The organism is Micrococcus sp. GPGPB33, assembly GCF_037853785.1.
GTDB classification, from domain to species: Bacteria; Actinomycetota; Actinomycetes; order Actinomycetales; family Micrococcaceae; genus Micrococcus; species Micrococcus luteus.
On sequence record NZ_JAQMWO010000002.1, the window covers coordinates 1,584,381 to 1,815,066 of the forward strand.

Sequence of the window (230,686 nt, forward strand, 5' to 3'; positions counted from 1 at the left end):
ACCTCCGTCACAGGGGCATGGGCGAAGGTCACGATCGACGGTCGAAACCGTGACCGGCGTCGCGTTCGACCCGAACTTCGAGCGCGGGGCCATGGTTGCGGGTGGCCGCCGCGGTGGGCGCAGAGGGGCTGCGCAGGATCCATCGGGAGCTGATATTCCGTCAGTTGCATATTTATTCAAGACCCGGGTAGGATCGTCGCCGAGCACGCCTTCGACGGCCACGTGCCGCGCTCGGAGACGCCCCCCTATATAAAGGAGAAAACGTGAAGGAACGCATCATCCTTGCCTACTCGGGCGGCCTGGACACCTCGGTGGCCATCGGCTGGATCGCCGAGGCCACGGGCGCCGAGGTCGTCGCCGTCGCGGTCGACGTGGGCCAGGGGGCGAGTCCCTCGAGACGATCCGCCAGCGCGCCCTGGACTGCGGCGCCGTCGAGGCCTACGTCGCCGACGCGCGTGACGAGTTCGCCGAGCAGTACTGCATGCCCACGCTCAAGGCCAACGCCCTCTACATGGACGCCTACCCGCTGGTCTCCGCGATCTCGCGCCCGGTGATCTCCCGCCACCTGGTCGCGGCGGCCCGCCAGTTCGGCGCCTCGACGGTGGCGCACGGCTGCACCGGCAAGGGCAACGACCAGGTCCGCTTCGAGGTCTCCATTCAGACCCTCGGGCCCGACCTGAAGTGCATCGCCCCGGTGCGCGACCTCGCCCTGACCCGTGAGAAGGCCATCGAGTACGCCCAGCGCAACGACCTGCCGATCGTCACCACCAAGAAGAACCCGTTCTCGATCGACCAGAACGTGTGGGGCCGCGCCGTCGAGACCGGCTTCCTCGAGGACATCTGGAACGGCCCCACGAAGGACGTCTACGACTACACGGACGACCCCGCCTTCCCGCCGGCGCCGGACGTGGTCACGATCGCCTTCGAGCGCGGCGTCCCCACGGCCCTCGACGGCCGCGCGCTGAGCCCGCTGGAGATCATCGAGGAGCTCAACCGCCGGGCCGGTGCCCAGGGCGTGGGCCGGATCGACATCGTCGAGGACCGCCTCGTGGGCATCAAGTCCCGCGAGATCTACGAGGCACCGGGGGCCATGGCGCTGATCGCGGCCCACCGTGAGCTCGAGAACGTCACCCTGGAGCGTGAACAGGCGCGCTTCAAGAAGCATGTGGACCAGCGGTGGACCGAGCTGGTCTACGACGGCCAGTGGTACTCCCCGCTGAAGCGGAACCTGGACACGTTCATCGACGCGACCCAGGAGCACGTCAACGGTGAGATCCGCCTGGAGCTCCACGGCGGCCGCGCCACGGTGCAGGGTCGCCGGTCCGAGACCGGCCTGTACGACTTCAACCTCGCCACGTACGACGAGGGCGACTCGTTCGACCAGTCCTCGGCCCGCGGGTTCATCGACATCTTCGGCCTGTCCGCGAAGACGGCCTCCGAGCGCGAGCAGCGCCTGCGCGGCAGCGACGACCTCCAGGACGTCGCCCGCCTGTCCAACGACTGACCCCGCACGCCCCGTGCACGACGGCGGCCCGCCCGCGACCGGGCCGGCCGCCGTCGGCCTGTCACCGACCTCGAGGAGACCTTCGATGACCGAGAACACCGATGCCCGCCACGGGACCAACGAGGGCGCCCTGTGGGGCGGCCGCTTCGCCGGCGGCCCTTCCGAGGCGCTCGCCGCGCTCAGCAAGTCAACGCACTTCGACTGGCGCCTGGCGCCCTATGACATCGCGGGTTCCCGTGCCCACGCCCGGGTGCTGCACACCGCCGGTCTGCTCAGTGCGGACGACCTGGACGGGATGATCGCGGCCCTCGACCGTCTCGAGGCGGACGTGCGTTCCGGTGCCTACACCCCGGCGGCGTCCGATGAGGACGTGCACGGCTCGCTCGAGCGCGGCCTCATCGAGCGGGCCGGTCCCGAGCTCGGCGGCCGCCTGCGGGCCGGCCGATCCCGCAACGACCAGGTCGCCACCCTCGGCCGGATGTTCCTGCGCGACCACGCCCGCATCATCGCGCGGGGCGTGATCGCCACGGTGGACGCGCTGCTCGATCAGGCGCGGGCGCACCCGCACGCGCCGATGCCGGGCCGCACCCACCTGCAGCACGCGCAGCCCGTCCTGCTCTCGCACCACCTGCTCGCGCACGCCTGGGCGTTCGCGCGGGACCTGCAGCGGCTCGTGGACTGGGACGCGCGCGCGGCCGTCTCGCCGTACGGCTCCGGGGCCCTGGCAGGCTCCTCCCTGGGTCTGGACCCGAACGCCGTGGCCACCGAGCTCGGCTTCGAGTCGGCCGTGTGGAACTCGATCGACGGCACCGCCGCCCGCGACGTGTACGCGGAGTTCGCGTGGGTCGCCGCGATGGTCGGCGTCGACCTGTCCCGCATCTCGGAGGAGGTCATCTTCTGGGCCACCAAGGAGGCGGGCTTCGTGACGCTGCACGACGCGTACTCCACAGGGTCCTCGATCATGCCGCAGAAGAAGAACCCGGACGTCGCCGAGCTGGCCCGCGGCAAGTCCGGCCGCCTCATCGGCGACCTCACGGGGCTGCTGGCCACGCTCAAGGGCATGCCGCTGGCCTACAACCGCGACCTGCAGGAGGACAAGGAGCCCGTCTTCGACGCCGCGGACACCCTCGAGCTGCTGCTGCCCGCCGTCTCCGGGATGATCGCCACCCTCGAGTTCCAGACGGAGCGCATGGCGGAGCTGGCCCCGCAGGGCTTCGCGCTGGCCACCGACGTCGCCGAGTGGCTCGTCCGCCAGGGGGTCCCGTTCCGCGAGGCCCACGAGCTGTCCGGCGAGGCCGTGAAGGCGGCCGAGGCCCGGGGCGTGGAGCTGTGGGACCTCACGGACGATGAGTACGCGGCCATCTCGCCGGCGCTGACCCCGCAGGTCCGCGAGGTGCTCAGCACGGAGGGCTCGCTCGCCTCTCGCGACGCCCAGGGCGGGACCGCGCCGACGGCCGTCGCGGCGCAGATCGGGGCGCTCGAGGACGCCCTGGAACCGCTGCGCCGCTGGGCCGACACGCCGGGCTCCGTCGTCGACGCCCGCTGACGCGGTCGCCCGGTCGAGTCGGCGTCGGCCGGGCCGGACGCGGCGGTGCCCGGCAGGGCACCGCCGCGTCACCCGCCGTTCACCGCGGTCGGCGTAGCATGGGTGGTCACTTTTCCGCCGGGCGGGCCGCAGCGTGGTCCGCCTCTCACCGCACCGCGAGGGCCCCCGATGACCGATACCGTGTCCGTCCGCCAGTCCGAGCTCGACCTCGAGCGGGGTCGGGTCGCCGAGCGGTACGCCCGCCTCGACGCCCTGCGTGAGGAGAAGGAGCGCCAGCTCGCGGCCGTGCGCCGGACCGGCCCGCAGGGGTCGCTGCAGAACCACTCCGAGCGCGACGCCTTCGCCAGCCTCTACGAGGACCGACTCGCCCAGCTCTACGCCGTGGACGACCGCCTCGTCTTCGGCCGGCTCGACCTCGACGCCGAGCGGGAGGGTGGGGCCGACGAGCAGCGGTACATCGGGCGCATCGGCCTCACCACCGAGGACCACGAGCGCCTCCTCGTCGACTGGCGCGCGGCCGAGGCCGGCGCCTTCTACCAGGCGACGGCGGCCCACCGGGGCCGCGTGCGCCGTCGTCGTCACCTGATGCTGCGGGGGCGCGAGGTGCGCGACCTCGAGGACGACATCCTGGACCCGACGCTGCTGGGCGAGGACGGCGTGCGCGCCGATGCCCAGGGTGCGCTGCTGGCCGCCGTCACCGCCCGACGCACGGGACGGATGGGGGACATCGTCGCCACGATCCAGGCGGAGCAGGACGAGGTGATCCGCGCGCCCCTGCCCGGGGCGGTCGTGGTGCAGGGCGGGCCCGGCACGGGGAAGACCGCCGTCGCCCTGCACCGCGCCGCCTACCTGCTGTACACCCACCGGGAGCGCCTCGCCCGCTCGGGCGTGCTGATCGTCGGCCCCTCGACCGCGTTCATGCGGTACATCGAGCGGGTGCTGCCCTCGCTGGGCGAGACGGGTGTCGTGATGTCCTCGCTGGGGACGCTGATGCCGGGCGTGCGGGCCGTCCCGGAGCGGGACCTCGACGCGGCGGCGGTGAAGGGCCGGCTGGACATGGTGGACGCCGTCGCCCACGCGGTCGCGCAGCGCCAGCGCCTGCTCGTCGAGCCGCGGCGCCTGATGATCGACGGCACGGCCGTCAAGCTCAAGCCGGCCATGGTCCGGCGCGCCCGGGACAAGGCACGGGCCACCCGCAAGCCCCACAACGAGGCCCGGGTGACGTTCGTGAAGATCCTCGTCCGCGAGCTCGCGGAGAAGCTGCGCAAGAAGCTGGAGAAGTCCTCGGGCGCCCCGGTGCAGCGTGACCTCCTGCTGGAGGACGTGCGCACCTCGCGCGACGTGCGCATCGCGCTCAACCTCTGCTGGATGCCGCTGACGCCGGAGAAGCTCATCGGCGACCTCCTCACCCGGGAGGACCTGCTCCGGGCGGCGGCCCCGTGGCTCTCCGACGCCGAGGTCGGCACGCTCCTGCGGCCGGCCGACGCCCCCTGGACCGAGGCCGACGTGCCCCTGCTGGACGAGGCGGCCGAGCTGCTCGGACGCCTCGAGACCCCGGGCCGGGGCGGTGAGTTCGCGGCCCAGCACGAGCGCAACCTCGAGAACGCCAGGGCGTCCCTGGAGAACATGCACCAGACGCTCGCGGACCTGGGCGTCGACGGCGTCGTGGACGCCGAGCAGCTGGCCGCGGCCAATGAGGCACGCGGGGTGCGACGGACCACCGCTGAGACCGCGGCCCACGACCGCACCTGGACGTACGGGCACGTGGTGGTGGACGAGGCTCAGGAGCTCTCTCCGATGCAGTGGCGCCTGCTGGCGCGCCGCTGCCCGATGAAGTCGTTCACCATCGTGGGGGACATCGCGCAGTCCTCCCGTCGTGACGCGGCCGGCTCGTGGGCGTCCGTCCTCGCCCCGGAGTTCGGGGACCGCTGGCGCCTGGAAGAGCTGACCGTGAACTACCGCTCGCCCGCGCGCGTGATGCGCTGGGCCGCGCAGGTCGCACGGGCGGCCGGGCTCGAGGTCTCCCATCCGCGCGCCGTGCGCGAGGGCGACCACCGCCCGCGCCTGGTGACGGAGCCGGGCGGGGACGTCGCGGCCCTGGCCCTCGACGCGGTCGAGGTCGAGCGGGACCGCGTGCCCGAGGCCCTGACCGCCGTGATCGCCCCCGCCGAGCGGACGGGGGAGCTGCTCACGGCCCTCCGGGAGCGGTGGGGGAGGCGGCCGTGGACACCGCGCCGCTGCCCGGCGTCGAGATCGTCGTCGCCACCCCGTGGGAGACCAAGGGGCTGGAGTTCGACACCGTCGTGCTCGTCTCGCCCGAGCGGATCGTGGCCGACGCGCGCGGCGTGGTGGGCGATCTGTACGTGGCGATGACCCGCGCCACCCAGTCGCTGTCCGTCGTCGCCGGGACGGACGCGGCCGCGCTGCCGGCCGGGCTGGCGGACGTCCCGGAGTGAGCCCCGCGGGCGACGTCGCACGTGCACGGCGTCGCGGAGGCGCGCGGGCGCGTCGCTAGGCTGGGGGCTATGGCACCCCAGAACGAGGAGCGCGCGGCCCGACTGCGCGCACAGGCGAACGACCCGAGCTTCGAGAACGTCTGGCAGGAGCTGCGCTGGCGCGGGCTCGTGCACGTCTCGACGGACGAGGCCGCGCTGGAACAGGCGCTGGCCGGGGAGCCCGTCTCGTATTACTGCGGCTTCGACCCGACCGCTCCGTCTCTCCACCTGGGACACCTGGTCCAGCTGCTCACACTGCGCCGCCTGCAGCTCGCCGGCCACCGCCCGTATGCCCTCGTGGGCGGCGCCACCGGCCTCATCGGCGACCCGCGGCAGACCTCGGAGCGCGTCCTGAACTCGCAGGAGACCGTGGCGGCGTGGGTGGAGTCGCTGCGCGCGCAGATCGAGCCGTACCTCTCCTTCGAGGGGGAGAACGCGGCGACCATGGTCAACAACCTGGACTGGACCGCGGGCATGAGCGCGCTGGACTTCCTGCGGGACGTCGGCAAGAACTTCCGCGTCGGCACGATGGTGAAGAAGGAGATCGTGGCCAAGCGCCTGAACTCTGATGAGGGCATCTCCTACACGGAGTTCTCCTACCAGGTGCTGCAGGGCAACGACTTCCTCGAGCTGCACCGCCGGCACGGCGTGACCCTCCAGACCGGCGGCTCCGACCAGTGGGGCAACCTCACCGCCGGCACCGAGCTGATCCGCAAGGTGGAGGGGACCCACGCCCATGCGCTGGGCACGCCGCTGATCACGAACGCGGACGGCACCAAGTTCGGCAAGTCCGAGGGCAACGCCGTCTGGCTCGACGCGGAGATGTGCTCCCCGTACGCCTTCTACCAGTTCTGGCTCAACACGGCGGACGCGGACGTCGTCGACCGGCTCAAGGTCTTCACGTTCCTGACCCGCGCGGAGATCGAGGAGTACGCGCAGAAGGTGGCCGACGAGCCGTTCCGCCGGGAAGCCCAGAGGCGCCTGGCGTGGGAGGTCACGGCGCTGGCCCACGGAGAGGAGACGACGACGAAGGTCATCGAGGCCTCCCAGGCGGTGTTCGGAGGCGGCGACCTCACCACGGTGGACCCGGACACGCTGACCGCCGTGCTGGCCGAGCTGCCGCAGGCCGACCGGACCCAGTGGGAGGGGGAGCCGGGCACCGTGACCGCGGTCGAGCTGCTGGTCTCCACCGGGCTGGTCGCCTCGCGCTCCGAGGCGCGTCGGACGGTGCGCGACGGCGGCGCGTCGGTGAACAACGTGCGGGTGACGGATGCCGACCAGGTGTTCACCCGAGACGACGCCCTCGCCGGCCGGCACCTGCTGGTGCGCCGGGGCAAGAAGAACATGGCGGGTGCGGACCTGGGGGAGGCCTGACCACGGCCGCAGACCACCGGTGTCCACCGGGTCGCCAGAAGTGACCGAGGACACGACGGGCGGCGACGGCGGAGGAACCGCCCACGGGAGGAGCACCGGGCCCCGTTCTCCGCAGGATTCTGCGGAGAACGGGGCCCTCCTTCGTGCCCGGACGCCGGGTGTCACCCCTGATTTTGTGTTCGGTGGGATTCGTGTGTAGAGTTCCATCTCGTGCTCAAGACGCCGACCGGGTGACCGGGAGGCGGGGTGAAGAACACAGAATCCGCGGATTCATGCCGAGAATGGCAGGTCCAGGGCGGGTGGTGCTCACCGGGTGCGCGGCCGGCAGTGATGCGGGTCGGGATTCCTGAAGAAGATGATCTGGTTTGACAGCCGGGAATCATGTGGTAAGCTTTTCAAGGCCTTCCACGTGGATGGTCCGGTGAGTGTCTGACACCGCGTTGAGCGGAGTTGACATGGTCGGATCATGTGGTAAGGTTTTCTAGCCCGACCATGTGAACGGACGGTGAATGCTTCGGACACGGAGTTGACACGGTCGAAACGGATGGTCTAGGATGGAGAAGTTGCTCCAGAGCGAAACGGCCCGCGGAGCGGGTCGCTGAAGCTGGAAGCGCCTGTTGTTTGAGAACTCAATAGTGTGCCAAGTTTGTTGATGCCAATTGTTTTAACACATATTGGTTGATCATCGCCTGCCACCCCCGTGGTGTGGTGATGGTCTGCTAGGTATTGAATGGATGTCGTGGTGGTTATTTCCGGCTGCCACGGTGTTGTTCTGTAATTTTTTTACGGAGAGTTTGATCCTGGCTCAGGATGAACGCTGGCGGCGTGCTTAACACATGCAAGTCGAACGATGAAGCCCAGCTTGCTGGGTGGATTAGTGGCGAACGGGTGAGTAACACGTGAGTAACCTGCCCTTAACTCTGGGATAAGCCTGGGAAACTAGGTCTAATACCGGATAGGAGCGCCTACCGCATGGTGGGTGTTGGAAAGATTTATCGGTTTTGGATGGACTCGCGGCCTATCAGCTTGTTGGTGAGGTAATGGCTCACCAAGGCGACGACGGGTAGCCGGCCTGAGAGGGTGACCGGCCACACTGGGACTGAGACACGGCCCAGACTCCTACGGGAGGCAGCAGTGGGGAATATTGCACAATGGGCGAAAGCCTGATGCAGCGACGCCGCGTGAGGGATGACGGCCTTCGGGTTGTAAACCTCTTTCAGTAGGGAAGAAGCGAAAGTGACGGTACCTGCAGAAGAAGCACCGGCTAACTACGTGCCAGCAGCCGCGGTAATACGTAGGGTGCGAGCGTTATCCGGAATTATTGGGCGTAAAGAGCTCGTAGGCGGTTTGTCGCGTCTGTCGTGAAAGTCCGGGGCTTAACCCCGGATCTGCGGTGGGTACGGGCAGACTAGAGTGCAGTAGGGGAGACTGGAATTCCTGGTGTAGCGGTGGAATGCGCAGATATCAGGAGGAACACCGATGGCGAAGGCAGGTCTCTGGGCTGTAACTGACGCTGAGGAGCGAAAGCATGGGGAGCGAACAGGATTAGATACCCTGGTAGTCCATGCCGTAAACGTTGGGCACTAGGTGTGGGGACCATTCCACGGTTTCCGCGCCGCAGCTAACGCATTAAGTGCCCCGCCTGGGGAGTACGGCCGCAAGGCTAAAACTCAAAGGAATTGACGGGGGCCCGCACAAGCGGCGGAGCATGCGGATTAATTCGATGCAACGCGAAGAACCTTACCAAGGCTTGACATGTTCTCGATCGCCGTAGAGATACGGTTTCCCCTTTGGGGCGGGTTCACAGGTGGTGCATGGTTGTCGTCAGCTCGTGTCGTGAGATGTTGGGTTAAGTCCCGCAACGAGCGCAACCCTCGTTCCATGTTGCCAGCACGTAATGGTGGGGACTCATGGGAGACTGCCGGGGTCAACTCGGAGGAAGGTGAGGACGACGTCAAATCATCATGCCCCTTATGTCTTGGGCTTCACGCATGCTACAATGGCCGGTACAATGGGTTGCGATACTGTGAGGTGGAGCTAATCCCAAAAAGCCGGTCTCAGTTCGGATTGGGGTCTGCAACTCGACCCCATGAAGTCGGAGTCGCTAGTAATCGCAGATCAGCAACGCTGCGGTGAATACGTTCCCGGGCCTTGTACACACCGCCCGTCAAGTCACGAAAGTCGGTAACACCCGAAGCCGGTGGCCTAACCCTTGTGGGGGGAGCCGTCGAAGGTGGGACCAGCGATTGGGACTAAGTCGTAACAAGGTAGCCGTACCGGAAGGTGCGGCTGGATCACCTCCTTTCTAAGGAGCATTAGTGCCCGTTGCATCACCGCGTGTGTGATGGCGGGTTGCTCATGGGTGGAACATCAATGAATGGTGCCAGTGGTGGTGCCGGCAGTGCTCGAGTACGTCATGCCTTTGCGGGTGTGGTTGGAATGGGTGGTGTTGGTGGCTGCGAGCTGGTGTTGGCACACTGTTGGGTCCTGGAACAGCAGGTGCCCTGACCTGTGAGGGTTGGGGTTGTTGTTTCTGGTCTCCGTGCCTTGTGAAGCTGGCCTTGAGGGTTGGTGGATGGGGTGTGGGTTGTTGTTTGAGAACTGCATAGTGGACGCGAGCATCTTATTTTTTGTTGCTGCATCGTTGATCGCACTGTTCCCCCTGGGGTGGTGTGTGAGGTGTGGTGATGCCGAGAATGACATCTTAGTTAGATATTGCTCATTTGAGGACTTTCATTGTGTGTGAAAGTTTCCAAGGGCGCATGGTGGATGCCTTGGCAACAGGAGCCGAAGAAGGACGTGGGAATCTGCGATAAGCCTGGTGGAGTCGATAACCGGACGTTGAGACCAGGATTTCCGAATGGGGAAACCCCGCACGACGTGTCGTGTGACCCCCGGTTGAACACATAGACCGGGTGGAGGGAACGTGGGGAAGTGAAACATCTCAGTACCCACAGGAAGAGAAAACAAAAGTGATTCCGTTAGTAGTGGCGAGCGAACGCGGATGGGGCTAAACCGTATGTGTGTGATACCCGGCAGGGGTTGCATGTGCGGTGTTGTGGGCCCCTCCTTGTCATGTCTGCCGGCATGGCGCAGTGAGGTGCGGGCATATAGACGAACCAGTGTGGATGCTGGACCGTAGAGGGTGAGAGTCCCGTAGTCGAAATGTGTTCCGCCGCTGTTGGAGGGTTGCCCGAGTAGCACGGGGCCCGAGGAATCCCGTGTGAATCTGCCAGGACCACCTGGTAAGCCTGAATACTACCTGTTGACCGATAGCGGATCAGTACCGTGAGGGAATGGTGAAAAGTACCCCGGGAGGGGAGTGAAATAGTACCTGAAACCATGTGCCTACAAACCGTTGGAGCCTCCTTGTGGGGTGACAGCGTGCCTTTTGAAGAATGAGCCTGCGAGTTAGTGATACGTGGCGAGGTTAACCCGTGTGGGGAAGCCGTAGCGAAAGCGAGTCTGAATAGGGCGATTGAGTCGCGTGTCCTAGACCCGAAGCGGAGTGATCTACCCATGGCCAGGTTGAAGCGCGTGTAAGAGCGCGTGGAGGACCGAACCCACTTCAGTTGAAAATGGAGGGGATGAGCTGTGGGTAGGGGTGAAAGGCCAATCAAACTCCGTGATAGCTGGTTCTCCCCGAAATGCATTTAGGTGCAGCGTCACGTGTTTCTTCCCGGAGGTAGAGCTACTGGATGGACGATGGGCCCTACAAGGTTACTGACTTCAGCCAAACTCCGAATGCCGGGAAGTGAGAGCGTGGCAGTGAGACTGTGGGGGATAAGCTTCATAGTCGAGAGGGAAACAGCCCAGACCACCGGTTAAGGCCCCTAAGCGTGTGCTAAGTGGGAAAGGATGTGGAGTTGCTGAGACAACCAGGAGGTTGGCTTAGAAGCAGCCACCCTTGAAAGAGTGCGTAATAGCTCACTGGTCAAGTGATTCCGCGCCGACAATGTAGCGGGGCTCAAGTACACCGCCGAAACCGTGGCATTCAGTTTTGCTGGATGGGTAGGGGAGCGTCGTTCACGAGGTGAAGCCAGCGGGTAACTTCTGGTGGATTGTGGACGAGTGAGAATGCAGGCATGAGTAGCGAAAGACGGGTGAGAAACCCGTCCGCCGGATGACTAAGGGTTCCAGGGTCAAGCTAATCTGCCCTGGGTAAGTCGGGACCTAAGGCGAGGCCGACAGGCGTAGTCGATGGACAACGGGTTGATATTCCCGTACCAGTGAAGAACCGCCCATGCTGAGCCGGTGATACTAACCGCCCGAACCATCCCGAACCCCGTCTTTGACGGGGTCGGTGATGGGGAGCGCGGGACCTGAACCGGGGAGGCAAGCGCATTAACAGGTGTGACGCAGGAAGGTAGCCGGGCCGGGCAATGGAAATGACCTGGTCTAAGGGTGTAGGGCTGCCGGTAGGTAAATCCGCCGGCTGTATGCCTGAGACCTGATGGGCGCCCACGTGGTGGGTGATCCGGTGATCCTATGCTGCCTAGAAAAGCATCGGCGCGAGGTTCAAACTGCCCGTACCCTAAACCGACACAGGTGGTCAGGTAGAGAATACTAAGGCGATCGAGAGAATCATGGTTAAGGAACTCGGCAAAATGCCCCCGTAACTTCGGGAGAAGGGGGGCCCCAACCTTGAGCACCACGTGCTGGTGTGAGGGGATCGGGGCCGCAGAGACCAGGGGGAAGCGACTGTTTATCAAAAACACAGGTCCATGCGAAGTCGTAAGACGATGTATATGGACTGACTCCTGCCCGGTGCTGGAAGGTTAAGGGGACCCGTTAGCTTCGGCGAAGCGGAGAACTTAAGCCCCAGTAAACGGCGGTGGTAACTATAACCATCCTAAGGTAGCGAAATTCCTTGTCGGGTAAGTTCCGACCTGCACGAATGGAGTAACGACTTCCCCGCTGTCTCAACCATGAACTCGGCGAAATTGCATTACGAGTAAAGATGCTCGTTACGCGCAGAAGGACGGAAAGACCCCGTGACCTTTACTATAGTTTGGTATTGGTATTCGGTGTGACTTGTGTAGGATAGGTGGGAGACTGTGAAGCGGGCACGCCAGTGTTCGTGGAGTCGCCGTTGAAATACCACTCTGGTCACTCTGGATATCTAACTTCGGCCCGTGATCCGGGTCAGGGACAGTGCCTGATGGGTAGTTTAACTGGGGCGGTTGCCTCCCAAAATGTAACGGAGGCGCCCAAAGGTTCCCTCAGCCTGGTTGGCAATCAGGTGTCGAGTGCAAGTGCACAAGGGAGCTTGACTGTGAGAGTGGCAGCTCGAGCAGGGACGAAAGTCGGGACTAGTGATCCGGCGGCTCGTTGTGGAACGGCCGTCGCTCAACGGATAAAAGGTACCTCGGGGATAACAGGCTGATCTTGCCCAAGAGTCCATATCGACGGCATGGTTTGGCACCTCGATGTCGGCTCGTCGCATCCTGGGGCTGGAGTAGGTCCCAAGGGTTGGGCTGTTCGCCCATTAAAGCGGTACGCGAGCTGGGTTCAGAACGTCGTGAGACAGTTCGGTCCCTATCCTCTGCGCGCGTTGGAAATTTGAGAAGGTCTGTCCTTAGTACGAGAGGACCGGGACGGACGAACCTCTGGTATGTCAGTTGTACCGCCAGGTGCATGGCTGATTAGCTACGTTCGGGATGGATAACCGCTGAAAGCATCTAAGCGGGAAGCCGGCTTCGAGATGAGATTTCCTTGCCCCTTTGAGGGTGTGAGGCCCCCAGCTAGAACACTGGGTTGATAGGCTGGATGTGGAAGCGAGGACTGAAGACTCGTGAAGCTGACCAGTACTAATAGGCCGATGACTTACACACACTCTTATCCCATTGCTTGCTTCAAGGTGATGGGTTGGTGTTCGCGTCCACTGTGCGGTTGTCTGATTGCAGCCGGCTGTCTGCTTGTTGGTGGATGGTTGGGGTGTTTCAGTTGAATAGTGTCACTGTTGTGTGACCCGTAGGTTTCCCTGCTGTTGCCCGTGTTGAGGGTGGTGGTGTGGGGTTAGGGTTACGGCGGTCATAGCGTGGGGGAAACGCCCGGTTCCATTCCGAACCCGGAAGCTAAGGCCCACAGCGCCGATGGTACTGCAGCCGGGAGGTTGTGGGAGAGTAGGTCGCCGCCGGACATTCTTTGAGGGAGGGCCTCGCACCGTTGGGTGCGAGGCCCTTCCCGCATTTCTGGACTGTTTTCCCCGCAAGGACGGTCTGCCACAGGCTCCGGGCACTAGCCTGGTCCCCTGAGGACCCGGCCGCGAGGCCGGCACATGAGGAACAGAGACCGCGTTCCCGCGGACCGTCGCGGCGTGACGCCCAGGAAGGACACCATGGCTGAGGACACCCCCCGAGAGCGCCGCGAGGACCGCGGATCCGAGGGCCGCGGGCCCCGTGGTGGCGGTGATGGCCGGCGTCGTGGTGGTGACCGCGACGGACGTCCTCGCAGCGGTGCCGGTGACCGGCGCCGCTCCGGCGGGCCTCACGAGGACCGGCGGCGCGGCCCGGGCCAGGGGGCGGACGCCCCGAGCGCCGCGGTGCGCCGACGGGCCCTCGTCGCGAGGACCGCGCCGAACGACCCGCGCACAATCCCGGTGACCTCCGAGCGGCGAATCGTGCGGACCAGGAGCGCTCTCCGGACATCGACCCGGACGTGACGGGCCAGGAGCTCGACCGCGGCACGCTCAAGGAGATCAACGGCCTTGACGAGCGTCCTGCCAGCTGGGTCGCCAAGCATCTCGTGATGGCCGGCCGCTACCTGGACGTCGACCCGGCGCTGGCGTTCCAGCACGCCCTCGCCGCGTCCCGCAAGGGCGGCCGCCTCTCACGCGTGCGCGAGGCAGTCGCGCTCACCGCCTACGCGGCGGGGGAGTACGCCGACGCGCTGCGCGAGTTCCGCACCTACCGGCGTATGACGGGCGATGACACCCACATCGCCGCGCAGGTGGACAGCGAGCGTGCCCTCGGCCGCACGGAGAAGGCCCTGCAGCTGGCCGCCGAGGTGGATGCCTCGCGTCTGGACCGGGCGGCGCGGGCCGAGCTGGCCATGGTCGTCTCCGGCATCCGCGAGGATGCCGGCGACCTTCAGGGTGCCCATGAGGCCCTGCAGATCCCGGAACTGGACCGGCGGCGCGGCTACCCCTTCTCTCCCCGGCTGTTCCAGCGTCAGGCCGACGTGCTGCTCGCCCTGGGGCGCCGCGACGAGGCTCGGCTCTGGGCGCGTGCCGTGCGCGTCGCGGAGAAGGCCCTCGGCGTGGGCGGGTTCGCGGACCCGGAGATCATCGACGTGGACACCGAGCCGGTCGAGGACCCCCGGGACCGCCGCCCGTCCCCCCGCGAACGGCGCCACGAGCGGTATGCGGCCGAGGCCGGTGCGGAGCCGACGGCGGACGGATCCCCGGCCGAGGAGCCGGAGGCCGCCACGGAGCCGACCGAGGCGCCCCGGCCGGAGGCCGCCGCAGAGCCGCCGGCCGCCGTCGACGCGCCGGACGAGGTCGACCCGAACCAGCTGTCGCTGTTCGACGCCCTCGAGGCCCCGGAGGCGGACGAGCGGTGAGCGCCACGTTCTTCGCCGGTCACGACGGGCTGCTGTGCGACCTGGACGGCGTCGTCTACGCCGGAGGCGGCGCGATCGCCGGGGCGGTCGAGACGCTGTCGACGCTGCAGGAACGGGGCGTGCCGGTCGGGTTCGTGACGAACAACGCCTCCCGCGCGCCGGAGTCTGTGGCCGAGCATCTCCGCACGCTCGGGGTGCCCGCGCAGGCGGGGCAGGTCTTCGGCTCCGCACCGGCGGGCGTCGACCTGCTCGAGGAGACGCTCGGCCGCCGCACCGGCCGGGTGCTCGTGGTCGGCTCGGCGTACCTGCGCGCCGTGGTCGAGGAGCGGGGCTACGAGGTGGTCGCGTCCGCGGCGCAGCGTCCCGACGCGGTGATCCAGGGCTTCGACCCCGGTCTCGGCTGGGCCGATCTGGCGGAGGCGGCGTACGCCGTGCGCGCCGGGGCCACCTGGGTCGCCACCAACCTGGACACCTCGATCCCGCGCGCGGAGGGGATCGCCCCCGGCAACGGGGCCCTCGTCGAGGCGGTGGGCCGGGCCACCGGCACCGCGCCCGTCGCGGCGGGCAAGCCCGAGCCACGACTGTTCCGGACGGCGGCCGAGGCCCTCGGCCTGGCCCGTCCCCTCGTGGTCGGCGACCGCCTGGACACGGACATCCGCGGCGGCAACGCGGCGGGGTTCGACACGGTGCTCGTCCTGACCGGCATCGACACGCGCGAGACCGCGGCCGCCGCCCCCGGGCCGGACCGGCCCACGTGGGTCCGTGCGCACCTGCCCGCTCTGCTCGCCGGCGGGGCCGAGGCCTTCGCGGACCCACGGCGTGGCTGAGACCGCACGCGCCGACGTCGCCCTGGCCGCCCGGGGCCTGGCCCGCTCCCGCACGGAGGGCGCGGCGCTCATCCGCGCGGGGCAGGTCCTCCTCGACGGCCGCCCGGTGCGCCGGCCCTCCGACCGCGTGGCCGCCGACGCCACGCTGCGCCTGCGCGACCCGGGCCCGCGGTACGTCTCCCGTGCGGCCCACAAGCTCGTCAGCGCGCTCGAGGCATTCCCGGACGTCGCCGTGGCCGGCCGCCGGGCGCTCGACGCCGGGGCCTCCACCGGCGGATTCACCCAGGTCCTCCTCGAGCGGGGCGCCGAACGGGTGGCCGCCGTCGACGTGGGCCACGACCAGCTGGCCCCGCCCGTCCAGGCCGACCCCCGCGTCCTCGTGCGCGAGGGGCTCAACGTCCGCGACCTCAGGGCCGAGGACATCGACGGTCCGGTGGACCTGGTGGTCTCCGACCTGTCCTTCATCTCGCTGCGCCTCGTCCTCGCCCCGCTCGCGGGCGTGTGCCGACCCGGCGCGGAGCTGCTGCTCATGGTCAAGCCCCAGTTCGAGGTCGGGCGGCGCGCCCTGCCGCGCTCCGGCGTCGTCACCGATCCGGACGCCCGCCGCGACGCCGTCGCCGGGGTGGCCGCGGCCGCGCTGGGCGCCGGCCTCGCCCCCCGCGGCCTCACCCGATCCGGCCTGGCCGGCCAGGACGGGAACGCCGAGTTCTTCCTGCGGCTCCACCGCCCCGACGCCACCGCGGCCGACGACCCGGCCGGCAGGACGAGCCCGGCCACGCCCGCCGACGAGCGCGCCGCCGGGTGGGTCCGGGGCGCCCACATCGACTGGTCCTGACCCGCGTCCGGGGGCGCCGCCCGTCCACGGGCGCGGGGCCACCGGTTCGCGTGTCCGATCTCGTGGCTATCCTGGAGCGCAGTGCCCGGCACCCCGGCTCGCGGAAGGAACCATGCCCTACACCCCCGGACGTCGTGTCCTCGTCCTGACCCACACGGGCCGCGAGGACGCCATCAGCGCGGCGCTGCAGGCCACCCGCATGTTCGCGGAGGAGGGCCTGGTCAGCGTCATGCTCGAACAGGACGTGGCCGCCATCCGCGCGGCCGCGGGGGACCCCCGGAGTTCGCGCCGGAGGCCCTCGGGGTCGACTGCGAGCTCGAGGACATCACCCTCGGCCTCGTCCTCGGCGGCGACGGCTCGGTGCTGCGGGCGGCCGACTTCGTCCGCGGCCACAACGTGCCACTGCTGGCGGTGAACCTGGGCCACGTCGGCTTCCTCGCCGAGTCCGAGCGCACCGACCTGCACCGCACCGTCCAGGCGATCGCCTCGGAGTCCTACGTGGTGATCGAGCGCATGGCCCTGGACGTCGTCGTGCTCGTGGAGGGCCGCGAGGTGGCCCGCACGTGGGCCCTCAACGAGGCCTCCGTGGAGAAGTCCCACCGGGAGCGGATGCTCGAGGTGGTCGTCTCCGTGGACAACTCGCCGCTGACGGCCTTCGGCTGCGACGGCGTCGTCCTGGCCACCCCCACCGGCTCCACCGCCTACGCCTTCTCCGGCGGGGGCCCCGTCGTGTGGCCCTCCGTGGAGGCCCTGCTGTGCGTGCCCATCAGCGCCCACGCCCTGTTCACCCGCCCCCTCGTGGTGGGTCCGCGCTCCACGATCGGCGTGGACGTGCTCACCCGCACCCGCGAGACCGGTGTGCTGTGGTGTGACGGCCGGCGCACCGTCGAACTGCCGCCGCAGGCCCGGATCGAGGTGTCCCGGTCGGCGGAGCCGGTGCGCCTGGCCCGTCTCAACCCGACGCCCTTCGCGGAACGGCTCGTGCGCAAGTTCCGGCTGCCCACGGACGGCTGGCGCGGCCCCGTCACCGCCCAGGAGCGGGCGGGCGTGCTCCACGCGGTGGAGACCGTCGAGCCGCGGCACGCGGGGCCGCGTCCCGACGTCGTCGAACCGGCCACCATGCCGCTGTCGGTGCTCTCGCCCGCGGACATCCAGCGCCACCGCGACCGCGGGGCGCGTCACCCCGGGGAGGACGCATGATCGACCATCTGAGGATCTCGGGGCTCGGCGTGATCGGCGAGGCCACCGTGGACCTGGACCCCGGCTTCACCGTCGTCACCGGCGAGACCGGCGCCGGCAAGACCATGGTGGTCACCGCCCTGGGCCTGCTGCTCGGCGCTCGCGCCGACGCGGGCGCGGTCCGCCGGGGCTCGTCCCGTGCCGTCGTGGACGCCGGCGTCCGCCTGCCCGAGGCGCACGCCGCGCTCGCCCTCGCCGAGGACGCCGGGGCCGTGCTGGACGAGGCCGACGAGGGCGTCCGGGAGCTCGTCCTGAGCCGCAGCGTCACGGCGTCCGGGGAGGGGACCCGCTCGCGCGCCGCCGCCGGCGGGCGGACCGTGCCCGTCGGCCTGCTCGCCGAGATCGGGGCGACCCTCGTGGCCGTGCACGGCCAGAACGACCAGGTCCGCCTCCAGGGCGCCGACGCCCAGCGGCACGCCCTCGATGCGTTCGGCGGCGCCGAGCTCGCCGCGGCCCTGCGCGCCTACCGCGCGGACCACGCCGCCTGGACCGCCGCGCGTCGGGAGCGCGAGGAGCTCACCGCCCACCGCCAAGAGCGGGCCCGCGAAGCCGAGGCGCTCCAGCGCTCGCTCGAGGAGATCGACCTCGCCGAGCCGCAGGAGGGCGAGGACGAGGAGCTGCGGGCTCTCATCCGCCGGCTCGAGGACGTCGAGGAGCTGCGCGCCGCCTCCGGGGAGGCACACGCCCGACTGGCCGGCCCCGACGTGGACACGATGGACGAGACCCCCGGCGCCGTCAGCCTCGTGGAGGCGGCGCAGCAGGCCGTGCTCGCCGCCCCCGGCGACGACCCCGAGCTCGCCGCCGCGGCCGCGCGCCTGGCCGAGGCCGCCGTCGTGCTCACGGACATCGCCGGCGACCTGGCCCGCTACACCGCTGACCTGGACGCCGACGCGGCCTCCGACCTCGACGCGGCCCAGTCGCGGCTGGCCGAGCTCACACGACTGCAGCGGCTCTACGGGCCGGAGCTCGCCGACGTGATCGACTGGGCCCGGACCCAGCGTCCGCGCCTGGACGAGCTGCAGGGCGACTCCGGCCGCCTCGAGGAGCTCGAGGCGGAGGTCGACCGGCTCGACGCCGCGCTGCGCGAACGGGCCGCGACCCTCACCGCCCTGCGCACCGCGGCCGCCGAGCGGCTCGAGACCGCGGTGACCGAGGAGCTGCACGCCCTGTTCATGCCGGACGCCTCCTTCCACGTGGGACTGACGCCGGTCGCCGGGGACGGTCTCGGCCCGTACGGCGCTGAGGACGTCACGCTCGCCCTGCGCCCCCACGCGGGCGTCGAGCCCCGGCCCCTGGGCCGCGGCGCCTCCGGCGGCGAGCTCTCCCGCGTGATGCTCGCCCTCGAGGTGGTCCTGGCCGCCACGGACCCGGTGCCCACCTTCGTGTTCGACGAGGTCGACGCCGGCGTGGGCGGTGAGGCCGCCGTGCGGATCGGGGCCCGCCTGGCCCGGCTCGCCCGCCACGTGCAGGTCATCGCCGTGACGCACCTGCCCCAGGTCGCCGCCTACGCGGACCGGCACGTGCGGGTGGAGAAGAACTCGGACCCGGCCGCGGGTGTGACCACCTCCGACGTCGTGACGCTGACGGCCGACGAACGGGTCGAGGAGCTCGCCCGCATGCTCGCCGGGCACGGGGACTCCGCGGCGGCCCGCGAGCACGCCCGGGAGCTGCTCGAGTCCTCCGCCCGCGAACGCGGCTGACCCGGTCCGCGGACGCCGCCCCGACATGAAAGGATCGCCCCATGCCTGAGATCCCCGCGTCCGCGGGACGCTCGCCCCTGCGCGACCTGCACGTCCCCCGCCCGGTGAAGAAGTCGAAGACCGTCTACGAAGGCCGAGTGTGGGACATCGCCCGGGAGTCGTTCCGCCTGGACCCGGCGGACAAGTCCCAGGATCCCCTGACCCGGGAGCTGATGGTGCACCCGGGCGCCGTGGCGATCCTCGCGGTCCGCACCAAGCTCACCACCACCGGCCCCCGCGAGCAGGTGGCCCTCGTCCGCCAGTACCGCCACCCCGTGGGCATGGAGCTGTGGGAGATCCCGGCGGGCCTGCGGGACGTGGACGGGGAGGACCTCCACCAGGTCGCCGTCCGTGAGCTGGCCGAGGAGGCCGACCTGCGCGCCCTCGAGTGGCACACCCTCGTCGACTACTACACGACCCCGGGCGGCTCCAGCGAGGCGATCCGCGTGTTCCTGGCCCGTCAGATCGAAGAGATCCCCGACGGCGAGCGGCACACCCGGCAGGACGAGGAGGCCGCCATGCCGCTCGTGTGGGTCGGCGTCGACGAGGTGACCGACGCCGTCCTGGATGGGCGCGTGCACAACCCCTCCACGGTCGTGGCGATCCTCGCCCTGTGCGCCCACCGCGCCCAGGGGTGGCGGCGCCTGCGCCCCGTGGACGCCCCCTTCGTCCCGGACCGCCACGGCCCCGGGGCGGACTGGCCCGCGTGAGCACCGACCCGGCCGCCCGGGGGAGCGGCGAGGCCGAGGCCCGTGGGGGCCGGGGCGCGGAGTCCGCGCTCGCGGCCCCGTTCCGCCGCCACCTGGAGCACCTGGCCGTCGAGCGGGGCCTCGCCGCGAACACGCTGGCCGCCTACCGCCGCGACCTCGAGCGCTACCGCCGCTGGCTCGAAGCCCACGGGGTGCGCGCCCCCGCCGACGTCGACCCCGGCCACGTCTCCGGCTTCCTGCGGGCGCTGGGCACCGGCGAGGACGGCGGGCGGCCCCTCGCGGTCCGCTCGGCGGCCCGCGTGCTCGCGGCCGTGCGCGGCCTGCACCGGTTCTGGGCCCTCGAGGGACTCACGCCCGCCGACCCCGCCCGCGACGTCCACCCGCCGAAGCCGGGCGACCGCCTGCCGAAGGCGCTCCCCGTGGAGCAGGTGACGGCGCTGCTGGAGGCCGTGCCCGTCGACACCCCCGCCGGACTGCGGGACCGCGCGCTGCTCGAGTTCCTCTACGGCACCGGCGCCCGCATCTCCGAGGTGGTCGGCCTCGACGTCGACGACGTGGTGGGGCTCGCGCAGACCGGGGACGACGGCGGCCAGCCCGTGGTCCGCCTGTTCGGCAAGGGGTCCAAGGAGCGCGTGGTGCCGATCGGCTCCTACGCGGCCGCCGCGCTCGACGCATGGCTGGTGCGGGGACGGCCCACGATCATGACGGGAGTCACACGCTCCACGCCCGCCCTGTTCGTCAACGCCCGCGGGGGCCGGCTCTCCCGGCAGTCCGCGTGGGCCGTGCTGAAGCGGGCGGCCGAGCGCGCCGGCCTCGAGGCGGACGTCTCGCCCCACACCCTGCGCCACTGCTTCGCCACGCACCTGCTGGCCGGCGGCGCGGACGTCCGCGTGGTCCAGGAGCTGCTCGGGCACGCGTCCGTGACCACCACGCAGGTGTACACCCTCGTCACCGTGGACTCCCTGCGCGAGGTCTACTCCGCCGCGCATCCGCGCGCGCGCTGAGCCCCGCACCTGATACGCTCAAAATCCGTGGTGAAACGAACTTCTCGTACTCAGACGTCCACGCGCGTCACCCGTCACGTGTTCGTGACCGGCGGTGTCGCCTCCTCCCTCGGCAAGGGGCTCACGGCCTCCTCGCTCGGCCACCTGCTCAAGGCGCGCGGGCTCAGGGTGGTGATGCAGAAGCTCGACCCCTACCTCAACGTGGACCCGGGCACCATGAACCCGTTCCAGCACGGCGAGGTGTTCGTCACCGAGGACGGCGCCGAGACGGACCTGGACATCGGCCACTACGAGCGCTTCCTCGACGAGGACCTCGACGGCCTGGACAACGTGACCACCGGCCAGGTGTACTCCACCGTGATCGCCCGCGAGCGCCGCGGCGAGTACCTCGGGGACACCGTCCAGGTCATCCCGCACATCACCGACGAGATCTGCCGCCGGATGCGCCTGCCCGCGGAGCCCCGCGGCGACCGCCCCGCCCCGGACGTGATCATCACGGAGATCGGCGGCACCGTCGGCGACATCGAGTCGCAGCCCTTCCTCGAGGCCGCCCGCCAGGTCCGCCAGGACGTCGGCCGCGACGACGTCTTCTTCCTGCACGTCTCCCTCGTGCCGTACATCGGCCCCTCGCAGGAGCTCAAGACCAAGCCCACACAGCACTCCGTGGCCGCCCTGCGCTCGATCGGCATCCAGCCGGACGCGATCGTGCTGCGCTCGGACCGGGCCGTCCCCGACGATGTCCGCGGCAAGATCGCCCGCATGTGCGACGTCCCGCAGGACGCCGTCGTCAACTGCGCCGACGCCCCCTCCATCTACGACATCCCCCGCGTCATCCACGACCAGGGCCTCGACGCCCACGTGGTGCAGTCCCTGGACCTGAAGTTCAAGGACGTGGACTGGACCGCGTGGGATGCCCTCATGGACGCCGTGCACCACCCGGAGCACGAGCTCACGGTGGCGCTCGTGGGCAAGTACGTGGACCTGCCGGACGCCTACCTGTCCGTCACCGAGGCGCTGCGCGCCGGTGGCTTCGCCCACCGGGCCAAGGTGGGCATCCGCTGGGTGGCCGCGGACGAGTGCGCCACCCCCGAGGGCGCGGCGGTGGCGCTCGCGGACGTCGACGCCGTGTGTGTGCCCGGCGGCTTCGGCGTGCGCGGGCTCGAGGGCAAGCTCGGCGCGCTGCGGCACGCCCGCGAGCAGCGGATCCCGACGCTGGGTCTGTGCCTGGGCCTGCAGTCCATGGTCATCGAGTACGCCCGCAACGTCCTCGGCCTGGAGGACGCGGACTCCACCGAGTTCGACCCGGAGACCGCCTCGCCCGTGATCGCCACCATGGCCGAGCAGGAGCAGATCGTGGCCGGCGAGGGGGACCTCGGCGGCACCATGCGCCTGGGCGCCTTCCCCGCGACCCTGCGCCCGGGCTCCGTGGTGGCCGAGGCCTACGGCACCACCGAGGTGACCGAGCGCCACCGCCACCGCTACGAGGTGAACAACGCCTACCGCGACCGCCTCGAGGAGGCCGGTCTCGCGATCTGCGGCACCTCCCCGGACGGCGCCCTCGTGGAGTTCGTGGAGCTGCCCCGGGACGTGCACCCGTACTACGTGTCCACGCAGGCCCACCCGGAGTTCTCCTCCCGGCCGACCCGCCCGCACCCGCTGTTCGCCGGCCTCGTCGCCGCCGGCCTGGCCCGCCGCGCCGACGCGGCGGCCCGGCGCTGAGGGGCCGACGACCGGCCCGACACAGTGGTCACGACACGCCGTCGCCGCGCCCGGCACGCGGCGTGTCGTGACCACTCTGCGAGGGCGTCGCACCGATGACGACACGACGACGGCGGGCCGCCCCACCCGGGGCGACCCGCCGTCGTCGTGCACGCGGCACCGCGCCGCGAGCGAATGGGGCGACGTGTCGGAGGTGATCTGCGTCTACACCTCCGACAAGTCGCCCCGACCGCCCCTCACGAGGCTCAGCCCGCCGGCAGCTCCCGCTGCTCGGGGCCGTCGTAGGCCGAGAGCGGGCGGATCAGCGCGTTCGCGGCGCGCTGCTCCATGATGTGGGCGGTCCAGCCGGTGATGCGCGAGGCGATGAAGATCGGCGTGAACAGCTCGGTGTCGAAGCCCATGAGGTGATACGTCGGGCCGGCGGGGTAGTCGAGGTTCGGCTTGATCTGCTTGGCCTCGTCCATGGCCTGCTCCAGACCGTCGTACAGGCCGAGCATCTCCTCGCGGCCGTAGTGCTCGATCATCCGGTCCAGTGCGGCCTTCATGGTGGGCACGCGGGAGTCCCCGTTCTTGTAGACGCGGTGGCCGAAGCCCATGACCTTCTTCTTCTGGGCCAGGGCGTCCTCCATCCACGCCTTCGCTCGGGCGGCGGCGTCCTCACGGGACTCCTCCTTCCGGATGCCGATCTCGTCGAAGGTGTGCATCACGGCCTCGTTGGCGCCGCCGTGCAGCGGGCCCTTGAGCGCGCCGATCGCACCGGTCACGGCCGAGTGCAGGTCGGAGAGCGTCGAGGTGATCACGCGCGCGGTGAAGGTCGAGGCGTTGAACGAGTGCTCGGCGTACAGCACCATCGAGACGCGGAACGCGTCCACGACCTCCGGGGCGGCCTCCTCGCCGAACGTCATCCAGAGGAAGTTCTGCGAGTAGTCCAGGTCCTCGCGCGGCTCCACCACGTCCTGGCCGCGGCGGCGGCGCTGGTCGTAGGCGACGACGGCCGGGAACGCCGCGAACAGGGCCTGGGCCTTCTCCAGCTCGGCCTCGGGGGAGGAGTCCTCCGCCTTCGGGTGGTTCGCGCCGAGCACGGACACGGCGGTGCGGCCGACGTCCATGGGGTGGCAGTCGGTGGGCAGCAGGTCGATGGCCTGCTTCACCTTCGGGTCGAGGGCACGGTGGGCGCGCTCGAAGCGCTCGAACGCGGCCAGCTCCTCGTCCGTGGGCAGCTCGCCCGTCCAGAGCAGCAGCGCGACGGCCTCGAACGAAAGCTGCGCGGCCAGGTCCTGCACGGGGTAGCCGCGATACAGCAGGGAGTTCGTCTCCGGGTTGACCTTGGAGATCGCCGTGGTGTCCACGACGACGCCGGCCAGGCCCTTCTTGATCTCGGTCTCGGTCATGGTGTCCCTCCTCGGGGAGTGGGGCCCGCCCGCGCACGGGCGGGCCCGGTGACGGGTCAGAGGTCGGCGTGGTTGGCGCCGATGTCGAGCGTGGGCACGTCGAAGTTGAAGATGCCCGTGTCGAAGGCGTTGTAGCCCTCGTAGTCCACCAGCTCGTAGAGGCGGGCGCGGGTGAGCATCTGCTCCACCTGCGACTGCTGGGTGCCCTCCTCCTTGATGGCGTCGAGCACGCGCTCGGCGGCGCCCATCGCGGAGCGCAGCAGGGTGACCGGGTAGATCACCATCGCGACGCCGGCGTCCGCCAGCTGCTGGCGGGTGAACAGCTCGGACTTGCCGAACTCGGTCATGTTCGCCAGGACCGGGACCCCGAGGGGCTCCAGCTCGCGACACACGGTCTCGAACTCGCCGATGTCCTTCAGGGCCTCCGGGAAGATCGCGTCCGCACCGGCCTCCACGAGCGCCTTCATGCGGGCGATCGCGGCGTCCAGGCCTTCCACGGCCCGCAGGTCGGTGCGCGCCATGATGAGGAAGTTCGGGTCCCGGCGGGCGTCGACGGCGGCGGCGATGCGCTTGACCGCGGTGTCGAGGTCCACCATGTTCTTGCCGTCGAGGTGGCCGCACCGCTTGGGGTTGAACTGGTCCTCGATGTGGCAGCCGGCCAGGCCGGCGTTCTCGAACTCCTGCACCGTGCGGGCCACGTTCATCGGCTCGCCGAAGCCCGTGTCCGCGTCGATGAGGCACGGCAGGTCCGTGAGGCGGGCGATCTGCCCGCCGCGCACGGCCACCTCGGTGAGCGTGGTCAGCCCGACGTCGGGCAGGCCCAGCTCGTTCGCGAGCACGCCACCGGAGATGTACACCCCGGGGAAGCCCTTCTCCTGGATCAGCTTGGCGGTCAGCGGGGTGAACGCGCCCGGGAACTGCTGGGCGCCGCCCTGTTTCAGGGTCTGCCGCAGGTCGATCCGCTTCTCTTCGGCCGTCTTCGTCGAGTACAGCATCAGAACAGGCCCTTCGGGGCGGCGGCGAGGTCGGCCTCGGACAGGAACGCCGGGTCCGCCAGGATGTTCAGCTGGTCCAGCTCGCCGGGCTGCAGCTCGGCCACGCGCTCGGCGGCGGCCAGGAAGCGGTCCTGCTCCTCCTTCGAGACGATGCCCTCGGCCAGGGTGCGGAACTTCTGGATGTACTGTTCGCGGGCGAACGGCCGGGCGCCGAGCGGGTGGGCGTCGGCCACGGCGATCTCGTCGGTGATGACGGTGCCGTCCTTGAGGGTGATCTCCACCGCGCCGCCGAACGCCTTCTCCGCGAGGTCCAGCGAGTGGTAGCGGCGGGTCCACTCCGGGTCCTCCACGGTGGTCACCTTGTGCCACAGGGCGACGGTGTCCTCGCGCTGGGCGCGCTCGGGGGCGTAGGAGTCCACGTGGTGCCAGGAGCCGTCCTGCAGGGCCACGGTGAAGATGTAGGGGATCGAGTGGTCGAGGGTCTCGCGCGAGGCCGTCGGATCGTACTTCTGCGGGTCGTTGGCGCCCGAGCCGATCACGTAGTGGGTGTGGTGCGAGGTCTTGATCAGCACCGACTCGACGTTCGCCGGGTCGGTGGCCTCCGGGTGCTCCCTGTGGAGCTTGCGGGCCAGGTCGATCCAGGCCTGGGCCTGGTACTCGGCCGAGTGCTCCTTGGTGTAGGTGTCCAGGATGCCGCGCTTGGGCTCGCCCTGCTCGGGCAGCGGCACCTCGTAGGAGGCGTCCGGGCCGTCCAGCAGCCAGGCGATCACGCCGTCCTCGCCCTCGTAGATCGGGACGGGGGAGGTCTGGCCGCGCATGGCGCGGTCCACGGCCTCGACGGCCATCTTGCCGGCGAACGCCGGGGCGTGGGCCTTCCACGTGGAGATCTCGCCCTTGCGGGACTGGCGGGTGGCGGTGGTGGTGTGCAGGCCCTGGCCGATGGCCTGGAAGATGGTCTCGGTGTCCAGGCCGAGCAGGGTGCCGATGCCGGCGGAGGCGGAGGGGCCGATGTGGGCCACGTGGTCGATCTTGTGGCCGTACAGGTTGATGGACTTCACGAGGTCCACCTGGATCTCGTAGCCGGTGGCGATGCCGCGGATCAGGTCCTTGCCGGAGCGGCCGGCGTGCTGGGCGACGGCGAGGATCGGCGGGATGTTGTCGCCCGGGTGGGAGTACTCGGCGGCCAGGAACGTGTCGTGGTAGTCCAGCTCGCGGACGGCCACGCCGTTGGCCCACGCGGCCCACTCGGGGGAGACCTTCTGCTCCACACCGAACACGGAGGCGCCCTCGCCGCCGGTGGAGACCGGGTGGGACAGGGCCTGGGCGCGGGCGGCGACGATCGGGCCGCGCTTCAGCGAGGCGACGGCGACGGAGGCGTTGTCGATGATCCGGTTGATGATCATCTCCTCGACCTCGGGCAGCACCTCGACGTCGTCGACGGCCACCTCGGCCAGCTTCCAGGCCAGCTGGTCCTTGCGCTCGAGGTTCTCCTCGGAGCGGTGGACGCGCACGTGATGGTTCTTCATGGTCGGTCTCCTTCGGTGGGGGTCAGCAGGGTCGGGGTCTCCTCGGCGCGGCCGCGCCGGGTCAGATGGTGGAAGGCGTGGTGCAGGTGGACCCGCGTGGTCGCCTCCGCGAGGTCCGCGGCGCCCGAGCCGACGGCGTCGGCGATGTCCGCGTGCTCCGCGGCGGAGGCCGCGAGGCGGGCCGGGTCGTCCGCGGCCAGGCGGCGCAGGCGCGCCAGGTGCAGGCGCAGGGTGCGCAGGGTGGAGACGAGGTAGGGGTTCGCGGCGGCCTCGTCCAGCCGGCTGTCCAGCTCGGCCGTCATCGCGTAGTAGTCCGCCGGGTCGGTCCCGCCGCGCAGGGCCGCCTCGGCCTCCTGGAAACGGCCCGCGAGGACCGCGAACCGCTCGGCCGCCTCCGGGGTGGCCCGCTGCGCGGCCCGGCGCGCCAGGAGGGACTCGAGGGCGATGCGCAGGTCGAACAGCTGGTCCGCCTGTTCGAGGGACAGGTCGGCGACGACGATGCCCCGTCCCGGGGCCTGCTCGGCCAGGCCGTCGGCCACCAGGCGGGAGAGCGCCTCGCGCAGAGGGGTGCGCGAGATGCCCAGGCGCTCGGCCTGCTCCACCTCGCCCAGGCCCGCGCCCGGAGGGAGGGACCAGTCGAGGATCTCCGCCCTCAGGGCCTGGTACGCCCGCTCGCTCGCTCGCATGCCGCCAGTGTATACACAACAGTCCCGCCGAGGGCAGGGGTTGTGTCCGATGCGCGTGCCGGGCGACGCCGTCCACGGAAAGCGTCGTCCGGCGTGCGGGGGCTGGGTGGTGCGTCCCCGGCGCGGGACTCGCGCGTGCCGCCACGCCTCACTGACGGGGCAAGAAATGTATACAGATCCCTTGCCCCCTGTGATCCACGGCACTACCCTGGGCGCATGGCGACCCACCATGCCCCCACCGAAGACCGTCCCTCCGGCGCGTACGCCGACGCCCACGCCCGCGCCCTCCGCGACCCCGAGGGGTTCTGGCTCGACGCGGCGCGCGCCATCGACTGGACCGTCGCGCCCACGCGCGCCCTCGACGACTCCGCCGCGCCCCTGTACCGCTGGTTCCCGGACGGCGAGCTGAACACCGCCTTCAACTGCCTGGACCGGCACGTCGAGGCGGGCCGCGGGGACGCCGTCGCGCTGATCCACGACTCCGCGATGACCGGTGAGGTCACCCGCTACACGTACGCCGAGCTCACGGACGCGGTGGCCCGCCTGGCCGGCGCCCTGGCCGCGCGCGGCGTCGGCAAGGGCGACCGCGTCCTCGTGTACCTGCCGATGATCCCGCAGGCCCACATCGCGATGCTGGCGTGCGCGCGGCTCGGCGCGGTGCACTCCGTGGTCTTCGGCGGCTTCGCCCCGCGCGAGCTCGCCTCCCGCATCGACGACGCCGCCCCCGACGTCGTGCTCACCTGCTCCGGCGGCATCGAGCCCAAGCGCCGGGTCGAATACCTGCCCGCCGTGGCCGAGGCGCTCGAGACCGCCGCGCACCCCGTGCGCACGGTGCTGGTCCACCACCGCGAGGGCTTCGAGACCGCGCTCGCGGACGCCGACGGGCGCGGGGGCGCGAGCTGGGAGGACTGGGGCGAGGCCGTCGCGGCCGCCGAGCCGGCCGACTGCGTCCCGGTGCGGGCCACCGACCCGCTGTACGTGCTGTACACCTCGGGCACCACCGGCAAGCCCAAGGGCGTCGTCCGGGACAACGGAGGCCACGCCGTCGCCCTGCGCTGGACCATGGAGCACATCTACGACGTCGGCCCGGGGCAGGCGATGTGCACCGCCTCGGACGTGGGCTGGGTCGTGGGCCACTCCTACATCGTCTACGGACCGCTGCTGGCCGGGGCCACCACGGTGATGTACGAGGGCAAGCCCGTGGGCACGCCCGACGCCGGCGCGTTCTGGCGGCTCATCGAGGACCACGGGGTCCGGTCCTTCTTCACGGCCCCCACGGCGCTGCGCGCGATCCGCCGCGCCGACCCCGAGGGCGAGCTGCTCCAGGCCCACGACCTGTCCTCCCTGCGGCACTTCTTCGCCGCCGGCGAGCGCCTGGACCCGGAGACGCAGCGGTGGATCGAGGGCCTGCTGGGCATGCCGGTGATCGACCACTGGTGGCAGACCGAGACCGGCTGGGCCATCGCAGCGAACCCCGTGGGGATGGAACAGCTGCCGGTGAAGATCGGCTCGTCGTCTGTGCCCTCGCCAGGCGTGGACCTCGTGGTCCTCGACGCCATGGGCGAGCCCGTGCCCGCCGGGACCGAGGGCAACATCGCCCTGCGGCTGCCGCTGCCCCCGGGCACCCTGCCGACCCTGTGGGGCGACGACCAGCGCTACATCGACTCCTACCTCAGCGCGTTCCCCGGCCACTACGCGACCGGCGACTCCGGCCTCGTGGACGAGGACGGCTACGTGTTCGTGCTCGGGCGCACCGACGACGTCATCAACGTCTCCGGGCACCGGCTGTCCACGGGCGTCCTCGAGGCCGCTCTGGCCTCCCACCCGGCGGTGGCCGAGTGCGCCGTGATCGGCGTCGCGGACCCGCTCAGGGGCCAGCGGCCCTCGGGCTACGTGGTCCTCAAGTCCGGCGTCGAGACGCCCGAGCCCGGCTCCGAGGCCGAGGCCGCGCTCCTGGACGCGCTGCGTCAGGCGGTGCGCCGCGAGGTGGGCCCGGTGGCGGACTTCCGCGACGTCGTCGTGGTGGACGCGCTGCCCAAGACCCGCTCGGGCAAGATCCTGCGCAAGACCATGCGGCAGATGGCCGACGGCGAGGAGTACGCGGTTCCCTCGACCATCGAGGACCCCGCCGTGCTCGAGGCCCTGGCCGGGGTGCTGCGCCCGGCCCGCTGAGCCCCGCTCACGTGCGGCCGGCCCAGCGGTACTCCTGCTCGGGCCGGCCGCGGCCGCCGTGCCGGGCCGAGCGCCGCACCCGGCGGATCCGCTCGAGGTGCTCGAGGTAACGCCGGGCCGTCACACGGGAGATGCCCAGGCGCTCGCCCACCTCGGCCGCACTCAGGGCGGTCTCCGGATCCGCCCCCAGCAGGTCCATCACCTCGCGCAGGGTGCCCTCGGTCAGCCCCTTGGGCAGGGCCTCGGCGCGCCGCTCGCGGGAGACGCGGAAGACGGCGTCCACCTGCTCCTGGCCGTCGAGGGCGCCGTCGCCGGCCAGCATCGCCGCGGCGGCGCGGAACCCGCCCAGCCGGTCCGCGAACTCGTCGAAGCCGAACGGCTTCACGAGGTACTGCGTCACGCCGTACGCGACGGCCCGGCGCACCACCGGCAGGTCGGTGGCCGCGGTGAGCGCCAGCACCCCGCCGTGGAAGCCGGCCGCGCGCAGTTGGCGCAGGAAGTCCAGGCCGTGCCCGTCGGGCAGGTTCATGTCCAGCAGGACGACGTCGAACGGGAAGCGCCCGTCGGCGTGCAGGCCCGCCGCGGCGACCTGCCGTGCGGCCAGCAGGGAACCGGCCACCGCGGCCACCTCGAAGCCCGGCAGCCGGTCCAGGTGCGCCACGTAGGTCTCGGCCGTCAGCTGCTCGTCCTCGACGACGAGCACCCGGTACGGGCGGGCGGTCATGTCGCCTCCTGGGGTGTGGGCTCGCGGGGCACCTCGACGGTGAACACGGTGCCCGAGTCGGTCGCGACGTCCACGACCCCGCCGGCCTCCTCCGCGATCCGCCGCGTCAGCCACAGCCCCATGCCGCGTCCGGCGGCGCCGACGGGCTTCGTCGACCAGCCCCGGTCGAAGAGCCGGCGGCGGTCCGCGTCGGAGGGTCCGGGGCCGCCGTCGGCCACCTGCACCACCAGGCCCGTGGCGTCCGAGACCACTTCGACGTCGACCCACCGGTCTGCCGCGGACAGGTCCGGTGCGGCGGCGGCGTCGAGGGCGTTGTCCACCAGGTTGCCCAGCACGGTCAGCAGGTCGAGCGGGCGCAGCGGGGCGGGCGCGGTCAGCTCGGCGGACCAGGTCAGCGCCACCCCCGCTCACGCGCCTGGGCGGCCTTCGCGTCGAGCAGGGCGGCGAGGACGTCGTCGGAGGCCTCCTCGTCCGCGGCGCGGCGGGACAGCACGGCCCGGGCCGCCTCCAGCCGGCCCGACTCCACGAGGGCGAGGGCGGTGTGCAGCTGGTTGGCGTGCTCGTGCGTCTGGGCGCGCAGCGCCGTGGTCAGGGTGTGGGCCACGGTGAGCTCGTCGCCGAGCCGCTGCAGGTCGGTGCGGTCGTGCAGGACGAGCACGCGCGATCCCGCCGGGGCGGTGGTCACGCCCTCGCGGGCGGCCGCGGCGAGGGCCGTCGGCGGGACCGACCCGCCGGGGTCGGAGCGGCCGGGCGCCCGCACGACACGCTCCTGCACCACGAGGACCCGACCGCCGACGGCGAGGCTCGCCTCACCGCCGACCGCGCCCGGCAGGGCCGCCGAGAGCTCGGTGGGCAGTCGAGGCTCGCCCGCGCCCTCCCAGCCGAGCAGGCGCGCGGCGGCGTCGTTGTGCAGGCGGACCCGCCCGTCCGGGGCGAGGACCACGACGCCGGCCTCGAGCGAGTCCATGGCCGTCTCCGCCAGCAGGAACTGCTCGGCGATCTGCTCGGGGCCGCGTCCGAGCGTCACCCGGTTCAGATACCGGCCCACGAGCCAGGCGACGAGCAGGCCGACGGCGGCCACGGCGGCCGAGCCGAGCAGGATGCCGGGGATCTGGGCCTGGGCCATGATGGCGACATCGGAGATCTGCACGCCCGTCGTGACCACGCCCAGGACGGTGCCGTCCTCCGGGTCCACGACCGGCGCGAGCGCGCGCACCGAACGGCCCGCCGCACCGGTGCTCGAGAGCTCCACGACGGTGTCCCCGGCGACGACGGCGTCCACCGGCCTCGGGTAGCGGACGCCGACCTGCTCGGGGCGCCAGCTCGCCAACCGCATCCCGTCCGGGTCCATCACGGTCAACCACGAGACCTGCGCCTCGGCGATCCAGCCGTCGATCCCGGCCTGCAGGGCGGGGGCGTCGCCGGCCCGCAGGGCCGAGACGAGCGCGGGGTCGCGCGCCACGAGGGCGGTCACGCCATGCACATGGCGCTCCTCGACGCGCTGGGCCACCTCGCGGGCCTGGAGGTAGGCGCTCCACACGCTGAACAGGGCGATGGCCGCCACGAGCGCCACGTGGACCACGGCGATCCGCCGGGCGATCGACCACGGGTGGCGCATGCCTCTCCTCCCTCGGGCCGGCGACGCGCCGGTCCACCCCCACGATCCTGCAGTCCGTCGGCCGCCGTGACCACTATGACCGCAATCGTGACCGACACCACCCGGGGCCGCGAGAGTGGTCACATCCCTCCCGCGCCGCTGCGGACCGCTCGGCGGCGCCCCACCACCGCACAGAACGGAACGCCCGATGGCGCCCACCCCACCGGCCGAGACCTCGGCCCCGCCGGCCCCGGCGACGAAGAAGGACCGCACCCACTGGCTGTACATCGCCGTGATCGCCTCGGTGGTGCTGGGCGCCGCCGTCGGCCTGCTCTTCCCCGAGTTCGGCAAGTCCCTCAAGCCCCTGGGCGACGGCTTCGTCTCCCTCATCAAGATGATGATCGGCCCGGTCATCTTCTGCACGATCGTCCTCGGCGTCGGCTCGATCGCCAAGGCCGCGACCGTCGGCCGCGTGGGCGGCATCGCCCTGGCCTACTTCATGGCGATGTCCACGTTCGCGCTGGCCATCGGCCTCGTCGTCGGCAACCTCATCCACCCCGGCGAGGGCCTCAAGCTGACGCCCTACGACCCGAACAAGCCCCAGGCCGCGGCGGACGGCACCGTCCAGTTCCTGCTGGACATCATCCCCGGCTCCCTGCCGGTGCTGCCCACCCTGTTCATCGCCCTGCTCGTGGGCTTCGCCCTGCAGCAGATGGGCCCGGCCGGCGCCCCGCTGCTGCGTGGTCTCACCCTGATCCAGGGCGTCGTGTTCCGCATCCTCATGATGGTGATGTGGGTCGCCCCGATCGGCGCCTTCGGTGCGATCGCCGCCGTCGTCGGCTCCACGGGCTGGTCCGCGATCGGCGCCATGGCGCTGCTCATGGGCGCCTTCTACCTGACCTGCATCGCCTTCATCGTGGTGGTGCTCGGCACCATCCTGAAGGTCGTGACCGGCCTGAGCATCCTGTCCCTCATGAAGTACCTGGGCCGGGAGTACCTGCTCATCTTCGCCACCAGCTCCTCCGAGACCGCCCTGCCCCGCCTGATCGCCAAGATGGAGCACGCCGGCGTGGACAAGTCCGTCGTGGGCGTGACCGTGCCCACCGGCTACTCCTTCAACCTGGACGGCACCGCCATCTACCTGACCATGGCCGCGCTCTTCGTCTCCAACGCGATGGGCGCGGAGATGAACCTCGGCGAGCAGATCGGCCTGCTGGTCTTCATGATCATCGCCTCGAAGGGCGCGGCCGGCGTCACCGGCGCGGGCATGGCCACGCTCGCCGCCGGCCTGCAGGCGCACCGACCCGAGCTGCTCGGAGGCATGGGCGTGATCGTGGGCATCGACAAGTTCATGTCCGAGGCCCGCGCCCTGACCAACTTCACCGGCAACGCCGTGGCCACGCTCCTCGTCGGCCGCTGGGTGGGGGAACTCGACGGCGAGCGCGCCCGGCGCGTCCTCAGCGGCGAGCTGAAGTTCGACGAGGCGACCGTGGCCGGCCACGACGGCGCCGCGCACGACCCGCAGCAGTCCCCGACGATCGCCGAGCAGGCCTACGAGGGTCACCCCGACTCCAGCCTGAACTTCACCATGGCCGCCGACGGCGACCGGAACCCCGCCCGCTGACGGAGGCGGCGGGCCCGCGCGGCACGCCGCACCGTCGACCACCGGCGACGCCGGGGACGAGCCTGGACACCGGCCCGTCCCCGGCGTCGCCGTCGTCCTGGGAACGCCAGGCACTAGGGTGGGGGAAGATCCGGACACGCCGACGACGGCGGCCGCGGTGCGCCGCGGCCCGCGGCCGGGCGTGCAGACCACCGTGGAAGGAGCCGGCGCCGCCGTGACCTCGAGAGAACCGATCCCCGTGATGACCATCCACGGCGAGCCCGTGCTCGGGCCCACCGGCCGGCCCAAGCACGACTTCCCCGAGCCCGCGCCCCTGACCTCGCACGGCCCGGCGCGGATCATCTCGATGGTGAACCAGAAGGGCGGCGTCGGGAAGACGACCTCCACCATCAACCTGGGCGCCGCGCTCGCGGGCTACGGCCGCAGGGTGCTCATGGTGGACTTCGACCCGCAGGGCGCCCTCTCGGCCGGCCTGGGCGCGAACCCGCACGAGCTCGACACCACGGTGTACAACGTGCTGATGGAGCGGTCGGTGACCGCGAAGGACGCGATCCTGTCCACGGACTTCGAGAACATGGACCTGCTGCCGGCCAACATCGACCTGTCCGCGGCCGAGGTGCAGCTCGTCAACGAGGTGGCCCGCGAGCAGGTCCTCGAGCGCGCGCTGCGCCAGGTCCGCGACGACTACGACGTGGTCCTCATCGACTGCCAGCCCTCGCTGGGCCTGCTGACCGTCAACGCGCTGACCGCCTCGCACGGCGTGATCATCCCGCTGACCGCCGAGTTCTTCGCGCTGCGCGCGGTAGCCCTGCTCGTCGAGACGATCGAGAAGGTGCAGGACCGGCTCAACCCGGACCTGGAGATCGACGGCGTGCTGGCCACGATGTTCGACCAGCGGACCCTGCACTCCAAGGAGGTCGTGGGCTCGCTGGTGGCCGGCTTCGGGGACCGCGTGTTCGAGACCGTCATCAAGCGATCCATCAAGTTCGCCGACGCCACGGTGGCGGCCACGCCCATCACCCTGTTCGCCGAGAACCACGACGGCGCCAAGGCCTACCGGCAGCTCGCCCGCGAGCTGATCTGCCGCGGCGGCGCGCCGTGACCGTCCGCTGAGCGCCGACGACGCCGGCCCGGTCCCGTCGCGGGACCGGGCCGGTTCGCTGCGCGCTCGCGGCCGGGGGAGCGGTGGCCGGGAGACGCGACGCCGCCGATCTGCGAGAATGGAGCCGGGCGTGTCCGTCTCCGGGCCGTCCCTCACCCCCTGACCCGTCCGCCGCCGGCCCGACCGGCGCCGTTGACGCGCACCCGAAAGGACGCCCTCCCCATGAACTCCCGCAAGCCGCGAGGCTCCGGACGCACCCCCGCCGTCGGTCGACGGGGCGGCCCGTTCCAGGAGCGCGACTTCCAGCGACAGATCGGTGCCCGCCGCGGCGCCGCCGGCCCCCGCGAGGAGGCCCCCTTCGACGAGGACGCCGTGCCGCGCACCCGCGGTCGCCGCGGCCGTGGTGCCGGCGCCGCCCGGGCCAAGGCCGCCCACCTCGACCGCATCCACGACGAGTCGGGCGAGCGCCTGCAGAAGGTGCTGGCCGCGGCGGGTGTGGCGTCCCGGCGCGTGAGCGAGGACCTCATCGCCGAGGGCCGCGTGGAGGTGGACGGCGTCGTCGTCACCGAGCCCGGCGTGCGCGTGGACCCGGCCCGGGCCGTGATCCGGGTGGACGGCATCTCCGTGCAGACGGACGTGACCAAGCAGTACTTCGTCTTCAACAAGCCCCGCGGCGTGATCTCCACGATGGTGGACCCGGAGGGCCGGCCCTCGATCGCCACCTATCTCAAGCCCGGGCAGGAGCACCTGTTCCACGTGGGCCGTCTGGACAACGAGACCGAGGGCCTGCTCATCCTCACCAACGACGGCGAGCTGGCCAACCGCCTCACCCACCCCAGCTACGAGGTCCCCAAGACCTACGTGGTGCAGACCCGCGGCCCGCTGGCCAAGGGCGTCTCGAACCGGCTGCGCGAGGGCGTGGAACTGGAGGACGGCGTGGCGCAGGTCGACTCGTTCAAGCTCGTCGACTCGACGCCGGGCCACGTGCTCGTCGAGGTCGTGCTGCACTCGGGCAAGAACCGCATCGTGCGTCGCATGTTCCAGGAGATCGGCCACCCGGTCGAGCGGCTCGTCCGCGTCAAGGTGGGCCCCATCCTGCTGGGCGACCAGAAGCAGGGCACCGTCCGCGCACTCAACGCGCAGGAGCTGGGCCACCTCAAGGCCCTGGTCGGCCTGTGAGCGCGCCCGCCGAGTCCGCCGCCAAGCTCGGTGACGGCCCGGCCGGGATCCCGCAGCCCGTGCTCGTCCGGGGGACCGGTCTGCTGGGCGCCTCGATCGGCATCGGGCTGAGCGCGGCCGGTGTGGACGTGCGCCTGCACGACCCCTCGCCCGCCGCCCTGGCCGTGGCCGCGGACATCCGCGCCGGACGCCCCGCCCGCCTGGACGCCGAGGGCGACGACCTCGACGTCGCCCCGGGACTCGTCGTCGTGGCCGCGCCGCCGGACGTGACCGCCGACGTCGTGGTCGACTCGCTGCGCCGCTGGCCCGCGGCCGTGGTGGTGGACATCGCCTCGGTGAAGGAGGCGGTCGCCGCGGGCGTGCGCGCTGCCGTCGACGACGGCCGCCTGGCCCCGCAGGACGCCGACCGGTACCTCGGGACGCACCCGATGGCCGGCTCCGAGCGGTCCGGTCCCGTGGCGGCCCGCGGCACCCTGTTCACGCAGGCGCCGTGGGTGCTGTGCCCGACGGACACGACGCACCCGGGCGCCCTCGCGGCCGGTCGGGCGCTCGCGCGGACGCTGCAGGCCACCCCGTACCGGATGGCGGCCCGCGCCCACGACGAATCGGTCGCGCTGATCTCGCACCTGCCGCAGATCGCCGCCTCGCTCGTGGCCTCCCGCCTGCAGGACACCCCGGACCAGGCGCTCGCCCTGGCCGGCAACGGGCTGCGGGACACCACCCGGATCGCAGCGTCGGACCCGCAGCTGTGGGTGCAGATCCTCTCCGGCAACGCCGGGCGGATCGTGCCGGCGCTGCACGGGCTGCGGGCGGACCTGGACCGGCTGATCCGCACCCTGGAGGACCCCTCCGCCCCCGGGGCGCGGCTGGACATGGCGCAGCTGATCGCCGAGGGCAACGCCGGTCGGGCACGGGTGCCCGGCAAGCACGGGGCGCCGCCGCAGGCGTTCGCGGTGGTCACGGTGATCGTGGACGACGCCCCCGGGCAGATCGCGGCCCTCCTCGACGAGGTCGGCCGCACGGACGTGAACGTGGAGGACCTGCGGCTCGAGCACGCCTCGGGCCACCGGGTCGGCATGGTGGAGATCTCCGTGCTGCCCGGCCGCAGGGACGAACTCGTGGCGGCGCTGACCGCCGCCGGATGGAAGGTGGTCTGAGATGACCGAGCACACCCGCGACGACGTCGCACCCGCGCCGCTCGTGGTGGCGGTGGACGGCCCCTCGGGCTCGGGCAAGTCGTCCGTGTCCAAGGCCGTGGCCCGGCGTCTCGGCGCCGCGTACCTGGACACCGGCGCCATGTACCGCGCCGTGGCGTGGCACTGCCTGCACGAGGGCGTCGACCTGGCCGATGCGGAGGCCGTGGCGGCGGCCGCCGTCGCCATGGACCTGGACCAGTCCACCGACCCGGACGTCGAGGCCGTGCGGGTCGGCGGCACGGACGTCACCGAGGCGATCCGCGGCCCCGAGGTCACGGACACGGTCTCCACCGTCGCCGTGGTCATCCCGGTGCGCGAGGAGCTGCATCGTCGCCAGCGGGCGGCGATCGCCGCCGCGGGCCGGATGGTCGCCGAGGGCCGTGACATCACCACGGTGGTGGCCCCGGACGCCCACGCGCGCGTGCTGCTCACGGCCTCCGAGGCCGTGCGCACCGCCCGCCGCTCGGGCCAGCTGGCCGCGGCGGGGGAGACCGGCGTCGATGCCGGCACGCTGCACCGTCAGGTGGCCGGGCGCGACGCCCGCGACGCCACCGTGTCCACGTTCGACCGCCCCGCCGACGGGGTGGCGCTCGTGGACTCCACCGAGCTCGACTTCGAGCAGACCGTGGCGGCCGTCCTGGCCGCCGTCGAGGACCAGGCCGGCATTCCGGCCGTGAAGGGAGGCCGACGATGACCGAGAACCCCCAGCACCGCTCCGGTGAGGACGAGTTCGTCCCCGCCGGCGACGATCAGGTGGCCGAGCGGCTCGCCGCCATGACCGAGGAGGAGGCCGAGGCGCGCGCCGCGTCGCTGCGCGCCGGCCTCGAGGACTACGAGCTCGAGGAGGACGACGCCGCCCTCCTCGACGCGTGGCAGCTCGGGCCCGACGAGGACGTCGACGCGCCCGTGCCGCCCGTGCTGGCCATCGTGGGCCGGCCGAACGTCGGCAAGTCCACGCTCGTCAACCGCATCATCGGCCGCCGTGAGGCCGTGGTGGAGGACGTGCCCGGCGTGACGCGCGACCGCGTCTCCTACGACGCCGAGTGGAACGGCCGCGAGTTCACCGTGGTGGACACCGGCGGCTGGGAGCACGACGCCAAGGGCATCCACCGTCGCGTGGCCGAGCAGGCCGAGCTGGCCGTGGACGTGGCGGACGCCGTCGTGTTCGTGGTGGACGCCACCGTCGGCATGACGGCCACGGACGAGGCCGTGGTCTCGATGCTGCGTCGCAAGGACCGCCCGGTGATCGTGGCCGCCAACAAGGTGGACGACATGGTCCAGGAGGCCGACGCCGCCACCCTGTGGTCGCTCGGCTTCGGCTACCCGTACCCGGTGTCCGCGGTGCACGGCCGCGGCGTCGCGGACCTGTTGGACGCCGCGCTCGAGGCACTGCCGGAGGAGTCCGCCCACGGCGGTCTCGTGCCGCGCGGCGGCCCGCGCCGGATCGCCCTCGTGGGCCGGCCGAACGTGGGCAAGTCCTCGCTGCTGAACAAGCTGGCCGGCTCGGACCGCGTGGTGGTGGACGACCTGGCCGGCACCACGCGCGACCCCGTGGACGAGCTCGTGGAGCTCGGCGGACGCCTGTGGCGCTTCGTGGACACCGCCGGCATCCGTCGACGGCAGCACATGGCCCACGGCGCCGACTACTACGCGTCGCTGCGCACTGCCTCGGCCCTGGACCGCGCCGAGGTGGCCGTGGTGCTGCTCGAGGCGCCGCAGGTGATCTCTGAGCAGGACGTGCGCATCCTCCAGATGGTGCTGGACTCCGGTCGCGCCCTCGTGATCGCGTTCAACAAGTGGGACCAGGTGGATGAGGATCGGCGGCTCCAGCTGGCCAAGGAGATCGAGCGGGACCTGGCGCACGTCGCGTGGGCACCGCGCGTGAACATCTCCGCGAAGACCGGCTGGCACAAGGACCGTCTCGTCCCCGCGCTGGACCTCGCCCTGGACTCATGGGACACCCGTATCCCCACGGGCAAGCTCAACGCGTTCCTCGGCGAGCTCGTGGCGGCCCACCCGCACCCGCTGCGCGGCGGCAAGCAGCCCCGCATCCTGTTCGCGACCCAGGTCTCGAGCCGGCCGCCCAAGTTCGTGCTGTTCACCACCGGGTTCCTGGACCCCGGGTACCGCCGGTTCATCGTGCGCCGCCTGCGCGAGACCTTCGGGTTCGAGGGCACGCCCCTCGAGATCGGGATGCGCGTGCGCGAGAAGCGCGGTCGCCGCCGCTGATCCGGCCCCGCCCCGACGACGTCCCTCGACCACCCGCGTCGGGGGACGTCGTCGTCCCGGCCGGCTCCCACCGTTCGTCCACCTTCGCCTCGTAGCCTGAGGGCATGAGCCTCATCCGACGTCGCCCCGCCGCCCTGTCCCTGGCCACCCTGGCCGCGCTCGCGCTGGCCGCATCCGGCTGCGCGGTCGACGACGGCGCGACCCGGGCCGCGCTGCAAAGCGCGGAGGACCGGCTCGCCCAGGCCGAGGACCGGATCAGCGAGCTGGAGGCGGACGCCTCGGACCGCGTGGACCTGGGGCAGCTGCGCCAGGAGGCCGAGGGCGCCCTCGAGGAGGCGGACCAGCGCGCCGCCGAGGTCGTCGAGGACCTGACGCGATCGCTGCCCTCCGGTTCGGACATCGTCGACGTCGAGGCCCTTCGGGAGGACGGGAAGGTGGTCATCGAGTACGGCCAGTCCCTGCTCGAGGCCGATCCCCAGGTTCTCGAGGACACGATGCGGGAGGCGGCGGACCGGGCGCGCGACGCCATCCCGGACCTGGAGGACGTCGAATTCCGCGTGGGGGACCGAACCTTCACGTTCTGAGCCTGCGACGGGGCTCCGTGAGGCCCCCGACACGCCCCTGCGACGCGCCCGGAACGGCGGATCGGAGCGGCTCAGCGTGTTACACTTCTCACGTGCGCGACTGCACCCTCAGTCATGAGAGGGTTCGTGCAGACCGCCAGGCCCACCGGTACGCCGGGGCCGCGGTCGCTGGGGGACTCTCGGTCGGGTGGCCCTCGGTCAAGGGATGAGGGGTTCACGTCTGTGAAGAGGACGTGGGCCCCTTGTTCACGTTTCGGGGGTGTCGCGCGGTTTGCCCCTGACAACGACGACCTGGCAGGCCCGCTTCCGATTCGCGCCCGGCGGTGCCGGTGGGGTATGCTCATCGGGTGCCGAAGCGCGGATGACCGCGATTCGCCACGGGCTATGGCGCAGCTTGGTAGCGCGCTTGACTGGGGGTCAAGGGGTTTACCCCGCTCTGATCGGCCCGAACAACTGAAAATCCATGCCACGGGATGTGGCGCAGCTTGGTAGCGCACCTGACTGGGGGTCAGGGGGTCGCAGGTTCAAATCCTGTCATCCCGACAGAAAAGCCCCGATGAGAAGCCATTTTCATCGGGGCTTCGTCATGTCTGACGACGGGTTTTTGTTGGTCCCCCTCTGGTCCCCTCGCCAAGGCATCGATGCCGCATCACAGACGTCGGAGGGCATATCTGGCTCTCTGGAAAACGCCGCCTGTGGATAAGGGGACCAAAAGGGGACCAGAGCCCCCGGTCGTGGCTTCCGGCTCCCCGTCACAGTGGCCTCGAGGCCTCACGCCGGCTCGGTCTGCTGGCCTTGGCGGATCGGGCGAGGAAGGCGTTGGCCTGCTCTGCGGCGGATGCGAGGTGGCGGTCGTCGGGGTGCAGGTATCCGCGTGTGGTCTCGACGGAGGCGTGGCCGAGGATGTCCTGGAGGACGTGCAGCGGGATGCCTGCGTCTGCCATCCAGGTGGCTCCGGTGTGCCGGAGGCCGTGCCGGGTGAGGTCGGGCAGGCCGAGATCGCTGACGATCTGGTCCCAGTTCGTGGCGTCCCGCACGGTCGCGGTCGTGAGAGCGCCGCCCTTCGGGCCGATCAGCAGCCGGTCCTCGGGCTCCTTGCCTTCCGCGAGCCGCTCGAGGATCGGGCGGAGCGGGTCGAGGATCGGGACGCGGCGTTCTCTCCGGCCTTTCGTCTGTTTCGTGATGAGCCCGCCTTTGCCGGGGTAGGTCTGCCGTGCGATCATCACGATGTTCTTGTCGAACCGGACGTCACCGGCCTGAAGGCCCGAGACCTCGGATGAGCGCGCTGCGAGGAGGGCGGCGAGCATGACGAAGTCGGAGTAGGACTGGTGAATGTTCCCGCAGGCTTCAGCGAGCGTCGTCAGCGTTGCCATGTCGGGGATCGCATGCGCGCGCGGGGAAGCATCCTCCGCAGGCTGGAGACGGAAGGCATTGCGGTTCAGGCTGCGCTTGGCACGGTTCTTCGCGGGGTTGATCGGGATGAGCCCGTCGCGCACCGCTTCATCGAGGACCCGCACGAGCGGGGCGATGGAGTTCTTGATCGTTGACGCCCCGTGCCGTTTCTCCCAGGCATCGATGGTGCGGTCGATGATCCCGGCGGTGATCTGCGCGACCGGCAGGTGCCCGAGGGCAGGTAGCACCCGGAGCTTGAGACCGTACCCGTAGGTCTCCCCGGTGGAGGTGGGGTCGAGGCCGCGCGCCCATCGGTCGCCGATCGTGGTGACGAACTCGGTGAGCGTCATGGACACGTCCATGCCCTTGGCCGATGACTGCCGCAGCGAGTCGAAGAACTCGTGCGCCGCAGCCTCGTCATCGACGATCTCGGAGCGGATGATGCGGCGTTTGCTGATCGGGTCCGTCCAGCGGGCACGGGCGCGGATGCCGTAGGAGCGACGTTCCAGGTCGGTGGAGATCTTCACGCCGACCGGAGGCACCGGCTTTGGCTGCGCGTGCGGGAGCGGCTCACCCTTCCGGGGCATGGCTGTCCTCCAGCCCAGCCAGCCAGGCGTCGACCGCGTCGATGCGGTACCGGGCGATCCCGCCCAGCCGCAGGAACGGCGGCCCCTGACCAGCCGAACGCCACCTCGACAAAGTCGACTCGGACACCTTGAGATAGGCGGCGATCTCCCGACTGTCCATTAGAGGCGAGACCACGATCGTGCCGCCGGTATCGCTCATGCGACTTCTCCGGTGTTCGGGTCGAGTCCGGCATAGAAGTCGTCCTCGGCCTGGCGGCGCGCGGCGACATCGTCGAGGACGAACTGCACGAAGTCCTGATCCCGGTGAGCGATGATCGTGTCCTCGACCGGGCCTGCCGGGTCCTCGCCGGGCCAGGTGGTCTGCCGGGTCGGGCGGTCTCGGTCGAGACGGGTTCCGGAAGCGGCGACCCAGTCGCGGAGCCGCTGGCGGGCGTCGGCGAAGTCGCGATGCCAGCCCAGCGGCGCGGAGCCGTTCTGCTCCGGGTCGTAGGCGGACAGCCAATGCAGGTGCAGAGCGCTCAGCTCCCACAACAGCTCCGGGTGGCGGTGCCAGAACGGCGGAACTACCGAAGCAGGCAGCCCGTAGGTGCGGCGGAGCCAGTCGACCCAGCGGTTCAGCTCCAGCCACTCGGCCTCCGCTTCCTCGCTGGTCAGGAGGTTCCAGTTGATCGGGTGCGGAGGCTCCGGGATCAGCGGCCCGTCGAACTCCGCGGCCTCCCCGTCCAGGTCCGGTTCGTCGGTCTCGGGGGCGGTGTCGTTCTGGTTCATCACGGTCACCGCCGTTCAGAGCCCGAGCGCCGGTGCGGCGCCGCGTGATTCGCGGCGGGCGCCGACATCGACGGTCTGCCCCGCGGTCTCCTGCGTGACGGCGGGCTGGCGGCGGGTGCGGTCGACCTCGTAGCTCGTGCGGGCGAGGTCGTGGCCGAGCTTCTTCGCGACGAACTCCTCGGACTTGACCACCTCGCCTTCCGGCGTGGCGCGGTCGTACTCGCGGGTGTAGCCCTCGGCGACGAACTTGTCTCCCTTGGCGAGCCGGTCGTGGGCGCGCTCGGCGGTCTTCTTGAACGCCACGAGGTCGTGGAAGGTCGTCTCGGTCTGCGTGAACGACCCGTCCGGCTCCTTGCGATAGTGCTCCTGCCCGATCTTGGCGTAGAACCGGGCATCGCCCCGCTCCGTGTAGGTGAGCTGCGGGTCGGAGGCGATGAACCCCGAGACGGATTCCTGCGTGTGGAGAGCCATTGGACTGCCCCTCTTTCTGACATCGGCGGCGACCCCACGGTGGGGCCGCTCTGTCAGGCAGGTGCGCCCGGCGGCTCCTCCGAGCGGTGCTGCAGCGTCGCCTCGATGTCGGCCCGGTCGTCGCGCAGCTGTTTCGCGTCGGGCCGGTCGGTCCAGGTCCGCAATCGGGTGACGATGGGTGGTGCGGAGCGCAGCAGCACCAGTGCAGTCCCGAACGGGAGGGTGCGGATCGTGTCGGGCGGCATGATCGGCACGCGGCGGATGGAGCGCTGTGCGGAGCGGGAGCCGTGGTCTCCGACCGTGGTGGAGTCGGTCACTTCGTCGCGCTCGCCGATGAGCGTGGTCAGGTCGTGCAGGTCCTTGGAGTTCGACGCTCCGCCGAGGACGATCTTGACGATAGCGGCGTCCCAGATCGCGCCGGCCGCGTTCTCCGACCACTTCTCCCGCGCCTGCGCGAGGCTTTGGAGTACGGGCATGGTCGTGATCCCGGTTCCGCCGCCCTCTGCCATGAGCGTCGGCAGCGAGGGCAAGGGTGCGAGGTTGCCGACCTCATCGAGTGCGAGCAGCAGTGGCGGGTCGAGGCGGGCGCCGGGGCTCGTGGCGGCGAGGCGGCGGGCGGCTTCCACGACGTCTTCCACGAACGCCGCCACCAACGCAGCGGAGTTGTTGGCGCCGGCTCCGGTGGCGAGCAGATAGAGGGTTCCTCGGTCGCGGAGGAACGCTTCGGGGTCGAAGTCCTCGTCCTCGCGCGGCGAGACGGCGTCGAGCACGCGCGGGTCTGCCAGCGCGGCGAGGGCGAGGGAGACGCCTTGCCAGATGGAGTCGCGCGTGCGGGGGTCGGAGTCGATCATCGCCTGCAACGAGTCCGCCCACCCAGTCGCCGCTCGCGGGTTCGCGGTGAGGATCGCCACTGCGTCCGCGGCGGCGGAGGGGTCGAGGGTCCAACGGAACAGCTCCGAGGGCGGCCGGTGATCGAGGGCGGCGGCATGGAGGAGCGCCTGGAGCGCGGTCCTCGTCTTGCCCTCCCAGAACCCGCCTCCCTCGACCCCGCCGGCCGAGAGACCGGTGCCGGCGGCAAGGCCGGTCGCGCGGATCATCGCCGTCAAAGGGTCCTCACACCCGCGGATGGGTGACCACCTGAGCCCGGCGGGTAGGCCTTCGGCGAGGTGCTGGGGGTCGAACACCGCGACAGGGCCGATCTTCTGCCGGGCGCGGAGCGTCGCGGTCAGGTTGTCCGGCCGCGTCGATGTGGTGACGACCGCGCCAGGGGCGTCCAAGATGGCGTTGATGACGATGTGGGCGCCCTTCCCGGAGCGGGGCGGGCCGATCAGCAGGATGCTGTCTTCGACGGACGCCCAGACGCTCGTGCCATGTGAGGCGCCGATCCGGTAGCCGACATCCTTCGGCTGCGGCTGGTGGAGCGAGGGCCGCAGGTGACCGGCCCGGCGCAGCAGCGCCGCCTCCGAGGCGGCCTTAGCGACCTCGTTGCGGGTGGCGATCCCGGCGATGCGGTACGGGTCGGTATTCACTTGACGGCCGTGCTCGCGGAAGAACCGCCACGTCCACCAGCCGGCCACTCCGGCGCCGAGGACCAGCAGACCGGCGGTGATCCAGTACGCCACGGCGCTCAGGCCCGGTGCGCCGAGCGCGGTCGCTGGGTCACCGGGGCCCAGCAGCACGCCCAGTCCGGCTTCGACTCCGCCAGTGGGCTGGTTGACGCCGGTGATCCAGGCGGCGACGGACCCGGCGCCGCGGAGGATGGCGGCGAGGACCGCCGTGCCGATGAGGATGCCGATGCCGAGGTTGCTCAGCTCGTCCCCGAGCGCTCCCGTGGGCCGGGGCGTGCTCATTCGGGGTGGCCGATCGTGAGGGTGCCGGAGACGCGGCCGAGCAGGATGACCTCGCGGGTCGGGGTCCCGGCGAGCTGGTGGGCTTCGACGAGGCCGCGCATGGTGCCGTCCGGGGCGGCATCGCCGTGGGCGATGACGACGGCGATCGCGACGTCCTCGCCGGGAACGAACCCTTCCCCGTGCAGCGCGACGAGTTCCGCCGCCGGTCGGCGGGCCGGTTCTTCCGATGCCGGCTCTGGATCGGGTTCGGTGCGGCGGCGCCTGCTCGGGGTGATGATGTCGGTGAACACGGTTCCGTCCGCTTCGCGCACCTCGACCCGCACCGGGGAGCGGCGCAGGTCGGTGAGCTGGTCGAGGACGCGGGCGAAGTCCTCCCGCCGCCACGGCGGCGCGAACGGCTCCGGCTCGAACGGCGCCCCGTCGACAGTGACGGTCATGCGGCCGTCCTCGGCGATGGTGATGGCGACGAGCGGGAGCACGACCGGCACGGGCTCGGCACTCCCGCTTCGGGATGCGGGTTCGCCCCAGGATCGCTTGTAGCGGGGCCGGAGCATCAGGAATCCTGCCGATCGTTCGGGATTCCTGAAGGCACGTCGAGATTCCCGAACTCGTGCGCATCTGTCCCAACCGCCGTGAGTTCGTTCGCGGTGTAAGTCGGTCGCAGTCTCATATCCATCAGGTACGCGGGCGAGTACGGCCAGTGCTCCGCGGCTGACGAACGTTCAGGATTAGTGCGAGGAGTTCACGATTCGTGAAGGAATCGCAGGAATGGTGAACGCTCGGCTCGGGCTGGACTATCCGACGTTGAGGGCGGCGAGTTGCTGCGGGGAGCCGGTCACCACGAGCCGCAGGTCCGAGTGCTGCTCCTCGATGCGCCAGTCGACGAAGGAGCAGCAGGAGCTTTCGGCCTCGACCAGCCCGCGAAGGCGGGCGATGGAGTCCTCGACCTTGGCGTAGTGGATGGTCAGCCGCGTGTCGGTGCGTTCCGTTTCGAGTGCGTAGTCCTCGTCGAATGCTCGCCACTTCTCGATCTGCGCCTTGCCGGCGGTGGGGGTCAGCGTGCAGGCGATGGGCAGGCCGTTGAGCGGGCCGATGTGGGTCACGGGGTGACCTCCTCGTGGTCGTCGTGGTCGAGGTCTTCGAGCACCTCGAAGGGGGATTCGATGTCGCCGCGCCAAGCCTCGATACCCTCACGGATCGCCAGGCCCGCCACCACGAGCGCGGCGATGGAGTCGGCCCACGCCCACCCGAACAGGCCGTTGAGGACGAGCCCGATGAGGACGGTGCCGGAGAGGTAGATGCACAGCAGAAGCTGCTTCGCATCGGCCTGCACGCTCTTGGAGCGCAGCTCCCGGCCGGTGCGAAACTCGAACCAGGCCAGGACGGGCATCACGATCAGGCTGGCGATCGCGATCCCGATACCGACCGGACTGTGATCCGGGTCGCGGACGCCGGTGAGGGCGAGGATCGCATCGACGGCGACGTACACGGCCAGGGCGAAGAACGCGCCCCCGATCACCCGGACGGTGGCCTTCTCCCACCGTTCGGGGTCTCTGCGAGTGAACTGCCAGGCGATCGCGGCGGCAGAGGCGACCTCGATCACCGAGTCCAGACCGAACCCGATCAGCGCCGCAGACGACGCAACCGCGCCGGCCGAGAGCGCAATGACAGCCTCGATGACGTTCCAGGTGATCGTGAAGAAGACGATGAACCGCACCCGCCGGTGCAGCTGGGCGCGGCGCTCGTCGGTCAGGGCCGGCGCGCTCATCATGCGGTGGCCTCGGTGTCGCAGCAGCCGGGCACGCTGCAGGCCGGGTCCAGGCACGGCGCGCTCTCGTCGACGGCGAGCGTCACATCCACCAGCGCGACGAGCGCCGCCGTCAGGTGTGGGTCGGCGATCTCGTACCGAGTCTGCCGACCCTCGGGCTCGGCAACCACGATCCCGCAACCACGCAGACACGACAGGTGGTTCGACACGTTTGTACGGGTCAGGTCCAGGTCGCGGGCGAGCTTCGCCGGATACCCCGGCTGCTCCAGCAGCGACAGCAGGATGCGCGAGCGGGTCGGGTCGGCCATCGCCCGGCCGAGCCGGTTCATCACGTCCACCCGAGAAGCAAGAGTCAGCACACACTGGCTATACAGCGATCAGTGACCTATTGGAAGGCTGGAAGGATAAGACTCATGCGGACGGCGGTCGAGTGGATGGAGCGGTGGCAGGTGCCCCTCTACCTCGCCGCGTTCGTCCTCGGCGCGGGCATCGGGCTGCTGATCCCGGCGATTGCGCACCCGGCGGAGTTGGCGATCAACCCCGTGCTCGGGCTGTTGCTCTACGCGACCTTCCTCGGGGTGCCGTTCGCGAAGATCGGGCAGGCGTTCCGCGACTGGCGCTTCCTCGTCACCGTCTTGACGGTGAACTTCGTCGCCGTCCCGATCGTCGTCTACGTCCTTTCGCGGATCGTCGCCCACGATCAGGTGCTCCTGATCGGCGTGTTGTTCGTCCTCCTCACGCCATGCGTGGACTACGTCATCGTGTTCACCGGCATCGCCGGTGGAGCCAAGGATCGGCTGCTCGCGGCCGCACCACTGCTGATGCTCGCGCAGATGCTCCTGCTGCCGCTCTACCTCTGGCTGTTCGTCGGAGCCGAGTTCGTCGCCACGGTCGACTTCGCCCCGTTCATCGAGGCGTTCCTGCTGCTTATCGCGCTGCCTCTCGTTGCCGCGGGGTTCACCCAGCTTGCCGCCGCCGGCACCCGCTGGGGCGTAGCGATCCAGGGCACCGTGCTGGGGGCGATGGTGCCGCTCATGATGCTCAGCCTCGCTGTCGTGGTGGCCTCCCAGATCGCCGGCGTCGGACGACAGCTCGGCGCGCTCCTGCTCGCCATCCCCGTCTACATCCTGTTCGCCGCGGTCATGGTCCCGATCGGTGCCGCCGCCGGGAAGGTTGCCCGGATCGACGTCCCCGGTCGCCGCGCGATCGTGTTCAGCGGCGCGACCCGCAACTCCCTCGTCGTCCTCCCGCTCGTCCTCGCCCTACCCGCCGCGTTCGACCTTGCTCCGCTCGTCGTTGTCACACAGACCCTCGTCGAGCTCATCGTCATGGTCGTGTTCGTGCGGCTCATCCCGCGACTGCTCCCCGACGACATCGACACCGCGAACTCACGACCTCAGATACTCTGAAATGGCCCCTCGGCCCGTGGGTTCCCGCCTCAACTGCCTTCAGGATTCGTGATCTTACGTGGGTTCGCTGGTCATGCGGCCGGTGGTGTCGAACGCGGCGAGCTCGGCGGGATGGAGCTGATGCTGCACGACGAAGGAGCGGTCCTTGATCCGCCAGAGCCCCTGACCGGTCCCCAGGCCGGGGAGCAGCTTCTGCTCGGTGCCGGTGAGCCCGAGCGCGAGGGCGGTGGAGCCGAGCTGGTCCGGCTCCTGCCGGTACACGATCCGGGTCTCCGCATTCGCCAGCAGCGACGAGGCGAGGGCGCGCATCGCGGTCCCGGCATCGCCGACGTTGTCGAGGTCGGAGAGCTTGTGGAAGATGAGCATGTTCGCGATTCCGAAGTGCCGCGCCAGCCTCCACTGGGCGTCCATGCGGCGAAGCAGCGCCGGGTACTGCATGAGCCGCCACGCCTCGTCGTAGACCACCCATCGCTGCCCGCCCGCCGGGTCGGACAGAGCGGACTCCATCCATGCGGACGAGCAGGTCATCAGCACCGAGATCAGCGTGCTGTTCTCCGCGACCCGCGATAGGTCGAGCGACACCATCGGCAGCGACGGGTCGAACCTGACCGTGGAGGGGCCGTCGAACAGGCCTTGGAGGTCTCCGGCGACAAGCCGACGGAGCGCGTGGCCGACGAGACGACCGTCTTCCGCGAGCCGACCGTCCTCATCGTCCCCCGTGTTGGGGGTGAGGATGCGGTCGACGACCATCGGCAGGATCGGCACCTCGGCGCTGCGGACGGCGTCTCGGAGGGCGAGGTCGATGGCGGTGTGCTCCAACGGCGACAGCGCCCGGTCCAGCACGGTCTCTGCGAGGGCGCCGATGAGGTCGCGGCGGCGGGAGGCGACCTGCATCGCCCACTCCGTATCCGACACGGCAGATGGCCGGTGGCCCTCATCGAGCGGGTTCAGACGATTGCGAAGGCCGTGGCCGAGGATGATCGCCCGTCCGCCGACCGCCTCCGCGACAGCCGTGTGTTCGCCCTTAGGGTCGCCGGGGACGTAGACCCTGCGTCCGAACGGCAGGCTGCGCGTGTACAGCGACTTCGCCAGGGAAGACTTGCCGGAGCCGACGATCCCGGCGAGCACGACGTTCGGCGCCGTGATGAGGCCGCGCTGATAGAGCACCCAGGGGTCGTAGACGAACGATCCGCCGCTGTAGAGGTCCTGGCCGACGAAGACGCCCTGGCTGCCGAGGCCGGCCTCGGCCAGGAAGGGGTACTGGCCGGCGAGCGTCGCGGAGGTGTCTTGGTGCTTGGGGAGCCGGAACCGGCCCGGCGTCCGCAACGCCGCGGGCCCCGCCTCGCCGGAGGCGGGCAGGTAGCTCGTGTTGCGGCGTTCAGCCTGCTCCGCCTCCCACTTCGCCCGAGCTTGTGCCTTGCGATGCTGGCGGGCATCGGTCTCGACCTTCGCCGCCGCCTGCCGGCGGGCCTTGCGTGCCCGGCGCCGCTCGCCTTCGGGACCGACGAGCACGGCGGTGTGCAGGCGGCTGTCGTCCTGCCCGGTCACAGCGCCAGCCCCCGTCCGTGTGCGGAGGCGGCGCCGGGGCGGCGGGTGAACCAGTCGGCCCCGTCTCGCCCCCGGCTGACCGCGGGGCCGACTGCACGCGTGGACTTGTGCGCGGCGCGTTCCGCTTCCCGCCTCGACTCCGATGCGGGTGCGGAGGCCGGGGTGTCGATGCCGAGGAGCGCCGGGTCGGGCACGGTGTCGTGCTTGCGCAGCAGCGAGACGTGCCCGAGGAAGGGGTTGTAGGTGAGCGTGTAGACGTCGTGGGTGGCCACCTTGTCGAGCACACCTGCCGGGGGCTCGTCGTAGACGTATCCGTTCTCGAGCGCGGCCTGGGTGGTCTCCGCTCCGTAGTCGTGCCCGGCCAGGTGCTCGATCGCTGCATCCGTCCCGTCGCGGTCGATCAGCTCCAGCACCTCATCGGCCTCGGCGCCTTCCAGGAACACGACGCTGACCCACCGCCTCGCCGGGCCGTCCTCGACGGCAGGTGCGGGGTGCCAGGCGATGCGACCGGAGTGCTGGGAGGCGGCGTCCAGCCGCCACTCCACGGTGTCCAGCAGGGTGCCGGCCTGGTGCAGCTCATCGGCAGCTGCGAGGGCCGAGGTTGCGCCGGCGGCCTGGTTCCCGGCGTCGTCGTGCGCCCTGGCGCGGGCGCTGATGTGGGCGGCTGCGAGCTGGTCGAGCACTTGCCGCAGCGACCTGACGCCGGCGAGCAGATCTCCGATCACCGGGTGGGTGTCGGCGGGGCTCTCGAACGTGCGGGTCGCGTGGGCCAGGCCCCGCAGCGCGGCGGACGCCTCAGCGGCGTCCGCGAGCGGGTCATCGAAGGTCGGCATGATCGGGGCTCCTCACAGGAAGGCGTGACGGTTGGTGAGCAGGTGCGCCGGGTCAGACCGGCCGGCACAACGGCAGCGCGGCAGCGGTGAATGCCTGCGCCTGCTGACCGACGAGCCGCCTGGTCTCGCAGGACGCTTGGATCGCCGCCTGCTCGACCGCGGCCACCGCCGCGTCGAGCTCGTCCACGGTCGGCGCAGAGACGGAGACGAGGCCGGAGACGCGCAGGACGCCGTGCCCGGCAGTCAGGTCCGCCTCCTGCTGGAGCACGTCGTCCAGCTCGGCGCTGCTGGCCGCGTCGTCGATCTGCCCGATCTTGCGCCGCTGGGCGGCATCGGAGATGAGCTCGGTCTTCTTCTTCCGCAGGTCCCGCGCGGCCTGGTCGGCGCGCACCGGGGTGTAGTGCAGGGCGAGGGTGCGCAGGATGCCGTTGGACAGCACGAGCGGCGCGAGGAAGCCGGGATACACCTGCGAGCGAGGCCACTCGGTGATCCACAGCACCGCATGGTGCGCGGAGTCCGACCGCAGCCGGTCCCAGGTCTCGGTAACCGCGACCGGACCTGCGGTCGCCAGGTCACGGCCCAGGTCCCCGTGGCGCTCCAGCGCCGGGGCGGCGGCGGGGTCGTAAGCCGAGCGCAGGACGACGGCGACCTCGCCCGGCGTCAGCCACCCGGTGCTACTGAGCTCCGCGGCGCGCAACGCCGTCGTCAGCGTGCTCATCTCCTGCCGCAGCACCGCAGCCGCGCCGCGTATCCCGCCACCGCTCGTTCTGATCTGCCGGGCGGCGGCCTTCATGTCGAGCGCGAGCGAGATGGTCGTCGCGTGGCGCTCTCCGGCGGGGCCGGCACGCTCGATGAGCTCGGCGTACGTGGTCGCGGCCCAGGAGCCGTCGTCGGTGCCGTGCGTGCGCCACCACTCCGCCAGCCCCGTCCCGGAATCCGGCAGAGTGCGCTCGGACACCTGGATGCGGGCGATCCGCCCGGACCTGCAGGCGGCGGCCAGTACGCGGCCCCAGCCGGAGACGCGACGCTGCTGCTCACCCGGATCAAGGAGCACGAACGCGGGGTGGGAGACGCCGAGGATCGCGGTGAGGGTCTGCGCGTGCGGGTCGTGGACCATCGCCGCGCCGGTCTCGGGGTCTTCCCACTCCCGCAGCGGTGCCGCATCCCCGGGCAGGGCGAGGGTCCCGGCGGGGCGGGGCTTGATGACGCGGCGCCGGTAGATGAGCTGCCCGAGATAGGTCCGGGCGGCCCAGCGGGCGAGGATCGGCACCCACTCGATCACCTTCCGGCCCCCGGCAGGGATCACCGCGAGCAGGGCGCAGGTCCCCCAGACGGGTGCGGTCCAGGCCAAGCCCATCCCGTCGGCGGTGTAGAGGGAGAAGACGACCGTGAGCACCGCGATACCGAGGACGATGAGCTGCGGCAGGGACAGACCGAGCATGATGCCGCGCCTGGCGAGCCGCGAGAACTGCACCGGCGCCAGCGGGTAGTCGCTAGGCGAGTTCGTGACCATCGGTTACTCCTTCCCGGCCGGTGCGGACGACGGCGGAGGCGGCGGGTCCTGCCGGCGCTGGCGCGCGGGCGAAGACTCTCCAGGCCCGGGAGAGGGCGGCGTGGCCGGAGGCGGTGTCGACGGTGCGGGACGCGGCGGGGCGCCCTGCGACGGCGGCGGGGATGCCTGCTCGGCCGCCGCGCCGGCCTGACTGTCCGCCGCGCCGCCCGCCGCTCTGCCTGCCTTCGGACCGGCGGTCGCTGCGGCCTTGACCACGGCGGCTCCGACGACCACCGCGGCACCGACCGGCCCCGCGGCCGCACCGGCACCAGCCGCGCCAGCGCCGGCAGCTCCGGCGCCCGCTCCAGCTCCAGCTCCAGCTCCAGCCCCTGCTCCTGCTCCGGCTGATGCGGCGGCGCCGGTGCCCGCCGTGCCGGCTCCCGCGCTGGCCGGGGCCGCAGCCGACGCACCGGGAGGAGGTGGGGGCGGTGTCGAGCCTCCGCCCGCGCCGCCTCCACCACTCGGCGGCTTGCTGCCCGGGTCGGTGCCGCCGTCGAGGACCTTCTTGGCCGTGTCGGCCTGCGGGGCGGACGGCACCGGCACGGGCCGGTTCAGCGCGGACTTCGCCTCCTGCTCGGACGACATCGCGTGGTACATGTCGAAGCCCACGAACGACAGGAACTTGTAGGTGATGTACGGGGCGAACGCGGCGATGAACATCAGCACGACGCCCGCGATCGGGTCGGAGATGGAGGCCAGGTCGGCCTCGATCGGGGCCGAGACCTGCCCGATCGCGACGAGGAAGATCACGACGAGGACGAGCTTGGAGAAGATCAGGGCGATCACGAACGCCGCCCACTTGGCGAACCAGCCCTTCGTCGCATCCCACGTCGCCCCGGCCAGGGCGACCGGGCCGAACACGACCGCCACCAGCAGCAGCGCCTTGCGGATCAGCAGGGAGAACCACACAATCGCCGCCGCCGATATGGCTAGGCCGGCGAAGAAGATCGTGAGGATCGCCCCGACGCCAGGGCCGCCGATGTTGATGGCGCCGAGGGCGACGGCGAGGAGCCCGATCTGGGTCCCCATCCCTTCCATCGTGTTCCCGGTGGCCTGCACGATCCCGACCGCGAGCTGATCGGTCACCTCCAACAGCAGCGCCGTCAGCGTGATGACGAGAAACGAGCCGAGGACGGACTTGGCGAGGCCGAGCGCGGCACGGGACAAGGCGGTCGGGTCGCGGTGGACCAGGCCGGTGATGAGCTGGAGGCAGAAGAAGATCAGCATCACGAACACGGCGACGCCGAAGAGGACGTTGTAGACGCCGACGTACTCGGCGCTCGTGACGTCGACGAGGGTCGTGGTGTCGAACACCCACCACACGGCCTCGAACAGCCACGCCGCCGCCCCCGCCATCGCCTGAGCCAGCCAGTCGAACGGGGCCGCGATCAGGGAGGCGGTGCCCTCGCCCACGGCGTCACAGACGGAGGAGATGACCGGGACGTCGCAGACGCTCACCGCGCCCACCCCCGCCGTCGGAAGTCATGTCGGGTCGTCATTAGACGGCCTGCCCGACGCCCCAGAAGAAGTTCACCAGCGTCACCGCCGCGCCGCAGATGATCGCCGCCCCGCAGCTCACGAGGACGCCGACCTTGCCGCGGCTGGCGAGGTGGGGGTTGCTGCTGTTCGATCCGAGACCCCAGACGATCGCGGAGACGATCAGGGCGAGGACGGAGAGGATCAGGCCCACCGTCATGACGGCGCCGACGATGATGCGCAGCTGCTCGATGCCCGGAAGGCCCGAGCTGTTGGGGTCGATGTCGATCACGGTTGTGCTCCCTTGACTGGTCGAGACGGGGTTCTCGACGGTCAGGTGCGCACTCGCTCCCAGCCGCACAGGCAAGGACGGTCAGAGCCGGGTGCCGACGTCCAGCAGGAAGTTGAGCCAGGCAACGCCGGCACCGGATAGCGCGGCGGCGCCGACCGCGACAAGCAGGCCGGTGCGGGCCTTGGTCGCTGCCTGGTAGTTGCCGGAGGCTCCGCTGATCGCCCAGATGATGGCGCAGACGATGAGCATGAGCACCGCGGTGACGAGCACGAACATCAGCAGCGCGCCGACGATGGAGCGCAGGTCTGCGGCGCCGCCCACGCCGCCGAAGTCGGGGAACACGTCCATCACGCGCCCCCGGCAGTGCACAGGGCGGGGGCGGCATCGCCGCCCGCAATCCCTCCGGCACCGTGTTCGGTGAGCCAGGCGTCGGAGTCCACCGGGTCCGCTCCGGCGCCGCCGGGGTGGATCTGCAGGTGGAGGTGCGGGCCGGTCGAGTGGCCGGAGGAGCCGACGTCTCCGATGTGCTGGCCCGCGGTCACGGTGTCGCCGTCGGCGACGTGGATGCCGTGCTGCCACATGTGCACATACATCGACGCGACCCGCTGCCCGCCGACGGTGTGCTCGATGACGATGATCCCGCCGCCTGCGTCGGTGTAGTTCGCGCGCACCACGACGCCATCGGCGACGGCGTAGATCGGGGTGCCGTCGGGGGCGGCGAAGTCCGAGCCTGCGTGGAAGCGTCGTTCCCCGGTGATCGGGTCGTTGCGCCACCCGAACGGGCTCGTCCGCACCCAGGTTCCCTCGGGAAGCGGGAACACGATCCTGGTCGTCTCGGGCACGACCGGTGTCTCATCCCCGCCGCCGTTGCCGGAGGGCGCGGGGCGGGTGAGGGCGTCGAGGATCGCCTGCGCGACTGGCTGGTAGTTCTGATACCTGTCCGGGTAGGCGCTGACCTCGACGGCCTGGGCGGCCTCGCCGGGGTCGAGCTGCTGCCAGCCGGGGATGTCGAGCAGCCCCCGCGGGGACGGGTAGTTCGGGCCGGACTCGCCGCCGTAGAACGCCCTGGCCTGGTAAGCCGAGTCCATGAGCTCGGCGACCGTGCCCCAGCCGCTGGCGGGGCGCATCTGGAACAGGCCGAGCGAGTCATGATCAGAACCGTTGCCGTCGTTCGGATAGTTCGCCGACTCGGGGTAGGCGCTGGTGTTGGCGAGCATCCGCAGGGTGGATTCGGTGAGGGCGGCCATGAGCGCGATGAGCACACCGTCGCGGCCGACGCCGGCGGTCTGCCCGCCGACCGTGATGATCGTCGCCGCGTGCGTGAGCTGTTGCCGGTTCAGCGTGACCGTCTCCCCGTTTCGGGTCGTCGTGGTCAGCGAGTCCGGGATCGGGCCGACCGCGAGTGAGCCGGGCGTGCAGACGGCGGCGGTCGCGGAGGTGCCGCCGAGCGCGGCGACGCCCAGCAGGGCCGTGGAGGGCCCGATGAGCAGCAGGGTGAGGGCGAGGACGGCGAGCTTCTTCATCACGACGCTCCCGGCTAGTGCAGCGGGTTGTCGAGCTCGGACAGCCGCAGCACCTCGCACGAACCTGATGCCGCGCCGTGGCCGGGCGTGGGCGGGTTGCAGACGAGGAACACGGTGAACGCGACCGGGCGGGACGCCTCCACCGGCGTCGTGCCCCAGGTGCCGTCGCGGTGCCTCGTGCCCTCGAAGGTGTAGGCGATCGCCCCGGCCGGGATCTGGCCGGGCGCGGCCTGGTCGACGGCGGTCTCCCACGCCTCCGGGATGAACACCTCGTCGATGGTGAGCCACTGGCGCGTCGCATACTGTCGCAGCTGCGCCCACGCCTCCACAGAAGGCAGGTAGGCGCGCACGTCGCCCACGAACGCATCCGCCTCGGAACCGTGGGCGGCATCCGCGAGCACCTGCGCATAGTCCGAGGGCGTGTGCCCGGTCGTGGTGTCCCAGGTGAACAGGGCGGTCGCGACCGCGCGGGCGAACGCTTCCGGGCCGAGGTTCTGCCGGAGCGACTCCAGCTCACCGCCCGGCATCGGGCCGGGCGTCACAGGCGCAGCCGTGGTAGACGGGCGTTCGCTCGACGCCGGGTCGGCCGCGGCGGGGCCGTGGACGAGTCCGTAGATGCCGACGCCGACGAGGATCAGCAGGGCGAGGCCTGCGGCGGTGGCGGCGATCAGCAGGCGACGACGGCGACGGTCATCGGGGGCGGCGGGGTCCATGAACAGGGGTCCTTCCCGGACGGCAACAGGGATGCGTGGTTGCCAGGAAGGTGCGCACCACCGCCCCCCGCCCTGTTCAGGCGGTCTGCTCGGCCCGGTCCTCCCGGGCGGCACGGGCGGCATCGGCGAACGTGACGGTGCCGGCGATCGTCTCCTCGAACCGGGCCCATTGCTCGGTGGTGAGTGCCGGGCCGACATCGGCGGGGTCGTAGTGCTCCCACCACGAGGCCATGTCGTCCCACGTCGCGGTGAACACGCTCAGCGGGAACGGCACCGGGACACCCGGCTCCACCGCCGTCAGCGCGGGCCGCTTCGCCTTCCTGCCGGTCTTGGCGGCCTTGACGCGGGCGAGCGCGGCCTGCGCCAACTGCTCCAGCTCCGCAGCCTTCGCCTCCCGCTCCGCCGCCCGCACCGCATCCGCTTCGGTGCGGGCCTGCTCGCGCAGCTCGGCGGGCTGGGCAGGGTCGGCGGCGAGCTGGTCGAGCTCCGCCAGCGACAGCTCCGCGTTCACGCGCAGATGCGAGGGATAGACGCTGCCGCCGGTCTTGATCTGCTCGACCTCCTGCGCGGCGCGCGCCCGCACCGCCTCGGGCTGGGACTCGTCCGCGGCGAGGTCTTCCAGCCGGCCGATGCGCTCCAACGTCGTGTAGGAGGCGCGGCCAGTGACCATCCGAGCAGCCTGCGCACGGGTCTTGCCCTGCTCGATCTGCGGTGGTGCCAAATTGGCACCACCGTCTTCTGCGTCGTCGGCGGACGCCTGGAACCGGGTGGCCTCCTGTCGGCGCGCGGCGTCCTCGGCCAGCAGGGCCTTCAGCTCGCGGTAGAGGGCGGCGGCTTCGAGCTGGGTGAGGGGCTTGTGGAGCTGGTTGTCGTCCTGCTCCGCGAGGAGCTGCCCGAGCCGGTCGGAGACGCCGGAGCGTACCCACACGTTGACGGTTTTGATGCCGAGCAGCTTGATCGCCGCGAGCCGTCGGGCTCCGCAGATCAGGTGCCCGTCGAGGGTGACCGTGATCGGCTGCAGCAGCCCGTGGCGGCGTATCGACTCGACCAGCGGGATCAGGTCGCCGTGGTCGTGCCTGTGCCGCGCGCCGACGACGATCGAATCGACGGCGCGCTCCAGCTCGATTCGGCCTTCCAGCGGCGTGCTCATCGCCCGCCGCTCCCGGCATCGAATCTGGGTGCGGCGAGCCCGGCGGTGATCACGAGATCGTCGTCTGTGAGGAGTGCGCGCAGCGGCTGGCCGATCAGCAGGCGGCGGAGCATTCCGCGGCCGGCGTTCGTGTGCGCGAGTGCCGGGTCGGGAACGCCGAGCACGGCCCGCAGCAGCGCCGTCCAGGATGCGCCGGGGAGGTCGAGGAGGGCGCGGGCTTGCCGGTCTCGGCGCAGCACCTCGAACGCCGACGCCCGCGAGGACGCCTCCGTGAGCCGGGCAGTGACGTACTCGACCGCGGCCCGCGCGGTCTCTGGCTCCCACCCGACCCGGGTGAGGAACGCGATGGTGTCCTCGATGGCGGCGGTCACGTTCACCGCTCGCTCGGGCGCCGGGTCCTCGTCGTCGGGCTCGTCGTCGGTGAATGGGTCGAACCGGAACGCGGGGTGGTAGTCGGGCAGCGGGTTCTCCCGATCGCTGAACCGCTCCGCATCGTGGAACACCGAGTAGCGGGGACGGCGGGCCTGGTGAACGGAGCACAGCAGCCCGTTGCCGCGCTCCTCCGCGGTGCACGTCACCTGCACCGCCCGCGTGATCACCGCCCACGGGTCCTCCGCCCGGCGGGTCGCGGCACCGCGCATCGCCTCGAATGCCGCGGACGCCGCCTCCCACGGGTCCAGTCCGTGTTTGCGGGCCAGCGCCGCGTACTTGCTCGCCGCGTGCTCCATGAGCGCAGCGGCCTCGGGGTCATGGCGCCACGCTCCGCGCCCCGCCTCGTGGAGGCGGGTGAGCAGGGCGCGCAGCGCTTCCGAATCGTCGAATCGTTCCCGCCGTTTGCGGGCCGTGGCAGTCTCCATGACGGCACCTCCTGACAGGCAGGTGCGCACACGGCCCCCAGCGGCTTGGTTTCGCGCCGTCGCGCCGGGGGCGAACATGGTTACCCGAGCCCGATCCCGGAGCGAGACACCCAGGAGTAGTGCTCCCCGGACCCGCGGCCGAACGCCGTCACGGGCGGCAGCTTCCGGGCACGCTCGCTCACGAACCGGACACCAGTGCGCGCCCCGGTGCGCGCTGCCCGGTACGCCTGGCCGGGAACCCGGCGGGAGCGGCGGGCGAGCTCAGCCTGGAAGTCGATACCCCGTCCCGCAACCCTGGCCGAGCGGGAGACCATCAGGTCGGTCGGGCGCACCCACTCCACGCCCGGCCGTTGCTTCTTCGCCGCCTCCGTGGTGTCTTTGGTCAGCGACGGGTCGCGGTGCCGGGCGAGCGCCGAGGTCTCGCCCTCCCGCGGCGTCTCGTCGCGCTCCGGCCAGTCCGGGGCGCGTTCGACGCGCTCGTGCAGGGCGGTCGTGTGCTGGTCGTCGTTCATGGCGTCTCCTTCTCCTCAGGCCTCGTCAGTGCGGGCGGGGCCGTGAACCAGCGACCCACGGTGGAGGGGTGCACGCCCAGGCGCCGGGCGATGGCCTTGTTCGACCAGCCCTCCTCCTCGCGCAGGCGCGCTGCGAGCTCCCGGCTCGCCTGGCGCACCGGTCCGACCGCCAGCGGCGCTGGCGCAGCATCAGGCACGCGCTCATCAGGCGCAGGCTCCTCGGCGGGCTCGATGCTCGCGGGAAGGGGGCGGGTGAGGATCACGGTGAGGTGCGTGATCGCCAGCAGCACCATCGGCGGTACCGCCGCCACACACGCGGCGAGCACGCTGGGCACGTCGGCGTCGGCCGCGACGACGGCGTGGATCGCGTTCGCCGTCACCGACACCAGCGCACCGGCCGCGAGCAGCAGCCACGGGTACCAAGCCGACCGCTGGCTCGCGAGGGCGACGACAGCGACCGTCGCGACGACGATGATCCCGTCGACGATGAGCGGCCACGCCCAGGCCTGCCCGGCATCCACGCCCGAGCGGCGAGCGAGGTCCGCGAGGGCGGTGAACGAGAGCCAGAACGCGCCGGCCGCGATGAACACCGTCCCGGCCAAGGCCGTCACGACCGCGACCCCGCCGCCCCGCGTCCGTACCGCGGTACTCATAAGAGCACCTGCCCCGTGAGCCGCACCGGCCGTTGCGGCGCATCGCCCTGCCCGACGACGGATGCGGGCCGGGCGTGCGCGACGCGGTACGCAGAACGGATCGTGGTCTCGACCTCTCGCGGCGCAAGGCCGACTCGTTCGCCGGCCGGGGCAAGCGCGTCGACCATCTCCGGCAGCGACATGCCTGCCTCCGCGAGACGGCACGATGCCCAGAACAGGCCGCGGTTGCGCTCGCCCTCGGCGCGCATCCCGACCCACGCGGCCAGCCGTGTGGCATCTTCCGACCGGATCGGGCCGCGTACCTGGTGCGGGGCAGGCTCCGGGCGCGGGTCGAGGAAGTCCCGCAGCCGAGCCGCATCGACCGGTGCGGGCGCACGGTCGGCACCGGCGACGAACTCGTAGGAGCCGGCGCCTGTCACGGCCGAGGGCGGGACGATGATGTAGCCGCCGTCGCCGCGGAAGTCCACATGCGCCTTCGCCGCCTGCCACGACCGCTGCGGCCGGTCCGGGTCGGATGGGAAGTAGAAGTGCGCCCCGCCCGACGCCGACCTGACCGCGGCCAGCCATCCCGGCACCAGGCCGGCACGGCGGGAGCGCTCGAACGCCGCGAACCCGTCACCGCCGGGCTTGCGATCCACATCGACGACCACGACCCCGGAGACAGCGCCGGTCGGGATGCCAATGTTCGCGGACGGCCACCGCCGCCACCACGCCGCCACCTGACGGGCATCGATGGTTGCCGCGTGGAACCCGCCGGGCTGCGCTTCCGGGTTCTCCTCATCGGGCTTCAACAGCGGGTTCTTCGCGCCCGGCACGCACGGCAACACAGGCACCCCAGCAGCCGCGAGCAGCGCGGCGGCCTGTGGCAATGGAAGGGTCGACACCGAGGAGAGGACGCTGGCGACGCTCATCACAGGCTCCTCACCGCGACGTCCGCAGGACGCGACGAACGCGCCGACTCGCCCGGCACCGACTGGGGTGCGATCCGCTTAGAGCCAGCCACACGCGAAGTCCCAGTCGACTCACGGGACAGGCCGGGCGGGTCGCCCGTGCCGACCTGAACGGTGGGTAGCGCGTCGAGAATCGTCACGGCGACCTTGCGGACACGCTCGCCGGTGGCCTGCACAACCTCGGCCGGGTCCTTGTCCTTGACCGTGCCCGCCCAGCCCGAAACATACGGGATCGTGTAGGCGGTGGTGTCCATGCCATGCGCGGCGCCGATCATCAGCGCCACGGACTCGGCCTCGACCTCGCCGACGCCTCGATGCCCGGTCGCATCCGGGCTGTCGGGGCCGTGCAGCATCACATGCGCGAGCTCGTGCGCGAGGGTCTTCACCTGCGCGGCGTCGTCCATGTTCGTCCGCACCGCGACCGTGCGCGCCTGGAAGTCGGTCAGGCCGTTCGCGCCGTGGATCATCCCCTCGTGCTCGACCCGCAGCACCGCGAAGCCCTCGGCCGCCACCAGTGCCGATAGCCCTTCCCATAAGCCGTCCGGTGCCTGGCCTTCCATCAGCGTCGGCGCCGGGCGTTCAGGGATCGGCGGGCCGTCGGTCATCGAGACGTCCCAGACACGCACCGGAATCGCGCGGACCATCTTCGACCGGACCGTTTCTCCGGGCTTCGGCTTCTCGTACCTGTCCAGGCGGCGCCATGATCCGGGGTTCTGCGGTGTCGAGGACGCGAACCGCGCCATCAGCGGGGCGAAGATCTGCATCGACCCGCCTGCCAGCGGAGAGCGACCCAGCGCCTTCCATTGCTTGTAACCGGCCACGAAGGTCGGCTCTGGCGCGCTTGTGCGACCTGCCTCGTATGTAAGCGGCCATGAAAAGCTGCCCATAGGTGGCCAGGGAATGACCCGCTGACGGCCATGAGGACTGCCCAGTGATGGCCACGGGAACTGCCCGGTGCTGGCCATCTGGTTTGCCCGCGTTGCTCGTTGCCCGCCGCGTCGTGAGCCGGCGGGGGCCTCCTCCCCGGGTTGGATATCGGTGTCGAATCGAATCCAGCGAGGAAGAGGCCCTGAATGAAGGATGCCGCAGAAACCATGAAAATACTCAGTGCCTATGACCTGACCAAGTCATTGCGGGGCGCCGCCGAGCTGGCCGGTTGCTCCCATCACACCGTGGCCCGGCTGGTGCGGGCCCGCGACGCCGGCCAGACCCCTGGATCCGGAGCCAGCCGCCCGAAGGTCACCGATGTCTGGCTGCCCAAGATCGAGGAATGGGTCGAGGCCTCCACGGGCAGGATCCGCGCCGATGTCGTGCACGCCAAGCTCACCGCAATGGGCTACACCGGCTCTGAGCGCTCCACCCGGCGGGCGGTGGCCGAGGTGAAGGCCGCCTGGCGGGCCGGGAAGCGCCGGGTGCACCGGCCCTGGATCACCGAGCCGGGCGCATGGCTGCAGTACGACTTCGGCGATGGGCCGGCGATCGACGGGGCCAAGACGGTGCTGTTCGTGGCCTGGCTGGCCTGGTCCCGCTACCGGATCGTCATCGCCCTGCGTGATAGGACGGCTCCGAGTGTGTTCGCCGCCCTGGACCGGTGCTTCCGGCTGATCGGGGGCGCGCCGACCTATGTGCTGACGGATAACGAGAAGACAGTGACGGTCTCTCATGTGGCCGGGGTGCCGGTGCGTAACCAGGCCACCGTGGCGTTCGCTCGGCATTACGGCGTGGAGGTGCTGACCTGCCAGCCAGCGGATCCGGCCGCCAAGGGCGGGGTGGAGAACGCGGTGAAGCTGGCCAAGGCCGACCTGGTCCCGAAGGACACCAACCTGCGGGACCAGTACGCCTCGTTCGCTGAGCTCGAGGCCGCCTGCGCGGGGTTCATGGCCATGGTGAACTCCCGGGAGCACCGGGTGACCCGGCGCCGCCCGGACCACATGCTCGCCGAGGAGACCAGCGCGTTGCATCGGATCCCCGCCACGGCGCACACCGTGGCCTACGGGGTGGGACGGAAGGTGCCGGAGAACACGCCGATGGTCTCCTTCGAAAACGCCCAGTACTCGGTGCCCGCGCACCTGCTCGGGGCCGAGGTGTTCGTGCGCCATCACGGCACCGGACCGGACTCGATGGTGGTGATCATGCACGCCGGTGCGCAGGGGCCGGTGGAGGTCGCCCGGCACCGGGTGGCCCGGCCCGGGTCCCCGGCCATCGACGACGCGCACTTCCCCGGCCACGAGACGGACAAGGTGCCCGGGGACTACACCCCGGTGCCCCGTTCGGCGGCGGAGGCCGAGTTCCTGGCCATCGGGGCCGGAGCGAGGACCTGGCTGGTGGAGGCCGCCGCGGCCGGCACCAGCCGGATCGGTCAGAAGATGGCCGAGGCCGTCACCCTGGCCAAGCTCGCCGGCACCGACCAGGTCGACCGCGCCCTCGGGGTGGCCGCGGTGCACCAGCGCTTCGCCCACGGCGACCTGGCCTCCCTGCTCACCGCCGCCGGCCACCGCACCGGGATGCACACCGCCACCGAGGAACGGTCCCTGACCCAGGGCACCGCCGGCTGGGCCGGCCTCGGTACCTCCAACACCGAGGGGGCAGCCCGGTGAGCATCCACACCCCGAACACCGCCGCACCGGCGCTGCCGGCCGATTTGGAGGCGCTGTTGCGGCAGCTGAAGATGCCCCACGCCCGCGGTATCGCCGCCGAGGTACTGGCCACCGCCCGGGCCCAACGCTGGGAGCCGGCCGAGGTCCTCAAGGCCCTGCTGGTCGAGGAGACCACCGGTCGGGCCCGATCCATGCTCGCCGCCCGGCGCAAGGCCGCCGGGTTCCCCACCGGCAAGACCTTCACGACCTGGGATCCGGGCGCCTCCTCGATCCCGGCCCCGACCCAGCAGTCCCTGCGCACCCTGGAATGGCTCTCGCGCAGAGAGAACCTCGTGGTCTGCGGGCCCTCCGGCACCGGCAAGACCTTCTTCCTCGAGGCCCTGGGCCAGCAGGCCGTGGAGGAGGGCAAGCGGGTGGCCTGGTTCACCCTGGAGGACCTCGGGGCGATGATCCGGGCCCACCGGCCCGATGACACCATCACCAAAGCCGTCGCCCGAATCCTGCGCGCCGACCTGATCGTCATCGACGACATCGGCCTGCTGCCGGTCGCCGACGATGCCGCCGAGGGCCTCTACCGCATCGTGGACGCCGCCTACGAGAAACGCTCCGTAGCGATCAGCTCGAACCTGCACCCGGCCGGCTTCGACGAGCTGATGCCCAAGACCCTGGCCACCGCCACCGTGGACCGGCTCCTGCACCACGCCCACGTGTGCCAGACCACCGGAGACTCCGTACGGATGACCCAGGCAATGGCCGGGAAGGGAGTCATGCCACTGAACTGATCCCATCACGGTGGCCAGCACCACCACCCAAACGGGCAAACCAGCTGGCCACCAGTGGGCAGTTCTGATGGCCACCAGCGGGAAGAAACACTGGCCGCCTATGGGCAGAACTCAATGGCCCTTGACACTCGTAGAGATCGAGATGTTGAGCCCAGATCAGCAGCGTGTTGTTGAACGACTTCGCCCGGAACCGGGCCGCGAACTCCAGCGCACGCTTCCAGTCCTCACCCGAGACGAGCTGATCGACTGCAGCCGTTAGCCGCTCATGGAGCTGTTGGAGCCGCGCATCCCGCGCTGCTCGCGCCTCCTCGTCCGTCGCCATCAATGACCTCCTCCCGGCGAGGCCAACGGCACAAGCCGTTGACCCTTGCGACCATGAGGTGCGCCGGGCGGATCAGGAAGAAGAGAGACGGACAACGGACTGGGCCTGTGGCCGTCAGGCTCCGCGATGAACCCGACGTATTTGACGTGTTCTACACGGCAGTCCAAGACCTGTCGACGTCGCCGGCGAAACGTGGGACACGCGTCGAGTGGAGCGGTTCATACGACGAGTCCGCAGAGGTTACCGGCTGGTGTCGTTGACAGCGATAGCGTGGCTTTGTCGATCCTCAGGAACCGTATGTGGTGTGCGCCGGTACTGTGTCGGCGTGATGCCGTAGCGACGGAGAAACCAGTGGGATGCTACGCGCGGATCGCTCCACCCGACTTCGCTTGCGGCACGCATTACGGAAATGTCGGTTTCTTCGATGAGCCGCGCGAATTCGGTGAGCCGGAGTTCAGTGAGTAGACGCATTGGTGCGGCGCCGGCGTACTGTACGAACATGCGGGTGAGGTGGGTCCGTGAGAGGGAGAGTTCGCGTGAGAGCGCTCCAACGGTCCACGGCTCTGCGATGCGCCCGCGAAGCAACCGGATTGCCTGACCGACGTAGCCAATAGATCCGGTGTCGGTCAGTCGTCCATTGATGGGTGTCCACGGTGTCGTGAGGGTGTCCGGCGCTTCGTCCAGAAAAGTCGGCAGTATCAGCCTCATCCATCGTGCGAGAAGCTCGAGAGTGTGAGTCGCGACGACTTCGGGCGAGTGGGTCCCGCTGCGCAGTACGCTCATCTGTCGCCATATCGGCTCGACATGCCGCAGCACAGCGATACCTGGCGCAAGGACGATTGCGCGGCCGTCCCACTCGAGGGGGTGTACTCCTGCGATCACTCGTTCTGCGTCAGGGAGGAACCATGCCATCTGGGTGCGCCAGAACTGCTCGTCGGCGTAGATGGCCCAGATGCGTACGGACGGGGATGGGCGCACGCGGCACCATTTGCCGGTGCCGAGGGCAAGAGACATGCCAGGACGCAGGACGTGCATGCTCTCAGCAGTCTCTAGGGCGCAGGAGCCCTCAACGACGTTGAGTATCTTCGCGTGCCGGAACACGGTACGGCTTGACGGGACCGTACGCACCATCTCTATGGCCGCGATATCTCCTGGTGCCCGAACCGCTGCGTAGGGGCGCGTGAACCTGAGGGGCGCAGCGGGTGGCAAGTCATGTGCGGCCTCGAACGCGTCCTCTGGCGTAGCGGCCACGCTGCGCACGGCACACCGTCAGCTCAGCTTGCCTTCCGAGTCGCGTGGTCGCACGCGATGTTCGCTGAGGATCGAGATCCGATTGAACATGTTGATGGCCGCGGCGACCCACTCCGCGGCCGCGAACTCCGCCTCGGAGAGGGTGCTTCGGGCCTGCGCGAGCTCGACATTCACGGCGGCGTCGAGGGGGAGCCGGGTGGCTGCTTCAGCGATCGCGAGCAAGGCGCGCTCTCGATCGCTGAACAGTGGCGACTCGCGCCAGGCGGCCAAGATGTCGAGTAGTTGCTGATTGACGCCTGCGCGCCTTGCCTGCCGCGAATGCAGATCGAGGCAGAAGACGCATCCGTTCAACTGCGACGCCCGAACCTTGATCAACTCGCTCTCGGCGGGAGTGAGTCCGCGTTGCGATGCGGCTTCAGACACAGCGGTCGCGAACGCAGACGCGGCTTCCCATGCTTCTGGGACGGCCTTGTCCATGTAGGGGCGTGCTCCATGCAAGGTGGACATCAGCGATCATCCTTGGCCGAGCCGCCATCGGAGTCGAGGTCCTTCCTGACCTCGTCCATGTCGAGTCCTCTGACGTTCTCTACCACTTCGGCTAGGGCAGTGGGCGGTAGGGCGCCGGCCTGGCTGAAGACGAGCAACCCCTGGCGGAAGGCGAGCAGAGTGGGAATCGCGGTGATTTGGGCCGCCGCAGTGATGCGCTGCTCCGACTCCGTGTCGAGCTTCGCGTGGACGATGTCGGGATTGTCTTGCGACGACTTCTCGAAGACCGGCGCAAACTGATGGCATGGTGCGCACCAGTCCGCCCAGAAGTCGACGAGAACGATGTCGTTCTGATTGATCGTGACCTCGAAGTTGTCCTCGGTCAGTTCGACGGTTGCCATGTGGGTTCTCCTCTTGTGCGTATGACGATCAGTGGTGGTGTCCGTGGGGGTTGCCAGGGAACCGCGTGTCGACGACATCCGCATACTCCGGATGAGCGCGGATGTACGCGGCGGCGAAGGGGCACGAGACCGTCGCGGTCTTCTTGTCCTCGCGGAGACTGTTGAGGACGCCTCCAAGGAGTCGCGCCGCGACTCCCTTTCCGCGGAACTCGGGGAACACGGACGTCGCGAGCAGAAGCACCCGGTCGCCGGTTCTGCTGTAGAGCAGGCCGGCGGCGAGCTTGCCGTTCACGGTCGCTTCGTACAGCTCGGACTCGACGTTCTCAGTGATGACGAAGTCTTCGACTGCGTCCGAGGATGCAGCCGGGAGGTCAGTGTCGGCGTCGGTCGCGGTCAAGCCGATCATTCCGTCGGGATGTTTCATGTGTCTCCTATCGCGAGATCTCGGTCAGCGGCCCGGTAGTACCCAGTCGGGTCGGATGAAATGGCACGAGTATCCATTGGGGTGCTTCTGCAGGTAGTCCTGGTGTTCGGGTTCGGCCTCCCAGAACGGGCCGGCTTCGCCCACCTCTGTCACGACTTTTCCTGGCCAGCGGCCGGAAGCGTTGATCGCTTCGATCACGTGGAAGGCGACCTTCCTCTGTCCCTCGGTCGTCGTGAAGATCGCTGATCGGTAACTGCGCCCGATGTCGTTTCCCTGACGGTTCCGAGTGGTGGGATCGTGAATCTGAAAGAAGAACTCCAGCAGTATCTGGAATCGGATGATCGAGGGGTCATAGATCACTTCGAGGGCTTCTGCGTGATCCCCGTGATCCCGGTAGGTTGCGTTGGGGGTGTCGTCGTCGCCGGAGTATCCGACGCGGGTGCTCACGACGCCCGGGAGTGAGCGGAAGAGCTCCTGGGCTCCCCAGAAGCAGCCGCTGGCGAGGATCACTCTCGAGGTCGGCATCGTCTTCTCTCTCTTCACGGCGGGCAGCACGCCCCTTCGGGTCACGATACGGAGCCGGGTGCTGTCCAGGTGGCCTGGCTGTGCAGCGTAATGTCCGCGACCTGCGGCGTTCGGAAGCGGAGCGGGCGGTTGCAGGGAGAAGACAGCTCTCTGCAGGGGCAGGCCACACAGGGCAGAGAAGCGGATCTACCGTCGGAGGAGGCGTCGGAACTCCGGCAAGCCAGCGAACCGTGCCCTACGGTGAGGAGAGATCGTGATATCAGAGCAGATCGATTTCGAGAATGTGCGCTTTGACCCGGATCTCTCTGACTTCCACGAACTTGCGAAGCAGATGGCTGCGGGGTTCGGGTACACGGCGAAGTTGTCGATCGGTGATCGCCTCGCTGCCCTTCTCCGATTGCGGGTTGCTCAGATCAATCCGTGCTCGTACTGCCTGATCCTGCACACGCGTATCGCCGTGGAAGTAGGAATCGGCGCGGCGATGGTGGCGCACCTGGCGAGTTGGCGGCAGAGCACGATGTTCTCCGGTTCCGAAGCACTCGCACTGGCGTACTGCGAAGCGCTGACACGTTACGAGCACGAGCACTTCGATGAGATGCATCAAGGGCTGACGGTGTTCTTCGATGAGCGTGAGATCGCGGAGATCGCAGCCGTCGTCATCAACATGAACGTGTGGACGAGGCTGAAGCTCGCACAAGGCTCCGTGCCGGTGGTATCGCCCGGTGGTGAAGAGTCTGCTCGCGACGCCGAGAGACCAGGCGTCAGGGGAAAGAAAGGGAACCCATCATGACTGACGGATCGTTCAGTGGGCAGGACATCGAGTTCGATCTGCTTCCGCCGGATGAGAGCCTGGACTCGGATCTTCTCGGCGAAGACTCCGATGACGACGGCCCGGGATACTCTCCACCGGAGCGGCGGTCATCCGAACTGTCGTGGGGATTCACTGCACGCGAAGCACGTGCCCGGGAGCCGCTGGCGGCTCGCTTGGCGCGTGAGGTGCCGGAGTACGAACCCGAAGAGCCGATGGGCGACGGGATCGGCGACATCATCGGCACGGACGGCGAGATCCTTGACGACCAGGTCGGATCGGTACGCGCTGGACGGCTGATCTGGACCGAACCCGGCAACCCAGACCCATCCTCCGACTTCTGGGCCTCCGACATCGGCATCGACAACGGTGCCGCCTCCGCCGAAGAAGCGGCTATCCATGTCGTCATCGACGAGGGCGACTATGACCGGCAATAGTCTGGAATCAGACCGGGGAAGCCCGGAAGACCGGCGGAGGCTGTAATGATGCAGCAGACATGGGACTCGCGCAGCATCGATCCACGTGACCGCGTGGAGACGATCCGCACGATGCTCTGCGAGAACCTCGTCCAGACGGACCTGACTCTCGACCCGCAGGGCCGCGAGGCGCATGTGAACGTGTCCTACCAAGACATCGGGCAGCTGAGAGCGTTGTCCGTCAAGACGGTGCCCTCGCTGGCTGCCCTCGCTATGCGTCCCCAGCGGATGATCATGTCGGACGACGACGAGTCATTGTTCGTGGTCTTCCAGCGCGGCAACCGGTCGATGCTGCGCCGTGGCGATGACCAGACCGTGATGACCCCGGGCAGCATCGTCGTTTACCCGAGCACGAGCCCCTACGTCCACGCCTTCGACGAAGGAGTCATCGGGGACTTCTTCCGACTGCCGTTGGGTGTGGTGGGGTTGACGGCGGATCAGGTCGCTGAGGTCTCGGGTGTGGACCTGCAGGAGCGGACCTCGCTGGCGGCGCTGCTGCGGTCCGTGCTCGGGGGCGTGATGGACTCCGAACTCAGCCTTCGCGACGAGGTGGACGTGTTCGCGCCCGTCGCCGACCTGCTGAAAGTCACCCTGCTCAGCGCCCTCACTCCCGACCGCGCCACGACCCGGTATCCGCTGGCCGAGCAGATCGTCACCTACGTGCTCGACAACCTCACCGACCCCGGTCTCGGAGCCGCCCGGATCGCGAAGGACCTGCACGTGTCCGAGCGTCTGCTCTACGCAGAGATGTCCCGCGCGGACATCAGGCTCGCGCAGCTGATCCGGTCCCAGCGCCTGCGTCGCGTCCGCGACGCCCTGACCGCACCGGCCACCATCGACGTCCCCATCGGCATCCTCGCCCAACAGCACGGGTTCGTCTCCGCCAGCCACTTCAGCCGCATCTTCCGCGAAGAATTCGGCACCACACCCCGCCAATGGCGCAACAACACCACACCTCGCCCCGATGAGATCCAGGACGAGAGTCGACTGGATCTCCCGCAGCAGATCAGACCAGAGGAGACGTACGGATGAACGAGCCGCTGTCTGATCTCGCCGTCGTTGACGCGGAGGAAGTTCGAGCATCGGATATCCCTCGCGCGCTGACGGCCGCATCGATCCTGTACGAGGACGGGGCGACGCAGGCATTCGCCGAGAACGGCAAGACCGTGTATGTCGAGAACGGAAGACCCACGTTGGGGGAGTGGTACGTGGATGCAGAGGGGCAGTTCTGCTCCTTCTGGCCGCCGGACTACCGAGCGTGCTACGAACTGCGCTGGCTCGTCGAAGATGAGCGGATCACTGGTCTGCGCTTCCGCCGCGGCTCCTACACAGCCGTCGGCCGGTACCAGCTCCCCGGGCCTGACAATGCTGTCAAGGAATGAGCAGGGCGTCTCGGCAACGGGCCAGAAGCTCGTAAAGACGGGCGCGCTCCACCAGCTCGACCTCCATCGTCATGCGTTGAACAACCGAGGACACTTCCTCATGCGCGCGTTCGAGGAGGAGCTCTGCGGCGTCGTTCAGCACCACGCTCCGTTCTCGCCGGGGTCCAGGATCACTCGAGCGGGTCACCAGCCCCCGCTTCTCCAGTCCCTGGAGCAGCACGTTCATCGACTGACGGGACACGAACGCGCGTCGGGCGAGCTCGGAGCTCGTGATACCTGGCGTGTCCTGCAAGGCGGTCAAGCACGCGTACTGCGGCACACTCAGCGCGAGCGGGCGAAGCCGATCGTCCATTCGCTGGTTCAGGAGCGACTGCGTCTCCTTGATCAACACCCCCAACGACTCCGGGCTCCGGTCCAATGCATCCATGTCAATAGTTTGACACACACTCCACTGAGTGTCAGGATATTGACACTGGCGTTATTGAACAGAACAGGAGCTTGCTCATGGCAGCAACAACCACCGGCCCGGGCTTCATCTCTTTCCAGGTGCGGGACCGCGCCGTCTCCGCGGAGTTCTACGACAAGCTCGTCGGACTCACACGGCTCCCAGACTCGAACCCGGCAGCGACCGTCTTCTCCGCAGAAGGAACCGCGTTCGCCGTCCGCGACCCGTTCCCGGGCGTGGATCTCGACGCGATCCCTCAGCTCGGCGCCGGCATCGGCGTCTGGTTCCGCAACGATGACGCGGAACGCGTGCACGCACGACTCGTCGACGCGGGAGTGGCGATCGTGCAGGAACCGGTCGAGGGGCCGTTCGGCCTGCAGTTCTCGTTCCGAGACCCCGACGGCTACGTCGTCACCATCCACGCCCGCGCCTAACACCACCATGGCGCAGCACACCCTCTCGGTCCCAGTGCTCGGGCCGTGGTCGTTGCGCACCAGCAAGCGGTTCTGGGAAGAGTTCACCCCTACCGCGATCGAGTCCGGCGGCGACCCGGACGTCCTCTCCGCACGCTTTGTGAGCGAGCACGACTGGACGTCCGTATCCGCCCACGTCACCCAGAGCGGGGAGAGCGCCCAGATCGGTCTGTCCGGCCCGGGCGATCTGACCGCAGCCGCCGAGCAGGTGCGGCGCTTCCTCTCTCTCGATGTGGACGCGCGGGAATGGCCGGCCGTCGGCGATCGCGACCCGATCGTCGCCACCGCCCAAAGGGCGCTCCCCGGATATCGCCCGTGCGGCTTCCATTCCTCGTACGAAGCCGCAGCCTGGTGCGTCTTGTCGCAGCGCACCCGCGTCCCGGTCGCTGCCCGACTCCGCCGCGACCTTATCGTCGCGCACGGCAACGACGGGGTGTTTCCCGCGCCCGATGCGCTCATCCGCGCCATCGACGCCGAAGAACTAGACCTACCCGGTCGGAAGCCAGAGTATCTCCGAGCTGTCGCAAAGGCCGCACTCACCGGGCTGCTCAACGGTCCTCGGCTCCGAACGATGCCCGAAGAATCGGCTCGCCGCGACCTGCTCACGGTGACAGGCATCGGCCCGTTCGCCACGGACCTCATCCTTATCCGCGGCGCCAACGCCCAGGACATCCTTCCGCGCGCGGAACGCCGCCTCTACGCCGAGATCTCCTACCAGTACGGGCCCGACTCGGTGCTCGAGGAGGTCGCGGAACGCTGGCGCCCCTTCCGCTCCTGGGCCGCCGTCCACCTCCGTGCGCTCCGAGAGCAGCGCACCCGTGAGATGGGCTGATCGATGACGTTACGGCTCTTCGATAGTGGAACGTCATCGCTACGCACGTTCGCGCCCCTGCGACCGGGCCACGTCGGCATCTATCTGTGCGGTCCGACTGTTCAGGCTCCGCCGCACGTCGGTCATCTCCGATCCGCAGTGGTCTTCGACCAGCTGCGACGATGGCTCCAGATCGGCCACGAGCTCGACGTGACCCTGGTGCGAAACATCACCGACCTGGACGACAAGATTCTTGCCGCGAGCCAGACGGCGGGCGTTCCATGGTGGGCGTGGGCGGCTCGTCATGAGAGGGCGTTCGCCGACGCTTATCGCAAGATCGGTATCTTGCCGCCGACGATCGAGCCGCGCGCGACAGGGCACACCGCCGAGATGCTTACCTTCATCGACCGGCTGATCGCCCGGGGCCACGCGTACCGAGCGGGAGGGGAAGCGGGGGACGTCTACTTCGACGTCTCATCATGGCCCGGCTACGGGTCTTTGACCTCACAGGAGCACGGCACTCTCCGCGGAGACGAACATACCGATCAGGCAACAGAGAAACGTGACCCTCGCGACTTCGCGCTCTGGAAGTCGGCTCCCCCGGACGCGGGGGCCAGCGAGGAGATCGTTGCTCCTGCGGCATGGGCTTCGCCTTACGGGCCGGGACGCCCCGGATGGCATCTGAGCTGTTCGACAATGATTCTCCGCTACCTGGGAGAGAGCTTCGACATCCACGGTGGCGGGCTCGACCTGCGCTTTCCTCATCATGAGAACGAACAGGCGCAGTCCCGTGCCGCCGGATACGGATTCGCGCGCTACTGGATGCACAACGGCTGGGTCACGTCCGGCGGCGACAAGATCAGCAAATCCCTCGGCAACGCGACACCCCTCGACGAGCTACTGCAGCACATGCGTCCTCTCGACCTGCGCTACTACCTCGGATCGGCCCACTATCGGTCGAACCTGGAACTGACCGACTCCGCCCTGCGATCCGCCGCGGCGGCGATGCGCAGGATCGAAGACTTCATCACCCGGAGCGCCAACCACTCGAGGCGCGCGGCGGACGCGGACATGCTGCCGGTCGCATTCCGAAACGCCTTGGATGACGACCTCAACATCCCCATGGCACTCGCGGTCCTCCATGACGAAGTCAGGCGGGGCAACACCGCCCTCGCCCAGCACGACGCGCGGACCGGTGCCGACACGCTGGATGCGGTGCTCGCCATGACTGACGTCCTCGGCATCAACCCGCGCGACAGCCCGTGGGACGAATCAACGGCCACACCCCCGCGCGCCGAGCGCGCACTGGAGGCCCTGATCGCACAGGCGCTCGACCAGCGAGCCCAGGCACGTGCGGCCGGAGACTTCCGCACTGCAGACCGTATCCGTGACGAACTCGACGCCGCCGGGATCGTGCTCAACGACAGCCAGTCAGGTACGACATGGGGCTTCACCGAAGGCCATACCTCATAGCCCGGAACAACAACAGGAGGATTCTTGAAGTCACAGCCCACTCCCAGGCTCACGGGACCAAACCGCGTCACCCCGGCGTTATCAACAGTGACGCCGCAGCCAGCGGCGCCGAACAAGGAGGACATCGTGTCGCACGACTACAGCAAGACTTCTGAGGCCCTGAGCCGCCTCAACGACCAGCAGTACCGCGTCACCCAGAAGGACGGCACCGAGCCGGCCTTCCGCAACGAGTACTGGGACAACCACGAGGACGGCCTGTACGTGGACGTCGTCTCCGGACAGCCGCTGTTCTCATCCACCGACAAGTACGACAGCGGAACCGGATGGCCCAGCTTCACCAAGCCGGTCGTCGCTGACGCCGTTCACACGAAGACGGACCGATCCCTCTGGATGCCCCGCACCGAGGTCCGCTCTACCGGGGCGGACAGCCACCTCGGGCACGTCTTCGACGACGGCCCCGCGAACGCCGGCGGCCTGCGCTACTGCATGAACTCCGCCGCGCTGCGGTTCATCCCCGTCTCCGACCTGGAGGCCGAGGGGTATGGAGAGTTCCGCTCACTGTTCGAGACCACCACCACGACCACGAAGGAGCACGCATCATGACCAGTGGAATTCACGACACCGGAGAGGTCACCCGCACACCCGGCACCGAGACGGCCGTCCTGGCCGGCGGCTGCTTCTGGGGCGTGGACGAGCTCATCCGCAAGCAGCCGGGCGTGATCAGCACCCGCGCCGGATACACCGGCGGGCAGAACGATCACGCCACCTACCGCAACCACCCCGGCCACGCCGAGGCCGTGGAGATCGTCTTCGACCCATCGAAGACGACGTACCGGGACATCCTGGCGTTCTTCTTCCAGATCCACGACCCGTCGACCCTGAACCGTCAGGGCAACGACATCGGCACCAGCTACCGGTCGGCGATCTTCCCGCTCACCCCCGAGCAGGAGCAGGTCGCCAAGGAGACGATCGCCGACGTCGATGCCTCCGGTCTGTGGCCAGGATCGGCTGTCACCACGATCGAGCCCGCCGGCCCGTTCTGGGAGGCCGAGCCTGAGCACCAGGACTACCTCCAGCGGTATCCGAACGGCTACAACTGCCACTACCCTCGTGCCGGCTGGGTCCTGCCCCGCCGCATCCAGGCGACCGAGGCTTCCGTCTGACCATGTCCACGTGGGGGCGTGCCACCGCTGAGCCGGTGGCACGCCCCCGCGTCATCAGTGACGGAGGAATGATGCGGAACGACCGTGAACGAAGATGAAGACAACGCGGTGGAGCGACGTCGCGCAGCGTCAGCCGCAGTCCTCACATGCGCAGACCTGACCGATGCGCTCGGCCGGAAGCACCGTCACCGCGCCCATATCACCGGGCTCGTCAGCCCGGCACCCGAACGCATCCTGTTCGGGCGCGTCGCGACGATCTCCTTCTTCCCGACCTGCCACGCCATACTTGACCCGGAGGAATACACCTTCGGACGGCTGTTCCACCAGGCCGTCGACGGATCACCAGCCAATCCCGGCAACACGGTCCTCGTGATGGCCAGCAACGGCCACAGCTCGACGTCTCTCGCCGGTGGAACGAAGCTCTCCCGTGCGACCAACGTCGGCCTCGCCGGCGTCCTAACTGACGGACGCCTTCGCGACTTCGACGAACTGGCCGCGGAACCGTTCGCCGCATGGTGCTCGGGAGAGGCCGTCGCCTGGGGTGGAGCAGTGGTCACGCCGTTTCAGGCAAATATTCCCGTCGTCATCGAAGGAGTGGGCATCTATCCGGGCCAGTACATCTTCTGCGACTCATCGGGAGCCGTCGTCATCCCCGACAGCGACATCGACGAAGTGCTTGAGACCGCCCATCAGGTCCGTGCCGACGACAGCGCGTCCCGTGACCTGATCGCGCGGGAAGGTCGCAACGAAGGCTTGACGCGCGAGCGGTGACCTCACGGTCCCGGTGGTGTGGTGTTGTTGCGCCATTGGCGGGGTGTGGTGCCGAATTCTTCGCGGAAGATGCGGCTGAAGTGGCTGGCGGAGACGAATCCGTGCTGTTGGGCGAGGATGCCGATGGGGACGTCGATGGTGGCCGGTGCGGTCAGGGCGTCGCGGACGCGACGCAGGCGCTGGGACCGGATCAGCTGCGCGAGCCTGATGTCCGCGCGGGACATCTCTGCGTAGAGCAGACGCTCGGACACGTGCAGGTCCTTCGCGATCCGGGCGGCTCCGAGACCGGGGTCGGTGAGGTTGTCGAGCACGTAGGTGACGATCTGCTCGGCCAGCGGATACCGGGTCGTGGCGCGGTCGGGAGTGAGGGCGCTGAGCAGGGTGACTTTCAGCAGGTCGGCGACGGGCGCGAACACGTCCACCTCGTCGCGAAGGCTGAGTTCGGAGTCCATCACGCCCCCGAGCACGGACCGCAGCAGCGCCGCCAGCGAGGTCCGCTCCTGCAGGTCCACACCCGAGACCTCAGCGACCTGATCCGCCGTCAACCCCACCACACCCAACGGCACCTCGACAATCATGCGATCGGCATCCTCGGTGGGCATCGCGCTCTCCACCGTCGAGCGGGGGACAACGACGATGCTCCCGGGGGTCAGCTCGGTGTCCCGCCCCTGCAGCGACAGGACCGAGGCGTTCCGACGCTGGTAGATGACTAACAGGTAGTCCTCGCTGCGACCACGGGGAGAGCTGACCGTCGTCACAGGACTGCTTCCTCGATCAGCTCATAGATGTTCGCCCGGCGGAGGTCGCTGGCGTGAAAGACGAGCCCGTCGCCCCGGTGCGGTGGCTGCTCCGCGACATGCCGCACGCACGCGGCGGCGAGATCTCGCTCGGTCGGCGACATCACCACGACTCCAATCACGGTCGTGTCCGCGCCGACGAGATTGGTGGCGCTCCTGCTCACCTCACCGACTACGCCCGTCGCCAACCTGTGTACTCGGGCCCGAGACATCGTGCCGGCACCGTCGAACGCCACCACCACCGTTCCGGGCCGAACGATGTGCAGCGCGGCGGTCACCTCATGCTCGATACGCGAGGCCAACGCCCGTCGAGCCCGGATGCCCAGGCCCCTACGAAACCGATAGGCCGCCACGACCAGGCGCTCGTCCTCAGCCACCCGCTCCGCAAGAGGCGAGGGAACGAGCATCAGAAACTCTTGCGCGTCACCGAGCTTGACCGGCAGGTCCACCGAACGCCCCTCTCCTGCGGAGCGCGCAACGTTCTCGACGGGCGCGCGTGGGCAGCCGCACCGAGCCCTCGGCTCGGACTTTCTCGCGCACACGGAAGATCCGTGAGCCGCGTGGCTTCCCGCACATCATGACCACTAGCCTACGACGACAGAAAAGGACTCGCCAGACCAAAGTATGAGCGGGACGTCGATTGACGAGAGGTGTAGCAGGTCTGAAAAGCAGGACGCTTGGATCGCCATAGGTGTTTCGGATCGACTTGGATAAGGACTCCGAGGTCCATTATTGTGAAGGTGTGAGATGCGAGCGTCCCGCTCCGCTGGACTTCACTGGGCCGGCCGGGCTGGCATCGCGTGACGGACGACTTCGAGTCCTGCGGACGGAGGAGACTACCCTGGAGGCGTGACTGCCGACGGAACGAGTGCGCGCCGGTTGACGCCGAAAGGGGCGGCAACGAGGGCGCGTATCGTCGACGCAGCGAACCAGTTGATGTATGAGCGAGGCGTTGCGGCGACGACCCTCGCCGACGTCCGAGCCGCCAGCGCGACATCGAAGTCTCAGGTTTATCAGCACTTCGCCGACAAGGACGCACTCGTGAAGGAAGTCATCGAGACCCGGGCGGAGGACGTCCTGACGCAGCAGCGCCGGCGCCTTCGACGCGTGGAATCCCTACGCGGGTTCGAGCTGTGGCGGGATGAACTCGTCGAACGCAACGCGCTACGCGACGGCGCGTACGGGTGCCCGCTCGGGTCTCTGGCGAACGAGATCGCAGACCACAATGAGGATGCCCGCCGGGCGATCGCTGCCCACTTCGATGATTGGCTGGAGATGCTGATCGATGCCGTGGAGAGGCTGAAGACACGCAGCGTGTTGCGCAGCGATGCGGACTCGCGAGCGCTTGCCATTGGGCTGCTATCGGCACTGCAGGGAGGTTATCTTCTGGCGAAGGCGAGTCGAGATGTTTATCCGATGCGTGCCGCTCTCGACATGGCTATCGCACAGCTCAGGGCCTACGCGACTGAGACCGACTCCTCAGCCTGATCCCGCCTCATCGCGAACGCGGTCATCCCCGCGAAGCTGAGGAAGAGGCGTTCACCGGCGTCGATGATCGTCGCCAGCACGTGGCTGCACGTCTTGCAGCGTACGACCAGCCCCGGGGCGTCCGGATACACGATTGCCTCGCCAAGGGGCGCGACGCGCCCGCAGCCTCCGCACCGTCCTTCGATCATCGTTGCATCGGGCACGAGAAAATCCGCGAGAGTCCCGGCGAGGATGTTCCCGTCGAGGTGGCTGGTCATCATAGGCCTCCGAATCGTTCGGTGAGGATGTCTTGCGGCGCATGGCCGAGCTTCACGAGCCACGGCGCGACGGCTTCGACGAAGCCTGTCGAACCGCACACGAAAATGCGTGGGCGGTCTTCCGGAGGGAGCGTCCGCGCCGCGATAGTCGACTCTGTGAGCCGTCCGACCGGATCTTGCCACCCAGCTGGCGCTCGTCGCGTGTACACGAGGTCGATCGCGAACGACCCGTCCGACAGCTCGAGGAACTCCTGGTGGAAGTAGACGTCCTCCGGGGTGCGCACCGAGTACAGCAGCCGGAACGGAACGGGATCGGATGCGGCCGCATGAGACGCCGCCATCGCGTAGAGGGGCACGACACCTGACCCGCCGGCGATGAGCTGCACGGGGCGCTGGCTCTGTCCCGGGCGCCAGAGGAAGAACGATCCCAGCGGTCCGTGGACCTCGAGCTGGTCACCGACGCGCAGTTCACGGACGAGGAACGGAGACACCTCGCCATCGGGCAGCTCATCGACCGCAAGGACGATCGTTCCGCCCGTCTCGGAGGATGCGATCGAATACGAACGTGTCGCCTGGTAGCCGTCCGGAGCGGTCAGTCGCAGATCGAGATGGCTGCCCGCCTCGCTCCCCGGCCACCCCGGGACATCGAGCACCAGCCGAACCGCAGTCGGCGTCTCTGGACGCACCTCCGAAACCGTGGCGACGAACCACGACGGCCTCACGCGGGGGCGAAGCGGAGCGAGCCGGGTCTGCTCCATCACCAGTAGCGTTCTTCCTTCCACGGATCACCGTAGATGTGATAGCCGCTCTGCTCCCAGAACCCAGGGTCGTTCGTCGGCATCATCGTCAATGCCCGGACCCACTTCGCGCTCTTCCAGAAGTACAGATGCGGGATCAGGAGACGTGCCGGCCCGCCGTGTTCTGCGTCGAGCGGTGCGCCTTCGGCCTCGGTCGCGATCCAGGCCTTGCCATCCAGGAGATCCTCAAGCGGCACATTCGTGGTGTAGCCGCCGTAGGAGTGCGCCATGACGTAGTCATGGGATGTCTCGACGTTCTCGAACAGCTTGTCCAGGCTCACCCCGCGCCAGGCCATGTCGAGCTTGGACCAGTGCGTGACGCAGTGGATGTCGACCGTGATGTCCTCGGCACCGAGCGCCAGGAACTGCTCCCAGTTCCAGTGATGCTCGGTACCGGTTTCATCGAGGATGGCGAAATCCCACGTCTCGGTATCGACATAGGGGGTGGGACCGGCGGTGAGCACCGGCCAGTTGTCGAACAGCGTCTGTCCCGGAGGGAGCTGATCATCGGGTCCACGCCGGCGTCCCGCGAATCCGCGAGTAGTGAACGACATACATCGCCCCTTCCGTCTTCTCTGGCTGTACACCACCGACGATATTGCGGGAGCTCTCTCGCTGATCGCCTGGTCCTGCGCGGAACTTGCCCATGACTGCAGGTGATGAGTCCCCGGCGTGAAAACGGGCCACTGTGCCGACCACACTGTGGAACAGGACGCCCCACCGGGCGACCTCGCCCCCCCCGCAAGCATCGAGAAGAAGTCTGTGACCATGTGCCCTGTTGCGCTCGGCATGCCGACCGTTCGCCATCGCGCGCGCTCGACGGTCGGCCGACCCGAGACACCGTTTCTCGTGGACAGGTTCGGGCGCATCGCGCGAGACCTGCGCGTATCGATCACAAGCGCCTGCTCACTGCGTTGCACATACTGCATGCCGGCGGAAGGCCTGCCCATCGTCCCTCGCGGGGAGTTGCTGACTCCGGAAGAGATCGCGCGTCTGGTCACCATAGCCGTCCACGATCTCGGAGTCCGTGAGGTGCGCTTTACCGGCGGCGAGCCGCTTACGCGACCTGATCTGGTCGAGATCGTGCGCCAGACGACGACAGCCGTGCCCGGCCTGCCGGTGTCGATGACGACCAATGGGATCGGCCTCGACCGCAAGGCGCCGCAGCTTGTGGAGGCTGGACTGACGCGGATCAACGTGTCGCTGGACACGATCGACCGCGAGCATTTCGCCGCTGTCACCCGACGCGATCGCCTGCCTGCCGTGCTCAGGGGGATCGAGGCGGCACAGCACGCAGGGCTCAGCCCGATCAAGATCAACGCGGTGGCGCTGCGCGAGACCCTCGCGGATGCGCCCGACCTGCTGGCGTGGGCGCTTGCCAACGGCGTGCGGTTGCGGTTCATCGAACAGATGCCGCTGGATGCAGATCAGACATGGCGCAGAGACCACCTCGTCTCCGCCGAAGAACTTCTGTCTGTGCTCGGACGCCGATACCGGCTGACCCCGGCCGGGCGTGAAGACCCGTCCGCTCCCGCAGAGGAGTGGCTCGTCGACGGAGGCCCGGCCACCGTCGGCATCATCGGGTCCGTCACACGCAGCTTCTGCGACGCGTGCGACCGAACCAGGCTGACAGCCGAAGGCTCGGTACGTTCCTGTCTGTTCGGAGACGACGAGACAGACCTGCGCACGATGCTGCGAAGTGGAGCAGACGATGCCGCTATCGCCGACGCCTGGCGGGCGACGATGTGGGACAAACAGGCTGGGCACGGGATGGAAGAGAAGAGCTTTCGTCGACCGGCCCGTTCCATGGGAGCGATCGGAGGCTGACGATGTCACGCATACTCGTCCGATACTTCGCAGCCGCCGCTGAAGCGGCTGGCTGCGAAGAAGAGCACGTCGAGGCGACGACCCTCGGAGAGGCGAAGGACGCGCTCCTCACAGCTCACCCGGCACTCGAGCCGGTGATCGCAAAGGGGACATTCCTCGTCGACGGCATCGCCTCACGCGATCCCGCGCGACCGGTCTCCGCGCAGGTGGACGTGCTGCCCCCGTTCTCCGGCGGCTGAGCCAAACCACAAGCGGCTGAGGTCCGATCCACCGCGGGGGTCCACGTGTCGTGAACTGCATTCGTCTCCTGCGCTGCCATCCTCTTACGTGAGACGACCGCGGTGCTGCCCAGATCCTTGTCTCAGCAGGAATCGAAGTACAAGCGTTGGGGATGCATGCTGTCGCTCACCTCGTACACGGCATCGGATGATTCGCGTGGAATGTCCTCGCGCATGTAGCGGAGATGCCGTTCATGGGTGTCTGGGTGCGCCGGCTCACCGCCGTCGAGGAAGACGGTGAAGTGCCACGCCGAGCGCAGGCTAGAGCGCAGCAGTGACCAACCGTCGACAATCAGCATCCTGTCCTCAGGCGCGGCAGCGAGCTCGCTCTCAGGTCCGTTGTGGCGGAACATGCGCAGTATGGTTCGGACGGCGTCATCGTCCGTGAACGGGGCCGCGCTGAGACGAGTCGCGTGACGTCCCACTGCACGCAGCGCTGCCGCCAGGGCGTCGGCGAAGTGCATGCGGGCTGCAGCGTCCACGCCGTCGATGGCGACGAGTATCCGGCCGCGTGGGTTTCTGCTGAGGACCTCCTGAGCGAGCTCCTCCCAGACGGCTGTCCCAGTGGCACCTGAGGCGTTCGGAGACGAGGTCAACGTCGCTTCTCCGGCGGAACGATCAAGAGAGGATGTGTCTGCATCCTGTTCTGGTTGCGCACATCCTTGCCGACTGCTCTCGCAGCGGTCTGCATCCGCGCTCTCGAGATGGCATCGATGGTTTTCATCGGTCTGCCCGCTTCCGATTCGCATCCGCATGCTGAGGCAACTCCCGGATGAGTTCGAGGACATCGTCGGGAACGAGTTGTCCCAACGTTCCGCAGGAGTACACGCTGATCACGACCGTCCCATCGGGATCCAGCACGAATCCGGTCGTCTGCAACTGCGGCGGGTCCACGGTGACGAACGCTCCGGTCGCGGCCGCGATCTGCCCCACATCGGTGCTGTGTCCGATCGGAAAAGTCAGCCCATAGCGCGCCACGAGCTCCGCGGTTATCGGCTCCTCGTCCGCAGTCACCGCGACGACAGCGATACCCGCGGCGGACAAGCGTCGTAGGCCGCGCTGGAACGCACGCAGCTGCTCCACGCAAGGCCGGCAGCCTGCCCCGCGAGAGAAGAGAACCACGCCGTACTGCCCGGCGAATACGGCCGGGATCGTTCGGCGTGTGCCTCCCACCTCGACCAGCTCGAGGGCGGGGAACGCATCACCACCACGCAGCAACGACATCAGAGGCTCGCAAGAACGGTCCGAGCGGCCGCATCGGTGGGTGCGACGCGGGCGGCTTCTGACGGGGGAAGTCGGTTGCCATGAAAGTTGTGTGCTTCAGTCTCAATGCCAGTCATCTGGCGCCTCTTTCCTCGGTGATTGCACCATCGTTCACCCGGCGGGTTCGCTAGGTCGTGCGGTGTATCTACAACCCCACCCACTCCGATCTGCCGTCGGTGAAGTGCTGGTGCTTCCAGATCGGAACCTCTGCCTTGATCGCGTCGACGAGGTTCCCGCAGACGGCGAACGCCTCTGCCCGGTGCGGGGCGGCGACGACCGTGACCAGTGCGACGTCGCCGATCTCGAGGTGACCGATGCGGTGAGCGGCGACGACATCGCAGTCCGTGGTTTGAGCGATCCTCGTGCACACGTCGATGAGGATTCGTTCCGCGTCGGGGTGCGCCTCGTAGTCGAGAGAGCCGACGTCCTCTCCGTGATCATGGTCGCGCACGATGCCTTCGAAGGTGACCACCGCCCCGTTCTTCCTACTGCGTATCCGTGTTTCCAGCTGCGTCTTGTCCAGCGGAGCAGCGGTGACGAAACCGATCGGGTCAGGCATGTCCGCCGCCGGCCAGCTGGTCGTGCAGGTGTGGCAAGAGCGGCTCCAGTGCGATGAGGCCGTCTTCCACGCCGCGTGGCGATCCAGGCAGGTTGATGACGATCGTGCGTCCGGCGATCCCTGCAAGCGCCCTGCTGAGCGAGGCTGTCGGCGTCGCCGCGCGGCCCGCTGCACGGATGGCCTCGGCGATGCCGGGAAGTGCTCTCTCGATCACCGCGCTCGTCGCCTCGGGGGTGCGGTCCTCGGGATGCACCCCGGTGCCGCCGGTCGTGACGATCAATACCGGCTCGCTGGTGAGAGCATCCGTGAGCGCCTGATAGATATCCGCGTCAGCGACAACGACGGGCTCGTCTGGCTGATACCCGTGGTCGCGAAGCCAGCCTGCGATTGCCGGACCGGTGAGATCCTCGCGCGTACCGGCCGCGGTGCTCGTTGAGGAGACGATCACGACCGCCTGTCCGTGGTCTGCGGGCACGGATGCGCCTGCAACCCAGTGCCCGCGCTTTCCTCCGGTCTTCTCGATGAGGTGGATGTCTCCGAGCACGGCGGCCGGATCGACGGACTTGATCATGTCGTGCAGAGCGAGACCGGCGATGGCGACGGCGGTGAGGGCTTCCATCTCGGCCCCAGTCTTCGCCGTCGCTGCGACCGTGGCCCGGATCTCCACCGATGAGGTGCTGAGCTCGAAGTCCACGGTGACGGACTCCAGGGGCAATGTGTGCGCGAGGGGTACAAGTTCGCTGGTGCGCTTGGCGCCCTGGATGCCCGCGACCCGCGCTGTCGGGAGCGCGTCTGCTTTGCGCAGCTGGTTGGCGGCGAGCAGTTCCAGCACCGCCGGTGTCGTGTCGAGGCGGCCGGTCGCGATCGCCGTGCGCCGAGTGATCGCCTTCCCGCCGATGTCGATCATCCGCGATCGGCCGTGATCGTCGAGGTGCGGCAGTTCGTTCATAGATTCCAGGTCTCCACGCGTGTCCCGATGTCGAGGGTGACGGCATCGATCGGGACATCGATGAGCATGTCGGATGCCGCCATGGCGGCGACAAGGTGCGAGGAAGGGCCGCCAACCGGTGCCACCCGGCCTCCAGGCAACCCCACACCACGGCGGAACTGCCGTTTCCCGGCGACAGAGGTGAGGGGCTCGGCCAGGGTCCGCGGCTCGGGCTGTCGCGCGTGCAGTCCTGCTGCCTCACGGAGGACCGGCTCGATGAAGAGCATGAACGACAGCTGCGCGGACACGGGATTGCCTGGGAAGCACACCATGGGAACGCCTTTGTAGATGGCAGTGGCTTGGGGGCCGCCCGGCTGCATCGCGAGAGTATCGACGTGCGCCCCGAGCGGCTCCAGAAGCTCCCTCACGACTTCGTAGTTGCCTGCCGAGATGCCCCCGCTGGTGAGCAAGATCTCGGCTCCCGCCGCACACGACGCGTCGAGAGCGCGCGCGAACGCGGCCGTGTCATCGACGACACGATGCTCATCGACCAAGAGGGCGTCGGCGGTTCGTACCGCTGCGGCGAGTGCGGGGCCGTTGGCGTCGTAGATCTGGCCGGGAGCCAGAAGCTCACCGGGAGCGGCCAGCTCGCTTCCGGTCGAGATCACTGCGACACGTACCTGTGAGCGAACGGGGACGGACGCCACTCCCGCAGCTGCGAGCGCCGCCAGGTGGCGAGGAGCGAGCCGGAATCCATCAGACAACAGAGGCTCACCGACCGCGAGGTCAGAGCCGGCTTCACGCACGAACTCTCCGACGTCCGGCTTCCGCGTGAACGTCACTGTCGTTCCCTGGACGGTGGCGTGTTCGACAGGGACGACCGCATCGGCGTCGTCGGGGATCGGCGCACCGGTCATGACCCGGACGGTATGGCCAGGGCGAAGCGGCCCAGGTGTGCCAGGAGCAGCGGGGATCGCACCGCGCAGCGGCAGACTGCTTGGCGTCCGCGCGAGGTCAACCGTACGGACGGCGAAGCCGTCCATCTGTGAGTTCCGGAACGGGGGCAGATCTATCGGAGTCCGTATGGGGTGGGCAAGCACCCGATCTAGCGCGTCAGACAGGGCGACCTGCTCGACGGGGCGCTGGCTCACGGCGTTCAGGAGGGTGCGGACTCGGGCCGTGTGCTCAGCGACCGATGTGCGGGGCATGTCAGTACCTGCTCGCCGTGGGGTCGATGCGGACAGCCCAGGCATCGATGCCTCCGGTGAGGTGCCGCACATCGGAGAATCCGAGTTGGAGGAGCTGATCGAGCGCTTGGCGTGAGCGTGTGCCGCGGTGGCAGTACAGCACGATGGGGTGACCGGTGTCGAGTTCTGGTGCCCGGCGAGGGAGTTCGGTCAAGGGGATCAGCACGTTTCCCGGGATCGCTGCGATGTCGGCCTCCCACGGTTCGCGTACGTCGATCAGCAGCGGCGGGAAGGAAGCTGTGAGCAGGTCGCGCAGTTCCTCGGGCGAGACGGCGTTCTGATCGTCGGATGACAGCGGAGTGGTCTCGATGTTCTGCGCTGCGGCACGGGCGGACTCGTCGCGCCGGTAGGCGATCTCGCGGGTGCGGCCGGTGCGTGCGTCGTACGCGGCGACCCGGCCGATCAACGGCTCTCCGATGCCGGTGAGGAGCTTGAGTGCCTCGGTCGCCATGAACGCCCCGATGACGGCGCATACGCTCGGCAGCACGCCGATCATGTCGCAGGTGTCCGCACTGGAGTCCGGACCATGCGGGAACAAGTCGCGGTAGTCGGTGCCTCTGGCATCCCATGCCACGCCTGCTTGGCCGGCGTACCCCAGTGCTGACCCCCACACGAGCGGAATGCCGCGTTCGGCAGCAACACGGTCTGCCAGCATCACTGTTGCCGGGTTGTCGCTGGCATCGACGAGCACGTCCACACCGTGCAGCAGACCCTCGGCTGTCACGGCGTCGAAACGCCCCTCGACGGCGCGGAGCTCAGCATCAGGAGCGAGCGACGCGAGCCTTATGGTGGCTGAGACCGCTTTGCTGCGACCGATGTCGCCGGGCGTGTGCATCGTCTGCCGGTGCAGGTTCGATTCGGCGACAGTGTCGTCATCGACGATCGTGAGGCTGCCGACGCCTGCGGCAGCAAGGACCGGCAACAGGGTGCTGGCCAGCCCACCCGCGCCGATCACGAGCACATGCGCTCTCGAAAGACGCTCCTGAGCGGGAACGCCGAAGCCCGTGAGGACGCGCTGCCTCTGAAAGGTCGGAGAGAGCGGATTGACCGGCATGCCTTCAGGCTAGGGAGCCGGTCCCAGCGGGTGAGGTCGGAAGCGGCGAGACAGCAGAGAGCAGACAAAGCCCAGCAGTCGCAGGCCATTCTCACGACCTCGGCTACGGGAGGCTTGAGACAGGTCGGCAACTTCGTTCGCCTGACCGACCGTCTTTCAGAGGAGTTCCTGTCGTGCGTGCCCCCTCCCTCCTTGCGGCAGCCGCAGCGCTCCTTCTGCTCGCTGGATGCTCATCGCCCGGCACGGGAAGCGACGAATCGGATGTCGGGGCAAGCAAGGACGACATGACCTCCGGAACGGTGACAGTGTTGGCCGCAGCCTCCTTGACCGACGTGATCGACGTCCTCGCCGAGAGGTTCGAGGACGCGAACGCAGATGTCGACGTGGTCGCCAGCTATGGCGGATCGTCGGCGCTCGCCGAGCAGATCGTCTCCGGTGCCCCGGTGGACGTGTTCTTCTCAGCGAATGAGGCGACGATGCAGTCTGTTGTCGACGCAGGCCTGGCCGCCGATCCGGAAGTGCTCGTCACGAACACGCTGCAGATCGCGGTTCCCGCCGGGAACCCTGCAGGGATCACCGGTCTCGCCGACTTCGCACGGCCTGAGCTGACAATCGCATTGTGCGACACCGCGGTGCCGTGTGGAGCCGCAGCGCAGTCCCTGCTCGACCTTGCTGGTGTTCAGGCCCAACCGGACACACTTGAGGAGGACGTGCGTGCCGCACTGACGAAAGTCTCTCTGGGTGAGGCCGACGCCGCACTGGTCTACGTGACCGACGTCGTCGCAGCAGGGAGCGCGGTGGAAGGCATCGATGTGCCTGAGGCGCAGCAGGTGATCAACAACTATCCGGTCGCCCTTCTTGCCGAGGCACCGAACCCCGACGCAGGACAGGCGTTCATCGACTACCTCCGCTCCGATGAGGCACGTCAGGTCTTCGAGCATGCAGGCTTCGCGGCCCCGTGAACGCCGGCAGCCGGTCATCCTCGCCCTCGGGGTGATCGGTCTCGCGCTGCTCGTTCTCCCGCTGCTCGGACTCATCCTGCGTGCACCATGGGGCCAGCTGGGCGAACTCTTCGTTCGGCAAGAGGTACTGCAGGCGCTCGGGCTCTCGTTACTCACGGCGACGTTATCTACCGGCCTGAGTCTCATCCTCGGTATCCCGCTAGCCGTCCTGCTGAGCCATTCCGTTCACTGGAAGGTCCTGCCGCGCCGCCTCTTGCGGGCGGCGATCACTATCCCGCTGGTACTGCCTCCCGTTGTCGGCGGCATTGCGTTGCTTCTCCTGCTGGGACGGCGAGGCATCCTCGGGCAATGGCTCACGCAGGTCGGCATCACTATTCCTTTCACCACCGGTGCCGTTGTGCTCGCGCAAACCTTCGTCGCGATGCCCTTCCTCGTCTTCGCCGTCGAAGGCGCGCTGCGATCAGCGGACCGCCGCAGCGAACTAGCCGCCGCCTCCCTGGGCGCCAGCCCGTGGCAGATCTTCCGCCTCGTGACGGTTCCGCTGACCGCGCCTGGAATCGCCGCGGGCGCCGTGCTGTGCTTCGCCCGCGCGCTCGGCGAGTTCGGCGCGACTATCACGTTCGCCGGCTCCTTCCCCGGCGTGACGCGCACACTCCCGATCGCGTCGTACCTCGCGATGAACTCGGACCCCGACACCGCGATCGCCCTCGCACTCGTCCTGCTCGCGGTATCACTGGGTGTGCTCCTCGCACTCCGCGACCGATGGCTGCCAGGCACCGCATGACCTTCGAGCTCACCGTCTCCGCACGTATCCCACGCCCCGCCTTCGACGTAGTCGTGGAGCTGAAAGCGGATCCCGGAAGTGTGCTCGCCGTCGTCGGACCGAACGGTGCCGGAAAGTCCAGCGCCATCGCGGCGATCGCAGGCTTCACCGAGTCCCACGGCACGATTCGACTGGGGGACAAGGATCTGGCCGGTCTTCCTGCTGACCAGCGAAGGATCGGCGTCATGTTCCAAGACCTGCTCCTCTTCCCTCACCTCACGGTGCGCGAGAACGTCGCCTTCTCAGCCAAAGTCCGCGGTGGGCGTTGGTCCGCCGCCCGGCGCAGCGCAGACCCCTGGCTGTCTCGCTTCGGAATGGCGGACCTGGCAGAGAGATACCCCAGTGCACTCTCCGGCGGGCAAGCTCAGCGTGTAGCGCTAGCCCGTGCCCTCGCATCCGAGCCGAAGGCACTGCTCCTCGACGAGCCGCTCGCGGCGCTGGACGTGGAGTTCCGGGATGAAGTGCGTGCCGACCTCGGTCTGCGTCTCCGCCAGTTCGCCGGTCCGACGATCCTCGTCACACATGACCGTGAAGACGTCGAGGTGCTCGCTGACGAGGTGATCGTCCTTGAGGCAGGGCGCATCACGCAGCGAGGAAGCCTCGCCGATCTGGCACGAAATCCTGCGACCGCATGGATTGCCCGCTTCACAGGTGCCCAGGGAAGAAGGGACGCAGACGATGTCAGGTACGGATGATGACTTCCTCTTGGGGCTCGCCGGAGTATCGGGAACGATGCTCGGCACGTTCATCGTGGGCGTGTTCTTCTACATCGACTCGGAGATGCACCGCCGACTCGCAGCGTCGGAGGCTGCGGACCGGTATCTCCGTTCGTCGGTCCGCTGGGTCTTCACCGCCTACTCCATTCCGCTCCTTGTTCCGCTCGTGCTCGCGTCGCTTGATCCGCTCTGGGGCGCGCTGAGCTTCATCGTCCTCGGCATCCTCCTGGTAGCGATGACAGTGGAAACAGGACGTCGTATCCTCGCGAGGGGCGGGTCCGGCTCCTCACGCGCTCTATTCGTGAACGAATGGCTCTCGAGCGCCGGCATCGTCATCGCCATGGTCCTGCCATGGACATTGGGAGGCTGGGTGCCCGATCCGACTGAGTTCGTTCCCTCGCTGCTCATCCTTCTCGCGTGCGGCTTCGCGAGCACAGCGGCGCTGGTCATGACGCAGTTCGACGCGACGATGGGCATGGTGGACGCCGTCATGGGAGACAGAGAAGGCGCAAAGCCTGAACATCCGACAGAGAGCTGAGCCGCGCTCTTGCTTGGTCGCGAGGGGGAAAGATGTCCCGACGTCTACTGTTCGTCTTCGTCGAAGGCGATGCGTGCGCGTTCAATGTTCGGCAGTTGCTCATCTGCCCAGGCGACGAGCGCGTCAATCGGCCCGCGCAACGTTTTGCCCAAGGCGGTGATCCCGTACTCGACGGCCACCGGCCGCGTGCTGATGACTCGGCGTTGCACGACTCCGTTTCGCTCCAGCCGACGCAACGTCGCCGTGAGGGACTTCTGCGTCACTCCCGGAATCGCACGCCGTAACTCGTTGAACCGACAGGGTCGCTCGCACAGTTCGTTGAGCACGCTGAGTGACCACTTGTCGAGCACCTGGTCGAGCAGCTCGCGATGCGGCGTCGCGATACGCAGCTCGCTTTCGCATACGGCGTCGGTATCGGCCATGAAACCAGGTCTCCTTGAAGTGTCCTTCAACTACCAAGTATCAATAGTAAACCACCAACGAAGAGGACCTTCTATGCCAGTCACACGCTTCAGTCCTGCCGGTCTCCAGCCAGGAACGCCGTATGATCACGTCGCCATTGGCACCGGCACGCGTCACGTGCATATCAGCGGCCAGGTCGCCCGTAGTGCGGAAGGAAAGCCCATCGCGATCAACGATCTCGCGGGTCAGGTCGCGGAGGTTCTCCGCAACACAGCTCGTGCGCTCGCAGGCGCGGGTGCATCCTTCGACGATGCGCTTCGGTTGACCTTCTACGTCACCGAATGGGAGCCCGAGAAGATCGCACCTTTCATGGACGGGATCGCTCGGGTCGCTGAGGAGCTGAAGCTGCCTCAGCCCCTGCCGCCCGCGTCCCTGATCGGGGTCGACTACCTCTTCGAGCCGGACGTTCTCGTTGAGCTCGAAGTCACCGCGATCCTCGATTAGCCCGTGTTGTCCGACTGCACCACGTAGTGTGCGCGGCGCCTCTCACCGGACCGGTGAGAGGCGCCGCTTTGGCAGGTCGGTCAGGCTGCGATGTGAGACACGAGGAACCAGCGGTCCTTGTCGAGACCTCGCTGGATCTCGATCGCGACGTCCTGACTGGTCAGGTCGATGCCGTCGAGGCCATCGACCGCTGCGCGGACGTCGGCGAGGAGCCTGTCGATGTCTGCGATCACCGCGTGCACGAGGTCGTCTGAGTTCGCGAAGCCGGCCGGGACGCTTGTCCCGGAGCTCTTCTCGGCGACCGCGCTGACGCGGGCGTCGAGCGGGAGGCCGAGGGCGACGATGCGTTCCGCTGCCGCGTCGGCGAACTCGCCGGCGTTGCCTGCGATGGTGTCCAGCAACTCGTGGACGCCGACGAAGTTCGAGCCACGCACGTGCCAGTGCGCCTGCTTGGCGTTGATGGTCAGCCCCTGAAGGCCGAGTACGACGGGGGTAAGGAACTGCGCGGTCGCGACAACCGCTGTCGGGTCGCTCGCAGTCGTGGCGATGGTGTCTGTGCTGCTCATATCAATCGTTCTCCCTGCTCGTTTGTTTCTTGTTTCGGTGGATTCGGTCACGATCGGATGTCTGCGCCGGCTGGCTCTGATGCGGTTCGGGCTCGGAGGGCGGGGATGACGTCTTGTCCGATCTCCTCCATGACGTCTTCAACGTCTCGTCGTCCCGGCCGCAGCACGAGGTTGACGTGCACGACCCCTGCCGCTGCCAGTCCGGTGAGGTAATCGGTGAGACCGGTGGTGCCGACCCGTGCACCGAGGCGGATCGGCTCGAAGGGAGCGTCCGGGTTCTCCGCGAGGTCGAGGTAGAGGTTCGTCATGAACGGCTTGAGCGATATCGCCCGCCACTGCGCAGCGACGGCGCGCATCTGCGGACCTGCACGGTGGTACGTCATGTGCGCGTCGAGGTGCTCTGCCGCCCACGCAGGAGACTGCTGCGCGCCACCGATCCCGATCAGTGGAATCGTCCCGTCCGCAGGGGCGGGCAGGAACGAGTCCTGATCGATCCGGCCCAGCGCCGCCTGCGACCAGATCTCACGCAGCACGCGCACACCGTCGCGATAGGTCTCTCCCCGACGATCGAAATCGACTCCGAAGAACGGGTACTCACCCGGCCTGTCGCCCGAGGCGAGGCCGAGCAGCAGCCGCCCACCGGAGAGGACATCCACGGTTGCAGCTTCCTTCGCGAGCGCGACTGGATGCCGCAAGGGGAGCACGATCCCCGCTGTTCCGAGCAGGATGTGCTCGGTCGATGCGGCGAGGTAGCCGAGGTAGGGGATGGGGTCGAAGACCTGTCCGGCGTCGCCGAAGTCACGCGGTCGCCACATCGGCACGTCCCGCAGCCAGAGCGCCCGGAACCCGAGCCGGTCGGCGAGCTGCGCACGCTCCTGATGCCGGGTCAGGTCAGGGAAGAGTCCCTGACCGGAGACGTCTCGTCGGGCGAGATCGTTGTCCAGGGGCAGCTCGATCCCGAGGGACAAGCCGTTCTCGGTGAGCGTGTCCAAAGCGGTCATGGCATGCTCCGTTCAGTACCAGGATGGCTTGTCGCCGTCGGTGCCGGGCTTGTTCACGCCGAGCGAGGCGCCGATGCTGTCGGCCGGGTTCTTGACGAGTTCGGCGACGAGCGCGCCGACGCTCTTGCGGGACACCTCGGTGCCCTGGAAGGGCTCGCCCTTCTGGGTCAGCTCGTAGTCGACCTCGTCGGCGTCCGACAGCCACGCGGGACGGATGATCGTGTAGTCGAGGTTGGACTCCTCGATCAATTTCGCGGCGGCGCTGTACGTCTGCAGGTATCCGCCGTCGAGCATCCGGTGGTTCCACTTGCCGTACTCACCGGGCACCTCGTCGTAGATGCCGAGGGTGGAGATCCAGATCAACCGTCGTGTTCCCGCGGCGGTCAGCGCTGCGACGACGGCGCGGGCCTGAGCTTCGATGTCGCCTCCGCCGAGGTTCGCGTAGACGATGTCCTGTCCCGTGGCGGTGCGTGTGAGGAGTTCGTTGTCGAGCACGTCGCCCTCGACGATCTGGACGCGGTCGCTGGGAGCATCCGGCAGGCTCTGGGGGCGACGCAGGTAGAGGGTCAGCTCGTTGGCAGGCTCCTCGAGAAGCGCGGCGATGGCGTGTCTTGCGATACGTCCGCCCGCTCCGAGCACGGTGATCTTCGTCATGGTCTTCCTCTTTCGTTTGTGTGGTCTTGGGGGATGGTCAGCGGTTCACGTCGACGACGATCCGGCCGCGGATGCGGCCGTCCAGAAGGTCATCGGCAACGGAGAGGGCCTCGCTCAGGCCGACCTCGCGGCTCATCGCGGGCAGCAAGTCCAGGTCGAGCTCGTCGGCCAGGCGGTTCCACGCTGCGACGCGCTTGTCGCGGGGCTGGGTGACGCTGTTGATGCCGAGCAAGCTCACCCCGCGCAGGATGAACGGTGCGACAGTGGCGGGCAGATCCATGCCCTGTGCGTTCCCGCATGCGGCGACGGCGCCGCCCGCCTTCGTCCCGGCACAGGCATTCGCAAGGGTATGGCTACCGACGGAGTCGATCGCAGCCGCCCAGCGTTCCTTGCCGAGCGGCCGGCCCGGCCCCGACAGCTCTGTCCGGTCGACGATCGTCGTGGCGCCAAGGCGGCGCAGGTAATCGGCTTCAACGGGACGGCCGGTCGACGCAACGACCGAGTAGCCGCCGCGTGCCAGCAGCGCGATCGCGAACCCGCCGACCCCACCGTTCGCGCCCGTGACAAGGACGTCACCCGAATCAGTGGTGAGGCCGTGCGACTCGAGGGCCATGAGGGAGAGCATGGCCGTGTATCCGGCCGTGCCGATCGACATGGCCTGCCGCTCCGAGATCGCATCAGGAACCGGCACGAGCCAGTCCGCACTCACGCGAGCCCGCTGGCTGAGACCGCCCCAGTGCGTCTCGCCGATGCCCCAGCCGTTCACCAGCACCCGGTCGCCAGGCGCATAAGAGGGGCTGTCGCTGTGTTCCACGACACCGGCGAGGTCGATCCCGGGCACCATCGGGAAGCGACGCACGACCGGAGCCTTTCCCGTGATCGCGAGGGCATCTTTGTAGTTCAGGCCGCTGTACGACACGCGCACCGTGACGTCACCGTCAGGTAGCTCACTCTCATCGAGTTCGCGCAGCGCTGCCTGGTATCCGGCATCGGTCTTGTCGATGGAGATTGCGCTGAACATCATGCTCTCCCGGGATGGATGCGGACGGATGCGAGGTAACCGGCGAAGAACACTTCCATCGGCCGGACGTCGCGGGTCAGGCGGGCGCGAAGGATCGCGCCTTCCCAACCCACCCAGAAGAACGACGCCAGTTCGTCGCAGTCGGAGCCGGGCGGGATCTCGTCTGCGTCTGCGGCCAGTTGCAGGCACGCCGCGACGCGACGTTCCCAGTCGCGCAGCACGTCTTCGAGCGCTTCCCGGTAGCCGTCGGGGAGGGTGGAGACCTCTTGGCCGAGATTGCCGACTAGGCACCCTCGTTCGAAGTCATGCCGTACCATGCCGGCCTTGGCATCGTCCACGAACCGCGTCAGGCGTTCCAGCGGCGACGGCCCCTCTTCGAGCAGCCATCGGTCGAGCTTGCGAGCGAAGTAGTCCGCATACCGTTGCAGCACCTCGAATCCGAACGCGTCCTTGCTGTCGAAGTAGTGGTAGAAGGAGCCCTTCGGCACGCCGACACGCTTCAGGACCGCGTCGATGCCGGTGGCGCTCATGCCCTGCGTTGTGAGGACTTCCATGCCGCAGCGCAACAGCGCCTCGCGCGTGTCTCCGTGCTCGCGAGGGATCTTCGGGGGGCGCCCTCGGCGAGGTCGAGTTGCGATGTCGGTCATGACAGCGAATTTAGACCGACCGTCTCTAAATAAGTACAAGTGCGCGCAGAGCATGCAGAGATCGGCCATCTGGTGCAGTAATCGGCCAGTGCGCTTGCCACTAGCTCAATGTCAGACGGGAGAGTCGTCATCGAATCCATGGCGCAGGCGATGGATGCTGCGCACCCGCTGTGTGCCCGCGGAGACTCCCTGCGGACTGTTTCGCCCTAACCTCGCGTTGGACTCGCTGGAGTTCCTCTCCGACGTCACCTCAGAGCCACCACGCCTCTTGCAGATCGAGGTTGAACGCTCGGAAATCGCGGATTTAGATCTCCGACAGCGGGACGGGCGACTCGACCGCCTGGCTCTCCCTACAGAGAACGCGTCCGAAAGCGTTCACTGGATCGGGAACTCCTGAAGCTCCATGATGACGCCACGGATCGCCATGACAAACTCGACCTGAGAGACGCGATCTTCGTTGGGCAGGTCTTCCGCCACCTGTTCAAGCCACGAGTCGATCCATGCTTCGGCCTTCGCATCCCCGGGCGCCATCTTTGCGAGATAGGCAAGGGCTCTCCACACGCGGCCTTCGTCCCCGATTCGAGAGGCGAGGAGGGCCGATTCGAAGAGCATGTTGGCTGCTGCCTGCTCCTCGCCGGTGAGATAGCACGCGACGCCGTAGTTGCAGAGGTGTATGACCGCCGGGATGCCGCCTATACCGAGGATCTGATCCGTCACGAGCTCCCAGAGACGAAATGCCTCGTCGTGGTCGCCGACTGCGAAGAGCATCCATGCTGCATCGTCGAGCATCACTGCAGCCGTCGGCGCAACGGTCTGCGCAACATCACCGGCCATGTTGAGCAGGTCGAAGAACCGCGCATAGTCTTGCACGCGTTCCTCGCCGCTGACGGCCCAGCCGACGAACTGATAAGCCATCCCTGGAGCGATCGCCTCCAGAGTGCGCATATGGGTTCTGAGGTCGTCGTCGTCGGAATGCATCGCCAGGGACGGGTCACCCATTAGCTGGCGATCGATCTGAGACGCGAGCTGATCAAGCGCTTGGCTCTGGCCAACGTACAGGGTCGGCTGGCCGAGCCAGTCGACGGGAGGCGGTGGCCAATGAGCCAGGACGCGGCGGACCTGCCCAATTGCTAGCGCATCGAGTTGGCCGACGATCGTCCCTGTCGATGCGTGCAGGATCTCCTTGAGCGTCGTCAGGAAGTAGCCGGTGCCGCGCGTGCCCGACCAGGACGTGGCGGCTCCCAGAAGCCACTTGAGCGCCGCTGACGTGTACAGATTTCGTCGCAACGGGTATTCACTGGCAGCTGAGAAGTTCAGGGACTCGAGATCGGACGACCAGTTCAGCGCCTCAAAAGAGTTGGTGGTGCGCGCCAACTGCTCGGCCACGCCGATGGCGTCGAGAAGATATCCGGCCGGAAAGTAGTCAGGCTGCGTCCACCGAGTTCGGTCGATCACGACTCGGTTCCCTCGTTCGTAACAAATCGCGGACCTGATGAGGTCCTCTACAGTCCTGCCTTGTTTTTCGGCTACGAGGAACCGCCTCAATGCGTCTCGATCGACCGAACGGCGTATGTGCTCGAGGATGCCGCCGGCGGAGGAAGGAAGCACGAGAGCCCGCGCGGAGTATGTGAGCGGCTCGAATCCTGGAATCGAGTCGGCGTGAACGTCGGAGACAACCCAGATAGCCGCATCATCTGGAAGAGCGGTTGCCAGCACCGCCAGCGCTTGTGCCGAGCTCTGGTGCTGGAAGGCTTGGGCGAGGTTGATGACGATTCGCGCTCGCAGGCCGGCAAGAGCCGCGAGCGAATGTTGCGCGCGGCTCGCTTCGACCACCTCGCCGGTCGTTCGAGCGACCCACCCAGTGAGCGCGCGAATCAGCGACTCGTCGTTCGGCAACGTGTCTGCCTGATCCAGCGCCAGAGTCACTACGGATTCCGACTGTTCAGCGGCGAGCGCCGCCAGTGCGCGGAACGCCCGCTCCGCGTGGTCGTCGGCTCTGACCTCGACGAGCCGGAGTTGGGTGTCCCGAATCGAGGCTTTCAATCGACCGACATCGGCCTGCGCGGCGCTGCCCGCAAGTGCCCGCGCATCGACCTCTGCTGCGCCGTGGATGAGGCCCGTCACCACCTGAAAGGCCGGGAGAAGCACCGTCTCAATGAGCGGAGGTTGCCCAGCCGCCAGTTCGTACAACTGCGAGAGGATCGCTGCGGCGCCTTCATGGCGGAAGAGGACGAAGGCGTCCGGGCCTCCGCACTCCTGCTGAAGTGCCTCCACGATGCCGACGTTCGACTCGGATTCGTGCTTGAACACGCCCCAATAGACCCGGGCGAGCGTGCCAGAGTCGAGAAGGTCCCGAACAAGCTCGCGAATCGGTGCATCCAGACCCGAGTGGCCGAGCACCAGCAGTGAGGAGCCTGGCCGGAACCGCAGTTGCGACCAGTCCCGCAGCCAGGCGTGGTGCCGGGCCATCTCTTGGTCGCTGTGGGCGGTTACGTCGAAATGGAGATCGCCGTGCAGCTTGATGATCTGGATGCTCTTCGACGACTCTGCGATCGCGCTCGGCGAACCGAGCATGCTCACGATGATCGGGCGGTCGGCGAGCGAGACACAGGCCTGCTCGAGCAGATGATCGAAGTTCGTAGTGAGCAACGGCCCGACCGTGAAGTCACGGCAGAGTAGAGCGATCGTTTGGTTCGCGGCACCAGCAGATTTGCGGCTGCACATGCTGCGAAGGAAGGCCCCCGCTCGTGATCGGTGGGAAACGCCGACGCCATCGCGTCCTGATACGCTAATCCGCGATCTGTGACTAGCCCATGGCGCTCAAGTAGCGCGACGACGCCGCCTGCTGAAGGCACGCCCGACTCAATCGACACGCCTGCCCCTGTCAGGATCCCGAGTGGCCGTCCGTCGCGCAGACGGCCAGCCACCTGGACGAGCACGTCATGGCACATCCACCATTCAGCATCTGCCATTGCGGTTTCCCCAATCTCGGCGCGGTCTGGCACACCAATCCTGGCTCGGACACCTGCGATGCACCAGGTTCGATGGTGGCAGCTTCGCCCCTGCCGAGCCCTATCAGGAAAGTCGTGTCTTCGTCCTGAGCTGAATTGCACCTTGCCAGAGAAGCGCCTGAGCGAGAGACCATGTCACTGGAACGAATTTCGAGACGTTGACGAGGAGGCGCAATGGCTGTGAGGCGCGCACACATGGTGTCTAAGGGCTACCTGCAGGCATGGGCCAACGACGAGAAGCGGGTATCAGTCATCGACTGTCAGAACGATCGAGGTTTTACTACTTCGGTCGATAGCGCGACGGTCGTCAGCTATGTGTACGATCCGCAGGTCTTGACTGTGGATCTGGAGGCGCGCTTCGCAAAGACGGAGGCGGCTGGTATCAAGGCGCTGAATGTGCTTCGAGCGCAGGAAACGCTCACTTTGGAGATGCAAATCGCTGTCATCGAGTTTCTGGACATGCATCTCGAGCGAGGGCGCTACGCAGATCAGGCCGCCGTTACGACGCCGGCCGTCATCCTGAAGGTAGGCGGCGAAACTGAGAAGACGAATCTGAAGCTCGGAGACCGGCTGCTCCTTTCGAGGAACATGGAGGGGTTCTTTCGTCTTCGGGATCTGTCACTTGAGCTCTGGCCATGGCGGATCTATACGAGCGACCTGCTCGTAACAGGGGATGGTGCGGTTCTGCTCTTCAGAGAGACCAGAGACAGCGAGATCTGCACAGTGACCTTCCCGATCTCGCCGACGCAGCTACTCGTCATCGGTCGTGAAATCGACGTGAATCTCCAGATAAACGAGTTCATAATGCGAAACTGTCGGCGATGGGTCGTCGGTGCCATTGGTGTTCTCACACAGGATCCAAACCGCATAAAGGCTGCGCGCACCGGCGCCCCGTTAGCCGACGGGACCTGACGACTGATACACGCGCCCTTCCTGCTCCGGCGCATGCGACGCCGTAGCGTCACGCGAGTCCCACCTTTCTCACATGACGGTCTCGATGCGCGTGATGTCGGCGGGCGACGGTTACAAGTACCTGCTGCGCACCGTCGCGGCCGGCGACGGCGACAGGTCGCTGTCCACCCCGTTGACGCGTTACTACAACGCCGAGGGCACCCCGCCGGGTCGCTGGCTCGGTGCCGGGGTCGCCATGCTCGGCAGCGGGCGGATCAGCGCAGGCGATCAGGTCTCCGAAGCCCAACTCCAGCTCCTCGTTGGTATGGGCCGTGACCCGATCACCGGGGAACCGCTTGGCCGTGCGTATCCCGAGTACCGAACCGTGGCCGAGCGGATTGAGGCGCGCAGCGGGGCGCTTGATCCGTCCCTCGGGCTGGCGTCACGCGCGGAGGCGCTCGCGGCGATCGAAGCGGGGGAGGCCGAGCGTGGGACGCGCCGGGCCGTCGCGGGGTTCGACTTCACGTTCTCGATCCCGAAGTCCGCGAGCGTGCTGTGGGCGGTTGCGGATGCCGGGACGCAGACGTTGATCGCGGACGCGCACCATGCGGCGGTTGCGGAGGTCGTTGCGTTCATGGAGCGGGAGGTTGCAGCCACGCGCGCGGGCGCAAGCGGCCGCGACGGCGCGGTTGCACAGGTCGACGTCGCAGGTCTGATCGCCACCGCGTTCGACCACTACGACAGCCGGGCGGGCGATCCCCATTTGCACACGCACGTCGTCATCAGTAACAAGGTGCAGACCGTCCTTGACGGGAAATGGCGGAGCTTGGATGGGCGGCCGATGCACGCGGCTGTCGTCGCGCTCTCCGAACTGCACGAGGCGGTCTTCGCGGACCACCTCACCCGAATGCTCGGCGTCTCGTGGGAGGCGCGGGATAGAGGCCGCGACCGGAACCCCGCCTGGGTGGTCACCGGGGTGCCGGAGGCACTGGTCAAGGAGTTCTCCACTCGTGCCCGGCACATCGACGCAGAGACCGATCGCCTTATCGAGCGTTACGTCGAGACGCATGGGCGCCGGCCGTCGCCGGCGACAATCATGAAGCTCCGCGCCCAGGCCACGCTCACCACTCGACCGGAGAAGGAGGTGCAGTCGCTGGCCGCCCTCACGGCTTCTTGGCGGGAACGGGCCGGGAGGGTGCTCGCGTCGGATGCGACCTCGTGGGCGCGCGGCGTGACGGCGAACGAGGAGCCGTTGCTGCTGCGCGCCGACGACGTGCCTTTGGACATGATCGACTCGCTCGGGGCAGACGTCGTGGCTACGGTCGGGGAGAAGCGCTCCACTTGGCATCGCTGGAACCTCACCGCCGAGGCCGCTCGGCAGACAATGGCCTACCGGTTCGCGTCGACCGAGGATCGCGAAGCCGTCGTCGGAATGGTCGTTGACGCTGCCGAGGCGGCCTCGCTGCGCCTGACCCCGCCGGAGCTCGCATCCAGCCCGGCGGAGTTCCGCCGCTCGGACGGCACGAGCGTGTTCCGTCCGAAGCACTCCGCTCTGTTCTCCTCCGAGGCGCTGCTGGCCGCCGAAGACCGCCTCCTCGAGCGCGCCCGCACCACCACCGCGCCGACGGTGCCGCTGACCACCGTCGAACGAATCACGAAACGCCCCGACAGCAAGGGCCGGATGCTCGGTGACGACCAGGCAGCCGCGCTGACGAAGATCGCGCTCTCAGGCCGGATGGTCGATGTACTGGTCGGCCCGGCCGGTGCGGGGAAGACGACAGCGATGTCGGCATTGCGACGGGCATGGGAGCGCGAGCACGGGCGCGGCAGCGTGGTCGGGCTTGCGCCGTCCGCCGTCGCCGCGCAGGTCCTGGCCGATGACCTCAGCATCCAGACCGAGAACACGGCCAAGTGGCTCGACACCCACGACCGCACCGGCGAGACGTTCCGCAAGAGACAGCTCGTCATCGTCGACGAGGCGTCCCTGGCGGGCACGCTCTCCCTCGACCGCATCACCACCCTGGCGGCGGAGGCCGGGGCGAAAGTACTGCTGGTCGGGGATCACGCCCAGCTCCAGTCCGTCACCGCCGGAGGCGCGTTCTCCTTCCTCGTCCGCGACCGCGACGACGCCCCGGAGCTGGTCGACGTGCACCGGTTCGTCAACGTGTGGGAGAAGACCGCCTCGCTCGCGCTGCGGTACGGCCGTACCGACGTCATCGACACCTACGCCGAGCACGGCCGCGTGATCGGCGGGGAGTCAGAGGAGATGATCGACGCCGCCTACACCGCCTGGCGTACGGACACCCTCGACGGGCGAGCCAGCGTCCTCGTGACCGACTCCAACGAGTCCGTCCAAGCGCTCAACAACAGGGCGCGGGCCGATCTGATCCTCGACGGCACCGTCAACGCCCGCCGCGAGGTCGAGCTGCACGACGGCACCCGTGCCGCGGCCGGGGATACCGTCATCACCCGCCGCAACGACCGCCGCCTTCGCGCCGGGCGGTCCTGGGTCCGCAACGGCGACAGATGGACCGTCACCGAGGTCCGCGACGACGGCGCCCTCACCCTCCATCGCGCCGGGCGCACGTGGGGCGCATCGGTCGTGGTCCCGGCCGAGTACGCGGCCGAACATCTCGACCTCGGCTACGCCGTCACTTCCTACCGGGCGCAGGGCATCACGGTCGACTCCTCGCACGTCCTGGCGGATGCGTCGATGACCAGAGAGACGTTCTACGTCGCCATGACCCGTGGCCGCGAAGAGAACATCGCCTACGTCGCCGTCGATAAGCCCGACCCCGCTCACGACGGCCCGCACCCCGGCGACAACGAGGATGCGTCCGCCCGGTCGGTGTTGTTCGGGGTGCTGCAGCACGTCGGCGCCGAGCTGTCGGCGCACGAGACGATCACCGCCGAGCAGGACACCTGGGGCTCCATTGCGCAGCTCGCTGCCGAGTACGAGACCCTGGCCGCTGCCGCACAACACGACCGCTGGGCCGCACTCATACGCTCGTCGGGGCTCAGCGACGACGACGCAGAAGACGCGATCGCTTCACCCGCATTCGGCGCATTGACCGCCGAGCTCCGCCGGGCAGAGGCGAACCAGCACGACGTCGAGACCTTACTGCCGCGCCTCGTGGGAGCACGCGGGTTCGGGGACGCCGATGACATCGCGGCCGTCCTGCATTACCGCGTCGCTAAGGCGACCGGCCGGCCGGCGGGGTCCGGTCGCGCGCGGAAGGCGCCACGCTTGATCGCAGGCCTCATCCCCGAAGCCACCGGCACCATGCCATCGGAGATGTGGCAGGCACTGGCAGAGCGGCGCGACCTCATCGAGACCCGGACCAATGTGCTCCTCGACACTGCGCTCACCGAGAAGCACGAGTGGATCATGAAACTCGGCGTCCAGCCGAAGCAGGCGCGAACGGCCCGCGCATGGCGGAACGCCGCTCGCACCATCGCTGCCTACCGTGACCGCTACGGCGTCACTGGGCTTGCACCCCTCGGAGCACGCGCCGAGACCGAGACGCAGAAGCTCGACGCCGCCCGCGCCCGCGCCGCGCTCGACCGGGCACAGAACCTCGCCCAGCCCGAACAGCCAGAGCAGGAACGCGCTCGGCGCACCGGGCCGCAGCGCGTCAGGCCGTCGTTGTAGTGGCCCAGCTACTCGGTTCGATCTGGTGGTTGGATCATTCGTACGTTCGAGACGCCGCCCTGGTTCACGCAGTCCTGAGCGAGGTCGTGAACGCCCCAGTAGAAGTCAAGATCGGCAGCCGAAGCGTTCACGGTGCTCTCGACGGGTATGTAGCGGTGCAACGGCGTGGAGACACCGCCGTAGGAGTGACCGAAGTTGTCCACAGTCAGGATCACGAGGGGCTCTGAACCGGTCCACTCGATCCCGACGCGCACGTCGTACTCGTCGTTGCCCGTCGCGTCAGCGGTCGCTCGGATGAGAGCCATCAGATCTGCGACGCCGCACTCGACCGCGTCCGACTGGACCTGCGATCCCTCGAAGTACCCGTCGCTACTCATGCGGTGGCCGCCGATTGCGGCTGCGAGCGTAACTGATCCGTCGTGGTGGAGACTCGCCCATGCTTCCTTCCACAGTGATCGGTCGCCTGTTGCGGTGTTGACGGCGACCCAGCGGCGCAACCCCGGTCGTGGATTGTGACGGTCGACGTTTTCCAGCGGGTGCACACCGCCACGTCCGGCGTAGAGCAAGGCGAAGCCTTCCGCTTTGGTCAGCACGTCGCGCGCGCCATCGCGCGTCAGGCGGTTGTGGAGTCGAGGGACACGCGGGTGGGCGACAGCGATCAACCAGGCGCGTTCGCTCGTCGCCCGCCCGCCCGCGGTCTCGGCATACAGGTTGTCGAGCGCTTCGCTGGCATGGCGGCGTTCATCGAAGCGAGCTCGGTACATCGCCTCAATCTGGCGTTCCTTCATCCACACGGTGTCGGAGTCGTTGCGCACCGGAGCGCCGAAGTAGTCGTTACGGTAGATCAGGTGCGGCCCGTCGAGGCTTGCAGGCACTTCCACAACGACAGCGCGAGCCCCCTCAACTCCGAGACGGTGCACGTTGAGTCCGAAGACAGGCGGGGAGATCGCGGTGATCGCCGCGGAGCGCAGGGATCGCTCGTACGCTTCATCAAACTCGCCGACGTCGACCCGCCCTGTCGCGGCCTTCTGCGACTCGCGTACTCCGAACACGATGACACCGCCGCCGCTGTTCGCCATCGCTGCAACGTCCTTGGGGAAGTCCGTTTGCGATAGGCCCTTCGCCGGCGGCAGCTCTGACTTCCAGTCCAGATCGTTCGTCTCCACGACTCCGCTGCTCACCGCCGCATCCAGCAGCTCGTCCGTCAGCGGTCCAGGAGCGACTCCGAGGGCGCGATGCAGAGCGGTGAAAGTCATGACCCCCAGCGTAGGGATCACCCGCGACAACTGGCGGTGACGCCGACCGAAGGCCGCCTACAGCGCGCACCCCTCCCGGCGCGCGGACGGGGTGATGGCCGACTCACGTGCGAGTGCCTTCCCGCTCACGCCTGCGGGCGGGTCGAGGAGCGCCGTGACGTCTGTGGCATCGGTGATGAGTGACGCGATGCCTTCGTGCAGGAGCCGGTGCGTTCCAGCACTGGAAACGCTGGTCACCGGGCCGGGCACGGCGCCGACTGGACGGCCGAGCTGCGCGGCGCGAGCGGCGAGGTTGAGGGAGCCGGAGCGGTAGCCGGCCTCCACGACGACGGTCGCACCGGAGAGGTCACCGAGGATGCGATTGCGGGCGAGGAACCGCCACATGGTCGGCGCGGAACCGGGTGCCATCTCGCTAGCGAGGAGCCCGAGGTCTCCGACTCGTTCCAGCAGCTCGCGGTTGCCGGATGGGTAGAGGCGATCCAGACCGCCGACCATGACGGCGAGAGTCTGCCCGCCAGGAGCGAGCGCGGCTCGGTGTGCGGCTGCGTCGATGCCGTAAGCGCCGCCGGCCACGATGATCCGCCCTGCATGGGTCAGGTCGGAGGCGAGTTCACCTGTGATGTGCTCGCCGTAGCTCGTGGCGGCGCGGGCACCGGTGATCGTCACTCGATCGCTCAGCGTGGCGCTGAGGAACGAGACCGTGCCGCGCACCCACAGCACGGTCGGGGCGCGCTCGCCCAGGTCGTTCAGTGCGGTCGGCCAGTCACGGTCGCCGGGGATGAGGATGTGCAGTCCGAGGCGGTCGGTCTCCGACAGTGCTTGCGTGACCGTGCGGGCGTCGAGGCGTGGGGAGACTTTGTTACGCCACAGCCCGGCGTCGACCGAATCGACCTTCTTCGGGAACGCGCCGGTGCCGGCCGCCAGGCGCATGGTCTCGACCGCGCCAACCGCCGCGATGAGCCGGCCGGTCACCGCGTCGTCGGGCTCCAAGGTCGCCGCCAGGGCGACCCGTGCGGAGCGTTCGTCCTTGGCGAGAGAAGTGATCGTGACCATGCCGGCTCCTGTCCGTGTGTGCCAGGCAGGTGCGCGAGCGCCGTCCGAACGAGCAGGCGCACCTCTTACGGATGTCGCCGGGGAGTCGTACCCTGGGAGCGAGGCAGATTCCTCCTTGATCTGGCGTCTCTCTGTGGACAGGCCCTCCGGCCACTCTCTACGCACTGTCTCGTCACCTGACCGTGCCACGAGAGGACAACGCCATGATCCGGCTGCTCTGGGCGCTCAGCGCCCAAGCCCGCTACTACCTGCGGCGCTACATGCCCACCAACATCGCACTCGACGCGATCCGCACTCGCCGCGGCCTGAAATGGGGCATCCCCGCGATGCTCGTCGCCGTGCCGTACTTCCTCGCCGCGAACTACTGCCTCACACTGATCGAGCATGGCGGTCCCGGGTGGTTGAACCTCCTCGTGCTCGTGTTCTGCTGGAATGCGCTCAAGTTCCTCATCATGGGTCCGATCAGCCTCGTCCTCCTCATCCGCGCTCGACTAGAGGAGTCGGCAACCCGACGCCGCGACCGTCGTGCGCTTCGGCCGATTGAGCCTGCTGAGCCGACAACGGCGCACGTGCGATAGGAACTGCGCGGCGACCTCGCCCGTACCGTTCGAATAGCGACGCGGTTACGGCCTGCGGTGATTCGCGTGCCCGGCGGCGGGCAATTCGACCGAGGGAGTAGAGGCGGGGGAACGGACCCGCTCGTTCGTCCTTCGAGACTGGAGGGAGGAATCACCACCCGTCCAGCCCGCACGGCCTGGAACCGCTCCTGAACATCGACGAACTCGCCGACTACCTCGGCGTGCCCGTCTCCACCATCTACGACTGGCGCACCAACGGCAAAGGCCCCCGCGCCTACCGCTTCGGCAAGCGCATCATGTTCGGTATCACCGACATCCGTGCGTGGATGGACACCATGCGTGAGCCCGCCGCCTCTACCGGCGCGGCTACCTTTCCTGGAGCGGGGGAGGGTGCGCGTGGGTAGGCCCCGCACGCCGATCGGCACCTTCGGAGTCATCGCCACCCGTGTCCAGCCGAACGGCAACCATGTCGCCCGCGCCCGGTACCGGGACTGGGACGGCAGCAACCGGCTCGTGCAGGCCACCGGTGCTTCACGCGCTGCCGCGGAGCGCAAGCTCAAGCAGAAGCTCGCCGAACGCTCCCTCTACCAGCCCGGATTCAACGGGATGAGCGCCGACAGCCCCTTCCCGGAACTCGTCGCCTACTGGCTGGAAGACATGGAGATAGAAGACCGCCTCTCACGAACCACCAGGCAGCTCTACGAGCGGGACATGCGTGCCCTTGTTCTCCCGGCGTTCAAGGACCTGACCCTTCGCGAGATCGGGGTCGCCCGCTGCGACTACTTCCTTAAGCAACTCGCCAGACGCAGCTACAGCCGTGCCAAGCACGCCCGCGTCGTCCTCCGCCTCGCACTCGCGCTCGCGGTCCGTCACGAGATCCTTCCTCGCAACCCGATGGATCACGTCTCCCGGCTGCACCGGAAGAAGACCATCCCGGACGCGTTCACGATCGGCGAGGTGCAGGACATCCGTGCAGCGATCAAGGCGTGGGAGTCACGGCGGATACTGGCGGGACCGAGGCCGGATCGGCAGCTCGGGCAGATCGTCGAGGTCATGCTCGGCACCTCCGCCCGTATCGGCGAAGTCCTCGCCATCCGCCTCCAGGATCTCGACCTGGGCGGACCGATCCCGACGGCGCGGATCGCCGGGACGATCATCAGCCGCAAGGGTGAGCCGACGCACCGGCAGGGCCATCCGAAGACGGATCGCTCGGTTCGCCGCGTCGCCCTGCCGGCGTTCGCGCTGCATGCCATCCGCTCGCGCCTACTGCGTAGCGGCGACACCGAACCTCACGCGCTCCTGTTCAGCACGAGGGTCGGGACGCCGCACACGACGAACAACATCCGCAGGCTCCTGCGCGACGTGATGGACGCTGCCGGGATCGAGAACGTCACTCCACACCGCTTTCGCCGCACCGTCGCCACGGTCGTCAACGACGCGCAAGGCGCGCTCCTCGCTTCGGAACTCCTCGGGCACACCGACCCGCGGATCACGATGCAGCACTACATTCACCGAGATGAGACTGTGAACCCCGCCACCGCCGAGTACCTCGAGCGAGCTTTCGGAAGAGCGGGGTGAGGACCCGTGCGCACGAAGCAAATTAGAAGACACAAGACACGCTGGGAGTGAAAACTAGTGCGCAACTTACTGACCTGGGTGTAGGCTGACCTTGTGACTGCTGAAGACGACGCCATCGCGAGCCTCCGGACCTCCGGCCTCCTCGACGTGCTCGCGTGGGCCGCGCCAGCAGCCTTCGCCGCCACCGATCAGATTTATGACGAGGACGCCGGACATGACCAGGGAGTCATCGGCTACCTGAACTTCAAGCACCTCAAGGATCTGATGGACCGCGCGACCTCGAACGGGCGGTTCGCTCTGGGTGAAGATGTGGATGGAACTGGTTCAGATGTTCTCGAGCGCGGTCTCGCGCCCGAGGCGTTCCGGTCTATGCCGTCACTTTCTCCCGAGGCGATTGCGCGGAGCAACTACCGGCAGTCACCAGGCTGGGCGGCCGACGGGCACCGTGTGCTGCTGCAGTCCTATATCTTCGGCCGCATCGACGACATCAAGTGGGTGGAGCGCAGCGATGCCAAGCGCCGAGTCGCCTCCCAGCAGTTCATCGGCGGGAACACGCTGTTCGACGACGCCGACTTCGGCCTGGAGTCGATTCCCGGTATCCCTGATGATGACGAGTTCGTCGGTGTGACGCTCGTGGCGGCACATGCCTTCAACCCGATCACTAAGCAGTTCGAGGTCTACGTCGGCCAAAGCAAGAACCCCGTTCATCCCGAGGACTCCTGCTGGCACTGGCGTCAGTTGCTGCTTTCAGGCGGGACTCCGATGGCCGGCACGGGTGTGCGTGTGCCGCCCGCCCTGCCTGGGGATTCGGCATCGACCAATGTGGACGATGTTGTTGTGCGAATGAAGAAGCCGCTCGCGGGCGAGGGGGCGGGCGCGGCGAATGGATAGCCTGCGCCGACCGTCCCAGACGCTCGCCGCCGCGGCCACATTTTTCAACGGCGAGCGTCTAGCAATGGCGCGACAACTCGCAGGGCTAAAGAAGGCGCATCTCGCTGCCCTGATCGAAATGTCGCCGGCTTCAGTGACAGCGTGGGAGAGTGGCGCGAAGCAACCCAACCGGGCCACTGTGGCGAAGCTGGCGCTTGCCCTGAAAGTCGAGCCGCAGTTCTTCGGCGGAGGCGCCCCACCACGAGTGAACAAGCCGCACTTCCGGTCGCTCCGCTCCACCCCGCAGATCGCTCAGGATGAAGCCGAAGCGTATGGGCAGTTCGTCGCCGAGGTGACCGGCATGCTGGAAAACGCCGTCGAGTTTCCGGAAGCGCTGCTGCCCGATCTGCCTGTCGACCCTGAAGAGGGCACAACAACTCCGGAAGAGGCAGCCAGGGATGCCCGTGGGTTCTTCGGCGTCGGCCCAGGACCGATCCAGCATGTGATCCGCCTCGCCGAGCGTGCGGGCGTAGTCGTCGTCTTCAGTGAGCCGGGGATTGCGGCTATCGACGCCTACTCCCTGCACACGGCCACGCGGCCGATTGTCGTTCTGAATCCCGCCAAGGACGACTACTACCGGCAGCGGTTCGACGTCGCCCACGAGCTCGGGCATCTGATCATGCATCACGACGCCGAACCCGGCGGGAAGATCGCTGAAGAGCAGGCTCATCGATTCGCATCCGAGTTCCTTATGCCTGCGGAGGAGATCGCCCCGTTCCTGCCGAGTTCTACGGCTGGCCGTGCATGGGCACAGCTCGCGGAGCTCAAGGAGCATTGGGGAGTCAGCCTGGCAGCGCTGCTGTACAGGGCTCGTGCACTCGGCATCATGGGCGACGTCTCATACCGGAACGCCATGATCCGCATGTCACAGAACGGCTGGCGCCGCGCCGAGCCCGGCCGGGTCGCATCACTTGAGATGCCCTCGATACTGCCGCGCGCCCGTGAGGTCATGAGCTCCGCAGGGATCGACGACGACAGATTCCTCTCGGGATCGGGTCTCCCTGCCCATCTCTACGAGATAGCCGCATCTCGCGTTCCGCTGACCGGGGATCGATCGTGAGATTCTCGGAAGCCTTCGGGATCGAGCGCTCCGAGGCAGACGACTGGTTTGATCCACACCTCACCATCGACACCAAGCTCTTCATTGACCCGTTGCTTCTTCTCGAAGCGGGCGGCGAATGGGCACAAGCGCACAACGAGCTGATCGCCCACTTCGTCCACTGTTACGGCCTCGTCGCCAGGGCAACGAGCACCACCTCGGTGTCAGCACAGGCGGCGCGGCGACTGCTCACTTTCCCGGAGCCCTTCGAGCTCGGCCTCGGATATACGGCGGAAGGAACCCGTGGTTCCGGCGCCGGCGATCGCTTCGCGGCGCGGATGGCGGACGGTATTGCCGTTGCGATCGCCGCAGGCCTCGGGCAGCCCGAGCACATCGAGGAAATCGGCATCCTGAACGAGGGAATCGGGGCGGATCGGATCTCCGATGCGACCGCCAATGTCATCAAGAGCCGCCTGATCGCATACACGCAGGCCATCGCAACGAACCACAACGTCCCGCTCGACCAGCACAAGGTCCGGCATGCTCGTGTCAGCTTGGACAGCGCCAGATGGCATGACGAGGACGTTGCCCTTCCCACCAACCCTGTCACTGGGCGCCCGGTGATCCTCGTCCCGGCGTTCCTCCTCAACGGCCTGCCGACGTTGAACGCGGATGACTGGTTCGACTCACACTTCAATGACGACATCCGCTTGTCGCTCAACCTCCAGGTCGGCCAGGCAGTGACTAAGGCGAGCATCGTCGCTTTCGCTCGCCAGCACCCCGATCGAGTCCGGGACTGGGCGCGAGCCCAGACCAGCCGGGAAGACCTCATCGGCTACGACTTCGGCGCTGACCCGCTCGGGGTCGTTCAGTGGGACCGGGAACCGGCACGATACGCCGCTGAGAATCCGCTCCCGCCGCGCACGATCACAACTCACGATGATCTCGTCGACCTCGCCGCGGAAGTCGTGGAACAGTTCCGGCATTTCATCGAAGACCAGCGAGGCTGGAGCCTGCTGTGGAACGATGACGGCTCGGAGAAACCCGAAGAGGCAGCACAGCTGGTGTTCCTGGGCATAGCTCAGCAGTACCTCCGGCAGTTCGATGTCGAGCTCGACCGCGAAGTCGAGCTCGGACGCGGTCCGGTCGATTTCAAAGCATCCTCAGGCACATCTGCCCGTCTGCTGATCGAAGTCAAGAAGCTCCACAACGGCAGGTTCTGGAACGGGCTGCGGTACCAGCTCCCGAGCTATCTGCAATCCGACAACGCCACCAAAGGCTGGTTCATCGCGCTGCAATACCGGAGCAACAAGGCCGCCGTGGACCGCCTCTGCGCACTTCCGGCCGAGGTGTCCGAAGTCTCGACTGCGACGGGCAAGGAGATCCGCTTCACCGCGGTCGATGCTCGCCGACCGCTCTCCGCATCCAAGATCAACGGCGATCCGCAACTCGACAGATAGGTCGTAATTATGAGTTCACCAGCCTTCTTGACTCCGCTTTTGACACTTGAAGAAAGCGATGGCAAGTCGAAGGTTGAGTATGTCGTCGGTGGCGAGCAATTGGTAGATGATGCGCGTGACCTTGCCGCCGCGATCATCGCTGACGATGCGATGGTCGTTGCATGCGGGAAATCACCGGTACTCGACCGGTGGCGCACGCGTCGTGACGGGGGCGCACCCTCGACGGGAGCGCAACTAGAAGCCGTCAAGGCATTTGTTTCCATCGGCTTCGGCCTTCCGGATGCTCCGAAGCCCGCCGATCATGTACAAGGGCACGTCGCGGAGTTGCTCTGGCACCGCGTTGTGGCCGAGCGTACATCCTGTCGGGACGGACGCACTCTCGTAGAAGCGCCACCCATCAAGGCCGATGCACTCGAACCAGGGGGAGATGGGCTCGTCGTCTACGAGGACTCTTGCGGAACCCTCGTTTTCCGGCTCTGGGAGATTAAGAAGCACGACGCAGATGCTCGGATATCGAAAACGATCAACCGGGCGGCGAAACAGTTGCGCAAGAGAGGCCACCACTACCTTGCCAAGCTCGCGGGACCGGCGACCCTCACTGCTGAAGGTGCCCTGGGGGAGCTTTACGACGGCATGGTTGACCTCTGGTTCGAACGGAGCGCAAGAGCAGGCGTGGGAGTCTCCGTAGGGGCGTCTCTCGAACATCGCCCACGAAACAGCAACACGTTCAGATCGCTCGGCACACAATTCCCGGAGTTTGTGGCGGCTGGGCAAACCGAGTCAATCGTTATTGCGTTGCCGGACTTTCCTGAGTTTGCCTCGAAGGTAAAGGAGATCGTATGGAGCGGTCTCTAGACATACATCTGCTCGGGGAAGCGCTTGCGGGTCGCTCCGGTCTCCCGACGGCTGAGCGATTGCAAGAGCGAATGGCGCAGGCTGAAATCGCCCTAGTGCTTGATCGTCCATCTGTTGATGAGAAGCTAATTAAGACAGCATGGTACTTGCATGGCGTGGCGTCGGTAAGTGATGCGCGTCAACGCTACTCGGCAGCTCGCCAACGTCAGGCGTTCTTGGTGAGCGCCCATATTTTCTGATCTTGCTCTGGCTCGAAATGACTGGAGCGATGAAGAACGCCTATCAATCGGATTTGCTGCTGCGATCGGGTATCGCCGAGGTGGTCGTGACCCAAACGCGTCCGCGATCATAACCCGACTTCAGCCCCTCTTAGGTGGAGCAGATAGCACGCAAGAACCGTCACTTGAGAATCTCTCCGTACGCGCCGGACTTGTATTTTTGAGCTTCGATGCTAAACGAGCCTTCGGTTGGCTGGCTCGGTGGCGCAGATACTTCGCGTCAATAGCACAGCAGTCGGCGATGGACAGCCTGCGCTCAACGGCCCTCGGTTCGCTGCAGACGCTCGTCCTGGCTGTGGAAGACATACTCTCGTACCTGACGCGTGGAGATTATGAACGCTACAGTCAGGGGTCTCAACGACTGCGGGAGGTAGCGACTGGCGAAACCGGGGGCGCTTCGCTCGACGCGCGTTGGGTCGCTACACATCTACTGAACTTCGCGACCATCGCGGAGGCGGGCTCACCCTGGAACCCGTCGATCCTGCCGCCAGACGTACCGATCGCCGTACGCCAGGCTTTCGCGGTTGGAAGCCCTGCCGTGCTGACACTCTGGGAGCCGCAGCGAGATCTGCTCACCGGAGAACCATCGCCGTGCTCGCCGGAAGTCAAGCGAATGGTACTTTCCGTTCCCACAAGCGGGGGGAAGACACTCGTCGCTCAAATGCTCGCCGTCGCGCATCTGGCGCAGACGGACACGAGTATCTGCTTTGTCGTGCCAACAAGAAGTCTTGGTCGAGAAATTCGGCGCGCGATGAGCGCACGAGTTCGTATTCTCCAGAAAGAGGTCGGAGCGGAAAAGACTGACTTCTCCGCCTGGCTGGGAGAATTGGGCCTCTCGCTTTCGGAGGTTGAGCAGGCCGACGTCGATGTTATGACCCCGGAAAGGCTCAGTCATCTCCTGAGAAACGACTTCGAAGCGGTGCTCGACAAGTACAGTCTGTTCATTTTCGATGAGGCTCAGTTGTTGAAGGAGAAGGGGCGTGGCTTCGTCCTTGAATCCGTGATATCTGCCCTGAACCTGCAAACACAGGGCCGACCGCATCGCATAATTCTCCTTTCGGCCGCGATGGGAAACGTCGGTGGGATCGCTCAGTGGCTTGATCCAAACGGCGGTGCCCTGAGTCAGACAAGTGACTGGCGGGGGCCCAGGCGACTGCATGCAGTCTTCAATACCGAAGCGCAGTGGGATCAGACCGTCGTTGAAGGAGGGGCCGGGTCCGTGTGGCCCTACCGGCACACCACGCCGCTCTCGGGACTGATCCGATTGCGGCTCGGAAACGGGAGCACCAAGTCACTCCGCACTCAAGGGGACACGGGTTGGCGTCTAGTCCGAAAGTCGAAGGACGGGGGAGAGCGTCCAGCTGAAGTGAAGGTCGATTCTTCACGAAACACGAAACACTATTCGATTGCCAGCGGCATGATTACCGCTCTAGGGCACGCAGGATCGGTACTAGTTGTTGCGTCAACAAAGAAGCAAGCCCAGACGCTCGCTCGTGGCATCGCGGACGAGCTTGATGAGCAGCCGCAACTGGCCGCGCTGGTTGACTTTGTACGCCAACAGTTGGGCGACGCACATCCACTCGTCGGCACGCTTAGGCGAGGCGTGGGATTCCATCATGCAGGGTTGCCCGTCGAGGTGCTCGAAGCGCTTGAGGCTGCCGTGCGAAGTGATGATCTCCTCTATCTGACTTGCACTTCAACGCTTACGGACGGGGTGAACTTGCCGGTCAGGACCGTCGTTCTATACGACACTCCATACCCAGACCAGCCCGAAGATACCCGCTTACGCGGTGCCCGGCTCGTGAACGCAATGGGACGGGCAGGGCGTGCAGGACGCGAGACTGAGGGCTGGATCGTACTAGTAAGGGCGGCCTCGCCGAGCAGTCAGGACTTCGCCGACCTCAACCCTGACGATCAGGACCTAGAGGTCACGTCCTCCCTGCTGACTGACTCCGCACTCCAGGCTGTTGCCCAACTCGAAGGTGTTCAAAGGGCTGACGCCGACGCAGTGTTCGCAGCCAACGGTGCGGCTGCGGACTTTATCAGCTTCGTCTGGATGATGCTGGCCGCGGCCGAGCGGGAACTGACCAGCCCAGAGATGGTCGACCTCGACACGGTGGTGGGGTTCACCCTGGCGGCAAATCAATCCACCCAAGCTAGAACGCGATATACACGACTCGCGGGGCGAGCGCGGGAGGCCTATGTATCTGTCGATTCCGCTGCCCGTCAGAGATGGTCGCGGATCGGCTGCTCTATCGGTTCCGCTCGTAAGATTGATGAATGGGCGTCGCAGATTGCCCGTGCCCTGATCTCCGCAGACGTAACTTCTGTCTCTACGGCTCTAGAAGCGGTGGGAATCCTTCGTCCGACGATCGCAGAGTTGCTCCGGCTTCCTGAAGCACCTCGATGGGGATTTCGCGAGTCTGTACGGGGCGCGACTCTGGATGTAGATGCCGCCGAAGTCTTGCGCGACTGGCTCGAAGGTGCTTCGCTACCGCAGCTGGCAAAGAGTCACTTGGGCGCCGTCGCCGATCCCGCATGGAGGATTGAACAGATAGTCACTGCGACCACAGAGCACTTCGAGCACTATCTGTCGTGGACAGTTGGAGCGCTCATCGACCTCGTAAACACGCACCTGCAAGCAGCCGGCGGTGACGAACTCGTTTGTCCAGAACTCGGTGGGTACATCAGGTACGGAGTCAGCACGCCGGTCGCGCTCGCACTCGTGACCGAAGGTATTCGTTCACGACGGATCGCCAACCTAGTGGCAAGTCGCTTCGATCGGGTAGCGGAACTGGACGTGTTGAGAGAGCATCTGGCATCACTAGGCGTGTCCGGCTGGCGCCAAGAGTTTGCCGCATCGACCTCTGAGGTAATTGATCTCCTCGACTTTACGCGTCAGCGACGGCGAAGCCTGCTGAAGAACTTGCTCGATCGCAACGTGGCGAACGTGCCTGTCCACCTTCAGGCTGCGCCTACTACAGGCTCTATCCCGCTACGCCTGGCGGAGATAGAGGGCGAGACTCATCCCGCTCCGTTCGGCCTCTACCAAGGCGTGCAGCTGTTGGGGACGATCTCGGCCAGAGACCACTCAGATATCCAGAGCATTTTGGACACGGGGTTTGCGCTTCGAGTCGAGCTTGAGCATCCCGACGGGCGTGACCAGTTGCAGATCACGTTGCTTGATCCTCTTGATGATCGTCTCTTCTGACCCCCACGTGGGGGACCAAACACATGCAATTCATGCTTCTCGTGACATCCTCTGCATTATCTGAGGCCTAGAACTACGCGGATTCGGGCCTCGACGACGCCGTTTGGACGTTTCGCGGTCAACTTCACGATGTAGATGCCGGGCTGAGCCGATCGAGCGTTCGTTCCTCACGCCCAACGATTATTGAGGAGACCTGCTGCTCAGTGAACTTGTGTCGGCCGCGACCAGCCCGATCTGATTGGCTGCGTGCTCGACCATCGAGCGGACGGTCGCAATCAAGGCTGGCACCTCGTCGGCTGTTACTCCTAAGACGCCGTCGCCGTACCTCGCGGCCCCTCGTTCTCGCCGGAGCCGCTGGAGCGTGGCGAAGAAGCCTTCCGGCGCATTGCCAAGCCGTTCGTTCTCACGCAGCCACCGATCTCGCACGTTGTGGAACTTCGTCTCCTGCGACTGCGCGAGCATCTGCGCCTGAACGGTGAGTTCCGCCGCGGAGAGGAGATTGTCGACGGCTGGTCGCAGCGCGAACTCCCGGACCGCTTCGACTACGTCGAGGTAGTCGTCAGCAAGGCTGAGCAACTCGGCACTGCGCTGTTTGTTGTAGCGCAAGTCGAAGGCAATGTATGCGGACTCGCCGACGATGATGTAGGCCAGCCATCCGCTGTTCGGGTCGACATCGACAGGCCAGAAGGCTTCGAGACTGCTGATGTTCTCTGCAGTGACCGGCTCGCCCTTCTTGATGGGCGCCGATGCGACCGCCCGCGCCTGCAGCGACACCTCCTCGTTGATTCGGACGATCGGTGCACCACCCGATGGCGGGAGCTCAACCACCGCGCGGTACACGTGCGCCCGCGTGAGCTCGGTTGCGCGCTGTTCGAGGTCGCGATCAATCCACGTTGCGAAGAGGTTCTCGACGAGATGTTCACCGAACGTCTCTTCGCCGCCAGGAAGTTGGAGATCGCTCATGTCAATGCAGAAGCGTGACAGGTAGTTCGGCCTGCGTATCGTGACCGTTGACGTGTGCGTAGGCCGCGATCGTGCCCACCGCGTCCAGGCCCAGACTTGCGTCGTGGAAGTGCACCGTCACGGCGTCCTTCGTGGCCGTGACGGACGAGGCCTCGTAGTTAGCCTGGGTGGCACTGGCGTTGTCGAAGACCCACGCCGTGATCGCGTCGCCGAAGCGAACGCCGAGTCGTTTTCCGCCGTTGCCGGTCGGGTCGTAGTAATAGATGCCATAGCCGAAGAACTCGACATCGCCGACATCGACTGGCTCTCCGAGCCCCCACGTAATGGTGACGCTGTCGGTTCCCACTTCCGCCAGCACGGACGTGACTGTTCGGGGTGTATGCGTGGTCATGGCTTCCTCTCGATTACCTCACCAGATCGGCAGTTGGAGTGCCGCGATGACCGTTCCTGCGATCGTGGCGAGTCCAACGGCCGCTGCACCGACGAGCTTTGCTCGCGTCCAGAAGCGCGGCTTCGCTTCTTCGGGGGCAGCAGTGATCGTGCTGCCGTCCGCGGCCTGTGCGATGCTCACGCGGTTCCCGCGCCCGTTGATGACGAAGTTCACGGCGTTGGCTGCCTGCGTTGGGGTTGGTAGGTTCTGGCCCTGTGGGGTTGCGGAGCGCAGCTCGGCGATGAGTTCGGCTAAGCGAGTGCGAATCTGGTCGAGCACGCCTGCGAGCGCGATAGTGCTGACGCTCCAGTAGAGCGCAGTGATGTGGCCGTTCATCTCCCGGGTGCCGTTCATATAGGTGACGAGGTCGGGAGCACCCGGTGGCTGGAGCTTGACCATTCTGTCGGTTCGGTGCTGATCCACCATGCTGTGGATCTCGCTCACGCCCATTCGAAGTGGAACTTGCTCGTTGATTTCGTCGCGAGCGAAGTCGGGAATGTCCATCGCGCCGATTGTCTCGTGGCGCACGATCCCGCCTGGAACGGTGCCGTCGATTTGCAGCGGAGCGGACACAGTTCGGTACAGGGGCAGCTCCGCGTCCCGCCCGTAGCCGCGGAGCTCTACCGACGCCCAGTTGCGAAGCTCGGGTGAGCCTGCGCTTCCGCCGAGCAGGATGAGTTTGCGGAGCAGAGTGTCGAGCGGTTTCTCATCGAGAAGGTCACGCTCGATTTGCGCCATGAGATCCGGTGGACGTTTGATCACAGCCAAATTATCTCCTCCACCGCCGACACCTCGGGGCGACCACGACGATGCCGCAGGGGATCAGTCTCGCTCATGCATGTCGCTGAGCATCGGTCGGCGGGCTGTTGGTGCGTCGCGGGGGAGAAGGGCAAGAACCCCCTTATCGAAGTCACGCCCGCTGACGAAGCGAAGAGCGTGTCGGCCGGATCTCTGACCATCTGCGCGCCAACGAAGCTCCTTTTCAGGCTCCCGCGCGCCTTCGGGGAGGGGGACCAATTGGGGACCAAAATCATGCGAACCATGCATCTCGTGACGTGCTCAGCATGATCTGAGGTCCGGAATCACGCGAATTTCGGTCTCGATCGCACCGTCTGGACGCCTGGGGGTCAAGAGGTCGTGGGTTCAAATCCCGCTAGCCCGACCACGTTCCCACGGGTCAGAGTCCGCATCTGACGAGGGAAAATGGAATGAGGCCCAGGTACTCCCTCGAGGGGAGCGCCTGGGCCTCTTTCCGTGCCTGACATATTCCTTAGCACAAACTGATCGAGACAGACCCTACGGTTCGGCGTTCGGCTCGACTTATATCCCCGGGAATTCAGAACTTCCTCAGTGGCCGAGCGGCTCGATCCAAAATCGATCTCGTCGGTGACCAGAGCGTTGGCCCTGAAGCCCCCTGGGTCTGATGGAGACTCGCGCTATTTGATTCCGACCAGCTGTTCGCGGCCGGCTTCGACAGCATAGAACGTGTCCTCGAACTCGGCGGGTGGGACGTCGCCGAGGTAGCCGTGGAGGCGTTGCGTGTTGTGCCAGGACACCCACCCGAGGGTCGCGAGCTCGAGGTCCTCGACCGTCCGCCAGGGACCTGGCCGTGCGGGTCCGCGGACGTGCTCGGCCTTGTAATAGCCGTTCACGGTCTCGGCCAGGGCGTTGTCATAGCTGTCCCCGACGGTCCCGATCGACGGTGTCGCTCCGATCTCGGCGAGGCGTTCGCCGTAGCGAATGGAGGTGAATTGAGACCCCGCGTCGCTGTGTGTAAGCGGCCATGAAAAGCTGCCCATAGGTGGCCAGGGAATGACCCGCTGACGGCCATGAGGACTGCCCAGTGATGGCCACGGGAACTGCCCGGTGCTGGCCATCTGGTTTGCCCGCGTTGCTCGTTGCCCGCCGCGTCGTGAGCCGGCGGGGGCCTCCTCCCCGGGTTGGATATCGGTGTCGAATCGAATCCAGCGAGGAAGAGGCCCTGAATGAAGGATGCCGCAGAAACCATGAAAATACTCAGTGCCTATGACCTGACCAAGTCATTGCGGGGCGCCGCCGAGCTGGCCGGTTGCTCCCATCACACCGTGGCCCGGCTGGTGCGGGCCCGCGACGCCGGCCAGACCCCTGGATCCGGAGCCAGCCGCCCGAAGGTCACCGATGTCTGGCTGCCCAAGATCGAGGAATGGGTCGAGGCCTCCACGGGCAGGATCCGCGCCGATGTCGTGCACGCCAAGCTCACCGCAATGGGCTACACCGGCTCTGAGCGCTCCACCCGGCGGGCGGTGGCCGAGGTGAAGGCCGCCTGGCGGGCCGGGAAGCGCCGGGTGCACCGGCCCTGGATCACCGAGCCGGGCGCATGGCTGCAGTACGACTTCGGCGATGGGCCGGCGATCGACGGGGCCAAGACGGTGCTGTTCGTGGCCTGGCTGGCCTGGTCCCGCTACCGGATCGTCATCGCCCTGCGTGATAGGACGGCTCCGAGTGTGTTCGCCGCCCTGGACCGGTGCTTCCGGCTGATCGGGGGCGCGCCGACCTATGTGCTGACGGATAACGAGAAGACAGTGACGGTCTCTCATGTGGCCGGGGTGCCGGTGCGTAACCAGGCCACCGTGGCGTTCGCTCGGCATTACGGCGTGGAGGTGCTGACCTGCCAGCCAGCGGATCCGGCCGCCAAGGGCGGGGTGGAGAACGCGGTGAAGCTGGCCAAGGCCGACCTGGTCCCGAAGGACACCAACCTGCGGGACCAGTACGCCTCGTTCGCTGAGCTCGAGGCCGCCTGCGCGGGGTTCATGGCCATGGTGAACTCCCGGGAGCACCGGGTGACCCGGCGCCGCCCGGACCACATGCTCGCCGAGGAGACCAGCGCGTTGCATCGGATCCCCGCCACGGCGCACACCGTGGCCTACGGGGTGGGACGGAAGGTGCCGGAGAACACGCCGATGGTCTCCTTCGAAAACGCCCAGTACTCGGTGCCCGCGCACCTGCTCGGGGCCGAGGTGTTCGTGCGCCATCACGGCACCGGACCGGACTCGATGGTGGTGATCATGCACGCCGGTGCGCAGGGGCCGGTGGAGGTCGCCCGGCACCGGGTGGCCCGGCCCGGGTCCCCGGCCATCGACGACGCGCACTTCCCCGGCCACGAGACGGACAAGGTGCCCGGGGACTACACCCCGGTGCCCCGTTCGGCGGCGGAGGCCGAGTTCCTGGCCATCGGGGCCGGAGCGAGGACCTGGCTGGTGGAGGCCGCCGCGGCCGGCACCAGCCGGATCGGTCAGAAGATGGCCGAGGCCGTCACCCTGGCCAAGCTCGCCGGCACCGACCAGGTCGACCGCGCCCTCGGGGTGGCCGCGGTGCACCAGCGCTTCGCCCACGGCGACCTGGCCTCCCTGCTCACCGCCGCCGGCCACCGCACCGGGATGCACACCGCCACCGAGGAACGGTCCCTGACCCAGGGCACCGCCGGCTGGGCCGGCCTCGGTACCTCCAACACCGAGGGGGCAGCCCGGTGAGCATCCACACCCCGAACACCGCCGCACCGGCGCTGCCGGCCGATTTGGAGGCGCTGTTGCGGCAGCTGAAGATGCCCCACGCCCGCGGTATCGCCGCCGAGGTACTGGCCACCGCCCGGGCCCAACGCTGGGAGCCGGCCGAGGTCCTCAAGGCCCTGCTGGTCGAGGAGACCACCGGTCGGGCCCGATCCATGCTCGCCGCCCGGCGCAAGGCCGCCGGGTTCCCCACCGGCAAGACCTTCACGACCTGGGATCCGGGCGCCTCCTCGATCCCGGCCCCGACCCAGCAGTCCCTGCGCACCCTGGAATGGCTCTCGCGCAGAGAGAACCTCGTGGTCTGCGGGCCCTCCGGCACCGGCAAGACCTTCTTCCTCGAGGCCCTGGGCCAGCAGGCCGTGGAGGAGGGCAAGCGGGTGGCCTGGTTCACCCTGGAGGACCTCGGGGCGATGATCCGGGCCCACCGGCCCGATGACACCATCACCAAAGCCGTCGCCCGAATCCTGCGCGCCGACCTGATCGTCATCGACGACATCGGCCTGCTGCCGGTCGCCGACGATGCCGCCGAGGGCCTCTACCGCATCGTGGACGCCGCCTACGAGAAACGCTCCGTAGCGATCAGCTCGAACCTGCACCCGGCCGGCTTCGACGAGCTGATGCCCAAGACCCTGGCCACCGCCACCGTGGACCGGCTCCTGCACCACGCCCACGTGTGCCAGACCACCGGAGACTCCGTACGGATGACCCAGGCAATGGCCGGGAAGGGAGTCATGCCACTGAACTGATCCCATCACGGTGGCCAGCACCACCACCCAAACGGGCAAACCAGCTGGCCACCAGTGGGCAGTTCTGATGGCCACCAGCGGGAAGAAACACTGGCCGCCTATGGGCAGAACTCAATGGCCCTTGACAGCTGTGGCAGCGCAGGTCCTCGTGGCGAGCGCCGCGGGACCAGCGGGCCATCTCGATCGCGTCGAGGACCATCTCGGTGCGCATGTGTGACGCGCACCGCCACCCGACGATCATCCGGGAGAACGCGTCGACGATGAAGCAGACGTACGCGACGCCGGCCCACGTCGGCACGAACGCCAGGTCGGTGACCCAGAGCCGGTTCGGGGCAGGCGCGGTGAACTCCCGCTTCACGAGGTCCGGGTGCCGCGCCGCGGTCGGATCTGGCCGGGTCGTCTTCACCCGCTTCGACCTGGTCGCGCCCTTAATCCCTGCGGCGCGCATGAGCCGGCCCGTCTGATCTCGGCCGATGTCGATCCCGGCGCGACGCGCGGTCTTCCAGAGCTTTCTGACCCCGTAGACGCGGTAGTTCGTCTCCTAGAGCTCGACCAGCTGCGGGATCAGCTCCTCGTCCCGCACCGCGCGAGCCGAGGGGGCGCGGGTCTTGGCGGCGTAGTAGCTGCTCGGAGCCACCTGCAGCAGCCTGCAGATGAGCTCGACTCCGAGCCGGCGAGCGTCGACCAGGTCATCCTTGTTCGCGTCGATGAACGCGACTACTTCCGGTAGTGGCGGTCGAGCTCCGCCCCGAAGAAAGACGCAGCACGCTTGAGGACCTCGTTGGCCCGCCGCAACTCCCGGACTTCCTGCTCCAGTTCACGCACCCGCCGCGCCTCAGCGCTGCTCACGCCAGAGGTGACGCCGTCGTCGATGTCGGCTTGCTTGACCCACATCCGCACGGACTCGACCCCGTACCCGAGCTGCGTCGCGACCCGATTGACGGTCCCATGCTCGGTCCCCAGCTCGGCACGCAGCGTCCTCACCATCCGGACCGCCGCGGCCTTCTCCTCCGGCGAATACCGACGCGTCGTCGGCTTCCCCGCTGTCTGCTCTTTCGGCATAACTCCATCCTCGTTTCCAAGGTCAGGAGTCTCCAACAAACCCAGGGCGCTTCAATCGGTCAGGAAGGCAGCAGGAGCACCTTGATGTCGTAGTCGAGCTTGCAGAGATAGAAGATCAACTCGACGACGGGACGGTGACTATCCCAGCGGGGCTGTGAGGGGCCGATCTCGCAGAACCTTGCGGCAAACTCAACCTTCTCGCGCGCGGCCGGGATCGATGCGCGGAAGGCCGCTTCATCCCATTGCTCTTCGCTCATACTCCCGACCGTAGCGGTGAGTACCGACACGGCCGTGGGAGCTCTCAGCCCCAGAAGATCGGATCCTGGTGGCTGCCGATGTAGTCGAGCAGACTCTGGACGTTCTTCGTCGGGCGCCTCTTCGTGTACTCGTGGAACTTCATGTGCCGGTCACGCCAGTAGATGCTCCACTGGCCGGTCTTGACGGTGTATCGCAGGCGCGCGACCGGGAACCGCGTCCAGTCGCCCTGCCCGTCCCACGGCGGCCGCGTCTCGATGATCGTGACGTGCCGGTCGGCGATCTCGGCTTCTACTCTCACCTGATCCCACAGGTGCTCGGGCACGCGTTCACGGCACCAGCGGCCGATGCGCAGCAGGTCGGTCTCGGGCATAGCCATGGTCAAGTCCTTTTGAGTGGTGTATCGAGGCTTTGTCGGGTTCCTCGTGGTCGGGTGGGTTGTCAGGCGGCGAGTGCCGCGTGGCCGGGGTCGTCGGTCATGGTGTCGCTGACCTGTAGGGCGGCTTGTTCAGCCGCGGCTTTCGCGGCTGCTTCGGCGAGCATCGTGTCGGTCGCGGTCAGCAATTCCAGGCTCATGTAGCGCCGTGATTCGGTCCATTCGTCGTGCTGCTCGGCCAGCACCGCGCCGAGGAGTCTAATCACCGCGACTCGGCTGGGGAAGATGCCGACGACGTCGGTGCGTCTCCGGATCTCCTTGTTGAGCCGTTCGTTCGGGTTGTTCGACCAGATCTTCTTCCACACCTCCTTCGGGAACTTCGTGAACGTGAGCACCTCATCGCGGGCGCCCTCGAGGTGCTCGGCAGCGGCCGGCAGATGGGTGGCCAGGCTGTCGATCATGTGCTCGTACTGGGCGATCACCGCCTCGACGTCGGGCTGGGTGTAGACGCTGTGCAGCAGCGCTTTCACCGCGGGCCACTGCGACTTCGGGCACACCGCCATCAGGTTGGCCGCGTAGTGGGTGCGGCAGCGCTGCCACTGCGCCGTCCCGAACACCGCCCCGGCCGCTTCGACCAGCCCGGCATGGGCATCGGAGGTGATCAGCTCCACCCCCGACAGGCCGCGGGCAGCCAGATCACGGAAGAACCCGAGCCACCCCTCCCTGGTCTCCGCGGTGCCCAGTTGCAGGCCGAGGATCTCGCGGTAGCCGTCGTTGTTGATGCCGGTGGCGACCATGGCGGCGACCTTGACGACCCGGCCGTGTTCACGCACTTTGAGCACGAGCGCGTCGGCGGCGACAAACCGATACGGCCCAGCATCGAGCGGCCGGGTGCGGAACGCTTCGACCTGCGCATCCAGGTCTTTACTCATCTCTGAGACCTGCGATTTCGACAGGCCCGTGATGCCGAGAGTCTGCACCAGTTTGTCCATCCGGCGGGTGGAGACGCCGAGCAGGTAGCAGGTGGCGACCACCGTGGTCAGCGCTGCCTCGGCGCGGCGGCGCCGCTCCAGGAGCCAGTCGGGAAAGTAGGTGCCTTCGCGCAGTTTCGGGATCGCGACGTCGATGGTGCCGGCGCGGGTGTCCAGGTCCCGGTGCCGGTAGCCGTTACGCCGGTTGGTGCGCTCATCCGAGCGGGCGCCGTAGGCGGCGCCGCACACGCTGTCAGCCTCGGCCGACAGCAGGGCATTGATGAAGGTGGTGAGCATCTGACGCATCAAGTCCGGCGAGGCCTGGGTGAGCAGATCGGACAGAAACGCCTGGGGGTCGATATCGTGGGGAGCGGTCATCGCGGGTGTCCCTTTCGAGTGGGATGTGAGAGTTTCCTCGAAAGCCTCCCGCGGTGACCGCTTCTACTTCGCGGTCGACACGCCAACCGGAGTCAACGTGCTGCGGGATTCGTACACCACTCTGCCGGACGCAACTGCGCCGCACCCTCCACACCGGGATGAGCCTGCTGACCGACCGCCAAAAAGAACACCTCAGCGTCCTCTTCGCCCACGAGAAGCACGCCGCGGTCGAAGCGGCCTGGGAGATCTACCAGGCCATGGTCGCCGCGTATCGAGAATTCGACCGCGCAAAGGCTAAGGCCAAGATGGAGAAGGTGATCGCGGCGCTGAGCAAGAAGGTCCCCGACACCCTCGAGGAACTGGGCAAGCTCGGCCGGACACTGACCAAACGCGCCGCCGACGTGCTGGCGTTCTTCGAGCGACTGGGCACCAGCAACGGTCCGACGGAGGCGATCAACGGCCGGCTCGAACACCTGCGCGGCTCCGCCCTCGGCTTCCGCAACCTCACCAACTACATCGCCCGCAGCCTCCTCGAATCAGGCGGCTTCAGACCCTTGCTACACCCTCAAATGCGATGAGCCTCGAATGCAGGATCTTGTGCCGACAGCGGCGCACGATGGTCGCGGGGATCTCGAACAACCGTGCGCGAAACCGTTTGGGCTCCCAGCGACGTGCATCATGGCCGGCCAGCGCGATGGCCTGCATCCAGGCGACGATGACGCCGGCGAGCTGGACGATCTGGCACCAGACCTGGTTCTGCGCGAATCCCTGCAGCGGGAACTTCATCAGGCCCATGTCCTTGGCGTTGCGGATCCGGTCCTCGCAGCGCGCGCGGCGGCGGTGACGCAGCTCCAGCACTGGAAGCTGGCCGCGTGGGGCGTTGGTCGCGAACGCAGTGATCCGCATCCCTTTGTGATCGGTGATCCGTAGCTGCACTCCGGGGTGGGGGCGTTCCTTCCTTACGGTTACCCGCATTCCGGGGGCCACCCGGGCAGGTCCAGTAGTCCGGTCAGTTCCGCGACCCATGCCCCATCGCGGATCCCTTCGGTGTCGGTGTCGTAGGCAGGAGTCCACGCCTTCGCCTCATCAATACGTTCCAACAGGTCAGGAGTGTTCGCGGGGAGGGTGAACCCGACTGAGTAGGCCAGACGCTGCCGCTCCAGCCAGCCCGCGAAGTCCTTGGGGCCGCCGGCCCCGTCGGTGCGAATCAGGACCTTTTTCGATCCCCGCCCGCCCCGGCCCAGCAGGGCCGGTGGGAGCTGCGCAAGGGCCAGACGGGTGACGGCGATGTGATCGCTGGCGGTGTTCGAGCCCGCGTTGCCGGGGCGAAGGTGGATCGCGAGCGGTTCCCCGGTTCCTTCGCTGCCGTGGTCCAGGAACGCGTACAGAGGGTGGTAGCCGAAGCCGCGTTTGAACGTCGGGGCGGCTTGCTCCTTCTCACTGTGGACGTTGATCAGGGTGGCGTCGAGGTCGATGACCAGCGGGGTCTTCGCGCTCGTCCCCTCGGCCGGGGAATGCTCGCCGGCCAGGGCCCAGGCCTGCTCGCGCGCGGTCCTGCGAGCCCTGGCGATCGCGGTCATCACGGCGGGCGCGTCCTCAGCGAGGGTGGTGAGCGTGCGGGAGATCGTTGGGGCCGAGGCGACGTCACCGAACAGGCCCGGCTCGCACCGCAGCAGGTCGGTGTCACGGGCGACCTCCCCGCCCACCGCGAGAGTCATCGCGAGGTCCAGCAGGACCTTGGAGGCGTGATGCTCGGCCAGCGGTTTCGTCCATGAACCCAACGCTTCACGCAGCGAAGAGGCGAGGCCGGTGGCGTGGATCGTGTCGGTCAGCAGCACCGCGCCCGCATGCGAGGCCGCCGGGACCTCAGCGACGTCCACACGCGGGCGGGGGTAGAAGAACACGGTAGGGTGGGACACCTGAAAGGTGCTCCTTCCGGCCAGGGATTACGAGACTCGACACCCCGTATCATCCCAGGCCAGGAGCACCTTTCTCTATGACGCCCACCCGTCGAGACCACACCCCAGTGAAATCTCGAGGTCAGCGGGTGCTCGTGGCAGGGCCTGAACTGTGGTCCGTACACTCCTACTCATGGATGCGCTTGATATTGGACGGATCGTGGCCGGACTGGTGCTGCTGGTCTTGGGTGGGGAATTTTTGGTGCGTGGGGCGTCAGCACTGGCCGGACGTTTCGGGATTTCGTCATTGGTGATCGGTCTCACCGTAGTGTCAGCGGCGACGTCGGCACCCGAGTTCGCAGTGAGCGTCGGTGCTGTACTGCGTGATGAACCGGGGCTTGCCGTGGGCAATGCGGTTGGCAGCAACATCATTAATGTCCTGCTCATCCTGGGACTGTCCGCGCTGGTCGTTCCCCTCGCTGTAAAGCGGAGGCTGATCCGCTTTGACCTGCCCCTGATGGTCGTCTTGTCAGTTCTACTGCTCCTTGTGTCCCTGGATGGGAGGATCAGTGCGGTGGACGGGCTGATACTATTTTTCGGTGTGGTGGTCCACACCATAATGTCCGTGGTGATTAGTCGGCGGGACGCCAAGACCGCGGTGAATGCCCGGGAAGGGACAGGAGATTCGGCAACCGTCGATCCAGCCGACGAGGAAGGGGCTGCGCTAGGGCGTGTCCGACAATAGTTTGGACCATGCGAGTGCAGCGCTCAGGACCACCGCGATCCGGTAGTCGATCACGTACTTGTCATGCCTGGTCGTTAGGGCATGTCTGACAATCGTTTTGACCATGCGAGCACAGCATTCAGGACCACAGCGGCCCTGTAGATGATCGCGTACTTGTCATACCGGGTCGCCAGACCCCGCCACTGCTTCAGGTGAGCGTACTGACGCTCGATGACGTTGCGGCCCTTGTAGGCGTCCGCGTCGAGGCCAATGGGGCGCCCGCCGCGGGCACCGCGCCGTCTGCGGTGGCCCTGCTGGTCGGCCGGTTCGGGGATGACCGCTTTGATCCCACGGGCACGTAGGTGGGTGCGGATCGCCCGGGAGGAGTACGCCTTATCGCCCAGCACGGCCTCGGGGCGGGTCCGGGGCCGCCCTACTGGCCGGGTCACGCGCAGCTGCGCCAGAAGAGGAAGCAGCATCGGGGAGTCCCCTGCCTGGCCGGGGGTGATCAGGCTGACCAGCGGCAGCCCGGTCCCATCGACGAGCTGATGGATCTTCGTGCTCAGCCCGCCACGGGAGCGCCCGATGCCGTGATCGGCCGGTTCCTCACGCGGATTCTTGTAGTTCGATCCATCCCCCTGTGTGGCGGGTGATGTTCGTCGCGTGCTGGTGGGCGCGGGCGATCGTGGAGTCCACCGAGACCGACCAATCGATCAGGCCTTCGGCGTCAGCGGCGGCGGTCAGCGTGGCCAGCACCGTGTCCCATGTGCCTTTTTCGGCCAAGCGCCGATGCCAGGTCCACACGGTCTGCCAGGGCCCGTAGACCTCGGGCAGATCCCTCCAAGCGATTCCGCACCGGTACCGGTAGATGATCGCCTCCACCATGGTGCGGGCGTCGGCGAACGGCCTGCCGGCGCGGCCGGTCCGGGTCGGGAGCATCGGGGCGATCAACTCCCATTGGGTGTCAGAGAGCATCTGGAACCGGGACATGTCCCCAGGGTCTCAGCTGACTCGTGCATCTATTCTCAGACACGCCCTAGGCGCCTCGGTCAGCAGGTCGCTCTTCTTTGTGCTGCTGGGGGTCGCGTTGCTGGTCGCCGGTGCCACGCTGCTCGTGGAAGGAGCAGTGAACATAGCCACCACGTTGGGCGTAAGCAGCCTCGTGGTCGGACTGACCGTTGTGGCTGTCGGGACATCGCTGCCCGAGCTGGCGACGTCCATCATTGCCGTGCGTCGCGGTGAACGCGACCTAGCGGTGGGCAACGTGGTCGGCAGCAATATCTTCAACATAGGGGTAGTGCTAGGACTAACCGCGCTCATCTCTCTTGAGGGCATTCCCGTATCCGGCGCCGCAGTGGCCTTCGATATCCCAGTAATGCTGGCGGCCGCAGTGGCACTACTGCCGATCGCGTTCACGGGCTTCGCGGTGGCGCGTTGGGAGGGCGGCTTGTTCGTGGTTTTGTACGCCGCCTACACCGGATACCTTGTGCTGGCTGCCACAGCGCACGATGCACTGGAGGGATTCACCGTAGCCATGGCGTGGTTCGTGCTGCCGTTAATCGCACTGACGCTCATTTCCTTTACAGCCTACGAAATCGGGCTCCGCAAGGGACGCCGAGACCTGGACCAGACCACGACTTCGACGTAGACCGTCGAGTGCATTCGGCTGCTGGCTTCATTCAGGTCGTCGGCTGAATGTAAATCGGCAAGAGATGACTGTCGGTTGGTGGTGTCATAGCGTCGTAGCAACACTCCCGGTCGGTGGGGGCTCGAGGCGAGGAGGCCTGGGATGGTGCGGCGGCGACTCACGTTCACGGAGCGGATGGAGATCTCGACGGGATCGAAGGCCGGGTGGGGAGTCCGGAAGATCGCGTCTCACCTGGGTAGATGCCCTTCGGTGGTCTCCAGAGAGCTTCGACCGAACTCGACGAAGACGCGCGGCTATCAAGCCGTGACCGCGGACGTGAAAGCGCAACGCCAGCGCTCTCGCCCACAGGTCCGGAAAGTGGCAAAGGACCCGGTACTCGAGGCCCGCGTCAACGCCGACCTCGCAGCGTCATGGATGCCGAACGAGATCGCGGGTCGCTTGCGTCTGGAGGCCGCAGACCCGACCGTTGAACGCATGGCGAACTCTCCCGACGCTCAGGGCCGCACCGTCAGCGGAGAAGCGATCTACCAGTACATCTACGCGATCCCCCGCGGAGAACTCGCCAAGCGTGGGATCTTCTTGCAGTCCAAACGGACCAAGCGCCGGCCCCGCACGCACGGCCGCTCCCGAGGCGGGCCGATCGTGGGGATGGTCCCGATCGCGGAGCGTGGCGAGGACGCGGCGAAGCGGCGGGTACCCGGGCACTGGGAGGGCGACCTGATCATCGGGAAGAACGGGTCCTCGTGCGCGGCGACGCTGGTGGAGCGGATGAGCGGGTTCACCGGCCCGCTCGCCCTGCCCTCGAAACACGCCGAGGGCCCCCGCGGACGCGGTGATCGAGTACTTCACCGAGCTGCCCCGGATGATGCAGACCTCGCTGGTAAGGGACCAGGGCAGCGAGATGGCGCACCACGCAAAGGTCTCCCCTGGGCTGACCCCGTTTCGTAGGTCCAGTCGTTATGAGAGTCGTCCTGTTGCCCGCGGTCGCGGGCAGGGAGACTGGTCAGATCATGACGAACAGCAGGAAGCGTCACACCCCCGAGCAGGTCGTCCGTAAGCTCGGGCAGGCCGACAGGATGCTCGCCGATGGTCAGGACGTCGCGGCGGTGTGCCGGGAGCTCGGGGTGTCCGAGCAGACGTACTACCGGTGGCGGAACCAGTACGGCGGCCTCAAGGCCGACGACGCAAAGCGCCTGAAGGAGCTGGAGAAGCAGAACGCGACCCTGAAGCGTCTGCTCGCGGAAGCGGAGCTGGAGAAGGCCGCGCTCAAGGAGCTGGCTGAGGGAAACTTCTAAGCCCGGACAGGCGCCGCGCCGCCGTCGATCACCTCAAGCGCAAGTTGCGGGTGAGCGAACGGATGGCGTGCCGTCTGGTCGGGCTGAGCCGCTCCGCGTACCGGCGACCGCTCAAGGGCGACACGGTCGCGGACCCGGATCGGGCGCTCAGGGAGTGGCTGCGCGCCTGGGCGAAGGACCATCCCCGCTACGGGTATCGGCGGGCGTATCACGACGCCCGCGCCGAGGGGTGGGTGGTGAACCACAAGAAGATCCAACGCCTGTGGCGTGACGAAGGGCTCCGGGTCCCGCAGCGGCGTCGACGCAAGCGCGTCGGGTCCTCGACCGTCGACGCGCCGACGGCGGACGCGCCGAACGTGGTGTGGGCGGTGGACTTCCAGTTCGACGCCGACGAGCACGGACGGCCGATCAAGATCTGCTCGATCGTCGACGAACACACCCGGGAGTGCATCGGCGGGCTCGTGGAGCGCTCGATTACCGCCGACCGACTCACCGCCCACCTCGAGGACCTCGTCGCCGCCCGGGGCGCCCCGGCGGTGCTCAGGTCGGACAACGGGCCGGAGTTCATCAGCGAGGCGATGGCCGACTGGGCCGGCACCCGCACCGGCCTGTCCTACATCCCTCCGGGCTCGCCGTGGCGCAACGGGTACGTCGAGTCGTTCAACAGCCGGATCCGCGACGAGTGCCTCAACATCAACAGCTTTTACTCGCTGCTGCACGCACAGGTCATCATCGGCGACTGGAAGGACGAGTACAACCACCACCGCCGGCACTCCTCGCTCGGCTACCTAACCCCAGCCGAGTACGCTCGGCAGTGCACCCATCAAATGGAAACCGACGACTCACAGAACGTCCGGACCGAATGAAGGGGGCGGCTCAGAACCTGATGGCCGAGGCCGCCCGGCAGACCACCGGCTACAGGTTCGCCTCCACCGAAGACCGGGAAGCGATCGTCGGCCTCGTGGTCGACGCCGCCGAGTCCGTGTCGCTGCGGCTGACCCCGCCCGAGCTCGCTTCGAGCCCCGCGGCGTTCCGCCGCCCGGATGGCACATCAGTGTTCCGGCCGAAGCACTCGGCCGTGTTCTCCTCCGAGGTTCTGCTGGCGGCCGAAGACCGCCTCCTCGAGCGCGCCCGCACCACTACCGGCCCGACCGTGCCGTTGGCGACGGTAGAGCGGATCACGGCCCGGCCCGACCGGGAGGGCCGCACCCTCGGCCCGGACCAGGCGGACGCGTTGGCGAGGATCGCGCTGTCAGGCCGGATGATCGACGTGCTCGTAGGGCCGGCCGGGGCTGGGAAGACGACGGCGATGAACGCGCTGCGCCGAGCGTGGGAGCACGAGCACGGCCGAGGCTCTGTCGTCGGCCTCGCTCCGTCCGCGGTCGCGGCGCACGTCCTCGCCGACGACCTCGGGATTGCCGCCGAGAACACGGCGAAGTGGCTGGACACCCACGACCGCACCGGGGCCACGTTCCGCCGGGGGCAGCTCGTCGTCGTCGATGAGGCGTCGATGGCCGGCACCCTCGCCCTCGACCGCATCACCGCCCTCGCCACCGCGGCCGGGGCGAAGACGTTGGTCGTCGGGGACTACGCTCAGCTCCAGTTGCCGACCGCGGCCGGCGCCTACGCGATGCTCGTCCACGACCGGGATGACGCCCCCGAGCTCACCGCCGTGCACCGCCTCGCCCACGCCTGGGAGAAGACTGCCTCCCTCGGCCTGCGCCACGGCGACACCAGCGTCATCAACGCCTACGCGGACCACGGCCGCATCGCCGAAGGCGACAGCGAGGCGATGGTCGAAGTCGCCTACCGGGCGTGGCGCGCCGACACGCTGGCCGGGCGGGCGGCGGTGCTCGTGGCCGACTCCAACGAAGCCGTGCTCGCCCTCAACCGGCGAGCCCGCGCCGAGCTGATCCTTGACGGCATCGTGAACGCCCTCCGCGAAGTCGAACTGCACGACGGCACCCGCGCCGCCGCCGGGGACACCGTCATCACCCGACACAACGACCGGCGCCTGCGCTCCGGGCGTGGCTGGGTCAGCAACAGCAACAGGTGGACGGTCACCGACGTCCGCGACGACGACTCCCTCGCCCTCCGCCGTGCTGGCCGGAAGCGAGGTGGCTCCGTCGTGATCCCGGCCGACTACGCGGCCGAGCATCTGGAGCTCGGCTACGCCGTCACGTCGCATTTTCGGAGAAGTATGAACGGTCTGGACGCCTGGGGGTCAAGAGGTCGTGGGTTCAAATCCCGCTAGCCCGACCACGTCGACGAAGCCGGAGTTCAGCAGTTCGGGGCTCCGGCTTCGTCGTACCCGGCGCGGAGCAGCCTGGTCCGCCACTCTCCGTCGGTCGGGCGGGGCGGTTCAGGCCGCGAACAGCACGTGCGTGTCCGGCACGACGGCCCGGCCGCCGAGGGCCGTGAGCTCCAGCAGGCAGGCCGCGCCCACCACCTCCGCACTCCGCGCCTCGATGAGCCGCCGGCCGGCGGCGAGGGTGCCGCCCGTGGCGAGGACGTCGTCGAGCAGGAGCACCCGTGACCCGGCCCGCAGGTCCTCGGAGACCTCGATGCTCGCGGTCCCGTACTCCAGCGTGTAGTCCGCACGGGCCGCGGGAGCCGGGAGGCGCCCGGCCTTGCGCAGCGGCACGAGGCCGGTGCCGGTCAGGACGGCGGCCGCCCCGGCGAGCAGGAACCCGCGGGCCTCGAGGCCGGCCACGAGGTCGAAGCGTCCCTCGAACGGCGCCACCAGGGCCTCAACACACGCCCTCAGGGCGCGGGCGTCGGCGAGCAGGGGCGTGATGTCCTGGAAGGCCACGCCCGGGCTGGGATGGTCGGGGACCACACGGATGAGCGAGCGGGCACGGGCGATCTCGGAGGTGACGGACACGGCCTCCACTCTAGGACGGACGCCGCCCGGGCCGCGGATGTGATCGGCGTCATCGGGCGGGGAGTTTGCTCTGGCTCCCTCAGGGGAGGACAGTAGATCGGTGGAAAATCCCCAGAATCCTCTCGCGGGCCGCGTGCCCGACGTCGAGCCGTCCGCCCGCGTGGCGGCGTCGACGGCCACCCGTCCCGACGACGCCACCCCCGACTGGCGCGGCCGCCCGTTCCTCGGCCAGCCCGGCCCGCTGGCGAACCTGTTCTCCGTGGAGCTGTGGGAGCGCTTCTCCTTCTACGGCATGCAGGCGATGCTCGTGTACTACATGTCCTGGACCGCCGCGGAGGGCGGCCTCGGGATCGACCCGGCCGTGGCCACGGGCATCGTCGGCGCCTACGGCGGCATGGTGTACGTGTTCTGCATCCTCGGCGGCTGGGTCGCCGACCGCCTGCTCGGTTCCGAGCGCACCATGTTCGTCAGCGCCGTCGGGATCATGTTGGGCCACATCGCGCTGGCCCTCGTCCCGGGCGTCCCGGGCCTGACCCTGGGCCTCGTGCTCGTCGCCGTCGGCTCGGGCGGCCTCAAGGCCAACGCCACGAACCTCGTCGGCTCCCTGTACTCCCGCGAGGACCCCAAGCGCGACGCCGGCTTCTCCATCTTCTACATGGGCGTGAACATCGGCGCCCTCTTCGGCCCGCTGCTCACCGGCCTGGCGCGGGACACGCTGGGCTTCCGCGTCGGCTTCGGCCTCGCCGCCGCCGGCATGGCCATCGGCCTGGCGCAGTACGCCCTGACCCGCAAGAACCTGCCCACGGACGTGCACCGGGTCCCGGATCCGCTGCCGCGGTCGCAGTACGGCCGCTGGGGCCTGATCGGCCTGGGGATGGTCGCCGTCGTCGTGGTCCTGTTCCTCACGGGCGTCGTCACCCTGGGCAACCTCTCCGACGCCGTCGTCGTGCTCGCCGCCGTCGCGGCCATCGCGATCTTCGCCGTCCTGCTGACCTCGACGAAGGTCACGGAGGAGGAGCGCTCGCGCGTGAAGGCGTTCATCCCGCTGTTCATCGGCACGTCCGTGTTCTTCGCCCTCTTCCAGCAGCAGTTCACCGTGATCGCGCTGTACTCCGAGAACCGCCTCGACCGGAACCTGTTCGGCTGGCTCATGCCCATGGAGTGGGTCAACTCCATCAACCCGATCTTCATCATCGTGTTCGCCCCCGTGTTCGCCGCGCTGTGGACCAAGCTGGGCACCCGCCAGCCCGCCACCCCGGTGAAGTTCGGCATCGGCATCGTCCTGATCGGCATCGCCTTCCTGCTGTTCATCCCGGTGGCCGACGTCGTCGCCGTGCCGCTGCTGTGGCTGACGCTGATCCTCTTCGTCTGCACCATGGGCGAGCTGCTCGTCTCCCCGGTGGGCCTCTCCCTGGCCACCAAGGTCGCCCCGCGCAGCTTCCCGGTGATGATGGTGTCGCTGTACAACCTGTCCGTCGCCCTGGGCACGGCCCTGGCAGGCTCCCTGGCCGGCTCCTACTCGGAGCAGAACGAGGTGGGCTACTTCGGCGTGATCGGCGCGGTCACCCTCGGCGTGGGCCTGCTCGTGCTGGCCATCGCCAAGCCGGTGCGTCGCGGCATGCGCGGCGTGCTCTGAGCGCGCCAGTGGCGCGAATCACGCGCCGCTCGGTAGTCTGCGAGACGACGTCATCACTCCCGACCACGCAAAGGACGCGCATTCCATGAGCTCCATCCCCGAAGGCCTGAAGTACTCCGCCGAGCACGAGTGGATCGCCGAGGCCGGTGCCGCCGGCACGGTCCGCGTGGGCATCACCGACTTCGCCCAGGATGCGCTGGGTGACGTCGTGTACGTGGACCTGCCGGAGGTCGGCACCGAGGTCACCGCGGGCACCGCGGTGGGCGAGGTCGAGTCCACGAAGTCCGTCTCGGACATCTACGCCCCGGTCTCCGGCACCGTGGCCGCCGTCAACGACGAGCTCGACGGCGAGCCCGGCCTGGTCAACTCCGCCCCCTACGAGGGCGGCTGGCTGTTCGAGATCACCCTCGCGGACGAGGCCCAGCTCGAGGGCCTCATGGACGCCGAGGGCTACGCCTCGCACACCAGCTGAGCCCCGTCCGCCCTCGCCCCGCCGCTGGCCGGCGGGGCGACGGCGTCCCCTTCGTCTCTCCCTCCGGCGCCGCGGCGCCGGCCCTCGCACAGGAGCACCCCATGAACCAGCCCGGACGTGAACCGGACCTGTCCACCTCCGCCATCAACCTCACCGAGCTGGCGCCGCTGGTCTCGGCGGACCTCACCCGCGAGGAGTCGGACGCGATCCGCGCCCTCCCGGCCGGTTCCGCGCTGCTGCTCGCCCACGAAGGCCCGGACCAGTCCGCCCGCTTCCTGCTGGACGAGGACGTGGTCTCCGTGGGGCGCCACCCGGACGCGGACATCTTCCTCGACGACGTCACCGTCTCCCGTCGTCACGCGGAGTTCCGGGCCGAGGACGGCGGCCATCGGCTCGTGGACCTGAACTCCCTCAACGGCACCTTCGTGAACCACGACCGCGTGGACGAGATCCTGCTGCGCTCCGGGATGCACGTGCAGATCGGCAAGTACCGGCTCACGTACTACGCCGGACCGGCGCGGGGCTGAGCCGCCATCCCCGTGACCGATCCGCGCCCGCGCCCCGACGCCGTCCCCACCGCCCGCCCTGCGGGCCGGCTGGGCATCGGCGAGGTGGTGGCCGCCCTCGAAGCCGAATTCCCCGGCGTCTCCGCGTCCAAGGTGCGCTTCCTGGAGGAGCGTGGCCTCGTCCTGCCCGAGCGGACCCCCGCCGGCTACCGGCGCTTCCGGCCCGAGGACGTGGACCGGCTCCGGTTCGTCCTCGCCCTGCAGCGCGACCACTTCCTGCCGCTCAAGGTGATCGCCGAACACCTGGCCGCGCTGGACCGCGGTGAACGCCCCACCGGCCTGCCCGGAACCGCGGCGGTCCCGGCGTCCTCGGACGCGGATCGGCTCGGCCGCGAGGTCGCCGGGGGCCGCCGGTCGTGGACACGCGCCGAGCTCGCCGCCGAATCCGGTGCGGGCGAGGAGCTGCTGGCCGAGCTGGACCAGTACTCACTCCTGCCCGTCGATCCCGACGGCGGCTACCCGAGCCACGCGATGGACGTGGCCCGGGCCGCCGTCGTGCTCGCGGGCCACGGCCTGGAGCCGCGGCACCTGCGCCCGCTGCGGGCCGCCGCCGACCGCGAGCTGGGCCTGGTGGAGCGCGCCGTCGCTCCGCTGCAGGCCCGCCGCGATGCCGGCACCCGCCCCCGCGTGGCCCGCTCGGCACGGGAGATCGCGCAGGCCAGCCTGCGGCTGCACGCGGCCCTCGTGGCCGAGGGGCTGGAGCAGTGGGATGACTGAACCGCGCCCCGTGCCCGCCGACGAGGTCGGCGACGTGCCGCTCTCCGTGCTCGGCGTGCGCGTCGAGCTGCCCGAGCAGCACCACGTGATCCTGCTGGTGGATCCGCCCGGCCGCACGATGGTCCCGCTGTGGGTGGGCGCGCCCGAGGCCGCCGCCGCCGCGCTCGCACTCGAGGGCGTCCGCACGCCCCGGCCCCTCACCCATGAGCTGCTCCTGGCCGCCGTCGACGCCCTGGGCGCCGAGGTCGTGCGGGTGCGGCTCACCGAGGTCCGGGACGAGGTCGTGCACGCCGAGCTCGTGCTCTCCACGGGCGCCCGGGTCGACGCCCGCGCGTCGGACGCCGTCGTGGTCGCCCTGCGCGCCGACGCCCCCGTGCTCGGCAGCCCCGCCGTGCTCGCGGACGCCGGCATGCCGGCGCGGACGGGGAGGAGGACGCCGGCCAGGAGCGCGCCGTCGAGGACTTCCGCGACTTCCTGGACACGGTGCGCCCCGAGGACTTCGCCTGAGCGGAGCCGGGGCGACACGGCGCGGCCTCGCCGCCAGCTTCGTTGACCGCCCCCGGACCCGCGCGTACCTTCGAGGGGAAGAGGGCCCCGCCACCCGGGGCGCCTCCGTCGTCCTCCCCACGGTCACCGGGGAGCGCCGCCACGGTCACCGGCGGCACATGACGGTCGCGTCCCCTTCCCGCACCGGGGGCCCCGCACCAGGAGGTTCCCCGTGACACCCACTGCAGGTCCTGGCCGGCCCCCGCGCTCGGCACCCAGGGCACGCTCTTCGACGAGGGCGCGACCCGGGGCGACGACGTCGGCTTCCGCGGTCCCACCGCGTGCAAGGCCGCCGGCATCACCTATCGCCAGCTCGACTACTGGGCCCGCACGGACCTCGTGGTCCCCACGGTCCGCAGCGCCTCCGGCTCCGGCTCCCAGCGGCTCTACTCGTTCCGCGACATCCTCGTCCTCAAGGTGGTCAAGCGCCTCCTGGACACCGGCGTCTCGCTCCAGCAGATCCGCGCCGCCGTGGGCCACCTGCGCGAGCGGGGTGTCGAGGACCTGGCGCAGATCACCCTGATGAGCGACGGCGCCTCGGTGTACGAGTGCACCTCGGCGGACGAGGTCGTGGACCTCGTCCAGGGCGGCCAGGGCGTCTTCGGGATCGCCGTCGGCCGCGTGTGGCGCGAGGTCGAGGGCAGCCTCGCCGAGCTGCCCCGCGAGAGCGTGGTCGGCGCCCCCGAGCCGGGGGACGAGCTGGCCGGGCGGCGTCGGGCCCGCCGCTCCGCCTGACCCTCCTCCGCGGGGCGCCCGCGGCCGACGCCGGCCCCGGCACGAGGCCGGGCCGGCGTCGGCGCCCCACAGCGCCGAACCAGTCATCTTTCGTCTCGCAGCGGTGACTGTGCGCGACATGAGGCGGAACTCCGGCGCGGTGTGACACACTCCCAACCATGACCGCACCTGTCGAGAACTTCACCCCTCCAGAGGACGCGGCCGGGTCGACCGGAGCCGGCGCCGTCTTCTCCAAGGTCTTGGTGGCCAACCGCGGCGAGATCGCCGTCCGCGCCTTCCGCGCCTGCTACGAGCTGGGCGCCCGCACCGTCGCCGTCTTCCCCTACGAGGACCGCAATTCGATCCACCGCCAGAAGGCGGACGAGGCCTACCGCATCGGCGACGAGGGCCACCCCGTGCGCGCCTACCTCGACGTGGACGAGATCATCCGCGTGGCCAAGGACGCCGGGGCCGACGCGATCTACCCGGGCTACGGCTTCCTGTCGGAGAACGCCGGCCTGGCCCGCGCCGCGGCCGAGAACGGGATCACCTTCGTCGGCCCGCCCGCCGACGTCCTCGAGCTGACCGGCAACAAGGTCGAGGCCCTGCGCGCGGCCAAGCGCGCGGGCATCCCCACCCTGGCCTCCTCGGACCCGAGCGCCGACGTCGAGTGGCTCCTGGAGCAGGCCGAGGAGATCGGCTTCCCCATCTTCGTCAAGGCCGTCGCCGGCGGCGGCGGCCGCGGCATGCGCCGCGTCGAGCGCCGCGAGGACCTGCGCGGCTCCCTCGAGGCCGCGATGCGCGAGGCGGACACCGCCTTCGGCGACCCCACCGTGTTCCTCGAGCAGGCCGTCCTGCGGCCGCGGCACATCGAGGTGCAGATCCTCGCCGACGGCGAGGGCAACGTCGTGCACCTCTTCGAGCGGGACTGCTCGCTCCAGCGCCGCCACCAGAAGGTCATCGAGATGGCCCCGGCCCCGAACCTGGACGAGGAGATCCGGCAGGCCCTGCACCGGGACGCCGTCGCCTTCGCCAAGGAGATGGGGTACGTCAACGCGGGCACCGTCGAGTTCCTCGTGGACACGGCGGGCGAGCGTGCGGGCCAGCACGTGTTCATCGAGATGAACCCCCGCATCCAGGTGGAGCACACCGTGACCGAGGAGGTCACGGACGTCGACCTGGTGGGCGCGCAGCTGCGCATCGCCGCCGGCGCCACCCTGCCCGAGCTGGGCATCACCCAGGACGCCCTCCAGGTCCGCGGCTTCGCCATCCAGTGCCGCATCACCACCGAGGACCCGGCCAACGGCTTCCGCCCGGACACCGGCACCATCACCGCCTACCGCTCGGCCGGCGGCTCCGGTGTGCGCCTCGACGGCGGCACCATCTACGCCGGTGCGGAGATCAGCCCCCACTTCGACTCCATGCTGGTCAAGCTCACTTGCCGCGGACGCGACTACGCCACGGCCGTGCGCCGCGTGCGCCGCGCCCTGGCCGAGTTCCGCGTGCGCGGCGTGGCCACCAACATCCCGTTCCTGATGAACGTGATGGACGACCCGCAGTTCGTCAGCGGCGACGTCGCCACGGACTTCATCGACAAGCACCCCGAGCTGGCCACGGTGAACCGCTCCCAGGACCGCGGCTCCAAGGCCCTGCAGTACCTCGTGGACGTCACGGTCAACCAGCCGCACGGCCCGCGCATCGAGGGCATCGACCCCCGCGACCGCCTCCCGGAGCACCCGGGCGACAAGCACCAGGAGCCGGACCGCTCGCCCTTCGACGGCCCGAGCCGGAACGAGGACGCGGCGCCCCCGCACGGCTGGCGTCAGGTGCTGCTGGAGCAGGGCCCCGAGGGCTTCGCCCGCACCCTGCGCGAGCAGACCGCGCTGGCCGTCACGGACACCACGTTCCGCGACGCCCACCAGTCCCTGCTGGCCACCCGCGTCCGCACGCGCGACCTGCTGGCCGCCGCGCCCGCCGTCGCGCACACCCTGCCGGGGCTGCTCTCGGTGGAGGCCTGGGGCGGGGCGACGTACGACGTCGCGCTGCGCTTCCTCCACGAGGACCCGTGGCAGCGCCTCGAGCTGCTGCGCGCGGAGCTGCCGAACATCCCGATCCAGATGCTGCTGCGCGGCCGCAACACGGTGGGCTACACGCCGTACCCCACCAAGGTGACGGACGCGTTCGTGGCCGAGGCCGCGGCGTCCGGCGTCGACGTGTTCCGCATCTTCGACGCCCTCAACGACGTCGAGCAGATCACCCCGGCCATCGAGGCGGTGCGTGCCACGGGCACCGCCGTGGCCGAGGCGGCCCTGTGCTACACGGGCAACATGACGGATCCCCAGGAGACGCTCTACACGCTCGACTACTACCTGGGCCTCGCCCGCCGGATGGTCGACGCCGGCGCCCACGTCCTGGCGATCAAGGACATGGCGGGCCTGCTGCGGCCCGCCGCCGCGCGCGAGCTCGTCACCGCCCTGCGCGCCGAGTTCGACCTGCCCGTGCACCTGCACACGCACGACACCGCCGGCGGCCAGCTGGCCACCCTGCTCGCGGCGGCGGAGGCCGGCGTGGACGCCGTCGACGCGGCCACCGCGTCCATGGCGGGCACCACGAGCCAGGTGCCGCTGTCCGCCCTGGTCGCGGCGCTCGAGCACACCGAGCGGGACACCGGTCTCGGCCTCGAGGCCGCCACCGCGATGGAGCCCTACTGGGAGTCCGTCCGCTCGGCGTACGCGCCCTTCGAGGCGGGGCTGCCCGCCCCGACCGGCCGCGTGTACCACCACGAGATCCCGGGGGCCAGCTGTCCAACCTGCGCACGCAGGCGATCGCGCTCGGCCTGGGGGAGCGGTTCGAGGCCATCGAGTCGATGTACGCCGCGGCCGACGACCTGCTCGGCCACCTCGTCAAGGTCACCCCGTCCTCCAAGGTGGTGGGCGACCTGGCGCTCCAGCTGGTCGGTTCCGGCGTGGACCCGAAGGAGTTCGCGGAGCGTCCGCAGGAGTTCGACATCCCGGACTCCGTGATCGGCTTCCTGCGCGGCGAGCTCGGCGACCCGCCCGGCGGCTGGCCGGAGCCCTTCCGGACCAAGGCCCTCCAGGGTCGCCGCGAGGGCGCGGGCATGGTGGAGATCTCCGCGGAGGACTCGACCGCCCTCGCCGAGGCCGGACAGACCCGCCGCGCGGTGCTGAACCGCCTGCTCTTCCCCGGCCCCACGAAGGAGTTCGAGGCGCACCGCGAGGAGTTCGGGGACACCGTCACCCTGCACACCCGCGACTTCCTCTACGGCCTCGTCCCCGGGCGTGAGCACGTCATCTCGCTCGGACGCGGTGTCCGGCTGCTCGCCACCCTCATGTCCGTCTCCGAGCCGGACGAGAAGGGCATGCGCACGGTGATGGTCACCCTGAACGGCCAGCTGCGCCAGATGACCGTCCGGGACCGCTCGATCGAGTCCACCGTGCGGACCGCGGAGAAGGCGGACCCCGGCACCCCCGGCCACGTCGCCGCCCCGTTCGCGGGCTCGGTCACCGTCCAGGTGGCCGAGGGCGACGCCGTCGAGGTCGGCCAGACGGTGGCCACGATCGAGGCGATGAAGATGGAGGCCACGATCACGGCCCAGGCCGCGGGCACCGTGCGCCGCGTGGTCACGGAGGGCGTCACGCCCGTCAACGGCGGAGACCTGCTGCTCGTGATCGAGTGAGCCCCGCGTGAGCCCGCCGCCGGCGGGCCGCCCCACGGGCCCGGACGCCACCGCGTCCGGGCCCGTGCCTATCCTGGGAGGCATGGCCACCTCTGCGGAACACCACGACCTGCTCATCATCGGCTCCGGATCGGGGAACTCCCTGATCAGCGAACACTGGAAGGGCCGGAGCGTCGTGATCGCCGACTCCGGCACGTTCGGCGGCACCTGCCTGAACGTCGGCTGCATCCCCACCAAGATGTACGCCTACCCGGCCGGCCTGGCCGCGCTGCCCCCGAGGCCCGGAGCCTCGGGGTGGGGCTGGAGTTCACGGGCGCCGACTTCCCGGCCATCCGGGACCGCATCTTCACGCGCATCGACGGCATCAGCCGGGACGGGCTGCGCTACCGCCGGGACGATCTGGACTACACGAGCGTGATCCAGGAGGAGGTGCGCTTCGTCGGTCCCCGCCGCGTGCGCACCGCCTCGGGCCGGGAGATCACGGCGGACCAGGTGGTGGTCGCCGCGGGGTCGCGGCCCACCCTCCCGGAGATCCCGGGCCTGGACCTGCCGTCGGTGCACACCTCGGACACCGTGATGCGACTGGATCGGCTGCCGCGGCGGCTGCTCGTGGTGGGCGGCGGGTTCATCGCCTGCGAGTTCGCCTCCGTCTTCGCCGGGCTGGGGACCGAGGTCGTCCAGGTCAACCGCGGCCACCGGCTGCTCAAGCAGCACGACATGTCCGTGTCCACGACGTTCACGAAGATCGCTGCCCGACGGTGGGACCTGCGCACGGGGTGGACCCCGGCCGGGATCGAACCGGTCGAGGACGCCGAGCGGGCCGCGGACGGCTGGGTCCGGGTGCGCCTGGATCGCGCAGGGGGCCAGGAGCAGACCGGCATCGTGGAGGAGGCCATCGAGGCGGACACGGTGCTGATCGCGGTCGGCCGGACGCCGAACACGGACCGCCTCGACCCCGCCGCCGCGGGACTGGACGTCACCGACGACGGCGTCCTGGCCAGCGACGAGCATCAGCGCGCACTCTCCGACGGTGCTCCGGTGGAGGGGGTCTACGTGCTCGGGGACGTCGCCAACACGTGGCAGCTCAAGCACGTAGCCAATCACGAGGCCCGCGTCGTCGCGCACAACCTGGAGCATCCGGACGATCTCCGCGCCAACACGCTCGGCCCCGTGCCGGCGGCCGTGTTCACCCATCCGCAGGTGGCCTCCGTCGGTCTCACGGTGGAGCAGGCGCTCGCCGACTACGGCGCGGACGCGATCACGGTGAAGACCCAGTCCTTCGGGGACGTCGCCTACGGCTGGGCCATGGAGGACACCGAGGGCGTGTGCACCGTCGTCGCGGAGAAGGCCACGGGACGGATCCTGGGCGGGCACATCCTGGGGCACGAGGCCGCGAACCTCATCCAGCCGCTCGTGACCGGCATGGCGTTCGGCATCGACGCCCACCGGCTCGCGCGGGGCCAGTACTGGCCCCACCCGGCCCTCACCGAGGTCGTCGAGAACGCGCTGCTGGGCCTGGACGTGCCGGACTCCGGTCTGCTCTGACCGGAACCGCGGGGACGACGACGCCCGGCCGCGGGGCCGGGCGCCGTCGTCGAGGGGGCGTTCAGTTGTGCGGGGCGGGCTCCCCGTAGATGTCCGCGATCTGCGCGGCGAAGTCCTTCATGATCGCCGACCGGCGCATCTTCAGGGACGGGGTCACATGGCCCTCCTCCAGGGAGAAGTCGCGGTCGAGGATGCGGAACTCCCGGATCCCCTCGGCGCGCGAGACCAGGCTGTTGGCCTTGTCCACGGCCTCCTGGATGTGGCGGCGCACCGCGTCCTCGCGTGCGGCCGCAGCGACGTCGAGGTCCTTCGGCAGCCCGTTCGCGGCGAGCCACGCGGGCAGGGTGTCGGTGTCGAGGGTGACGATCGCCGCGATGAAGGGCTTGCCGTCGCCGACCACCATCACCTGGGAGACGAGCGCGTCGCTGCGGATCGCGTCCTCGAGCATCGCCGGTGCCACGTTCTTGCCGCCGGCCGTCACCAGCAGCTCCTTCTTGCGGCCGGTGATCGTGAGGAAGCCGTCGTCGTCCAGGGCCCCGAGGTCGCCGGTGCGGAACCAGCCGTCCTCGAAGGCCTCCTCGTTCGCCTCCGGCCGGTTGTGGTAGCCGCGCATCAGCGAGGTGCCGCGCGTGAGGATCTCGCCGTCCTCGGCGATCCGCACCTGGTTGCCGCCGAGGGGGTGTCCGACCGTGCCGATCTTCAGCCGGTCCGGCCGGCCCACGGTGATGGGGGCCGTCGTCTCGGTGAGGCCGTAGCCCTCGAGGATGGTCACGCCCACGCCGCGGAAGAAGTGCGCCAGGTCGGTGGAGAGGGGGCCGCCGCCGGAGACCGCGTACGCGAGCCGGCCGCCCATGGCCGTCCGGATCCGGCGGTAGATCAGCGCGGAGTAGAACGCGCGCTGCAGCCGCAGGGGCGCCGTCATCTGGCCCGAGTCCAGCGCCCGGGACCAGCGGATCGCCACGTCCGCGCCACGGCGGAAGATCTTCTCCTTGCCGCCGCTCTGCGCGTTGAGCAGCGCCGCGTTGTAGATCTTCTCGAACACGCGCGGCACGGCCAGCACGAAGCTCGGCTGGAAGGTCTGCAGCGAGACCGAGAGCCGCTTGATGTCCGAGACGTGCCCGCAGCGTGCGCCCGCGGCGACGGTGAGCACCGAGACGAAGCGCGCGAACACGTGCGCCAGGGGGATGAACAGCACGGTGGAGGTGTCCTGGCGGACGACGTCGCCGAGCGAGGAGGACAGGGTCTGGTTGACGAGCTCCGCGAAGTTCTCGTGCGTGAGCTCGCAGCCCTTGGGCCGGCCCGTGGTGCCGGAGGTGTAGATGATGGTCGCCAGGTCGGCCAGGCCGGCGGAGGACCGGCGCGTCTCGAGCTCCTCATCGGTGACGTCCGTGCCCAGGGCGACGAGCGCCTCGAGACCGGAGCCGGGGGCGCCGTCGGCCGGGTCCATCGTCCACAGGCCGATCAGCTCCGGCAGGCCCTCGCGCTGCACCGCGTCCCGCACCGTCTTGGCGAGGTTCTCGTTCCCGGTCACGACGGCGCGCACGTGCGAGTCCTCGATGATCCAGGACACCTGGCTGACGGAGGAGGTCTCGTACACGGGCACGGTGACCGCGCCGGCATACCAGATGGCGAAGTCGACCAGTGTCCACTCCAGGCGGGTGGAGGCCAGGAGCCCGACCGTCTCCCCGGGCTGGATCCCGGCGGCGATCAGCCCCTTGGCCAGGGCCCGCACGCGCTCGCGGGCGTCCCGGGCGGAGACGTCCGTCCACTGGTCCTGCGCGTCGGGCACCGCGAAGAGGCCGTGGTCGGGACGCTCCGTGGCCTGGCGTTCCAGGAAGTCCGTGATGTTCGCCTCCGGGGACAGGCGGGGGTGGTACGGCTCGCTGATCTCGTGCATGGGACTCCTCGGGCGTTGGGTCGGTCCCGCCGACCGGTGGTCGGCGGAACGGAAGTATGTGTGAGTCGTGTCACGCACACTCTACAACCGGCAGCGGTGGGGTCCGGGCGCGACTCAGTGCGTCGTCATGGCGGCGACCGCGCTCCGGCCGTGGTCGATCAGCAGCGGCAGGTCGTGGTCGAGCGTGGCGACGTGGCGGCTGCGGGGCAGTCCCACCACCTCCACGGGGGCCTGGCGCAGGCCCCGCACCAGGGTCCGGTGGCTCGAGGCGGGCACGACGGCGTCGCGGGCGGACCGGTAGACCGTCACGGGAGCGGTGATCCGCGGCAGGGCGCGGCGGGCGGCCCGCTGGATGCGGCCGACGGCGGCGACGCCGGCCACCGGCGTGCGGGGGTAGGCGCGCTCGCGTGCCGTCGGGTCCGCGATGTCGTCCGCGATCGGGGCGACCGTGGGGACGAACGGGGCCAGCAACGGGGCGAAGGGGGCGAGGGGGCTGGCGAAGCGCAGCGCGGGGTTCACCACGAGCACGCCGGCCACGGGTCGGTGGGCCGCGGCGTCGAGCGCGAGGGCGCCGCCCATCGAGATGCCCGCCATGACCACGCGGCCGTGTCGGGCGAGCTCGAGGTCCACGACGGCCCGGACGGCGGCGCGGATCTCGTCCGCACCCGTGGCGGCGAGGTCCTCCCACCGCGTGCCGTGCCCCGGCAGCAGGGGCACGCTCACGGGGGAGCCGCCTGCCGCGAGCCCCTCGGCCCAGGCGCGGACGGAGGCCGGAGTCGAGGTGAACCCGTGCAGGAGCACGACGCAGTGGTCGCGCCGGGCGGGAGCGGCGGGCATGAGGCGCAGGGGCAGGTCTTCGGGGGCGACGGCGACGGGGCGGGGCATGCTCCGAGGGTAAGGCAGGCGGACCGTACGATGGGCAGGCACCCGACCGCCCCGACCGGAAGGCCCTCGTGTCCACGTTCTACTGGTCCGCCAAGACGTTCGCCGTGGCTCCGGCCACCCGCCTGCTGTTCCGCCCCTGGGTGAAGGGCCTCGCGAACGTGCCGGCCGAGGGCCCGGCGATCCTGGCCAGCAACCACCTGTCCGTCTCGGATTCGGTGTTCATGCCGGCCATGCTCGACCGCCAGGTGCACTTCCTGGCCAAGCACGAGTACTTCACCGGCCCGGGCGTGAAGGGGTGGGTCACCCGCCGGTTCTTCGAGGCCGCGAACCAGCTGCCCATGGACCGCTCCGGCGGAGAGGCGTCCCTGCGCTCGCTGGACGCGGGCCTCGCGGCGCTGCGGGAGGGCCGGCTGCTCGGGATCTACCCGGAGGGCACCCGCAGCCCGGACGGGCGGCTGCATCGCGGCAAGATCGGCGTGGCCAAGCTCGCGCTGGCCTCGGGCGTGCCCGTGGTGCCCATCGCGATGATCGGCACGGACCGGGTCCAGCCGATCGGCCACGTGCTGCCGCGGATCCGGCGCCTGGGCATGATCTTCGGCGAGCCGCTGGACTTCTCCGGCCGTGCCGCGGCAGCCGACGACCGCCGGGTGCTGCGGGAGGTGACGGACGAGATCATGGAGGCCATCCGGCGCCTGTCGGGCCAGGAATACGTGGACACCTACGCGGCGGACGTGAAGGCGGGCCGGGTGGCCGCTCCGCCGCGCGCCGGCGACTGAGCGGGGCCCGCGCGTCGTCATCCGGGGACGCCCAGACCGGGGCGCGGCACGCGGCCCCTAGCCTGGTGTGCATGACTGAAGACCCCCGCGAGAAGATCCTGGCCTTCGGCACCGCCATCTCGGAGGGCGCCGCCGACATCCCCGGCCTGGACCACTGGCGCTCGCTGCCGATCGCACAGGCGCCGTCCTGGGCGGACGAGGCCGACCACCGCGCCGCCGTCGCCGAGCTGAGCGCCCTGCCCCCGCTCGTCTTCGCGGGCGAGGTCGACCTGCTGCGCGCCCGTCTGGCCGACGTCGCCCAGGGCCGCGCGTTCCTCCTGCAGGGCGGCGACTGCGCCGAGACGTTCGCCGGGTCCACCGCCAACCGGATCAGCGCCCGGGTGAAGACCATCCTGCAGATGGCCGCAGTGCTGACCTACGGCGCCTCCATGCCGGTCGTGAAGATGGGCCGGATCGCCGGCCAGTTCGCCAAGCCGCGGTCCTCGGACACGGAGACCCGCGACGGCGTCACGCTGCCCAGCTTCCGCGGCGAGATCGTGAACGGCTACGAGTTCACCGAGCAGGCCCGCCGGCACGACGCCCGGCGGATGGTGCAGGCGTACCACACCTCCGCCTCCACCCTGAATCTGGTCCGCGCCTTCACCCAGGGCGGCTTCGCCGATCTGCGCAGCGTGCACCAGTGGAACCAGGGCTTCATGGCCAACCCGGCCTACGCCCAGTACGAGGAGATGGCCGCCGAGATCGACCGCGCGGTCCGCTTCATGAACGCCGCGGGCGTGGACTTCGAGGCCATGCGCCGCACCGAGTTTTACTCGGCCCACGAGGCGCTCCTGCTCGACTACGAGCGCGCCCTGACCCGCGTGGACTCGCGCAGCGGCGACCCCTACGCCACGAGCGCCCACTTCCTGTGGATCGGCGAGCGCACCCGCCAGGTGGACGGCGCCCACGTCGACTTCCTCTCCCGGGTCCGCAACCCGATCGGCGTGAAGCTCGGCCCGACCACCACGACCGCGGACGCCCTCGAGCTCGCGGAGCGGCTGGACCCGGAGCGCGAGCCGGGCCGCCTGACCTTCATCACCCGCATGGGCGCGGAGCGGATCCGGGACGTGCTGCCCGGCATCGTCGAGGGCGTCCGGGACGCGGGGCTGGAACCGGTGTGGGTCACCGACCCCATGCACGGCAACACCGTGACCGCGGCCAACGGCTACAAGACCCGCCGGTTCGAGGACGTGATGGACGAGGTCAGCGGCTTCTTCGAGGTGCACCGCGAGCTCGGCACGCATCCGGGCGGCATGCACGTCGAGCTGACCGGCGACGACGTCGCCGAGTGCCTGGGCGGCTCCGACCCGATCAACGAGGCCGACTTCGACGCCCGCTACGAGACGCTCTGCGACCCGCGGCTGAACCACCAGCAGTCCCTGGAGATGGCGTTCAAGGTCACCGAGGCCCTCTCGCACCCCGAGCGTCGCGCGCCGCGGGCCTGACCTCGCGGCCGGGCACGCCCCGGCTCAGCCGACCCAGACGTGGACCGCGGTGCCCTCGGGCAGGGCGGTCCCGGCGGCGGGGGACTGGTGCAGGACCCGGGACTCGCCCCGGCCGGCGAGCGGCAGCGGCAGGCGATGCACGCGGGCGTCCCAGCCGTCGTCCGCCAGCGTCGTGCGCGCCGTCTCCGGATCCTGCCCGGTCACGTCCGGCACCGGGCGCACGGCGCGGCCCTCGGAGAGCACCACGCGGACCGCGGTGCCCGGCGTCGCCTGCTCGCCGGGGGCCGGGTGCTGCTCGATCACGGCCCCGGCCGGCACCGCGGGATCGGTGCGGCGCTCCGCGACCTGCACGGTGAATCGGGCGTCCCGGGCCACGCCGTGGGCCCGCCGGATCACGACGCCGGTCAGGTCCGGCACCGGCACCGGCGCGGGGCCGGCGGAGACGGTGAGCTCGACGGGGGTGCCGCGCCCCGCCGGCTCCCCGGCCGCGGGCGAGCTGGCGACGACCGTGCCCTCCGTGCGGAGTTCGTTGTGCCGGGCCGTGACCGCCGCGGTGAAGCCCGCGGCGGTCAGCCGTTCCTCCGCCGCCTCCCGGGCCAGCCCGTCGAGGTCGGGGACCACCGCCACGCCACCGACTCCGAGGCCGCCGGAGCCCAGCGTCCAGCCCAGCAGCAGGGCGACGCCGGTGAGCAGCAGGGTCACGGCCGCGCCGATCGCCGCGGCCCGGCCGGTGCCCTGGCCGAGGTCGAGGGCGGGGCGGCGGGCCGCCCGACGCAGCCGCCGCGGGGACTCGCGCCCCGGATGCCGGTCCGCCGGAGCGGGGTCGAGCCCGAGCGGGCCGATCGGCTCCGCCGGATGCGCGGCGGGCCGCCGGTCGGCCCCGCGCGTCGCCGCACGGGTGTCGATGACGTCGGTCATGTCCGCGTCGAGGTCGGACTCGGCCAGGGCGGGGAGCACGCGCGTCGCGTGGTGGTCGCCGGCGTCGAGGGCCCGGGTCTGCAGGTTCCCGTCCGGGGCTGCGTCCTCAGGGCCATCGGCGGCGGGGGCGGCCACCGCCGGCTCCGCGCCCGGACCCTCGGCGGGGTGGCGGTCCGGTTCGTCGGGGTCCAGGCCCGCCGCCACGGCGTCGATGCGGTGCAGGAGCTCGCCGGCACCGGCGGGCCGGTCGGCCGGGTCCGGCTCGGTGCACCACAGCACGAGGTCGTCGAGATCCTCGGGGAGCCCGGGGTGCAGCGTGGACGGCACGGGGACCCGCTCGTGGACATGCCGGTAGGCGACCTGCAACGCGGTCGCCGCGGTGTACGGCTGGCGGCCCGTGAGCAGCTCGAACAGGATGATGCCCACGGCGTACACGTCGGAGCGGGCGTCGGCGGGCGCCCCGGCGATGTGCTCGGGGGCGAGGTAGGCGGGCGTGCCCACGACGGCCTGCCCGGCCATGGTGTGGGCCGTGGCGGCGCGGGACAGGCCGAAGTCCGCGACCGTCACCCGGCCGTCGTCGCGGACGAGCACGTTCTCGGGCTTCACGTCCCGGTGCACCAGCCCGGCGCGGTGCGCGGCGGCCAGGCCGTCGACGAGCGGACGCAGGAACCGCAGCGCCTCCCGGGGCGAGAGCGGTGCACGGTCCCGGATGACGGTGCGCAGCGTGCGGCCGGGCACGTGCTCCATCACGAGGTAGGCCAGCACGTCGCCGTCCTCGGCCTCGGTGTGGCCCTGGTCCAGGACCGCGACGACGTGGGGGTGGGACAGCCGCGCCGTCGTCTTGGCCTCCTGCTCGAACCGGCCGACGAGGACGGGGTCCTCCGCCAGGTGCGGGTGCATGACCTTGAGCGCCACCTGGCGGTCGAGACGCTCGTCCACGGCCAGGTAGACGGTGGACATGCCGCCCCGGGCCAGCCGCTCGACGACCCGGTAGCGGCCGTCGACGATGCCCCCCACGAGGGGGTCCCGGCGTGCGCTGCTCATCGTCCCAGGGTAGGACAGGCGGCGGACCCCCTCGGGGCGGCCCGCCGCCGGCGGATCAGAACATCGCCATCGCGGCGCGCACCTTGGCCACGTAGTCCCGTGCCTCCGGGTTCAAGCCGCTGTCCAGCACTCCGCCGAGGCCCTGGTAGTAGGCCCCGATGCCCTGGTCGAGGGTGGGGGTGCGGTCCTGCACGTACTTGATGAACGCGACGCCGGCCACCGCGTTGTCGTGGGGGTCCAGCAGGTTCAGCTCGCGGCCCACCAGCTCCGAGGCGAACTCGCCCGTGATCGGGATGACCTGCATCGCCCCCACGGCGTTGCCGGGGGAGACCGAGGCCATGCGGAAGCGGGACTCGGTGTACGCGTGGCCCAGGGCCAGGCGGGGGTCCACGCCCATCCGCTCGGCGGTCTCGCGGATGATCTGCTGCATCTGCTCGGGGGTGGGCTGCGGGACGGAGCGCAGCAGGCGTAGGTTCTCGTTCGCCGAGGCCGTGACGTGCGGCGCGTAGGTGCGGCCGAGGAAGGTGTCGCCGACCGCCTGGACGGCGGAGACCGGCTCCACCTCGAGGGTGCCGTCGGAGATCACGAGCACGTCGCCGGGGTGCAGCGTCGAGGCCCGCGTCAGGCCGTTGAGCTCGCGCAGACGGGGGATGGAGACCTCGAACCGCTGGGAGATCCCCCAGAGGGAGTCGCCGGAGACCACGGTGTACCGGACCGTCTCGCCGGCGGCCGCCGGGGCCGTCGACGCCGGCGCGGGGGCGGTCGACGCGGGGGTCTTCGGCGCGGCGGCCGTGCGCTGCGTGGTCAGGACCATGCCCGGGTGGAGCATGCTCGACGCGCTCATGCCGTTGAGGCGCTGCAGCTGCGCGGCGGAGACACCGGTGCGGCGGGCGATGACCCACCACCCGTCGTTCGGCTGCACCGTGTAGGTCCCGGCGGCCGGGGCCGGGGCCGCCGCGCCGGTCAGGCGGAGCTCGTCACCCGGGTAGAGCACGGTCTCCAGGCCCAGGCCGTTGAACCGCAGCAGGTCGGCGACGGAGACGCCGCGGGCGGCCGAGATCCGGGTGAGGGTGTCGCCCGGGCGCACGGTGTGCACCGCAGCCTCCTGGGCGTGGGCCTGGGCGGGCAGACCGGTGAGCAGCAGCAGGGGCACCGCGCCGCCGGTCAGGACGGAGCGCAGGCGGCGGGAGCGGACGGGGGTGTGGGACACGGCAGACCTCGGCATCGGATCGGACGGATGGAACACGACGGGGAAGTGACGGGCGGGACCCGTGGCCCCCCGCGGTCGACCGACGACGTCGGCGCCCGGCCGTGGAGCCTCGGCGATGTTATCGGAATGTGATCTTCGTGACCATACCGAGATCCATGCCGTCCGGGGCGCGGTGGGCCGGGCCCGTCGGCGGCCACGTAGGCTGGCGCCCGTGAGCACCACTTCCTCCGACACCCCGGTCCCCGCTGACGCGATCCCCGCCGAGCTCGACGCCCTCGTGGGCGAGTGGCTCTCCGTGCCCGACGTGGCGGAACACCTCGACCAGCGCGTGACCCGCGTCCACAACCTCGTGCATGATCGCCGCCTGCTGGCCGTGCGTCGTCCCGAGCCCGCGGTGCGGTCCGTGCCGGCCCTGTTCCTCACCGAGACCGGCGTGCTCGACTCTCTGCAGGGCACGCTCGTGCTGCTGGCCGACGCCGGTTTCTCCGATGAGGAGGCCCTCCGTTGGCTGTTCACCGAGGACGAGTCGTTGCCCGGCCGGCCCATCGACGCACTCCGGGACGGCCGGAAGACCGAGATCCGGCGCCGCGCCCAGGCCCTGGCCTGGTGAGCCGGCCCCGCGGGCGGTCATCCGCCCGCGGGGTCCGTGCCGCTCAGTGGCGGCGCGACGTGTAGGCGTCGATCAGCCGCGTGAGCTCGGTGCTCACGTCCTCGGGGACGCCGTGCGCGAGCAGGCCCGCCACGGCCCCGGCCGCCTCGTGCGAGAGCGCCGCGACCCGCTCTTCGACGGCCCGGCGTGCGCCGCACGCCTCGAGGACGGCCTGCCAGTGGGCCACCCGGTCCGCGCCGAGGTCCGGGTCGCCGAGGTCCGCGTCGAGCGCGGCGGCCTCGTCCGGGGCGAGCAGCTCGACGGCGCGGGCGATGAGCACCGTCTGCTTCCCCTCCCGCAGGTCGTCGCCCGCGGGCTTGCCCGTGGTCGCCGGATCGCCGAACACGCCGAGCAGGTCGTCGCGGTACTGGAAGGCCATGCCGAACGGCAGCGACACCCGGGCGAACGCGGTCACCAGCCCGTCGTCCGCCCCCGCCAGCAGCCCCCCGAGGGCGAGCGGGTGCACCGCCGAGTAGCGCGCCGACTTGTGCTCCACCACCGCCTCGGCGGCCGCCTCGGCCTCGCGGGCGTCGCGCGCCGCCGGGGCCATCTCGGCCACCACGTCGAGGTACTGACCCGCCATCACGCCGAAGCGCATCCGCTCGAGCTCGGCCCGCGCCCGGTCCTCCCGGGGCGTGCCGGCGAGCACGCGCGCGAAGGCCGTCTCGCTCATCCCCAGCGCGACGTCGCCGGCGAGGATCGCGGCGGAGACGCCGAAGTGCTCCGCGGCGTGGCGCCAGCCCGCCTCCCGGTGGAGGGACTCGAAGCGGCGGTGCACGCTGGGCATCCCGCGGCGGGTGTCCGAGCGGTCCAGGATGTCGTCGTGGATCAGCGCCGCGGCCTGGAACAGCTCGAACGCCGCGCCCGCCTCGGCGATGCGGGGGTCCTCCGCCTCGCCACCGGCCGCCCGCCAGCCGAGCCAGGCTAGGACGGCGCGCAGGCGCTTGCCGCCCGCGGTCAGGTCCGCGATCGCGTCCACGAGGGGCGCCGTCAGCGGGTGGACGTCCCGGGCGAGTTCGCGGTGCTCCGCCAGCAGGCGGTCGAGGGCGTCGGCGACGGCGGCGCGGAAGCGGTCCTGGTCGGCGGGACGGGGGCGGGGGCGGGGGACGGCGACGTCGGCGGGCATGGCCCCACCCTAGCCGCGCCGCGCGGCGGCTCGCCGGTCCCGGATAGGCTCGGTCCATGTCCGAGAGCGCGCCCGCTGCACCCCGCGATGAGGCGACGATCCTGCACGTGGACATGGACGCGTTCTTCCTGTCCGTCGAGCTGCGCGAACGGCCCGACCTCGAGGGGCGTCCCGCCGCCGTCGCCGCCCCGAGCGGCCGGTCCGTGGTGCTCTCCGCCTCGTACGCGGCGCGGGCCTACGGGGTCCGCTCGGCGATGCCCCTGGCGCACGCCCGCGCCCTGTGCCCGCCCCTGGTGGTCATCCCGCCGCGCCAGCAGCTCTACCGGGCCGTCTCCGTCGAGGTGATGGCCGTGCTCGCGGACGTGACCCCCGTGATGGAGCAGCTCAGCGTGGACGAGGCGTTCCTCGACGTCGCCGGCGCCCGCCGCCGGCTCGGCCCGCCCGAGCACATCGGCCACCTGATCCGGGAGCGCGTCCGCTCCGCGCTGGGGCTGCCGTGCACCGTGGGCGGATCGGCCGTGAAGTTCGTGGCCAAGACGGCGTCCACCGCGGCCAAGCCCGACGGCCTGCTGATCGTGCCGCCGGAGCGCACCCTGGACTTCCTCCATCCGCTGCCCGTGGGCCGGCTGTGGGGCGTGGGCCCCAAGGCGGCCGAGCGGCTCGCCCGGCGGGGGTGGCGACCATCGGCGACCTCGCCCGGGTGGACCCCGCGCGGCTGGAGGCATCGTTCGGGGCCGCCGGCCGGGAGTGGGCGTCGCTCGCCCGGGGCATCGACCCGCGCCCCGTCGCCCCGCGCCCGGCGGCCCGCAGCATCGGCGCGGACCACACCTTCGACGTCGACCCCGTCGACGTCGCGGGCGTCGGCCCGGAGGTCCTGCGCCTGTGCCACCGGGTCGCGGCCCGGCTGCGCGCGGAGCAGGTCACCGCCGGCGCGGTCACGGTCCGCCTCAAGGCGCCGGACGGGTCGGTCCGCAGCCGCACCGCCCGCCTCGCCCGGCCGACCGCCACGGGCCACGACCTCCTCGGCCCGGCGCGACGGCTCGTCCGCGAGCTGCACGCCGAACGACCGCATCCGGTCCGGCTCGTGGGCGTGCGCGCCGAGCGCCTCGGGGACGAGGCCGATCAGCCCCCGGCCCAGGAGGCGCTCTTCGGCGGTCCCGCCTGGGGGACGGAGGACGCGGCGTCGGAGGAGGGCGACTGGGCCGGCGCCGAGGCCGCCCTGGACGCCGTCGCCCGACGCTTCCCGACGGCGGCCGTGCGGCCGGCGTCGCTGCTGGGTCGCCGCGAGGCCCGCGCCGACGCCCGCCGGGACGCGCCGCGGCCGGGCACCGGAGGCCCGGACCGGGAGTGAGGGGATCCGGGGTCGGCGACGTCGCCACCTGGCTGGGGTGGGGCGGCAGGTCCTATCCTGGAGGGCAAGTCGGACGCGCGGGCGTCCCCTCCCGGTCCCGGAGGTGTCGGAGGCCGCGTTCGAAGGAGTCGCCATGCCCCTCTCAGAGCATGAGCAGCGGATGCTGGACCAGCTGGAGCAGCAGCTGCGCACGGAGGACCCCCGGCTGGCCACCCAGATGGCGGACACGGGGCGGCACCGGCTGCCCGTGGGTCGCGTCGTGGCCGGGGCCGTCCTCGCAGTGGTCGGGCTGCTCGTCGTGGTCCTCGGGGTCGCCAACCACGCGATCCTGCTGGGCGTGCTCGGCGCCGTCGTCATCGGGGCCGGCATCTTCCTGCTGACCACGCGGCCGCGCGCCGTCGCCTCCGGGGCCTCGGGCCCGGTGGCCCGACGGTCGGGCGCACCGCGACGGCAGGGGGGCGGCGACTTCATGGGCCGCCTCGAGCGGCGCTGGGACGAGCGGCGGGCCCGAGGCGACTGAGCGCCTGGCCCGCCGGGCCCCCACCCTCCTCCACTCCAGGCCCCGATCCGCTCCGGATCGGGGCCTTTGCGCTGCCCGAGGCCCCGTCGTCGCCGCGGCCCTCCACCGGGGGCCCACCGGTCCTCCACTTCCCTCCACGGCGACGCCGGCCCCGGGACCCGCGGGATGGCGTGCCGGACTCGGGGGCCTCGACACGCCCGTGGCGCCGGGACCCGCGTTCCTGGGTTGATGGTGGAGGGAAGTGGGGTAATGTGGAGGAAAGGAGAGAGCATGGGTCCCGACCTTGGTCGGGAGGGACCGCTCGACGAGCCAGGGGGTGTGCCGTGTTCTTGGGCACGTACACCCCCCGGCTCGACGAGAAGTCCCGGCTGATCCTCCCCGCCAAGTTCCGCGAGGGGCTGGCGGAGGGGCTGGTCCTGACCCGGGGTCAGGAGCGCTGCATCTACGTGTTCAGCGCTCGTGAGTTCGAGCGGGTCCACGAGCAGATGAGGTCGGCTCCACTGTCCTCCCGCCAGGCCCGTGACTACATCCGCGTCTTCCTCTCGGGGGCGTCGGACGAGGTCCCGGACAAGCAGGGTCGGGTGACCGTGCCGGCGCCGCTGCGGCAGTACGCGGGGCTGGACCGGGACGTGACCGTGATCGGCGCGGGGACGCGGGTGGAGATCTGGGACTCGGAGTCCTGGAACACCTACCTCGCCGAGCAGGAAGCCGCCTTCTCCGAGACCGACGAGGACGTCCTGCCCGGCGTCTTCTGACCGTGACCACCCGACCTCGAGCGAGACCTCCAGCCGACGCCGCCGCACCTGACCCGTCTTCCCCTGGGCCAGGCGTGGCGGCGGACGGATGGGGATCCCGCCCGAGGTCCGCCAGGACCGCGATGTGAGCAGGAGGTCGAGAGTGGACGCAGGCCAGCCGCGCCCCGAGGACCGCCACCTGCCCGTGATGCGGGACCGCGTCGTCGACCTCCTCGCCCCCGCCGTCCAGGCCGCGCTCGAGGCCGGCCGCACGCCCGTCGCCGTCGACGGCACGCTGGGCATGGGCGGGCACACCGAGGCCCTGCTGACCCGGTTCCCCCACCTGCGCGTCATCGGCATCGACCGCGACGCCCACGCCCAGGCCATGGCCGCCGAGCGCCTCGGCCCCCTCGCCGACCGTCTGATCCCCTTCCACGGCACCTACGACCGGGTGCCCGAGGCCATGGCCGCCGCGGGCGTCACGAAGGTCGACGCCGCGCTCTACGACCTCGGCGTGTCCTCCTACCAGCTGGACGACCGGGAGCGTGGCTTCGCCTACTCCTACGACGCTCCGCTGGACATGCGCATGGACGACACCGCCGAGCGCTCCGCCGCGACGCTCGTGGCGGAGCTGGACGAGCAGGAGCTGCGCCGGATCATCCGTCGCGACGGTGAGGAGCGCTTCGCCGGCCCCATCGCACGGGCCATCGTCCGGGCCCGCGCCGAGGCCCCCATCGAGACCACCGGCCGCCTCGTCGAGGTGATCCGCTCGGCCGTCCCCGTCGCCGCGGGGGCCACCGGCGGGCACCCGGCCAAGCGCACCTTCCAGGCCCTGCGCATCGCCGTGAACGAGGAGCTCGACATCCTCGACGCCGCCGTGCCCGCCATCCTCGACGCCCTCCACGTGGGCGGCCGCCTCGTGGTGATGAGCTACCACTCCCTCGAGGACCGGATCACGAAGCGGCACCTGAGCGCGTGGGCCACGTCCACGGCGCCCCCGGGGTTCCCGGTGGTGCTGGAGGAGCACGAACCCGTGGTGCGGGTGCTCACCCGCGGCACCGAGAAGCCCACCGAAGAAGAAATCTCAGAGAACCGTCGCGCCTCCTCCGCGAAAGTGCGTGCGGTTGAGAAGATCAGGACGTCCAGGACCACGGCATGACGCTGCACGAGGAGATGAGCATGGCCGCACACGCACGGATCGCAGAGTCGCTGCGCCCCGGGTCGACCCCCGTCGCCCCCGCGCGGCCGGCTCCGCAGGAGCGCACGCCGCTCTCGGTGGTGCCCGCCCCGCTGCCCCGATCCCGCTCCGGCGTGACCGTGCTGTGCGTCCTCGTGGTGCTCGCCGCGCTCGCGGCGGTGCTCGTCATGAACATCACGATGTCCAACCGGCAGTACGCCCTCCTGGACCTGCGCCAGGAGCAGCAGGCCGTCACCGAGACCAATGAGCGGCTGGCCGAGCAGGTGGGCCACCTCGAGGCGCCGCAGAACCTGGCCGCGCGCGCCGACGCCCTCGGGATGGTCGCCCCCGCCGGCACCGCCTCCGTGGACGCGGGCACGGGCCAGTTCGGCGGCGAGGCCCAGGCGGCCCAGGACGGCGACATCTCCGCCACCTACGTCGCGCCGCCGGCGGACGCGGACGCGGTCCGCCAGGGGGCGTCCGACGACGGCCAGGACGAGATCGAGGGACCGCGCACCTTCAGCGGCGCGGACGCCTCCGCCGCCCCCGACCAGGACGCCGCCGACCGTTGATCGACCGTCCCGCCTCGCACCTTCCCCGCGGCGGATCGACGGTCGGGCCCGCTCCCGGGCACCCCGCCGTGCGCACCCGCATCCTTCTCCTGCTCGTCTTCGTCCTGCTCGGCGGGCTCGCACTGCGGCTCGTCTACGTGCAGGGCATCGACCCCACGGGGCAGGCCGCGGCGGCCATGGACCAGCGCCTGACCCACCAGGAGACCCTGCCGCAGCGCGGGTCCATCCTGGACCGCGACGGCGACGTGCTGGCCGCCAGCGTGCGCCGCTACGACATCGTCGTGGACCAGCGCCTCGTCAAGGACTTCAACGAATGGGACCGCGAGGCCCGGGAGACCGTGCTGGTGGACGTGGACTCCCGCCTGGCCAGCCTGGCCGAGGTGCTCGGCATGTCGGAGGAGGAGGTGCGCGAGGCCACCATCGGCTCCCGCCCGTACGCCGTGGTGCGTCGCTCCGTGACCCCGGAGGTGCGGGACAAGGCCATGGCGCTCAACGTGCCGGGCCTGCTCTCCGAGGCGGTGGACCGCCGCACCTACCCGAACGGGTCGGTCGCCGGCAGCATCATCGGCTTCATGGGTGGCGACGGCACCGCCCTCGAGGGCCTCGAGCTCAGCCAGGACGACGTCATGACCGGCACCCCGGGCACCCGCACGTTCGAGGTGGGCGCAGACGGCATCCGCATCCCCAACGCCCCGCTCGAGGAGGTTCCGGCCGTGGACGGCGCCGACCTGCGCCTGACCGTGGACAAGGACGCCCAGTGGTTCGCGCAGGAGACCCTCGGCGCCCTCGCCGCCGAGTACGAGGCGGAGTGGGCGAACGCCGTCGTGATGGACGTGAAGACGGGCGACGTGATCGTCATGGCGGACTCCACCACGGTGGACCCCGCCGACCCCGACGCCACCGAGGGGAACTTCCGCACCTCCACCGTGATGAGCACCCCGTACGAGCCGGGCTCCACGGGCAAGGCGCTGCCGATCGCGGCGGCCGTCGACGCCGGGAAGGTCACCGCCACGGACGGCTTCACCGTCCCCAGCAGCCAGGACTTCGACGGGCAGACCATTCGGGACTTCTCCCCGCACCCGACGTTCGACATGACCGTCGCAGGCATCTACGCGCGCTCCTACAACACGGGAACGGTGCAGATCGCCGAGAAGATCACGGACGAGCAGCGTTACGAGTACATGCGCTCCTTCGGGGTCGGCCAGCCCATCGACCTCGGCCTGCCGCAGCAGGCGGGCAGCGTCCTCGTCCCGCCCGAACAGTGGGACGGCCGCCAGCGCCTGACCACGGCCTTCGGCCAGGGCTACACCCAGACCACCCTGCACACCGCCCAGATGTACCAGGCCCTCGCCAACGGCGGCGTGCTGATCCCGGCCCGGCTGATCGACGCCACGGTGGACGGCGACGGCGCGGAGAAGCGCTGGGAGTCGTCCGCGGAGCCCCACCGCGTGGTCTCCGAGGAGACGGCGGCGCAGATGCTCCGCATGATGGAGACCGTCGTGACGCAGGGCACCAGCAAGGCCGCCGCGATCCCCGGCTATCGCGTGGGCGGCAAGTCCTCCACCGCCGAGGCCGCGAGCGACACCGGCACGTACGACGGCTACAACCTCGGCTTCACCGCCGTCGCCCCGCTCGACGACCCCCGCTTCGTGGTGTCCGTGTCCCTGCATCGGCCGCCGTCGAAGCAGGGCTCCCGGGACGTGTCCGTCGCGGCCGCCACGATCATGGAGTACATGCTCCGCCAGGCGGACGTGCCCGCCACCGGAGCCGAGCCGAACGACTACCGCGTCTTCGTGGACGATCCACAGGACCGGCCGTGGTGACCCACGCCGCCGGCCCCGAGCACCCCAGGAGCACCCCCATGACCACCCCGAGCGACCCCCCTGCGCCGCTGACCCCGGCCCAGCAGGACGCCGCCTTCCGGCCCTCCCACACCCCCGCCACGCCCTGGCCCGCCCTCGCACAGGCGCTGGCCGGGGCGGGGATCGCGGCCCACGTCCACGGCGCGGCCCCGGCCGACGGCGTCACGGGGGTCAGCCTCGACTCGCGTGTCGTGCGCCCGGGCGACCTCTACGTCGCCGTCCCGGGGGCGCGCGCCCACGGCGCGGCGTTCGCGGCCACGGCGCTGGAGGCCGGCGCCGTCGGCGTCCTGACGGACGCGGCGGGCCGCGCGCTCCTGGCGGAGCAGGGCCTGGCCGACGTCCCGGTGCTCGAGGTCGACGCCGTGCGCACCGCCGCCGGCACCGTGGCGGCCCGCGTCTACGGCGGCGGGGGCGACGCCGGCCCGCGCCTGGTCGGCGTGACCGGCACCAACGGCAAGACCACCACGAGCTTCCTCGCCGCCGCCCTGCTCGAGGCCCTGGGGCGCCGGTCGGGCATCGTGGGCACGATCCTGATCCGCGCGGGGGAGCGGGAGGTCCCCTCCACGCTCACCACGCCCGAGGCCACCCAGCTGCACGCCCTCATGGCGCTCATGCGCGAGGAGGAGGTGGACACCGCCGTCATGGAGGTCTCCTCCCACGCCGTGGCGTATCAGCGGATCGCCGGCCTGCGCTACGCGGTGGCCGGGTTCACCAACCTGACCCAGGACCACCTGGACATGCACGGCTCGATGCAGGAGTACTTCGCGGCCAAGGCCGGTCTGTTCGACCCCGCCCGCACCGACCACGCCGTCATCACGCTCGACGGCGGCGAGGGACCCCCGCTGGGGCGTCGCCATGGCCCGGGCCGCCGGCGCTCCCGTCACCACGCTCGCCCTCGGGCCGGCCGCGCCGACGCCGGGCGCCCTGGCCGAACATGACCCCGGCCTCCGGGCGGACTGGGAGGTCGCCGAGCTCGCGCCGGACGGCCTCGGCCACCGCTTCACGCTGCGCCACGCGGCCACGGGCCGGGAGCTGCGGGCCTCCGTCGGTCTGCCGGGCCGCTTCAACGTGGCCAACGCGGCCCTCGCGGTCCTGCTCGTGCTGCACGCCGTGGGGGAGGAGCACCTGGACGCGCTCGCCGCCGTCCTGGACGTGCCCGCGGGGGAGGGCCCTCTGGCCGCCGCCGTCCCCGGGCGGATGGAGGTCGTGGGCCGCGAGCCGGACGCCGTCGTCGACTTCGCGCACAACCCGGACGGCATGGTGCAGGCGCTGCGCTCCCTCGCCGACGCCCGGGCGGCGGCCGGGACGCGCGGCCGCACCCTGATCGTGTTCGGCTCCGCCGGTGACCGCGACCGTGACAAGCGGCCCGTGATGGGCGCGATCGCGGCCCGGGCGGCGGATGTGGTGATCGTCACCGACGACACCCCCCACTCGGAGGACCCGGCCCCGATCCGCGCCCACATCCTCGCCGGCGCCCGCGCCGAGGCCGACCGCCTCGCGCGGGAGGAGGGCCGCACGGTCGTGATCGAGGAGGTGGCCGACCGTGCCGCGGCCATCCGCCGCGCCGTGGAGCTGGCGGGGCCGCAGGACGGCATCCTCCTGGCCGGCCGCGGGCACGAGACCACGATGGACTACGACGGCGAGCTCGTCCCGCTGGACGACCGGACGGCCCTGCGCGAGGCCCTGGCCGCCCGTGTCGCGGCGGCCTCCGCCTCGGGCTCCGGCCCCGCCCGCGAGGGTAAGGTCATCGAGTCATGATCGCTCTCACCGCAGCCCAGATCGCCGAGGCCGTGTCCGGCACGCTCTCGGCCACCCTCGACCCCGCCGCCGTGCTGGTGCACGTCACCCCCGACTCGCGGGAGGCCACCGCCGAGGGCACGCTCTACGTGGCGAAGCCGGGGAGCGCGCCGACGGCCACGACTTCATCGACGCCGCACTGGCCGCCGGCGCCGCCGCCGTGCTCGCCGAGCGTGCCACGCACGCCCCCGACGGCGCCGCGCACCCGGCGATCATCGTCGAGGACGCCGTGCTCGCGATGGGCGCGCTCGCCCGGGAGGTCGTGCGCCGCGTCCGGGAGCACTCCCCGACCACCGTCATCGGCATCACCGGCTCGGCCGGCAAGACCACCACCAAGGACCTGCTCGCCGCCCTGCTGGCCACCCAGGGCCCCACCGTCGCACCGGTCGGCTCGTACAACGGCGAGGTCGGCGTGCCGCTCACGGTGTTCCGGGCGGAGCTGGACACGCGCTTCCTCGTGGTCGAGATGGGCGCGGACCACGTCGGCAACATCGCGTACCTCTGCGACATCGTGCGCCCGGACATCGGCGTCGTGCTCATGGTGGGCACCGCCCATGCGGGCAGCTTCGGCGGCGTGGCGAACATCGCGCGCACCAAGGGCGAGCTCGTGGAGGCCCTCGGCCCCGACGGCGTCGCCGTCCTCAACCTCGACGACGAGCGTGTCGCCGGCATGGCGGCGCGGACCGCCGCCCCGATCACCTGGTTCACCGCGGACGAGCGGGGCGTCGCCCGCGCGGCCGAGGACGTGTCCGCCGGCCGCGCGTCAGGCCTCGTCGCCGCACGGGACGTGCGCGCCGACGACCAGGAGCGCCCCGTCTTCGACCTGCAGGTCGGGACGGATGAGGCCGCCCTGCGGCACCCGGTCGCCTCCGGACTGACCGGCCTGCACCACGTGCACAACGTGCTGGCCGCCGCCGCGGCCGCCCACGCCGCCGGCATGGACCCGGCCGAGATCGCCCGTGGTCTCGACGGGCTCGGGCCCGCCAGCCGCTTTCGGATGGAGCGCACCGACCGTGCGGACGGCGTCACGATCATCAACGACGCGTACAACGCCAACCCCGAGTCCATGCGCGCCGCGCTGCGGACGCTGGCCACCCTCGGCCGCTCCAGCGGCCGCCGCACCTGGGCCGTCCTGGGGGAGATGCTCGAGCTCGGCGACGCCCGCGTCCGTGAGCACACCCTCGTGGGCGAGTCCGTGGTGCGCCTGAACATCGCCCAGCTGCTGGTGGTGGGTGCTGGAGCCCGGCCGCTCTACATCGGCGCCCTCAACGAGGGCAGCTGGGGCGAGGAGGCGCACTTCGTCGACGACGCCGCGCAGGCCGAGGCGTTCCTCGCCGAGCACCTGCGCCCCGGCGACCTCGTCCTCGTCAAGTCCTCCAACGGCGTCGGGCTCGCGGCCCTCGGCGAGCGCCTCGCCACGGCCGACGCCGTCGCCGCCCCCTCCGCCTCCCCGAAGGAGTCCCGACCGTGATCGGACTGCTCATCGGCGGCGTGCTCGGCCTGGTCCTCTCGGCCGCCGGCACCCCGCTGTTCATCCGGTTCCTCGTCAAGCGCGGGTACGGCCAGTTCGTCCGCGACGACGGCCCGACCACCCACAAGACCAAGCGCGGCACGCCCACGATGGGCGGCGCGGTCATCATCGGCTCCCTGGTGCTGGCGTATCTGATCACCCACGGGCTGCTCGCGGTGCTCGGCGTCGACTTCGGCGGGCCCACGGCCTCCGGCCTGATCCTGCTGCTGCTCACCGTGGGCATGGCCTTCGTCGGGTTCGTGGACGACTTCACGAAGATCACGAAGCAGCGCTCGCTCGGCCTGACGCCGCGCGGCAAGATCATCCTCCAGGCCCTGATCGGCACCGCCTTCGCCGTCCTCGCCCTGAACTTCCCGGATGGGCGGGGCCTGACCCCCGCCTCGACGGCGATCTCCTTCGCCCGGGACATCCCGTGGCTCGACCTGGCCTTCGCCGGACCCGCGATCGGCGTCATCCTGTTCGTGATCTGGTCGAACCTCATCACCACCGCCACCACGAACGCCGTGAACCTCACGGACGGCCTCGACGGGCTCGCCACGGGCGCCACCGCCATGATCACGGGCGCCTACGTCCTGATGTCGCTCTTCCAGTCGAGCCAGTCCTGCGCGCTCGAGGGCACCCGCGGCTGCTACGAGGTCCGCGACCCCATGGACCTCGCCCTGCTCGCGGCGATCCTCACGGGCAGCCTGCTGGGCTTCCTCTGGTGGAACACCTCCCCGGCCAAGATCTTCATGGGGGACACCGGCTCCCTGGGCCTGGGCGGCGCCCTGGCCGGCTTCGCGATCTTCACGCGCACCGAGATCCTGGTGGCCGTGCTGGCCGGCCTCATGGTCGCGATCACCCTCTCCGTCATCATCCAGGTGGGCTGGTTCAAGGTCTCCGGCGGCAAGCGCGTGTTCCTCATGGCGCCGCTGCAGCACCACTTCGAGCTCAAGGGCTGGGCCGAGGTGACCGTCGTGGTCCGCTTCTGGCTGCTGTCCCTGATGTGCGTCACCGTGGGGCTCGCGATCTTCTACGGCGACTGGCTCATCCGCCAGGGCGGCCTCGCGGGGGTGACCCCGTGACCGGCCCCGCGTCCGACGCCGCGCCCGCACCGGTGCGCCGGCCCCGCGCCGACACCGCCCGCACCGCCGACCTCACGTCCTGGGACGCCCCGGGGTGGGCCGGCCTGCGCGTCGTCGTCACGGGCCTGGGCATCACCGGCTTCTCCGTGGCCGACACCCTGGCCGAGCTGGGCGCCGCCGTCGTGGTGGTGGACGGCGACGACGGCCCCGAGAACCGGGCGCGCGCCGAGACCCTGCGGATCGTGGGAGTCCGCGAGGTCCTGCTCGACCGGGCGGCCACGCAGGCGCTGCCCGAGGTCGACGGCGCCGCCGCGGACCTCGTCGTGACCTCCCCGGGCTGGCGTCCGGACCAGCCGCTGCTGATGGCCGCCCACGCGGCGGGCCTGCCGATCTGGTCCGACGTCGAGCTGGCCTGGCGGCTGCGCGAGCGCGCCGGCCGGAAGACCGCCGACTGGGTGTGCCTGACGGGCACGAACGGCAAGACGACCACCGTGACGATGGTCGAGGCCATCCTGCGGGCGGACGGCCGTCGGGCGGTGGCCTGCGGCAACGTCGGCACCCCCGTGCTCGACGCGATCCGCGACCCGGAGGGCTTCGACGTGCTCGCCCTCGAGCTCTCCAGCTTCCAGCTGCACTGGACGCACGGACTGGCGCCGGCGTCATCGGCGGTGCTGAACCTGGCCGAGGACCACGTGGACTGGCACGGCTCGATGGACGAGTACGCCGCCGCCAAGGGCAAGGTGTATGCGAACACGCGGGTGGCCTGCGTGTTCAACGAGCAGGACCCGCTGACCCGCACCCTCGTGGAGCGCGCGGACGTCCAGGAGGGCTGCCGCGCGATCGGCTTCACCACGGACACCCCGGGCCTGTCCGACATCGGCGTCGTGGACGGGATCCTCGTGGACCGTGCGTTCCTGGATAACCGGCGCCACGAGGCGATCGCCCTGGCCGAGCGCGCCGACCTGGGCCCGGTGGCGCCGCGCCACACCGTGGCCAACGCGGCCGCCGCGGCGGCGCTGACCCGGGCCGTCGGGGTGAGCCCCGCGGCCGTGGCCGAGGGCCTGCGCTCCTACGACCGCGGGGAGCATCGCATCCAGCTCGTGGCCACCTCCCGCGACGTGATGTGGGTCAACGATTCCAAGGCGACGAACCCGCACGCCGCGGACGCGTCGCTGGCGGCGTTCAGCTCCGTGGTGTGGCTGGCCGGCGGCCTGCCCAAGGGCGTGACCTATCACGAGCTGGTGGCCGCGCACGCCCACCGGCTCCGCGCGGTGGTGCTCCTGGGCAGGGACACCTCGGCCCTGCGCGCGGCCCTGGCCGCGCACGCCCCCGAGGTCCCCGTCCACGCCCCCTCGCCACGGCCGACGGCACCGGCCCCGCCGACGGTGCGGCCGTGATGGCCGAGGCGGTGCGCGTGGCCGACGGCCTGGCCCGCCCCGGCGACACCGTGCTCATGGCGCCCGCCGCGGCGTCGATGGACCAGTTCCGCTCCTACGCGGCCCGCGGCGAGGCGTTCATCGAGGCCGTCGCCGGGCTGATGCGTGAGCACGGCTGGGACGTGCACGACGACGCCGCGCCCGACGCCGACTGACCCGCCGCCCACCCGACCGTCTCGCTTCCCCCGTGAGGAGGGCCATGTCCCCGATCGAGCTCCGCCCGGTGCGCTCCGGCGCGGACGACGACGCCCCCGAGCATCGGGAGCGGCTCCTGCGCCGGATGTGGCGGGTCCTCGAGGGTCGCCGCGCCCTCGACCTGTCGGTCCTGCTCATCAGCGGCTGCACCGCCCTGCTCACGGTGCTGGGCCTCGTGATGGTGCTCTCCTCGTCCTCCGTCGAGGCGATCGGCACCGGCGGCGGCTCGTACGCCCTGTTCCTGCGCCAGACCGCCTGGGCGGTGGCGGGCGTGGCGGCCCTGCTCGTGTTCTCGCGCCTGCCGGTGCGCGTCTTCAAGGCGCTCGCCTGGCCGGCGTTCGGCGTGGCCGTGATCCTGCTCGCGCTGGTCGCGTTCTCCCCGCTCGGGGTCACCGTGGGCGGCAATCGCAACTGGCTCGGCATCGGCGGGTTCAGGATGCAGCCCTCCGAGGCCGCCAAGCTCGCCCTGGCCCTGTGGGCGGCGGCGGTCCTGGAGCGCAAGCACCGCCTTGTCACCCAGGTGCGGCACGCGCTGATCCCGGTGCTGCCCGGCGGCCTGCTGCTGCTGGTCCTGGTGATGGCGGGCAGCGACCTCGGGACCGCGATCATCCTCGCGCTCGTGCTGGCCACGGTGCTGTACGTGGCCGGCACCCACTGGGGGGTCTTCCTCACCTTCCTGGCGCTGAGCGTGCTGAGCATCCTGGCCCTGACCCTCCTCGCCCCGCACCGCATGGTCCGGGTGCAGGCCTGGCTGGGGGACTGCTCCGACGCCACCGACCCCTGCTTCCAGCCGGCGCACGGGATGTACGCCCTGGCCTCGGGCGGCTGGTGGGGCGCGGGCCTCGGCCAGTCCCGCCAGAAGTGGAGCTACATCCCGGAGGCCGAGAACGACTTCATCTTCACCATCCTCGGCGAGGAGCTCGGGCTCGTGGGCACGCTGGTGGTGCTGCTGGCCTACCTCGGCCTGGCGATCGGCATCTACCGCGTCGCCTCCGGGACCACGTCCACGTTCATCCGCCTGTCCACGTGGGGGATCCTGGCCTGGCTCGTGGGCCAGGCGGCCGTCAACATCGCGATGGTCTCCGGGATCATCCCCGTGGTGGGCGTCCCGCTGCCCTTCATCTCCTATGGTGGTTCCGCGCTGACCCTGTCCTTGAGCGCGGTCGGCATCGTGCTGGCCTTCGCCCGCCACGAGCGTCGCCGTGCAGCGGAACCGGACGCCCGCCCGCAGGCGGGCGAGCCGGACACCGACCCCGTCCCCGTGATCCCCACCCCCGCCCTCCAGGAGCCCCGATGACGCAGACCTCTCATCCCTCCGGACCCCTGCGGGTGGTGCTGGCCGGCGGCGGCACCGCCGGCCACATCTCCCCGATGCTCGCGATCGCCCGCGCCCTGGAGGACGACGACGGCGGTCCCGTCGAGTGCACCATGGTCGGCACCGCCTCCGGCATGGAGACGCGTCTCGTCCCCGAGGCGGGCTACGAGCTCGACCTGATCGACCGGGTCCCGATGCCGCGCCGCCCGTCGATGGACGTCGTTCGCTTCCCGGCTCGCATGCGCGCCGCGGTCGAGACGGCGACCCGGATCCTGCGGGACCGGCGCGCCGACGTCGTCGTGGGCGTGGGCGGCTACGTCGCCACCCCCGTGTACCTCGCCGCCTTCCGGGCCGGTGTGCCCGTGGTGGTCCACGAGGCCAACGCCCGCCCCGGCCTGGCCAACCGCATCGGCGCCCTGCGGGCCACGCACGTCGGCACCGCCCTGCCGGACACCCGCCTCCGCGGCGCCCGCTGGGTGGGCATGCCGATGCGCCCCGAGATCTCCGGCCTGGACCGGGCGGCCGCCCGCCGTGCCGCCCGTGAGGCCCTCGGCCTCGACCCGGACCGGACCACCGTCGTGGTGACCGGCGGCAGCTCGGGCGCGCTGGCCGTGAACCGCACTGTGCGCGCCGCGCTGGGCGACCTCCTCGACGCCGGTCTGCAGGTCTTCCACCTGACCGGGCGCGACAAGGCGCTCACCGAGGACGACGGCAGCCTCCTGGTCCGGGACGGCTACGTCCAGCGGGAGTACCTGGCGGGCATGGAGCAGGCCTACGCCGCCGCCGACCTCATCGTCGCCCGCTCGGGCGCCGGCACGGTCTGTGAGGTGTCCGCGGTCGGCCTGCCCGCCGTCTACGTCCCCCTGCCCATCGGCAACGGCGAGCAGGCGCTCAACGCCCGCCCCGTGGTGGAGGCGGAGGGCGCGCTGCTCGTCCGCGACGACGCCTTCGGGCGCGCGTGGGTGCAGCGTCAGCTGATCCCGCTGGCGACCGACCCCGAGCGTCTGGCGCGCATGGGGGAGGCGGCCGCCCGCTTCGGCGTCCGGGACGCGGACGTCACCATGGCCGGCCTCGTGCGCTCGGCCGCCCAGGAAGGAGCCCGGCGATGAGCCGAGACGAGAGCAGCCGTCCCGTGGCCGAGGGCCGCTTCGCCGACCTGGGCCGCGTGCACCTGCTGGGGATCGGCGGCGTGGGGGTGTCGGGGGTCGCCCGCATCCTCCAGGAGCAGGGCGTCGCGGTGTCCGGCTCCGACGCGAAGGACCTGCCCGTGATGCGCGAGCTCGCCGCGGGCGGCGCCCGGATCACGGTCGGCTACGACGCCGCGCACCTGGGCGAGGACGTCACCACGGTGATCGCCTCCTCGATCGCCGGGCCGGGCAACCCGGAGCACGACGCCGCCGTGGCACGCGGACTGCGCGTGCTGCACCGTTCCGAGGGTCTCGCCCTGGCCATGCGCGGCCACCGGGTGCTGGCCGTCGCCGGCACGCACGGGAAGACCACCACGTCCTCCATGGCCGCCATGGCCTTCTCCGACGCCGGCTGGGACCCCACGTTCGCCGTCGGCGCCGCCGTCGCCGGGCTCGGCACCAACGCCCGGGCGGGCCGGGGCGAGTGGTTCATCGCGGAGGCCGACGAGTCCGACGGCACTCTGGTGAACTACCCGAGCACGATCGGGATCGTCACGACCGTGGAGGCCGACCACCTGGACCACTACGGGACCGAGGAGGCGGTGCACCAGGTCTTCCGGGACTTCGCGGGCGGGCTGCCGGCCGCCGCCCAGGGCGGGGTCCTCGTGGCCTGCCTCGACGACGCCGGCGCGGCGGAGCTCGCCGCGTGGGCCCGTGGCCACGCGGCCGCCGACGTCGTGACCTACGGCTCGGCGCCCCGCGACGGCGTGGCGCCGGACCTGCTGGTCACCGACCTCGCGGTGGAGCCGGGCGAGACCGGAGTGGGCCAGCGCGCCACGTTCCGGATGGCGGACGGACCGGAGCGCACCCTGCACCTGCAGGTGCCCGGCCGGCACAACGCGCTGAATGCCGCCGCCGTGGTCCTGGCCGCCGTCCGGGCGGGCATGGCCTTCGAGGCCGCCGTGCGGGGCGTCGAGGCCTTCCGGGGCACGGCCCGCCGATTCGAGTTCCGTGGCGCCGCGCGCGGCGTGCGGGTCTTCGACGACTACGCGCACCACCCCACGGAGGTGGCCGCCGCGGTCTCCGCCGGCCGTGCCGTGGCCGGTGACGCCCGCGTGCACGTCCTGTTCCAGCCCCACCTGTTCTCCCGCACCCGGGACTTCGCCGCCGAGTTCGCCGCCGCCCTCTCCGGGGCGGACGTGGTGCGCGTGCTGCCCGTGTACGCGGCCCGGGAGGAGCCGATGCCCGGCGTCGACTCGTCCCTCATCGCCTCCCGCCTCACCACGGGTGCCGCCGAGGACCGCGTCGTCGCCGAGGACCGCGCCGAGGCGGTGCGCTCGCTCGCGGCGGGCGCCACGGCCGGCGACGTCGTCCTGACGATGGGCGCGGGGGACGTCACCGCCCTGGGTCCGGACCTGCTGGCCGAGCTCGGCCGGGACGCGGCGCCCGGCGTCGCCCACCCGTGAGGCGCGGCCGCGGGACGCCGCCGCCGGCCGGAACCGACGCCTCCACCGTCGTCCAGTTCCCGGGGCGCACCGCGCGCCGGCGCCGCGCCACCCGCTGGGGTGTGGCGGCCGCGGTGCTCGCGGTGCTGGGCGCCCTGGGCTGGGTCGTGCTCTTCTCGCGCGTGCTCGCGGTGGACCGCGTCGAGGTCACCGGCACCCGCCATGTCTCCGCCACCGCCGTCCAGGAGCGCCTGGAGCCCGTGTACGGCGTGCCGCTGTCCCGCGTCGGGGCCGGCCGTGTGGGCGAGCTGGTCGGCGGTCTGCCCGGGGTGGCCGAGGTCCAGACCGTGCCCCGCCTGCCCACCGGCCTGGAGGTCGTGGTCCGGGAGCACGAGGCGCGGGCCCGGCGGGACGGTGACGACGGCGCGCAGCTGCTGCTCGCGGACGGCACCGTCCTGACGAGAGTGCCGGAGGAGCGGCTCGAGGGCGAGGACCTCCCCGCGTTCTCGGAGGAGCTGGAGCAGCGGGCGCAGGAGGAGCGCGCCGAGGTGGCCGAGGTGCTGACCGCCCTGCCGGAGCCTGTGGCCGATCGTGTCGAGACCGCCGACTCCCGGGGCCCGGGCCAGGTCTATCTGGCGCTCGAGGGCGGGGTGACCCTGGTCTGGGGCGACGCGCAGGACGCCGGCCTCAAGGGGTCCGTGGCCGAGGCGTTCCTGGCGGACGAGCGGCACGGGTCCGCGGCGGGCGGCGTCGCCGAGATCGACGTCTCCGTTCCCACGCGGCCGATCACGCGCTGAACCGGGGCCACAGAAGTCTCCAGTAGAACGTGAAGGTGAAGGTCGGGGCGCGGGGCCTCGAGCGGGTCGGGGTGCCATCACCACGGCGGCTGGTCCTTATAGTTTCACGTGAAGGTTGAGTTGGAGGCCGTCTTTTCCGCGTAGACACGCCGTTTTCTTTTGCACGTGACGCGGGCCTCCCAGTACGGTGGACCCGAACGCGCGCGAGGCTCGCTTCACGCTGTACTTGAAGGTGTCCACCCCGGGTGGCCGCCGATCACCGGGGCGATGTGCCTCGCGCTGACCTCTCGAGATCTCGAACAAAGGGAACCAACACCGTGGCTGCACCCCAGAACTACCTGGCCGTCATCAAGGTCGTCGGCATCGGCGGCGGCGGCGTGAACGCCGTGAACCGCATGATCGAGGTGGGGCTCCGCGGCGTGGAGTTCATCGCCATCAACACGGACGCCCAGGCGCTGCTGATGTCGGATGCGGACGTGAAGCTGGACGTGGGCCGCGAGCTCACCCGTGGACTCGGCGCGGGCGCGAACCCCGAGGTGGGCCGCCAGGCCGCCGAGGACCACGCGGAGGAGATCGAGGAGGTCCTGCGGGGCGCGGACATGGTGTTCGTGACCGCGGGCGAGGGCGGCGGCACCGGCACCGGCGGAGCGCCCGTCGTGGCCCGCATCGCGCGCTCGCTCGGCGCCCTGACCATCGGCGTCGTGACCCGTCCGTTCACGTTCGAGGGCCGCCGTCGCGCCGGCTCCGCCGAGGCGGGCATCGACGCCCTGCGGGACGAGGTCGACACCCTCATCGTGATCCCGAACGACCGCCTGCTGTCCATCTCGGACCGCAACGTCTCGGTCATGGACGCCTTCCGTCAGGCGGACCAGGTGCTCCTTTCCGGCGTCCAGGGCATCACCGACCTGATCACCACCCCGGGCCTGATCAACCTCGACTTCGCGGACGTGAAGTCCGTGATGCAGGGCGCGGGCTCCGCGCTCATGGGCATCGGCCACGCGCAGGGCGAGGACCGCGCCGTCAAGGCGGCCGAGCTGGCGATCGCCTCGCCGCTGCTCGAGGCCTCCATCGACGGCGCGTACGGCGTGCTGCTCTCCATCCAGGGCGGCTCCGACCTCGGCCTCTTCGAGATCAACGAGGCCGCGCGCCTGGTCCAGGAGGTCGCCCACCCGGAGGCCAACATCATCTTCGGCGCGGTCATCGACGACGCCCTCGGCGACGAGGTGCGCGTGACCGTGATCGCCGCGGGCTTCGACAAGGTGGACGTCACCTCCGCCCCGGCCGCCCCGCAGGCCGGGCAGCAGCAGGCAGCCCCGCAGCGGGCCGCGGCCCCCGCGCAGCCGCAGCCCGTCCCCGCCCAGCCTCAGCCCGCCGCCCCGGCCCAGCCGCAGCAGGCCGAGCGCCCCGCCGTGCGCGGCACCGTGCCGCTGGCCCCGCAGGAGCAGCAGCCGCGCCGCCAGCAGGACCTGCCCACCGTGGTGGAGCCGGACCTCGGCGCCGGGTCCTCGGACCTGGATGTCCCGGACTTCCTCAAGTGATGGCCGCGGAGGGGCCGGCCGGGACCGCACGGGTCCCCGCCGGCCCCTTCGTGCACCGCGAGACCGTCCGCACCGCGACGGGCGCCGTGCACGTGGCCTGGACGTCCGTGGCCGCCGGCAACCTCGCGCTGCACGTGGTCCCGCCGGACGAGGCCGAAGGGCTCGCCCGCGTCAGCGCCGCCCGTCGCGCCCTGGAGCGCGTGATGGGGGTCCCCGAGGGCGCCACGCTCTATCTGGACCAGGTGCACTCGGCCGACGTCGTGTGGGCGGACGGACCCGGGCGCGGCGGTGCCCCGGCCCCCGTGGCCGACGCCGCCGTGAGCCGCGACGGGTCCCGGCCGCTGGCCGTCATGGTGGCCGACTGCCTCCCCGTGGTCGTCGTCGACGAGACGACCGGCGCGACCGCCGTGGCCCACGCCGGGCGGCGCGGGCTGCTGGACGGCGTCCTGGAGGCGACCGTCGATCGGCTTCTCTCCCTGCGCCCGGAGGTCGACCGGACCGGTCCCGGCCTGCGCGCCTGGATCGGCCCCGGCGTGTGCGGCCGCTGCTACGAGGTGCCCGCGGCCATGCGCGCCGGCGCCGCCGCCCGCCTCCCGTCGACCGCCGCCACCACGTCCTGGGGCACCCCCGCCCTCGACCTGCCCGCCGGTGCCGCGGAGGTCCTCCGTGCCCGCGGGGTGGCCGCCGCGACGATCGACGTGTGCACGCGGGAGGACGAGCGCCTGTTCTCGCACCGTCGAGCGCCTGGCGAGGGCCGGTTCGCCGGCCTCGTCTGGCGCGCCGACCCCGACGCCACCAGCCCGAGAGGAGACGCATGACCGCCCCCGCCACCGCCGGGCCGACCCCGACGGACCCCCGCGCCCGGGAGATCGCCGACGCGCTCGCCGCGGTGCACTCCCGCATCGTCGACGCCGCGCGGGACGCCGGGCGCGAGGCGGAGCCCGCGCTCGTCGTCGTGACCAAGACCCACCCCGCCGAGGACGTCGTGCGCCTCGCCGCGCTCGGCGTGACCGACGTGGGGGAGAACCGCGACCAGGAGGCCCGGCCCAAGGCCGAGGCCGCCGCCGCGGCCCTGGGGGTGGACGCCCCGCGCTGGCACTTCGTGGGCCAGCTGCAGACCAACAAGGCCAAGTACGTGGTGCGCTACGCGTCCGTGGTGGAGTCGGTGGACCGACCCGAACTGGCCGAGGCGCTCTCGCGGGCGCTCGTGCTGCGGCGCGAGCGCGAGCCCGAGGCCGCGATCCCCGACCTGGAGTGCCTCGTGCAGGTGGACGTCGACGACCGCGCCGACGAGGACCGTCCCGAGGGGATCGGTCCGCGCGGCGGCGCCCGCCCCGAGGACGTCGCCGCCCTCGCGGCCGTCGTCGCCGGCCTGCCGGGCCTGCGGCTGGGCGGGCTGATGTGCGTGGCACCGCGCGGCCTGGACCCGGAGGGCGCCTTCCGCCGGCTCGCAGCACTCGGCGCGCGCCTGCGGCAGACGCATCCGGAGGCCACCGCCCTGTCCATGGGCATGAGCGCGGACCTCGAGGCGGCCGTGCGCGCCGGGGCGACACAGGTGCGCATCGGCTCCGACGTTCTGGGGGCCCGGGACGCGGTGGGCTAACGTTGACCCCGCGCGTCCCGGCGGGACGCGACAGGACCGTGCGGACGCACGCGCACCGACGACGAACGACGGCGGCCCCCGGGGCCGGAGGACGTGGTGAAGGAAGACTCATGGCTGGTGCCCTGAAGAAGACGATGATCTACCTCGGCCTGGCCGACGGCGACGAGTACGACGAGCAGCCGCGTGCCGCCGAGCGGGAGCCCGCGCCCCGGCACGAGGTCGTCGAGGCGCGCCGCCCCGCGGAGCCGGACACCGACCCCCACATGGAGGCCGTCCGCCCCGCTGCGGTCCGCGATCCCGAGCCGGCCGAGCGGCCGGAGCCCGTGACCCCGTCCGGCTCCACCGCGGCCGATCCCGTCGAACCCCGGCGTCCGGCGCGTCCCGAGCCGGTCGACCCGGGCTACCGGGCCCCGGTGACCCCCATCAAGCGAGCCGCAGCGTCGTCTGCCGAAGGAGCCTCCGTGCACACCCTGTCCACCGTCCACCCCCGCTCCTACAACGACGCGAAGGCGATCGGCGAGGCCTTCCGCTCCGGCGTCCCCGTGATCATGAACGTGACCGACCTCGGTGAGAACGAGGCCAAGCGCCTCGTGGACTTCGCAGCCGGCCTCGTCTTCGGCCTGCACGGCTCGATCTCCCGCATCACCAGCAAGGTGTTCCTGCTGACCCCGGCCACCGTGGACGTCGTCGGCGCCGAGCAGGGCGAGTCCGGCGCGGCCGACTCCCCGTTCGACGGCGACTGAGGCGCCCATGCAGCTGCTCCTCGCCCTCGCCTACCTCGCCCTGACGGTGGTGCTCGCGGCACTGACCGTGCGGATCGTCCTGGACGTCACGCAGTCGTTCGCCCGCCACTGGCGCCCCACCGGGGCGGTCCTCGTGCTGGCCAGCGGCGTGTACGGGGCCACCGATCCGTTGCTGCGCCCCGTGCGTCGTGCCGTGCCGCCGGTGAACCTGGGCGGCATCGGCCTGGACGTGGCCTTCCTCATCGTGTTCCTCGGCGTCGTGCTGCTGCGGGTCCTGGTGCTGAGCCTGGCCGGCGTGGCCTGACCCCCGGCCCGGGGCGGCTGTCGGCCTCGGTGGTAGTCTTCGCGGCAGGATCGGCGCCGCCCCTCACCGGCGCGCCGGCCGCCGACGCGCCGGGCCGCCCGGCCGTCCCCGAGCACCGAGCAGAGAGCGAGACGGTTCCATGGCGCTGTCCTGGGAAGACGTGGTCAACAAGCAGTTCCAGCCCACGAAGTTCCGCGAGGGCTACGACCAGACCGAGGTGGATGACTTCCTCGACGAGATCGTGGCGGAGTTCAAGCGCCTGATCGCCCTCAACGAGCAGCTCGAGTCCGAGAACGCGGAGCTGCGCGCCGGCGGCGCCGCCCCGGCCGCCGGCCCCGCTGCGGACACCCCGGAGGCCGCCGCGACCCCGGCCTCCGCCGAGGAGTCGGCCCCGGCCGCCGCCCCCGAGTCCGCCGACGCGGCCGCGACCTCCGCCGCCGGCGTCCTGGCCATGGCCCAGCGGCTGCACGACGAGCACGTCGCCGCGGGCGAGCAGCGCAGCACCGAGCTCGTCGCCGAGGCCGAGGCCACCGCGGCCCGGCTCGTCAGCGACGCCGAGGAGCAGAAGGCCCGCACCCTCGAAGCCCTGGCCGAGGAGAAGGCCGGCCTGGAGGGCGAGGTCGAACAGCTGCGCAGCTTCGAGACCGACTACCGCAGCCGCCTCACCTCCTACATCGAGGGCCAGCTGCGCGAGATCCGCGCCCAGAAGCGCGTCGAGCCCCCCACGCCCACGGCGTGAGCCGAGCCGTCGACGCCGCGCCGGCCCCGCGATCCCCTCGCGCGGGCCGGCGAGCCGTGCTCACCGCCCTCATCGTGGCGGTGCTGGCCTACGCCCTCGACCAGCTGACCAAGTACGCGGTCGAGAGCACGATGCAGCTGGGGGACTCCGTCGCGGTGATCCCCGGGGTGCTGCGCTGGCACTACATCCTGAACCCGGGCGCGGCCTTCTCCATCGGCGAGGACCACACCTGGGTGTTCACCATCATCCAAGCCGTGGTGGCGGTCGCCGCCCTCGTCGGGATCGCCCGCGTGCGCTCGACGCCGTGGGCCCTGGCGCTGGGCGGGCTCGCCGGCGGCGTGCTCGGCAACCTCACGGACCGGCTGTTCCGGCCCCCGGCGTTCGGGCGCGGCCACGTGGTCGACATGATCTCCGTGCCGCACTTCGCGATCTTCAACGTGGCGGACTCGTTCATCGTCTGCTCCGTCATCGGCGTCGCCCTGCTCGTGATGACCGGCCGCCGCCTGGACGGCACACGGGAGGCGTGAGGACATGGGCATGAGACCGGGACTGACCGAGCGGCTCGAGGTCACCGAGGCCGAGGCGGGCCGGAGGGTCGACGCGGTGCTCGCCGACGCGTTCGGCGTCTCCCGCTCGCTGCTGGCGGACTGGTTCTCCCGGGGCCTGGTGCGGGCCGAGTCGCGCTCCGGCCGCCGGGACCGTGTCCTGGCCAAGTCCGCGAAGGCCGTGGCGGGGGAGACCCTCGCCGTCGACGTCCCCGACGACCCCGACCCCCTGGAAGTGAGGGCAGAGCGCGTGGACGCGCTGAGCATCCTGTACGAGGACGAGGACCTGGTGGCCGTGGACAAGCCCACCGGCGTGGCCGCGCACCCCTCGCCGGGCTGGGTCGGGCCCACCGTGGTGGGCGCCCTGGCCGCCCTCGGCTACGACATCACCACCTCGGGCGCCCCTGAGCGCCAGGGGATCGTGCACCGGCTCGACGTCGGCACCACCGGGGTCATGGTCGTGGCCAAGACCGAGCGCGCCTACACGGCCATGAAGGACCAGTTCCGCGAGCGCGTGCCGGAGAAGGTCTACCACGCCGTGGTCCAGGGCATCCCGGACCCGCTGAGCGGCACCGTGGACGCGCCCATCGGGCGGCATCCCGGCCACCACTGGAAGTTCGCGGTGCTCGAGGACGGCCGGCCGTCCGTGACCCACTACGAGACGCTCGAGGTGTTCGGCCGGGCCACCCTGCTCGAGGTCCACCTGGAGACCGGGCGCACCCACCAGATCCGCGTGCACACCTCGGCGCTGCGCCACCCGTGCGTCGGCGACCTCACGTACGGGGCGGATCCGCGCCTGGCGGCCGAGCTCGGGCTGACCCGCCAGTGGCTGCACGCCCACCGCCTGGCGTTCCCGCACCCGGTCACGGGGGAGCCGGTGACGATCACCTCCCCGTATCCGGACGACCTCGCCCACGCCCTGGCGGCGCTGCGCGGCGACGAGGACTGAGCCTGCACCGTCGATGTGACCCCCGTCCCGGTCCGGCCCCGCCGCCCGGGCACCACGAGTAGGCTGGTGCGGCCCTGCCGTCCTCCCCGTCGAAAGGCCCACCCCGCATGACCGTGTCCGCCGACGCCCGCCCCGACGCCGTGAAGGACGGCGGCTTCGTCCACCTGCACACGCACACCGAGTACTCCATGCTCGACGGCGCCGCGAAGCTGGACGACCTGTTCGCCGAGGCCCAGCGGCTGGGCATGGACTCGCTGGCCATCACGGACCACGGCTACCTCTTCGGCGCCTACGACTTCTGGTCCAAGGCGAAGGCGGCGGGCGTCAAGCCGATCATCGGGCTCGAGGCCTACGTGGCCCCCGGGCAGCAGCACCGCACGGACAAGGAGAAGACCCGCTGGGGCGAGCCCCACCAGCGGGGGGACGACGTGTCCGGCGGCGGTGCGTACACGCACATGACGCTGCTGAGCGAGACCACCGAGGGGATGCACAACCTGTTCCGGATGGGCTCGATCGCCTCGCTGGACTCGGTGTACGCCAAGTGGCCGCGGCTGGACCGGGAGCTGCTGAGCCAGTACTCGAAGGGCCTGATCGCCACCACGGGCTGCCCCTCCGGCGAGGTGCAGACGCGCCTGCGCCTGGGCCAGTACCGGGAGGCGATGCAGGCGGCCTCGGACTTCCGGGACATCTTCGGCAAGGACAACTACTACTGCGAGATCATGCACCACGGCCTCGACATCGAGCGCCGGGTGATGACGGACCTGCGCCGGCTCGCCAAGGACCTGGGCCTGCCGTTCGTGGCCACGAACGACCTGCACTACACCCACGAGCACGACGCCAAGGCGCACGAGGCGCTGCTGGCCCTGCAGTCGGGCTCGAAGCTCAACGAGCCCAGCTACGACCAGGGCGGCTCCCGCTTCGCGTTCTCCGGCACCGAGTACTACCTGAAGTCCCCGCGGCAGATGCGCGAGCTCTTCGCGGAGCTGCCCGAGGCCTGCGACAACACGCTGCTCATCGCCGAGCGGTGCGAGGTCGAGTTCGACACGAAGGCCAACTACATGCCGGTCTTCCCCACGCCGGAGGGCGAGGACGAGACCAGCTGGCTCATCAAGGAGGTCGCCTCCGGTCTGGCCTACCGCTACCCGGACGGCGTGCCGGACCACGTGCGCAAGCAGGCGGACTACGAGCTGGACGTCATCATCTCGATGGGCTTCCCCGGGTACTTCCTCGTCGTGGCCGACTTCATCAACTGGGCCAAGGAGAACGGCATCCGGGTGGGCCCGGGCCGTGGCTCGGGCGCCGGATCGATGGTGGCGTACGCGCTGCGCATCACGGACCTGGACCCGCTCAAGCACGGGCTGATCTTCGAGCGGTTCCTCAACCCGGACCGCGTGTCCATGCCCGACTTCGACGTCGACTTCGACGACCGCCGTCGCTCCGAGGTGATCGACTACGTCACCCGCAAGTACGGCGACGAGCGCGTCACCATGATCGTCACGTACGGCACCATCAAGACCAAGCAGGCCCTGAAGGACTCGGCCCGCGTGATGGACCAGCCGTTCTCGATGGGCGAGTCCCTCACCAAGGCGCTGCCGCCGGCGGTGATGGCCAAGGACATCCCGCTCAAGGACATCGAGGACCCCGCGGCCCCGCGCTACGGGGAGGCCGCGCCCTTCCGCGAGCTGATCGCCACGGACCCGGTGGCGAAGGAGGTCTTCGAGACCGCCAAGGGTCTCGAGGGTCTGAAGCGGCAGTGGGGCGTGCACGCGGCCGGCGTGATCATGTCCTCGGTGCCGGTGATCGACGTCATCCCGATCATGCGTCGTCTCCAGGACGGCCAGGTCATCACCCAGTTCGACTACCCGATGGCGGAGTCCCTGGGCCTGATCAAGATGGACTTCCTGGGGCTGCGCAACCTCACGATCATCTCGGACGCGCTCGAGAACGTGAAGGCGAACCAGGGCGTGGACCTGGACCTGGAGACCCTCGACGTGGACGACCCGGCGGCCTACGAGCTGCTGGCCCGCGGCGACACCCTCGGCGTGTTCCAGCTCGACGGCGGCCCCATGCGCTCGCTGCTGAAGATGATGCGCCCGGACAACTTCGAGGACATCTCGGCGACCATCGCCCTGTACCGCCCCGGCCCCATGGGCGCGAACTCGCACACCAACTACGCGCTGCGCAAGAACGGGCAGCAGGAGATCACCCCGATCCACCCGGAGCTGGAGGAGCCGCTGCGGGAGATCCTGGACACCACCTACGGCCTGATCGTGTATCAGGAGCAGGTCATGGCGATCGCCCAGAAGGTGGCGGGCTACTCGCTCGGCCAGGCCGACATCCTGCGCCGCGCGATGGGCAAGAAGAAGAAGTCGGAGCTGGACAAGCAGTACGAGGCGTTCCACCAGGGCATGCTGGACCGCGGCTACTCGGAGGCCGCGGTGAAGGCCCTGTGGGACATCCTGCTGCCCTTCTCGGACTACGCGTTCAACAAGGCGCACTCGGCCGCCTACGGCCTGGTCTCCTACTGGACGGCCTACCTCAAGGCGCACTACCCGGCGGAGTACATGGCGGCGCTGCTCACCTCGGTGGGCGACGACAAGGACAAGCTGGCCATGTACCTCAACGAGTGCCGCCACATGGGCATCACGGTGCTGCCCCCGGACGTGAACGAGTCCCACCTGACCTTCACCCCCGTCGGCCGGGACATCCGCTTCGGCATGGGCGCCGTCCGCAACGTGGGCGCCAACGTGGTCAAGGGCATGGTCCAGGCGCGCGAGGACAAGGGCTCGTACACGGGCTTCGGCGACTTCCTGGCGAAGGTGCCGCTCGTGGTGTGCAACAAGCGCACCATCGAGTCCATGATCAAGGCCGGCGCCTTCGACTCCCTCGGCTACGCCCGCCGCGCCCTGCTGGCCGTGCACGAGGAGGCCGTGGACGCCACCGTGGCGCAGAAGCGCAAGGAGGATCACGGCGAGTTCACCTTCGACCTGTTCGCGCTCGGCGGCGGCGACGAGGACGACTCCGACGCCGCGGACGGCGTCGCCGTCCCGGACCTGCCGGAGTGGGCGAAGAAGGAGAAGCTCGCGTTCGAGCGCGAGATGCTGGGCCTGTACGTGTCCGACCATCCGCTGCAGGGCCTCGACGGCGTCCTGGCCCAGCACGCCGACGTCCAGATCACCCGCGTGCTCGACGACGACGGGCCCGCCGACGGCGCGATCGTCACCATCGCGGGCCTGATCACCACGCTCGAGCGCCGCATCGCCAAGTCCTCGGGCAACGCGTACGCGCGCTGCGAGATCGAGGACCTCGGCGGCTCGATGGACGTCATGTTCTTCGGCCAGGTGTATGCGCCCATCGCGATGATGCTGGCCGAGGACCTCGTCGTCGCCGTCAAGGGCAGGGTGCAGCGCCGGGACGACGGGTCGGTGTCCCTGTCGGCGATGGAGCTGACCATCCCGGAGCTCTCGGACGGCCCCGGCGGCCCCGTGCGGATCACGCTGCCCGCGTTCAAGGCCACGGAGCAGGTCATGGGCCAGCTGGCGGACGTGCTGCGCACCCACGAGGGCTCCTCGGAGGTGCGGCTGTCCCTGGTGGGCCAGCGTGCCACGCAGGAGTTCCAGCTGGGCCCGCAGTTCCGGGTGAGCCCGAACCCGGCGCTGTTCGGGGACCTCAAGATCCTGCTGGGTCCGGCCTGCCTCGGCTGAGCGGACGTAGCATGGGAGTGCCCCGCCCAGGAGGAGAGAGCTGATGCACTGCCCGTTCTGCCGTCATGAGGACTCGCGCGTGGTGGATTCACGCTCCCTCGACGACGGCTCCGCCATCCGTCGGCGTCGGCAGTGTCAGGCCTGCGGCAAGCGGTTCACCACCATGGAGACCACCGCCCTGACCGTCGTCAAGCGCTCCGGGGTGGCGGAGCCGTTCGACCGCTCCAAGGTGATCAACGGCGTCCGGAAGGCGTGCCAGGGGCGGCCGGTGACGAGCGACGACCTGGCCATGCTCGCCCAGGAGGTCGAGGAGACGGTCCGTGCCACGGGCAACGCCGAGGTGGACGCCCACGACGTCGGCCTGGCCATCCTCGATCCGCTGCGCCGTCTCGACCAGGTGGCCTTCCTGCGCTTCGCCTCCGTCTACCGGGACTTCGAGTCCCTCGACGACTTCGAGGAGGCCATCGCGGAGCTCCGGGCCGGTGACGGGGACGACCGCGGCCGTCCCGCCGTGCAGCCGCGGCTGTTCACCCGCTGACCTGGGCCGATGCGACGGCGCCGCCGGGATCGACGGTGCAGTGGTGCGCACGGCCTCCAGACGCTACAGTGATCCCCGGGCCGACCTCGGTCGGCCCGGCAAGACTGCCGAGGGCGGTTCCGGAGGGGAAGCCGGAACCGCCCTCGGTGTCTGCGCCCTCAGTTGCCGTCGGCGAGCGAGCCGTGCGCGGCCAGGGCGGCGCCCACGATGCCCGCGTTGTTCTGCAGCTGGGCCGGGACGATCGGGGTGCGCAGGCGCAGCAGCGGCAGGTAGTCGTCCGGCCGCTTGGAGATGCCGCCGCCGACGATGAACAGGTCGGGCGAGAAGATCCGCTCCACGTGGGAGAAGAAGCGCTGCAGTCGCTCGGCGTACTCGGCCCAGCTGAGCTGATCGCGCTCCCGGGCCTTCGCGGAGGCCCGCGACTCGGCCATCACGCCGTCGAGCTCCAGGGAGCCGACCTCGAAGTTCGGGACGAGCACGCCGTCGTGGATCATCGCGCCGCCGATGCCGGTGCCGAGGGTGATCACGTGCACCAGGCCGCGCACGCCCCGCCCGGCCCCGTAGCGGGCCTCCGCGAGGCCGGCCGCGTCGGCGTCGTTGACCACGGTCACGGGGCGGCGCAGGTGCTCCTCGAACGTGCCGCGCAGGTCCGTGCCGATCCACGAGTGGTCGATGTTGTTCGCGGACAGGCACACCCCGTCCTTGACGATCGAGGGGAAGCACACACCCAGCGGGGCGGAGGGCTTCGGCGCCTTCTCGCGCCCGTCGAGCTCGGCGGTGATGGCCGCCAGGGTCGCCGCCACGGGCTCGGGCATGGCCGGCTGCGGCGTGGGGATGCGGAAGCGCTCCCCGCGCAGGGTGCCCGCCTTCGGCCCCGACCCGAGGCGGACCAGGCCGCCCTTCATGCCGGTCCCCCCGACGTCGATGCCGATCGTCGTGGGGTATTTGGAGGAGCGCTGGGCGGTGCTGGTGTGCGTCGTCACGGCCCCCAGCTTAGTGCCGGGTCACGGCAGCGTGAGAATCTCCGCGCCGTCGTCCGTGACCACGATCGTGTGCTCGAACTGCGCGGTGCGACGGCGGTCGCGGGTCACCACGGTCCAGCCGTCGTCCCACTGGTCCCAGTCGATCGTGCCGAGGGTGAGCATCGGCTCGATGGTGAACACCATGCCGGGCACGAGCAGGCGGTCGTGGGCCGGGGCCGCGTCGTAGTGGGGGATCACGAGGCCGGAGTGGAAGTCCACGCCCACGCCGTGGCCGATGAAGTCGCGCACCACACCGTAGCCGAAGCGCTTGGCGTAGGACTCGATGGCGCGGCCGATCACGTTGACCTGACGGCCGGGCTTCACGGCGCGGATGCCGCGGCGCAGGGCCTCCTCGGTGCGCTCGACGAGCAGCCGGGACTCCTCGTCCACGTCGCCGACCAGGTAGGTGCGGTTGTGGTCCCCGTGGACGCCGTCCAGGTACGCGGTGATGTCCAGGTTGACGATGTCCCCGTCCTCCAGGACGGTGCCGTCCGGGATGCCGTGGCAGATGACCTCGTTGATCGAGGTGCAGATGGACCGCGGGAAGCCGCGGTAGCCCAGGCAGGACGGGTAGGCGCAGCGCTCCACGAGGAAGGCGTGCGCGATCCGGTCCAGCTCGTCCGTGGTGACGCCCGGGCGGATGTGGGCGGCGGTGTGCTCCATGGCCTGCGCGGCCAGGCGGCCGGCGGCGCGGATCCGCTCGATGCCGGCGGCGTCGTAGACGTCCGAGGCGTTGCCCTCGTCCGGGGTGGCCTTGCCGACGTACTCGGGGCGCGGGATCGCGGCCGGCACGGGCGGGGCGGGGGACGGGGCCCCGGGCCTCAGAGTGCCGACGGGGGCGAGCGACCCGGGCTCCGGTGCGGTGGGGCCCGCGGGGCGGGGACCGTTGTGGCTGGACGGGACGGCGGGGTTCTGACGCTGGGACATGTCCTCCAGCCTATCGACCCGGCTATTGTGGCCCCCATGACCGAGACGAGCGAGTTCTGGTACAACGTCAACACGCATCAGGTGGAGGTGGGCGCCCAGTCGGACTGGTCCCAGCTGCTGGGCCCGTTCGGCACCCGTGAGGAGGCCCAGGCCGCGATGGACCGCGTGCGGGCGAACAACGAGGCCGCCGACGCGGAGGACGCGCGCGACGACGACTGGGACAGCCGTCCCGTCGACGACGCCTCCTGACCGCGACGCCGGACGACACCGGGCCCCCGTCCCTCGGGACGGGGGCCCGGTCGTCTCACAGGGCGGGTTCAGCCCTCGAAGCCGTGCTCCGGGGCCGGGAACGCGCCGTCGAGCACGTCCGCGCGATAAGCCCGGACCGCCTCACCCACGACCTCGTGCAGGCGGGCGTACTGACGGACGAACCGGGGCACCCGGCCCTCGCGCAGGCCGAGCATGTCCTGCCACACGAGCACCTGGCCCGTGGTGCCCGGGCCCGCGCCGATGCCCACGGTGGGCACCCGCAGCGCGGCGTCGACCGCGGCGGCGACGTCCGAGGGGACCATCTCCATCAGGACGGCGAACGCCCCCGCGGCCTCGAGGGCCCGGGCCGACGCCGTCATCCGCTCGGCCGCCCCCGCGCCGCGGCCCTGCACCCGGTAGCCGCCGAGCACGTGCTCGGACTGCGGGGTGAAGCCGATGTGGGCCATGACCGCGACGCCGGCGGCCGTCATCGCGGCCACGTGCTCGGCGAAGCGCTCGTCGCCCTCCACCTTGACGGCGTGCGCGCCGGACTCCTTCACGAGGCGGACGGCCGACTCGACGGCCTGCCGCGGGGAGGCCTCGTACGAGCCGAAGGGCAGGTCCGCGACCACGAGGGCACGCTCGGCACCGCGCACCACGGCCTGGGTGAACAGGATCATCTGGTCCAGGGTGACCGGCAGGGTGGTGGGGTGGCCCAGCATGGTGTTGCCCACCGAGTCGCCCACGAGCAGCACCTCGACGCCGGCCTCGTCGAACAGGGCCGCCGTCATCGCGTCGTAGGTGGTGAGCATCGCGAAGCGCCGGCCCTCGTCCTTGGCCCGCTGCAGGTGGACCGTCCGGTACCGGGACGGGGCGGGCGGACCGTAGGGGGCGGTGTCGTCAGGCTGCCGGGGGGACTGGGGAGCAGACATGGGCCGGAGTCTACGCGGCGCGTCTAGAGTGGCGGCATGGATCGACAGCAGGACTACGTGCTCCGCACCATCGAGGACCGGGACGTCAAGTTCGTCCGGCTCTGGTTCACGGACGTGATCGGCACCCTGAAGTCGGTGGCCCTGTCTCCGGCCGAGGTGGAGAACGCCTTCACGGAGGGCCTGGGCTTCGACGGCTCCTCGATCGACGGATACACCCGCATCTCCGAGTCGGACATGCTGCTGCAGCCCGATCCCTCGACCTTCCAGATCCTGCCCTGGCGCGGCGACCAGGGACAGAGCTCCCGGATGTTCTGCGACGTGCTCACCCCGGACGGCCGGCCCGCCCCCGCCGACCCGCGGCACGTGCTGCGCCGCGTGCTGGACCGGGCCGCCGATCGGGGCTTCACGTGCTTCACCCACCCGGAGATCGAGTTCTACCTCCTGCAGTCGGACCAGCCCGGCCCGGACGGGGAGCCGGTGCCCGTGGACCGCGCGGGCTACTTCGACAACGTGCCCGGCTCCGACGCGGCCGACTTCCGCCGCGACGCCGTCAGCCTCCTCGAGGGCATGGGCATCTCCGTCGAGTTCAGCCACCACGAGAACGGCCCCGGCCAGAACGAGATCGACCTGCGCGCGGCGGACGCGCTCACGACGGCGGACAACGTGATGACGTTCCGGACCGTCGTCAAGGAGGTCGCCGCCGCCCAGGGCACGTACGCCACGTTCATGCCCAAGCCGTTCTCCGAGCACCCCGGCTCGGGCATGCACACCCACATCTCCCTCTTCGAGGGCGACTCCAACGCCTTCTACGACCCCGCGGACGAGTTCCGGCTCTCCGTGACGGGCCGCCGGTTCATCGCGGGCCTGCTGCGCCACTCCGTGGAGATCAGCGCCGTCACCCACCAGTTCGTGAACTCCTACAAGCGCCTGTGGGGCGGCGGCGAGGCGCCCTCGTACGTCTCCTGGGGCCACAACAACCGTTCCGCGCTCGTGCGCGTGCCCCTGTACAAGCCGGACAAGGCCGGCTCCGCCCGCATCGAGTACCGCGGCATCGACGCCTCGGCCAACCCGTACCTCGCCTACGCCCTGCTGATCGCGGCCGGGCTCAAGGGCATCGAGGAGGGCTACGAGCTGCCCGAGTCCGCCGCCGAGGACATCAGCGCGCTGACCACCCACGAGCGGCGCGTGCTCGGCCACGTCCCCCTGCCCGGCACCCTGCACGACGCCCTGCGCGCCGCCGAGGAGTCCGAGTTCGTGGCATCCGTTCTGGGCGAGCACGTCTTCGACGCCCTGCTGCGCAACAAGCGCCAGGAGTGGGACGACTACCGGGTGGAGGTCACGCCGTACGAGCTGCGGCGCTACCTCTCCGGCCTCTGAGGCGCCGGCCGTGTCCGCCCTGCCCGACGCGGCGACCGCCGACGCCCCGGACCGCCGCACCCTCGCGCACGCCGGCGTCGCCGACGCCGGCCGCGTGCAGACGCTGCTCACCTCGCCCGAGTTCGAGGGCGTGGACGTGCGTCCCCTCGTCGAGCTCCTCGGCCACGCCGCCGATCCCGACCGGGCCCTGCTGCTGTGGGTGCGCCTGGCCGAGCGCGAGCCCCGCGTCCACCACGCCCTCCGGGACCCCGAGACGACGGCCCGCCTGCTGCGGCTGCTCGGCGCCTCCGAGGCCCTCGGCGAGTTCCTCATCCGCCGTCCCGAGCAACTGGACCTCGTCCTCGACCCGGACGCGGCCGCCGCCACCGCGCCCGCCCTCGCCCAGCCCGACCCGACCGCCGGCGAGCCCTGGGGTGATGCGTCCGCCGCCCTGCGCCGCCTGCTCCTGGACTCGGTGGGCGCCGACCCGGACGCCGACCGCCCCCTCGCGGCCGTCACCGGCAAGGACGCCGCCGTCGCCTTGCGCCGCGCCTACCGCCGCCAGCTGGCCGCGATCGCCCTGCGCGACCTCGACTCCGCCGAGCCCATGGCGGCCATGCCCTCGGTGGGCCGCTGGCTCGCGGACCTGGCCGGCGCCGCCGTGGACGCGGCGCTCGCCGTCTCACGGGCCGTCCTCACCGAGCGGGAGGGCCCCGTGGTGGACCGCGTGGACCTCGCCGTGATCGGCATGGGCAAGTGCGGCGCCGGCGAACTCAACTACGTCTCAGACGTGGACGTCGTGTTCGCCCACGCCGTCCGCGAGGCCGCGGACGGCGCGGACCCCGACGCCGAGGTCCCGGACGGGCCGCGCGCCGCCGCGCTCGCGGCCGAGCTGGCCGCGGGCATCGGCCGCGTGATCCAGGGCGCGGCCCCCGAGCCGGGACTGTGGGAAGTCGACGCCAACCTGCGTCCCGAGGGCAAGGACGGCGCCCTGAGCCGCACCGTGGAGTCCCACGCCGAGTACTACCGCCGCTGGGCCCACGGCTGGGAGTTCCAGGCCCTGCTCAAGGCCCGCCCCATCGCGGGCTCGCCACAGCTCGGCGAGCGCTACATCGCGGAAATCTGGCCCCGGGTGTGGGAGTCCTCCGCGCGCGACGGGTTCGTCGAGTCCGTCCGGGCCATGCGCGCCCGGGTCCTGGACACCCTCGCCCCCGCGGAGCGCGAGCGGGAGATCAAGCTCGGGCCCGGCGGCCTGCGCGACGTCGAGTTCACGGCCCAGCTGCTCCAGCTCGTGCACGGCCGTGCGGACGAGTCGCTGCGGGTGCGCGGCACGCTCGACGCGGTGCGGGCGCTGCACGCCGCCTCCTACGTCACCACGCGAGACGCGCGGGCGTTCGACGAGCACTACCGGTGGCTGCGCACCCTCGAGCACCGCATCCAGCTCGTGCACCTGCGGCGCACCCACCTGATGCCGGTCAAGGAAGAGGCCCGCCGCGTCGTCGCCCGGTCGATGCGCGGCGCCGCCGACCGGGGCCCCGCCACCGGCGAGGACCTCCAGGCCGAGTTCACGCGCGTGCGCCGCGCCGTGCGCGGTCTCCACGAGACCGTGTTCTACCGGCCGCTGCTGTCGACGACGGCCGCCCTGTCCGCCGAGGACGTGCGGCTGTCCGCGGAGGCCGTCCGCGACCGCCTGGCGGCGCTGGGCTACCGCGACCCGCAGGGCGCCCTGCGGCACATCGAGGCCCTCACGCAGGGCGTCTCGCGCCGGGCCGCGGTCCAGCGGCAGCTGCTGCCGGCCATGCTCGGCTGGTTCGCGCGGGGCGCCGACCCCGACGGCGGCCTGCTCGCCTTCCGCCGGCTCTCCGAGTCGCTGGGCGGCACGGCCTGGTATCTGCGGATGCTCCGCGACTCCTCGGACGCCGCCCGACGGCTGTGCCTGGTCCTGTCCGGCTCCCGGTTCGTGGGGGACCTGCTCGAGCACTCGCCCGAGGCCGTGGCCTGGGTGGGCGACGACCGGGAGCTCGACCCCCGGGGCGCGATCCAGCTGTGGCGCCAGGTCGACGCGCGGCTCGACCGCCGCGTGGCCGCGGAGGAGGCCCCGGCCGCCGTCCGCCACGTGCGGCAGGTGCGGCGCAGCGAGACCCTGCGCGTGGCCCTGGCGGACATCTCGGGGCTGCTGGACCTCAAGGCCGTCACCGGGGCCCTGTCGGACATCGACCAGATCACCGTCGTCGGCGCCCTGCGCGTGGCCTCGCGCGCCGTCGTCGGGGACGCCGACCCGCTCACCGACGTGCTCGTGGTGGCCATGGGCCGCCAGGGCGGGCGGGAGATCACCTACGGCTCGGACCTGGACGCCCTGTTCGTGCATCGGCCACGCCCCGGCGTCGACGAGGGGCGGGCGCGCGAGCAGGCCGAGGAGGTCGTGCGGACGCTGATGTCCCTGCTGCACCGCCCCGCGACCCCGCCGCTGCCCGGCGAGCGGCCGCTCGAGGTGGACGCCGACCTGCGCCCCGAGGGGCGCCAGGGGCCGCTCGTGCGCACCCTGGACTCGTACCGGGAGTACTACGGGCGCTGGGCGGAGATGTGGGAGCGTCAGGCGCTGCTGCGCGCCCGGCCCCTGGCCGGCGACGACGACCTGGCCACCGACTTCCGGCGGTGGGCCGACGGGGTCCGCTACGCCGGGGACCTGACCACCGCGGACGCGCGGGAGATCCGGCGCATCAAGGCCCGTGTGGAGGCCGAGCGCCTGCCCCGCGGCGCGGACCCCTCCCGGCACGTCAAGCTCGGCCGCGGCGGGCTCTCGGACGTGGAGTGGCTGGTGCAGTCCCTGCAGCTGCGCCACGCCGGTCAGATCGAGGACCTGCGCGTGACCGGCACGCTGCCGGCGCTGCGGGCGATCGCCCGGCACGACCTGCTGCCCGAGTCCGAGGTCGCCGTGCTGGAGGAGGCGTGGCTGTTGGCCACCCGAATCCGCGCCGCCCTGCTGCTGTGGACGGGCAAGGTCTCGGACGTGCTGCCCACGAACATGCGCGACCTCGAGGCCGTGGCCCGCCTCAGCGGGGTGGGCACGACCGGCGGGGAGCTCGAGGAGCGCTACCTGCGGGTGACCCGCCTGGCCCGTCAGGTGTTCGAGACCCGGTTCTACGGGCTCTGAACGACGCCGGCCCGCCACCTCGACGGGGTGGCGGGCCGGCCGTGCTCCGGTGTCGCGAGCGCCGGCTCAGGCGCGCACGACGTGCTCCCCGAGCAGCTCCAGGGTGCGTCGCCGCACGCCGGCGTCCTGGGCCGCCGTCGTGATGATCAGCTCGTCCGCCTGGACCCGCGCCGCGAAGTCGTGCAGCCACGCCGCCGTCGTCGGGCCGGTGCCCACGGCCGTGCACTCGAGCATCCCGAGCACCTGCTGACCGGCGGGGGAGTGCAGCAGCATCTCGACCTCGTCGTCGGTGAGGGTGCGGCCCCGGCCGAGCATCATCCGGATGCGCGCCCGCTGCGCGGCCTGCCACTCCCGCTCGGCCACCTCCTCGGTGTCCGCGGCGATCACGTTGGCCGCCGCGATGAAGTGCGGCTCCGCGAGGGCCTCGGAGGGCTCGAAGTGCTCCCGGTACAGGCGCGCCGCATGCTCGAGCATCTGCGGTGCGAAGTGGCTCGCGAACGCGTAGCCCAGGCCGAGCTGCGCGGCCAGCTGGGCGCCGAACGCCGAGGAGCCGAGGATGTACAGCGGGACGTTGGTGCCCTTGCCGGGGTAGGCGTCGATGCCGGGGATCAGGCTCTGGCCGGTGAGGTAGCCCTGCAGCTCGAGCACGTCCTGCGGGAAGCGCTCGGCCGCCGACGGATCCCGGCGCAGCGCCTGCAGCGTCCGCTGGTCGGTGCCGGGGGCGCGACCCAGGCCCAGGTCGATGCGGCCGGGGTGCAGCTCGGCCAGGGTGCCGAACTGCTCGGCGATCACCAGCGGCGAGTGGTTGGGCAGCATGACGCCGCCGGAGCCGAGGCGGATCGAGTCGGTGTGCGCGGCCACGTGCGCGATGAGTACGGCCGTGGCGGAGGAGGCGATGGAGGGCATGTTGTGGTGCTCCGCGTACCAGACGCGCCGGAAGCCGGCGGCCTCGGCGACGCGGGCCTGCTCCACGGATTCGGCGAAGGCTTCGCCCATCGGGGCGCCGTCGCGGACGAGGGCGAGGTCCAGCAGGGACAGCGGCAGGGGGGTGGGGGCGGTGTGCTCGGTCATGGTGCTCCTGGTCTGCGGGCCGCCCGGCCGGGCGGAGGTCTCCACAGATCCAGCGCCCACCGGCCCCGGACTATTCCGCGGCCGGGCACGACGACGGCCGCCCGCCTCCGGCGTGGGAGACGAACGGCCGTCGTCGGGGCCGCGGCGGGCGGATCAGACCGAGTAGTACAGCTCGAACTCGTAGGGGTTCGGGCGCAGGGCCAGCGGGGCGATCTCCATCTCGCGCTTGTACGCGATCCAGGTCTCGATCAGCTCCTCGGTGAACACGTCGCCGGCCAGGAGGAACTCGTGGTCCTCCTCGAGGGCGTTCAGGGCCTCGTCCAGGGTGGCGGGTGCCTTCTGGATGTCGGCGGCCTCCTCGGCCGGCAGCTCGTAGAGGTCCTTGTCGATCGGCTCGGCCGGCTCGATGCGGTTGCGGATGCCGTCCAGGCCGGCCATCAGCTGCGCGGCGAACGCGAGGTACGGGTTGCCCGAGGCGTCCGGGGCGCGGAACTCGATGCGCTTGGCCTTCGGGTTGGAGCCGGTGATCGGGATGCGGATGCCCGCCGAGCGGTTGCCCTGCGAGTAAACCATGTTCACGGGGGCCTCGAAGCCCGGCACCAGGCGGCGGTAGGAGTTCACCGTGGGGTTGGTGAAGGCCAGGACCGCGGAGGCGTGCTTCAGCAGGCCGCCGATGTACCAGCGGGCGGTGTCCGAGAGGTTCGCGTAGCCCTTCTCGTCGAAGAACAGCGGCTCGCCGCCGTTCCAAAGGGACTGGTGGCAGTGCATGCCGGAGCCGTTGTCGCCGAAGACGGGCTTGGGCATGAAGGTCGCGGACTTGCCGAACATGTTGGCGACGTTCTTGACGACGTACTTGAACTTCTGCAGGTCGTCCGCCGAGTGGGTCAGCGTGTTGAAGCGGTAGTTGATCTCCGCCTGGCCCGCGGCGCCCACCTCGTGGTGGGAGCGCTCTACCTCGAGGCCGACCTCGGCCAGGACCGAGCAGATCTCGTCGCGCAGGTCGGCCTGCTTGTCCGTGGGGGAGACGGGGAAGTAGCCGCCCTTGAGGCCGGTCTTGTGGCTCAGGTTGCCGCCCTCGTCCTCGCGGGAGGCGTTCCACCAGGCCTCGTCCGAGTCCACGGCGTAGAACGAGCCGCGGGGGGAGGACTCGTAGCGGACGTCCTCGAAGATGAAGAACTCGGCCTCGGGGGCGAAGAACGCCGTGTCGGCGATGCCGGAGGAGCTCAGGTAGGCCTCCGCGCGCTGGGCCACGCCGCGCGGGTCGCGCAGGTAGGGCTCGCCGGTGCGGGGGTTCACGATGGAGAAGTTCATCGTGAGGGTCTTGCGGACCCGGAAGGGGTCCACGAAGGCCGTCGCGACGTCCGGGATGAGCTGCATGTCGGACTCGGCGATGCCGGCGAAGCCCCGGATCGAGGAGCCGTCGAAGAGCTGGCCCGTGACGAAGAAGTCCTCGTCGACGCTCGAGGCGGGCACGTTGAAGTGGTGCTGCATGCCGGGGAGGTCGGTGAAGCGGACGTCGACGAACTCGATCCCCTCATCCTTGATGTACGCGAGGACGTCCGCGGGGGAGGTGAACATGGTGCGCTCCTGTGGTCGTGACGATGGTGGCATGTCCGGCACGGCGGCGCTGGCGTGGCGGGTGTCATCACCCTACTTGCCCGGCGGCCTCCGTGGGCGTCGGTGACGCCCCACGGCGAGCCTCGCGGTTCCGCGCCGGTAGGCTGGGCCGGTGGCACGCAGAGCACCCGACCCCGCGCAAGAGCCCGAACCGACCCGCCGCGACGAGCCGCTGATCACCCGGCGCGACCTCGCCGGCTGGGTGGACGGTCCGGGCGGCGGCCTGGCCGGCGGCCGCTGGCCGGGGGACCTGCTGGGCCTGCCCGAGCACGGCCCGACCTCGATGGCCACTGCGGCCCGCCGCGCCGTCGCCCTCGTGATCGACTGGTTCCTGGCCCTGGGCGTGTCCTGGCTGCTCTTCGACTCCGACGCGATCGCCACCCTGATGGTCTTCGCCACCATGCACATCCTGGGCATCACCCTGCTGGCCACCACCGTGGGCAAGGCCGTGTGCCGCACCCAGGTGGTGCGCCTCGGCGGCCGGACCGCCCCCGTGCACCGCGTGGTGGTGCGCACGGCGCTGCTGTGCCTCGTGCTGCCGGCCGTCGTCGTCGGCCCGGACGGCCGCGGCATGCACGACAAGGTCGCCGGCACCGTCGAGATCCGCATGTGAGCGCACCGGCCCGCGCCGGACGACGCCGGATCCGACTCGACGCGAGGCCGGACACGACGAAAGGGGGCGCCCCGCCGAATCCTCGGCGGGGCGCCCCCTTTCGCGCGGGTGCGTCGGCGCTCAGCGGCCGCGCATGGCGCGCCGGCTCGGGCGCACCTTGTTCGGGTCGACGCCCTTGGGGATGGGCAGCCGGTTGGTGTTGAGCGCGGTCAGACGCTTGTCCACGGCCTGGACCTCCTGCGCCGTGAGGGCCTTCTTCATGCCCTTGAGCGTGCCGGGCAGCTCGTGCAGCGGGACCTGGCCCTGGCCGTTGCCGGACTCCACCACGGTGACGGGCACGCCGGGCAGGAAGCGGCGCATGGCCTTCTCCTCCTTGACCACCAGCGCGGCGACGCGGGGGAGGGGCCCTCCGTCACCAGCACGACGCCCGGCCGGCCCACGGCGCGGTAGACGAGGTCCTGGGTCTTCGGGTTCACGGCGGCCGGCTGCTCGGACACGATCCAGCCGCGGCCCAGCGTGGAGAGCGCGGCGCCGGCGGCGCCGGGGCGGCCCTCGAGCTGGGCGAACCCGGCGCGGCGCGCCTTCCGGTTCAGGATGACGACGGCGGCGAGCACACCGAACGGGATCGCGATGAGCAGCCACGTGATCCAGTTGTCCAGCAGGAGGCCGATGACGAGGCCGACGACCAGGGCGCCCAGGAAGGCCAGCAGCATCCACAGTCCGACCTTGGGGTCGTGCGCCTTGGTCATGGCGTAGGCCTGCTTGAGCTGGGAGATCACGCCCGGGCCCTTCGTGGCGCGCTTGTCCCGGCGCTGGGCCTTCGCCTGCTCCTTCTCGCGGAGGCGACGCTCGCGCTGCATGGCCTTGACCTCCTTGAGCGTGGCGGAGGTGGAGCCGGAGGAGGACGCGGGGGGCTGGCTGTTCTTCGTCATGACGGGGTCCAGTCTAGTCGGGCGGCTCAGGACATCTGGGCGACGACGGCGGAGGCCTCCTGGCGGGCGGTCTTCTCCCCGGCCAGGTGCGCCAGGTTCTCCGGCAGGGTCCGGCCGAGGCGCTGCATGGCCTGCGCATAGAGCTTGCCCGCGCGGTACGACGAGCGCACCAGCGGGCCCGCCATGACGCCCTGGAAACCGATCTCCTCGGCGCGCTGGGACCACTGGACGAACTCCTGCGGCTTCACCCAGCGGTCGATGGGGTGGTGCAGCTTCGAGGGCCGCACGTACTGCGTGATGGTGATGATGTCGCAGCCGGCCTCGTGCAGGTCCACCAGGGCCTGGTCGATCTCGTGGTCCTCCTCGCCCATGCCGAGGATGAGGTTGGACTTGGTCACGAGCCCGTCGGCCTTGGCCATCGTGAGCACCCGGAGGGACTTCTCGTACGTGAAGGCCGGGCGGATGCGCTTGAAGATGCGCGGCACCGTCTCCAGGTTGTGCGCGAACACCTCGGGCCGCGCGTCGAACACCTGCTGGACGAGCTCCGGCACCGCGCCGAAGTCCGGCGGCAGGATCTCGACGCCGGTCCCCGGGTTGAGCGCGTGGATGCGGCGGATGGTCTCCGCGTAGAGCCACGCCGCGCCGTCCTTCTGGTCGTCACGGGCCACGCCCGTGACGGTGGCGTACCGCAGGTCCATCTCGCGGATGTTCTCGGCGACCTTCTGCGGCTCCTCCATGTCCAGGGGGCGCGGCTTGCCGGAGGTGATGTCGCAGAAGTCACACCGGCGGGTGCAGATGTCGCCGCCGATGAGGAACGTGGCCTCGCGGTCCTCCCAGCACTCGAAGATGTTGGGGCAGCCGGCCTCCTCGCACACGGTGTGCAGGCCGGCGGACTTGACCTTGTTCTTCAGGCCGATGTACTCGGGGCCCATGTGGACCTTGGCCTTGATCCACTCGGGCTTGCGCTCGACGGGCACCTCGGCGTTGCGCGCCTCCACGCGCAGCAGGCGGCGTCCTTCGGGGGCGAGGCTCATGCGGGGATTCCTTCCGTGGGGGTGACGGCGATGTACGCAGGCCCGAGCTCGTCCAGATGACGGGTGAGCACCGGCACGACGTCGGCCGGGGTGATGGTCCGGCCCGTCTCGACCGACAGGGTGGTGGTGGCGGCGTCCGTGATGCCGCACGCGATGATGCCCTCGTAGGGGGCCAGGGAGTTGGAGCAGTTCAGTGCGAAGCCGTGCATCGAGACGCCGTCGTGGATGGACAGGCCGATGGCGCCGACCTTGCGGTCCGGGCGGGCCGTGCCGTCGTCGTCCCGGTCCGCGAGGACCCAGATGCCTGCCCGCCCGTCCACGCGGACGGCCGTGACGCCGAACTCGGCGGCGGTGCGGATCAGCAGCTCCTCGAGGAACCAGACGTAGTCCTTGACGTGGGCACGGTCGCGCAGCCGGACCACGGGGTAGCCGACCAGCTGGCCCGGCCCGTGCCATGTGATCTTGCCGCCGCGGTCCACGTCCACGACGGGGGCGCCGTCCGTGGGGCGCTCGGCGTCCTCGGTGCGGCGACCGGCCGTGTAGACGGCTTCGTGCTCCAGGAGGAGGAATTCGCCGTCGGAGCGGCCGGCGACGACGTCCGCGTGCAGGGCGCGCTGGGCGTCCCAGGCGGCGTGGTAGTCCACCAGGTCGGGCGCCAGGCCGAGCACGCGCAGGGGCGGCAGGGGTGTCTCGGGCATGACGTCCACTGTAGTCCTCGGGCCCGGACCTGTGGACAACCGCCGTGACGCTCGGGGACATGCGGCACCCTGGGCTGGAACGGACGGCGCGGCGGAGAGGGGAGACCGATGCGGGACTGGGACGAGGCGGACGGCGGCGCGGCCGGACGCGTCGGCGGCGGGCCGGAGACCGAACCGGAGAGGTCGTCGGAGCCGGGCACGGCTGCGCCGCGCGCCCCGGGCTGGGAACCCGTCCGGCTGCTCGGCGCGGGCGCCCAGGCGGAGGTCTGGCTCGTCGAGGACGGTCGGGGCGTCCGGGCCGCCCTGAAGGTGCCCCGTGCCGGTGCGGCGCCGGATGCGCTGGCGGCGGAGGCGCAGGCCGGACGGGTCGCGCATCCCCATCTGGTGCGCGTGCTCGGCGTGGTGGAGACGGACCGGGGCCTCGGGGTCCTCACCGAGCACCGCGCGGCCGGCACGCTGCAGGACATGGTGCAGCGGGTCGGACCCCTGAGCCCGGGGCAGGCCGTCACCGTGCTCGTCCCGATCGCCCAGGCTCTCGCGTGCCTGCACCGCGAGGGGGTGGTGCACGGCGACGTGTCCCCGGCGAACGTCCTGTTCGGCGTCGACGGCAGCCCGGCCCTCGCCGACCTCGGCGTCGCCCGCGTGGTCGGCGGGGCGTCGGGGGCCGGGGCGACGCCGGGCTTCGCGGCCCCCGAGGCGCTCGCCGCGGTGCAGGGGGCCGGGGCGGAACCGGGGGCGTCTCCGGCGGTGGGGGCGCCGAGTGACGTCCATGCGTGGGCCGCCCTGGGCTGGTACGCGCTCACCGGTCGGGCGCCGGGCGCCGCCGGGCATCGGGCGCCGCTGCCCGTCCTGGTCCCCGAAGCGTCCCCCGAGCTCGCGCTGCTGCTCGATGCGGCGCTCTCCCCGGACCCGGCGGCGCGGCCGAGTGCGGAGGAGGCCGCCGCAGCCGTGTACGCGACGGCCCGGCCCGAACCGGTCCCGCTCGGGGAGGCCGCCCCCGCCGAGGTGGCGCACCTGCTGCCCACGGTGCTGCCGGGCTCCGGGCCCACGCGGCGACGCCGGGGACGACGCGCGGCCCCGGGACGGCCCGCGCTCGTGGGACGACGTGGGGCGGCGCCACGCCGGGGCGTCCTCGTGGCCGCCGGGCTGGCCACCGCGCTGGCCGTCGGCGGCGGCACCGCCGGGCTGTGGTGGCCGGCGTCCCCGGGCTCGGCGACGGAGGGGGCGCCGGAGCCGGCGGGCGCGGAGCCGGCCGGCACCCCGGGGGACGCGGCGCGCCCGGCGGACGGGACGCGGGAGAGCGGGACGCCGGCGAGGGTGCCGGACGCGGGTGCCCCCGGGGAGGACGCCGCCGGGGAGGACGCCGTCGACGTGGGCGAGGCGCTGGCCGCGGTCGGCCACGCCCGGACTGCCGCGCTCATCGACCCGGAGCCTGCGCGACTGGACGCCTACGCCGTGCCCGGGGGACCGGCGTGGGAGAACGACCGGGATCTGCTGCGCCGGCTGACGGACGAGGGGTTCGCCTTCTCCGGCCTCGAGGTGACGGTGGAGCAGGCCGGACCCGCCCGGCGGGCCGGGGACGACGCGCTGCGTGTCGACGCCGTGCTCCGGACGTCGGCCCACACCGTGGTGGACCGCGCGGGACGCGTGGCGGCGCATCGGGAGGCGACGGCCGAGGAGGTCGTGCTGGTCCTGCGCAGCGGCCACGGAGAGGGCCCCGAGGGGCGGGACGGTGGCGCGGCGGGTCGGACGTGGCGGGTCGAGACCGTCGATCCGCGCTGACCCCGGGCCCGGATCCAGCGCCGGAGGCCGGCGGTCCAGACGGGGGGACGCCGCGGGCCCCGGGGAGAAGCTCCCCGGGGCCCGCGGCGTGGTGCGGCGTCAGCCGCCTGGGCTGATCACTGCCAGAGGACGGCGACCAGGATGTTCACCAGGCCCAGACCGCCCACCGCGTGGGCCAGGCCCGTGGGCACGACCTCCCCGCGGTTGGACTTGCGGCGGCCGATCAGGGCGGCCACGAAGACGATGACGCCGATCAGGAACTTGACGCCCAGCTTCATGTGGTTCGGCTCCCCGCTCATGGCGAGGCCGAAAAGCACCACGCCGGAGACGATCATGCCCACGGAGCCCCACCACTGCGAGGTGGTGACGGTCGGGTTGCGGAAGTGCGCGAACCAACCGCCCACGATCGCTGCGGCGGACACGATGTGCACGGCCACCAGGATGCTGTGCAGGATATCCACAGTCCTTCTCCCTTTCCGTCAGAGACCCAGCTCGTTGGCGAACTCGCCGCCCTCGAGACGCTGACGCAGCGTCGTCAGGAAGCGGCCCGCGTCGGCCCCGTCCACCAGGCGGTGGTCGTAGGTCAGGGACAGGTACATCATGTGGCGGATGGCGATCGAGTCGTTGCCGTCCGCGTCGGTCACCACCATGGGGCGCTTCACGATCGCACCGGTGCCCAGGATCGCGACCTGCGGCTGGTTGATGATCGGCGTGTCGAACAGCGCGCCCACGGAGCCGATGTTCGTGATCGAGAACGTGCCGCCCGAGAGCTCGTCCGGCGAGATCTTGTTCGTGCGGGTGCGCTCGGCCACGTCGGCGATCTTCTGGGCGAGGCCCGTCAGGTTCAGGGAGCCGGCGTCCTTGATGACGGGCACCAGCAGCCCCTTCTCCGTGTCCACGGCGATCGCGATGTCCTCGGACGCGTGGTACGTGATCTCCTTGTTGTCCTCGGAGAACGACGCGTTCAGCTTGGGGTGCTGCTTGAGGGCCTCGGCGACCGCCTTGGTGATGAACGGCAGGTACGTCAGGTTCACGCCGGCCTGCTGCTGGAAGGAGGCCTTGGCCTTCTTGCGCAGCTGCACGATGCGGGTGACGTCCACCTCGTGCACCTGGGTCAGCTGGGTGGACAGGTCGAGGGACTCGCGCATGCGCTGGGCGATGACCTGGCGGATGCGCGGCGCCTTCTCCACCTCGCCGCGGACCGAGGGGTCCACGGAGGAGCTCGCGGCCGGGGCGGACGCAGCGGCCGGGGCGGACGACGGGGCGGCAGCCTCGGAGGCCTGCTCGGCCGGAGCCTCGGACCCGCCCGCGGCGGCCTGCGAGGCCAGCGCGGCGGCGAGCACGTCCTGCTTGCGGATGCGGCCGCCGACGCCCGTGCCGCGAACCGTGGACAGGTCCACGTTGTTCTGGTGGGCCAGGCGGCGCACCAGCGGGGTCACGTAGCCCTGGCCGGGCTCGGTGGCGGAGGGCGCCTCGGCGGACTCGGCCTGCGCGGGGTCGCGCTCAGCGGACTCGCGCCGGGAGGCCTCCTCGGACGGAGACGCCTCCGGCGTCTTCTCCGACTTCTCGGCGCCGGCGGCCTCGGCGGCCTCCTCGGTCTCCTCGGGGGCCTCGGCCTCGGTCGCCTTGTCCTCGATCTCCTCGGCGGACGCCTCGTCCTGACCGGAGGAGCCCTCCGACGGGGCGGAGCCGCCGCCGGCGGAGCCGGAGCCGACGAGTGCGAGGACGGCGCCCACCTCGACGGTGTCGTCCTCCTCCGCACGGATCTCCAGGAGGGTGCCCGCCACGGGGGAGGGGATCTCGGTGTCGACCTTGTCGGTGGAGACCTCGAGCAGCGGCTCGTCGACCTCGACCTCGTCGCCGACGGACTTCAGCCAGCGGGTCACGGTGCCCTCGGTCACGGACTCGCCCAGCGCGGGCAGGGTGACCTCGGAGGCCTCGCCGCCGGCCGACGGGGCCCCGTCCGAGCCCTGGTCGGTGGAGGCGCGCTCCTCCGGAGCCGGCTCGCCTGCGGGCTCCTGCTGGGCGTCGTCCTGCTGCGCCTCCTCGACGGCGGGCTCCTCGGCCGCGGCGTCGTCCTCCGACGCGTCGGCGGAGCCGCCGCCGGAGCCGTCGCCGATCGTGGCCAGCGGGGCGCCGACCTCGACCGTGTCGTCCTCCTCGACCAGGATCTCCTCGAGCACGCCGGCCACGGGGGACGGGATCTCGGTGTCGACCTTGTCGGTGGAGACCTCCACCAGGGGCTCGTCGACGGCGACCTCGTCGCCGACGGCCTTGAGCCAGCGGGTCACGGTGCCCTCGGTGACGGATTCGCCCAGGGCGGGCAGGTTCACGGTTTCAGACATGGTTCCGATGCTCCTCATGAGGGGTGGGCGCCGGGGGCGCCCACCCGGGGTTGCGAGGTGGGCCCGACGCACGGGCCCGGGATGGTCAGTGCGGTGGGTCAGCTGTGCAGCGGGTGGCCGAACAGGGCCATGGCGGCCTCGCCCAGGGCCTCGTTCTGCGTGGGGTGCGCGTGCACGAACTGGGCGACGTCCTCGGGGTAGGCCTCCCAGTTCACGATGAGCTGCGCCTCGCCGATCTGCTCGCCGATGCGCTTGCCGATGCCGTGCACGCCCACGATCGGGCCGTTCTTCTGGCGGATCATCTTGATGATGCCGCCGGTGCCGAGGATCGAGGACTTGCCGTTGCCGGCCAGGTTGTACTCGGCGACCTCGACGTTGTCCTTGCCGAACTTCTCCTCCGCCTTGGGCTGGGTGTAGCCCACGGACATGATCTCCGGCTCGGTGAAGGTGACCTTCGGGATGTTGATGTCCTCGACGACCATCGGCTTGTTGCCGGCGATCTCCTCGGCCACGAAGATGCCCTGCTGGAAGCCGCGGTGCGCCAGCTGCAGACCGGGAACGATGTCGCCCACGGCGTAGATGCTGCCGACGCCGGTGTGCAGACGCTCGTCGGTGAGGACGAAGCCGCGGTCCATCTTGACGCCCTGCTCCTCGTAGCCGAGGCCCTCGGTGTTCGGGCCGCGGCCGACGGCGACGAGGCAGACCTCGGCCTCGAACTCCTTGCCGTCCGCGAGGGTCACCTTGACGCCCGAGTCGGTCTCCTCGACCTTGTCGAAGAACGTGCCCAGGTTGGTCTTGATGCCCTTCTTCTTGAACTCGCGCTCGAGGACCTTGATGATCGCCGGGTCCTCGTTGGGGACCAGGGTCTTCAGGCCCTCGATGATGGTGACGTCGACGCCGAAGGAGTTCCACAGGGACGCGAACTCGGAGCCGATGACACCGCCGCCGAGCACGATGGCCGACTTCGGGGTGTAGTCCAGCTCGAGGGCCTCCGTGGAGGTCATGATCTTCTTGGAGATGGGCAGGCCCATGGTCTTGGCCACGGAGCCGGAGGCCAGCACGATGTTCTCCGCCGTGTAACGGGTGCCGTCGACCTCGACCTCGTTCTTCGAGACGAGCTTGCCCTCGCCCTCGATGACCTGGACCTTGCGCATCTTCAGCAGGCCGGCCAGGCCCTTGTGCTTGCCGGCGACGATGCCGTCCTTGTAGTCGCGCACCTTCGCCATGTCCACGGACTCGAGGGTCGCGTTGACGCCGAACTTGGCGGCGTTGCGGGTCTCATCGGCCACCTCGGCGGCGTGCAGGTAGGCCTTCGTGGGGATGCAGCCCCAGTGCAGGCAGGTGCCGCCGACCTTGGACTTCTCCACGAGGGCGACGGACTTGCCGTACTGCACGGAACGCAGGGCTGCGGCGTACCCGGCGGAGCCACCGCCGAGGACGAGGACGTCGAATTCCTGAGCGGTTGCCTTGTCGGCCACGGTGTTGCTCCTTGGTGCTGGGGTCGGTGGATCGTGGTGGTGGTGCGTCACCGCCACCCCCGGCCGTCGGCGGCGGGCCGCGCGGCCGGGGACGCGGTGGACATCGGGACCAACCTTACCGGGCACGCCCCTCGATGAGACCCACCAGGGTCCGCACCATCACGCCGGTGGCGTCCTGCGGGGTGTAGCCGTACGCGGCCGACTCGTTGAAGGAGGGGCCGGCGATGTCGAGGTGGGCCCAGGGGGTCCGTGCGGCGGCGTCGCCCTCCGACCGTCCGGCGTCGACGAATTCGCGCAGGAAGGTGGCGGCGGTCATCATGCCGCCGAAGCGGTCGCCCATGTTGGAGATGTCCGCGACGCGCGAAGTGAGCGAGGCGCGCAGCTGCTCCGGCAGGGGCATGCCCCACGCGAGCTCCCCGGCCGCGTCGGCCGCGGCGACGACCTCGTCGCGCAGCGCGTCGTCACCCATGACGCCCGTGTGGCGCACGCCGAGGGCGACCAGCTGGGCACCGGTGAGGGTGGCCACGTCGAGCACCGCGTCGGGTCGCTCGTCGGTGGCCGCCACGAGGGCGTCGGCCATGACGACGCGGCCCTCGGCGTCCGTGTTCATGACCTCCACGGTCTTGCCGCCGTACATCGTGATGACGTCGGACGGGCGGATGGCGGTGCCCGAGGGCATGTTCTCGGCCAGCGCCAGCCAGCCGGTCACCTTCACAGGGACGTCCAGGGCCGCGGCGGCGCGCACGACGGCGAAGACGGTGGCGGCGCCGGCCATGTCCGACTTCATCGTCATCATCGAGGCGGCGGGCTTCAGCGAGATGCCGCCCGTGTCGAAGGTGATGCCCTTGCCCACCAGCGCGATGTGCGCGGCGGCGTCGGCCGGCGCGTGCTCGATGCGCACGAGCCGCGGCGGGCGGGAGGAGCCCTGGCCGATCGCGAGGATGCCGCCGAAGCCCTCGGCGCGCAGGCGGTCCTCGTCCCACACGTCCACGCTCACGGACGAGTCCGCGAGGTCCTCCGCGACGGCGTCCGCGAACGTGGCCGGGTAGAGGTGCGAGGGGGCCGTGTTCACCAGGTCGCGCACGGCGCAGACCGCGTCGCCCACGACGGCGGCCCGGCGCAGCACGGGGTCGGCGTCCGCGGCGGCGAGCGGGGTGACGACCTCGACCTCGCGGACGGGACGGGACGTGTCCGTCTCGGCGCGGGCGCGCTCGGACTTCTGGGCGGTGAAGGCGTACGCGCCCAGGACGGCGCCCTCGGCGACGGCGGCCAGTCGGGCCGGGGTGTCGGCCGGCAGGGCCAGGGCCACGGCGTCGGTGCCGGCCAGGGAGCGCACGGCAGCCCCGGCGGCGCGGCGCAGGGACTCGTCCGCGGCCTCGCCGTCGTCGTCCAGACCGCCGACGCCGGCCAGGACCAGCAGCGGCACCGGCACGCCGCCCAGGCCCGGCAGGCGATGGACCTCGTCCTCGGCGCCCCGCACGCCCAGCAGCTCGAACGAGGCCTCGAGGGCGGTGGCCGCCTCGGCCGGCAGCGCGTCCGTCAGGAGCACGGGGCCGTCCGGGCCGGTGCCCACCCCCACCACGAGGGCGGAGGCGGTCAAGTCCTCCAGGGCGCGGGCGGTCAGGGTCGGGCGGTCCAGGGTGATCACGGACGGGCCTCTCTTCCGGGGGTGGGGGATGCGCCCGGCGGGGTGGGCCGGGCCGTCCCGCGTCATCCTAGCCAGAGGGCTCGCGCGCCCGTCCAGGGCGCGCGGGCGCGGAATAGGAGGGTGCCGTGCCGTGGTTGACTGACGCCAGAGGACAGGGAGGGATCCGCGTCCGCCGCCATCCGGGCGGCGGGGACGGCTCTCCCGCAGACGGACCACCGGAAGGGGAACGAGACGTGCAGGACGCCGCGCCGCTGTACACCCGTCATGAGGGGGCGCCCGTGCCCCCCGGCCTGGGCATGCTCGTGGCCCTGACCGGGCACATGGACGCGGGCCGGGTCGCTCGGCAGGTGCGGGCCGCGCTGCACGAGCACCTGACCCATCGGACCGTCGTCTCCTTCGACGTCGACTCGATGTTCGACTACCGCGCCCGGCGTCCCCGGCTCCGGTTCGACCGGGACCGCTACCGTGATCTGCGCCTGCCCGCGCTCGAGGTGCAGCTGGTCGAGGACCTGCTCGGCCACCCCTTCCTGCTGCTGTCCGGCCCCGAGCCGGACTTCCGGTGGCAGGCGGTGACGGAGGCCGTGCTCGGCCTCGCGCAGGAGTGGGAGGTGGACTCGCTCACCTTCCTCGACGCGGCCCCGCTGCCCGTGCCGCACACGCGGCGGCTCGGGGTCACGACCCACGGGTCCCGCGCCGACGCCGTCGAGGGGCTGTCCACCTGGAGCCCGGAGGCGGACATCGTCGCGGGGCTGCTGCAGATGCTCGAGCTGCGCGCCGAGGAGGCGGACCTGCCGACGGCGGGCTACACCGTCCATGTGCCGCACTACGTGGCCGAGGCGTCCTTCCCCCAGGCGGCCGTGGCCGCGCTCGAGTACGCGGGGGCCGCCATGGGGCTCATGCTGCCCTCGGACGACCTGCGAGACGCCTCGCGGGACATCGAGGCCGAGCTGGAGCGCCAGGTCTCCGGGTCCGGGGAGATCCAGCAGATGATCGCCGGCCTGGAGCGCAACTACGACCAGAACGCCGAGGACCAGGAGCGGTCGTTGCTCGAGACCGAGCAGGGCCTGCCCGACGGCGACGAACTCGCCTCCGCCGTCGAGGCGTACCTCGCCGCGCGGGACGCCGGCGGCGGGTCCGCTCCTGCACAGGAGGACGGACCCGGCCGTCCGTCCACCGGCGACGGGGACTGATCCCACCGCGGGCGCCCGGTCGGCCAGGGTGGCGGCATGGAAGCCCCCACCTCACTCGACGTCCCCGTCCTGCCGGCCCGCGGCCCGGAGGACCTGCTCGCCTACGTCGGCCACGCCCTCGGGCGGTTGCCCGAGGGCAGCCTGGTCCTCCTCACCCTGCGCGACGGGCGCCTGCGCGCCGTGGTGCGGGTCGACCTGCCTCCCGAGGAGGTCGACGTCGGCGCCTGGGCCTGCGCCGTGGCCGAGGTGTGCCGGCGGGACGCAGCCGCGGACGCGACGCTCTGCCTCGCGCTGCCGGACGGCGCCCGGGCCACGCTCGCCCGTCCCGGCTGGGCCGCGGCGCTCGACGACGCCCTGGCGTCCGCGGGTCGCCCCCTGACCGCGGCCTGGACGTGCGCGCGGGGACGGGCGCGCCCCTGGTGGGGGAGCGGCGTCGCCGAGGAGGGCCCGCTCGACCCCCGAGCCGCGCCGCTGTCCCTGCACCTGATGACCCGCGGTTCGGTCTGGGACCGTGCAGCAGTGCCCGACCCGGTCCCGCGCCGCGGTCCCGCGGCGGCCCGGGCCGACGACGCGCGGTGGCGGCCTCCCGAGCAGGACGCGCCCGCGGCACGCCGCGCGTGGCTGGCGCAGTGGGAGTCGGTGCTGACCGGCGCGGTGGGTGACCGCGGCGCGCCCGCACCCGCCGTGCTGGGCTCGCCGCTGACGCGTCCGGCCTGGCGCGACGGCCTGCTGCTCCATGCCGCCGCGCCGTCCGGCGCGGCCACGGGGGATCCGGGGGACGAGGAACGGATCCTCACCGCGGCCTCGGGCCGGGCGCCGGCCTGGGATCGGCTGGACGCCCTGCGGGCGGGGCTGCGCGCGCTCGTGCCCGTCGCGACGCCGGCCGTGGCGGCGCAGGCCCTGGCGCTGGCCGGGTGGGTCGGCTGGGCCCGCGGCCACGGCTCCGACGCGGACGCCCACCTGACCGCGGCGGCGGCGCTGAACCCCGGCGACCCGTTCGTCTCCGTCCTGCGACGCATCGTGGCCGCGGGGTGCGTCGCCGGCTGGGCGACCGACCCGGCCACCGCGTGGCGGCCCGACGGTGGCGGCCCATGAGAGAATGATGCGGCTTCACGACGGCACGGCCGATCGCACCCCGTTTCCCGGGTTCGGAATAGATCGGTCACAGCCGTCGTTGGCACTGGCGGACCCTGCAGTCGACGGGCCCGGACGACGTCGGTCGTCCGAGGCCCGGACTTGACAGGGTCACGTGTATATGGACTGCAAGGATCCGCGGGTGGCCGCGGACGAGACGGAAAGGCCTCGAGTGACCACTTCGACGACCAGCGGTGCGCAGGACGGCAAGGAGACCACTGCCTCCGGGGCCACGACCACGCGCACCCGCTCCACGGCAGCCAAGAAGTCGACCGCCACGAAGAGCGCCACGACCAAGGGCGCCACGACGCGGACGACCGCGGCGAAGTCGGCGGCGACCAAGACCGCTGCCACGCCGACGGCCAAGAAGAAGACGACCCGGAAGCCCGCCGCGGCCAAGACCACCGCCACGAAGAAGACCGCCACGACCCGGGGCAAGAAGGCCACCGCCTCCGCCGCCTCCGCCGAGCAGGCCGAGGACGACGAGGAGTTCGTCGAGGCGCGCGAGCGCACCGAGGCCGCCGACGCCGTCGAGGAGGACGTGGTGGAGGACGAGACCGCCACCGAGGACTCGGATGACGAGGACGCGGACGGCTCGGACGCTCCGGAGCGCCCGGCGATGGACGCGGAGGCCGTGACCGGCACGAAGGCCGCCACGGGCCAGAAGGTGGCCCAGTCCAAGGGCGCGTTCGTCATGGACGACTCCGAGGACGACGCCCCGGTGCAGCAGGTGGTCGTGGCGGGCGCCACGGCGGACCCGGTGAAGGACTACCTGAAGCAGATCGGCAAGGTCGCCCTGCTCAACGCCGAGCAGGAGGTGGACCTGGCCATGCGCATCGAGGCCGGCCTCTACGCCGAGCACGTCGTGCAGCACGAGGCCTCCGACGACTACCGCGAGCGCCGGGACATCCAGCTGATCATCGCGGACGGGCGCAAGGCCAAGAACCACCTGCTCGAGGCCAACCTGCGTCTGGTGGTCTCGCTGGCCAAGCGCTACACCGGCCGCGGCATGCTGTTCCTGGACCTCATCCAGGAGGGCAACCTCGGCCTGATCCGCGCCGTCGAGAAGTTCGACTACACCAAGGGCTTCAAGTTCTCCACGTATGCCACGTGGTGGATCCGACAGGCCATCACCCGCGCCATGGCGGACCAGGCCCGCACCATCCGCATCCCGGTGCACATGGTGGAGGTCATCAACAAGCTGGCCCGCGTGCAGCGGCAGATGCTCCAGGACCTCGGCCGCGAGCCCACCCCGGAGGAGCTGGCCAAGGAGCTGGACATGACCCCGGAGAAGGTCGTGGAGGTGCAGAAGTACGGCCGCGAGCCCATCTCCCTGCACACCCCGCTCGGCGAGGACGGCGACTCCGAGTTCGGCGACCTGATCGAGGACTCCGAGGCCGTCGTGCCCGCGGACGCCGTCTCCTTCACGCTGCTCCAGGAGCAGCTGCACTCGGTGCTGGACACGCTCTCCGAGCGCGAGGCCGGTGTCGTCGCCATGCGCTTCGGCCTGACCGACGGCCAGCCCAAGACGCTGGATGAGATCGGCAAGGTCTACGGCGTGACGCGCGAGCGGATCCGCCAGATCGAGTCGAAGACCATGTCCAAGCTGCGTCACCCCTCCCGCTCGCAGGTGCTCCGGGACTACCTGGACTGAGTCGGAGCGGCATGACGAAGGGCCGGACCCCCGCGGGGGTCCGGCCCTTCGTCATACCGGGCGCCTCAGGCGCCGGCGGTGAGGCGGTCCGTCTCGTCCTGCCACAGCGCGGCCTGGGGACGCAGCGCGTCCTCGACGGCGCGGGCGTGGTGGGCGCAGAACTGGAGGGCACCGCCGGAGTGCAGCACGGCGCGGACGTAGGCCTGCGCGCCGCAGCGGTCGCAGCGGTCGGAACGGGTGAGGGCGGCCGGCTCGGCCACGGCGGTGATGGACATGGTGTCCTCCTCGGGTCTCTCGGGGCTGGAGGGCGACGACGCCGGTGGGGCGGGCCGGTCCTCCTCTTGTCCCATGGAACAGCAAGGATGGCAGGGAACTTCCCCGCGCGCCCGCCCTCCACCCGCGTTTCGCCACCCGCGTACGCGAGGAGCCCAGCCGGGCGGCCCGCGACGTCCGGCGCGGAGCCCGGCGTGTCCGGCCCGCGGAGTAGGCTGGACCGGCCGCCGTCGTCCACCGAAAGGCCCGCCCCCGTGCCCGCGAACACCGAGTACAACGCCCGCCACCTCTCCGTGCTGGAGGGGCTCGAGGCCGTCCGCAAGCGGCCGGGCATGTACATCGGCTCCACCGATTCCCGCGGCCTCATGCACTGCCTCTGGGAGATCATCGACAACTCGGTGGACGAGGCCCTGGCCGGCTTCGGGCAGTCGATCGAGATCACCCTGCATCCGGACGGCTCCGTCGAGGTCGAGGACAACGGGCGCGGCATCCCCGTGGACGTGGAGCCGCGCACCGGTCTGTCCGGCGTCGAGGTGGTGTTCACCAAGCTCCACGCCGGCGGCAAGTTCGGCGGCGGTTCCTACGCCGCCTCGGGCGGCCTGCACGGCGTGGGCGCGTCGGTGGTCAACGCCCTGTCCTCGCGCCTGGACGTGCAGGTGCTGCGCGGGGGCAAGGTCCATCAGATGTCGTTCCGGCGCGGCGAGCCGGGCCGCTTCCAGGACGGGTCGCGCCCGTCGCCGGACGCCCCGTTCGAGCCGTCCACGGACGCCTCGCCGCTGGACGTCGTCGGGAAGGCCAAACGTGGGCAGACCGGCACGCGCGTGCGCTACTGGGCGGACGAGCAGATCTTCGTGAAGGACGCGACGTTCTCCGCCGAGGAGCTCCAGGCGCGGGCGCGCCAGACCGCCTACCTGATCCCGGGCCTGCGGATCACGGTCAAGGACCTGCGCCGCCGACCCGGCACGCCCGGCGCCGACGGCCCGGTCGAGGAGGTCTTCCAGTACGACGGCGGCATCTCCGAGTTCGTGGAGCACCTCACGCCCGCCACCCCGGTGACGGACGTGTGGCGGATCCAGGGCTCCGGCACCTTCAAGGAGCGGGTCCCGGTGCTCGGCGAGGACGGGCGCACCTCCATGCAGGATGTGCAGCGCACGTGCGAGGTGGACGTCGCCCTGCGCTGGGACGTCGGCTACGACACCGTGTTCCGGTCCTTCGTGAACATCATCGCCACGCCCAAGGGCGGCACCCACCAGTCCGGGTTCGAGGCGGCACTGCTGAAGGCGTTCCGCGCCCAGGTGGAGGCCAACGCGCGCCGGCTCAAGGCCGGGTCGGACAAGGTGGAGAAGGACGACGTGCTGGCCGGCATGACCGCCGTCCTGACGGTGCGGCTCGCCGAGCCGCAGTTCGAGGGACAGACCAAGGAGATCCTCGGCACCTCCGCGGTGCGGCGGATCGTCTCCCAGGTGGTGGAGAAGCAGCTGACCGCCCGCCTCACCTCCACGGCCCGCGCCCAGAAGCAGCAGGTGCACACGCTGCTGGAGAAGGTCGTCGCGGAGATGAAGTCGCGCATCTCCGCGCGCACCCACAAGGAGAACCAGCGGCGCAAGAACGCCCTGGAGACCTCGACGATGCCGGCCAAGCTGGCGGACTGCCGCAGCAACGACGTCGCCTCCTCCGAGCTGTTCATCGTCGAGGGCGACTCGGCGCTCGGCACCGCCAAGCTGGCCCGGTCCTCCGACTTCCAGGCCCTGCTGCCGATCCGGGGCAAGATCCTGAACGTGCAGAAGGCCTCCGTCTCGGACATCCTGGCCAATGCCGAGTGCGCGGCGCTGATCCAGGTCGTCGGGGGCGGCGCGGGGCGCAGCTTCGACCTGGATGCGGCCCGCTACGGCAAGGTCGTGCTGATGACGGACGCGGACGTGGACGGTGCCCACATCCGCACCCTCCTGCTGACGCTCTTCTTCCGCTACATGCGTCCCATGGTCGAGGCCGGGCGCGTGTACGCGGCCGTCCCGCCGCTGCACCGGATCGAGGCGGTGACCCGCGGCGTGAAGGAACGCGAGGTCATCTACACGTACTCGGAGCAGGAGCTGCACGCGACGCTCGCCCGCCTGGAGCGGGAGGGTCGCTCGTACCGCGAGCCGATCCAGCGCTACAAGGGCCTGGGCGAGATGGACGCCGACCAGCTGGCCGAGACCACGATGGACCCGCGCCACCGCATGCTCCGCCGCGTGAACATCGCCGAGGTGGAGGCCGCCGAGCGGGTCTTCGACCTGCTCATGGGCTCCGCCGTGGCCCCCCGCAAGGACTTCATCGTCTCCCACGCCGACGAGCTGGACCGCGAGCGCATCGACGCCTGACCCCCCACTTTCGTTCGGGAAACGGCGGCCCCAGGAGCGTCGTCGTTCGGGAAACGGCGGGCACCGAGACGACGGCGGCGCAGTCTCCGCCGTTTCCCGAACGAAAGCGGCGTGACCCGCGCCGTTTCCCGAACGAAAGCGGCGTGACCCGCGCCGTTTCCCGAACGAAAGCCCTGGGCGGGCGGCTGCTCCGACCGCGGCGGACGTCAGCGGTCGCGGTAGTACGCCGCGACGCGGTGCAGGCCCTCGTCGATGCTCACGGTCGGCGTCCACGCGAGGACCTCACGGGTGCGCCGCTGGTCGAACCAGTGGGCGGTCGAGAGCTGCTCGGCGAGGAACTCGGTCAGCGGCGGCTCGCCGTCGTCGGAGCCCACGCCCCGGGACCGCAGCCCGAACAGGTCCCGCTCCCACGCCCGCTCGATCAGGGCGCCGGCACGCCGGGCCAGGCCCGCCGGGACGCGGCGCTCGGGTTCCGCGGCACCGCCCGCCAGCGCGATCTGGCGGATCAGCTCGCCGACCGGTCGCGGCTCGCCGTTGGTCACCACGAGGGCCTCGCCGTGGTGCACGTCCGCCGCGGACACGGCCGCCACCACGGCCTCGACGGCGTTGGCCGTGTACAGCGTGTCGACCAGGGGAGCGCCCGTGCCGAGCACGGGCATCCGCCCGGCCCGCGCACGCTGCACGATCCGGTCGGTGAGCTGCAGGTCCCCGGGCCCCCACATCAGGTGGGGGCGCAGCACGAGGACGCGGAAGTCGTCGCGGTCGGCGGCCAGGGCCAGTCGCTCGCCGGCCGCCTTCGTGCGGGCGTAGGGTCCGCGCGCGTGCTCGGGGCTGGCGGCTCCGGCGCCCTCGCCGACGATGGAGTCGCCGGCGTACGCCACGGAGGGGGAGGAGACGTGGACGAAGCGTCGCACGCCGTGGCGCTGCGCGGCGTGCAGCAGGATGCGCGTGCCCTCGACGTTCACGGCCTCGTACTCGTGCTCGGGGCCGGACACGGACACCTTCGCGGCCACGTGCACCACGGTGTCCGCGCCGGTCAGGGCCTCCTCGACGGCGGCCGGGTCGGTCACGGAGCCACGCACGTCCCGCGCACCGGGCACGCCCGAGGGACGCCGCTGCAGGGTGGTCACGTCGTTGCCGGCATCGGCGAGCACCCGGGCGACGCCCGCGCCCAGCAGCCCCGAGGCGCCGGTCACCAGGACGCGGCGCGACTCGAGGCGCTCGACGAGGTCGGGCATGCCGGCGGCATCGAGGCCGACGTCGTAGCCGAAGCCGCTCACAGCGCACCCGCCTTCCCGCCGGCGAGCACGGCCTCCGCCCAGTCGGCCACCCGGGCGCGGTCGATCTTGGAGTTGTGCCGGATGTCCGTGGGGATCTCATCCGCCACGAGCACCGCGGCCACCGGCAGCGGCTCGAGGGCCGCGCGCACGGCGGAGGCCAGCGCGGTCGGGGCGAGGCCCTGCTTGGGTCGGCCGTCGCGGTGGTGACCCGGGCGCCGCGCCGGGCGCGTGGCCGGCACGGCCGCCTCCACGACGACGACCACGGCCTGCGTGCCCCGGGGCCCGACGCCGACGACGGCGCTGCGCCGCACCGGCCCGAGCGCGTCGACGGTCTTCTCGGGCCCGCCCGGACCGACCGGGCCCTCGGGCGTGGTGATCACGTGTTGGAGCCGACCCTCGAGCCAGACGCGGCCCTCGGCGTCGAAGTGGCCGACGTCGGCGGTGCGGTGCCACACCCGGCCGTCCCGCCGCCACAGCCCGTCGCGCTTGCTCTGCTGGTCGGTGTGCCAGAGCGCGTCGTAGCGGTCCTTCAGGTGGGGGGCGCTGACCACGATCTCGCCGAGGACGCCGTGGCCCCGCGCGGGGTCGAGGATGACGTCCTCGGCGCTGCCGTCCTCGAGCAGCGGCGCGATGGCCAGGGACACCGTGGGCAGCGCGGAGCCCACGCAGACGCCCTCGTCGTCGGCGGTGCGCAGGCGCTGCACCTCGGCGCCGTCGATGTCCGTGAGCAGCAGCCCCTCGGTCATGCCCCACGGCGTGTGGACCCGGGCGTTCGGCATCAGGTCCGAGACCTGACGCATCAGCTGCGGGTGCACGGGGGCGCCGGCCGAGAGCACGAGGCGCACGGCGTCGAGGGCCTCGCGCCGGGGCGCGTCGAGGCCGTCGGCGGTCGCGACCACGTTCGCCAGGGCGGCGGGGGAGGCGAACAGCACGCTCGACTGCCCGGCGATCGCGGCGTCGGCCAGCTTCTGCGCGGTGAGGGTGGCCGGCTGGGTGACGTCCATGTCCGGGGAGACGGACGCGGCGCCGAGGGCGGGTCCGAGCAGCGCGAACGGGGCGAAGCCGGCCAGCAGGGACCCGCCCGGGCGGATGCCCAGGGTGCGGGAGATCAGCGCCACGAGGCGGCCCAGCCGCTCGTGCGTGTACACGACGCCCTTGGCCGGGCCCGTGGAGCCGGAGGTGAACAGCACCGCGGCGTCCGCGTCCAGGGCGGGCTCGGGCAGCACGGTGCCGTGCTCGTCGACGGCGTCGCCCGCGGCCGGGTCGCGGTGGCGGTCGACCATCGCGTAGAGCGAGTCGGAGACGTCGAGCAGGCGGCGCTGGGCGGCGCCCGGCTCGGTCACGGAGATCCGGGTGCCCGGCCACGACTGGGCGCGGGCGAGCGTCAGCCCGGGGGTGCGGCCGATGATCCACCGGGGGCGGGCCGACTTCATCGCCCGGGTCATGCCCTTGACGCCGAGGCCCTGGTCCGCCACCACGGCGACGGCGCCCACGCGCAGCACGGCGTACAGGGCCGCCGACAGGTCGCGGCCCGGCGGCACGAGCATGGCGACCCGGTCGGCCGGCCGCATGCCCGCGGCCCACAGCCCGGTGGCGATGGCCGAGACCATCTCCTGCAGCTCGCCCCAGGTGACGGCCACGGGTCGGCGGGCGGTTCCCACGAGCGAGCGGCCGGCCTGGGCGCCGGCCATGTCCACCAGCGCCGTGTACTCGCGGTGGTCCGAGCCGGGGGCGCCCCAGTCGCGCAGGTGGTCCCAGAGCCGGACCACGCCGGGCTCGCGGGCTCCGGGATCCTCCCCGAGGTCCACCTCCAGGCCCGGGTCGGCGGCGGCGTCGGCGGTGGCGTGCGGGACGGGGCCCGGCAGCCCCGAGGCGGGGTCGGAGAGCTGGCCGCCGCGCAGCAGCTGGGCCCACTGCAGCAGGGGCGCGGTGATGTCGCGGTCGTCCACGAGCAGGTGTCCCGCCTGCTCGTAACGGTGCACGCGCGCGTGGGGCAGGCGGTCGCGGAGGTCGTCGAGGTAGCGGTCCAGGAAGACCGGGTCGTCGGCGCCCCACAGGATGAGAGCGGGCACGTCGGTGCGGCCCAGGGCGGCGAGGTCCTCTCCCACCCGCTGCAGTTCGGGATGGCTGCCGTGGCGGGGGTCGGCCGGGATGTCCGCGACGAAGCCGCCGACGCCGCCGCGTCGGGCCGCCGTGTCGTAGGGCAGGTGGTAGGCCGCCCGGGTCTCGCGGTCGAGGGCCGGCGTGGCGAGGGAGGTCGTCACGGAGAGGAAGGCGTCCGTGGTGACGGTGGAGGCCGGCAGGACGGGCCCGGCGAGGGCGGCCTGCAGCGGGGCGGGGATCGGCGCCCCCTCGGGCTGGTGGACCGCGGTGTTCAGGGTCGCGACGCCGGCCACCAGCTCCGGATGACGCGCCGCCCAGCCGAGGGACACGACGCCGCCCCAGTCGTGGCCGAGCGTGATCAGCGGGTGGCCGGTGGCTGCCAGGTCGCGCAGCCCGAGAGCCGCCAGCAGGGCGTCCAGGTCGTCGATGCGGCCACCCAGCGTGCGGTAGGTGTCGCCGGCACGGCCCATCGACGCGGCGGACGGGGAGCCCGCGTGCGCGAGGCGCTCGGAGAAGCCCATGTCCAGCTGGTCCGGCGCCACGACGCGCCACGCGGCCATGCCCCGGCGTGCCCGGCGCACGGTCTCCGCGAGCAGGGACCGCCACAGCCAGGACCAGGTCGGGTTGCCGTGCACCGCCACGATCGTGCCGACGATCTCGGCCCCGGCCGCCGCGAGCACGGGACCGGTGTCCGCCACGTGCAGCGTCCGCACGGTCCCCTCCGGGTCCGCGGCGGAGCGGATCTCCACGAGGCGGGACCATGCCGGGTCCCAGCCGGGCAGTCGGTCGGCCGGCGGCAGGGCGGCGGGGGCGGCGGGGATCTGGGGCATGGCTCTGGCTCCTTCAGCTCACCATTCGATCTCGAGCATCGCGGTGTTCAGACCCGAGCCCACGCCCAGGCAGACCACTGTGTCCCCGTCCTCCAGGGAGTCCATCTCCCGCACGAGGGTGATGGGCAACGACGCCGGGCCGACGTTGCCCAGCGTGGGGAACGTCGTCGGGATGCGCGCCGGGTCCAGGTGGGCGGACTCCGCGATCGCGTCGGTGTGCATCTGCGAGACCTGGTGGGTGATGAACCGGTCGGCCTCCGGCCACGCCCACTCCGCCGGGACGTCGTGCCACGCGTCCATCACGAGCTCGAGACCGTCCTTGAGCAGGGCGGTGGAGTCGGTGTACATGCCGTGGTGGTCGCCCACGCACAGGCCGTGGTGGTCGGTGCCGGCGCGGGTGATCCCGCGGACGATCCGATGGGCGTCCGGGTGGTCCTCGATGCGGCCGACGACGGCGGCGGCGGCCCCGGAGCCCAACGTCAGGGACGCGAACTGCTCCATGAAGTTGCCGCGGTGCGTGGTCTCGGCGTGCAGGTTGGCCACGGTGGCGGCCTGCACCTTCGAGGCGTCCTCGGCGGCGACCACGACCGCGTAGTCGATCTGGCCGGCGTCCACCAGGGTGGAGGCGAGCATGAGGCCGTTGACGAACCCGAGGCACGCGTTCGTGATGTCGAAGTTGGTCGCCGAGGTGGGCAGCCCCATGAGGTGGTGGATCCGCACGGCCACGGAGGGCTCGAGCGTGGCCCGGGTCACCGACGTGTTCACGAGCAGGCCCACCCGCTCCCGCGGGACGCCGGCCTGCTCCAGGGCCGCGACGCCGGCGCGCGCGGCGGCCTCCTGGAAGTCCTCGGTCTCGTCCCAGTTCCGTCGGCTGCGCACACCGGCCACCCGCTCCAGGAGGGAGCCGGGCAGGCGCAGGCGGGTGAGCACCTCCGCCAGCTGGTCGTCGAGGTCCTGCGAGGTGACTTCGACGGGGGCCTCCACCTCGGTGACCGCCAGGAGGGCGGCGCGGGAGTACTCGTAGCTGGCGTTGCCGGACACGTTCGTCACCAGGACCAATCTGCGGGGGTCGGGGAGGGGGCGCTCACCTGCGGTGAGACGACAGCCCACTGTATCGGAGGGGTCGGGCGGGGCGCCCGTCGGAGGCCTCGATCGGCCCGAGGCGAACAGGGTCGCCTCGGCCGGGACAGTCCGCGGACACGGTCAGGGCGTCGTCGGCCCGGCGCCGTCCGGCGATGTCACGACGTCCGACGGACTAGGGTGGTGGTATCCAGCGACCGCGTTGTCGCGGTCGAACGCCTGTCTCAGGAGCGCAGCCTCGTGGATCCCCTCGAACTCGCACGGTGGCAGTTCGGCATCACCACCGTCTACCACTTCCTCATGGTCCCGCTGACCATCGGACTCGGCCTCGTCGTCGCCGTCCTGCAGACCCTCTGGGTCGCCACGGGCAAGGACCACTACCTGCGGATGACGAAGTTCTGGGGAAAGCTGTTCCTGATCAACTTCATCATGGGCGTGGCCACCGGGCTGGTGCAGGAGTTCCAGTTCGGCATGGCCTGGTCGGAGTACTCCCGGTTCGTCGGGGACGTCTTCGGGGCGCCGCTGGCCCTCGAGGCGCTCATCGCGTTCTTCCTGGAATCGGTGTTCCTGGGCATCTGGATCTTCGGCTGGGACCGGATCCCGCGAAGACTCCACCTGGCCGCCCTGTGGTGCGCGGTGCTGGGGATCAACCTCTCGGCCTACTTCATCATGGTGGCCAACGGCTTCATGCAGCACCCGGTGGGCTATGAGGTCGTCGACGGCCGCCCGGTGCTCAACGACCTCGGCGCCGTGCTGACCAACCCGATCGTCCTCACCCACTACCCGCACACCATCTTCGGTTCCTGGGCCGTGGCCGGCGGCTTCCTCGTGGGGATCGCCTGGTACCACCTGTGGAAGCGCCGCCGGGACGGCATCGACGTCGTGGACGAGGCGGGCCTGGTCGTCGTCGGCGACGCCGGCACCGCCGCCCGGGACCGCACCGACCACCGCGTCTGGCTCACCTCGCTGCGCGCCGGGGCGGCCGTCGCCCTGATCGGCTTCGTCGGCACCGCATTCTCCGGCCATGCCCAGGCCCAGCAGATGATCCACTTCCAGCCCACCAAGATGGCCGCCGCGGAGGCCGCCTGCCACGACGGCACCGCGTTCTCCGTGCTCACCCTCGGCGATGTGCGCTCGGGTGGAGCGACCACCTGCGAGGACGTCCAGGGCGTGATCGAGGTGCCGGGCCTGCTCTCCTACCTCGCGTACGAGGACTTCACCACGCCGGTGCGCGGCATCAACACCCTGCTGCCGGAGTTCGAGCAGAAGTACGGCACGCACCTGCCCGACTCCGAGCTCTACGGCGACCGCGCCGGCAGCGAGATCTCCTATCTGCCGCTGATGGAGGTCACCTACTGGGGATTCCGGCTCATGATCCTCTTCGGCGGACTCGGCGCGCTCGCGGCACTGGGCGCGCTGTGGTTCTCCCGCCGCGGCACCGTCCCGGCCTCCCGTGGCTGGATGCGCCTGGCCGTGGCCTCGATCGGGGCGCCGTTCGCGGCGAACATGACCGGCTGGGTGTTCACCGAGATGGGCCGGCAGCCGTTCGTGGTGTACCCGAACCCGGCGATGGGCGTGGATCAGGTGTACATGTTCACCGCCGCGGCCGTCTCGCCCGGGGTCACGGGTGAAGAGGTCCTCGTGTCCCTGATCGTCCTGGTCGGGATCTACGCGGTGCTGCTGGGCGTCGAGGTCTTCCTGCTGACCCGGTTCGTCCGCGGCGGCGTCCCGGCCGCCATGCCGGAGCTCACCGCCGCCGAGCACTCCGATGAACAGAAGCGCGACCGCGACGACGTGCTCGCGTTCGCCTACTGACCCGCTCGCAGAGAGGACAGCACGACCATGGCTGAGGTCCTTCCCGTCTACTGGTACGTCATCATCGCCGTGCTCTGGCTCGGCTACCTGGCCCTCGAGGGCTTCGACCTCGGGGTCGGCATGCTCGTGCGCTTCTGGGCGCGGGACGAGCCACGGCGCCGGGTGCTGCTGAACATCATCGGCCCCGTCTGGGAGGGCAACGAGGTGTGGCTGATCACCGCCGTCGGAGCGATGTTCGCGGCCTTCCCGTTCTGGTACGCGGCGGTGTTCTCCACCCTGTACCTGCCGATGCTCGTGATGCTGTTCGGTCTGATCCTGCGGGCGGTGTCCATCGAGTACCGCGGCAAGGCCGCCACCGACGCCGGCCGGGAGATCTGGACCTGGACCCTGGGCATCGGCTCGTTCCTGGCGGCCTTCATGGCCGGCGTGCTGCTCGTGCTGACGACGACCGGCCTGCCGCTGGACGCCAACGGGGACCGGGTGGGCGGCCCCTTCGTGTGGGTGACCGGCCCGGCGCTGCTCGGTGGTCTGGCCGTGGTCGGTTTCTCCCTGGCGCAGGCGTGGGCGTTCATCGGCCTGAAGACCGACGGCGCCCCCCGCCGGTCGGCCGCCCGCTTCCTGTCCACGTGGACCCCGCTGGCCGTGCTGCCGCTGCTGGTCTGGGCAGGGCTCGTGGTGGCCCGCGGCGACCGCCCGTGGACCTGGGCGCTGCTGGTGCTGGCCGTCGTGGCGGTGGCCGCGTCGGTGGTGGCCGCCCGGGCCGGCCGCGAGGGCCTGGCCTTCACGTCCCTGACGCTGGTTCTGGTGCTGGCGTGGACGGCGATCATGGTCACCCAGTACCCGGTCGTGCTGCCCTCTACGGTGGACCCGCAGTTCAGCCTCACCGCTCAGCTGGCCTCCTCCGGCCCGTACACCCTGGGCCTGATGGCCGTGATCTCCCTGATCTTCGTGCCCATCGTGCTGGCCTACACGGGGTGGTCCTACTGGATGTTCCGCCGCCGTCTGGCCGACACCCACATCCCGGAGGCCCACCTGGTGGAGCCGCTGTGAGCCCCAGCCGCCCCGCCGCCCCGGCCGTCGAGCGCTCCGCCTCGGCGGCCGGGCCGCCTCCGGGCCCGACCCGTCGGGCCCGGCCCCCGATGACCCCGGCCGCACTTCGGGCCCTGCCGGCCCTGCTGGCCCTCGCCGTGCTGCGCGCGCTCGGCTGGATCCTGCTCGCCGAATCCCTGGCCCGGCTGATCACCGGCCTGGCGATGACCCTGGACCCCGAGGACTCCGCCCGGCTGCTCGACCTGCTGTTCCACCCGCCGGCCCCCGTGGGCCCTGTGCCCGCCGCGCAGACCCTGAGCGGCCCCGTGCTGCTCGGGGCGGCCGGGGTGGCCCTGCGTGCCCTGGCGGAGGCGGGGCAGCGCGTGGTGGGCCGCCGCGCCGCGCTGGGGGCCCAGCAGCAGGTGCGGGCCGCCGTCGTCGCCCAACGACTGGCCGCCGCCGACGGCGGACGCCCCCGTTCCGGCGCCGATGCCGTCCTGGTCACCCACGGCCTCAAGAGCCTGGACGACCACTACACCGAAGCCCTGCCCGCGCTGGCCGCCACCGCCGTGGTCCCGGCGGCCCTGGGCGTGTGGATCCTCACCCACGACCTCGTCTCCGCCGTGGTGGCCGCCATCACCCTGCCCCTGGTTCCCTTGTTCATGATCCTGGTGGGCCGCCACACCCAGGAGCGCATCGATGCCGCCCAGGACGGGCTCGACCGGCTGGCCGGGCACCTGCTGGAGCTCGCCCGCGGCCTGCCGGTGCTCGTCGGACTCCACCGGGCCGGCGTCCAGCGCCGCGCTCTGCAGGAGGTCTCCCAGCGGCACCACGCGGCCACGATGGTCACGCTGCGCACCGCATTCCTCTCCGGTCTCGCCCTCGAGCTGATCGCCTCCCTGTCCGTGGCCGTCATGGCGGTGTTCATCGGACTGCGCCTGGTGAACGGGCAGATGGCGCTTCTCGACGGCCTGGTGGTCCTCATCCTCGCCGCCGAGCTCTACCTGCCGCTGCGGGAGGTCGGCGCGGCCTTCCACGCCTCCGAGGACGGCCGCGAGGCCGAGTCCCGCGCCCGGGCCGCGGCCGACGCCCCCGTCCCGGCCCCCGTGCTCGACACGCTCGGGCCGGCCTCCGGGCCGGACCGGGACGGCGGCGTCGTGATTCGGGACCTGAGCGTTCGGCTGGCCGGACGGCAGGTGCTCGGGGGCTCGACCTCAGCGCGCTCCCGGGTCGCCTGACCGCGCTGGCCGGGCCCTCCGGCACCGGCAAGTCCACCGTCCTGCGTCTGCTGGCCGGCCTGCTGCGCCAGGACGCCGCCGAGGCCACCGGCCGGGTCGCCGGAGTCGACACGGAACGCACCCTCTGGATCGGGCAGCACCCCGTGCTGACCGAGCGCACGGTCGCCGGCGAACTGGACCTGGCCGCCGGGGGTGCGCTGCCCGGTCCCGTTCGCTCCGCCGTGCTGGCCGCCGTGGCGCTCGAGGGTCTCCAGGAGCGGGACCCGGCCGATCTGAGTCCGGGGAGTGCCGGCGGGTCGCGGTCGCCCGCCTCCTGGCCCGCCTGCACGCCGCGGACGGGACCGGCCCGTGGCTCGTACTCCTGGACGAGCCCACCGCCCACCTGGACGGCGCCGTCGCCGCCGTCGTCGTCGAGACCCTCGCGGCCTTGCCCTCCGGTGCGGTGCCCGGGCTGAGCACGCCGCAGTGCACCGTGCTGGCCGCCTCCCACGATCCCACCCTGCTGACGGCCGCCGACGCCATCGTCCGGCTGGCCCCCGGCGCCGGTCCGACCGCCGGATCCCCGGCCACGGCTATGCCGGTCGCCGCCGCCCAGGGGCGTGCGCGGCCGGAGCCGGTCACCCCGCGACAGGTCTCGCTGCGGGCCGGACTGCGGCTGCTGCCGTGGCGGCAACCGAAGCTCTGGGCCGGCATCGGCTGGGCCGCCGGGACCCACGTGTCCGCGGCACTGCTGGCGGCACTGTCCGGCTGGCTGATCGTCACCGCCTCGACGCGGCCGCCGGTGCTCTACCTGCTGGCCGTGATCGTGCTGGTGCGCGGGTTCGGCCTGTCCCGGGCCGTGTTCCGCTACCTGGACCGGCTGACCACCCACGACGCCGTGTTCGGCTGGGCCACGGAGCTGCGGCTGCGCCTGTGGGACGCGCTGGGCCGTCAACCCCGGCTGTGGGGGCGGGTGGGCCGGACCGACGGCGCCCTGTCCCTGTTGGTCTCGGACGTGGACGCCTTTCGGGACGCGGTGCCCCGGGTGCTCGTGCCTGCCCCGGCGGCCCTGCTCGCCTGGCTGGCCACCGCCGCCCTGACCTGGGCGTTGGCCCCGGAGCTGGCGGTCGTGGCCCTGGTGCCCGGGGCGGTCGCCCTGGTGGTGATCCCCGCGCTGGTCGCCGTCCTGGACCGCCGCCAGACCGCGGCCCAGGTGCGAGGGCAGGGCGCGCTCGTCGACCGTGTGGCCGCCGTGCTGAACGCGGCCGGGGACCTGCGCGGGCTGGGGCTGACCGAGCCTGCGCTGAGGGGACTGGCGGTGCTGGACGACCGGCTGCAGCGTCCCCGCCGTCGGGCCGCGTGGGCCGCCGGCGGGGGCCGGGCGCTGGCGGTCGCGGCCTCCGGGGGGATCGCGGTGGCCGCGGCGGCCGCGGCGGCCCACACCGGCACCTCAGCGCCGGTCGCGGCCCTGGTGGTGCTGCTCGCACTCTCCTGGGCCGAGCCCTATGGGGCGCTGGCCGCCGCCGCCCAGCACTGGGGCACCCTGGCGGATCGGGCGCGGGCGACCGGCGAGCTGCTCGGCCCGGAGGAGGGCGGAGCTGCCGCGGCGCCGCCTGAGCCGGCGGAGGCCGCAGAGCCGGAGGCACGGGTGTGCCGCCTGCGCCTGGTCGAGGCCGCCTTCGCCCACCCCGGTGCGCCGCCGCTGTGGACCGACCTGGAGCTCGACCTGGCCCCCGGGGACGTCGCCGTCGTCACCGGGCCCTCCGGATCCGGGAAGTCGACCCTGCTGGCCGTGCTGCTGGGCTTCCTGCCCCTGACCGCCGGCCGGTACACGCTCGAGACCGTGCCCCCGACGCCCCAGCCGGACCCGGTCCGCCCGGACGCGACGGCGCTGGCCCGGGTCGCCTGGACCCCGCAGGACGCCCTGATCTTCGACTCCACGGCGCGCGGCAACCTCGCCCTGGCCCGCGGCGTCGCGGACGCCCCGTCCGACGCAGAGCTCACCGCCGCGCTCGAGCTGGTGGGACTGGGTCCGTGGCTGGCCGCGGCACCGCAGGGCCTGGACACGCGCGTCGGCCCTGGCGGGCAGCGGCTCTCGGGCGGGCAGCGTCAACGCCTGGCCGTGGCCCGGGCTCTCGTGGCCCGCGCCGATGTCGTGCTGCTGGACGAGCCGACCGCACACGTGGACGCCGACGAGGCACGCGCCCTCATCACGGATCTGCGCCGGGCTCTGGCAGACAGGATCGTCGTGATCGTCACCCATGACGGCAGGCTGCTCGAGGACGGTGACGTCCCTGTGCGGGTCGGTTGCTGAGGCCCCCTGATCAGTCCGCGGACACGGCCACGGCGTCGTCCTCGGCGGGCGGGGCCGAGACGAGGTCGGGGGAGGCGCCGGCACCGACGGCCTCGATGCGCTGGTCCACGGGCACGCCCGAGCCGTCCCGACGCCCGTACTCGATCGGCAGCGCGCGGGCCACCCCGGCCCGCGAGGCCGCGAGCGCGGGCGCAGCGCCGATCCAGCCGAGCTCGAGGCCGCTCTCGCCCTTGAGCAGCCGGTGGGCGCGCACGCCGCCGGTGCCGCGGCCCTTGGCCGGATACTCCCCGAGCGGCGTGACCTTGACGGAGCCCGGGGCGGAGCCGAGCACGTCCGCCTCGCCGTCCGTCACGGTCACCACGACGGCGGGCCGTGGGTGGGCGGCGGCGTCCGCACCGGTCTCGGTGAGGGAGGCGGCGGGGGCCACCCCGAACGCGAGCACCGTGTCCCCGGCGGCCAGCCGGATGCCCGCGACACCGCCGCCGGCCGGGCCCTGGGGGCGCACGGCGGAGGCGGCGTAGCGCAGCAGCTGGCCGGTGCGGGTGAGGAAGACGAGCTGGTCGGCCTCGTCCGGGGCGGGGGCGGCGCCGACCACCGCATCGCCGTCCTTCAGGGCGACGGCGTCGACGACCTGGCGGTTCAGGGGCCATTCCGGCCGGACGCGCTTGACGACCCCGTGGGCGGTGCCCAGCGCCAGGACGGCGTCCAGGGGGACCAGGGCCACGAGCGTCTCGCCCTTGGCCAGGGGCACCAGCTCCGCGGCGGGGACGGCCGCGGTCATCGCGGGGGCCGCGGACGGCTCGCCGGCCACCGGCAGGTCGACCGCCTGGAGGCGGTGCAGCGCGCCGGCGGAGGTGAGGGCCCCGATCTCACCGCGGGCCGTCGTCGGGACCACGGAGGCGAAGGCGTCGTGCTTGCGGCGCCGGCCCTGCGGGGCGATCGGCGTGCGGTCCGCGGTGCGCAGCAGGCGTCCGGAGGTGGAGAGCAGGGCCCAGCACGCCGTGTCCGGGACCATCAGGTCCGCCCCGGCCTCCGCGGCGCCGGCGGGGGTGGGCCCGGACGGTGCGGGCCCGGCGGCGGGGGCCGCGGCGGTCTCGGCCTCGAGCAGGACCGTGCGCCGGTCGTCGCCGTGCTCGTCGGCGACGGCCTGCAGCTCGGCCGAGACCACCTCACGCAGCCGCGCGTCGGAGGCGAGGATCGCCTCGAGCTCGGCGATCGCGGCCTGCAGCTCGTCGCGCTCGGCCTCCAGCTCGATGCGGGAGAATCTCGTCAGCTGGCGCAGCCGCAGCTCCAGGATGTGGTCGGCCTGCACCTGGGTGAGGTCGAAGACGCCCATGAGGCGGGTGCGCGCGGCCGTGGTGTCGTCCGAGGAACGGATGATCTCGATGACCTCGTCGATGTCCACGAGCGCCAGCAGCAGGCCCTCGACGAGGTGGAGGCGGTCGCGGTGCTTGCCGAGGCGGTGCCCGGTGCGGCGCCGCACCACGTCCAGACGGTGGTCCACGTAGACCCGCAGCAGGGGCAGCAGGCCCAGGGTCTGCGGCTGGCCGTCGACGAGCGCGACGTTGTTGATCCCGAACGTCTCCTCGAGCGGGGTGTGCCGGTACAGGGCGGCCAGCACGGCCTGGGGGTTGAACCCGGACTTGAGCTCGATCTGCAGGCGCAGCCCGTTCTTGCGGTCCGTCAGGTCCACGACGTCGGCGATGCCGCTGAGCTTCTTCGCGTCGACGCCGGCCTTGATCCGCTCGATGACCTTCTCGGGGCCCACGCCGTACGGCAGCTCGGTGACGACCAGGCCGGTGCGCCGCGCGGAGACCTGCTCCACGGCGACGGCGGCCCGCATGCGGAACGTGCCGCGGCCGGTCGCGTAGGCGTCGCGGACGCCGTCGAGCCCCACGATCCGGCCGCCCGAGGGGAGGTCGGGGCCGGGGATGTGGGCCATGATCGCCTCGAGGTCCGCCTCGGGGTCCGCGAGCAGGTGGCGCGCGCCCGCCACGACCTCGCGCAGGTTGTGCGGGGCCATGTTCGTGGCCATGCCGACGGCGATGCCGGTGGTGCCGTTGACGAGCAGGTTGGGGTAGGCGGCGGGCAGCACGGCCGGCTGCTGGAGCTGGTTGTCGTAGTTGGGGACGAAGTCCACGGTGCCCTCGTCGAGGTCCGCGGTGAGCGCCAGGGCGGCCGGGGCCATGCGGGCCTCCGTGTAGCGCGGGGCCGCGGGGCCGTCGTCGAGCGAGCCGAAGTTGCCGTGCCCGTCCACCACGGGCAGGCGCAGGGAGAACGGCTGGGCGAGGCGGACCATCGCGTCGTAGATCGCGGCGTCGCCGTGGGGGTGCAGCTTGCCCATCACCTCGCCCACCACACGGGCGGACTTCACGTGGCCGCGGTCCGGGCGCAGGCCCATGCGGGACATCATGTAGAGGATGCGCCGCTGCACCGGCTTGAGGCCGTCGCGCGCGTCCGGCAGGGCGCGCGAGTAGATCACCGAGTAGGCGTACTCGAGGAAGGACGCCTCCATCTCCTCGGAGACGTCGACGTCGACGATGTTCTCCTGCTCCAGCGGCAGCGGGCGCGGGGCGTCCTGCTCGGCGGGGCGGGAACGGGATGAACGGGCCATCATGGTGGTCGGGGAGTCCTCACGGCGTCGGGGATTGTCTACAGTGATCCTATGGGTGAGACCGAAGCCGTCCGCGGATATCCCTCCCACTGGGAGGCCGATGTGGTGCTCCGTGACGGTGCGACGGCCCACCTGCGGCCCATCTCGCCCGAGGACGCCGCCGAGCTGCAGCGCATGCACGCCGGGCAGTCCGAGAACTCCATCTACCTGCGCTACTTCACGTACAAGTCCGAGCTGAGCGCCAAGGACCTGGACCGGTTCACCCACGTGGACCACCGGGACCGGGTGGCGTTCGTGATCACCCGCGGCGGCCGACTGCTCGGCGTGGGCCGCTACGACCGCTACGGGGACTCCGACGCCGCGGAGGTCGCCTTCAACATCTCCGACGCCGCGCAGGGCCGCGGACTGGGCTCCATCCTCATGGAGCACCTCGCCGTGGCCGCCCGCGAGAACGGCATCCGCCGCTTCACCGCCGAGGTCCTGCCCGAGAACCGCAAGATGCTCTCGGTGTTCCAGGAGTCCGGCTTCGAGGTGACTCGCCGCTTCGAGGACGGCGTCGTGGCCGTCGAGTTCCCCATCGACCCCACCGCCCGGTGGCGCGCCGTCGTCGAGTCCCGCGAGCACCGCGCCGAGTCCCGCAGCGTCGCCGAGCTGGTCGAGCCCGCGTCCGTGGCCGTCGTCGGCGCCTCCCGCGATCCGCAGGCCGTCGGCTCGCTCGTGCTGCGCCACGTCCTCGAGGCGGGCTTCACGGGAGCCGTCCACGCCGTGAACCGCGCCGCCGAGGACGTCCAGGGCCTCACCGCCCACCGCTCCCTGGCCGACATCGGCGAGCCGGTCGACCTCGTCGTCGTCGCTGTGCCCGCCGACGAGGTCGAGGCCCTCATCCCCGAGGCCGCCGCGGCCGGGGCCCAGGGCCTCGTGGTCCTCACCTCGGGCTACGCCGACGCCGGCGCCGAGGGGCTCGAGGCCCAGCGCCGCCTGGTCTCCCTCGCCCGCGCCCACGGCATGCGCGTGATCGGCCCGGCCTCGGCCGGCCTGGTCCGCACCGACCCCGCGATCCGCCTCAACGCCTCCCCGTCCCCGGGCCTGGCCCAGCGCGGCCCCGTCGGGCTGTTCAGCCAGTCCGGCGCCGTCGGCGCCATGGTCTCCGCCGGCGTCAAGCGCCGCGGGGTGGGGATCTCCACCTCGATCAGCGCCGGCAACCGTGCGGACGTCTCGGGCAACGACGCCATGCAGTTCTTCGAGGCGGACCCCCACACCGCCGCCGTCGGTGTGTACCTCGAGTCGTTCGGCAACCCACGCAAGTTCTCCCGCATCGCCCGGCGGCTCTCCCGCACCAAGCCCGTCGTGGTGGTCCGCTCCGACGTCACCGGGCGCTTCCTGCCCCCGGGCCACGAGACCCGCACCACCCAGGCCCCCGAGGGCACCGTGGACTCGATGCTCGACCAGACCGGCGTGCTCGAGGCCCACACGCACGAGGCCATGCTCGACATCCTCATGGCCGTGGCCAGCCAGCCGCTGCCCACGGGCCACCGCGTCGTCCTCGTGGCCGACTCCCTCGCCCTGGACCGGCTGGGCCGCGACGCCGCGGCCGAGGCCGGGCTGGAGGTCACGGCCACCGTCGGCCTCGTCGGCAGCGAGCAGGGCATCGCCCCGCCCGCCGAGACGCTGGTCTCCGCCGTCCGGGACGCCGTCCGCCACGAGCAGGCCGACGCCGTCGTGGTGCTGGCCCGCCTCGGCCTGCACCAGGCGGACGACGAGCCGGAGCGACTGGCCCACGCCCTCGCCGACGCGACCCGGGACGCCCGCATCCCCGTGCTCGGCTGCCTGACCGACGTCGTCTCCCCGCGCTACCGCGGGGCCACGCTCGGCGCCGCCGGTCCCGTCGACGACGACGCCGAGCCCGGCTCCCTGCAGCCCGGTCTGCCCTTCTACCCGTCGCCGCAGCAGGCCATGACCGTGCTCGGCGCGCTCGCGGACTACGTCCACTGGCGCCGCCAGGAGGTCGGCGAGCCGCTCGAGCCGACCGGCCTGCACCCGCACGAGGCCGAGGAGCTCGTGGAGGCGGCCGCCGCGCGTGCCGAGGGCACCGAACTCGTCCGGCTCTCCGACGAGGAGACCGAGACGCTGCTGGGCCACTACGGGATCACCGTGCTGCCCTCGGCCCGGTTCGAGACCGCCGACGAGGCCGTGGCGGCCGCCGAGCGGCTCGGCTTCCCCGTGGCGCTCAAGGCCGTGGACCCCCACCTGCGGCACCGACTCGACCTGGGCGGCGTCCGCCTGAACGTGGTGGACGCCGACTCCCTGCGCCGCAACGTCGAGCACATGCGCCGTCTGCTCGCGCCGTTCGGCGTGCGCGAGCTCGAGGTCCAGGCCATGGCCCCCGCCGGCCAGGCCTGCATGCTCACGGCGCTCGAGGACCCGCTGCTGGGCCCCGTGGTCTCCTTCGGCATCGCCGGCGACGCCACGGACCTGCTGGGGGACTGGGTGCACCGCGTGCCCCCGCTCACGGACCGGGACGTGGCCCGCATGGTCCGCGCCCCCCGCGCCGCCGTGAAGCTGCGCGGCACCGGCGGGGTGCCCTCCGTCAACCTCGCCGCGCTGGAGGACCTCGTGGGCCGCGTCAGCGTCCTCAAGGACGACCTGCCGCAGGTCGCCCGCCTGCGCTTCGCGCCCGTGCTGGCCGCCCCCGAGGGCGTGACGGTGCTGCAGGCCGAGGTGCACGTCGCCAACGCGGCCCGCCGCACCGACTCGGCCCGGCGCGCGCTGCGCGGCCGCTGACCGGGCCGTCCACAGCGGGCCCGGACGGCCCGGCACCGGACCCGTAGCATGGGGGACATGAGCCCGTTCCGCAGGAGTCACGAGCCCGGCCGTCCCGACCACCGCCCCGACGCCCCCGAGGCCGAGGGCCGGCAGCGCGAGGCCCGCACCCTGGACGGCAGCGGCGGCCTCGACGCCTCGCTCGTCCGCGCCGGCTTCTACCCGGACCTCGTGGCGCACGCCATCGCCGTCGAGCTCGAAGGCCGCACCCCGGACGCGCACCTCGTCCACGTGGACACGCACTTCGACTACGAGGAGATCCACCGGCACATCACGGCCCTCGTGCTCGCCGGGGACACCCTGCTGGCCGTCCACCTCGACGACCACGCCGCCGACCCGGCCGGCCAGGCGGTCCTCGCCCAGGTCTCCACCGAGATGGTCCCGGTCCGCGCCCTCGGCTCCGTGGTCCTGACCACCGGCCACGCCGACCCCGCCCGCTTCCGGCCGTCCGACCCCGTGGCCGAGATGACCCTCGGGCTGATGTGGGCCGGAGGCCAGCGACTGGACCTGCAGCCCGCCGGCTGCGCCGACCCCCAGTGCGACCTCGACCACGGCTACACCGGCACCGCCACCCGCGAGGACCTCGTGATCCGCGTCGCCGCCGACGCCGACGGGCAGGGGGCCGTCGACGGCGCCCTGGCCTTCGCCCGGGCCCTGCGCCGCGCCCACCTGGCGGCCACCACGTGACGGGGCCCGCCCTCCCCGCGGGCGTGGTCCCCGCCGACCGTGCCCTGCGCTCCGTCCTGACCTCCGCCGCGGCCGCCCTCGGTGTCCCGGGCTGTGAGAACGCGCTCGCGGTCCCGGCGGGCCGCCGCGTGGTCGTCGCCCTGGCGGACGGCCTCGGACGGTCCCTGCTGAAGCGCTTCGGCGGCCACGCCCCCACGCTGCGCTCGGCGATGGCCGACGGCGGCCGCGTCCTCGAGGTGGCCGTGCCCACCACGACGGCCGCCTCCCTCACGAGCCTGGGCACCGGGCTGGACGTCGGGGAGCACGGCGTGGCCGGCTACGACGTGCTCGACCCGGACCGGGACGTGGTGATCAATCAGCTGGGCGGCTGGGACGAGGCCACCGACCCGGTGGGGTGGCAGCCGAAGCCCACCGTGTTCGAGCGCGCCGCCGCGGCCGGCGTGGACGCCGTCACGGTCTCGCTGCCCGCCTTCGAGCGTTCGGCCCTGACACGGGCGGGGCTGCGTGGCGGCCGGTTCGTGGCCGGTCGCACCCTGATCGCCCGCGCCCAGGCCGCCGAACGCGTGATGAAGGACGCGCGCGTGCCCACGCTCGTCTACTTCTACGTCAACGAGCTGGACAAGGCCGGCCACCGGGACGGCGTGGGCTCGGAACGGTGGCTGCACGCCCTCGAGGAGATCGACGCGGCGGTGCGGCGCCTGGTGGACCGCGTGCCCGCCGGGACGGTGGTGCTCGCCACCGGCGACCACGGCATGGTCGACGTGCCGCCGTCGCGCCGCGTGGACTACGCCGCCCTGGACGAGGCCGGGGAGCTCGCCGACCCCGCGCTGCTCGAGGGGATCGCGCACACCGCGGGGGAGCCCCGCCTCGTGCAGCTGCACTTCCGGTCCGACGCGGGTCCGGACGTGCGCGCGAGGGTGCGGCGCACCTGGGCCGAGCGCTACGGGGCGCACGCGTGGGTGCTCACGCGGGACGAGGCCGTCGACGCCGGCTGGTTCGGCGCCGTCGTCGAGGACCGGGTCCGTGCCCGCATCGGGGATCTGCTCGTCGCCGTGCACGGGGATCTGGCCCTCTACGACGGCCGGCGGGTGCCCCCGCACGCCTTCGAGATGGTGGGCCAGCACGGCGCGCCCACGCGCGCCGAGCGGGAGGTCCCGCTGCTCACCTGGCACCGCTGAGCCCGCCCCGCGGCCGGGGCCGGGCCGGGGTCAGTCGCCCTTGCGGCCGAAGACGATCTCGTCCCAGCTGGGCACGGACGCGCGGCGAGCGGCCGAGCGGGCCCGGGGGCGCGGCGTGACGGTCGGCATGGCAGGGCGCGCGGCACGCTCGCGAGGCGCGGGCTCCGCCCCCTCGTCCTCGACACCCGCGTCCGCGACGTCTGCGGCAGTGTCCTCGGCGCGGTCGGTCTCGGCGGCCGGTTCCGGCGCGTCGACGACCGGGGCGTCGTCGGCGGTCGTCAGGGCCCCCTCGGCGTCGACCGGGGCGAGCCGCTCGGGCGCCTGGGCGGCCTCGCGCCGACTCCGGTCCTGGTGCTCGCGAGCGATCAGGTGCGCGAGCGCGTCGTCCGACTCCAGGTCCGCGCCCACACGCTGACCCCGGCGCACCCGCAGGATCTCCAGCAGATCGGCGTCGCGGTCGGCGGCCGGGGAGTGCGCACCCGCGGGGGTCACGGCGTCCTCGGCGTCCACGTCGTCCGTCACCGGTTCGGCCGCGGGGGCGCGGGGGACCAGGTCCCAGGCCTCCGCCTCGGACAGGGCGCGGGCCCAGGCGTTCTCGGGTTCGAGGTGGCGTCCGGCCGGGCGGAACGTCCAGAGCGCCGGCGGCTCCTCGCGGGTGGGCAGACTCCTCGCACCGGCCACGGCGAACCGGGCGGCCACGGTCCAGCCGGCCTGGTCCTCGCGCCACGCGTCCCACTCGAGGCTCGCCTCGTCCACGCCCAGCTCGGCGAGCCGGTGCGCGGCGAGCTCGCCGAGCGTGGTGGGGCCGCCGTCCTGGACGAGGTCCGAGTAGAGGTCGGGCCCGCCGACCCAGACCTCGACGGCGCGGGCCTGCCGGGCGATCCAGTCGCGCTCGGCCAAGACGGGGTGACCGTAGGTGCGGATGCGCGAGAACGCGTTCCCGCTCTCCCGGGCCACCTGCTCCACGGAGGCGCCCGCACGGATGCGCTGCTGGATCTCCCGGGGGGTGAGGGGCACGGCCTCCTGGGTCGCGGCGGCCTTGACGGACTCCTGGTCGGTCAGCGGCGCCGGGGTCGGTCCGTCCGCGGTCGAGTCGTCGGCCACGGGCCGCGGGTCGATCCGCGGGGTGAGCGCGAGGTCCTCGTCCGGCCGGGCCGGGCCGGAGGGCGCCTCGGGAGCCCGCTCGTCCTCCGCCGCGGCATCGTCGGCGTGCGTCGCCGCGTCCACCGGTCCCTCGGCGTCCTCGTCGTCCGCCCCGGGGACGTCCATCTCCGTCATGTCGTGCCAGGCCGCGGGGCCGTCCTCGGCCGGTCGCCCGTCCTCGGGCGCGGCGCCCTCGATGACCAGCCGGCGCAGATAGGGGGAGAGGGGGAGCGTGTGCTCCTCGCCCTCGGGCCCCGACAGGCGCAGCGCGTCGCCGTCCTCGGTGGGTCCGGTCAGTCGCAGCTCTGCCATGGCGGTGGTCCCTCCCACATCGTGTTCTGGTCACCGGGCATGCGGACGCCCGGCCGGGCATGCCCCGATCCTAGCCGCCGTGCCGCAGACCACGGCCCGGGCGAGGGACGAGCGCCCGCGCGAATCCGCCCTGGGCGAGCGTGCCCGACAACATTTGGCACGGGTTCGGGCATGGTGCACAATCTACGCGCAACGGCGCAGGCCGGTGACGCGTGGTCCGCCCACGACGCCGCCCGCGCAGTGCCGGCACCGGTCCCGGTGCCGTCCCCCACCAGCGGAGCGTGAAACCCCATGGCCACTGACTACGACGCCCCTCGCAAGAACGAGGAAGAGCTGAGCCAGAACTCCATCGAGGAGCTGAAGGCACGGCGCACGGACACCCAGTCCGCCGTCGTGGACGAGGACGAAGCGGAGGCCGCCGAGGGTTCGAGCTGCCCGGCGCCGACCTCTCGGGTGAAGAGCTGATGGTGCGGGTGCTGCCCGCCCAGTCGGATGAGTTCACCTGCGCCTCCTGCTTCCTGGTCCGCCATCGCTCGCAGGCCGCGCGTGAGAAGAACGGCCTGATCTACTGCACCGACTGCGAGGGCTGAGCCCCCGCCGCCGGGGCGGTCAGCGGCCCTCGGCCGTCCCCTCCTGCCGGGCCATGGTCCCGCCGAGGGCCGCGACCAGCTCCTCCGGACGCCGGGTGCTGGTCAGCCAGTAGGGTGTGCGGTCGCGCTCGTCGGTCAGCTGGATCCGCACGACGGGCGCGATCCAGCCGCGCACGTTCACGAAGGCCAGCCCGTGCAGCAGCGGGCCGCGCTGGGCCCGGGCGTCCTCGCCGCGATACCCCGTGACCTGACCGACGTGGTGCCGTTCGATGCTGGCGCGGCCCACCTGGAGGGTGCGTTCGCGCACCACGATGCGCGGGGTGGTGGCCACCAGGATCAGGACCTCGACGGCGAAGAACGCGACGGCGGCCGCGATGCCCACCCCGAGGTCGATCGGCGCGAACACGAGTATCGTCAGCGCCGCCAGCATGAGCGCCACGGCCCAGACCCCCGGGGAGGGCGTCAACCGCTCCTCGAACAGGACCGGATCGGGTCCCGCCGCGGCGCCCCCGGGGGCGCGGCGGGAGGCATCGGCGACGGGGTGCTGCTGGGGATCACGCATGGGTCCCAGCTTCCCACATCCGGACTCCGGTCCCGCCGCGCGGCACCGGCGAGGGCGCCCGCCCGGCCGCCTCGACGCGGCCCCGGGCCGACGGGTGCTCGTGTAGGGTCGGGCCTCGTGACCGACTCCGCCGAGCTGCCCGTGCCCCTGCACGCCCTCGATCCGGGCCTGGCCCCGCCCGCCTACGCGCAGCCGGGCGACGCGGGCGCGGACCTGCGCACCGCCGTCGACGTGACCCTGGCCCCGGGAGAGCGCGCCCTCGTGCCGACCGGCGTGGCGCTGGCCATCCCGGAGGGCCACGCGGGGTTCGTGCACCCCCGCTCGGGCCTCGCGGTCCGCCACGGCCTGAGCGTCGTCAACGCCCCCGGCACCATCGACGCCGGCTACCGCGGCGAGATCAAGGTGCCCCTGATCAACCTGGACCCGACGGAGCCGATCGTGCTGCGCCGCGGCGACCGGATCGCCCAGCTCGTGCTGCAGCCGGTCGTGCGGGCCCGCTTCGAGCCCGTGGACGCGCTGCCCGACTCCGAGCGCGGGGCCGGCGGCTTCGGCTCGACCGGCGGCTTCACCGCCGACAACACCCCTGGGAGGACGTCGTGATCTTCGGACGCAACCGCACCGTGCGCCACGAGCAGGTCAGCCTGCCGGCCGAGCTGCTGGAGGAGCGCGACCTCGAGATCGCCGCCGCGCCGGAGGCAGCCGACGTCGGTCCGCACGACGTCGCCACCCGCCCGGATCCCGCCGGCATGATCGACCTGGGGTCGCTGCGCCTGCGGGCGGTCCAGGGCATGAAGCTGCGCCTCGACGTCGAGGACGCGACGAAGCGGATCGTCGCCGCCACCGTCAGCCTCGGCCGCTCGGCGCTGCAGGTCCAGGCGTTCAGCGCCCCGCGCCGCACGGGCCTGTGGGACGACCTGCGCGCCGAGCTGCACGACTCCCTGTCGACCACCGCCCACGCGACCGTGCAGGAGCAGACCGGCCGCTTCGGCATCGAGATCCTCACGCGCGTGCCGGCGGCGCTGCCGGACGGCTCGCCGGGGTGGAACGTCGCCCGGTTCGTGGGCGTGGACGGTCCGCGCTGGTTCGTCCGCGGCGTGTTCCACGGCGAGGCCGCCTTCCAGCCGGAGGCCGCCGAGCCGCTGGAACAGGTGTTCTCCGACCTGGTCGTGGTGCGGGGCGACGAGCCGCTCCCGCCGCGCGAGCTGCTGCCCCTGCGTCCGCCTCCCAACGCGCGCCCGCTGCAGCGTCGCCGCCCGGCCCCGGACGAGGGCCGGGACGTGCTCGCGGACACCGCCACCGGCCCGGGGGACGGCGCGGCACCGGAGGCCACCGCGCTGCCCGAGCGCGGTCCGGAGATCACGGAGACCCGGTGAGCCCCGCCGTCGCAGCCCGCCCGACCGGCGCCGCGGGCCGCATCGAGCGCCGCGGCGTCATCGCCTCCGTCACACTGCCCGGCGCGGACGAGGCGACCGTCTTCCGCGCGGTCTTGGCCGACCGCCTGCCCGCGCCCGGGAGCATGGCGCCCGCGGAGACGCTGCAGCTGGTCTGGCACGGGCGGCGCCGCGTGCCCGGTGTCATGCCGGGGGAGTGGCTGACGGTCCGCGGCCGCGTCACCCAGATGGACGGCGTGCCCACCCTGCACAACCCCGAGTTCGACCTGGTCGACGCGCCCGAGGCCACGCGCTGAGCACGGCCCCGAGAGGAGAGCCCATGACCGAGCCGCGTGGCCCCGTCACCGCCGCCCCGGACGGGGCCGGCCCCCTGCCGTCTCGAGCCCGCCTGGACGAGCGCGGCCGCCTCGACGCGCTGGGCAGCGTCGGTGGCTGGCGCGGCATCGTCGAGGCCTCCCTGCCCACCCTCGTCTACATGGTCGGCTACGTCGCCACCCAGCAGGTGTGGCCCTCCGGCGTGGCGGCCGTCGCGGTCGCACTCGTGCTGGGCGTCGCGCGCCTCGTCCAGCGCCAGTCGCCGGTCCAGGTGCTGGCCGGCCTCGCCGTCGTCGTCCTGTCCGTCGTGGTCTCCCTGACCACCGGCCAGGCCCGCGACTACTACCTGTGGGGCTTCGTCACCAACGCCGCCTACGGCCTCGCGTTCGCGGTGTCCGTCCTCGTGGGCTGGCCCGCGGCGGGCCTGGTGCTCGGCCTCGTGCGCGCCGAGGGCACCCGCTGGCGGGCCCACCGGCGTCGGCGCCGCGCCTACGCCGCGGCCACCTGGATCCTCGTGGCCGTGTTCGCGCTGCGCCTGGCGGTGCAGGTGCCCCTCTACCTCGGGGACGCCGTCACCGCGCTCGGGGTGGCCCGCCTGGTGATGGGCCTGCCGCTCTATGCCCTGGGGCTCTGGCTCGCCTGGTCCGTCAGCTCGCCCGGTCAGGACGACGGCGTGCCGGCGGACTCCGCCGCCTCCGAGCGTCCCTGAGCGCGGCCCTCGCCGACGAGGAGGCGACGCAGGGCCGGCTCGGCGGAGCCGGCGGCCAGGAAGAAGAGCTCGTCGCCCACCTCCAGGACCTCGTCCGCCGACGCCTGCCGGGGGGCGCCGTCGCGCACGACCGCCACGAGCGGAGCCTCCTGCGGCCAGGACACGGTGCCGATGCGCCGGCCCTCGAGCCAGTGCTTTGCCGGGACCCGGAACTCGGACAGCGCCGCGCCGCCGGCCTCCAGCCTGAGCAGGCGCACGAGGTCCCCGGTCTCCACGGCCTCCTCCACGAGCGCCGTCATGATCGAGGGGGTGGACACGGCCACGTCCACGCCCCACGACTCGTCGAAGAGCCAGTCGTTGAGCGGGTTGTTGACGCGAGCCACGGTGCGGCCGACGCCGAACTCCGAGCGGCTCAGCAGGGAGCACACGAGGTTGACCCGGTCGTCGCCGGTCGCCGCGACGAGCACGTCCGCCTCCAGGGCGCCGCACTGCTCGAGCACGGTCAGGTCGCACGCATCCCCGAGGACGAGGCGTGCGCCGCCGACGTCGGCCTTGCGGGCCGCGTCCGTGCGCGCCTCGACGACGACCACCTCGTGGCCGTGCGCGTGCAGCTCCCGCGCGATGGAGGCGCCCACGGCGCCGGCTCCGGCGATGACGGCCCTCATGCCCGTCCCTCCTCGTCCTCGTCCGTGCCGTCCGGCACGCGTGCCTCGCCCTGCAGGGCGGCCTCCACCTGGTCCCGGCGGTCCACCGGGTAGACGGCGTGCAGCACGTCGCCCTCCTGCAGGCGGTCGCCCGGCCGGGGCAGCTGGCCGTCGCCGAGCCGGGTGAGGTAGGCGATGCGCATCCCCACCGTGGACTCGACGTCGGTCAGCCGACGGCCCCACCACGAAGAGTGGGGGACCAGCTCGGTCACGAGCAGCCGGCCGGAGGCGTCGCGGTGCTCCGCGTCGGCGGTGCCGGCCGGCAGCAGCCGGTGCAGCACCTGGTCGGCCGTCCACTGGATCGAGGCGACCGTGGGGATGCCGAGGCGCTGGTACAGCCGGGCCCGGTCGGCGTCGTAGATGCGCGCCACCACGTGGTCCACGTGGAAGGTCTCGCGGGCCACGCGGGCGGCGATGATGTTCGTGTTGTCGTCCGCGGTCACGGCCGCCAGGCCCTGCGCGCGGTCGATGCCGGCGGCGAGCAGCGCGGAGCGGTCGAAGCCCACGCCGGCCACGAGCTCGCCGGAGAAGCCGGGGGCCAGCCCCTCCACGGTCCGCGGGTCGCGGTCCACGAGGGCGACGCCGTGACCGGCCGCGTCCAGCGCGGCCGCCAACCGGGTGCCCACCCGTCCGCCGCCGACGATCACGTAGTGGGCCATGCCCGTCCCTGCCTCTCGTGCGGTGCTCCGTGCGCCGGGGAGCCGACGCGCGCTCCATCCTCGCATCCGGCGGGCACGTCCGGGAGCATCCGCGTCGCCGCGGCGTCCGGGCCCGGCGGGGGTACCGTGGTGCGGTGGCCACGCTGTCCTCCCTCCTGCGCCGCGGCCTCCTCGGTCGCCCCGTGACGTCGCACGCCGCCGACGAGCCCCGCATGAACCGGTGGCGGGCGCTGCCCGTGACGTCGTCGAACGCCCTGTCCTCCCTCGCCTACGCCCCGGACGAGGTCATCCTCACCCTGGTCGCGGCCGGCACGTCCGCGCTCGCGCTCGGACCCGCCGTCGGCTGGGCCGTCGTCGCGGTGATGCTGCTCATCGTCGTGTCCTTCCGCGCCGCGGTCGCCGCCGTTCCGCACGGCGGCATCTATCACATGGCCGGCATGAAGCTGGGCCCGAGGGCCGGCGTCGTCGCCTCGGCCGCGCTCCTGCTGGACTTCGTGTTCACCGCCGCGGTCTCCGTGGCCGCCTTCGCCCACTTCGTGGCGGCGCTGGCCCCCGGACTCACCGTCGGCAGCCGCGTGCTGGTGGCCTCGGCCGCGCTCGTGGGCGTACTGCTGGCCGCGCTCCGCGGGGTGCGGCTGTCCCGGTGG

General features: G+C 70.8%; 196 protein-coding genes, 1 tRNA gene, 3 rRNA genes, 17 pseudogenes and 1 other annotated feature (1 of these 218 running past the window's edge). Of the genes and pseudogenes, 123 read left to right on the forward strand and 94 right to left on the reverse strand.

Going from position 1 to position 230,686, the window contains the following annotated elements; all coding sequences use genetic code 11:
* Nucleotides 1-263: 263 nt before the first annotated feature.
* From POD19_RS07605 to POD19_RS07675, 15 genes and pseudogenes are all read left to right on the forward strand, one after another.
* Nucleotides 264-1,504 (forward strand): annotated as a pseudogene (locus tag POD19_RS07605) (argininosuccinate synthase).
* An 85-nt stretch (nt 1,505-1,589) separates the two neighbouring features.
* Nucleotides 1,590-3,050: an argininosuccinate lyase gene (argH, locus tag POD19_RS07610; protein ID WP_063190210.1), complete on the forward strand. Its 1,461-nt coding sequence runs from the start codon at nt 1,590-1,592 to the stop codon at nt 3,048-3,050.
* 168 nt (nt 3,051-3,218) lie between these two features.
* A pseudogene (locus POD19_RS07615) lies at nt 3,219-5,506 on the forward strand (HelD family protein).
* A gap of 69 nt (nt 5,507-5,575) precedes the next feature.
* On the forward strand, nt 5,576-6,919 hold the full coding sequence (tyrS, locus tag POD19_RS07620; RefSeq protein ID WP_078025586.1) for a tyrosine--tRNA ligase: 1,344 nt from the start codon (nt 5,576-5,578) through the stop codon (nt 6,917-6,919).
* Between the two features lie 782 nt (nt 6,920-7,701).
* Nucleotides 7,702-9,224: ribosomal RNA gene (locus tag POD19_RS07625) — 16S ribosomal RNA — on the forward strand.
* 437 nt (nt 9,225-9,661) lie between these two features.
* Nucleotides 9,662-12,753: ribosomal RNA gene (locus POD19_RS07630) — 23S ribosomal RNA — on the forward strand.
* 191 nt (nt 12,754-12,944) lie between these two features.
* Nucleotides 12,945-13,061: ribosomal RNA gene (gene rrf / locus POD19_RS07635) — 5S ribosomal RNA — on the forward strand.
* Together the 16S, 23S and 5S rRNA genes form the textbook arrangement of a ribosomal RNA operon.
* 518 nt (nt 13,062-13,579) lie before the next feature.
* Nucleotides 13,580-14,482, forward strand: a complete 903-nt coding sequence (locus POD19_RS07640) for a hypothetical protein (protein ID WP_223247459.1) — start codon at nt 13,580-13,582, stop codon at nt 14,480-14,482.
* On the forward strand, nt 14,479-15,309 hold the full coding sequence (locus POD19_RS07645; protein ID WP_049147786.1) for an HAD-IIA family hydrolase: 831 nt from the start codon (nt 14,479-14,481) through the stop codon (nt 15,307-15,309). The genes POD19_RS07640 and POD19_RS07645 overlap by 4 nt, the downstream gene beginning before the upstream one ends.
* On the forward strand, nt 15,302-16,144 hold the full coding sequence (locus POD19_RS07650) for a TlyA family RNA methyltransferase (protein WP_073117428.1): 843 nt from the start codon (nt 15,302-15,304) through the stop codon (nt 16,142-16,144). Before POD19_RS07645 ends, POD19_RS07650 begins: the two co-directional genes overlap by 8 nt.
* A 112-nt stretch (nt 16,145-16,256) precedes the next feature.
* Nucleotides 16,257-17,344, forward strand: a pseudogene (locus POD19_RS07655) (NAD kinase).
* Nucleotides 17,341-19,083, forward strand: a complete 1,743-nt coding sequence (recN, locus tag POD19_RS07660; protein ID WP_036383274.1) for a DNA repair protein RecN — start codon at nt 17,341-17,343, stop codon at nt 19,081-19,083. Before POD19_RS07655 ends, recN begins: the two are co-directional and overlap by 4 nt.
* 41 nt (nt 19,084-19,124) lie before the next feature.
* Nucleotides 19,125-19,832: an NUDIX domain-containing protein gene (locus POD19_RS07665; RefSeq protein WP_101966169.1), complete on the forward strand. Its 708-nt coding sequence runs from the start codon at nt 19,125-19,127 to the stop codon at nt 19,830-19,832.
* Nucleotides 19,829-20,836, forward strand: coding sequence for a site-specific tyrosine recombinase XerD (xerD, locus tag POD19_RS07670; protein ID WP_101966168.1), 1,008 nt, complete (start codon nt 19,829-19,831; stop codon nt 20,834-20,836). Before POD19_RS07665 ends, xerD begins: the two co-directional genes overlap by 4 nt.
* 9 nt (nt 20,837-20,845) lie before the next feature.
* Nucleotides 20,846-22,555: a CTP synthase gene (locus tag POD19_RS07675; RefSeq protein WP_080695883.1), complete on the forward strand. Its 1,710-nt coding sequence runs from the start codon at nt 20,846-20,848 to the stop codon at nt 22,553-22,555.
* 245 nt (nt 22,556-22,800) lie between these two features.
* On the opposite strand, the gene POD19_RS07680 is transcribed toward POD19_RS07675, so the two are convergent.
* Genes POD19_RS07680 through POD19_RS07695 form a run of 4 tightly spaced genes read right to left on the reverse strand, consistent with a single transcriptional unit; the run spans nt 22,801 to nt 27,153 of the window.
* Nucleotides 22,801-23,946, reverse strand: coding sequence for a bifunctional 2-methylcitrate synthase/citrate synthase (locus POD19_RS07680; RefSeq protein ID WP_063189202.1), 1,146 nt, complete (start codon nt 23,944-23,946; stop codon nt 22,801-22,803).
* A 56-nt stretch (nt 23,947-24,002) separates the two neighbouring features.
* Complete coding sequence (prpB, locus tag POD19_RS07685) at nt 24,003-24,941, reverse strand: methylisocitrate lyase (RefSeq protein ID WP_100057873.1); 939 nt, start codon at nt 24,939-24,941, stop codon at nt 24,003-24,005.
* Nucleotides 24,941-26,467 (reverse strand): MmgE/PrpD family protein, encoded by a 1,527-nt coding sequence (locus POD19_RS07690; protein ID WP_100057874.1) that lies wholly within the window; start codon nt 26,465-26,467, stop codon nt 24,941-24,943. Before POD19_RS07690 ends, prpB begins: the two co-directional genes overlap by 1 nt.
* Nucleotides 26,464-27,153 (reverse strand): GntR family transcriptional regulator, encoded by a 690-nt coding sequence (locus POD19_RS07695; protein ID WP_113914474.1) that lies wholly within the window; start codon nt 27,151-27,153, stop codon nt 26,464-26,466. The genes POD19_RS07690 and POD19_RS07695 overlap by 4 nt, the downstream gene beginning before the upstream one ends.
* Nucleotides 27,154-27,369: 216 nt before the next feature.
* Here POD19_RS07695 and POD19_RS07700 point away from each other — a divergent pair, with 216 nt between their 5' ends.
* Nucleotides 27,370-29,325, forward strand: coding sequence for an AMP-binding protein (locus POD19_RS07700; RefSeq protein WP_113914475.1), 1,956 nt, complete (start codon nt 27,370-27,372; stop codon nt 29,323-29,325).
* Nucleotides 29,326-29,332: 7 nt separating this feature from the next.
* On the opposite strand, the gene POD19_RS07705 is transcribed toward POD19_RS07700, so the two are convergent.
* From POD19_RS07705 to POD19_RS07715, 3 genes are read right to left on the reverse strand one after another with little or no spacing between them, the layout of a single operon-like run.
* The gene (locus POD19_RS07705) at nt 29,333-30,049 is read right to left on the reverse strand and encodes a response regulator (RefSeq protein ID WP_063189207.1); all 717 of its coding nucleotides are present in this window, start codon (nt 30,047-30,049) and stop codon (nt 29,333-29,335) included.
* Entirely contained in the window at nt 30,046-30,450 is a 405-nt protein-coding gene (locus POD19_RS07710; protein ID WP_340309413.1) for a sensor histidine kinase, read from the reverse strand. Before POD19_RS07710 ends, POD19_RS07705 begins: the two co-directional genes overlap by 4 nt.
* Nucleotides 30,441-31,667: a sensor histidine kinase gene (locus tag POD19_RS07715; protein ID WP_340309414.1), complete on the reverse strand. Its 1,227-nt coding sequence runs from the start codon at nt 31,665-31,667 to the stop codon at nt 30,441-30,443. Before POD19_RS07715 ends, POD19_RS07710 begins: the two co-directional genes overlap by 10 nt.
* Nucleotides 31,668-31,854: 187 nt before the next feature.
* On the opposite strand from POD19_RS07715, the gene POD19_RS07720 reads away from it, so the two are divergent.
* From POD19_RS07720 to POD19_RS07755, 8 genes are all read left to right on the forward strand, one after another.
* A complete protein-coding gene (locus tag POD19_RS07720) occupies nt 31,855-33,270 on the forward strand; it encodes a cation:dicarboxylate symporter family transporter (RefSeq protein WP_070709007.1) in 1,416 nt (471 codons plus the stop codon).
* 241 nt (nt 33,271-33,511) lie between these two features.
* Nucleotides 33,512-34,372, forward strand: a complete 861-nt coding sequence (locus tag POD19_RS07725; protein ID WP_036315755.1) for a ParA family protein — start codon at nt 33,512-33,514, stop codon at nt 34,370-34,372.
* A 222-nt stretch (nt 34,373-34,594) separates the two neighbouring features.
* Nucleotides 34,595-35,551 carry a pseudouridine synthase gene (locus POD19_RS07730; RefSeq protein WP_036383295.1) on the forward strand — a complete coding sequence of 319 codons (957 nt, stop codon included), beginning with the start codon at nt 34,595-34,597 and terminating at the stop codon, nt 35,549-35,551.
* Nucleotides 35,548-36,708: a prephenate dehydrogenase gene (locus POD19_RS07735; protein WP_020628100.1), complete on the forward strand. Its 1,161-nt coding sequence runs from the start codon at nt 35,548-35,550 to the stop codon at nt 36,706-36,708. Before POD19_RS07730 ends, POD19_RS07735 begins: the two co-directional genes overlap by 4 nt.
* Nucleotide 36,709: 1 nt before the next feature.
* Nucleotides 36,710-37,441 (forward strand): (d)CMP kinase, encoded by a 732-nt coding sequence (cmk, locus tag POD19_RS07740; protein WP_002857424.1) that lies wholly within the window; start codon nt 36,710-36,712, stop codon nt 37,439-37,441.
* A complete protein-coding gene (gene der / locus POD19_RS07745) occupies nt 37,438-38,976 on the forward strand; it encodes a ribosome biogenesis GTPase Der (protein ID WP_020628099.1) in 1,539 nt (512 codons plus the stop codon). Before cmk ends, der begins: the two co-directional genes overlap by 4 nt.
* A 104-nt stretch (nt 38,977-39,080) precedes the next feature.
* Nucleotides 39,081-39,560 carry a hypothetical protein gene (locus POD19_RS07750; protein WP_020628098.1) on the forward strand — a complete coding sequence of 160 codons (480 nt, stop codon included), beginning with the start codon at nt 39,081-39,083 and terminating at the stop codon, nt 39,558-39,560.
* A 469-nt stretch (nt 39,561-40,029) separates the two neighbouring features.
* A tRNA-Pro gene (locus POD19_RS07755) sits at nt 40,030-40,103 on the forward strand.
* Nucleotides 40,104-40,312: 209 nt separating this feature from the next.
* Here the strand turns inward: POD19_RS07755 and POD19_RS07760 are convergent.
* The 9 genes from POD19_RS07760 to cmtR all read right to left on the reverse strand — a co-directional run bounded on the left by POD19_RS07760 (nt 40,313) and on the right by cmtR (nt 46,755).
* Nucleotides 40,313-41,302, reverse strand: a complete 990-nt coding sequence (locus POD19_RS07760) for a tyrosine-type recombinase/integrase (RefSeq protein WP_308810436.1) — start codon at nt 41,300-41,302, stop codon at nt 40,313-40,315.
* Between the two features lie 220 nt (nt 41,303-41,522).
* The gene (locus POD19_RS07765; protein ID WP_020628096.1) at nt 41,523-41,738 is read right to left on the reverse strand and encodes a helix-turn-helix transcriptional regulator; all 216 of its coding nucleotides are present in this window, start codon (nt 41,736-41,738) and stop codon (nt 41,523-41,525) included.
* Nucleotides 41,735-42,307, reverse strand: a complete 573-nt coding sequence (locus POD19_RS07770; RefSeq protein ID WP_070708793.1) for a hypothetical protein — start codon at nt 42,305-42,307, stop codon at nt 41,735-41,737. Before POD19_RS07770 ends, POD19_RS07765 begins: the two co-directional genes overlap by 4 nt.
* 15 nt (nt 42,308-42,322) lie before the next feature.
* A complete protein-coding gene (locus tag POD19_RS07775) occupies nt 42,323-42,778 on the reverse strand; it encodes a single-stranded DNA-binding protein (protein WP_020624341.1) in 456 nt (151 codons plus the stop codon).
* Nucleotides 42,779-42,831: 53 nt separating this feature from the next.
* Nucleotides 42,832-44,628 carry a type IV secretory system conjugative DNA transfer family protein gene (locus POD19_RS07780; RefSeq protein WP_020624340.1) on the reverse strand — a complete coding sequence of 599 codons (1,797 nt, stop codon included), beginning with the start codon at nt 44,626-44,628 and terminating at the stop codon, nt 42,832-42,834.
* Complete coding sequence (locus POD19_RS07785; protein WP_051050192.1) at nt 44,625-45,182, reverse strand: hypothetical protein; 558 nt, start codon at nt 45,180-45,182, stop codon at nt 44,625-44,627. Before POD19_RS07785 ends, POD19_RS07780 begins: the two co-directional genes overlap by 4 nt.
* 240 nt (nt 45,183-45,422) lie before the next feature.
* Complete coding sequence (locus POD19_RS07790; protein WP_020624338.1) at nt 45,423-45,731, reverse strand: hypothetical protein; 309 nt, start codon at nt 45,729-45,731, stop codon at nt 45,423-45,425.
* Nucleotides 45,728-46,399, reverse strand: a complete 672-nt coding sequence (locus tag POD19_RS07795) for a cation diffusion facilitator family transporter (RefSeq protein ID WP_371204940.1) — start codon at nt 46,397-46,399, stop codon at nt 45,728-45,730. The genes POD19_RS07790 and POD19_RS07795 overlap by 4 nt, the downstream gene beginning before the upstream one ends.
* Nucleotides 46,396-46,755 carry a Cd(II)/Pb(II)-sensing metalloregulatory transcriptional regulator CmtR gene (gene cmtR, locus POD19_RS07800; protein WP_043278786.1) on the reverse strand — a complete coding sequence of 120 codons (360 nt, stop codon included), beginning with the start codon at nt 46,753-46,755 and terminating at the stop codon, nt 46,396-46,398. Before cmtR ends, POD19_RS07795 begins: the two co-directional genes overlap by 4 nt.
* A gap of 54 nt (nt 46,756-46,809) precedes the next feature.
* Between cmtR and POD19_RS07805 the strand changes: the two genes are divergently transcribed.
* Nucleotides 46,810-47,805 carry an arsenic resistance protein gene (locus tag POD19_RS07805; RefSeq protein ID WP_101966154.1) on the forward strand — a complete coding sequence of 332 codons (996 nt, stop codon included), beginning with the start codon at nt 46,810-46,812 and terminating at the stop codon, nt 47,803-47,805.
* 54 nt (nt 47,806-47,859) lie between these two features.
* Here POD19_RS07805 and POD19_RS07810 read toward each other — a convergent pair whose 3' ends face one another.
* The 14 genes from POD19_RS07810 to POD19_RS07875 all read right to left on the reverse strand — a co-directional run bounded on the left by POD19_RS07810 (nt 47,860) and on the right by POD19_RS07875 (nt 60,628).
* Nucleotides 47,860-49,353, reverse strand: a complete 1,494-nt coding sequence (locus POD19_RS07810; RefSeq protein ID WP_070708981.1) for an ATP-binding protein — start codon at nt 49,351-49,353, stop codon at nt 47,860-47,862.
* Nucleotides 49,350-50,186 carry a hypothetical protein gene (locus POD19_RS07815; protein ID WP_070708980.1) on the reverse strand — a complete coding sequence of 279 codons (837 nt, stop codon included), beginning with the start codon at nt 50,184-50,186 and terminating at the stop codon, nt 49,350-49,352. Before POD19_RS07815 ends, POD19_RS07810 begins: the two co-directional genes overlap by 4 nt.
* Nucleotides 50,187-50,238: 52 nt before the next feature.
* A complete protein-coding gene (locus POD19_RS07820; RefSeq protein ID WP_020627606.1) occupies nt 50,239-51,699 on the reverse strand; it encodes an SCO6880 family protein in 1,461 nt (486 codons plus the stop codon).
* Nucleotides 51,700-51,702: 3 nt separating this feature from the next.
* Complete coding sequence (locus tag POD19_RS07825) at nt 51,703-53,196, reverse strand: conjugal transfer protein TrbL (RefSeq protein WP_043281858.1); 1,494 nt, start codon at nt 53,194-53,196, stop codon at nt 51,703-51,705.
* A gap of 40 nt (nt 53,197-53,236) precedes the next feature.
* Nucleotides 53,237-53,506 (reverse strand): DUF6112 family protein, encoded by a 270-nt coding sequence (locus tag POD19_RS07830; protein WP_020627604.1) that lies wholly within the window; start codon nt 53,504-53,506, stop codon nt 53,237-53,239.
* An 81-nt stretch (nt 53,507-53,587) separates the two neighbouring features.
* On the reverse strand, nt 53,588-53,854 hold the full coding sequence (locus tag POD19_RS07835) for a DUF6112 family protein (RefSeq protein WP_043281856.1): 267 nt from the start codon (nt 53,852-53,854) through the stop codon (nt 53,588-53,590).
* Complete coding sequence (locus tag POD19_RS07840) at nt 53,854-55,029, reverse strand: M23 family metallopeptidase (RefSeq protein ID WP_020627602.1); 1,176 nt, start codon at nt 55,027-55,029, stop codon at nt 53,854-53,856. The genes POD19_RS07835 and POD19_RS07840 overlap by 1 nt, the downstream gene beginning before the upstream one ends.
* Nucleotides 55,030-55,043: 14 nt before the next feature.
* A complete protein-coding gene (locus tag POD19_RS07845; RefSeq protein ID WP_020627601.1) occupies nt 55,044-55,742 on the reverse strand; it encodes a hypothetical protein in 699 nt (232 codons plus the stop codon).
* Nucleotides 55,743-55,818: 76 nt separating this feature from the next.
* On the reverse strand, nt 55,819-56,892 hold the full coding sequence (locus POD19_RS07850; RefSeq protein ID WP_020627600.1) for a ParB N-terminal domain-containing protein: 1,074 nt from the start codon (nt 56,890-56,892) through the stop codon (nt 55,819-55,821).
* The gene (locus tag POD19_RS07855; protein ID WP_043281843.1) at nt 56,889-57,749 is read right to left on the reverse strand and encodes a hypothetical protein; all 861 of its coding nucleotides are present in this window, start codon (nt 57,747-57,749) and stop codon (nt 56,889-56,891) included. The genes POD19_RS07850 and POD19_RS07855 overlap by 4 nt, the downstream gene beginning before the upstream one ends.
* Before the next feature lie 80 nt (nt 57,750-57,829).
* A complete protein-coding gene (locus POD19_RS07860) occupies nt 57,830-58,261 on the reverse strand; it encodes a hypothetical protein (RefSeq protein WP_020627598.1) in 432 nt (143 codons plus the stop codon).
* On the reverse strand, nt 58,258-58,914 hold the full coding sequence (locus POD19_RS07865; RefSeq protein WP_020627597.1) for a DUF2637 domain-containing protein: 657 nt from the start codon (nt 58,912-58,914) through the stop codon (nt 58,258-58,260). The genes POD19_RS07860 and POD19_RS07865 overlap by 4 nt, the downstream gene beginning before the upstream one ends.
* Nucleotides 58,911-59,825 carry a bifunctional DNA primase/polymerase gene (locus POD19_RS07870; protein ID WP_020627596.1) on the reverse strand — a complete coding sequence of 305 codons (915 nt, stop codon included), beginning with the start codon at nt 59,823-59,825 and terminating at the stop codon, nt 58,911-58,913. The genes POD19_RS07865 and POD19_RS07870 overlap by 4 nt, the downstream gene beginning before the upstream one ends.
* A complete protein-coding gene (locus POD19_RS07875; protein WP_144819123.1) occupies nt 59,825-60,628 on the reverse strand; it encodes an ImmA/IrrE family metallo-endopeptidase in 804 nt (267 codons plus the stop codon). The genes POD19_RS07870 and POD19_RS07875 overlap by 1 nt, the downstream gene beginning before the upstream one ends.
* A 309-nt stretch (nt 60,629-60,937) precedes the next feature.
* Between POD19_RS07875 and POD19_RS07880 the strand changes: the two genes are divergently transcribed.
* Both POD19_RS07880 and istB (POD19_RS07885) read left to right on the forward strand, forming a co-directional pair.
* Nucleotides 60,938-62,461, forward strand: a complete 1,524-nt coding sequence (locus POD19_RS07880; protein WP_031943827.1) for an IS21-like element ISMlu14 family transposase — start codon at nt 60,938-60,940, stop codon at nt 62,459-62,461.
* On the forward strand, nt 62,458-63,243 hold the full coding sequence (gene istB, locus POD19_RS07885; RefSeq protein WP_010078636.1) for an IS21-like element helper ATPase IstB: 786 nt from the start codon (nt 62,458-62,460) through the stop codon (nt 63,241-63,243). The genes POD19_RS07880 and istB (POD19_RS07885) overlap by 4 nt, the downstream gene beginning before the upstream one ends.
* Here istB (POD19_RS07885) and POD19_RS13030 read toward each other — a convergent pair.
* The 6 genes from POD19_RS13030 to msrA (POD19_RS07915) all read right to left on the reverse strand — a co-directional run bounded on the left by POD19_RS13030 (nt 63,227) and on the right by msrA (POD19_RS07915) (nt 66,652).
* A complete protein-coding gene (locus tag POD19_RS13030; protein ID WP_445299760.1) occupies nt 63,227-63,565 on the reverse strand; it encodes a hypothetical protein in 339 nt (112 codons plus the stop codon). The genes istB (POD19_RS07885) and POD19_RS13030 overlap by 17 nt on opposite strands.
* 240 nt (nt 63,566-63,805) lie before the next feature.
* Nucleotides 63,806-64,579 carry an AraC family transcriptional regulator gene (locus POD19_RS07895; protein WP_168167988.1) on the reverse strand — a complete coding sequence of 258 codons (774 nt, stop codon included), beginning with the start codon at nt 64,577-64,579 and terminating at the stop codon, nt 63,806-63,808.
* 255 nt (nt 64,580-64,834) lie between these two features.
* The gene (locus POD19_RS07900; protein ID WP_020627594.1) at nt 64,835-65,323 is read right to left on the reverse strand and encodes a carboxymuconolactone decarboxylase family protein; all 489 of its coding nucleotides are present in this window, start codon (nt 65,321-65,323) and stop codon (nt 64,835-64,837) included.
* Entirely contained in the window at nt 65,323-65,703 is a 381-nt protein-coding gene (gene trxA, locus POD19_RS07905) for a thioredoxin (protein WP_020627593.1), read from the reverse strand. Before trxA ends, POD19_RS07900 begins: the two co-directional genes overlap by 1 nt.
* Nucleotides 65,704-65,731: 28 nt before the next feature.
* Nucleotides 65,732-66,127: a GNAT family N-acetyltransferase gene (locus POD19_RS07910; protein ID WP_083325287.1), complete on the reverse strand. Its 396-nt coding sequence runs from the start codon at nt 66,125-66,127 to the stop codon at nt 65,732-65,734.
* 24 nt (nt 66,128-66,151) lie between these two features.
* Complete coding sequence (gene msrA / locus POD19_RS07915; protein ID WP_043281847.1) at nt 66,152-66,652, reverse strand: peptide-methionine (S)-S-oxide reductase MsrA; 501 nt, start codon at nt 66,650-66,652, stop codon at nt 66,152-66,154.
* A gap of 253 nt (nt 66,653-66,905) precedes the next feature.
* Here msrA (POD19_RS07915) and POD19_RS07920 point away from each other — a divergent pair, with 253 nt between their 5' ends.
* The 4 genes from POD19_RS07920 to POD19_RS07935 are packed head-to-tail and all read left to right on the forward strand — an operon-like array spanning nt 66,906 to nt 69,318.
* Nucleotides 66,906-67,442 carry a carboxymuconolactone decarboxylase family protein gene (locus tag POD19_RS07920; RefSeq protein WP_020627590.1) on the forward strand — a complete coding sequence of 179 codons (537 nt, stop codon included), beginning with the start codon at nt 66,906-66,908 and terminating at the stop codon, nt 67,440-67,442.
* Entirely contained in the window at nt 67,439-67,897 is a 459-nt protein-coding gene (locus tag POD19_RS07925; RefSeq protein ID WP_020627589.1) for a DUF5709 domain-containing protein, read from the forward strand. Before POD19_RS07920 ends, POD19_RS07925 begins: the two co-directional genes overlap by 4 nt.
* Before the next feature lie 45 nt (nt 67,898-67,942).
* Entirely contained in the window at nt 67,943-68,968 is a 1,026-nt protein-coding gene (locus tag POD19_RS07930) for a helix-turn-helix domain-containing protein (protein WP_340309415.1), read from the forward strand.
* Nucleotides 68,965-69,318: a hypothetical protein gene (locus POD19_RS07935; RefSeq protein ID WP_070708719.1), complete on the forward strand. Its 354-nt coding sequence runs from the start codon at nt 68,965-68,967 to the stop codon at nt 69,316-69,318. Before POD19_RS07930 ends, POD19_RS07935 begins: the two co-directional genes overlap by 4 nt.
* Here the strand turns inward: POD19_RS07935 and POD19_RS07940 are convergent.
* Nucleotides 69,308-69,745, reverse strand: coding sequence for a MarR family winged helix-turn-helix transcriptional regulator (locus POD19_RS07940; protein WP_020621643.1), 438 nt, complete (start codon nt 69,743-69,745; stop codon nt 69,308-69,310). The two genes, POD19_RS07935 and POD19_RS07940, sit on opposite strands and share 11 nt — an antisense overlap.
* Before the next feature lie 77 nt (nt 69,746-69,822).
* On the opposite strand from POD19_RS07940, the gene POD19_RS07945 reads away from it, so the two are divergent.
* The 6 genes from POD19_RS07945 (at nt 69,823) to POD19_RS07970 (ending at nt 74,454) form a co-directional block, all read left to right on the forward strand.
* On the forward strand, nt 69,823-70,197 hold the full coding sequence (locus tag POD19_RS07945; RefSeq protein WP_020621642.1) for a VOC family protein: 375 nt from the start codon (nt 69,823-69,825) through the stop codon (nt 70,195-70,197).
* A gap of 7 nt (nt 70,198-70,204) precedes the next feature.
* A complete protein-coding gene (locus POD19_RS07950; RefSeq protein WP_144819298.1) occupies nt 70,205-71,068 on the forward strand; it encodes a DNA-3-methyladenine glycosylase family protein in 864 nt (287 codons plus the stop codon).
* Nucleotides 71,069-71,071: 3 nt separating this feature from the next.
* Entirely contained in the window at nt 71,072-72,520 is a 1,449-nt protein-coding gene (gene cysS / locus POD19_RS07955) for a cysteine--tRNA ligase (RefSeq protein ID WP_070708717.1), read from the forward strand.
* Between the two features lie 126 nt (nt 72,521-72,646).
* A complete protein-coding gene (gene msrB / locus POD19_RS07960; RefSeq protein ID WP_020625393.1) occupies nt 72,647-73,123 on the forward strand; it encodes a peptide-methionine (R)-S-oxide reductase MsrB in 477 nt (158 codons plus the stop codon).
* Nucleotides 73,120-73,683, forward strand: a complete 564-nt coding sequence (gene msrA, locus POD19_RS07965; RefSeq protein ID WP_020625394.1) for a peptide-methionine (S)-S-oxide reductase MsrA — start codon at nt 73,120-73,122, stop codon at nt 73,681-73,683. The genes msrB and msrA (POD19_RS07965) overlap by 4 nt, the downstream gene beginning before the upstream one ends.
* A gap of 84 nt (nt 73,684-73,767) precedes the next feature.
* Complete coding sequence (locus POD19_RS07970; protein ID WP_240739669.1) at nt 73,768-74,454, forward strand: RraA family protein; 687 nt, start codon at nt 73,768-73,770, stop codon at nt 74,452-74,454.
* A 2-nt stretch (nt 74,455-74,456) separates the two neighbouring features.
* Here the strand turns inward: POD19_RS07970 and POD19_RS07975 are convergent, their stop codons facing one another.
* Together POD19_RS07975 and POD19_RS07980 are read right to left on the reverse strand one after the other, a co-directional pair.
* On the reverse strand, nt 74,457-75,212 hold the full coding sequence (locus tag POD19_RS07975) for a helix-turn-helix domain-containing protein (RefSeq protein ID WP_101966172.1): 756 nt from the start codon (nt 75,210-75,212) through the stop codon (nt 74,457-74,459).
* Nucleotides 75,209-75,700, reverse strand: coding sequence for a hypothetical protein (locus tag POD19_RS07980; protein ID WP_020625383.1), 492 nt, complete (start codon nt 75,698-75,700; stop codon nt 75,209-75,211). Before POD19_RS07980 ends, POD19_RS07975 begins: the two co-directional genes overlap by 4 nt.
* Before the next feature lie 400 nt (nt 75,701-76,100).
* On the opposite strand from POD19_RS07980, the gene POD19_RS07985 reads away from it, so the two are divergent.
* Nucleotides 76,101-76,739 (forward strand): TetR/AcrR family transcriptional regulator, encoded by a 639-nt coding sequence (locus POD19_RS07985; protein ID WP_043279902.1) that lies wholly within the window; start codon nt 76,101-76,103, stop codon nt 76,737-76,739.
* On the opposite strand, the gene POD19_RS07990 is transcribed toward POD19_RS07985, so the two are convergent.
* From POD19_RS07990 to POD19_RS08000, 3 genes are read right to left on the reverse strand one after another with little or no spacing between them, the layout of a single operon-like run.
* Nucleotides 76,709-76,999, reverse strand: a complete 291-nt coding sequence (locus tag POD19_RS07990) for a DUF6510 family protein (RefSeq protein ID WP_020625381.1) — start codon at nt 76,997-76,999, stop codon at nt 76,709-76,711. The genes POD19_RS07985 and POD19_RS07990 overlap by 31 nt on opposite strands.
* Complete coding sequence (locus tag POD19_RS07995; RefSeq protein WP_043279907.1) at nt 76,996-77,754, reverse strand: ferredoxin reductase; 759 nt, start codon at nt 77,752-77,754, stop codon at nt 76,996-76,998. Before POD19_RS07995 ends, POD19_RS07990 begins: the two co-directional genes overlap by 4 nt.
* Entirely contained in the window at nt 77,754-78,347 is a 594-nt protein-coding gene (locus POD19_RS08000; protein ID WP_067115756.1) for a molybdopterin-dependent oxidoreductase, read from the reverse strand. Before POD19_RS08000 ends, POD19_RS07995 begins: the two co-directional genes overlap by 1 nt.
* Before the next feature lie 214 nt (nt 78,348-78,561).
* Between POD19_RS08000 and moaA the strand changes: the two genes are divergently transcribed.
* Both moaA and POD19_RS08010 read left to right on the forward strand, forming a co-directional pair.
* Nucleotides 78,562-79,620, forward strand: a complete 1,059-nt coding sequence (gene moaA, locus POD19_RS08005; RefSeq protein WP_043279905.1) for a GTP 3',8-cyclase MoaA — start codon at nt 78,562-78,564, stop codon at nt 79,618-79,620.
* 2 nt (nt 79,621-79,622) lie between these two features.
* Nucleotides 79,623-79,859 carry a MoaD/ThiS family protein gene (locus POD19_RS08010; protein WP_020625377.1) on the forward strand — a complete coding sequence of 79 codons (237 nt, stop codon included), beginning with the start codon at nt 79,623-79,625 and terminating at the stop codon, nt 79,857-79,859.
* A 122-nt stretch (nt 79,860-79,981) separates the two neighbouring features.
* Here the strand turns inward: POD19_RS08010 and POD19_RS08015 are convergent, their stop codons facing one another.
* The 6 genes from POD19_RS08015 to POD19_RS08040 form a co-directional block, all read right to left on the reverse strand.
* Nucleotides 79,982-80,380, reverse strand: coding sequence for a hypothetical protein (locus POD19_RS08015; protein ID WP_141762460.1), 399 nt, complete (start codon nt 80,378-80,380; stop codon nt 79,982-79,984).
* Between the two features lie 238 nt (nt 80,381-80,618).
* The gene (locus POD19_RS08020; RefSeq protein WP_020624684.1) at nt 80,619-81,122 is read right to left on the reverse strand and encodes a redoxin domain-containing protein; all 504 of its coding nucleotides are present in this window, start codon (nt 81,120-81,122) and stop codon (nt 80,619-80,621) included.
* A gap of 184 nt (nt 81,123-81,306) precedes the next feature.
* The gene (locus POD19_RS08025) at nt 81,307-81,720 is read right to left on the reverse strand and encodes a molybdenum cofactor biosynthesis protein MoaE (RefSeq protein ID WP_020628091.1); all 414 of its coding nucleotides are present in this window, start codon (nt 81,718-81,720) and stop codon (nt 81,307-81,309) included.
* Nucleotides 81,713-82,669: a bifunctional molybdenum cofactor biosynthesis protein MoaC/MoaB gene (gene moaCB / locus POD19_RS08030; protein ID WP_043282516.1), complete on the reverse strand. Its 957-nt coding sequence runs from the start codon at nt 82,667-82,669 to the stop codon at nt 81,713-81,715. Before moaCB ends, POD19_RS08025 begins: the two co-directional genes overlap by 8 nt.
* Complete coding sequence (locus POD19_RS08035) at nt 82,666-83,928, reverse strand: molybdopterin molybdotransferase MoeA (protein WP_308302087.1); 1,263 nt, start codon at nt 83,926-83,928, stop codon at nt 82,666-82,668. Before POD19_RS08035 ends, moaCB begins: the two co-directional genes overlap by 4 nt.
* Nucleotides 83,858-84,949 carry a ThiF family adenylyltransferase gene (locus POD19_RS08040; RefSeq protein WP_070709080.1) on the reverse strand — a complete coding sequence of 364 codons (1,092 nt, stop codon included), beginning with the start codon at nt 84,947-84,949 and terminating at the stop codon, nt 83,858-83,860. Before POD19_RS08040 ends, POD19_RS08035 begins: the two co-directional genes overlap by 71 nt.
* Before the next feature lie 173 nt (nt 84,950-85,122).
* On the opposite strand from POD19_RS08040, the gene modA reads away from it, so the two are divergent.
* The 4 genes from modA to POD19_RS08060 are packed head-to-tail and all read left to right on the forward strand — an operon-like array spanning nt 85,123 to nt 87,988.
* Nucleotides 85,123-85,911 carry a molybdate ABC transporter substrate-binding protein gene (gene modA, locus POD19_RS08045; RefSeq protein WP_024357651.1) on the forward strand — a complete coding sequence of 263 codons (789 nt, stop codon included), beginning with the start codon at nt 85,123-85,125 and terminating at the stop codon, nt 85,909-85,911.
* Nucleotides 85,889-86,695 carry an ABC transporter permease gene (locus POD19_RS08050; protein ID WP_020622152.1) on the forward strand — a complete coding sequence of 269 codons (807 nt, stop codon included), beginning with the start codon at nt 85,889-85,891 and terminating at the stop codon, nt 86,693-86,695. Before modA ends, POD19_RS08050 begins: the two co-directional genes overlap by 23 nt.
* A complete protein-coding gene (locus tag POD19_RS08055; protein ID WP_020622153.1) occupies nt 86,692-87,429 on the forward strand; it encodes an ABC transporter ATP-binding protein in 738 nt (245 codons plus the stop codon). Before POD19_RS08050 ends, POD19_RS08055 begins: the two co-directional genes overlap by 4 nt.
* Nucleotides 87,430-87,466: 37 nt before the next feature.
* Nucleotides 87,467-87,988 carry a hypothetical protein gene (locus tag POD19_RS08060; RefSeq protein WP_020622154.1) on the forward strand — a complete coding sequence of 174 codons (522 nt, stop codon included), beginning with the start codon at nt 87,467-87,469 and terminating at the stop codon, nt 87,986-87,988.
* Nucleotides 87,989-88,032: 44 nt separating this feature from the next.
* On the opposite strand, the gene POD19_RS08065 is transcribed toward POD19_RS08060, so the two are convergent.
* Complete coding sequence (locus tag POD19_RS08065; RefSeq protein ID WP_020622155.1) at nt 88,033-88,410, reverse strand: winged helix-turn-helix transcriptional regulator; 378 nt, start codon at nt 88,408-88,410, stop codon at nt 88,033-88,035.
* Nucleotides 88,411-88,483: 73 nt separating this feature from the next.
* Between POD19_RS08065 and POD19_RS08070 the strand changes: the two genes are divergently transcribed.
* Complete coding sequence (locus POD19_RS08070) at nt 88,484-88,894, forward strand: RidA family protein (protein WP_043276424.1); 411 nt, start codon at nt 88,484-88,486, stop codon at nt 88,892-88,894.
* A gap of 80 nt (nt 88,895-88,974) precedes the next feature.
* Here the strand turns inward: POD19_RS08070 and POD19_RS08075 are convergent, their stop codons facing one another.
* The 6 genes from POD19_RS08075 to POD19_RS08100 all read right to left on the reverse strand — a co-directional run bounded on the left by POD19_RS08075 (nt 88,975) and on the right by POD19_RS08100 (nt 95,432).
* Nucleotides 88,975-89,460, reverse strand: coding sequence for a Dps family protein (locus POD19_RS08075; RefSeq protein ID WP_020622157.1), 486 nt, complete (start codon nt 89,458-89,460; stop codon nt 88,975-88,977).
* Between the two features lie 47 nt (nt 89,461-89,507).
* A complete protein-coding gene (locus tag POD19_RS08080) occupies nt 89,508-90,461 on the reverse strand; it encodes a TIGR03571 family LLM class oxidoreductase (protein ID WP_020622158.1) in 954 nt (317 codons plus the stop codon).
* A 12-nt stretch (nt 90,462-90,473) separates the two neighbouring features.
* Nucleotides 90,474-91,115: an SDR family oxidoreductase gene (locus POD19_RS08085; RefSeq protein ID WP_020622159.1), complete on the reverse strand. Its 642-nt coding sequence runs from the start codon at nt 91,113-91,115 to the stop codon at nt 90,474-90,476.
* Nucleotides 91,116-91,152: 37 nt separating this feature from the next.
* Nucleotides 91,153-92,139, reverse strand: a complete 987-nt coding sequence (gene acuI, locus POD19_RS08090; RefSeq protein ID WP_205781724.1) for an acrylyl-CoA reductase (NADPH) — start codon at nt 92,137-92,139, stop codon at nt 91,153-91,155.
* Nucleotides 92,136-92,783: an acrylate utilization transcriptional regulator AcuR gene (gene acuR / locus POD19_RS08095; protein WP_083325314.1), complete on the reverse strand. Its 648-nt coding sequence runs from the start codon at nt 92,781-92,783 to the stop codon at nt 92,136-92,138. The genes acuI and acuR overlap by 4 nt, the downstream gene beginning before the upstream one ends.
* Nucleotides 92,784-93,158: 375 nt before the next feature.
* Nucleotides 93,159-95,432 carry an SIR2 family protein gene (locus POD19_RS08100; protein WP_340309416.1) on the reverse strand — a complete coding sequence of 758 codons (2,274 nt, stop codon included), beginning with the start codon at nt 95,430-95,432 and terminating at the stop codon, nt 93,159-93,161.
* 536 nt (nt 95,433-95,968) lie between these two features.
* On the opposite strand from POD19_RS08100, the gene POD19_RS08105 reads away from it, so the two are divergent.
* On the forward strand, nt 95,969-96,706 hold the full coding sequence (locus POD19_RS08105) for a DUF4238 domain-containing protein (protein ID WP_020621998.1): 738 nt from the start codon (nt 95,969-95,971) through the stop codon (nt 96,704-96,706).
* A 73-nt stretch (nt 96,707-96,779) separates the two neighbouring features.
* Nucleotides 96,780-100,337 carry a MobF family relaxase gene (gene mobF, locus POD19_RS08110; RefSeq protein WP_070709078.1) on the forward strand — a complete coding sequence of 1,186 codons (3,558 nt, stop codon included), beginning with the start codon at nt 96,780-96,782 and terminating at the stop codon, nt 100,335-100,337.
* An 8-nt stretch (nt 100,338-100,345) separates the two neighbouring features.
* Here mobF and POD19_RS08115 read toward each other — a convergent pair whose 3' ends face one another.
* On the reverse strand, nt 100,346-101,593 hold the full coding sequence (locus tag POD19_RS08115; protein ID WP_070709077.1) for an AlbA family DNA-binding domain-containing protein: 1,248 nt from the start codon (nt 101,591-101,593) through the stop codon (nt 100,346-100,348).
* 57 nt (nt 101,594-101,650) lie between these two features.
* The gene (locus POD19_RS08120; protein ID WP_020624280.1) at nt 101,651-102,646 is read right to left on the reverse strand and encodes a DNA-processing protein DprA; all 996 of its coding nucleotides are present in this window, start codon (nt 102,644-102,646) and stop codon (nt 101,651-101,653) included.
* Nucleotides 102,647-102,849: 203 nt separating this feature from the next.
* Between POD19_RS08120 and POD19_RS08125 the strand changes: the two genes are divergently transcribed.
* The 8 genes from POD19_RS08125 to POD19_RS08160 all read left to right on the forward strand — a co-directional run bounded on the left by POD19_RS08125 (nt 102,850) and on the right by POD19_RS08160 (nt 112,575).
* Nucleotides 102,850-103,224 carry a hypothetical protein gene (locus POD19_RS08125; protein WP_020624281.1) on the forward strand — a complete coding sequence of 125 codons (375 nt, stop codon included), beginning with the start codon at nt 102,850-102,852 and terminating at the stop codon, nt 103,222-103,224.
* Nucleotides 103,225-103,418: 194 nt separating this feature from the next.
* On the forward strand, nt 103,419-103,628 hold the full coding sequence (locus POD19_RS08130; RefSeq protein WP_340309506.1) for a helix-turn-helix domain-containing protein: 210 nt from the start codon (nt 103,419-103,421) through the stop codon (nt 103,626-103,628).
* Entirely contained in the window at nt 103,621-104,802 is a 1,182-nt protein-coding gene (locus tag POD19_RS08135; protein ID WP_070709082.1) for a tyrosine-type recombinase/integrase, read from the forward strand. Before POD19_RS08130 ends, POD19_RS08135 begins: the two co-directional genes overlap by 8 nt.
* Before the next feature lie 93 nt (nt 104,803-104,895).
* Entirely contained in the window at nt 104,896-105,693 is a 798-nt protein-coding gene (locus POD19_RS08140) for a hypothetical protein (RefSeq protein ID WP_070709076.1), read from the forward strand.
* The gene (locus POD19_RS08145; protein ID WP_070709075.1) at nt 105,686-106,792 is read left to right on the forward strand and encodes an XRE family transcriptional regulator; all 1,107 of its coding nucleotides are present in this window, start codon (nt 105,686-105,688) and stop codon (nt 106,790-106,792) included. Before POD19_RS08140 ends, POD19_RS08145 begins: the two co-directional genes overlap by 8 nt.
* Nucleotides 106,789-108,231, forward strand: a complete 1,443-nt coding sequence (locus tag POD19_RS08150) for a hypothetical protein (protein ID WP_020624925.1) — start codon at nt 106,789-106,791, stop codon at nt 108,229-108,231. Before POD19_RS08145 ends, POD19_RS08150 begins: the two co-directional genes overlap by 4 nt.
* Before the next feature lie 9 nt (nt 108,232-108,240).
* Entirely contained in the window at nt 108,241-109,086 is an 846-nt protein-coding gene (locus tag POD19_RS08155) for a hypothetical protein (RefSeq protein ID WP_086002339.1), read from the forward strand.
* Between the two features lie 891 nt (nt 109,087-109,977).
* The gene (locus POD19_RS08160) at nt 109,978-112,575 is read left to right on the forward strand and encodes a DEAD/DEAH box helicase (protein WP_340309507.1); all 2,598 of its coding nucleotides are present in this window, start codon (nt 109,978-109,980) and stop codon (nt 112,573-112,575) included.
* 180 nt (nt 112,576-112,755) lie between these two features.
* Here POD19_RS08160 and POD19_RS08165 read toward each other — a convergent pair whose 3' ends face one another.
* From POD19_RS08165 to POD19_RS08180, 4 genes and pseudogenes are all read right to left on the reverse strand, one after another.
* On the reverse strand, nt 112,756-113,538 hold the full coding sequence (locus tag POD19_RS08165; RefSeq protein WP_020628264.1) for a HEPN domain-containing protein: 783 nt from the start codon (nt 113,536-113,538) through the stop codon (nt 112,756-112,758).
* A 1-nt stretch (nt 113,539) separates the two neighbouring features.
* Nucleotides 113,540-113,896: a hypothetical protein gene (locus tag POD19_RS08170; protein WP_020628263.1), complete on the reverse strand. Its 357-nt coding sequence runs from the start codon at nt 113,894-113,896 to the stop codon at nt 113,540-113,542.
* A gap of 51 nt (nt 113,897-113,947) precedes the next feature.
* Nucleotides 113,948-114,730 (reverse strand): AbiTii domain-containing protein, encoded by a 783-nt coding sequence (locus POD19_RS08175; protein WP_070709208.1) that lies wholly within the window; start codon nt 114,728-114,730, stop codon nt 113,948-113,950.
* A 674-nt stretch (nt 114,731-115,404) separates the two neighbouring features.
* Nucleotides 115,405-115,740 (reverse strand): annotated as a pseudogene (locus POD19_RS08180) (integrase core domain-containing protein); the annotation flags it as partial.
* 213 nt (nt 115,741-115,953) lie between these two features.
* Here POD19_RS08180 and POD19_RS08185 point away from each other — a divergent pair.
* Together POD19_RS08185 and istB (POD19_RS08190) are read left to right on the forward strand one after the other, a co-directional pair.
* Nucleotides 115,954-117,477: an IS21-like element ISMlu14 family transposase gene (locus POD19_RS08185; protein WP_031943827.1), complete on the forward strand. Its 1,524-nt coding sequence runs from the start codon at nt 115,954-115,956 to the stop codon at nt 117,475-117,477.
* Entirely contained in the window at nt 117,474-118,259 is a 786-nt protein-coding gene (gene istB, locus POD19_RS08190) for an IS21-like element helper ATPase IstB (RefSeq protein WP_010078636.1), read from the forward strand. Before POD19_RS08185 ends, istB (POD19_RS08190) begins: the two co-directional genes overlap by 4 nt.
* 118 nt (nt 118,260-118,377) lie before the next feature.
* Here the strand turns inward: istB (POD19_RS08190) and POD19_RS08195 are convergent.
* From POD19_RS08195 to POD19_RS08210, 4 genes and pseudogenes are all read right to left on the reverse strand, one after another.
* A pseudogene (locus tag POD19_RS08195) lies at nt 118,378-119,321 on the reverse strand (IS3 family transposase); the annotation flags it as partial.
* Nucleotides 118,888-119,022 (reverse strand) — a sequence feature (AL1L pseudoknot). (Overlaps the previous pseudogene by 135 nt.)
* Nucleotides 119,322-119,380: 59 nt before the next feature.
* Nucleotides 119,381-119,578: a hypothetical protein gene (locus POD19_RS08200; protein ID WP_010078466.1), complete on the reverse strand. Its 198-nt coding sequence runs from the start codon at nt 119,576-119,578 to the stop codon at nt 119,381-119,383.
* Between the two features lie 44 nt (nt 119,579-119,622).
* Nucleotides 119,623-119,955, reverse strand: a complete 333-nt coding sequence (locus POD19_RS08205) for a DUF3024 domain-containing protein (RefSeq protein WP_036315702.1) — start codon at nt 119,953-119,955, stop codon at nt 119,623-119,625.
* 62 nt (nt 119,956-120,017) lie between these two features.
* Nucleotides 120,018-121,301, reverse strand: a complete 1,284-nt coding sequence (locus tag POD19_RS08210) for an IS256 family transposase (protein ID WP_036337267.1) — start codon at nt 121,299-121,301, stop codon at nt 120,018-120,020.
* A 137-nt stretch (nt 121,302-121,438) separates the two neighbouring features.
* On the opposite strand from POD19_RS08210, the pseudogene POD19_RS08215 reads away from it, so the two are divergent.
* Nucleotides 121,439-121,879: pseudogene (locus POD19_RS08215) on the forward strand (ISL3 family transposase); the annotation flags it as partial.
* Here POD19_RS08215 and POD19_RS08220 read toward each other — a convergent pair.
* Nucleotides 121,848-123,220 (reverse strand): annotated as a pseudogene (locus POD19_RS08220) (IS1380 family transposase). The pseudogenes POD19_RS08215 and POD19_RS08220 overlap by 32 nt on opposite strands.
* Nucleotides 123,221-123,392: 172 nt before the next feature.
* On the opposite strand from POD19_RS08220, the gene POD19_RS08225 reads away from it, so the two are divergent.
* Nucleotides 123,393-123,944 carry a sodium:calcium antiporter gene (locus tag POD19_RS08225; protein WP_260849752.1) on the forward strand — a complete coding sequence of 184 codons (552 nt, stop codon included), beginning with the start codon at nt 123,393-123,395 and terminating at the stop codon, nt 123,942-123,944.
* 74 nt (nt 123,945-124,018) lie between these two features.
* On the opposite strand, the gene POD19_RS08230 is transcribed toward POD19_RS08225, so the two are convergent.
* A protein-coding gene (locus tag POD19_RS08230) for an IS5 family transposase (RefSeq protein ID WP_340309417.1) occupies nt 124,019-124,913 on the reverse strand; the annotation gives its coding sequence in 2 pieces (ribosomal slippage) (nt 124,019-124,555 and nt 124,557-124,913; 894 coding nt in all).
* 79 nt (nt 124,914-124,992) lie between these two features.
* On the opposite strand from POD19_RS08230, the gene POD19_RS08235 reads away from it, so the two are divergent.
* The 4 genes and pseudogenes from POD19_RS08235 to POD19_RS08250 form a co-directional block, all read left to right on the forward strand.
* Nucleotides 124,993-125,571, forward strand: a complete 579-nt coding sequence (locus POD19_RS08235) for a sodium:calcium antiporter (RefSeq protein WP_260856950.1) — start codon at nt 124,993-124,995, stop codon at nt 125,569-125,571.
* Nucleotides 125,572-125,712: 141 nt separating this feature from the next.
* Nucleotides 125,713-126,496, forward strand: a pseudogene (locus POD19_RS08240) (IS30 family transposase); the annotation flags it as partial.
* Between the two features lie 85 nt (nt 126,497-126,581).
* Nucleotides 126,582-127,732 (forward strand): IS3 family transposase gene (locus POD19_RS08245; RefSeq protein ID WP_098471310.1). Its coding sequence is split into 2 segments (ribosomal slippage): nt 126,582-126,852 and nt 126,852-127,732, totalling 1,152 coding nucleotides; the frame shifts between segments, so codons are not numbered across the junction.
* 14 nt (nt 127,733-127,746) lie between these two features.
* Nucleotides 127,747-129,054: pseudogene (locus tag POD19_RS08250) on the forward strand (AAA family ATPase); the annotation flags it as partial.
* Nucleotides 129,055-129,228: 174 nt separating this feature from the next.
* Here POD19_RS08250 and POD19_RS08255 read toward each other — a convergent pair.
* Nucleotides 129,229-129,750: an adenine phosphoribosyltransferase gene (locus tag POD19_RS08255; RefSeq protein ID WP_063189749.1), complete on the reverse strand. Its 522-nt coding sequence runs from the start codon at nt 129,748-129,750 to the stop codon at nt 129,229-129,231.
* Nucleotides 129,751-129,850: 100 nt separating this feature from the next.
* On the opposite strand from POD19_RS08255, the gene POD19_RS08260 reads away from it, so the two are divergent.
* From POD19_RS08260 to POD19_RS08295, 8 genes and pseudogenes are all read left to right on the forward strand, one after another.
* Nucleotides 129,851-131,386, forward strand: a complete 1,536-nt coding sequence (locus tag POD19_RS08260; protein WP_135019670.1) for a peptide MFS transporter — start codon at nt 129,851-129,853, stop codon at nt 131,384-131,386.
* Nucleotides 131,387-131,471: 85 nt separating this feature from the next.
* Complete coding sequence (gcvH, locus tag POD19_RS08265; RefSeq protein WP_002854607.1) at nt 131,472-131,858, forward strand: glycine cleavage system protein GcvH; 387 nt, start codon at nt 131,472-131,474, stop codon at nt 131,856-131,858.
* A gap of 101 nt (nt 131,859-131,959) precedes the next feature.
* Nucleotides 131,960-132,385, forward strand: coding sequence for an FHA domain-containing protein (locus tag POD19_RS08270; protein ID WP_002854606.1), 426 nt, complete (start codon nt 131,960-131,962; stop codon nt 132,383-132,385).
* A gap of 12 nt (nt 132,386-132,397) precedes the next feature.
* On the forward strand, nt 132,398-133,141 hold the full coding sequence (ftsR, locus tag POD19_RS08275; protein ID WP_044659482.1) for a transcriptional regulator FtsR: 744 nt from the start codon (nt 132,398-132,400) through the stop codon (nt 133,139-133,141).
* Nucleotides 133,134-133,694 carry a bifunctional nuclease family protein gene (locus POD19_RS08280; RefSeq protein ID WP_340309418.1) on the forward strand — a complete coding sequence of 187 codons (561 nt, stop codon included), beginning with the start codon at nt 133,134-133,136 and terminating at the stop codon, nt 133,692-133,694. Before ftsR ends, POD19_RS08280 begins: the two co-directional genes overlap by 8 nt.
* A 194-nt stretch (nt 133,695-133,888) precedes the next feature.
* Nucleotides 133,889-134,422: pseudogene (locus POD19_RS08285) on the forward strand (MerR family transcriptional regulator); the annotation flags it as partial.
* Nucleotides 134,423-134,661: 239 nt separating this feature from the next.
* Nucleotides 134,662-138,098, forward strand: a pseudogene (locus POD19_RS08290) (pyruvate carboxylase).
* Nucleotides 138,099-138,180: 82 nt separating this feature from the next.
* Nucleotides 138,181-139,643 (forward strand): annotated as a pseudogene (locus POD19_RS08295) (mycothione reductase).
* Between the two features lie 61 nt (nt 139,644-139,704).
* On the opposite strand, the gene POD19_RS08300 reads toward POD19_RS08295, so the two are convergent.
* Both POD19_RS08300 and POD19_RS08305 read right to left on the reverse strand, forming a co-directional pair.
* Complete coding sequence (locus tag POD19_RS08300; protein WP_049146976.1) at nt 139,705-141,540, reverse strand: AMP-dependent synthetase/ligase; 1,836 nt, start codon at nt 141,538-141,540, stop codon at nt 139,705-139,707.
* A 114-nt stretch (nt 141,541-141,654) separates the two neighbouring features.
* Nucleotides 141,655-142,425 carry an alpha/beta hydrolase gene (locus POD19_RS08305; RefSeq protein WP_060974301.1) on the reverse strand — a complete coding sequence of 257 codons (771 nt, stop codon included), beginning with the start codon at nt 142,423-142,425 and terminating at the stop codon, nt 141,655-141,657.
* Nucleotides 142,426-142,493: 68 nt separating this feature from the next.
* On the opposite strand from POD19_RS08305, the gene POD19_RS08310 reads away from it, so the two are divergent.
* Both POD19_RS08310 and POD19_RS08315 read left to right on the forward strand, forming a co-directional pair.
* A complete protein-coding gene (locus tag POD19_RS08310) occupies nt 142,494-143,201 on the forward strand; it encodes a lysophospholipid acyltransferase family protein (protein WP_098092486.1) in 708 nt (235 codons plus the stop codon).
* 71 nt (nt 143,202-143,272) lie between these two features.
* A complete protein-coding gene (locus POD19_RS08315) occupies nt 143,273-144,685 on the forward strand; it encodes a class II 3-deoxy-7-phosphoheptulonate synthase (RefSeq protein ID WP_002854593.1) in 1,413 nt (470 codons plus the stop codon).
* 24 nt (nt 144,686-144,709) lie between these two features.
* On the opposite strand, the gene pknB is transcribed toward POD19_RS08315, so the two are convergent.
* Nucleotides 144,710-146,647, reverse strand: a complete 1,938-nt coding sequence (gene pknB / locus POD19_RS08320; RefSeq protein WP_251393418.1) for a Stk1 family PASTA domain-containing Ser/Thr kinase — start codon at nt 146,645-146,647, stop codon at nt 144,710-144,712.
* A gap of 55 nt (nt 146,648-146,702) precedes the next feature.
* Nucleotides 146,703-147,857 (reverse strand): LysM peptidoglycan-binding domain-containing protein, encoded by a 1,155-nt coding sequence (locus POD19_RS08325; RefSeq protein WP_144818912.1) that lies wholly within the window; start codon nt 147,855-147,857, stop codon nt 146,703-146,705.
* 211 nt (nt 147,858-148,068) lie between these two features.
* Between POD19_RS08325 and POD19_RS08330 the strand changes: the two genes are divergently transcribed.
* Nucleotides 148,069-148,467: an Rv2175c family DNA-binding protein gene (locus POD19_RS08330; protein ID WP_044659490.1), complete on the forward strand. Its 399-nt coding sequence runs from the start codon at nt 148,069-148,071 to the stop codon at nt 148,465-148,467.
* Between the two features lie 43 nt (nt 148,468-148,510).
* Here the strand turns inward: POD19_RS08330 and POD19_RS08335 are convergent, their stop codons facing one another.
* Entirely contained in the window at nt 148,511-149,632 is a 1,122-nt protein-coding gene (locus tag POD19_RS08335; protein ID WP_144818914.1) for a polyprenyl synthetase family protein, read from the reverse strand.
* Between the two features lie 113 nt (nt 149,633-149,745).
* Between POD19_RS08335 and POD19_RS08340 the strand changes: the two are divergent.
* From POD19_RS08340 to nrdR, 26 genes and pseudogenes are all read left to right on the forward strand, one after another.
* Nucleotides 149,746-150,261: pseudogene (locus POD19_RS08340) on the forward strand (Y-family DNA polymerase); the annotation flags it as partial.
* Nucleotides 150,262-150,305: 44 nt separating this feature from the next.
* Nucleotides 150,306-150,983 (forward strand): DNA polymerase Y family protein, encoded by a 678-nt coding sequence (locus POD19_RS08345; protein ID WP_340309419.1) that lies wholly within the window; start codon nt 150,306-150,308, stop codon nt 150,981-150,983.
* Between the two features lie 133 nt (nt 150,984-151,116).
* Entirely contained in the window at nt 151,117-151,503 is a 387-nt protein-coding gene (locus tag POD19_RS08350; RefSeq protein WP_144818918.1) for a DUF3040 domain-containing protein, read from the forward strand.
* A gap of 323 nt (nt 151,504-151,826) precedes the next feature.
* The gene (gene mraZ, locus POD19_RS08355; protein ID WP_144818920.1) at nt 151,827-152,258 is read left to right on the forward strand and encodes a division/cell wall cluster transcriptional repressor MraZ; all 432 of its coding nucleotides are present in this window, start codon (nt 151,827-151,829) and stop codon (nt 152,256-152,258) included.
* A 142-nt stretch (nt 152,259-152,400) separates the two neighbouring features.
* A complete protein-coding gene (gene rsmH / locus POD19_RS08360; protein ID WP_144818922.1) occupies nt 152,401-153,396 on the forward strand; it encodes a 16S rRNA (cytosine(1402)-N(4))-methyltransferase RsmH in 996 nt (331 codons plus the stop codon).
* Nucleotides 153,397-153,416: 20 nt separating this feature from the next.
* The gene (locus POD19_RS08365; RefSeq protein WP_251393417.1) at nt 153,417-153,986 is read left to right on the forward strand and encodes a hypothetical protein; all 570 of its coding nucleotides are present in this window, start codon (nt 153,417-153,419) and stop codon (nt 153,984-153,986) included.
* 68 nt (nt 153,987-154,054) lie between these two features.
* Nucleotides 154,055-155,809: a peptidoglycan D,D-transpeptidase FtsI family protein gene (locus POD19_RS08370; protein ID WP_260446449.1), complete on the forward strand. Its 1,755-nt coding sequence runs from the start codon at nt 154,055-154,057 to the stop codon at nt 155,807-155,809.
* A gap of 38 nt (nt 155,810-155,847) precedes the next feature.
* A complete protein-coding gene (locus POD19_RS08375; protein WP_340309420.1) occupies nt 155,848-156,786 on the forward strand; it encodes a Mur ligase family protein in 939 nt (312 codons plus the stop codon).
* Nucleotides 156,704-157,606 carry a glutamate ligase domain-containing protein gene (locus tag POD19_RS08380; protein WP_340309421.1) on the forward strand — a complete coding sequence of 301 codons (903 nt, stop codon included), beginning with the start codon at nt 156,704-156,706 and terminating at the stop codon, nt 157,604-157,606. The genes POD19_RS08375 and POD19_RS08380 overlap by 83 nt, the downstream gene beginning before the upstream one ends.
* A pseudogene (locus POD19_RS08385) lies at nt 157,603-159,116 on the forward strand (UDP-N-acetylmuramoyl-tripeptide--D-alanyl-D-alanine ligase). The gene POD19_RS08380 and the pseudogene POD19_RS08385 overlap by 4 nt, the downstream one beginning before the upstream one ends.
* Entirely contained in the window at nt 159,113-160,240 is a 1,128-nt protein-coding gene (gene mraY / locus POD19_RS08390; protein WP_136939960.1) for a phospho-N-acetylmuramoyl-pentapeptide-transferase, read from the forward strand. The pseudogene POD19_RS08385 and the gene mraY overlap by 4 nt, the downstream one beginning before the upstream one ends.
* Nucleotides 160,237-161,831: pseudogene (gene murD / locus POD19_RS08395) on the forward strand (UDP-N-acetylmuramoyl-L-alanine--D-glutamate ligase). Before mraY ends, murD begins: the two are co-directional and overlap by 4 nt.
* Before the next feature lie 44 nt (nt 161,832-161,875).
* Entirely contained in the window at nt 161,876-163,168 is a 1,293-nt protein-coding gene (gene ftsW / locus POD19_RS08400) for a putative lipid II flippase FtsW (protein ID WP_102708626.1), read from the forward strand.
* Entirely contained in the window at nt 163,165-164,295 is a 1,131-nt protein-coding gene (gene murG, locus POD19_RS08405; RefSeq protein ID WP_136939961.1) for an undecaprenyldiphospho-muramoylpentapeptide beta-N-acetylglucosaminyltransferase, read from the forward strand. The genes ftsW and murG overlap by 4 nt, the downstream gene beginning before the upstream one ends.
* Nucleotides 164,292-165,779 carry a UDP-N-acetylmuramate--L-alanine ligase gene (gene murC / locus POD19_RS08410; protein ID WP_136939962.1) on the forward strand — a complete coding sequence of 496 codons (1,488 nt, stop codon included), beginning with the start codon at nt 164,292-164,294 and terminating at the stop codon, nt 165,777-165,779. The genes murG and murC overlap by 4 nt, the downstream gene beginning before the upstream one ends.
* Nucleotides 165,776-166,555 carry a cell division protein FtsQ/DivIB gene (locus POD19_RS08415; RefSeq protein WP_240756374.1) on the forward strand — a complete coding sequence of 260 codons (780 nt, stop codon included), beginning with the start codon at nt 165,776-165,778 and terminating at the stop codon, nt 166,553-166,555. Before murC ends, POD19_RS08415 begins: the two co-directional genes overlap by 4 nt.
* 317 nt (nt 166,556-166,872) lie before the next feature.
* Nucleotides 166,873-168,093: a cell division protein FtsZ gene (ftsZ, locus tag POD19_RS08420; protein ID WP_169577780.1), complete on the forward strand. Its 1,221-nt coding sequence runs from the start codon at nt 166,873-166,875 to the stop codon at nt 168,091-168,093.
* Nucleotides 168,090-168,911 carry a polyphenol oxidase family protein gene (locus tag POD19_RS08425; RefSeq protein WP_102708623.1) on the forward strand — a complete coding sequence of 274 codons (822 nt, stop codon included), beginning with the start codon at nt 168,090-168,092 and terminating at the stop codon, nt 168,909-168,911. Before ftsZ ends, POD19_RS08425 begins: the two co-directional genes overlap by 4 nt.
* The gene (locus POD19_RS08430) at nt 168,908-169,696 is read left to right on the forward strand and encodes a YggS family pyridoxal phosphate-dependent enzyme (RefSeq protein ID WP_101966004.1); all 789 of its coding nucleotides are present in this window, start codon (nt 168,908-168,910) and stop codon (nt 169,694-169,696) included. Before POD19_RS08425 ends, POD19_RS08430 begins: the two co-directional genes overlap by 4 nt.
* A gap of 110 nt (nt 169,697-169,806) precedes the next feature.
* The gene (gene sepF / locus POD19_RS08435) at nt 169,807-170,439 is read left to right on the forward strand and encodes a cell division protein SepF (protein WP_101966003.1); all 633 of its coding nucleotides are present in this window, start codon (nt 169,807-169,809) and stop codon (nt 170,437-170,439) included.
* Between the two features lie 7 nt (nt 170,440-170,446).
* On the forward strand, nt 170,447-170,743 hold the full coding sequence (locus POD19_RS08440) for a YggT family protein (protein WP_100059287.1): 297 nt from the start codon (nt 170,447-170,449) through the stop codon (nt 170,741-170,743).
* 139 nt (nt 170,744-170,882) lie between these two features.
* The gene (locus tag POD19_RS08445) at nt 170,883-171,482 is read left to right on the forward strand and encodes a DivIVA domain-containing protein (RefSeq protein ID WP_036314182.1); all 600 of its coding nucleotides are present in this window, start codon (nt 170,883-170,885) and stop codon (nt 171,480-171,482) included.
* 56 nt (nt 171,483-171,538) lie between these two features.
* A complete protein-coding gene (gene lspA, locus POD19_RS08450) occupies nt 171,539-172,009 on the forward strand; it encodes a signal peptidase II (protein ID WP_036314214.1) in 471 nt (156 codons plus the stop codon).
* Between the two features lie 4 nt (nt 172,010-172,013).
* Nucleotides 172,014-172,976, forward strand: a complete 963-nt coding sequence (locus POD19_RS08455; RefSeq protein WP_078025836.1) for an RluA family pseudouridine synthase — start codon at nt 172,014-172,016, stop codon at nt 172,974-172,976.
* A 107-nt stretch (nt 172,977-173,083) separates the two neighbouring features.
* Entirely contained in the window at nt 173,084-176,680 is a 3,597-nt protein-coding gene (dnaE, locus tag POD19_RS08460) for a DNA polymerase III subunit alpha (RefSeq protein ID WP_049146940.1), read from the forward strand.
* 43 nt (nt 176,681-176,723) lie between these two features.
* The gene (gene nrdR / locus POD19_RS08465) at nt 176,724-177,218 is read left to right on the forward strand and encodes a transcriptional regulator NrdR (RefSeq protein WP_002855838.1); all 495 of its coding nucleotides are present in this window, start codon (nt 176,724-176,726) and stop codon (nt 177,216-177,218) included.
* Between the two features lie 158 nt (nt 177,219-177,376).
* Here the strand turns inward: nrdR and ppgK are convergent, their stop codons facing one another.
* Both ppgK and map read right to left on the reverse strand, forming a co-directional pair.
* Nucleotides 177,377-178,201, reverse strand: coding sequence for a polyphosphate--glucose phosphotransferase (ppgK, locus tag POD19_RS08470; protein WP_136939963.1), 825 nt, complete (start codon nt 178,199-178,201; stop codon nt 177,377-177,379).
* 21 nt (nt 178,202-178,222) lie between these two features.
* A complete protein-coding gene (gene map, locus POD19_RS08475) occupies nt 178,223-179,167 on the reverse strand; it encodes a type I methionyl aminopeptidase (protein ID WP_119217239.1) in 945 nt (314 codons plus the stop codon).
* A 36-nt stretch (nt 179,168-179,203) separates the two neighbouring features.
* Between map and POD19_RS08480 the strand changes: the two genes are divergently transcribed.
* The gene (locus POD19_RS08480) at nt 179,204-179,416 is read left to right on the forward strand and encodes an SPOR domain-containing protein (RefSeq protein WP_036340724.1); all 213 of its coding nucleotides are present in this window, start codon (nt 179,204-179,206) and stop codon (nt 179,414-179,416) included.
* 68 nt (nt 179,417-179,484) lie between these two features.
* Here the strand turns inward: POD19_RS08480 and panB are convergent, their stop codons facing one another.
* Complete coding sequence (gene panB / locus POD19_RS08485) at nt 179,485-180,348, reverse strand: 3-methyl-2-oxobutanoate hydroxymethyltransferase (RefSeq protein ID WP_073116547.1); 864 nt, start codon at nt 180,346-180,348, stop codon at nt 179,485-179,487.
* A gap of 36 nt (nt 180,349-180,384) precedes the next feature.
* Here panB and glnA (POD19_RS08490) point away from each other — a divergent pair, with 36 nt between their 5' ends.
* Both glnA (POD19_RS08490) and POD19_RS08495 read left to right on the forward strand, forming a co-directional pair.
* Nucleotides 180,385-181,725, forward strand: coding sequence for a type I glutamate--ammonia ligase (glnA, locus tag POD19_RS08490; protein ID WP_073116545.1), 1,341 nt, complete (start codon nt 180,385-180,387; stop codon nt 181,723-181,725).
* Nucleotides 181,726-181,735: 10 nt separating this feature from the next.
* On the forward strand, nt 181,736-184,858 hold the full coding sequence (locus tag POD19_RS08495; RefSeq protein WP_340309422.1) for a bifunctional [glutamine synthetase] adenylyltransferase/[glutamine synthetase]-adenylyl-L-tyrosine phosphorylase: 3,123 nt from the start codon (nt 181,736-181,738) through the stop codon (nt 184,856-184,858).
* A gap of 66 nt (nt 184,859-184,924) precedes the next feature.
* On the opposite strand, the gene POD19_RS08500 is transcribed toward POD19_RS08495, so the two are convergent.
* Both POD19_RS08500 and glnA (POD19_RS08505) read right to left on the reverse strand, forming a co-directional pair.
* Nucleotides 184,925-185,929 (reverse strand): LLM class flavin-dependent oxidoreductase, encoded by a 1,005-nt coding sequence (locus tag POD19_RS08500; RefSeq protein WP_036314199.1) that lies wholly within the window; start codon nt 185,927-185,929, stop codon nt 184,925-184,927.
* Nucleotides 185,930-186,082: 153 nt separating this feature from the next.
* A complete protein-coding gene (gene glnA / locus POD19_RS08505; protein ID WP_036314201.1) occupies nt 186,083-187,507 on the reverse strand; it encodes a type I glutamate--ammonia ligase in 1,425 nt (474 codons plus the stop codon).
* Nucleotides 187,508-187,658: 151 nt separating this feature from the next.
* On the opposite strand from glnA (POD19_RS08505), the gene POD19_RS08510 reads away from it, so the two are divergent.
* Nucleotides 187,659-188,159, forward strand: coding sequence for an RDD family protein (locus tag POD19_RS08510; RefSeq protein ID WP_049146950.1), 501 nt, complete (start codon nt 187,659-187,661; stop codon nt 188,157-188,159).
* 120 nt (nt 188,160-188,279) lie between these two features.
* On the opposite strand, the pseudogene POD19_RS08515 reads toward POD19_RS08510, so the two are convergent.
* From POD19_RS08515 to lipB, 3 genes and pseudogenes are all read right to left on the reverse strand, one after another.
* Nucleotides 188,280-189,091, reverse strand: a pseudogene (locus tag POD19_RS08515) (DUF4191 domain-containing protein).
* 26 nt (nt 189,092-189,117) lie between these two features.
* The gene (lipA, locus tag POD19_RS08520) at nt 189,118-190,125 is read right to left on the reverse strand and encodes a lipoyl synthase (protein WP_036383060.1); all 1,008 of its coding nucleotides are present in this window, start codon (nt 190,123-190,125) and stop codon (nt 189,118-189,120) included.
* Entirely contained in the window at nt 190,122-190,823 is a 702-nt protein-coding gene (lipB, locus tag POD19_RS08525; protein WP_036314221.1) for a lipoyl(octanoyl) transferase LipB, read from the reverse strand. Before lipB ends, lipA begins: the two co-directional genes overlap by 4 nt.
* Before the next feature lie 108 nt (nt 190,824-190,931).
* Between lipB and POD19_RS08530 the strand changes: the two genes are divergently transcribed.
* The gene (locus tag POD19_RS08530) at nt 190,932-192,605 is read left to right on the forward strand and encodes a protein kinase domain-containing protein (protein ID WP_144818930.1); all 1,674 of its coding nucleotides are present in this window, start codon (nt 190,932-190,934) and stop codon (nt 192,603-192,605) included.
* 116 nt (nt 192,606-192,721) lie between these two features.
* Here POD19_RS08530 and POD19_RS08535 read toward each other — a convergent pair whose 3' ends face one another.
* The 4 genes from POD19_RS08535 to POD19_RS08550 all read right to left on the reverse strand — a co-directional run bounded on the left by POD19_RS08535 (nt 192,722) and on the right by POD19_RS08550 (nt 198,076).
* Complete coding sequence (locus POD19_RS08535; RefSeq protein WP_010078527.1) at nt 192,722-193,066, reverse strand: hypothetical protein; 345 nt, start codon at nt 193,064-193,066, stop codon at nt 192,722-192,724.
* A gap of 18 nt (nt 193,067-193,084) precedes the next feature.
* Nucleotides 193,085-194,950 carry a 2-oxoglutarate dehydrogenase, E2 component, dihydrolipoamide succinyltransferase gene (sucB, locus tag POD19_RS08540; RefSeq protein WP_144818932.1) on the reverse strand — a complete coding sequence of 622 codons (1,866 nt, stop codon included), beginning with the start codon at nt 194,948-194,950 and terminating at the stop codon, nt 193,085-193,087.
* A gap of 98 nt (nt 194,951-195,048) precedes the next feature.
* Nucleotides 195,049-196,428, reverse strand: coding sequence for a dihydrolipoyl dehydrogenase (lpdA, locus tag POD19_RS08545; RefSeq protein ID WP_060973495.1), 1,380 nt, complete (start codon nt 196,426-196,428; stop codon nt 195,049-195,051).
* 115 nt (nt 196,429-196,543) lie between these two features.
* Nucleotides 196,544-198,076 (reverse strand): leucyl aminopeptidase, encoded by a 1,533-nt coding sequence (locus POD19_RS08550; protein ID WP_044659535.1) that lies wholly within the window; start codon nt 198,074-198,076, stop codon nt 196,544-196,546.
* A gap of 233 nt (nt 198,077-198,309) precedes the next feature.
* Between POD19_RS08550 and POD19_RS08555 the strand changes: the two genes are divergently transcribed.
* From POD19_RS08555 to POD19_RS08565, 3 genes are all read left to right on the forward strand, one after another.
* Nucleotides 198,310-199,266 (forward strand): PAC2 family protein, encoded by a 957-nt coding sequence (locus tag POD19_RS08555; RefSeq protein ID WP_044659523.1) that lies wholly within the window; start codon nt 198,310-198,312, stop codon nt 199,264-199,266.
* Nucleotides 199,267-199,302: 36 nt separating this feature from the next.
* Entirely contained in the window at nt 199,303-200,361 is a 1,059-nt protein-coding gene (locus POD19_RS08560; protein WP_144818934.1) for a DUF4192 family protein, read from the forward strand.
* Between the two features lie 160 nt (nt 200,362-200,521).
* Entirely contained in the window at nt 200,522-202,054 is a 1,533-nt protein-coding gene (locus tag POD19_RS08565; protein WP_251393409.1) for an RNA polymerase sigma factor, read from the forward strand.
* 65 nt (nt 202,055-202,119) lie between these two features.
* Here the strand turns inward: POD19_RS08565 and POD19_RS08570 are convergent, their stop codons facing one another.
* The gene (locus tag POD19_RS08570; RefSeq protein WP_002858172.1) at nt 202,120-202,329 is read right to left on the reverse strand and encodes a DUF7455 domain-containing protein; all 210 of its coding nucleotides are present in this window, start codon (nt 202,327-202,329) and stop codon (nt 202,120-202,122) included.
* Between the two features lie 252 nt (nt 202,330-202,581).
* Here POD19_RS08570 and POD19_RS08575 point away from each other — a divergent pair, with 252 nt between their 5' ends.
* Complete coding sequence (locus POD19_RS08575) at nt 202,582-204,687, forward strand: DNA gyrase/topoisomerase IV subunit B (protein ID WP_036384624.1); 2,106 nt, start codon at nt 202,582-202,584, stop codon at nt 204,685-204,687.
* A 206-nt stretch (nt 204,688-204,893) separates the two neighbouring features.
* Here POD19_RS08575 and POD19_RS08580 read toward each other — a convergent pair whose 3' ends face one another.
* The 3 genes from POD19_RS08580 to POD19_RS08590 are packed head-to-tail and all read right to left on the reverse strand — an operon-like array spanning nt 204,894 to nt 209,950.
* On the reverse strand, nt 204,894-205,967 hold the full coding sequence (locus POD19_RS08580; RefSeq protein ID WP_144818936.1) for an NAD-dependent epimerase/dehydratase family protein: 1,074 nt from the start codon (nt 205,965-205,967) through the stop codon (nt 204,894-204,896).
* Entirely contained in the window at nt 205,964-208,900 is a 2,937-nt protein-coding gene (locus POD19_RS08585; RefSeq protein ID WP_101965994.1) for an alpha/beta fold hydrolase, read from the reverse strand. The genes POD19_RS08580 and POD19_RS08585 overlap by 4 nt, the downstream gene beginning before the upstream one ends.
* Nucleotides 208,901-208,918: 18 nt before the next feature.
* On the reverse strand, nt 208,919-209,950 hold the full coding sequence (locus POD19_RS08590; protein ID WP_063189705.1) for a 3-oxoacyl-ACP synthase III: 1,032 nt from the start codon (nt 209,948-209,950) through the stop codon (nt 208,919-208,921).
* 270 nt (nt 209,951-210,220) lie between these two features.
* On the opposite strand from POD19_RS08590, the gene POD19_RS08595 reads away from it, so the two are divergent.
* From POD19_RS08595 to cydC, 5 genes are read left to right on the forward strand one after another with little or no spacing between them, the layout of a single operon-like run.
* Nucleotides 210,221-211,795 carry a cytochrome ubiquinol oxidase subunit I gene (locus POD19_RS08595; protein WP_070709091.1) on the forward strand — a complete coding sequence of 525 codons (1,575 nt, stop codon included), beginning with the start codon at nt 210,221-210,223 and terminating at the stop codon, nt 211,793-211,795.
* A gap of 27 nt (nt 211,796-211,822) precedes the next feature.
* Nucleotides 211,823-212,845: a cytochrome d ubiquinol oxidase subunit II gene (gene cydB, locus POD19_RS08600; RefSeq protein ID WP_036314110.1), complete on the forward strand. Its 1,023-nt coding sequence runs from the start codon at nt 211,823-211,825 to the stop codon at nt 212,843-212,845.
* Nucleotides 212,842-214,062, forward strand: a complete 1,221-nt coding sequence (locus POD19_RS08605; protein ID WP_340309423.1) for an ABC transporter transmembrane domain-containing protein — start codon at nt 212,842-212,844, stop codon at nt 214,060-214,062. The genes cydB and POD19_RS08605 overlap by 4 nt, the downstream gene beginning before the upstream one ends.
* Nucleotides 214,063-214,067: 5 nt before the next feature.
* Entirely contained in the window at nt 214,068-214,517 is a 450-nt protein-coding gene (locus POD19_RS08610; RefSeq protein WP_340309508.1) for a hypothetical protein, read from the forward strand.
* On the forward strand, nt 214,490-216,355 hold the full coding sequence (gene cydC / locus POD19_RS08615; RefSeq protein ID WP_340309424.1) for a thiol reductant ABC exporter subunit CydC: 1,866 nt from the start codon (nt 214,490-214,492) through the stop codon (nt 216,353-216,355). The genes POD19_RS08610 and cydC overlap by 28 nt, the downstream gene beginning before the upstream one ends.
* Before the next feature lie 10 nt (nt 216,356-216,365).
* On the opposite strand, the gene POD19_RS08620 is transcribed toward cydC, so the two are convergent.
* The gene (locus POD19_RS08620) at nt 216,366-218,972 is read right to left on the reverse strand and encodes a DNA gyrase/topoisomerase IV subunit A (protein WP_036336994.1); all 2,607 of its coding nucleotides are present in this window, start codon (nt 218,970-218,972) and stop codon (nt 216,366-216,368) included.
* A 48-nt stretch (nt 218,973-219,020) separates the two neighbouring features.
* Between POD19_RS08620 and POD19_RS08625 the strand changes: the two genes are divergently transcribed.
* The 3 genes from POD19_RS08625 to POD19_RS08635 are packed head-to-tail and all read left to right on the forward strand — an operon-like array spanning nt 219,021 to nt 223,654.
* Entirely contained in the window at nt 219,021-221,750 is a 2,730-nt protein-coding gene (locus POD19_RS08625) for a bifunctional acetate--CoA ligase family protein/GNAT family N-acetyltransferase (protein WP_036382814.1), read from the forward strand.
* A gap of 57 nt (nt 221,751-221,807) precedes the next feature.
* Nucleotides 221,808-222,476 (forward strand): DUF5998 family protein, encoded by a 669-nt coding sequence (locus POD19_RS08630; protein WP_036382843.1) that lies wholly within the window; start codon nt 221,808-221,810, stop codon nt 222,474-222,476.
* Nucleotides 222,473-223,654, forward strand: a complete 1,182-nt coding sequence (locus POD19_RS08635; protein ID WP_144818938.1) for an alkaline phosphatase family protein — start codon at nt 222,473-222,475, stop codon at nt 223,652-223,654. Before POD19_RS08630 ends, POD19_RS08635 begins: the two co-directional genes overlap by 4 nt.
* Before the next feature lie 30 nt (nt 223,655-223,684).
* On the opposite strand, the gene sepH is transcribed toward POD19_RS08635, so the two are convergent.
* Entirely contained in the window at nt 223,685-225,109 is a 1,425-nt protein-coding gene (gene sepH / locus POD19_RS08640) for a septation protein SepH (protein ID WP_020625074.1), read from the reverse strand.
* A gap of 291 nt (nt 225,110-225,400) precedes the next feature.
* Here sepH and POD19_RS08645 point away from each other — a divergent pair.
* A pseudogene (locus tag POD19_RS08645) lies at nt 225,401-225,699 on the forward strand (DUF4193 domain-containing protein).
* Nucleotides 225,700-225,718: 19 nt separating this feature from the next.
* Here POD19_RS08645 and POD19_RS08650 read toward each other — a convergent pair.
* Nucleotides 225,719-226,261, reverse strand: a complete 543-nt coding sequence (locus tag POD19_RS08650; protein ID WP_020625075.1) for a DUF3093 domain-containing protein — start codon at nt 226,259-226,261, stop codon at nt 225,719-225,721.
* Nucleotides 226,262-226,378: 117 nt separating this feature from the next.
* Between POD19_RS08650 and dut the strand changes: the two genes are divergently transcribed.
* The 4 genes from dut to POD19_RS08670 are packed head-to-tail and all read left to right on the forward strand — an operon-like array spanning nt 226,379 to nt 228,676.
* The gene (gene dut / locus POD19_RS08655; protein WP_020625076.1) at nt 226,379-226,861 is read left to right on the forward strand and encodes a dUTP diphosphatase; all 483 of its coding nucleotides are present in this window, start codon (nt 226,379-226,381) and stop codon (nt 226,859-226,861) included.
* Nucleotides 226,858-227,634: a DUF3710 domain-containing protein gene (locus tag POD19_RS08660; protein ID WP_020625077.1), complete on the forward strand. Its 777-nt coding sequence runs from the start codon at nt 226,858-226,860 to the stop codon at nt 227,632-227,634. The genes dut and POD19_RS08660 overlap by 4 nt, the downstream gene beginning before the upstream one ends.
* Complete coding sequence (locus tag POD19_RS08665; protein WP_020625078.1) at nt 227,631-227,948, forward strand: OB-fold nucleic acid binding domain-containing protein; 318 nt, start codon at nt 227,631-227,633, stop codon at nt 227,946-227,948. Before POD19_RS08660 ends, POD19_RS08665 begins: the two co-directional genes overlap by 4 nt.
* Before the next feature lie 23 nt (nt 227,949-227,971).
* Nucleotides 227,972-228,676: a DUF3159 domain-containing protein gene (locus tag POD19_RS08670; RefSeq protein ID WP_020625079.1), complete on the forward strand. Its 705-nt coding sequence runs from the start codon at nt 227,972-227,974 to the stop codon at nt 228,674-228,676.
* Here POD19_RS08670 and POD19_RS08675 read toward each other — a convergent pair.
* Both POD19_RS08675 and POD19_RS08680 read right to left on the reverse strand, forming a co-directional pair.
* Nucleotides 228,628-229,341, reverse strand: a complete 714-nt coding sequence (locus POD19_RS08675; protein WP_020625080.1) for a potassium channel family protein — start codon at nt 229,339-229,341, stop codon at nt 228,628-228,630. The genes POD19_RS08670 and POD19_RS08675 overlap by 49 nt on opposite strands.
* Entirely contained in the window at nt 229,338-230,039 is a 702-nt protein-coding gene (locus POD19_RS08680; RefSeq protein WP_020625081.1) for a potassium channel family protein, read from the reverse strand. Before POD19_RS08680 ends, POD19_RS08675 begins: the two co-directional genes overlap by 4 nt.
* A 134-nt stretch (nt 230,040-230,173) precedes the next feature.
* Here POD19_RS08680 and POD19_RS08685 point away from each other — a divergent pair, with 134 nt between their 5' ends.
* Nucleotides 230,174-230,686, forward strand: partial view of an APC family permease gene (locus tag POD19_RS08685; RefSeq protein ID WP_036382845.1) — the 5' portion only. It continues 1,440 nt past the right edge of the window; 513 of the gene's 1,953 nt are visible here — the first part of the coding sequence; the start codon lies at nt 230,174-230,176; its stop codon lies off the right edge, out of view.

Bases quoted from the DNA above. Each gene is read 5' to 3' on its own strand.
- argH (WP_063190210.1), top strand. From the start codon at position 1,590: ATGACCGAGAACACCGATGCCCGCCACGGGACCAACGAGGGCGCCCTG.
- tyrS (WP_078025586.1), top strand. From the start codon at position 5,576: ATGGCACCCCAGAACGAGGAGCGCGCGGCCCGACTGCGCGCACAGGCG.
- recN (WP_036383274.1), top strand. From the start codon at position 17,341: ATGATCGACCATCTGAGGATCTCGGGGCTCGGCGTGATCGGCGAGGCC.
- POD19_RS07665 (WP_101966169.1), top strand. From the start codon at position 19,125: ATGCCTGAGATCCCCGCGTCCGCGGGACGCTCGCCCCTGCGCGACCTG.
- POD19_RS07680 (WP_063189202.1), bottom strand. From the start codon at position 23,946: ATGACCGAGACCGAGATCAAGAAGGGCCTGGCCGGCGTCGTCGTGGAC.
- prpB (WP_100057873.1), bottom strand. From the start codon at position 24,941: ATGCTGTACTCGACGAAGACGGCCGAAGAGAAGCGGATCGACCTGCGG.
- POD19_RS07690 (WP_100057874.1), bottom strand. From the start codon at position 26,467: ATGAAGAACCATCACGTGCGCGTCCACCGCTCCGAGGAGAACCTCGAG.
- POD19_RS07695 (WP_113914474.1), bottom strand. From the start codon at position 27,153: ATGCGAGCGAGCGAGCGGGCGTACCAGGCCCTGAGGGCGGAGATCCTC.
- POD19_RS07700 (WP_113914475.1), top strand. From the start codon at position 27,370: ATGGCGACCCACCATGCCCCCACCGAAGACCGTCCCTCCGGCGCGTAC.
- POD19_RS07705 (WP_063189207.1), bottom strand. From the start codon at position 30,049: ATGACCGCCCGCCCGTACCGGGTGCTCGTCGTCGAGGACGAGCAGCTG.
- POD19_RS07715 (WP_340309414.1), bottom strand. From the start codon at position 31,667: ATGCGCCACCCGTGGTCGATCGCCCGGCGGATCGCCGTGGTCCACGTG.
- POD19_RS07720 (WP_070709007.1), top strand. From the start codon at position 31,855: ATGGCGCCCACCCCACCGGCCGAGACCTCGGCCCCGCCGGCCCCGGCG.
- POD19_RS07725 (WP_036315755.1), top strand. From the start codon at position 33,512: ATGACCATCCACGGCGAGCCCGTGCTCGGGCCCACCGGCCGGCCCAAG.
- POD19_RS07730 (WP_036383295.1), top strand. From the start codon at position 34,595: ATGAACTCCCGCAAGCCGCGAGGCTCCGGACGCACCCCCGCCGTCGGT.
- cmk (WP_002857424.1), top strand. From the start codon at position 36,710: ATGACCGAGCACACCCGCGACGACGTCGCACCCGCGCCGCTCGTGGTG.
- der (WP_020628099.1), top strand. From the start codon at position 37,438: ATGACCGAGAACCCCCAGCACCGCTCCGGTGAGGACGAGTTCGTCCCC.
- POD19_RS07750 (WP_020628098.1), top strand. From the start codon at position 39,081: ATGAGCCTCATCCGACGTCGCCCCGCCGCCCTGTCCCTGGCCACCCTG.
- POD19_RS07760 (WP_308810436.1), bottom strand. From the start codon at position 41,302: ATGACGCTCACCGAGTTCGTCACCACGATCGGCGACCGATGGGCGCGC.
- POD19_RS07765 (WP_020628096.1), bottom strand. From the start codon at position 41,738: ATGAGCGATACCGGCGGCACGATCGTGGTCTCGCCTCTAATGGACAGT.
- POD19_RS07770 (WP_070708793.1), bottom strand. From the start codon at position 42,307: ATGAACCAGAACGACACCGCCCCCGAGACCGACGAACCGGACCTGGAC.
- POD19_RS07775 (WP_020624341.1), bottom strand. From the start codon at position 42,778: ATGGCTCTCCACACGCAGGAATCCGTCTCGGGGTTCATCGCCTCCGAC.
- POD19_RS07780 (WP_020624340.1), bottom strand. From the start codon at position 44,628: ATGAGCACGCCCCGGCCCACGGGAGCGCTCGGGGACGAGCTGAGCAAC.
- POD19_RS07785 (WP_051050192.1), bottom strand. From the start codon at position 45,182: ATGCTCCGGCCCCGCTACAAGCGATCCTGGGGCGAACCCGCATCCCGA.
- POD19_RS07795 (WP_371204940.1), bottom strand. From the start codon at position 46,399: ATGATGAGCGCGCCGGCCCTGACCGACGAGCGCCGCGCCCAGCTGCAC.
- POD19_RS07805 (WP_101966154.1), top strand. From the start codon at position 46,810: ATGCGGACGGCGGTCGAGTGGATGGAGCGGTGGCAGGTGCCCCTCTAC.
- POD19_RS07815 (WP_070708980.1), bottom strand. From the start codon at position 50,186: ATGCCGACCTTCGATGACCCGCTCGCGGACGCCGCTGAGGCGTCCGCC.
- POD19_RS07820 (WP_020627606.1), bottom strand. From the start codon at position 51,699: ATGGTCACGAACTCGCCTAGCGACTACCCGCTGGCGCCGGTGCAGTTC.
- POD19_RS07835 (WP_043281856.1), bottom strand. From the start codon at position 53,854: ATGGACGTGTTCCCCGACTTCGGCGGCGTGGGCGGCGCCGCAGACCTG.
- POD19_RS07840 (WP_020627602.1), bottom strand. From the start codon at position 55,029: ATGAAGAAGCTCGCCGTCCTCGCCCTCACCCTGCTGCTCATCGGGCCC.
- POD19_RS07845 (WP_020627601.1), bottom strand. From the start codon at position 55,742: ATGGACCCCGCCGCCCCCGATGACCGTCGCCGTCGTCGCCTGCTGATC.
- POD19_RS07850 (WP_020627600.1), bottom strand. From the start codon at position 56,892: ATGAGCACGCCGCTGGAAGGCCGAATCGAGCTGGAGCGCGCCGTCGAT.
- POD19_RS07855 (WP_043281843.1), bottom strand. From the start codon at position 57,749: ATGGAGACTGCCACGGCCCGCAAACGGCGGGAACGATTCGACGATTCG.
- POD19_RS07860 (WP_020627598.1), bottom strand. From the start codon at position 58,261: ATGAACGACGACCAGCACACGACCGCCCTGCACGAGCGCGTCGAACGC.
- POD19_RS07865 (WP_020627597.1), bottom strand. From the start codon at position 58,914: ATGAGTACCGCGGTACGGACGCGGGGCGGCGGGGTCGCGGTCGTGACG.
- POD19_RS07870 (WP_020627596.1), bottom strand. From the start codon at position 59,825: ATGAGCGTCGCCAGCGTCCTCTCCTCGGTGTCGACCCTTCCATTGCCA.
- POD19_RS07875 (WP_144819123.1), bottom strand. From the start codon at position 60,628: ATGCAGATCTTCGCCCCGCTGATGGCGCGGTTCGCGTCCTCGACACCG.
- POD19_RS07880 (WP_031943827.1), top strand. From the start codon at position 60,938: ATGAAGGATGCCGCAGAAACCATGAAAATACTCAGTGCCTATGACCTG.
- POD19_RS13030 (WP_445299760.1), bottom strand. From the start codon at position 63,565: ATGGCGACGGACGAGGAGGCGCGAGCAGCGCGGGATGCGCGGCTCCAA.
- POD19_RS07895 (WP_168167988.1), bottom strand. From the start codon at position 64,579: ATGTCTCTTGCCCTCGGCACCGGCAAATGGTGCCGCGTGCGCCCATCC.
- POD19_RS07900 (WP_020627594.1), bottom strand. From the start codon at position 65,323: ATGTCCACCTTGCATGGAGCACGCCCCTACATGGACAAGGCCGTCCCA.
- trxA (WP_020627593.1), bottom strand. From the start codon at position 65,703: ATGGCAACCGTCGAACTGACCGAGGACAACTTCGAGGTCACGATCAAT.
- POD19_RS07910 (WP_083325287.1), bottom strand. From the start codon at position 66,127: ATGAAACATCCCGACGGAATGATCGGCTTGACCGCGACCGACGCCGAC.
- msrA (WP_043281847.1), bottom strand. From the start codon at position 66,652: ATGCCGACCTCGAGAGTGATCCTCGCCAGCGGCTGCTTCTGGGGAGCC.
- POD19_RS07925 (WP_020627589.1), top strand. From the start codon at position 67,439: ATGACTGACGGATCGTTCAGTGGGCAGGACATCGAGTTCGATCTGCTT.
- POD19_RS07930 (WP_340309415.1), top strand. From the start codon at position 67,943: ATGATGCAGCAGACATGGGACTCGCGCAGCATCGATCCACGTGACCGC.
- POD19_RS07935 (WP_070708719.1), top strand. From the start codon at position 68,965: ATGAACGAGCCGCTGTCTGATCTCGCCGTCGTTGACGCGGAGGAAGTT.
- POD19_RS07940 (WP_020621643.1), bottom strand. From the start codon at position 69,745: ATGGATGCATTGGACCGGAGCCCGGAGTCGTTGGGGGTGTTGATCAAG.
- POD19_RS07945 (WP_020621642.1), top strand. From the start codon at position 69,823: ATGGCAGCAACAACCACCGGCCCGGGCTTCATCTCTTTCCAGGTGCGG.
- POD19_RS07950 (WP_144819298.1), top strand. From the start codon at position 70,205: ATGGCGCAGCACACCCTCTCGGTCCCAGTGCTCGGGCCGTGGTCGTTG.
- cysS (WP_070708717.1), top strand. From the start codon at position 71,072: ATGACGTTACGGCTCTTCGATAGTGGAACGTCATCGCTACGCACGTTC.
- msrA (WP_020625394.1), top strand. From the start codon at position 73,120: ATGACCAGTGGAATTCACGACACCGGAGAGGTCACCCGCACACCCGGC.
- POD19_RS07990 (WP_020625381.1), bottom strand. From the start codon at position 76,999: ATGATGACCAGCCACCTCGACGGGAACATCCTCGCCGGGACTCTCGCG.
- POD19_RS07995 (WP_043279907.1), bottom strand. From the start codon at position 77,754: ATGGAGCAGACCCGGCTCGCTCCGCTTCGCCCCCGCGTGAGGCCGTCG.
- POD19_RS08000 (WP_067115756.1), bottom strand. From the start codon at position 78,347: ATGTCGTTCACTACTCGCGGATTCGCGGGACGCCGGCGTGGACCCGAT.
- moaA (WP_043279905.1), top strand. From the start codon at position 78,562: ATGTGCCCTGTTGCGCTCGGCATGCCGACCGTTCGCCATCGCGCGCGC.
- POD19_RS08010 (WP_020625377.1), top strand. From the start codon at position 79,623: ATGTCACGCATACTCGTCCGATACTTCGCAGCCGCCGCTGAAGCGGCT.
- POD19_RS08020 (WP_020624684.1), bottom strand. From the start codon at position 81,122: ATGTCGTTGCTGCGTGGTGGTGATGCGTTCCCCGCCCTCGAGCTGGTC.
- POD19_RS08025 (WP_020628091.1), bottom strand. From the start codon at position 81,720: ATGCCTGACCCGATCGGTTTCGTCACCGCTGCTCCGCTGGACAAGACG.
- moaCB (WP_043282516.1), bottom strand. From the start codon at position 82,669: ATGAACGAACTGCCGCACCTCGACGATCACGGCCGATCGCGGATGATC.
- POD19_RS08035 (WP_308302087.1), bottom strand. From the start codon at position 83,928: ATGTGCGGCACCTCACCGGAGGCATCGATGCCTGGGCTGTCCGCATCG.
- POD19_RS08040 (WP_070709080.1), bottom strand. From the start codon at position 84,949: ATGCCGGTCAATCCGCTCTCTCCGACCTTTCAGAGGCAGCGCGTCCTC.
- POD19_RS08050 (WP_020622152.1), top strand. From the start codon at position 85,889: ATGCAGGCTTCGCGGCCCCGTGAACGCCGGCAGCCGGTCATCCTCGCC.
- POD19_RS08055 (WP_020622153.1), top strand. From the start codon at position 86,692: ATGACCTTCGAGCTCACCGTCTCCGCACGTATCCCACGCCCCGCCTTC.
- POD19_RS08060 (WP_020622154.1), top strand. From the start codon at position 87,467: ATGCTCGGCACGTTCATCGTGGGCGTGTTCTTCTACATCGACTCGGAG.
- POD19_RS08065 (WP_020622155.1), bottom strand. From the start codon at position 88,410: ATGGCCGATACCGACGCCGTATGCGAAAGCGAGCTGCGTATCGCGACG.
- POD19_RS08070 (WP_043276424.1), top strand. From the start codon at position 88,484: ATGCCAGTCACACGCTTCAGTCCTGCCGGTCTCCAGCCAGGAACGCCG.
- POD19_RS08075 (WP_020622157.1), bottom strand. From the start codon at position 89,460: ATGAGCAGCACAGACACCATCGCCACGACTGCGAGCGACCCGACAGCG.
- POD19_RS08080 (WP_020622158.1), bottom strand. From the start codon at position 90,461: ATGACCGCTTTGGACACGCTCACCGAGAACGGCTTGTCCCTCGGGATC.
- POD19_RS08085 (WP_020622159.1), bottom strand. From the start codon at position 91,115: ATGACGAAGATCACCGTGCTCGGAGCGGGCGGACGTATCGCAAGACAC.
- acuI (WP_205781724.1), bottom strand. From the start codon at position 92,139: ATGATGTTCAGCGCAATCTCCATCGACAAGACCGATGCCGGATACCAG.
- acuR (WP_083325314.1), bottom strand. From the start codon at position 92,783: ATGACCGACATCGCAACTCGACCTCGCCGAGGGCGCCCCCCGAAGATC.
- POD19_RS08105 (WP_020621998.1), top strand. From the start codon at position 95,969: ATGGCTGTGAGGCGCGCACACATGGTGTCTAAGGGCTACCTGCAGGCA.
- mobF (WP_070709078.1), top strand. From the start codon at position 96,780: ATGACGGTCTCGATGCGCGTGATGTCGGCGGGCGACGGTTACAAGTAC.
- POD19_RS08115 (WP_070709077.1), bottom strand. From the start codon at position 101,593: ATGACTTTCACCGCTCTGCATCGCGCCCTCGGAGTCGCTCCTGGACCG.
- POD19_RS08120 (WP_020624280.1), bottom strand. From the start codon at position 102,646: ATGGTCACGATCACTTCTCTCGCCAAGGACGAACGCTCCGCACGGGTC.
- POD19_RS08125 (WP_020624281.1), top strand. From the start codon at position 102,850: ATGATCCGGCTGCTCTGGGCGCTCAGCGCCCAAGCCCGCTACTACCTG.
- POD19_RS08145 (WP_070709075.1), top strand. From the start codon at position 105,686: ATGGATAGCCTGCGCCGACCGTCCCAGACGCTCGCCGCCGCGGCCACA.
- POD19_RS08155 (WP_086002339.1), top strand. From the start codon at position 108,241: ATGAGTTCACCAGCCTTCTTGACTCCGCTTTTGACACTTGAAGAAAGC.
- POD19_RS08160 (WP_340309507.1), top strand. From the start codon at position 109,978: ATGGTACTTTCCGTTCCCACAAGCGGGGGGAAGACACTCGTCGCTCAA.
- POD19_RS08165 (WP_020628264.1), bottom strand. From the start codon at position 113,538: ATGAGCGATCTCCAACTTCCTGGCGGCGAAGAGACGTTCGGTGAACAT.
- POD19_RS08185 (WP_031943827.1), top strand. From the start codon at position 115,954: ATGAAGGATGCCGCAGAAACCATGAAAATACTCAGTGCCTATGACCTG.
- POD19_RS08200 (WP_010078466.1), bottom strand. From the start codon at position 119,578: ATGAGCGAAGAGCAATGGGATGAAGCGGCCTTCCGCGCATCGATCCCG.
- POD19_RS08205 (WP_036315702.1), bottom strand. From the start codon at position 119,955: ATGGCTATGCCCGAGACCGACCTGCTGCGCATCGGCCGCTGGTGCCGT.
- POD19_RS08210 (WP_036337267.1), bottom strand. From the start codon at position 121,301: ATGACCGCTCCCCACGATATCGACCCCCAGGCGTTTCTGTCCGATCTG.
- POD19_RS08225 (WP_260849752.1), top strand. From the start codon at position 123,393: ATGGATGCGCTTGATATTGGACGGATCGTGGCCGGACTGGTGCTGCTG.
- gcvH (WP_002854607.1), top strand. From the start codon at position 131,472: ATGAGCTCCATCCCCGAAGGCCTGAAGTACTCCGCCGAGCACGAGTGG.
- POD19_RS08270 (WP_002854606.1), top strand. From the start codon at position 131,960: ATGAACCAGCCCGGACGTGAACCGGACCTGTCCACCTCCGCCATCAAC.
- POD19_RS08280 (WP_340309418.1), top strand. From the start codon at position 133,134: ATGACTGAACCGCGCCCCGTGCCCGCCGACGAGGTCGGCGACGTGCCG.
- POD19_RS08300 (WP_049146976.1), bottom strand. From the start codon at position 141,540: ATGCACGAGATCAGCGAGCCGTACCACCCCCGCCTGTCCCCGGAGGCG.
- POD19_RS08305 (WP_060974301.1), bottom strand. From the start codon at position 142,425: ATGCCCCGCCCCGTCGCCGTCGCCCCCGAAGACCTGCCCCTGCGCCTC.
- POD19_RS08315 (WP_002854593.1), top strand. From the start codon at position 143,273: ATGACTGAAGACCCCCGCGAGAAGATCCTGGCCTTCGGCACCGCCATC.
- pknB (WP_251393418.1), bottom strand. From the start codon at position 146,647: ATGAGCAGCGCACGCCGGGACCCCCTCGTGGGGGGCATCGTCGACGGC.
- POD19_RS08335 (WP_144818914.1), bottom strand. From the start codon at position 149,632: ATGCCCGCCGACGTCGCCGTCCCCCGCCCCCGCCCCCGTCCCGCCGAC.
- POD19_RS08350 (WP_144818918.1), top strand. From the start codon at position 151,117: ATGCCCCTCTCAGAGCATGAGCAGCGGATGCTGGACCAGCTGGAGCAG.
- POD19_RS08365 (WP_251393417.1), top strand. From the start codon at position 153,417: ATGGCCGCACACGCACGGATCGCAGAGTCGCTGCGCCCCGGGTCGACC.
- POD19_RS08375 (WP_340309420.1), top strand. From the start codon at position 155,848: ATGACCACCCCGAGCGACCCCCCTGCGCCGCTGACCCCGGCCCAGCAG.
- POD19_RS08380 (WP_340309421.1), top strand. From the start codon at position 156,704: ATGGCCCGGGCCGCCGGCGCTCCCGTCACCACGCTCGCCCTCGGGCCG.
- ftsW (WP_102708626.1), top strand. From the start codon at position 161,876: ATGTCCCCGATCGAGCTCCGCCCGGTGCGCTCCGGCGCGGACGACGAC.
- murG (WP_136939961.1), top strand. From the start codon at position 163,165: ATGACGCAGACCTCTCATCCCTCCGGACCCCTGCGGGTGGTGCTGGCC.
- murC (WP_136939962.1), top strand. From the start codon at position 164,292: ATGAGCCGAGACGAGAGCAGCCGTCCCGTGGCCGAGGGCCGCTTCGCC.
- POD19_RS08430 (WP_101966004.1), top strand. From the start codon at position 168,908: ATGACCGCCCCCGCCACCGCCGGGCCGACCCCGACGGACCCCCGCGCC.
- sepF (WP_101966003.1), top strand. From the start codon at position 169,807: ATGGCTGGTGCCCTGAAGAAGACGATGATCTACCTCGGCCTGGCCGAC.
- POD19_RS08440 (WP_100059287.1), top strand. From the start codon at position 170,447: ATGCAGCTGCTCCTCGCCCTCGCCTACCTCGCCCTGACGGTGGTGCTC.
- POD19_RS08445 (WP_036314182.1), top strand. From the start codon at position 170,883: ATGGCGCTGTCCTGGGAAGACGTGGTCAACAAGCAGTTCCAGCCCACG.
- POD19_RS08455 (WP_078025836.1), top strand. From the start codon at position 172,014: ATGGGCATGAGACCGGGACTGACCGAGCGGCTCGAGGTCACCGAGGCC.
- dnaE (WP_049146940.1), top strand. From the start codon at position 173,084: ATGACCGTGTCCGCCGACGCCCGCCCCGACGCCGTGAAGGACGGCGGC.
- nrdR (WP_002855838.1), top strand. From the start codon at position 176,724: ATGCACTGCCCGTTCTGCCGTCATGAGGACTCGCGCGTGGTGGATTCA.
- map (WP_119217239.1), bottom strand. From the start codon at position 179,167: ATGTCCCAGCGTCAGAACCCCGCCGTCCCGTCCAGCCACAACGGTCCC.
- POD19_RS08480 (WP_036340724.1), top strand. From the start codon at position 179,204: ATGACCGAGACGAGCGAGTTCTGGTACAACGTCAACACGCATCAGGTG.
- panB (WP_073116547.1), bottom strand. From the start codon at position 180,348: ATGTCTGCTCCCCAGTCCCCCCGGCAGCCTGACGACACCGCCCCCTAC.
- glnA (WP_073116545.1), top strand. From the start codon at position 180,385: ATGGATCGACAGCAGGACTACGTGCTCCGCACCATCGAGGACCGGGAC.
- POD19_RS08500 (WP_036314199.1), bottom strand. From the start codon at position 185,929: ATGACCGAGCACACCGCCCCCACCCCCCTGCCGCTGTCCCTGCTGGAC.
- glnA (WP_036314201.1), bottom strand. From the start codon at position 187,507: ATGTTCACCTCCCCCGCGGACGTCCTCGCGTACATCAAGGATGAGGGG.
- lipA (WP_036383060.1), bottom strand. From the start codon at position 190,125: ATGAGCCTCGCCCCCGAAGGACGCCGCCTGCTGCGCGTGGAGGCGCGC.
- lipB (WP_036314221.1), bottom strand. From the start codon at position 190,823: ATGCCCGAGACACCCCTGCCGCCCCTGCGCGTGCTCGGCCTGGCGCCC.
- POD19_RS08530 (WP_144818930.1), top strand. From the start codon at position 190,932: ATGCGGGACTGGGACGAGGCGGACGGCGGCGCGGCCGGACGCGTCGGC.
- sucB (WP_144818932.1), bottom strand. From the start codon at position 194,950: ATGTCTGAAACCGTGAACCTGCCCGCCCTGGGCGAATCCGTCACCGAG.
- POD19_RS08560 (WP_144818934.1), top strand. From the start codon at position 199,303: ATGGAAGCCCCCACCTCACTCGACGTCCCCGTCCTGCCGGCCCGCGGC.
- POD19_RS08565 (WP_251393409.1), top strand. From the start codon at position 200,522: ATGGACTGCAAGGATCCGCGGGTGGCCGCGGACGAGACGGAAAGGCCT.
- POD19_RS08570 (WP_002858172.1), bottom strand. From the start codon at position 202,329: ATGTCCATCACCGCCGTGGCCGAGCCGGCCGCCCTCACCCGTTCCGAC.
- POD19_RS08585 (WP_101965994.1), bottom strand. From the start codon at position 208,900: ATGCCCCAGATCCCCGCCGCCCCCGCCGCCCTGCCGCCGGCCGACCGA.
- cydB (WP_036314110.1), top strand. From the start codon at position 211,823: ATGGCTGAGGTCCTTCCCGTCTACTGGTACGTCATCATCGCCGTGCTC.
- POD19_RS08620 (WP_036336994.1), bottom strand. From the start codon at position 218,972: ATGATGGCCCGTTCATCCCGTTCCCGCCCCGCCGAGCAGGACGCCCCG.
- POD19_RS08625 (WP_036382814.1), top strand. From the start codon at position 219,021: ATGGGTGAGACCGAAGCCGTCCGCGGATATCCCTCCCACTGGGAGGCC.
- POD19_RS08630 (WP_036382843.1), top strand. From the start codon at position 221,808: ATGAGCCCGTTCCGCAGGAGTCACGAGCCCGGCCGTCCCGACCACCGC.
- sepH (WP_020625074.1), bottom strand. From the start codon at position 225,109: ATGGCAGAGCTGCGACTGACCGGACCCACCGAGGACGGCGACGCGCTG.
- POD19_RS08650 (WP_020625075.1), bottom strand. From the start codon at position 226,261: ATGCGTGATCCCCAGCAGCACCCCGTCGCCGATGCCTCCCGCCGCGCC.
- POD19_RS08670 (WP_020625079.1), top strand. From the start codon at position 227,972: ATGACCGAGCCGCGTGGCCCCGTCACCGCCGCCCCGGACGGGGCCGGC.
- POD19_RS08675 (WP_020625080.1), bottom strand. From the start codon at position 229,341: ATGAGGGCCGTCATCGCCGGAGCCGGCGCCGTGGGCGCCTCCATCGCG.
- POD19_RS08680 (WP_020625081.1), bottom strand. From the start codon at position 230,039: ATGGCCCACTACGTGATCGTCGGCGGCGGACGGGTGGGCACCCGGTTG.